Annotated in this window: 174 protein-coding genes and 2 pseudogenes; 92 read left to right on the forward strand and 84 right to left on the reverse strand. The window is 69.2% G+C overall.

The genetic code is table 11. The annotated features are described in order from the left end of the window. Window positions 1-106: 106 nt before the first annotated feature. Genes ACFPZ3_RS11935 through ACFPZ3_RS11945 form a run of 3 tightly spaced genes read right to left on the reverse strand, consistent with a single transcriptional unit; the run spans window position 107 to window position 2139 of the window. Complete coding sequence (locus ACFPZ3_RS11935; RefSeq protein ID WP_379514088.1) at window positions 107-478, reverse strand: DoxX family protein; 372 nt, start codon at window positions 476-478, stop codon at window positions 107-109. A 50-nt stretch (window positions 479-528) separates the two neighbouring features. Beyond that, window positions 529-1185, reverse strand: coding sequence for an SDR family NAD(P)-dependent oxidoreductase (locus ACFPZ3_RS11940; protein WP_379514089.1), 657 nt, complete (start codon window positions 1183-1185; stop codon window positions 529-531). A gap of 15 nt (window positions 1186-1200) precedes the next feature. Continuing rightward, the gene (locus ACFPZ3_RS11945) at window positions 1201-2139 is read right to left on the reverse strand and encodes an NADP-dependent oxidoreductase (RefSeq protein ID WP_379514090.1); all 939 of its coding nucleotides are present in this window, start codon (window positions 2137-2139) and stop codon (window positions 1201-1203) included. A gap of 102 nt (window positions 2140-2241) precedes the next feature. Here ACFPZ3_RS11945 and ACFPZ3_RS11950 point away from each other — a divergent pair, with 102 nt between their 5' ends. Next, window positions 2242-2901: a TetR/AcrR family transcriptional regulator gene (locus ACFPZ3_RS11950; protein ID WP_379514091.1), complete on the forward strand. Its 660-nt coding sequence runs from the start codon at window positions 2242-2244 to the stop codon at window positions 2899-2901. Here ACFPZ3_RS11950 and ACFPZ3_RS11955 read toward each other — a convergent pair whose 3' ends face one another. From ACFPZ3_RS11955 to ACFPZ3_RS12000, 10 genes are all read right to left on the reverse strand, one after another. Next, on the reverse strand, window positions 2902-3351 hold the full coding sequence (locus tag ACFPZ3_RS11955) for a DUF1931 family protein (protein ID WP_379514092.1): 450 nt from the start codon (window positions 3349-3351) through the stop codon (window positions 2902-2904). A 5-nt stretch (window positions 3352-3356) separates the two neighbouring features. Next, window positions 3357-5024: an FAD-dependent oxidoreductase gene (locus tag ACFPZ3_RS11960; RefSeq protein ID WP_379514093.1), complete on the reverse strand. Its 1668-nt coding sequence runs from the start codon at window positions 5022-5024 to the stop codon at window positions 3357-3359. Further along, window positions 5021-5449: a thioredoxin gene (trxA, locus tag ACFPZ3_RS11965; RefSeq protein WP_379514094.1), complete on the reverse strand. Its 429-nt coding sequence runs from the start codon at window positions 5447-5449 to the stop codon at window positions 5021-5023. The genes ACFPZ3_RS11960 and trxA overlap by 4 nt, the downstream gene beginning before the upstream one ends. A 1-nt stretch (window position 5450) precedes the next feature. Continuing rightward, on the reverse strand, window positions 5451-8054 hold the full coding sequence (clpB, locus tag ACFPZ3_RS11970) for an ATP-dependent chaperone ClpB (RefSeq protein ID WP_379514095.1): 2604 nt from the start codon (window positions 8052-8054) through the stop codon (window positions 5451-5453). 24 nt (window positions 8055-8078) lie between these two features. Beyond that, window positions 8079-8372, reverse strand: coding sequence for a chaperone modulator CbpM (locus tag ACFPZ3_RS11975; RefSeq protein WP_379514096.1), 294 nt, complete (start codon window positions 8370-8372; stop codon window positions 8079-8081). Further along, a complete protein-coding gene (locus ACFPZ3_RS11980; protein ID WP_379514097.1) occupies window positions 8369-9328 on the reverse strand; it encodes a DnaJ C-terminal domain-containing protein in 960 nt (319 codons plus the stop codon). The genes ACFPZ3_RS11975 and ACFPZ3_RS11980 overlap by 4 nt, the downstream gene beginning before the upstream one ends. After that, complete coding sequence (locus ACFPZ3_RS11985; protein ID WP_379514098.1) at window positions 9328-9855, reverse strand: nucleotide exchange factor GrpE; 528 nt, start codon at window positions 9853-9855, stop codon at window positions 9328-9330. The genes ACFPZ3_RS11980 and ACFPZ3_RS11985 overlap by 1 nt, the downstream gene beginning before the upstream one ends. A 1-nt stretch (window position 9856) precedes the next feature. Further along, a complete protein-coding gene (gene dnaK / locus ACFPZ3_RS11990; RefSeq protein ID WP_379514099.1) occupies window positions 9857-11752 on the reverse strand; it encodes a molecular chaperone DnaK in 1896 nt (631 codons plus the stop codon). Between the two features lie 34 nt (window positions 11753-11786). Beyond that, complete coding sequence (locus ACFPZ3_RS11995) at window positions 11787-12260, reverse strand: YflT domain-containing protein (RefSeq protein ID WP_379514100.1); 474 nt, start codon at window positions 12258-12260, stop codon at window positions 11787-11789. 169 nt (window positions 12261-12429) lie between these two features. After that, window positions 12430-15006: an AAA family ATPase gene (locus tag ACFPZ3_RS12000; RefSeq protein ID WP_379514101.1), complete on the reverse strand. Its 2577-nt coding sequence runs from the start codon at window positions 15004-15006 to the stop codon at window positions 12430-12432. Window positions 15007-15177: 171 nt separating this feature from the next. On the opposite strand from ACFPZ3_RS12000, the gene ACFPZ3_RS12005 reads away from it, so the two are divergent. From ACFPZ3_RS12005 to ACFPZ3_RS12020, 4 genes are all read left to right on the forward strand, one after another. Further along, window positions 15178-15606, forward strand: coding sequence for a DUF2267 domain-containing protein (locus tag ACFPZ3_RS12005; RefSeq protein ID WP_379514102.1), 429 nt, complete (start codon window positions 15178-15180; stop codon window positions 15604-15606). Between the two features lie 77 nt (window positions 15607-15683). Continuing rightward, the gene (locus ACFPZ3_RS12010; protein WP_379514103.1) at window positions 15684-16337 is read left to right on the forward strand and encodes a DUF1345 domain-containing protein; all 654 of its coding nucleotides are present in this window, start codon (window positions 15684-15686) and stop codon (window positions 16335-16337) included. Between the two features lie 39 nt (window positions 16338-16376). Beyond that, entirely contained in the window at window positions 16377-17426 is a 1050-nt protein-coding gene (locus ACFPZ3_RS12015) for a hypothetical protein (protein WP_379514104.1), read from the forward strand. Window positions 17427-17594: 168 nt separating this feature from the next. Beyond that, the gene (locus tag ACFPZ3_RS12020; RefSeq protein WP_379514105.1) at window positions 17595-18152 is read left to right on the forward strand and encodes a phosphate-starvation-inducible PsiE family protein; all 558 of its coding nucleotides are present in this window, start codon (window positions 17595-17597) and stop codon (window positions 18150-18152) included. A gap of 309 nt (window positions 18153-18461) precedes the next feature. On the opposite strand, the gene ACFPZ3_RS12025 is transcribed toward ACFPZ3_RS12020, so the two are convergent. Next, on the reverse strand, window positions 18462-18950 hold the full coding sequence (locus tag ACFPZ3_RS12025) for an ArsI/CadI family heavy metal resistance metalloenzyme (RefSeq protein WP_379514106.1): 489 nt from the start codon (window positions 18948-18950) through the stop codon (window positions 18462-18464). 82 nt (window positions 18951-19032) lie between these two features. Here ACFPZ3_RS12025 and ACFPZ3_RS12030 point away from each other — a divergent pair, with 82 nt between their 5' ends. The 3 genes from ACFPZ3_RS12030 to ACFPZ3_RS12040 all read left to right on the forward strand — a co-directional run bounded on the left by ACFPZ3_RS12030 (window position 19033) and on the right by ACFPZ3_RS12040 (window position 20619). Continuing rightward, complete coding sequence (locus tag ACFPZ3_RS12030; RefSeq protein ID WP_379514107.1) at window positions 19033-19416, forward strand: ArsR/SmtB family transcription factor; 384 nt, start codon at window positions 19033-19035, stop codon at window positions 19414-19416. Between the two features lie 124 nt (window positions 19417-19540). Further along, on the forward strand, window positions 19541-20179 hold the full coding sequence (locus tag ACFPZ3_RS12035) for an aquaporin (protein ID WP_379514108.1): 639 nt from the start codon (window positions 19541-19543) through the stop codon (window positions 20177-20179). 8 nt (window positions 20180-20187) lie between these two features. Beyond that, window positions 20188-20619 (forward strand): arsenate reductase ArsC, encoded by a 432-nt coding sequence (locus tag ACFPZ3_RS12040; RefSeq protein ID WP_379514109.1) that lies wholly within the window; start codon window positions 20188-20190, stop codon window positions 20617-20619. A gap of 247 nt (window positions 20620-20866) precedes the next feature. On the opposite strand, the gene ACFPZ3_RS12045 is transcribed toward ACFPZ3_RS12040, so the two are convergent. Continuing rightward, on the reverse strand, window positions 20867-22090 hold the full coding sequence (locus tag ACFPZ3_RS12045; RefSeq protein ID WP_379514110.1) for a cytochrome P450: 1224 nt from the start codon (window positions 22088-22090) through the stop codon (window positions 20867-20869). Window positions 22091-22262: 172 nt separating this feature from the next. Next, window positions 22263-23204 (reverse strand): RNA polymerase sigma-70 factor, encoded by a 942-nt coding sequence (locus ACFPZ3_RS12050; protein WP_379514111.1) that lies wholly within the window; start codon window positions 23202-23204, stop codon window positions 22263-22265. Between the two features lie 254 nt (window positions 23205-23458). Here ACFPZ3_RS12050 and ACFPZ3_RS12055 point away from each other — a divergent pair, with 254 nt between their 5' ends. The 6 genes from ACFPZ3_RS12055 (at window position 23459) to ACFPZ3_RS12080 (ending at window position 32593) form a co-directional block, all read left to right on the forward strand. Further along, a complete protein-coding gene (locus ACFPZ3_RS12055; protein ID WP_379514112.1) occupies window positions 23459-24310 on the forward strand; it encodes an SDR family NAD(P)-dependent oxidoreductase in 852 nt (283 codons plus the stop codon). A gap of 50 nt (window positions 24311-24360) precedes the next feature. Continuing rightward, window positions 24361-25560: an NAD(P)/FAD-dependent oxidoreductase gene (locus ACFPZ3_RS12060; protein WP_379514113.1), complete on the forward strand. Its 1200-nt coding sequence runs from the start codon at window positions 24361-24363 to the stop codon at window positions 25558-25560. A 610-nt stretch (window positions 25561-26170) separates the two neighbouring features. Continuing rightward, a complete protein-coding gene (locus tag ACFPZ3_RS12065; protein ID WP_379514114.1) occupies window positions 26171-27259 on the forward strand; it encodes an FUSC family protein in 1089 nt (362 codons plus the stop codon). 270 nt (window positions 27260-27529) lie between these two features. Further along, window positions 27530-28930: a sugar porter family MFS transporter gene (locus ACFPZ3_RS12070; protein WP_379514115.1), complete on the forward strand. Its 1401-nt coding sequence runs from the start codon at window positions 27530-27532 to the stop codon at window positions 28928-28930. A gap of 365 nt (window positions 28931-29295) precedes the next feature. Continuing rightward, window positions 29296-31461, forward strand: coding sequence for an FUSC family protein (locus ACFPZ3_RS12075; protein ID WP_379514116.1), 2166 nt, complete (start codon window positions 29296-29298; stop codon window positions 31459-31461). A gap of 256 nt (window positions 31462-31717) precedes the next feature. Further along, window positions 31718-32593 (forward strand): LLM class flavin-dependent oxidoreductase, encoded by an 876-nt coding sequence (locus ACFPZ3_RS12080; RefSeq protein WP_379514117.1) that lies wholly within the window; start codon window positions 31718-31720, stop codon window positions 32591-32593. A gap of 62 nt (window positions 32594-32655) precedes the next feature. Here ACFPZ3_RS12080 and ACFPZ3_RS12085 read toward each other — a convergent pair whose 3' ends face one another. The 4 genes from ACFPZ3_RS12085 to ACFPZ3_RS12100 all read right to left on the reverse strand — a co-directional run bounded on the left by ACFPZ3_RS12085 (window position 32656) and on the right by ACFPZ3_RS12100 (window position 36659). Beyond that, window positions 32656-33231, reverse strand: coding sequence for a hypothetical protein (locus ACFPZ3_RS12085; protein ID WP_379514118.1), 576 nt, complete (start codon window positions 33229-33231; stop codon window positions 32656-32658). Between the two features lie 89 nt (window positions 33232-33320). Beyond that, on the reverse strand, window positions 33321-34739 hold the full coding sequence (locus ACFPZ3_RS12090; protein WP_379514119.1) for a multicopper oxidase family protein: 1419 nt from the start codon (window positions 34737-34739) through the stop codon (window positions 33321-33323). Window positions 34740-34851: 112 nt separating this feature from the next. Further along, on the reverse strand, window positions 34852-35706 hold the full coding sequence (locus ACFPZ3_RS12095; protein ID WP_379514120.1) for an NAD(P)-dependent oxidoreductase: 855 nt from the start codon (window positions 35704-35706) through the stop codon (window positions 34852-34854). After that, complete coding sequence (locus ACFPZ3_RS12100; protein WP_379514121.1) at window positions 35706-36659, reverse strand: aldo/keto reductase; 954 nt, start codon at window positions 36657-36659, stop codon at window positions 35706-35708. Before ACFPZ3_RS12100 ends, ACFPZ3_RS12095 begins: the two co-directional genes overlap by 1 nt. 207 nt (window positions 36660-36866) lie before the next feature. Between ACFPZ3_RS12100 and ACFPZ3_RS12105 the strand changes: the two genes are divergently transcribed. After that, the gene (locus ACFPZ3_RS12105) at window positions 36867-37487 is read left to right on the forward strand and encodes a TetR/AcrR family transcriptional regulator (RefSeq protein ID WP_379514122.1); all 621 of its coding nucleotides are present in this window, start codon (window positions 36867-36869) and stop codon (window positions 37485-37487) included. A gap of 67 nt (window positions 37488-37554) precedes the next feature. Here the strand turns inward: ACFPZ3_RS12105 and ACFPZ3_RS12110 are convergent, their stop codons facing one another. The 4 genes and pseudogenes from ACFPZ3_RS12110 to ACFPZ3_RS12125 all read right to left on the reverse strand — a co-directional run bounded on the left by ACFPZ3_RS12110 (window position 37555) and on the right by ACFPZ3_RS12125 (window position 41571). Continuing rightward, window positions 37555-38862: an MFS transporter gene (locus ACFPZ3_RS12110; protein ID WP_379514123.1), complete on the reverse strand. Its 1308-nt coding sequence runs from the start codon at window positions 38860-38862 to the stop codon at window positions 37555-37557. A gap of 139 nt (window positions 38863-39001) precedes the next feature. Next, the gene (gene paaK / locus ACFPZ3_RS12115) at window positions 39002-40321 is read right to left on the reverse strand and encodes a phenylacetate--CoA ligase PaaK (RefSeq protein ID WP_379514124.1); all 1320 of its coding nucleotides are present in this window, start codon (window positions 40319-40321) and stop codon (window positions 39002-39004) included. Then, window positions 40318-40431 (reverse strand): annotated as a pseudogene (locus tag ACFPZ3_RS12120) (phenylacetic acid degradation protein PaaD); the annotation flags it as partial. The gene paaK and the pseudogene ACFPZ3_RS12120, both read right to left, overlap by 4 nt. 192 nt (window positions 40432-40623) lie before the next feature. Then, window positions 40624-41571 (reverse strand): alpha/beta hydrolase fold domain-containing protein, encoded by a 948-nt coding sequence (locus ACFPZ3_RS12125; RefSeq protein WP_379514125.1) that lies wholly within the window; start codon window positions 41569-41571, stop codon window positions 40624-40626. 167 nt (window positions 41572-41738) lie between these two features. Between ACFPZ3_RS12125 and ACFPZ3_RS12130 the strand changes: the two genes are divergently transcribed. The 9 genes from ACFPZ3_RS12130 to ACFPZ3_RS12170 are packed head-to-tail and all read left to right on the forward strand — an operon-like array spanning window position 41739 to window position 50646. Continuing rightward, window positions 41739-42818, forward strand: a complete 1080-nt coding sequence (locus tag ACFPZ3_RS12130; RefSeq protein WP_379514126.1) for a hypothetical protein — start codon at window positions 41739-41741, stop codon at window positions 42816-42818. Next, complete coding sequence (locus tag ACFPZ3_RS12135; protein WP_379514127.1) at window positions 42815-43933, forward strand: DUF5624 domain-containing protein; 1119 nt, start codon at window positions 42815-42817, stop codon at window positions 43931-43933. Before ACFPZ3_RS12130 ends, ACFPZ3_RS12135 begins: the two co-directional genes overlap by 4 nt. A gap of 9 nt (window positions 43934-43942) precedes the next feature. Next, window positions 43943-45148, forward strand: a complete 1206-nt coding sequence (locus tag ACFPZ3_RS12140) for an amino acid ABC transporter substrate-binding protein (protein WP_379514128.1) — start codon at window positions 43943-43945, stop codon at window positions 45146-45148. Beyond that, window positions 45148-46044 (forward strand): branched-chain amino acid ABC transporter permease, encoded by an 897-nt coding sequence (locus tag ACFPZ3_RS12145; RefSeq protein ID WP_379514129.1) that lies wholly within the window; start codon window positions 45148-45150, stop codon window positions 46042-46044. Before ACFPZ3_RS12140 ends, ACFPZ3_RS12145 begins: the two co-directional genes overlap by 1 nt. Continuing rightward, window positions 46041-47765 (forward strand): branched-chain amino acid ABC transporter ATP-binding protein/permease, encoded by a 1725-nt coding sequence (locus tag ACFPZ3_RS12150; RefSeq protein ID WP_379514130.1) that lies wholly within the window; start codon window positions 46041-46043, stop codon window positions 47763-47765. The genes ACFPZ3_RS12145 and ACFPZ3_RS12150 overlap by 4 nt, the downstream gene beginning before the upstream one ends. After that, complete coding sequence (locus ACFPZ3_RS12155; protein ID WP_379514131.1) at window positions 47762-48475, forward strand: ABC transporter ATP-binding protein; 714 nt, start codon at window positions 47762-47764, stop codon at window positions 48473-48475. The genes ACFPZ3_RS12150 and ACFPZ3_RS12155 overlap by 4 nt, the downstream gene beginning before the upstream one ends. Beyond that, entirely contained in the window at window positions 48472-49218 is a 747-nt protein-coding gene (locus ACFPZ3_RS12160) for an HpcH/HpaI aldolase family protein (protein WP_379514132.1), read from the forward strand. Before ACFPZ3_RS12155 ends, ACFPZ3_RS12160 begins: the two co-directional genes overlap by 4 nt. Further along, a complete protein-coding gene (locus tag ACFPZ3_RS12165; RefSeq protein WP_379514133.1) occupies window positions 49215-50045 on the forward strand; it encodes an amidohydrolase family protein in 831 nt (276 codons plus the stop codon). Before ACFPZ3_RS12160 ends, ACFPZ3_RS12165 begins: the two co-directional genes overlap by 4 nt. Before the next feature lie 22 nt (window positions 50046-50067). Beyond that, the gene (locus tag ACFPZ3_RS12170; RefSeq protein WP_379514134.1) at window positions 50068-50646 is read left to right on the forward strand and encodes a TetR/AcrR family transcriptional regulator; all 579 of its coding nucleotides are present in this window, start codon (window positions 50068-50070) and stop codon (window positions 50644-50646) included. A gap of 105 nt (window positions 50647-50751) precedes the next feature. On the opposite strand, the gene ACFPZ3_RS12175 is transcribed toward ACFPZ3_RS12170, so the two are convergent. Further along, entirely contained in the window at window positions 50752-51024 is a 273-nt protein-coding gene (locus ACFPZ3_RS12175) for a hypothetical protein (RefSeq protein ID WP_379514135.1), read from the reverse strand. 155 nt (window positions 51025-51179) lie between these two features. Here ACFPZ3_RS12175 and ACFPZ3_RS12180 point away from each other — a divergent pair, with 155 nt between their 5' ends. From ACFPZ3_RS12180 to ACFPZ3_RS12210, 7 genes and pseudogenes are all read left to right on the forward strand, one after another. After that, the gene (locus ACFPZ3_RS12180; RefSeq protein WP_379514376.1) at window positions 51180-51341 is read left to right on the forward strand and encodes a hypothetical protein; all 162 of its coding nucleotides are present in this window, start codon (window positions 51180-51182) and stop codon (window positions 51339-51341) included. Further along, complete coding sequence (locus ACFPZ3_RS12185; RefSeq protein ID WP_379514368.1) at window positions 51269-52522, forward strand: sulfatase-like hydrolase/transferase; 1254 nt, start codon at window positions 51269-51271, stop codon at window positions 52520-52522. The genes ACFPZ3_RS12180 and ACFPZ3_RS12185 overlap by 73 nt, the downstream gene beginning before the upstream one ends. Before the next feature lie 473 nt (window positions 52523-52995). Then, window positions 52996-53637, forward strand: coding sequence for a class I SAM-dependent methyltransferase (locus tag ACFPZ3_RS12190; protein WP_379514136.1), 642 nt, complete (start codon window positions 52996-52998; stop codon window positions 53635-53637). Continuing rightward, complete coding sequence (locus ACFPZ3_RS12195; RefSeq protein WP_379514137.1) at window positions 53634-53996, forward strand: FtsX-like permease family protein; 363 nt, start codon at window positions 53634-53636, stop codon at window positions 53994-53996. The genes ACFPZ3_RS12190 and ACFPZ3_RS12195 overlap by 4 nt, the downstream gene beginning before the upstream one ends. Before the next feature lie 9 nt (window positions 53997-54005). Further along, complete coding sequence (locus tag ACFPZ3_RS12200) at window positions 54006-55271, forward strand: sensor histidine kinase (protein ID WP_379514138.1); 1266 nt, start codon at window positions 54006-54008, stop codon at window positions 55269-55271. Beyond that, window positions 55243-55911 (forward strand): response regulator, encoded by a 669-nt coding sequence (locus tag ACFPZ3_RS12205; protein ID WP_379514139.1) that lies wholly within the window; start codon window positions 55243-55245, stop codon window positions 55909-55911. Before ACFPZ3_RS12200 ends, ACFPZ3_RS12205 begins: the two co-directional genes overlap by 29 nt. Before the next feature lie 131 nt (window positions 55912-56042). Then, window positions 56043-56281 (forward strand): annotated as a pseudogene (locus tag ACFPZ3_RS12210) (IS5/IS1182 family transposase); the annotation flags it as partial. Window positions 56282-56453: 172 nt separating this feature from the next. Here the strand turns inward: ACFPZ3_RS12210 and ACFPZ3_RS12215 are convergent. From ACFPZ3_RS12215 to ACFPZ3_RS12260, 10 genes are all read right to left on the reverse strand, one after another. Next, window positions 56454-57953: a carboxyl transferase domain-containing protein gene (locus ACFPZ3_RS12215; RefSeq protein WP_379514369.1), complete on the reverse strand. Its 1500-nt coding sequence runs from the start codon at window positions 57951-57953 to the stop codon at window positions 56454-56456. Further along, window positions 57953-58288 carry a CoA transferase gene (locus ACFPZ3_RS12220; RefSeq protein WP_379514140.1) on the reverse strand — a complete coding sequence of 112 codons (336 nt, stop codon included), beginning with the start codon at window positions 58286-58288 and terminating at the stop codon, window positions 57953-57955. Before ACFPZ3_RS12220 ends, ACFPZ3_RS12215 begins: the two co-directional genes overlap by 1 nt. Window positions 58289-58396: 108 nt before the next feature. Beyond that, window positions 58397-58546: a CoA transferase gene (locus tag ACFPZ3_RS12225; RefSeq protein ID WP_379514141.1), complete on the reverse strand. Its 150-nt coding sequence runs from the start codon at window positions 58544-58546 to the stop codon at window positions 58397-58399. 115 nt (window positions 58547-58661) lie between these two features. Continuing rightward, window positions 58662-59504: a fumarylacetoacetate hydrolase family protein gene (locus ACFPZ3_RS12230; protein WP_379514142.1), complete on the reverse strand. Its 843-nt coding sequence runs from the start codon at window positions 59502-59504 to the stop codon at window positions 58662-58664. Between the two features lie 116 nt (window positions 59505-59620). Further along, window positions 59621-61087 (reverse strand): NAD-dependent succinate-semialdehyde dehydrogenase, encoded by a 1467-nt coding sequence (locus tag ACFPZ3_RS12235; RefSeq protein WP_379514143.1) that lies wholly within the window; start codon window positions 61085-61087, stop codon window positions 59621-59623. Between the two features lie 54 nt (window positions 61088-61141). Continuing rightward, window positions 61142-62104 carry a cyclase family protein gene (locus ACFPZ3_RS12240; RefSeq protein WP_379514144.1) on the reverse strand — a complete coding sequence of 321 codons (963 nt, stop codon included), beginning with the start codon at window positions 62102-62104 and terminating at the stop codon, window positions 61142-61144. 43 nt (window positions 62105-62147) lie between these two features. Then, window positions 62148-62960, reverse strand: a complete 813-nt coding sequence (locus tag ACFPZ3_RS12245; protein WP_379514145.1) for a prephenate dehydratase domain-containing protein — start codon at window positions 62958-62960, stop codon at window positions 62148-62150. A gap of 157 nt (window positions 62961-63117) precedes the next feature. After that, complete coding sequence (locus tag ACFPZ3_RS12250; RefSeq protein WP_379514146.1) at window positions 63118-63822, reverse strand: GntR family transcriptional regulator; 705 nt, start codon at window positions 63820-63822, stop codon at window positions 63118-63120. Window positions 63823-63990: 168 nt separating this feature from the next. Next, window positions 63991-65007: a dihydrodipicolinate synthase family protein gene (locus ACFPZ3_RS12255; RefSeq protein WP_379514147.1), complete on the reverse strand. Its 1017-nt coding sequence runs from the start codon at window positions 65005-65007 to the stop codon at window positions 63991-63993. 52 nt (window positions 65008-65059) lie between these two features. Beyond that, a complete protein-coding gene (locus ACFPZ3_RS12260) occupies window positions 65060-66049 on the reverse strand; it encodes an ornithine cyclodeaminase family protein (RefSeq protein ID WP_379514148.1) in 990 nt (329 codons plus the stop codon). 280 nt (window positions 66050-66329) lie between these two features. Here ACFPZ3_RS12260 and ACFPZ3_RS12265 point away from each other — a divergent pair, with 280 nt between their 5' ends. After that, window positions 66330-67280, forward strand: coding sequence for a VOC family protein (locus tag ACFPZ3_RS12265; RefSeq protein WP_379514149.1), 951 nt, complete (start codon window positions 66330-66332; stop codon window positions 67278-67280). A 150-nt stretch (window positions 67281-67430) separates the two neighbouring features. On the opposite strand, the gene ACFPZ3_RS12270 is transcribed toward ACFPZ3_RS12265, so the two are convergent. After that, the gene (locus tag ACFPZ3_RS12270) at window positions 67431-68411 is read right to left on the reverse strand and encodes a substrate-binding domain-containing protein (RefSeq protein WP_379514150.1); all 981 of its coding nucleotides are present in this window, start codon (window positions 68409-68411) and stop codon (window positions 67431-67433) included. A 378-nt stretch (window positions 68412-68789) separates the two neighbouring features. Here ACFPZ3_RS12270 and ACFPZ3_RS12275 point away from each other — a divergent pair, with 378 nt between their 5' ends. From ACFPZ3_RS12275 to ACFPZ3_RS12325, 11 genes are all read left to right on the forward strand, one after another. After that, a complete protein-coding gene (locus ACFPZ3_RS12275) occupies window positions 68790-69692 on the forward strand; it encodes an ABC transporter ATP-binding protein (protein WP_379514151.1) in 903 nt (300 codons plus the stop codon). Beyond that, entirely contained in the window at window positions 69689-70543 is an 855-nt protein-coding gene (locus ACFPZ3_RS12280; protein ID WP_379514152.1) for an ABC transporter permease, read from the forward strand. Before ACFPZ3_RS12275 ends, ACFPZ3_RS12280 begins: the two co-directional genes overlap by 4 nt. After that, window positions 70540-71595: an ABC transporter substrate-binding protein gene (locus ACFPZ3_RS12285; protein ID WP_379514153.1), complete on the forward strand. Its 1056-nt coding sequence runs from the start codon at window positions 70540-70542 to the stop codon at window positions 71593-71595. The genes ACFPZ3_RS12280 and ACFPZ3_RS12285 overlap by 4 nt, the downstream gene beginning before the upstream one ends. 167 nt (window positions 71596-71762) lie before the next feature. Further along, window positions 71763-73208 (forward strand): aldehyde dehydrogenase family protein, encoded by a 1446-nt coding sequence (locus tag ACFPZ3_RS12290; protein ID WP_379514154.1) that lies wholly within the window; start codon window positions 71763-71765, stop codon window positions 73206-73208. Window positions 73209-73249: 41 nt separating this feature from the next. After that, entirely contained in the window at window positions 73250-75010 is a 1761-nt protein-coding gene (locus ACFPZ3_RS12295; RefSeq protein ID WP_379514155.1) for a thiamine pyrophosphate-binding protein, read from the forward strand. A 92-nt stretch (window positions 75011-75102) separates the two neighbouring features. After that, window positions 75103-75297, forward strand: coding sequence for a ferredoxin (locus ACFPZ3_RS12300; RefSeq protein ID WP_345576131.1), 195 nt, complete (start codon window positions 75103-75105; stop codon window positions 75295-75297). After that, on the forward strand, window positions 75294-76502 hold the full coding sequence (locus ACFPZ3_RS12305) for an NAD(P)/FAD-dependent oxidoreductase (protein ID WP_379514156.1): 1209 nt from the start codon (window positions 75294-75296) through the stop codon (window positions 76500-76502). The genes ACFPZ3_RS12300 and ACFPZ3_RS12305 overlap by 4 nt, the downstream gene beginning before the upstream one ends. Before the next feature lie 106 nt (window positions 76503-76608). After that, window positions 76609-77922 carry an aromatic ring-hydroxylating oxygenase subunit alpha gene (locus tag ACFPZ3_RS12310; RefSeq protein WP_379514157.1) on the forward strand — a complete coding sequence of 438 codons (1314 nt, stop codon included), beginning with the start codon at window positions 76609-76611 and terminating at the stop codon, window positions 77920-77922. A gap of 5 nt (window positions 77923-77927) precedes the next feature. Next, window positions 77928-78404, forward strand: a complete 477-nt coding sequence (locus ACFPZ3_RS12315) for an aromatic-ring-hydroxylating dioxygenase subunit beta (RefSeq protein WP_379514370.1) — start codon at window positions 77928-77930, stop codon at window positions 78402-78404. A 6-nt stretch (window positions 78405-78410) separates the two neighbouring features. Further along, window positions 78411-78704 (forward strand): hypothetical protein, encoded by a 294-nt coding sequence (locus ACFPZ3_RS12320; protein ID WP_379514158.1) that lies wholly within the window; start codon window positions 78411-78413, stop codon window positions 78702-78704. Between the two features lie 18 nt (window positions 78705-78722). Next, window positions 78723-79205: a hypothetical protein gene (locus ACFPZ3_RS12325; RefSeq protein ID WP_379514159.1), complete on the forward strand. Its 483-nt coding sequence runs from the start codon at window positions 78723-78725 to the stop codon at window positions 79203-79205. A 138-nt stretch (window positions 79206-79343) separates the two neighbouring features. Here ACFPZ3_RS12325 and ACFPZ3_RS12330 read toward each other — a convergent pair whose 3' ends face one another. Beyond that, on the reverse strand, window positions 79344-80267 hold the full coding sequence (locus ACFPZ3_RS12330) for an SDR family oxidoreductase (protein ID WP_379514160.1): 924 nt from the start codon (window positions 80265-80267) through the stop codon (window positions 79344-79346). Window positions 80268-80350: 83 nt separating this feature from the next. Between ACFPZ3_RS12330 and ACFPZ3_RS12335 the strand changes: the two genes are divergently transcribed. Then, window positions 80351-80935 carry a TetR/AcrR family transcriptional regulator gene (locus ACFPZ3_RS12335; protein ID WP_379514161.1) on the forward strand — a complete coding sequence of 195 codons (585 nt, stop codon included), beginning with the start codon at window positions 80351-80353 and terminating at the stop codon, window positions 80933-80935. 128 nt (window positions 80936-81063) lie between these two features. Here ACFPZ3_RS12335 and ACFPZ3_RS12340 read toward each other — a convergent pair whose 3' ends face one another. Beyond that, window positions 81064-81702: a DUF6461 domain-containing protein gene (locus tag ACFPZ3_RS12340; RefSeq protein WP_379514162.1), complete on the reverse strand. Its 639-nt coding sequence runs from the start codon at window positions 81700-81702 to the stop codon at window positions 81064-81066. A 337-nt stretch (window positions 81703-82039) separates the two neighbouring features. Here ACFPZ3_RS12340 and ACFPZ3_RS12345 point away from each other — a divergent pair, with 337 nt between their 5' ends. Continuing rightward, the gene (locus tag ACFPZ3_RS12345) at window positions 82040-82258 is read left to right on the forward strand and encodes a hypothetical protein (RefSeq protein WP_379514163.1); all 219 of its coding nucleotides are present in this window, start codon (window positions 82040-82042) and stop codon (window positions 82256-82258) included. Between the two features lie 68 nt (window positions 82259-82326). Here ACFPZ3_RS12345 and ACFPZ3_RS12350 read toward each other — a convergent pair whose 3' ends face one another. Beyond that, entirely contained in the window at window positions 82327-83280 is a 954-nt protein-coding gene (locus ACFPZ3_RS12350) for an AraC family transcriptional regulator (protein WP_379514164.1), read from the reverse strand. A gap of 134 nt (window positions 83281-83414) precedes the next feature. Between ACFPZ3_RS12350 and ACFPZ3_RS12355 the strand changes: the two genes are divergently transcribed. The 4 genes from ACFPZ3_RS12355 (at window position 83415) to ACFPZ3_RS12370 (ending at window position 86322) form a co-directional block, all read left to right on the forward strand. Further along, window positions 83415-84872, forward strand: a complete 1458-nt coding sequence (locus ACFPZ3_RS12355; RefSeq protein ID WP_379514165.1) for an MFS transporter — start codon at window positions 83415-83417, stop codon at window positions 84870-84872. Between the two features lie 32 nt (window positions 84873-84904). Further along, window positions 84905-85462 (forward strand): NADPH-dependent FMN reductase, encoded by a 558-nt coding sequence (locus tag ACFPZ3_RS12360; protein ID WP_379514166.1) that lies wholly within the window; start codon window positions 84905-84907, stop codon window positions 85460-85462. 175 nt (window positions 85463-85637) lie between these two features. After that, window positions 85638-85787, forward strand: coding sequence for a hypothetical protein (locus ACFPZ3_RS12365; protein ID WP_379514167.1), 150 nt, complete (start codon window positions 85638-85640; stop codon window positions 85785-85787). A 169-nt stretch (window positions 85788-85956) separates the two neighbouring features. Beyond that, window positions 85957-86322 (forward strand): SbtR family transcriptional regulator, encoded by a 366-nt coding sequence (locus ACFPZ3_RS12370; protein ID WP_379514168.1) that lies wholly within the window; start codon window positions 85957-85959, stop codon window positions 86320-86322. Window positions 86323-86326: 4 nt separating this feature from the next. Here ACFPZ3_RS12370 and ACFPZ3_RS12375 read toward each other — a convergent pair whose 3' ends face one another. Both ACFPZ3_RS12375 and ACFPZ3_RS12380 read right to left on the reverse strand, forming a co-directional pair. Next, window positions 86327-86548, reverse strand: a complete 222-nt coding sequence (locus ACFPZ3_RS12375) for a hypothetical protein (protein WP_379514169.1) — start codon at window positions 86546-86548, stop codon at window positions 86327-86329. A 238-nt stretch (window positions 86549-86786) separates the two neighbouring features. Continuing rightward, window positions 86787-88127, reverse strand: a complete 1341-nt coding sequence (locus ACFPZ3_RS12380; protein WP_379514170.1) for an ROK family protein — start codon at window positions 88125-88127, stop codon at window positions 86787-86789. A gap of 241 nt (window positions 88128-88368) precedes the next feature. Between ACFPZ3_RS12380 and ACFPZ3_RS12385 the strand changes: the two genes are divergently transcribed. The 5 genes from ACFPZ3_RS12385 (at window position 88369) to ACFPZ3_RS12405 (ending at window position 97695) form a co-directional block, all read left to right on the forward strand. After that, entirely contained in the window at window positions 88369-89646 is a 1278-nt protein-coding gene (locus ACFPZ3_RS12385) for an ROK family transcriptional regulator (RefSeq protein WP_379514171.1), read from the forward strand. 209 nt (window positions 89647-89855) lie between these two features. Then, the gene (locus tag ACFPZ3_RS12390; RefSeq protein ID WP_379514172.1) at window positions 89856-95057 is read left to right on the forward strand and encodes a ThuA domain-containing protein; all 5202 of its coding nucleotides are present in this window, start codon (window positions 89856-89858) and stop codon (window positions 95055-95057) included. An 85-nt stretch (window positions 95058-95142) separates the two neighbouring features. Beyond that, window positions 95143-95781: a hypothetical protein gene (locus ACFPZ3_RS12395; RefSeq protein ID WP_379514173.1), complete on the forward strand. Its 639-nt coding sequence runs from the start codon at window positions 95143-95145 to the stop codon at window positions 95779-95781. A 136-nt stretch (window positions 95782-95917) separates the two neighbouring features. Then, complete coding sequence (locus ACFPZ3_RS12400) at window positions 95918-96943, forward strand: COG1470 family protein (RefSeq protein ID WP_379514174.1); 1026 nt, start codon at window positions 95918-95920, stop codon at window positions 96941-96943. Window positions 96944-97098: 155 nt separating this feature from the next. Then, the gene (locus ACFPZ3_RS12405; protein WP_379514175.1) at window positions 97099-97695 is read left to right on the forward strand and encodes a hypothetical protein; all 597 of its coding nucleotides are present in this window, start codon (window positions 97099-97101) and stop codon (window positions 97693-97695) included. 79 nt (window positions 97696-97774) lie between these two features. Here ACFPZ3_RS12405 and larA read toward each other — a convergent pair whose 3' ends face one another. Both larA and ACFPZ3_RS12415 read right to left on the reverse strand, forming a co-directional pair. Continuing rightward, window positions 97775-99058 carry a nickel-dependent lactate racemase gene (gene larA, locus ACFPZ3_RS12410; RefSeq protein ID WP_379514176.1) on the reverse strand — a complete coding sequence of 428 codons (1284 nt, stop codon included), beginning with the start codon at window positions 99056-99058 and terminating at the stop codon, window positions 97775-97777. Further along, on the reverse strand, window positions 99055-99777 hold the full coding sequence (locus ACFPZ3_RS12415; RefSeq protein WP_379514177.1) for a FadR/GntR family transcriptional regulator: 723 nt from the start codon (window positions 99775-99777) through the stop codon (window positions 99055-99057). The genes larA and ACFPZ3_RS12415 overlap by 4 nt, the downstream gene beginning before the upstream one ends. A 263-nt stretch (window positions 99778-100040) precedes the next feature. Between ACFPZ3_RS12415 and ACFPZ3_RS12420 the strand changes: the two genes are divergently transcribed. From ACFPZ3_RS12420 to ACFPZ3_RS12445, 6 genes are all read left to right on the forward strand, one after another. Beyond that, the gene (locus ACFPZ3_RS12420; RefSeq protein WP_379514178.1) at window positions 100041-100649 is read left to right on the forward strand and encodes an enolase-like domain-containing protein; all 609 of its coding nucleotides are present in this window, start codon (window positions 100041-100043) and stop codon (window positions 100647-100649) included. Beyond that, window positions 100643-100777: an enolase C-terminal domain-like protein gene (locus ACFPZ3_RS12425; protein WP_379514179.1), complete on the forward strand. Its 135-nt coding sequence runs from the start codon at window positions 100643-100645 to the stop codon at window positions 100775-100777. Before ACFPZ3_RS12420 ends, ACFPZ3_RS12425 begins: the two co-directional genes overlap by 7 nt. 326 nt (window positions 100778-101103) lie before the next feature. After that, window positions 101104-101499 carry a GntR family transcriptional regulator gene (locus ACFPZ3_RS12430; protein WP_379514180.1) on the forward strand — a complete coding sequence of 132 codons (396 nt, stop codon included), beginning with the start codon at window positions 101104-101106 and terminating at the stop codon, window positions 101497-101499. Beyond that, window positions 101496-102392, forward strand: a complete 897-nt coding sequence (locus tag ACFPZ3_RS12435) for an ABC transporter ATP-binding protein (RefSeq protein WP_379514181.1) — start codon at window positions 101496-101498, stop codon at window positions 102390-102392. Before ACFPZ3_RS12430 ends, ACFPZ3_RS12435 begins: the two co-directional genes overlap by 4 nt. Further along, window positions 102389-103414: an ABC-2 transporter permease gene (locus tag ACFPZ3_RS12440; RefSeq protein WP_379514182.1), complete on the forward strand. Its 1026-nt coding sequence runs from the start codon at window positions 102389-102391 to the stop codon at window positions 103412-103414. Before ACFPZ3_RS12435 ends, ACFPZ3_RS12440 begins: the two co-directional genes overlap by 4 nt. 268 nt (window positions 103415-103682) lie before the next feature. Continuing rightward, complete coding sequence (locus ACFPZ3_RS12445; RefSeq protein WP_379514183.1) at window positions 103683-105029, forward strand: alpha/beta hydrolase family protein; 1347 nt, start codon at window positions 103683-103685, stop codon at window positions 105027-105029. A gap of 569 nt (window positions 105030-105598) precedes the next feature. On the opposite strand, the gene ACFPZ3_RS12450 is transcribed toward ACFPZ3_RS12445, so the two are convergent. The 3 genes from ACFPZ3_RS12450 to ACFPZ3_RS12460 form a co-directional block, all read right to left on the reverse strand. After that, complete coding sequence (locus ACFPZ3_RS12450; protein WP_379514184.1) at window positions 105599-107737, reverse strand: RICIN domain-containing protein; 2139 nt, start codon at window positions 107735-107737, stop codon at window positions 105599-105601. Next, a complete protein-coding gene (locus ACFPZ3_RS12455; RefSeq protein WP_379514185.1) occupies window positions 107737-109035 on the reverse strand; it encodes a ricin-type beta-trefoil lectin domain protein in 1299 nt (432 codons plus the stop codon). The genes ACFPZ3_RS12450 and ACFPZ3_RS12455 overlap by 1 nt, the downstream gene beginning before the upstream one ends. 249 nt (window positions 109036-109284) lie before the next feature. After that, window positions 109285-110430, reverse strand: coding sequence for an ROK family transcriptional regulator (locus ACFPZ3_RS12460; RefSeq protein WP_379514186.1), 1146 nt, complete (start codon window positions 110428-110430; stop codon window positions 109285-109287). 201 nt (window positions 110431-110631) lie between these two features. Between ACFPZ3_RS12460 and ACFPZ3_RS12465 the strand changes: the two genes are divergently transcribed. After that, window positions 110632-111591: a hypothetical protein gene (locus ACFPZ3_RS12465; RefSeq protein WP_379514187.1), complete on the forward strand. Its 960-nt coding sequence runs from the start codon at window positions 110632-110634 to the stop codon at window positions 111589-111591. Window positions 111592-112051: 460 nt separating this feature from the next. Here the strand turns inward: ACFPZ3_RS12465 and ACFPZ3_RS12470 are convergent, their stop codons facing one another. Further along, complete coding sequence (locus tag ACFPZ3_RS12470) at window positions 112052-112963, reverse strand: endonuclease/exonuclease/phosphatase family protein (protein ID WP_379514188.1); 912 nt, start codon at window positions 112961-112963, stop codon at window positions 112052-112054. Between the two features lie 311 nt (window positions 112964-113274). Then, entirely contained in the window at window positions 113275-113409 is a 135-nt protein-coding gene (locus tag ACFPZ3_RS12475) for a hypothetical protein (RefSeq protein WP_379514189.1), read from the reverse strand. Between ACFPZ3_RS12475 and ACFPZ3_RS12480 the strand changes: the two genes are divergently transcribed. Then, the gene (locus ACFPZ3_RS12480) at window positions 113408-113935 is read left to right on the forward strand and encodes a CPBP family intramembrane glutamic endopeptidase (protein ID WP_379514190.1); all 528 of its coding nucleotides are present in this window, start codon (window positions 113408-113410) and stop codon (window positions 113933-113935) included. The genes ACFPZ3_RS12475 and ACFPZ3_RS12480 overlap by 2 nt on opposite strands. A gap of 380 nt (window positions 113936-114315) precedes the next feature. On the opposite strand, the gene ACFPZ3_RS12485 is transcribed toward ACFPZ3_RS12480, so the two are convergent. From ACFPZ3_RS12485 to ACFPZ3_RS12510, 6 genes are read right to left on the reverse strand one after another with little or no spacing between them, the layout of a single operon-like run. Continuing rightward, on the reverse strand, window positions 114316-116169 hold the full coding sequence (locus ACFPZ3_RS12485) for a hypothetical protein (RefSeq protein ID WP_379514191.1): 1854 nt from the start codon (window positions 116167-116169) through the stop codon (window positions 114316-114318). A 2-nt stretch (window positions 116170-116171) separates the two neighbouring features. Further along, window positions 116172-117002 carry a carbohydrate ABC transporter permease gene (locus ACFPZ3_RS12490; RefSeq protein ID WP_379514192.1) on the reverse strand — a complete coding sequence of 277 codons (831 nt, stop codon included), beginning with the start codon at window positions 117000-117002 and terminating at the stop codon, window positions 116172-116174. A 1-nt stretch (window position 117003) separates the two neighbouring features. After that, on the reverse strand, window positions 117004-117945 hold the full coding sequence (locus ACFPZ3_RS12495; protein ID WP_379514193.1) for a carbohydrate ABC transporter permease: 942 nt from the start codon (window positions 117943-117945) through the stop codon (window positions 117004-117006). Between the two features lies 1 nt (window position 117946). Next, on the reverse strand, window positions 117947-119209 hold the full coding sequence (locus tag ACFPZ3_RS12500; RefSeq protein ID WP_379514194.1) for an ABC transporter substrate-binding protein: 1263 nt from the start codon (window positions 119207-119209) through the stop codon (window positions 117947-117949). A 33-nt stretch (window positions 119210-119242) separates the two neighbouring features. Continuing rightward, window positions 119243-120850 (reverse strand): FAD-dependent oxidoreductase, encoded by a 1608-nt coding sequence (locus ACFPZ3_RS12505; protein WP_379514195.1) that lies wholly within the window; start codon window positions 120848-120850, stop codon window positions 119243-119245. 14 nt (window positions 120851-120864) lie between these two features. After that, window positions 120865-121884: a LacI family DNA-binding transcriptional regulator gene (locus ACFPZ3_RS12510; RefSeq protein ID WP_379514196.1), complete on the reverse strand. Its 1020-nt coding sequence runs from the start codon at window positions 121882-121884 to the stop codon at window positions 120865-120867. A gap of 186 nt (window positions 121885-122070) precedes the next feature. Here ACFPZ3_RS12510 and ACFPZ3_RS12515 point away from each other — a divergent pair, with 186 nt between their 5' ends. Both ACFPZ3_RS12515 and ACFPZ3_RS12520 read left to right on the forward strand, forming a co-directional pair. After that, window positions 122071-123048 carry a glycoside hydrolase family protein gene (locus ACFPZ3_RS12515; RefSeq protein WP_379514197.1) on the forward strand — a complete coding sequence of 326 codons (978 nt, stop codon included), beginning with the start codon at window positions 122071-122073 and terminating at the stop codon, window positions 123046-123048. 137 nt (window positions 123049-123185) lie between these two features. Beyond that, complete coding sequence (locus ACFPZ3_RS12520; RefSeq protein ID WP_379514198.1) at window positions 123186-123383, forward strand: hypothetical protein; 198 nt, start codon at window positions 123186-123188, stop codon at window positions 123381-123383. A 64-nt stretch (window positions 123384-123447) separates the two neighbouring features. On the opposite strand, the gene ACFPZ3_RS12525 is transcribed toward ACFPZ3_RS12520, so the two are convergent. The 4 genes from ACFPZ3_RS12525 to ACFPZ3_RS12540 form a co-directional block, all read right to left on the reverse strand. Further along, entirely contained in the window at window positions 123448-124236 is a 789-nt protein-coding gene (locus ACFPZ3_RS12525) for a DUF1345 domain-containing protein (RefSeq protein WP_379514199.1), read from the reverse strand. A 21-nt stretch (window positions 124237-124257) separates the two neighbouring features. Further along, the gene (locus ACFPZ3_RS12530) at window positions 124258-124494 is read right to left on the reverse strand and encodes a hypothetical protein (RefSeq protein ID WP_379514200.1); all 237 of its coding nucleotides are present in this window, start codon (window positions 124492-124494) and stop codon (window positions 124258-124260) included. Between the two features lie 338 nt (window positions 124495-124832). After that, entirely contained in the window at window positions 124833-125957 is a 1125-nt protein-coding gene (locus tag ACFPZ3_RS12535; RefSeq protein ID WP_379514201.1) for a sensor histidine kinase, read from the reverse strand. Window positions 125958-125967: 10 nt separating this feature from the next. After that, window positions 125968-126663 (reverse strand): response regulator transcription factor, encoded by a 696-nt coding sequence (locus ACFPZ3_RS12540; protein WP_379514202.1) that lies wholly within the window; start codon window positions 126661-126663, stop codon window positions 125968-125970. 207 nt (window positions 126664-126870) lie between these two features. On the opposite strand from ACFPZ3_RS12540, the gene ACFPZ3_RS12545 reads away from it, so the two are divergent. Then, window positions 126871-127575, forward strand: a complete 705-nt coding sequence (locus ACFPZ3_RS12545; RefSeq protein WP_379514203.1) for an ABC transporter ATP-binding protein — start codon at window positions 126871-126873, stop codon at window positions 127573-127575. Beyond that, entirely contained in the window at window positions 127575-129971 is a 2397-nt protein-coding gene (locus ACFPZ3_RS12550) for an ABC transporter permease (RefSeq protein ID WP_379514204.1), read from the forward strand. Before ACFPZ3_RS12545 ends, ACFPZ3_RS12550 begins: the two co-directional genes overlap by 1 nt. 243 nt (window positions 129972-130214) lie before the next feature. On the opposite strand, the gene ACFPZ3_RS12555 is transcribed toward ACFPZ3_RS12550, so the two are convergent. Further along, complete coding sequence (locus tag ACFPZ3_RS12555) at window positions 130215-131612, reverse strand: sulfatase-like hydrolase/transferase (RefSeq protein WP_379514205.1); 1398 nt, start codon at window positions 131610-131612, stop codon at window positions 130215-130217. A 216-nt stretch (window positions 131613-131828) separates the two neighbouring features. Here ACFPZ3_RS12555 and ACFPZ3_RS12560 point away from each other — a divergent pair, with 216 nt between their 5' ends. Together ACFPZ3_RS12560 and ACFPZ3_RS12565 are read left to right on the forward strand one after the other, a co-directional pair. Beyond that, window positions 131829-133691: a hypothetical protein gene (locus ACFPZ3_RS12560; protein WP_379514206.1), complete on the forward strand. Its 1863-nt coding sequence runs from the start codon at window positions 131829-131831 to the stop codon at window positions 133689-133691. A 300-nt stretch (window positions 133692-133991) separates the two neighbouring features. Next, window positions 133992-135023 (forward strand): LacI family DNA-binding transcriptional regulator, encoded by a 1032-nt coding sequence (locus ACFPZ3_RS12565; protein ID WP_379514207.1) that lies wholly within the window; start codon window positions 133992-133994, stop codon window positions 135021-135023. A gap of 67 nt (window positions 135024-135090) precedes the next feature. Here ACFPZ3_RS12565 and ACFPZ3_RS12570 read toward each other — a convergent pair whose 3' ends face one another. Then, window positions 135091-135942 (reverse strand): LysR family transcriptional regulator, encoded by an 852-nt coding sequence (locus ACFPZ3_RS12570; RefSeq protein WP_379514208.1) that lies wholly within the window; start codon window positions 135940-135942, stop codon window positions 135091-135093. Window positions 135943-136022: 80 nt separating this feature from the next. On the opposite strand from ACFPZ3_RS12570, the gene ACFPZ3_RS12575 reads away from it, so the two are divergent. Continuing rightward, the gene (locus tag ACFPZ3_RS12575; RefSeq protein ID WP_379514209.1) at window positions 136023-136580 is read left to right on the forward strand and encodes a cupin domain-containing protein; all 558 of its coding nucleotides are present in this window, start codon (window positions 136023-136025) and stop codon (window positions 136578-136580) included. 66 nt (window positions 136581-136646) lie between these two features. Here ACFPZ3_RS12575 and ACFPZ3_RS12580 read toward each other — a convergent pair whose 3' ends face one another. The 12 genes from ACFPZ3_RS12580 to ACFPZ3_RS12635 form a co-directional block, all read right to left on the reverse strand. Next, a complete protein-coding gene (locus tag ACFPZ3_RS12580) occupies window positions 136647-137648 on the reverse strand; it encodes a substrate-binding domain-containing protein (protein ID WP_379514210.1) in 1002 nt (333 codons plus the stop codon). 9 nt (window positions 137649-137657) lie between these two features. Further along, window positions 137658-138653 (reverse strand): ABC transporter permease, encoded by a 996-nt coding sequence (locus ACFPZ3_RS12585; protein WP_379514211.1) that lies wholly within the window; start codon window positions 138651-138653, stop codon window positions 137658-137660. After that, window positions 138650-140143, reverse strand: a complete 1494-nt coding sequence (locus tag ACFPZ3_RS12590; protein WP_379514212.1) for a sugar ABC transporter ATP-binding protein — start codon at window positions 140141-140143, stop codon at window positions 138650-138652. The genes ACFPZ3_RS12585 and ACFPZ3_RS12590 overlap by 4 nt, the downstream gene beginning before the upstream one ends. A 13-nt stretch (window positions 140144-140156) precedes the next feature. Then, on the reverse strand, window positions 140157-140561 hold the full coding sequence (rbsD, locus tag ACFPZ3_RS12595; protein WP_379514213.1) for a D-ribose pyranase: 405 nt from the start codon (window positions 140559-140561) through the stop codon (window positions 140157-140159). Then, window positions 140558-141499 (reverse strand): ribokinase, encoded by a 942-nt coding sequence (locus ACFPZ3_RS12600; RefSeq protein ID WP_379514214.1) that lies wholly within the window; start codon window positions 141497-141499, stop codon window positions 140558-140560. Before ACFPZ3_RS12600 ends, rbsD begins: the two co-directional genes overlap by 4 nt. 130 nt (window positions 141500-141629) lie before the next feature. Then, window positions 141630-142670, reverse strand: a complete 1041-nt coding sequence (locus ACFPZ3_RS12605; protein WP_379514215.1) for a LacI family DNA-binding transcriptional regulator — start codon at window positions 142668-142670, stop codon at window positions 141630-141632. Window positions 142671-142902: 232 nt separating this feature from the next. Beyond that, window positions 142903-145200: a xanthine dehydrogenase subunit D gene (pucD, locus tag ACFPZ3_RS12610; RefSeq protein WP_379514371.1), complete on the reverse strand. Its 2298-nt coding sequence runs from the start codon at window positions 145198-145200 to the stop codon at window positions 142903-142905. A gap of 2 nt (window positions 145201-145202) precedes the next feature. Continuing rightward, entirely contained in the window at window positions 145203-145667 is a 465-nt protein-coding gene (locus ACFPZ3_RS12615; protein ID WP_379514216.1) for a (2Fe-2S)-binding protein, read from the reverse strand. Further along, complete coding sequence (locus ACFPZ3_RS12620) at window positions 145664-146533, reverse strand: FAD binding domain-containing protein (RefSeq protein ID WP_379514217.1); 870 nt, start codon at window positions 146531-146533, stop codon at window positions 145664-145666. The genes ACFPZ3_RS12615 and ACFPZ3_RS12620 overlap by 4 nt, the downstream gene beginning before the upstream one ends. Then, window positions 146530-147816: an MFS transporter gene (locus ACFPZ3_RS12625; RefSeq protein WP_379514218.1), complete on the reverse strand. Its 1287-nt coding sequence runs from the start codon at window positions 147814-147816 to the stop codon at window positions 146530-146532. The genes ACFPZ3_RS12620 and ACFPZ3_RS12625 overlap by 4 nt, the downstream gene beginning before the upstream one ends. A 5-nt stretch (window positions 147817-147821) precedes the next feature. Next, on the reverse strand, window positions 147822-149063 hold the full coding sequence (locus ACFPZ3_RS12630; RefSeq protein WP_379514219.1) for a peptidase dimerization domain-containing protein: 1242 nt from the start codon (window positions 149061-149063) through the stop codon (window positions 147822-147824). Then, a complete protein-coding gene (locus ACFPZ3_RS12635) occupies window positions 149060-150073 on the reverse strand; it encodes an LLM class flavin-dependent oxidoreductase (protein ID WP_379514220.1) in 1014 nt (337 codons plus the stop codon). The genes ACFPZ3_RS12630 and ACFPZ3_RS12635 overlap by 4 nt, the downstream gene beginning before the upstream one ends. Before the next feature lie 82 nt (window positions 150074-150155). Here ACFPZ3_RS12635 and ACFPZ3_RS12640 point away from each other — a divergent pair, with 82 nt between their 5' ends. Next, window positions 150156-150950 (forward strand): FadR/GntR family transcriptional regulator, encoded by a 795-nt coding sequence (locus ACFPZ3_RS12640; RefSeq protein WP_379514221.1) that lies wholly within the window; start codon window positions 150156-150158, stop codon window positions 150948-150950. 185 nt (window positions 150951-151135) lie between these two features. Here the strand turns inward: ACFPZ3_RS12640 and ACFPZ3_RS12645 are convergent, their stop codons facing one another. The 8 genes from ACFPZ3_RS12645 to ACFPZ3_RS12680 all read right to left on the reverse strand — a co-directional run bounded on the left by ACFPZ3_RS12645 (window position 151136) and on the right by ACFPZ3_RS12680 (window position 158985). Continuing rightward, window positions 151136-152062 carry a WD40 repeat domain-containing protein gene (locus ACFPZ3_RS12645; RefSeq protein ID WP_379514222.1) on the reverse strand — a complete coding sequence of 309 codons (927 nt, stop codon included), beginning with the start codon at window positions 152060-152062 and terminating at the stop codon, window positions 151136-151138. Window positions 152063-152145: 83 nt separating this feature from the next. After that, entirely contained in the window at window positions 152146-152325 is a 180-nt protein-coding gene (locus ACFPZ3_RS12650) for a hypothetical protein (RefSeq protein WP_379514223.1), read from the reverse strand. A 43-nt stretch (window positions 152326-152368) separates the two neighbouring features. After that, the gene (locus ACFPZ3_RS12655) at window positions 152369-152806 is read right to left on the reverse strand and encodes a WD40 repeat domain-containing protein (protein WP_379514224.1); all 438 of its coding nucleotides are present in this window, start codon (window positions 152804-152806) and stop codon (window positions 152369-152371) included. Window positions 152807-152942: 136 nt separating this feature from the next. Continuing rightward, window positions 152943-153167, reverse strand: coding sequence for a hypothetical protein (locus ACFPZ3_RS12660; protein ID WP_379514225.1), 225 nt, complete (start codon window positions 153165-153167; stop codon window positions 152943-152945). A gap of 15 nt (window positions 153168-153182) precedes the next feature. Beyond that, window positions 153183-154580 carry an MDR family MFS transporter gene (locus ACFPZ3_RS12665; RefSeq protein WP_379514226.1) on the reverse strand — a complete coding sequence of 466 codons (1398 nt, stop codon included), beginning with the start codon at window positions 154578-154580 and terminating at the stop codon, window positions 153183-153185. Between the two features lie 401 nt (window positions 154581-154981). Next, window positions 154982-157816: a hypothetical protein gene (locus tag ACFPZ3_RS12670; RefSeq protein WP_379514227.1), complete on the reverse strand. Its 2835-nt coding sequence runs from the start codon at window positions 157814-157816 to the stop codon at window positions 154982-154984. An 83-nt stretch (window positions 157817-157899) separates the two neighbouring features. Beyond that, the gene (locus ACFPZ3_RS12675; RefSeq protein WP_379514228.1) at window positions 157900-158343 is read right to left on the reverse strand and encodes an ester cyclase; all 444 of its coding nucleotides are present in this window, start codon (window positions 158341-158343) and stop codon (window positions 157900-157902) included. An 84-nt stretch (window positions 158344-158427) separates the two neighbouring features. Continuing rightward, window positions 158428-158985 carry an MFS transporter gene (locus ACFPZ3_RS12680; protein ID WP_379514372.1) on the reverse strand — a complete coding sequence of 186 codons (558 nt, stop codon included), beginning with the start codon at window positions 158983-158985 and terminating at the stop codon, window positions 158428-158430. A 55-nt stretch (window positions 158986-159040) separates the two neighbouring features. On the opposite strand from ACFPZ3_RS12680, the gene ACFPZ3_RS12685 reads away from it, so the two are divergent. Further along, the gene (locus ACFPZ3_RS12685; protein WP_379514229.1) at window positions 159041-159193 is read left to right on the forward strand and encodes a hypothetical protein; all 153 of its coding nucleotides are present in this window, start codon (window positions 159041-159043) and stop codon (window positions 159191-159193) included. Window positions 159194-159212: 19 nt separating this feature from the next. On the opposite strand, the gene ACFPZ3_RS12690 is transcribed toward ACFPZ3_RS12685, so the two are convergent. Beyond that, complete coding sequence (locus tag ACFPZ3_RS12690; protein ID WP_379514230.1) at window positions 159213-160109, reverse strand: MBL fold metallo-hydrolase; 897 nt, start codon at window positions 160107-160109, stop codon at window positions 159213-159215. Window positions 160110-160157: 48 nt separating this feature from the next. On the opposite strand from ACFPZ3_RS12690, the gene ACFPZ3_RS12695 reads away from it, so the two are divergent. The 5 genes from ACFPZ3_RS12695 (at window position 160158) to ACFPZ3_RS12715 (ending at window position 165059) form a co-directional block, all read left to right on the forward strand. Then, window positions 160158-160520: a winged helix-turn-helix transcriptional regulator gene (locus ACFPZ3_RS12695; RefSeq protein ID WP_379514231.1), complete on the forward strand. Its 363-nt coding sequence runs from the start codon at window positions 160158-160160 to the stop codon at window positions 160518-160520. 201 nt (window positions 160521-160721) lie between these two features. Further along, window positions 160722-161510 (forward strand): MerR family transcriptional regulator, encoded by a 789-nt coding sequence (locus tag ACFPZ3_RS12700; RefSeq protein ID WP_379514232.1) that lies wholly within the window; start codon window positions 160722-160724, stop codon window positions 161508-161510. Window positions 161511-161902: 392 nt separating this feature from the next. Then, window positions 161903-163483, forward strand: coding sequence for an alpha/beta hydrolase (locus ACFPZ3_RS12705; protein ID WP_379514233.1), 1581 nt, complete (start codon window positions 161903-161905; stop codon window positions 163481-163483). Between the two features lie 120 nt (window positions 163484-163603). Further along, entirely contained in the window at window positions 163604-164266 is a 663-nt protein-coding gene (locus tag ACFPZ3_RS12710) for a hypothetical protein (RefSeq protein WP_379514234.1), read from the forward strand. 187 nt (window positions 164267-164453) lie between these two features. Then, on the forward strand, window positions 164454-165059 hold the full coding sequence (locus ACFPZ3_RS12715) for a response regulator transcription factor (protein ID WP_379514235.1): 606 nt from the start codon (window positions 164454-164456) through the stop codon (window positions 165057-165059). Here ACFPZ3_RS12715 and ACFPZ3_RS12720 read toward each other — a convergent pair. Continuing rightward, window positions 164985-166949, reverse strand: a complete 1965-nt coding sequence (locus ACFPZ3_RS12720; protein ID WP_379514236.1) for a sensor histidine kinase — start codon at window positions 166947-166949, stop codon at window positions 164985-164987. The genes ACFPZ3_RS12715 and ACFPZ3_RS12720 overlap by 75 nt on opposite strands. Window positions 166950-167170: 221 nt before the next feature. Between ACFPZ3_RS12720 and ACFPZ3_RS12725 the strand changes: the two genes are divergently transcribed. The 3 genes from ACFPZ3_RS12725 to ACFPZ3_RS12735 all read left to right on the forward strand — a co-directional run bounded on the left by ACFPZ3_RS12725 (window position 167171) and on the right by ACFPZ3_RS12735 (window position 169179). Further along, window positions 167171-167575 (forward strand): hypothetical protein, encoded by a 405-nt coding sequence (locus tag ACFPZ3_RS12725; RefSeq protein ID WP_379514237.1) that lies wholly within the window; start codon window positions 167171-167173, stop codon window positions 167573-167575. Between the two features lie 38 nt (window positions 167576-167613). After that, window positions 167614-168447 (forward strand): NAD(P)H-binding protein, encoded by an 834-nt coding sequence (locus ACFPZ3_RS12730; RefSeq protein ID WP_379514238.1) that lies wholly within the window; start codon window positions 167614-167616, stop codon window positions 168445-168447. Between the two features lie 105 nt (window positions 168448-168552). Then, window positions 168553-169179, forward strand: coding sequence for a hypothetical protein (locus tag ACFPZ3_RS12735; protein WP_379514239.1), 627 nt, complete (start codon window positions 168553-168555; stop codon window positions 169177-169179). A 60-nt stretch (window positions 169180-169239) separates the two neighbouring features. Here the strand turns inward: ACFPZ3_RS12735 and ACFPZ3_RS12740 are convergent, their stop codons facing one another. Continuing rightward, the gene (locus ACFPZ3_RS12740) at window positions 169240-170409 is read right to left on the reverse strand and encodes an ROK family transcriptional regulator (protein WP_379514240.1); all 1170 of its coding nucleotides are present in this window, start codon (window positions 170407-170409) and stop codon (window positions 169240-169242) included. A gap of 170 nt (window positions 170410-170579) precedes the next feature. On the opposite strand from ACFPZ3_RS12740, the gene ACFPZ3_RS12745 reads away from it, so the two are divergent. Genes ACFPZ3_RS12745 through ACFPZ3_RS12755 form a run of 3 tightly spaced genes read left to right on the forward strand, consistent with a single transcriptional unit; the run spans window position 170580 to window position 175325 of the window. Then, on the forward strand, window positions 170580-172187 hold the full coding sequence (locus ACFPZ3_RS12745) for a beta-N-acetylhexosaminidase (RefSeq protein ID WP_379514241.1): 1608 nt from the start codon (window positions 170580-170582) through the stop codon (window positions 172185-172187). A gap of 59 nt (window positions 172188-172246) precedes the next feature. Then, on the forward strand, window positions 172247-174046 hold the full coding sequence (locus ACFPZ3_RS12750; RefSeq protein ID WP_379514242.1) for an ABC transporter permease: 1800 nt from the start codon (window positions 172247-172249) through the stop codon (window positions 174044-174046). A gap of 22 nt (window positions 174047-174068) precedes the next feature. Next, window positions 174069-175325 carry an extracellular solute-binding protein gene (locus tag ACFPZ3_RS12755; protein WP_379514243.1) on the forward strand — a complete coding sequence of 419 codons (1257 nt, stop codon included), beginning with the start codon at window positions 174069-174071 and terminating at the stop codon, window positions 175323-175325. 45 nt (window positions 175326-175370) lie between these two features. On the opposite strand, the gene ACFPZ3_RS12760 is transcribed toward ACFPZ3_RS12755, so the two are convergent. Next, on the reverse strand, window positions 175371-176549 hold the full coding sequence (locus ACFPZ3_RS12760) for a L,D-transpeptidase (protein WP_379514244.1): 1179 nt from the start codon (window positions 176547-176549) through the stop codon (window positions 175371-175373). A gap of 182 nt (window positions 176550-176731) precedes the next feature. Between ACFPZ3_RS12760 and ACFPZ3_RS12765 the strand changes: the two genes are divergently transcribed. The 10 genes from ACFPZ3_RS12765 to ACFPZ3_RS12810 form a co-directional block, all read left to right on the forward strand. Then, a complete protein-coding gene (locus ACFPZ3_RS12765; protein ID WP_379514245.1) occupies window positions 176732-177526 on the forward strand; it encodes a helix-turn-helix transcriptional regulator in 795 nt (264 codons plus the stop codon). A gap of 83 nt (window positions 177527-177609) precedes the next feature. Then, a complete protein-coding gene (locus ACFPZ3_RS12770) occupies window positions 177610-179145 on the forward strand; it encodes a long-chain-fatty-acid--CoA ligase (RefSeq protein WP_379514246.1) in 1536 nt (511 codons plus the stop codon). Window positions 179146-179220: 75 nt separating this feature from the next. Beyond that, on the forward strand, window positions 179221-180228 hold the full coding sequence (locus ACFPZ3_RS12775; RefSeq protein ID WP_379514247.1) for an LLM class flavin-dependent oxidoreductase: 1008 nt from the start codon (window positions 179221-179223) through the stop codon (window positions 180226-180228). A gap of 133 nt (window positions 180229-180361) precedes the next feature. After that, complete coding sequence (locus ACFPZ3_RS12780) at window positions 180362-181324, forward strand: threonine ammonia-lyase (protein ID WP_379514248.1); 963 nt, start codon at window positions 180362-180364, stop codon at window positions 181322-181324. 151 nt (window positions 181325-181475) lie between these two features. Continuing rightward, the gene (locus tag ACFPZ3_RS12785) at window positions 181476-182081 is read left to right on the forward strand and encodes a dihydrofolate reductase family protein (RefSeq protein WP_379514249.1); all 606 of its coding nucleotides are present in this window, start codon (window positions 181476-181478) and stop codon (window positions 182079-182081) included. Then, window positions 182078-182998 (forward strand): NAD-dependent epimerase/dehydratase family protein, encoded by a 921-nt coding sequence (locus ACFPZ3_RS12790; RefSeq protein WP_379514250.1) that lies wholly within the window; start codon window positions 182078-182080, stop codon window positions 182996-182998. The genes ACFPZ3_RS12785 and ACFPZ3_RS12790 overlap by 4 nt, the downstream gene beginning before the upstream one ends. 158 nt (window positions 182999-183156) lie before the next feature. Next, window positions 183157-184893 (forward strand): ABC transporter family substrate-binding protein, encoded by a 1737-nt coding sequence (locus ACFPZ3_RS12795; RefSeq protein WP_379514251.1) that lies wholly within the window; start codon window positions 183157-183159, stop codon window positions 184891-184893. 2 nt (window positions 184894-184895) lie between these two features. Next, entirely contained in the window at window positions 184896-185876 is a 981-nt protein-coding gene (locus ACFPZ3_RS12800) for an ABC transporter permease (protein WP_379514373.1), read from the forward strand. Beyond that, window positions 185869-186786, forward strand: coding sequence for an ABC transporter permease (locus tag ACFPZ3_RS12805; protein WP_379514252.1), 918 nt, complete (start codon window positions 185869-185871; stop codon window positions 186784-186786). The genes ACFPZ3_RS12800 and ACFPZ3_RS12805 overlap by 8 nt, the downstream gene beginning before the upstream one ends. Continuing rightward, window positions 186783-187930: ABC transporter ATP-binding protein (locus ACFPZ3_RS12810; RefSeq protein ID WP_379514253.1), on the forward strand; the 1148-nt coding region annotated here is incomplete at its 3' end. The genes ACFPZ3_RS12805 and ACFPZ3_RS12810, both read left to right, overlap by 4 nt.

Here is a 187930-nt window from a genome sequence, read left to right on the forward strand (position 1 = left end):
GGCTTCACGGCCGGCAGCCCCCAAGAAGCCCTCGACTGCGCCTGCGGCCTCTACCTCGGATACTAACCCCCGAAGGACTTACGACCGGGACCACTTAGTTGGCCAGTTACAGGGCGTACGGGCCGAAACGGCCCCAGGCGATGACCGCCGCCGCGACGAACAGCACGGCGTTGAACACGATCGCCGACGGCTCCTTGCGGCGGACGTGGGTGAGCGCGGCCAGCACCATGACGATCGCCAGGCCGGACGCGGCCAGGGGGGTGAGGATCGGGGCGATGCCGGTGGCGGCGGGCAGGATGAGCCCGAGCGCGCCCGCCAGTTCGACAATCCCGATGAGGCGGACGGTGCCGGCGGAGAAGTCGGCCGCCCACGGCAGCCTGGGTTCGAGTTTCTCCTTGGGCTGGGTGGACTTCATCACCCCTGCCATGGCGAACATCGCGGCCAGGACTGCTTGCAGGATCCACAGGAACACGTTCATCGTCTGGTTCTCTCTTCGTTCGCAGGGTGGGGGGTGCGGCCGAGGGCCGGTCAGGCGATGTAGTTGATCTCGGCGCGGTCGCGGGCGGTGTGCAGGTCCCAGTAGGCGGAGGCGATGGCGTCCGGCTCGGCCTCGGGTGGGCCGGAGCCGATCCAGGCGCTGATGGCCACGTGCGCGGCGTGGACGCCGGTGCCGTCCAGGACCTGGTGGAGGTTGAGCACCCAGTTGCGCAGCGCCGCGGCGGCGGCGTTGATGTTGCCCATCGCGGGGTGCGGGGTGATCGAGCCGCCGCCGGTGGTGAACAGCAGCGTACCCGCGCCTGCTTCGCGCATCGCGGGCAGCACCTGGGCCGCGGCGGTGATCGCCCCGTACAGGTAGTACTCGATCTGCGACTGGACGTTGTCGGGCGTGGTCTCCAGCGGCCCCGCCATCTCCACCTCGCGGGTCGCGGGTGAGTACTCCAGCACGTCGACCCGGCCGAAGCGCTTGTTGATCTGCTCGAACGCGGTCACCAGCGAGGGCCGGTCGGTGACGTCGGCGGTGAATGCCGCGGCACTCACCCCGGCTTCCCTCAGGTCGTTGACGAGCGTGTCGAGCTTGGCCGCGTCGCGGGCGACGAGGGCGACCTCGAAGCCGTGCGCGCCGAACAGCTTGGCGATGGACAGCCCCATGCCGGGGCCCGCGCCGACGATGGCGATGACGGACATGATCGGTGAACCTCCTCAGCGGATGGTGACGGCGAGCTTGCCGAGTGCGCCCGTGCCGAAGTCGGCGAACGCCTGCGGCGCCTGTTCGATCGGGTACGTGGTGGTGATGGGGACGCGGATCGTGCCGGAGGCGGCGTCGGCGGCCAACCGGGCGAGGGTGGCCTCGTCGGGGTGGGCCATCACCGCCACCACGCTCAGGTCACGGCCGGGCACGGCCTCGGCGGTCAGGCCCAGGGTGGAGGCCAGGCGGCCACCGTCGGCGACCAGGCCGGCGATCTGTCCGCCGTCGCCCGCCAGGTGCAGGGCCGCGGCCACCCCCTTCGGGGCCAGGTCCCGGACCTGCGCGGCCAGGTCGCCGTCGTGGTCGACCAGTTCGGCCTTGCCGCCGCTCAATTCGGTGACCAGGTCGGCCTCGGCGCCGGGCCGGGCGGTGGCGATCACGCGGGCGCCGCGCGCGGCGGCGTACTGGAGGGCGATCAGGCCGACTCCACCGGTCGCCCCGACGATCAGGATGCTCTCGCCCTCGGCGGGGCTGACGGCCTCTATCGCGGTGAGCGCGGCCGTCCCGGCCAGGCCGAGCGCGCCTGCCTGCGCGGCGCCCAGCCCGTGCGGGATCGGGGCGAGGCCGACGGCGGTGGGCACGGTGACGTACTCGGCCAGCGAGCCGGCGCCCAGGAACGACTTCGTCACGACCCCGAAGACCGCGTCTCCGACGGCATAGCCGGTGACGCCGTCGGCGAGTGCGGTGATGGTGCCGGCGAAGTCCTTGCCGATCACCAGCGGGAAGTGGTGCTCCATCATGCCCTGCAGGTAGCCGGCGGCAGTGGCGGCGTCGAAGCCGTTGACCGAGGAGGCGCTCACCTCGACCAGCACTTCCCCGGGCTGCGGGGAGGGGGGCTCCAGTTCGGTCACCTGTGGGGTCGCGGGGACCGATGGCAAGGTCACGGCGCGCATGGGCATCCTCCTCGATAGAAGTGGAAAGCTCTATCCGGTTCTGTGCAGGACTTTAGCACCACGAATGGATAGGCCTTTCCACTTACGGCTACGATGGGGCCCATGACCTCCGTTGACGACCCCGGACCACTGCGGAAGGACGCCGAACGCAACCGCGAGCGGGTTCTGGCAGCGGCCCGCCAGGCGTACGCCGAGGCCGGTCTTGAGGTGTCGATGGCAGAGGTCGCCCGCCGGGCCGGAGTGGGCATCGCCACCCTGTTCCGCCGTTTCCCCACGCGTGAGGACCTCATCGACGCGGTCTTCGCCGACCGCATGGACGCCTATCTGGGCGCGGTCGCCACCTCGCTCGCCGACCCGGACCCCTGGCGCGGCTTCACCGGCTACATCGAAGCCGTCTGCGCCATGCAGGCCGCCGACCGAGGCTTCGCGGCAGTGCTGACCATGACCTTCCCCACCGCCAAGGCCCTGGAGGACAAACGCGGGCGCGCCTACGAAGGCTTCCTCAAGCTCATCGACCGCGCCAAGACGGCCGGACGGCTGCGTCCGGACTTCTCCTCAGAGGATCTGGTGATCCTGCTCATGGCCAACGCCGGCGTCGTCTCCGCCACCGGCCTGGCCGCCCCCGATACCTGGCGCCGCCTGGTCGCCTACATGATCACAGCCTTCGCCGCGCCCGGCGCCACACCCGAGCCCCTGCCACCACCGCCGACCCCCACCGCCTTGTACCGTGCGATGATCCAGCTCGGCCGGACCTGCCATTGATCACAAAAGCAGGTCGAAGAGCCTGGTCACCCGCTCCCACTGCTTGGTGGCCGGGTTCTTGAGCGTGGGGTCGATAATGGTGAAGGCCTTGGCGAGCGCCGCGGAGAGCCCGCCCGCCACGGCGGACAGCCGCGACTCGGTCTCCTCGCTGAGCGACAGGTCGAGCGGCGGCAGCGCCCTGAGCTCCGCCAGGATCGGGGCCAGATCCAGCTCCTCGTTCAGGTCGCGGAAGTCGTGCATGTTCTCCTGCAGCCCCTTGGTGATGGGCAGGTCCCAGAACTGGATGATGTCGCGCCCGTTCGACTTCGCTGCGGCCTGGGCGACGACGAGCATGTCGTACAGCTTCCGGTTGACGAAGTCGCTGTATCGCTTGAGGTCGGTTTTGTCCACGTCTAGTCCCGCGGCGGCGCGGAAGAAGTGCTCGAACCTGGAAACCGCGATCACTGGCATCCGGATCACCGTCTTTCCTGTCGATTGCCTGTCTTGGTGAACCTTTCGTGCAGCAGGCGTACGGCCATGGCGCCCTCCCCGACCGCGGATGCGACCCGTTTGACCGACCCGCTGCGGACGTCCCCCACGGCGAACACGCCGGGCCGCCCGGCCTCCAGAGGAAGTGCCTCCCAGTGCGGCGACCGGCCCTTCCCCGTGATGACGAAGCCCCGATCGTCCAGCGTGACGGCGCCCGCCAGCCAGCCGGTGTGCGGATCCGCGCCGATGAACACGAACATCGCGTTGGTCTCGATCTCGATGACCTGGCCCGTCTGGTTGTTCTGGGCGCGGACGGCCCGTAGAGTGCCGTCGCCGAAGAGTTCGCGTACCTCGGTATGGAACATGATCTCGATGCCGGGCGTCCGGTCGATCGCGTCGGTGAGGTAGCGGGACATGCTCTCGCTGAGGTCGCCGCCGCGGACGAGCATGCGCACCGACGAGGCGTTCCCGGCCAGGTACAGTGCCGCCTGGCCCGCGGAGTTGCCGCCGCCGACGATGACCACCGGCGCCTGCCGGCACATGCGCAGCTCGAACGACGTAGCCGCGTAGTAGACGCCGCACCCTTCGTACTTCTCCAGGTCGGGAACGTCGAGTTTGCGGTAGTGGGCGCCGGTGGCGATGAGCACGGCGTGGCCCTGCACGGCGGGCCCGCCCTCGACGAGCACGCTGTAGTGGCCGTCGTCGGCCTCCAGCCCGCTCGCCTCGGCCGGTACGGTCAGCCGGGCGCCGAACTTGGCCGCCTGGATGACGGCGCGTTCGGCGAGCTCGGCGCCGGAGATGCCCGACGGGAAGCCGAGGTAGTTGTCGATGCGGGAGGAGGTGCTCGCCTGGCCGCCCGCGGCGACCGCGTCGAGCACGACCGTGGTCAGGCCCTCCGAGGCCCCGTAGACGCTCGCGGCCAGGCCGGCGGGGCCCGCGCCCACGACGATCAGGTCGCATACGCCGTCGCCGGGCCGCGGCGCGGGCAGGCCGATGGTCTTGGCCAGCGTGGCGGCGGTCGGGTTGCGCAGCACCTGGTCTCCGCGCCAGATCACGACCGGCGTCTCCTGCGGGGAGATGCCGAGCCGGCGCAGCAGCGCCTCCGCCTCCTCGTCCTCCTCCAGGTCGATCCACCGGTGTGGGAGCCTGTTGCGGACGGCGAACTCGCGCAGCCGGCGGGCGCCGGGCGAGTAGCGGGAGCCGATGATGCGGAACCCGGCGTCCATGCCGATCAGCAGGGTACGGCGGGTCAGGTAGGCCCGCAGGATGAGGTCCCCGAACGCCGGGTCACCGGCCACCAGCGCGAGCACCTGGTCGGCCCGGACGGCCAGGATCTCGCCGGGCTCCCGCACGAGCGCGGACAGGAATCCGGCCTGGCCGGTGAGCAGGCCCAGCTCGCCGAGGAAACGCCCGGGGCCGTGGACGGCGATCGTGCGTTCCTCCCCGCTGCCGTACCCCTCGACCATGGCTACCTTGCCGCGCAGGATCACGATGAACTCGCCGAGCGGCTCGCCCTCCCGGTAGAGGGCCTCGCCGGGCGACACGGGCTTGCGCTCGCCGCACTGCGACAGGTCCGTGATGCGCCGCTCGTCCAGCCGGGGATAGGCCCCGTACAGGTCCGGTGTCTCGGTCAGGGTGGCCGGCGACTGCGTCATGACGGCGTCCTCAGTGCGCCCTCGACCCATTCGCGCAGCTGGGGCGCCGGGGCCGCGCCGGCGCGTTGAGCCACGACGCGGCCCTCGTTGAGCATCATGAGCGTCGGGACGGCCGTGATCGTGAAGCGTTGCGAGAGTGCCGGGGACCGGTCCACCTCGACCTTGACGAGCTTCACGCGTCCCGCCATCTCTTGGGCGATTTGGTCGAGCGCGGGCGTGACCATCCGGCACGGCCCGCACCATTCCGCCCAGAAGTCGACGAGTACCGGCAGGTCGGCCCGTAGGGCGATCTCCGCGAAGGTGTCGTCGCCGGCGTCGGCGATCCACGGCAGCGGCTGGTGGCAGTTGGCGCAGCGGGGCGTGCCCGAGGCGGCCTCCGGAACCCTGTTCGGCCTCCCGCAGTTGGCGCAGCGCACGGTGTGCATGTCAGCTCCCCGGGGCGTAGAAGGTGACGTTCAGCTCGCCCTTGTCGGCGCCGACCACGATGGTCGAGCCGTCGGGGACGTCTCCGGCGAGCAGGGCCCGGCCGATCCTGGTCTCGACCTCGCGGGCGATGAACCGGCGCAGCGGCCGGGCGCCGTAGACGGGGTCGTACCCCTGGTTGGCGATGAGCTTGCGGGCCTCCTCGGTGACCTCCAGGGTGAGCCGCCGGTCGGCCAGCCGCTGCCTGATGTCGGTGAACATCAGCTCGACGATCCGCTCGATCTCCGCCTCGGTCAGCGGCTTGAACAGCACGATGTCGTCGATCCTGTTGAGGAATTCGGGCCGGAAGTGCCGGCGCAGTTCCCCCATCACGCTCTCACGTGCCTGGGGCTTGATCTCCCCGTCGGAGGTGACCCCGTCCAGCAGGTGCTGAGAGCCGATGTTCGAGGTCATGATGATCACGGTGTTGCGGAAGTCGACCGTGCGGCCCTGCGCGTCGGTCAGCCGGCCGTCGTCCAGGACCTGCAGCAGCGCGTTGAAGACGTCCGCGTGGGCCTTCTCGATCTCGTCGAAGAGCACCACCGAGTACGGCTTGCGCCGCACCGCCTCCGTGAGCTGTCCGCCCTCCTCGTAGCCGACGTAGCCGGGAGGAGCGCCGACGAGGCGGCTGACCGTGTGGCGTTCCTGGTACTCGCTCATGTCGACGCGGACCATGTTGTCCTCGGTGTCGAACAGGGCCTCCGCGAGGGACCTGGCCAGCTCGGTCTTGCCGACGCCGGTCGGCCCGAGGAAAAGGAACGACCCGATGGGACGGCGGGGGTCCTTGATGCCCGAGCGGGCGCGGATGATGGCGTCGGCCACGAGCCGCACGGCCTCCGCCTGGCCGACGATGCGCTCATGCAGGATCTGGTCGAGCTTGAGCAGCTTGTCCCGCTCGGCCTCCTGCAGCCGTGCCACCGGGATGCCGGTCCAGCGGGAGACGATGTCCGCGATCTCCCTTTCGGTCACCACCTCGCGCAGCAGCCGGTGGCCGTTCTGCCGGGTGCCCAGGCGATCCTCCTCGGCACTCAGCCGGCGCTCCAGCTCGGGCAACCTGCCGTGGCGCAGCTCGGCGGCGCGGTTGAGGTCGTAGTCGCGTTCGGCCTGCTCGGCCTCCCGCCGCACGGCCTCGATCTCCTGCCGCAGGCTCTGGACCTTGCGCAGGGCCGAGCGCTCGGCCTCCCACTGTGCCCGCATCGCGTCGCATTCGGCACGCGTGGCGGCCAGTTCCTCGCGCAGCTCGGCGAGACGCTTCCCGCTGGCCGGGTCGTCCTCCTTGTCCAGTGCGGCCTCTTCGATCTCCAGCCGCCGTACCCGCCTGGTCAGGGCGTCGAGCTCGGCCGGCATGGAGTCGATCTCCGTCCGGATCATCGCGCACGCCTCGTCCACCAGGTCGATCGCCTTGTCCGGCAGGAACCGGTCGGAGATATAGCGGTGGCTCAGCGTCACAGCGGCCACGAGCGCGCTGTCCTGGATCTTCACGCCGTGGAAGACCTCCAGGCGTTCACGCAGGCCGCGCAGGATCGAGATGGTGTCCTCGATCGAGGGCTCGTCGATCAGCACCGGCTGGAACCTGCGCTCCAGGGCGGCGTCCTTCTCTATGTGCTTGCGGTATTCGTCCACCGTGGTCGCGCCGATCATGTGCAGCTCGCCGCGCGCCAGCATCGGCTTGAGCATGTTGCCGGCGTCCATGGCGCCCTCGGTCGCCCCGGCTCCGACCACCGTGTGGAGCTCGTCCACGAACAGCAGGATCCGTCCCTCGGCCGCCTTCACCTCGTTCAGCACGGCCTTGAGTCGTTCCTCGAACTCACCGCGGTACTTGGCACCGGCCACGAGCGCGCCCATGTCCAGGCTGAAGATGGTCTTGTCGCGCAGTCCCTCGGGGACATCGCCGCGGACGATGCGCTGGGCGAGCCCCTCGACGACGGCCGTCTTGCCGACTCCGGGATCGCCGATCAGGACCGGGTTGTTCTTGGTCTTGCGGGAGAGGATCTGGATCACCCGCCGGATCTCCCCGTCGCGGCCGATCACCGGGTCGAGCTTGTCCGCCCGGGCGTCGGCGACCAGATCGCGCCCGTACTTCTCCAGCGCCTCGTAGGCCACCTCGGGCATGGCCGAGGTGACGCGCTGATTGCCCCGTACGGTGGTGAGCGTCTCCAGGAACCGGTCCCTGCTCAGGCCCTGGCCGTGCATGAGACGTCCGGACGTGGTCGTGGACCCCTCCTCGATGAGGGCCAGCAGCAGGTGCTCGACCGAGACGTACTCGTCCTTGAGCCGGCGTGCCTCCCGGTCGGCGGCGTCGAGCAGCCGCGACAGGCGCTGGGTGACGAACACCTGGCCGGGCGCGGCGCCCGGGCCGCTGACCTTGGGCCGTCGCGACAGCTCGTCCTCCAGGTCGGCGTGCAGGCGCCGCGGATCGGCGCCGGCCTGCTCCAGCAGCCTGGGCGCCAGCCCCTCGGGCTGGTCGAGCAGGGCCAGCAGGAGATGCTCGCCGTCCACCTCGGTGTGGCCGAAGCGCAAGGCTTTGGTCTGGGCGTCGTGCAGGGCTTCCTGCGACTTCTGCGTCATCCTGTTCGGGTCCACTCCAGCCCCCTAGCGTGGTCGTGGGAGGTCGCGCAGGGCGGCCTCCAGCTCCCCGATCCGGTCGAGGAGGTCGATCACCACGCCGATCGCGACGTAGTTGATGGACAGTCCTTCGTGCAACCGCTGGATGCGGGCCGCCGCCGCCACCTGGGCGGGCGTGAAGCACAGCTCCCCCCTGGCGTTCCTGACCGGCTCCAGCAGGCCGAGCGCCACCAGCCGGCGCACGGCCTGCGGGTGCAGGCCCGTGGCCCGCGCGTAGGCGTCCAGGTCGAGCCGGACCTGGCGGACGAGCGCGTAGCTCATGAGCGCCTCCTGGGGTCGAAGTGCGAGACGGCGGCGAGCTGCTCGAACAGGCTCCGCTCCTCGTCGGTGAGCCTGGGCGGCACCATGATCCGGGACTCGGCGTAGAAGTCGCCCGCGGCCCCGCGCGGATGGGGCATGCCGCGGCCTTTCAGGCGCAGGCGGCGGCCCGTGGATGTGCCCGGCGGCACCTTCACCTTCGCCTCGCCGCCCGGCGTGTCGACGGCGACCGTGGCGCCGAGCGCCGCCTCCCAGGGAGTCAGCGGCAGCGGGGCGTAGATGTCGCGGCCCTCCACTCGGTAGCGGGGATGGCCGGCGATCCGCACGATCAGGTGGAGGTCGCCTGGCTGGGCTCCCTCACTGCCGTGCCCGCCCTGGCCGGCGAGCCTGATCCGCTGCCCGTTCGTGACACCGGGCGGGATCGTGACATCCAGCCGCCTGCCACCGGGCAGCGTGATGCTGCGGCGCCCGCCGTGATACGCCTCCTCCACGGTCAGCGTCAGCTCCGCCTCCTGGTCGGCGCCGGGCACCGGCCCCCACTGCCGTCTGCCCCGGCCACCGAACATGCCGCCGAGCAGGTCCTCCAGGTCGATGCCCTCGTCCGCGCCGAAGCCGAAGTCCTCGGCGCCGGTCGAGCGCCACCGGCCACCCCCCGCACCGGCCCCCGCGCCGGCCCGTGCACCCGCCCGGCTGCGTGCGCGGGCCCAGTCCGCTGGATCGACGTCGGGCGGCACCTGGCGGAAATCGTGTCCGAACGCGTCGTAGCGGCGACGCGTCTCGGGGTCGGAGAGCACGCTGTAGGCCTCGGAGATCTCCTTGAACCTGTCCTCGGCGCCGGGATCCTTGTTGACGTCGGGGTGATGGGCGCGCACGAGCTTGCGGTAGGCCCGCTGGATCTCGTCGGGGTCGGCGTTCCGGTCGACTCCGAGCACCTCGTAGAAGTCCCGGCGTTCGGCCATCACTCCCCCTTCTTCGCGACGGCCACGATCGCCGGCCTGAGCTGCCGCTCGTCGTCGCCGTAGCCGGGCCTGAGCACCTCCACCACGGTGCCCGGATCGGCGTCTGCCCGTTCGACTGTCGTCACCGCCTCGTGGCGGGCGGGGTCGAAGGGCACACCGGTCTCGTCGTGACGGGGGTAGCCGAGCTTGTTGAGCAGGGTGACCGCCTGGTCCCGTACCGCTCGTACCCCTTCAAGGACGGCGTCCGCGCCACCGTCGCCGCGGACCGCGTGGCTCAGCGCGAGCTCCAGGTTGTCCAGGATGGGCAGCCACTCGGCCGCCACCTTGGACCGCTCTTCTGCCCTGATCCGCTCGGCGTCGCGTGCGATGCGCTTGCGCAGGTTGTCCAGGTCCGCGACCGCGCGCAGCCACCGGTCCTCCAGCTCCGCCAGCTTCGCGTCGGTCTCCGCGGGCGCGGCCTGCGCGGGGGGCACATGCTCGCCCCGCGCGCCGGCCTGGTCCTGCGTCTCGGGTCTGTGCTCGTTCATGTCACTCGGGCTCCGAGGTCGTGAATTCGGCGTCGATCACGTCCTCGTCACTGCCGCCGGGGGCGGTTTCCGTCCTGCCCTGCGGCGGCACGCTCGGCCCGCCGCCCGCGGCGGCCCCGAGTCCGTGATAGACCTGCTGCAGCTCTCCGCTGAGCGCGCGCAGCCGGTCCACCGGCGCCTCTTCCTTGATCGCCTGCCTGGCGTCCTGGACGAGCTGCTCCGCCCGCGCCTTCTCGTGCACGGGCACGGCCTCGCCGAGCTCCTCCAGACGTCGTTCCACCTGGTAGGCGACCGAGTCCAGCTCGTTGCGCGCGTCGATGGCCTCCCTGAGCCTGAGGTCCTCCGTACGGTGCTGCTCGGCGTCGGCGACCATCCGCTCGATCTCCGGCTTGTCCAGGTTGGAGCTCTCGCTGATGGTGATCCGCTGCTCGGCACCGGTGTCCTTGTCCCGGGCGGAGACGTTGAGGATGCCGTTGGCGTCGATGTCGAAGGTGACCTCGATCTGCGGGACCCCCCGCGGCGCGGGCCGGATGTTCTCCAGCCGGAAGCGCCCGAGCACCCGGTTGTCGGCGGCGCGCTCGCGCTCCCCTTGCAGGATGACGATGTCGACGGCGTTCTGGTTGTCCTCGGCCGTGCTGAAGACCTCGGTGCGGCGCGCCGGGATCGTCGTGTTGCGCTCGATGACCTTGGTCATCAGGCCGCCGAGGGTCTCGACGCCCAGCGACAGAGGCGTGACGTCGAGCAGGACGACGTCCTGCACCTCGCCCTTGATGATCCCGGCCTGGACCGCCGCGCCGATGGCGACGACCTCGTCCGGGTTCACCGTCATGTTGGGGTCCTTGCCGTCGGTCAGCCGGCGCACGAGATTCTGCACGGCGGGTATCCGGGTCGACCCGCCGACGAGGATCACCTCGTCGATGTCCGCGGGCCTGAGCTTGGCGTCCTCCATCGCCTGCTTGACAGGCGTGACGCAGCGCTCGACCAGGTCGGCCGTGATCTGCTCGAACGTGGAGCGCATGAGCGTGGTGTTGAGGTGCTTCGGCCCCGAGGCGTCCGCCGTGACGAACGGCAGGCTGATCGTGGTCTGGGTGACCTCGGAGAGCTCGACCTTGGCCTTCTCCGCCGCCTCGAACAGGCGCTGCAGGGCCTGCGGGTCGTTGCGCAGGTCGATGCCCTGGTCCCGCTGGAACTCGTCGGCCAGGTGGTCGACGATCCGGCGGTCGAAGTCGTCGCCGCCGAGATGCCCGTCCCCGGAGGTGGCGCGGACCTCGACCACGCCTTCGCCGATGTCCAGGATGCTGACGTCGAAGGTGCCGCCGCCCAGGTCGAAGACCAGCACGGTCTCGTTGGACTTCTTGTCCAGCCCGTAGGCGAGCGCCGCCGCCGTCGGCTCGTTGATGATCCGCAGGACCTCGAGCCCCGCGATGCGTCCCGCGTCCTTGGTCGCCTGACGCTGGGCGTCGTTGAAGTACGCCGGCACGGTGATGACCGCCTCGGTCACCTTCTCGCCCAGGTACTTCGCCGCGTCCGCGACGAGTTTGCGCAGGACGAGGGCCGAGACCTCTTCCGGCGCGTACTGCTTGTCCCGAATCTGGAAGCGCACGGCTCCCTGGGGCCCCTCCACGACGTCGAAGGAGACGGCGTGCTGCTCGCTCTGGATCTCGTCGTAGCGGCGGCCGATGAAGCGTTTGGCGGAATAGATCGTTCCTTTCGGGTTGAGTATGGCCTGGCGGCGGGCCAGCTGGCCGACCAGCCGTTCGCCCTCGTCGGTGAATGCCACCACGGACGGCGTCGTCCGGGAGCCTTCGGCGTTGGGTATCACCGTGGGGTGGCCGTCCACCGTGGCGGCGATCACCGAGTTGGTGGTACCGAGATCGATGCCGACTGCCTTCGCCATTTCTCGCTTCCCCCCTTGCACTCCCTTTCGGGCTCTATCCGGTCATTCCCCGGAGCAGTTCATGGGCCTGGGCCGCGTGCTCTGACTCGACGAGGACTTCGTATCTGTCGGCGACGAGGGCGCTCTCGGAGATGAAGTCCCGCCGACCGCGCAGCATCGCGTGCGAGATCACGCCGAAGATCGCTCCGGCCACCGCACCCCACAGCAGCCCCCACAACACCAGGGGCAACCCGGCTGCGACCGTGGTGGAGAAAATCGCCAGGAACAAGCCGATGAGGAACCCGAACCATGCTCCTCCCGCCGCGCCCCAGCCGGCCGCCCGCAGATGGGTCATGCGCGCGAGCACCCGCTCCAGCGAGTGCAGGCCGGTGCCGACGATCAGCGTTCCGCGTACGGCGAATCCGTGATCGGACAGGTAGTCGACGACCTCCTGCGCCTCCTCGTAGCTGTCGTAACTTCCGATCAGTTCGCGGTTGGTCATGATGGGGCCAGACGGTGCGACGGACACGGCTCCTCCCTTCCCCCTCAGGTTGAGACCCCTGAAACCTCAATCGGCGGTCTGCTCCTTGGGCACGGTGACAGCGCTCTGCTCCTCCTGATTTCGAGCCTTCCGCACGCTTTTCGCGGCCACATCCCCCAGGTGGGTAGTCACCGCCGCGGCCTCGTGCCGGCGCGGCTCAGGCGCGCCTTCCGCCGGGCGGCTGATCGAAGCCGTCACGTCTCTGCTCCGCCGCGAGCCGCGCGAGCTCGACCCGGGATCTGATGCTCAGCTTGCGGAAGACCTGCCTCAGGTGGAACGCGACCGTATGCACGCTGATGAACATCTGTTCGGCGATCTGTGGGTTGGTCCAGCCGTCCGCCGCGAGCAACGAGACAGTGTGCTCGGTCTCGGTCAGGCTGTCCCAACCGGAGACCGGGCGTTCGGCGTAGCTCCAGTGCCGGTGGCGTACCCCCATGCCGCGCAACCTCCGGCGGATGCGCGCGGCGTCCCTCACCGAGCCGATGTCGTCGTACGCGCCCAGGGCGCACCCCAGGCTCTCCGCGGCCTCCACGCGCTGCCCGGCGGCGGCGAGCACCCTGCCGAGGTCCTCCTCGGCGGAGGCCCGCGCCCACACGTCCTCGGTCCGCCCGGCGGCCAGGGCGAGGGCGTCGCAATCCCCGTCGAGCAGGCCCCGGGCATGCGCCGCGGCGGCGCCCAACGCCGGAAACTCATGGTTGGCCCCGCCGAGTGCCTCCGCGGCGGCGACCACGGACTCGGCCGCCGCCCGGTCGTCCGTGCCCAGGGCGACCCGGGCCATCCAGGGGCCGGCCGCGGGTTCGATGGTGAGCAGCAGCGGGCGGGGCAGGTCGGCAAGCAGGCTCATCCCGCTGCGCGGCCCGTCGCGGGCCTCCGCGACCTGCGCGGCCAGCAGGGCGTGCCGCAAGCGTGCCTCGGCCGCTCCCCCGGGCTGTTCCCCGAGATGATGCGCCGCTCCCTGCAGGTCGCCGCGCCGCAGCGCGACGGCGGCGAGCACCGCGCAGGCCGCCGCGATCGACAGCGGCGTGTTGAGCGCACCGGCCAGGTCCAGGGCCCGCCTCGCCTCGGTGACCGCGTCGTCGAAACGGCCCGCGAGCAGCTCCAGGCGAGCTTCCAGCGCCGAGGCGTCCGCGGCCCAGGCCAGATGACCCTGGCCGAACATGTCCTTGCGCGCCTGGCGGAGCATCGCCCGCGCCTCCTCCAGCCGGTGGACGTCGACGAGCACGCCGGCCGCGATCAGGCAGGCCTCGTAGCGGCGTTCCTTCGGAGAGCCGGCGCCGGCCAGCCGGCAGGCGCTCTCCGCCAGGGCCAGCGCGCCGGAAAGCCTGCCCTCGTGCCGCTCCGCGGTGGCCAGGGCGACCAGCGCGGCGCTCCTGGCCGCGGGACCATAGCGGTCCTTCCCGTCGATGACCTCCTGGGCGTGCGCCCGCGCGGTGCCGTCGTCCCGCAGGCGCGTCGTGGCGTACAGCTGGACCAGGGTCGCCCGCTCGCGTACGTGGCCGGGCAGACCCGGGACCGCCAGCACCGTCTCGGCCTCGTGGATCGCCTCGTCGCCCCGGCCCGTCAGGTACATCGTGTCCGCCAGCAGGCAGCGCAGTTCGGCCGAGCCGTACACGGAGCCGTGCTCGGCGAGGCGGCCCCGTACCATCTCCTCGGCCTCGTGCAGCCGCCCGCTGGCGATCGCCGCGTCTATGGCGGTGGCGGCCGGGCCGGTGAGCAGGCGGGCCGGGCTCGCCCTCTCGGAGCTCATGAGAACGCCGGACTGGTCTAGCAGGGTCTGCCGCACCGATGGAGGGATGCCCGCGGCGACGATGTCCGCGACCAGTTCGTGGCGGAAGGCCAGGCCGTGCTCGGTCACTATCAGGATGCCCGCGGCCGTGGCCTCCTCCGTGCCCGGGAGCAGCGCGGCCGGCGTGGTGTCGAGCAGTGACGCGGCGTGCTCCAGCGACAACGAGCGGCCGAGAACGGCGATCATCTCCACCAGGCTCCTGGGCTTCGCGCTCAGGGTGTCGATCCAGCCCCGCACCACGATCCGCAGCCGGCCGGGCGCGCGGGCCCGCGCCGCGTCCCCCAGCAGGCCTTCTTCGCGCAGCCCCGCCAACAGCTCGGTGATCAGCAGCGGATTGCCGCCGGCCGTCGCCGCCAGCGCCCGCGTCACCGGGTCGGGCGACCTCCCGAGGGTGTCCGCCGTCAGCGCCGCGACCGCGTCCGGTGACAGCGGCGCGAGCGTCACCCTGTCGGCCCCCTCCCGCTCCAGGATGTCGAACAGCGACACGGCCCGGCACGCGATCGGCGCGGTCGAGCGGGACATCAGCCAGCCGATGGGCCGGTTGGCCAGCAGGTCGTGCAGGGTGTGCAACATCCTCAGTGTCGCCGGGTCCGCCCGTTGCAGGTCGTCGAGCGCGGCCAGCACAGGCCCCGTGGCCAGCCGCTCGAGGCCCACCCGCAACCGCTCCAGGACCAGCGGGCCGAAGCGGGCGGGGCCGTCGCCTCCCGGCTCGGACCGCAGGTCGAGGGCCTCCAGCAACATGCTGCACGGAGCGAGCTCGCCCAGCTCCTCCACCCTGCCGTGCACGATCCCGATCCCGCGTTCGGACGCTTCGGCGACGGCTTCGGCGAGCAGCCGGCTCTTCCCCGACCCCGGCTCTCCGTCCACCAGCAGCGTCCCGCCCCCACCTCGCCGCAACCTCTGCAGCAGGCCCTCGACGTGACGCCATTCCCGATCGCGTCCCCGCATGGTTCCTCCCACGGAGCGCCTGCCACGACGGGAAACAGGGAATCCCATGCCCAGCAAGATCTTTCGTTCCTGGCCGGGGACGACTACCCGGCTGGGGGATGTGACCCCACGCCCGCCGTGCCGAGACTTGACGCAAGGCCTGCCCGCCGAGGTAGAGAAGGGGTGAAGGAGATGGCGGAAACCGGTTATGCGCCGTTCAACCGTACGGTGGACAAGACGAACCGCGTGCTGCGGGAGATCGAGGAGGCGCACGGCTGGACGCCTGAGCGCCGCAACCAGTCCTACGCCGCTTTGCGCGCCGTGCTGCACGCGCTGCGCGACCGGCTGACCGTGGACGAGAGCGCCCAGCTCGCCGCCCAACTGCCGCTGCTGATCCGCGGGGTCTACTACGACGGCTGGCGGCCGAGCATCGTGCCGGTCAAGGCCCATCGCAGGGAGTTCCTCGACCGCGTCTCCCGCGAGCTGTCCTTCGAGCTCCAGGAGAGCGAGGAGGATCTGGTCAAGAAGGTTTTGCAAGCGCTCAGGAAGCACATTACCGATGGCGAGTGGGAGGACGTGAAGTCCAGCATGCCGAAGGACCTGGCCTCGATCCTGCCCTGATCGCCGGCCTGATCTCCGAATGGCGACACACCGGGCGGGGTCCCGTGGCTGCGGGGGCTCGTTGGGATGCTGGAGCGGTGAGGTCTGCGTCCAGGGGACGCGCGGGCAAGCGCGTCATGTCGGTACGGCGCGTGCTGACGTCCCTGGGAGCCGGGGTCGTCGTGGCGATCGGTGCCTGGCGGCTGGGGGTGCCCGAGTTGTCGCCGCTGCTCGGCTGGGGTGTGGCCGCGACGGTGGGCCTGGTCTGGGTGTGGCTGATCAGCTGGCCCAAGGATCACCATGAGACCAAACGGCTGGCCAAGGAGGAGGGCGACGCCCGCTCCACCGACACCGGCGTGCTGATCGGCGCCGTGGCCAGCCTGGGGGCGGTCGCGCTCGCCCTGGTCCGCACCGCCAGTCACACCCCGCTGACGACGGCCTTGGTCATCCTGAGCGTGGTGACGGTCGTCGTGTCGTGGAGCCTGGTGAACACGGTGTTCGCCTTCAAGTACGCCAGGCTCTACTACGTGGACGAGGACGGCGGCATCGACTTCGGGCAGGAGGATCCGCCGGCGTACAGCGACTTCGCCTACCTCGCGTTCACGATCGGCGTGACCTTCGGCGTCACCGACAACCATGTGGTCAGCACGCACATCCGCAAGGTAACCCTCGCGCACGCCCTGCTGTCCTACTTCTTCAACACCGGAATCCTGGCCGTGGCCATCAACCTCGTCACCGGCCTGAGCCAGTAACCCCTGGTCAGGGCGAACCGCTCAGGGTAGGGCCTGGACATGCGCATCGCCCTGGTCGCCGATCCTGACCTGCCCACCGAGCTGGCTGTGAGGGTGGCGCGCGACCTGCCCGGCCGGTTGCGGGAGCGGCTCGGCCCGGGCTTCGACTGGCAGGTGCGCGCGTACACCGCTCCCCTGGCGGCGGAGGAGCAGGTCGACATCTCAGCCATGCTCACCGCTGTCCGCCCGCACCTGCCCGAGTCCGGCTGGGACGTCGCAGTATTCGTCACCGACCTCCCTCGCCGGCTGGGCCTGGACGCGGTGAGCGCGGAGGTCAGCACCGGCGACCGCGTCGCCCTGCTGTCGTTGCCCGCCCTCGGCACCTTTCACCTGGTCGGCCGGACCTTGGAGGCCGTGGTGAACGTCGTCGGCCTGCTGGTCCTCCCGCCCACCGGCCGTGACCGCGTCCCCGCGATCGGCCGCAGGGTGGAAGGAGACGCCGAGCCCGGCCGGGTCGTCCCCGATCGCTACGTCATGCCCGGCCTGCGCGGGCGGGCGCGCCTGCTCGCCGGCATGGTGCGGGCCAATCGCCCGTGGCGGCTGTTCACCTCGTTGTCACGGGCGCTGGCGGGCGTGTTCGCCACCGCCGCGTTCGGCGTGATCAACGACACCGCCTGGCAGCTCTCCAACGCGCTGGACACCTGGCGGCAGTCGCTGATCATGGTGCTGTCCATCCTCGCCCTCGCCGCGTGGATCATCGTCGACCACGAGTTGTGGGAGCGTCCCGGCGGCAGGGTGCCCAAGGCCCGCGCCCTCCTCTACAACACCGTCACCCTGATCACCATCACGCTGGGCGTGCTCTGCCTGTACGCGGTGCTGTTCGTGGTGCTCACCGGGGTCGGCGCGCTCGTGCTGGTCCCCGCCACCCTCTCGGAGACGCTGAACCATCGACCGGGCGTCACCGACTACCTGGCGCTGGCCTGGTTCCTGACCTCCAGCGCGATGGTGGGCGGCGCCTTCGGCTCCGGGCTCGAGGACGACGGGACCGTGCGCAAGGCGGCCTACGGCCAGCGCCAGCGCGACCGGCTCGCGGAACAACAGAACGTCTGACCACCCGGCCAAGGCCGCTGTCGGCGGAGCTTCCGCAAGCAGGGTGTCCGAGCTGGGCAGATGATGGCTGGCACCGCACCGGACCGGGAGATTCGCGCGTGCCGGACCGGGGGTATGGGCAGTCTGTACGACGGTCGCCGGCACACAGCACGATCACAGGTACTGCCCATGAACAACCCACCGGACCCATCAGGCACGCCCGGGCCTTCGTCTCCGGCCGGCGCCGCGGTGCACAAGGCCGCCCAGAGGCCGGAGAACAGGCGGCTGCTGGCCATGCTGGCCGCCGCCGAGCACGGGATCCTCTACCTGGTGTCGTTCGCGCTGCTCGCCCTGGGCGTCGGCATTCTGGTCCTGATGATCCTCACGGTCGTCCAAAAAGGAGCGTCCGGCGCTGAGAAGATCTTCCTCATCCTCGAAGAGCTGCTTCTCGTGCTGATCGTGCTGGAGATCTTCGTGACGGTGCAGACGCACCTCGCGGGCGGCAGTCTGCAGCTCGAACCGTTCATCATCGTGGGCATCATCGCGATCATCCGCCACATCCTGTCGGTGGTCGTCCGGCTGACGATCCCGGGGGATGTGGCGGAGAGCCGCCAGCAGCTCATGGAGCTGGTCGCCTACGCGGGGAGCGCCTTAATGCTGGTCGCGGCGCTGGCGCTGGTGCGATGGTCGCAGCGACGGTCCACTCTGTCCGCCGGCGGGCGCGGCGACTCCAGCGCTTCCGGATGAGGACCGGCCGATCCCGCCGTCAGCCCTCCTCCCTCCGTACCTGGTCCGGCCGTTCGGCCGTTTGTCCGGGCGCAGGCCGCGCCGGTGAGATCCCGCAGTGTCTCGTCCGTGAAGCCGGTGCCGACGTGCCCCACATAGACCGAGGCCAGCCGCTTGGCGACCACGCCTTCCAGGAGCCGTTCGCGGCTGCTTCGGAACGCCTTGGCCCCGTCGCCGACGCTGTGGGGCGGCACACTCCACCTTTCCCCGGCCGCCACGGTCCTCGAGAGCAGGCCGGCGGGCGTTTGCGCGCCCTTCTGGGCGGGTCTGTCAGCAGCAGGCCGACCGCTGGGCCTGCCCGGCGTCCTGCCTGGCCTCGCCCGCGGCTGCGGCTTCGTCCACCGCCTCGGCCGTGGCGCAGCAGACGGAGTCGGTCTGCTTGGCCAGGGTGTCGGCGTCGGCCTTGACCACGTACACCTCCCACGGCTCGGCGCCCGGGCCGTGCACCCACACCTTGTCCTGCAGGGCGTAGCAGCAGGTGGTGTCGTTCTCCTCGAAGGTGGCCAGCCCGGCCTCGGTGAGCCGCTGGGTGGCGGCGTTGACCTGGCCGGTGTCTTCGACCTCGACCCCCAGGTGGTCCATGCGGGTGGGCTCACCCTCCTCGCCCTCGATGAGCACGAGCTTGAGCGGCGGTTCGGCGATGGCGAAGTTGGCATAGCCCGGGCGGCGCTTGGCCGGCTCGGTGCCGAACAGCTTGGAGTAGAAGGTGATCGATCCCTCCAGGTCGGCGACGCGGAGGGCGAGCTGAACGCGAGACATGGCGATCTCCGATCGTTGTTTCGACAGACATCTAATCAGTCTCGAGTTTGTTCCCTGCTTTGGAGTCTGTCAAATTAGAGGTATGTCGAAGCAGGAATTGCCGGTGCTCAACTCCGAATGCTGCGCGCCGCTGGTCGACGAGCCGGTCGGCGAGGAGGAGGCGGCCGAGCTGGCACGGGTGTTCAAGGCCCTCGGTGATCCGATCCGAGTGCGGCTGCTGTCGCTGATCGGCGCACACGAGGGCGGCCGGGTGACCGGCGAGGGGGTGTGCGTGTGTGATCTGACCGGCGCGTTCGCGGTCACGGCGCCAACCATCTCGCACCACCTGAAAGTGCTGCGCGAGGCCGGACTGATCGACAGCCAGCGGCGCGGTACCTGGGTCTACTACTGGATCATCCCGGCCACGCTCAAGCGCCTGACCGGCGTGCTCGCCCTGCCCGAGACGCTCACCACAGGCAAGCGATGAGCCTGGACGGGGCGAGCAGCGTGAACATGATCGCGCGCCGGGCGCTGACCGAGTTCACCGGTACCGCCGCCCTGGTGACCGTGGTGGTCGGCTCCGGCATCATGGCTCCGGCCTGTCGCGCGACGTGGGCGTGCAACTGCTGGCCAACAGCCTGGCCACCGCGGCGGGCCTGGCCGTGCTCATCACGGTGTTCGCGCCCGTGTCCGGAGCGCACTTCAACCCGGTCGTCTCCCTGACGGCCTGGCTCCTGGGCCGCCGGGAGGCGGTTCCGGCCGTGCGCGGCCGGGACCTGGCCGCCTACCTGCCCGCCCAGACCGCCGGGGCCATCACCGGCGCGGTGCTGGCGAACGCGATGTTCGCACTGCCCGCCGTCCAGGTCTCGACCCGGGACCGCTCGGCGCCGCATCTGCTGCTGGGCGAGGTGGTGGCCACCGCCGGGCTCATCGTGGTCATCTTCGCCCTGGCCCGGCAGGACCGGCCCGCGTTGGCGCCGGTCGCGGTCGGCGGCTACATCGGCGCCGCCTACTGGTTCACCTCCAGCACGAGCTTCGCCAATCCGGCCGTCACCCTCGGCCGTGCCGTCACCGACACCTTCGCCGGGATCGCGCCCGCCTCGGTGCCCGCCTTCATCGCCGCCCAGCTGGCCGGGGCCGGGCTCGGCGGCCTGCTGCTGGCCCTGCTCTACCCGAGCATCCCGCGACCCGGCACGGCACCCGCCCCTGACGCGATCCGCCAGACTGCCGAAGCCGACCTGCCCCGATAGGAGACACGGTGCCCGACCAGCCCGGCCCGCACGAGCAGCTACCGCAGGTGTTGTTCGTGTGCGTGCACAACGCCGGCCGCTTCCAGATGGCCGCCGCCTTCCTCACCCACCTGGCAGGCGATCGCGTCCATGTGCGCTCAGCGGGATCCGCGCCCGCCGACCAGATCAACCCGGCCGTGGCAGAGGCGATGGCCGAGGTCGGCATCGACCTCACGGGCGAGATCCCCAAGGCGCTCACCGCCGACGCCGTCCAGGACAGCGATGTGGTCATCACCATGGGCTGCGGCGATGCCTGCCCCATCTTCCCGGGCAAACGCTACGAGGACTGGGCGCTGGACGATCCCGCCGGGCGCGGGGTGGACGCGGTGCGGTCGATCCGGGACACGATCGAGGCCCGAGTACGCGCCCTGATCTCCGACCTCGCCCCCATGCCGGAGTGAGCCGGTGAGCCATCCCGCACTCAGCGGCGCGGCCACGCGCGGGCCGCTGATCGCACCCATGCTCGATGAGCACGCCGAACAGGTGCCGGCCATCTAGCATTGTCAGATATGTTCCTCACCTGCGAAATCCGCGAGTGGTCGCGGACGAGCTGTAGTTGGAGGATGCCGTCGTCGTCTTTGGTCGAAGAGGGCCGGTTCGGTCAGGACGCAGGGGTCGCTGTCGGCTTTGATTCGCATCATGTCCTGCTCACCAGGTGACCGGGAGTTCGTGGACGCCGTAGATGACGGCGTCGGACTTGAACGGCAGGTCCTCGGCCGGTGCGGCGAGTCGCAGGGCAGGGATGCGGCGGAACAGCGTGTCGAAGACGATCTGCAGCTCCAGCCGGGCCAGGTTCTGGCCAAGGCACTGGTGCGGGCCGAAGCCGAAGGCGAGGTGGTGGCGGGCCCCGCGCTCGATATCCAGTTCTGCCGGGTCCTTGAACACCGCCGGGTCCCAGTTGGCCGACAGGGTCGAGACGATGACGCCCTCGCCGGCCTTGATGCTCACCCCGCCGATCTCCACGTCTTCGGTGGCCAGCCGGGAGGTGACCCCGTCGGCGATGGTGAAGTAACGCAGCAGTTCCTCCGCGGCCATGGGCGTCCTGCCCGGGTCGGCCATGATCAGGGCCAGTTGCTCCGGATGGGAGAGCAGCCCGACCACACCGAGCGAGATCATGTTCGCGGTGGTCTCGTGTCCGGCGGTCAGCAGCAGGAAGGCCAGACTCACCAGGCCCTCGTGGTCAAGGGTGCCCTTCTGGCGTTGCCGGGCGATCTGCCGGCCGAACAGGTCGTCGCCGGGTTCGGACTCCTTGCGGGTGACCAGCTCGTCGATGTAGGCGCGTAGTTCGGCGAAGGCTCGCCGGCGGTCTTCGAGCGAGGTCCGGCGCACCATCATGGTGGTGCGGCTTTGGAAGAAGTCGTGGTCGGTGTAGGGGACGCCGAGCAGTTCGCAGATCACCAGGGAGGGCACCGGCAGGGACAGCGCCTGCACCAGGTCGACCGGGCGCTGGTCGGCGGCGAGCATGTCGTCGATGAAGTGGTCGACGATGTCCTGGATGCGCGGGCGCAGCGCGGCCAGCCGCTTGACGGTGAACTCGCCGATCACCGGGCGGCGGGCCGCGGAGTGTTCCGCCCCGTCCATGCCGAGCATCAACGGCGGCTGGCTGCGGAGCTGCCGCAGGGTCGCCGCATCAAGGGTGAAGAGCGGGAAGCCGTCCTTACGCTTGTCGGAGGAGAAGCGGGGGTCGGCGAGGACGGCACGGCCTTCCTCATGCCCGGACACCCACCATGCCTCGCCACCACTGGTCAGGCAGACCTTGTTGATCCGCGCCTGCTCGCGCAGCCGCTCGTAGGCGGTGGGCGGGGCGAACGGGCAGCCACGCTCGATCGGCAGCTTCAGGTCGGTGAGTTCGCCGGCGACGCTCTTCGTCATGAAGGACCTCCCAGTAATTGATCTGGCGGGCTTTGTTGTGCTTGTGGCGGCTTCGGGCGGCGTGATCGACCCTGCTGGCGCGGGCCTCCCGGCCTGACGGGCTGTCCTTCGCCGGCTGGGCCGCTGTCTGGTCCAGGCCGCCTGGAAGTTGCGGGGTGGCTCATCGTGGTGTTCATCGCAGGGTGAGCGGGGTCTCGGATGCGATGCGGGTCAGCTTCTGCGGGTTGCGGACGTAGTAGAGGCCGGTGATGCGGTCGTCCTCGACCCGGACTGCTATGACGCCGTCGATCTCGCCGTCCACGCGGAGGAGGAGTGCCGGGTTGCCGTTGACCACGGTGGGCTCGCCGGTGAGCGCGACCTGGGCCTTGCCAATGCCGCTGACGATCATGCGGGCCACCTTGTCGGCGCCGGTGATCGGCCGCGGTGCGGCCTGTTTTACGCCGCCGCCGTCGCTCACCAGAACGACCTGCGGGGCGAGCACGTCAAGCAGGCCTTGCAGGTCCCTGGTTTCCAGCGCGCGCTGGAGCGACTCCAGAGCCACCCGGGTTTGGCTCGGGGAGACCATCTCGCGCGGGCGGCGAGCCTCGACATGCCGACGGGCGCGGTGCGCGATCTGCCGGACGGCCGCGGAGCTCTTGCCGACGGCGGCCGCGATCTCCTCGTGGCTGATACTGAAGACCTCGCGCAGTACGAAGACGACGCGTTCCGTGGGTGAGAGCGTCTCGAGTACGAGCATGAGCGCCATCGACACACTCTCGGCGAGCTCGACATCCTCGGCCACGTCCGGCGCGGTGAGCAGTGGCTCAGGCAGCCAGGGGCCGACGTAGTCCTCCTTGAGGCGCCGAATGGTGCGCAGCCGATCCAGCGAGCGCCGGGTGGTGATCCGCACCAGGTAGGCACGCGGGTCGCGCACCTGCTCCCTGTCGACCCTGACCCACCGCAACCAGGTTTCCTGCAGGACGTCTTCGGCGTCGGCCGCCGAGCCGAGCATCTCGTAGGCGACGGTGAACAGCAGGTTGCGGTGGGCGATGAACGCGTCGGTCGCCGGGTCGATCCGGCCGCCACCAGCCATCGGCTCGGCTGTGCCCGTCGTTGCGTCCCTGCGCTCGTTCATACCTTGCTCCTGCCTGTCCACTCACAACTCCTGCTCCATACATAAGGCGCCGGCACCCACCGCTGTGTGACACCCGTGGTCTGTGACACACGTCATATGACCGCACTGTCACAAAGTTCGGGGCGCCGACGCCGCATGTTCGTCAGGACGTCGCGCGAACGATCCGCGCGGCACACCATTCCCCGAACGATCACCTTGGCCCCGTTGCGTGGTGACCGCCGCGCAACCGCCACCACAAAGGAACGGAAGACTTCATGAGCAAGGTCTGGTTCGTCACCGGTTCGTCTCGCGGCCTGGGCCGCAACTTCGTCGAGGCTGCCCTGTCCCGCGGCGACAAGGTGGCCGCGACCGCGCGTACCGCCGCAAGCCTTGACGAGTTGGTCGCCGCCTACGGCGAGGCGCTGCTTCCACTGGAATTGGACGTTACCGACAAGGCCGCCGTCTTCGCGAGTGTGAAGCGGGCCGCCGAGCACTTCGGTCGTCTCGACGTCATCGTGAACAACGCCGGCTACGCCCAGGTCGGCGCGGTCGAGGAGATGACCGGGCAGCAGTTGCGCGACCAGCTGGAGACCAACCTGTTCGGCGCGGTGTGGGTGATCCAGGCCGCGCTGCCCTATCTGCGCGAGCAGGGCGCGGGACACTTCATCCAGTTGTCCTCGGCCGCCGGGCTCGTGGCGATGCCGCTCAGCGGCGCCTACAGCGCCTCCAAATGGGCCCTGGAAGCACTCAACGAATCCCTCGCCCAAGAGGTCGCCGGCTTCGGCATCAAGGTGACCATCATCGAGCCCGGCGGCTTCGCCACCAGGGGCGGCAAGAACCCTGATCCCCTCAACAACGGCCATCTGGCCGAGCTCAACCCGATCTACGACGGCCTTCGCCAGCGCATCGCCGCGTTCACGGGAAAGCAGCCCGCCGGCGACCCGGCCGCCGCGGCCCAGGCACTCCTCAAGATCGTCGACTCCGGCAACCCGCCCCTGCGGGTGCTCTTCGGGCAGGGCTTCTACCCGATGCTCCAGCAGGTCTATGCCGACCGGCTCAAGACCTGGGCCGATTGGCAGGACCTTTCGGCGCAGGCTCACGGCAACCTCGATCAAGAAACTCGGTGACCCAGGGCGAGTCAACTCACCAGAAGCAGGCGAACCGACGGGAGCAACACATGAAGCACCGCATCGTCGTCCTCGGCGCCGGCTATGCCGGGGCCTACGCGGCCGGAAACCTGGCCCGCCGGCTGTCCCCGGCCGACACCGAGATCACCGTGGTCAATGCTGTGCCGGACTTCGTCCAGCGAATGCGGCTGCCCCAGTTGGCGGCCGGCCAGGAGATCGAGGCTCCGAAGCTCGCCGACGTCTTCGCGGACACGGGGATACGGCTGCGCCTGGCCCGCGTCACCGCCGTCGACCCCGAGCGCCAGGTCGTCGCCGTGGCCGACGCCGACGGTGGCGGCGAACTCGGCTACGACACGCTTGTCTACGCGCTCGGCAGCCACGTCGCCGACCACGGCGTCCCCGGCGTGGCCGAGCACGCCTTCGACGTCACCGGCCGGCCCTCGGCTCTGCGCCTGCGCGAACGCCTGGACAGCCTGGACAGGCGGGGCGAAGGCGGGAATGTGCTGGTCGTCGGCGACGGGCCGACCGGCATCGAGACCGCCACCGAGATCGCCGAATCCCGGCCCGGCCTGTCGGTGACGCTCATCGCCCGCGGCGAGTTGGGCGCCCGGCTCTCCGCTGGAGCCCGCGGCCACCTGCGCCGGGCCTGCGATCGGCTGGGCATTGCCGTGCTGGAGCACACCAGCGTCGAAGTCGTCGAAGCGACGCGGGTGCTGTGCGCCGACGGCACCACCCTGGCGTCCGACGCGACCGTGTGGACGGCCGGGTTCGCGGTCAACCCCATCGCCACTGCCGGCGGGCTGGAGGTCACCCATAACGGTCAGATCATCGTCGATCGCACCATGCGGTCGGTCTCGCACCCGAACGTCTACGCCATCGGAGACAGCGTCCACGCCATCGGCGACAACGGCCGGCCGCTGCCGATGTCCTGCGCGTCGGCCGGCCACACCGGCCGGCAGGCTATCGAGGCGATCGTGGGACGCCTGATCGGGCGCACGATCGCGAACACCAAGCTGGTCTACACCTACAACCACATCAGCCTCGGGCGGCGGGACGGGATCCTGCAGACGGTCGACGACGAAGGGCGAGCAAAGCCGAAGTACAAAGGCGGCCGCAAGGCCGCGCACATCAAGGCGAGCATCCTCAAGATGGCGCTGTGGGCCACCTCGCACCCCACCTACGGCATGCCCAAGCGCAAGCACCGCCTGGCCGGCGCGCCGGACGCGATCGCCGAGAAGGCGCTCGCGTAGCCACCTGGGACCTCGCGGTTGTGATGACGAGGCCTCACTTCTCGGTCTGGACTACCCAGCCGGCAGATATCGGATCGAGCCGCTCGGGCGGAGCGGCTTCGGTCCGACGGCTGGACTGCCGCCTCCGGCTGGATTCAGCACTTTCCGCGCAGACATGCCGGCGGCGGCCGATCGGTCGCCTCTACATGAGCGTAGAAGAGAGGTCGGCAACCTGTGGCGCGCGCCCTGGATGAAGATGAGCGGTTGCCGGCGCCGCTCGATCGTGCGCTCCCTCCTGTCTTTCCTATCATTCGGGCACGGTCGTTATCGCGGTTTCGTCGGTCTCATCGCCGGCGCTCGATCCACCGCCCTACCCTCGAACTTCCTGGTGAGGGCAAAAAGCCGCGCGGGCACGGAGCGCCCGCTGTCCGATGCCGGCGGCCACGCGGTAAGAGATGAAAGACGATCCGGAAGCCACGAGGCGGGGCACACGTGCGGGGGTGTGATGGCACTTTCCGCTGCGAGGCGATGGCTAGCCCGGTGGGGCGACCTGCTCCCCGGTTCGGGCCGGTGGAGGCGGCGTGGGCTACACCGCTGGGTGCGGCGTGAGAGGCAGTTGCTGATACCGACGGTGACGGTCACCGTCGGCTGCCTGGTGGCTTGGTGGATCTCCACCGATCTGATCGGCTCACCTCAGGCGGTGCTCGCTCCCACCGGCGTGTTGCTGTCGGTGGCGGCGACCGCCTACAGCACCGTGATCCAGGCCATCCAGCAGACCATCGCGGTACTGCTCGGACTGACGGCCGCAATCGGCTTCGTGCAGGTGTTCGGCACCAACGCCGCCACCATGGCCGTCCTGGTCGCGGTCGCGCTGGTGGCCAGCAGAACCGTCGGAATACCGTGGCAGAACGTACAGGCGCCCATCACCGCGCTGCTCGTGTTCTCCCTGGGCCGCGAGTACGGCATGGCGCGACTGCTCGACATCGTCATAGGCGCGCTCGTCGGAGCCGCGCTCGTGCTGATGATCCCGACCCGTCACGTGGGCCGGGCCGCCAAGGACATAGCCGACCTGGCCGATGATCTCGCCGACCTCTGCTCCGACCTGGCCGAAGGTGTCAGGCAACCCTGGACCGCGCGCCAGGCGCAGAGATGGCTGGCCCGCGCCAGACGCATGTCCGCCAGGCTGCGATCGGCAGACGAGAGCGCCGACCGAGCCACCGAGTCCCTGCGTCTCACCCTGCGTCGGGCGCGAACTCGTCAGCGCCTGCGCCGCATCATGCAGGCTGTCCTATGCCTGGAGCACGCCTGCCATCAACTGCGCGGCGTCGCCCGTGCCCTCGCCGACCTGGCCGCCGGGGTTCGCGGCCTGCCAGGGCAGGGCGAGACCGGCAGCTTTCCCCAGGTCTTCGCCGACCTGCTGGACACGATCGGGAAGGCCTACGCCTGTTTCGAGCGGCTGCTGGTCACCCCTGGCAGCGGCGATGACCTGATCCGCCTGCGCGTCGCCGTAGCGGAAGGCGAGCGCCTCGAACGCGCTGCCCGCAAGCAGATGGCAGAGATCGATCCGCACTCACCCCTCTGGACGGTGTACGGCGCGCTGCTCGACGACTGCCTCCAACTGCGATATGAGGTCGACCCCGACGGCGGGCCACATCGCGAGGCCATCCCTCCCCACGCCCGTGAACAAGCAGCCCGGCTCACGTCACACCGGCGACAATGATCTTCCGCTGGCGGGACACCACGGCCACCGAGCATCGACATCTGCCCGAGCGCCTGCTGCGCTGCCCGGCCTGCCACCGTGACCCACGAAACCTCATCGACCTCGGTCGAGGACCACGACCAAGTTGTCTCAGGGGATTGACGCATAGCGGCTTGCCTGGCGTGCGGTACGCAGCACGAAGACCTCACCCCGGATGCGGACGACGTTGCCGCCCGAACAAGTCGTCTAGTGGCGTTGACCTGTGGGTATGTCCGCATCGAGGGGGACTGCATGACTACTGACCGAGCCCGCCGACAGCACCTGGGGCACGTCGTGTTCATCGCGGCGGCCGCGGCCGTTGGAGGATTCCTGTTCGGGTACGACAGCGCCGTCGTCAACGGCGCGGTAGTCGGTATCCAGAAACACTTCCGGGTGGGACCGGTCGAGACCGGGGTGGTGGTGGCGATCGCGCTGCTGGGCTCGGCCGCAGGCGCCTGGGCGGGCGGCAGGCTGGCCGACCGGCTGGGGCGTACGAGGTCCATGCAGGTGTCGGCACTGGTATTCACGATCAGCTCGATCGGGCAGATGCTGCCGTTCACGGTCTGGGATCTCGGCTTCTGGCGGGTGCTCGCGGGCTTCGCGATCGGCATGGCGTCGGTGCTCGCGCCCGCATACATCGCCGAGGTGGCGCCGCCCGCCTACCGCGGCCGTCTTGGATCGTTCCAGCAGCTGGCCATCGTGCTCGGCATCGCTGTCTCACAGCTCGTCAACTATGTGATCGCCAGCATCGCCGGCGGCAACGTCAACAATCATCTGGGGCCGCTGCAGGTCTGGCAGTGGATGCTGGGCGCCTGCGCGATCCCCGCCCTGCTGTATCTGCTGCTTGCGCTGAGGCTCCCCGAATCGCCCCGTTATCTGATCATGGCGGGCCGCACCCGGCAAGCGCGTGCAGTGCTGGCCGAGATCGAGGGCGAAGACGCGGACTTCGACAAGCGCATCGAGGAGATCCAGCGCGTGGTGCGCACCGAGCGCGTGCCGGGGCTGAAGGACCTGCGCGGCCCGGCGCTCGGGCTGCTACCGATCGTCTGGATCGGCATCATCCTGTCGGCCTTCCAGCAGTTCGTCGGCATCAACGTGATCTTCTATTACTCGTCCGTGTTGTGGCAGTCGGTCGGCATCAACCAGAGCGACTCCCTGCTGATCAGCTTCTCCACCTCGATCATCAACATCATCGGCACGCTCATGGCGATGGCGCTGGTGGACAAGATCGGCCGCAGGCCGCTGCTCCTGATCGGCTCGGCGGGAATGACGATCGCGCTGGCCACCACGGCGTGGGCGTTCAGCGCGTCCAGGGTGACCGGCGGCAGGGTTACGCTGCCGGACCCGCAGGGGCCGATAGCGCTCATCGCCGCCAACGTGTTCGTGCTGTTCTTCGCGCTGTCGTGGGGCGTGGTGGTGTGGGTGCTGCTCGGGGAGATCTTCCCCAACCGCATCCGCGCCGCCGCCCTGGGCATCGCCGCCACGGCCCAGTGGCTCTCCAACTGGCTGATCTCGGTCTCGTTCCCAGCACTCGCCGCGTGGAACCTTCCGCTCACCTACGCCGGGTACGCCGTCATGGCGCTGCTGTCGTTCGTCTTCGTCGCCAGATGGGTCAGGGAGACCAAGGGCCGCAAACTGGAGGAGATGGGCTGACCCGTTCAGAACGGCCGTGATGCCCCGCCGGCGCGAGGCATCACGAGGCCCGGCGTGACGACCGGGGACGTTGTCTCTGACGGGGCGGCTCGATTCCGGGCGCGTGCCTGGGCCGCCACCGAAACATGATCATCTACAACTGCGAACCACGAGGATTCACTCGCCAGTCGCGGGGAATGAGCTCAACGGCGTCTCTGGCACTTTCGCGCGGTCATCGACCTGCTGTTTCCGAGCAGAGCCGATGGGAATCCCCGGCACCTTCGACGCGCGAACCGGAGGTTGTCGTGCGGCCCATATCCAGCATCGTTCCAGTCACCAGCGGACATGGTGCCTCTACACGGTCGTGAAGACCCATGTTGAGCAGGGTGCCCATCTTGGCGAGCGCCTCCGATCCCGGGCTGTTCCGCCTGCGGCGGGCGCTTCGTGTCCTGACCGCCGTCCTGCTCACCCTGGCCGTCTTGGCCCTGGTTGGTCTACCGGCTACGACGATGACACCGGGTGCGATCGTGGCGGCGATCGCGGCGTTCACGGTCACCGAGCCCAGACCACGGCAGAAGGCCATCACCTTCCTTCTGCTTCCGGTGGCCGCCTGCCTCTCGGTAGTCATCGAAGCTGTGCTGCGGCCTTACCCGCTCATCGTGGACGCCGCGTTCCTAGCCGTCGTCTTCTGCAGCGTCTACCTGCGACGTTACGCTCTCCGAGGCTTCGCCGTCGGCATGGTCGCCTTCATGACGTTCTTCATCGTGATGTTGTTCCACGCCACCACGGCCCAGCTCCCCGCTCTGCTGCCGGCGGCTGTGATCGGCATCGCCTGCGCCGCCTTGAGTCACTTCGTGGTAGTACGCGAACGGCCCTGGCGGACGTTGGGCCTTACCACCAGCGCGTTCCGTATCCAGATGGTTCAAGTGATCGACGCGGTCGACCGCCTGATCCAGGGCGGACAAGCGGACGCCAGGCGGGAACGCCGGGTCCGCAGGGGGATGCGGCGGATACGGGCGAGTGTGTTGCTGATCGAGGAGCAACTGGCCGAGAGCGTCGCCCGGGGCTCCACCGGCGGCCGGCTCCATCTGATCGCGACCGAACTGGCCGTCGAGCGGCTGTCCATGTGGGCCTCCCAGGCCGTCGCCAAGGAGGTGCCGCCACAGGTCCGGCCACGCCTGCGCGCCGAGCTGAACGTTCTGCGATCCCTGGTCAGCCGCACCCTGGACTCCGCAGGGGCCCCCGATGAGGAGGACATCCTGCGTCGACTCGCCGACAACGCCCGGCCCTCCGGCACGGGCAGCGGTCCTGGCCCGCGCGGAGGAACACCCGCTGCGATCCGGGAGTTCGCCGTCACGTGGATCAGGGCGCGGCGGGCGCTGGCGTCCCTGGGGGCCCCAGGCGTCCCGGTGAAGAACGAATCGGCAGAGCACCGTCAAACCGCTGAGCAACCGCTCGGTGAGCGGCCCGAGAAGGTAGCCGAAGCCGTGAAGCCGAGCCCACCCGCCGGTCTGCGCCTGACCACCCGTCAGGCTGTCCAGGCCACCGCGGCGGCCGCGGCAGCGACCGTGATGGGCGAGCTGCTCTCTCCCCAGCGCTGGTACTGGGCCGTGGTGGCCGCCTTCCTGGTCTTCGCCAACACCACCTCGCGCGGAGACATCCTCCTTCGCGGGCTCCGGCGGACCCTGGGCACTGTGCTGGGGATGGTGGCGGGCATCGCTGTGGCCGTCGTGGTCACCGGCGACCTGCCCCTGACGCTACTGCTGATGTTCGGATGCATCTTCGGCGCCTATTACCTGGCCCCGCTCTCGCAGAGCGCGATGATGTTCTTCATCACGGTGGTACTCGCCCTTCTCTACAGCCTGCTCGGCGCCTTCACCCCTCAGCTGCTGCAACTGCGGCTGGAGGAGACCGCGATCGGCATCGCCGCCGGCATACTGGCCGCTGTCCTGATCCTGCCGACCCACACCAGTGCGACCGTCCGATCCGATCTGGCCGCGCTGCTGGAGGACATGGAACTGTTCGTCGAGGATGCGATGAAACTGCTGTCCACTGGGCAGCGGTATGACCTGGTGAGCAAGGCCCGCGACGTCGACCGTCGGCTCGGCACGCTCCACAGCGACGCGGCGCCGCTGACTCACCCGATCACCCCGTTCCGCGCCCGGCGCAGCGATCTGGACTACCTACTGAACGTGCTCGACAGCTGCGCCTACTACATCCGCGCGCTCGCGGCGCAGGCCAGGCCGGGCAACATGGCCTGTGACGAGCGGCTGGCGAGCATGGGGCGCCGCATCACCGCCAACCTGGGCCGGCTGCGCGACGCGGTGCACGGCATCAACCAACCATTGGAACAGCCTTCGGAAGACGACATGCCAACGCTCTGCCTGGTCAATCACGAAGACCTGCACTGGACCGGCGCACAGCGCGCTCCCGAGCACACCGACACCCAGTGGATCCTCTGCAACGTCGCTCGTCTCGACCAGTCCGTCGCCGGCATGGCCCACCCGCTGTGGTTGAGCACCGGATCCGGGGCGGCGAGGCGTCCGGCATGAAGATCTTGGGCCGGAACGTCACGCCCGCGTCCGCGACGTCATCGCCCATGTCCGTACGGCGGCGGAGTCGGCTGGTTGAGGGAAACCCTCTTTACGGGCATATTTTTCGCGCGTAGGTGACCGCCCCTCCAAGAGGCGAAAAGGTTGTGACCAGAGATGCGGCACGGCGCATCAGTGGGAGTGCGGCGGGCACGGTGACCGGGGTAAGCAGCGGAACCGGCGGCGGCTTGCCGACGGTGAGAACCTCGGGGGATGCATGAACGTCGGTCTCGGCCTGCCCATCAGCGAGCCCGCGGGCTTGCTGGAGTGGGTTCGGCCCGTAGAGGAAGGGCCGTTCAGCACGCTCGGCTTGCTGGACCGTCTCGTCTACGACAATCCCGAGCCTCTGGTGGCCCTGGCCGTGCTCGCGGGGGCGACCTCCAGAATCCGGCTGCAGACCGAGGTGCTGCTCGCGCCGCTTCGCGAGCCGGCGCTGCTGGCCAAGCAGGCCGCGACCCTGGACCGCATGTCGGGAGGGCGCTTCACGCTCGGCATCGGCTTGGGGGCGCGCCGGGACGACTACGAGGCCGTGGGTGTGGACGTGCACCGGCGCGGGGCGCGGCTGGAGGAGATGATGGGGGTGATGCGCCGCGTCTGGTCGGGTGAGCCGTACGGCGAGGGGATCGGCCCGATCGGGCCCGAGCCCGCCCGCCGGGGCGGCCCTGAGGTGTTGTTCGGTGCCTTCAGCCCGGCCGGGATCCGTCGCGCCGCCCGTCTGGGTGATGGTTTCCTGTGCGCGGCGCACCTCGCCGACGCCGAGAGTCTGTTCCGGTCCATCGAGACGGAGTGGCAGGCTCAGGGACGCTCGGGCCGTCCCCGGCTGGTCGCCCAGTTCAACGCCGCGCTGGGACCTGATCATCTGATCAAGGAGGCACGTGACCGGTTGTACGACTACTACAGCGGCCCCCACTACATGAATTTGCCGGCCGGTTTCGCCGACGGTGCGGTGGCGAGCATGCTCACCACGTCCGATCAGATCCGCGACACGGCCACCCAGATGGCGGACATCGGCGCCGACGAGGTCATGTTCTACTGCTGGGCCCCGGACGTCAGCCAGGTGGATCGCTTCGCCGGGGCGCTCAGTGACGCGTGAAAGCCTCCTCAGGCCCGCGGTGACTCGTGGGCGGTGCCGGCCCACTTCAGCCATCGCGGAGCTCACGCAGTCGTGAGGTGCCCTCGTACGGTAGACACGACACCTTCGGGAGGTTCGGCCATCGGCGCCGGCGGTGCCGTCGTAGCCGGGGCGGTGGGTTCGGGCGGCGTCTCTTCAGACGTCGGCTCGCGGTGGAGCTTGACGGGGTGGATCAGGATCGGGGTCGAGGCGCGACTGAGCAGCTTGACCTTCTTGAAGCCGGTTGCGTGGTCGAGGGTGACTTTGACGCACTTGATGTGGACGTCGTGGTGTCCGGGCTCGGCGAAGCGGGAGATGGGGATGGCGTGCTTGCCGAAGCCCCCGTTGGAGAGGTTGACTCCTACCTCGCGGAAGGAACGCCAGGAGCCCTTCAGGGTGAAGGCGGTGGAGCCGATCACCGCGTGATTGGCGCGGACGGGGCATTTCATCAGTACCCGCAGGACGTCCTTCTGGTGCAGCACGCGTGGCATGACGCGGAAGGAGGAGAGCTTGCTCAGGGGCGGAGGGGCCGACTCGTCGTCTGCGCGGGCGGCCGCGGCGGGAAGAGCCTGGACCATCAGCAGAGCGGTGAGCGTCGCCGTCCGCATGATGGGCTGCATCCGCTCCCCTTCCCCGTCGTGATCAGGTCGTTTCTCATTGTGGTGGCCCGCTCCCGTCCTGGGACTCCGCCACGCCGCGTAAGCCCTGGTCAGCGGACGACTTCGATGTTGGCCATCATGCCGTTGTCCTCGTGGTTGAGGATGTGGCAGTGGTAGGGGTACTTGCCGGTGAAGTCGCGGAATCTCATGCGGATGACGACTTCGCCGCGGGTGGGCAGCTGGACGGTGTCCTGCCAGCCGCGGAACCGGTACGGCCTGCCGTTGACGCTCATCAGCTGGAAGTCGTTGACGTGCACGTGGAAGGTGTGTTGTTCGTTGGAGACGTTGCGGACGACCCACTCTTCGGTGGTGTTGAGCTTGGCGCGTACGTCGATGCGGTCGGCGGACCATTGTTTGCCGTTGATGTAGAACTGGCTGGTCTGGTCGTTCTCGGAGAAGGTGATGGTGCGCCGCTGGGCCAGGGAGTCGTGGCTCAGGTCGTCGATCTCGGCGAAGTCGGAGGGGATGGCGGCCGGCCGCACGGCGTCGCCGGCGGAGACCAGGGTGGCGAGCGTCGTCTGCGGGTAGTCGTCGCCGGCCGGGCCGGTGCTGTAGGCGGTGGTGATCAGCCGTGTCCGGCCTTGGGGAGGGCCTTGCACGAGCACGTCGTACCGGCTGCCCGGCGGCATCAGCAGAGCATCGTCGCTCCAGGTGCGGTCGACGGGGTTGGCGTCCTGGGCCAGCACGGTGAAGCGGGCGCCCTGGAGTTGCACGTTGTAGGCGATGTCGGCGCCGATGTTGGCCAGGCGCCACAGCTGGGTCTCCCCGGGGCGGATGCCGATGACGGGGTTGACGAGTCCGTTCACGGTCCTGTTGGTGGGGGCGTTGCTGTCGATGTTGGCGGTGGGGATGACGCCGTTCTTGATCTGGACGTCCTTGAGCGCGATCAGCCGTTCGGTGATGTCGCGCAGGCCGGGCGGGAGGTAGCGCTTCAGGCCGTCGATGACGATCGCGCCGGACAGCCCGGCCAGCACCTGGGGTTCGGCGAGCGGATGCGCGTGTGAGTGGTACCAGTAGGTGCCGGGGGCGAGGTCTTTGGGCAGCTGGTAGGCGTAGTGATAGCTCTGTCCCGGCATGATGTGCAGGTAGATGTTGTCGGAGTTGCCGCTCGGTGAGACGTGCCAGCCGTGGGTGTGCAGGTTGGTGTGCTCGCCCAGACGGTTGACCAGGGTCAGGTCGAGCCGGTCGCCGGGGCGCAGGCGGAGGGTCGGCGGCATGTAGTGGCCGTTGTAGGTCATCGCCCGCACGTCCTGCCCGGCCAGCCGGACGGTGCGCTGCTCCACCACCAGTCGCACGCGCAGCAGGCGGTTGCTGCTGGTCAGCTCCTGCGGCTGGCGAAAGGCCGGTTGAGCCTGCGCGGTCGGGGAGGCGGGGCCGGCGGGCGCGGTCTGCATCGTCGCGGGGCCGGCGCAGCCCGTCGCCAGCACGAGCGCCAGTCCCGACGAGGCGATGAAGCGTGACAGGGACATGGTGCTCCTCGGACATGGACTGCGACGTCCGCGTCAATGCCCCGTGAGCCGCCCGCTCATACCGGGCCCCACCTGCATTTTCATGAAGATTGACCGGACCCGTATGGAGGACTCAGAGCAGGTCCCTGCGCAGGAGCTCGGCCACGGCGGCCACGTCCTCGCGGCCATGGCCCGCCTCGACGGCCCGCTGCAGCGTCTCCCGCACCGTGTCGCTCAGGCGGGAGGACCGGTGACGCTCCTCGGCCAGCAGCCCGAGATCCTTGAGCGCGAGACCGAGCGGGAACCCGGCCGGGTAGGCGCGGGCGCGGATCTCGCCGGCCTTCTGCAGCGCGTACGGCATGCCCAGCGGCCCGTCCTGCAGCACCCGCAGGACGTGGACGGGGTCCAGCCCCAGTTGCTCACAGGCCAGCATCGTGTCGGCCATCGCCACGACCGAGGCCGTCATCCAGTTGTTGACGATCACCTTGACCCGGGACGCCTCCCCCGCCTCCCCGACGTGCGCGACGTGGGAGCCGAGCACGTCCAGGACGGGTCTGGCCCGCTCCAGCACCTCCGGCGCTCCTGAGACGATCAGGACCAGCGTGCCCTGCTCGGCCGGTTGGCTGCTGCCCGAGACCGGCGCGTCGAGCATCCGCCGACCGGCCTCCGCCGCCTGCCGCAGGAGCCGGTCGGTCCAGGCACCGCCCACCGTGCTCATCTGCAGCCAGACGGCCTCGGCGGGCATCGCGGGCAGGAAGCGGGCCGCCAGCGCGGCGACCACGTCCCCGGTGGGCACCATGGTGATGACCGCGTCCGCGTCCTGGACGGCCTGCTCGACGCTCGCCGCCGGATGCACGCCGTCACCACGCAGGGCCCGCGCCTTGTCCGGTGTGCGGTTCCAGGCGTGGACGTCCAGGCCCTGCCCGGCCATATGCCGGGCCATCGCCGAGCCCATCAGCCCGGTGCCGAGTACGGCGACGCGGGTCATCACATGCCCTCCGGCGCGGGTCCTGTCACCGGCGCGGCCGCGGACGTGATCCTGTCGATCTCGGCGAGATCGTCCGGGCCGAGCGTCAGCTCCGCGGCCTGCAGGCTCTCGTCGAGGTGCCGGGGGCTGCGCGCGCCCACGATGGCGACCTGCACGGCCGGGTTGGACAGCACCCAGGCCACCGCGAGCTGCCCGATCGTGGTGCCGAACCGTTCGGCGAAGCGGCGCAGCTCGGCGACGACCGCGAGGTTGCGGCGGAAGCGGTCGCCGGTGAAGTCGGGGCTGTGCGAGCGCCAGTCGTCGGCCGGGAACGTGGTGTGCTCGTCGAAGCCGCCGCCGAGCAGGCCGTGCGCCAGGGGGCCGTAGGCCAGCACGCCCAGGTCGTTGGCGGCCGCGTACGGCAGCACCTCGGCTTCTGCCTCACGGCGGAACAGGTGGTACGGCGGCTGGACGGTTTCCGCGCCCGGGAAGGCCCGCAACTGGTCGGCGTCGAAGTTGGACACCCCGACGTGCCCGATGAGCCCCTCGTCCACCATCTCGGCCAGCGCCGCGGCGCTCTCCTCGAACGGAGTGCGCGGGTCAGGCCAGTGCACCTGGTACAGGTCGATGCGGCCGGTGCCGAGCGCCTCCAGGCTGGCCTCCACCCCGCGGCGCAACCAGCTGGGGCTGGAGTCGCGCACCAGCCGGTCGCCGTCCATGCGCAGGCCGCCCTTCGTGGCGATCACCACCCGGTCCCACTCGCTCTCCAGCGCCCGGCCCAGGATGCGCTCCGACACGCCGAACCCGTAGCCCTGAGCGGTGTCGAAGAACGTGACACCGCGTTCGCGGGCGTGCCGGATCGAGGCGATGGCGGCACGCTCGTCGACCTCGCCCCAGTCGCCGCCGAACTGCCAGGTGCCGTAGCAGATCGGGCTGACCTGCAGCTCCGTGCGGCCCAGCCGTACTGTGTCCATGACCTCTCCCTTCCCGGAAGCCGTCCAGGGGCCGGTCATGGGAAGGGCAAAGAGCGGCGCGATCCAGCACGGCCCAGACGGATCCGCTGGTGGTGCTCAAGCGGAAAGCGCAGGTAAGGGGTCAGCGAAGCCTATTTCTAGCTACTTAGGATGAATGACCCCGGTACCGGGCGCACTCGCAGGGCGGGGGCTTGCCACAATGGCTCGGTGGAACGTACCCCTGCGCCCAGCGCTCCCGGCCTCCGTGACCGCCCGGTTTACGATCGCGATTCCCTGCTGGAGGTCGCGGTCGTGGTCTTCAACGAGCGGGGCTACGACCGCACAGGCATGGAGGAACTGGCCAGAAGGCTGGGTCTGAGCAAGTCAAGCATCTACCACCATGTCTCAGGCAAGGAGGAGCTCCTCGACCTCGCCGTCAGCCGCGCTCTTGACGCCCTTTTCGCCGTCCTGGACGAGGACGACGACCCGCAGGCCACGGCGACCTCCCGGCTGGAGCGCATCGTGCGCGGCAGCGTCGCCGTCCTCGCCGCCGAACTGCCGTACGTCACCCTGTTGCTGCGGATCCACGGCAACAGCGAGGTCGAGCTGCGGGCGCTGGAGCGGCGGCGTGCGTTCGACCATCGCGTCGCCGAGCTGGTGGCCCGCGCCGTGGAGGAGGGAGGGGTCCGCGGCGACGTCGAACCCCACGTCGCCAGCCGTCTGCTCTTCGGCATCGTCAACTCCCTCGTCGAGTGGTACCGGCCCGGGGGTGGGCTGTCGGCGGCGGCGCTGGCGGACGCCGTGGCGACCGTGCTCTTCGAGGGCCTGCGCCAGAGGCCCGCGCCGTGATCCGCGGCCAAAGGTTGCTGCCGGCGCCCCGCCCGAGGAGTCAGGGCGGAGCGCGGCAGGGATCGTGTCAGCGGCTCTGCCCGCCGTTCCGGGTCAGCAGGGCCAGGCAGCCCAGGCTCAGCGCCGCCACCCCAGCCAGGTAGACGGTGATCGGCCACGAGCCGTTCCCGGTGGCGAACAGCGCGGTGGCCACCGTCGGGGCGATGCCGCCGCCGAGGACGGCGCCGATCTGGTAGCCCAGCGACACCCCGCTGTAGCGCAGCCGTACGGAGAACAGCTCGGCGAAAAGCGCCGCCTGAGGCCCATAGACCAGGCCCAGCATGATCGCCATCAGCACAAGCGAGCCCAGCACGGCCGCGGTCGTCCCCACGTCGATGAGCGGGAAGAAGGCGGCGGCCGCCAGCAGCAGGCCGACCGAGCCGACGAGCAGCACACGGCGACGCCCGATCCGGTCGGACAGAGCCGCCGCCCAGGGAATGGTCACCAGCCACACCGCAGCGGCGATCAGGGCCAGCAGCAGGATGTGGTCCCGGGTGAAGCCGAGCTGCTGGGTGGTGTACGACAGGACGTAGGCCATGAAGATGTAGCCGATGGCGTTGGTCCCGATGAACGCGCCGCCGGCCAGCAGCACCGACTCCCACTGGGTGCGCAGCACATCCAGAACCGGCACGCGCGACCGCTTCTCGGCGGCCTTGCCCTCGCGCAGCGCGGCGAAGTCGGGGCTCTCCTCGACCCTGAAGCGGATCACCAGCCCCACCGCGACCAGCACGAGGCTCGCCAGGAACGGGATACGCCAACCCCAGTCGGCGAAGGCTTCCGCGCCGAGCGCTCCTGAGGTCAGGAGGAAGACGAGGTTGGCGAGGATGAGGCCGCCGGGCACGCCCATCTGGGGGAAACTGCCGTAGAAGCCGCGTCGTTCGCGTGGGGCGTGCTCGACGGCCATGAGCACCGCTCCACCCCATTCGCCGCCGACGGCCAGGCCCTGGACGAAGCGGCACAGGACCAGCAGCACCGGAGCCAGGACCCCGGCCGTGGCGTAGGTCGGCAGCACGCCGATGGCGGCCGTCGCCAGGCCCATGACCAGCAGCGACACGACCAGCATGGACTTGCGCCCGACCCGGTCGCCGAAGTGGCCCATGATCACGCCACCGAGCGGGCGGGCGAGGAAACCGACGGAGTACGTGGCGAACGCGGCGAGGGTGCCCGCGACCGGGGAGAACTGCGGAAAGAACTGCTTGGCGAAGATCAGTGCCGCCGCCGAGCCGTAGATGAAGTAGTCGTACCACTCGATGGTGGTGCCGATGAAACTGGCGCGGACGACGCGGCGTAAGCCGGCTGGAGTTGTCTGGGGTACGGCGGTGGCGTCGGAGGACATGCCGGCTCCTTCGGGAAGGGGGATGTGGCCGTGCTGTCGGAAGGGGGTTGTGCGGGCGCCCCCACCGGGGCGACGAGGCTTATGGGCCGACGGAAGCTGGGCCCCGGAGGCGCGCCTCGGGACCGGCCCCATCCGGTGCTCACTGTGCGCGCATGTCCTTGACCCGGCGGAGCTTGCCGAGCGAGCGTTCGAGGGTGTCGTGGTCGACGACCGTCACCTCGACGGAGACGCCCACCCCGTCCTTGACGCCCTGCGCGACGGCCAGAGCCGCGGCCTCGCGCAGCGAGGGGCCGGCGCTGGGCTCTGCTTCGACGAGGACGGTCATGTGGTCCATGCGGCCGCGTCGCCTCAGCTCGATTCGGAAGTGCGGGGCGACACCGGGGGTACGCAGCACGATCTCCTCGATCTGCGTGGGGAAGACGTTCACGCCGCGCAGGATGATCATGTCGTCGCAGCGGCCGGTGATCTTCTCGATGCGGCGGAAGGCGGGGCGGGCGGTACCAGGCAGCAACCGGGTCAGGTCGCGGGTGTGGTACCGGATGACCGGCAGCGCCTCCTTGGTCAGGGAGGTGAAGACCAGTTCGCCGCTCTCGCCGTCGGGCAGGGCGTCATGGGTGAGGGGATCGACGATCTCAGGGTAGAAATGGTCCTCCCAGACGTGCAGGCCGTCCTTGGTGTCCACGCACTCCTGTGCCACGCCGGGGCCGATCACCTCCGACAGGCCGTAGATGTCGACGGCATGGATGTCCATGCGCTCCTCGATCTCACGGCGCATCTCCTCCGTCCACGGCTCGGCGCCGAAGATGCCGACCTCCAGCGAGCTCGATCGCGGGTCGACGCCCTGCCGCTCGAACTCGTCGAGAAGGGTGAGCATGTAGGACGGGGTGACCATGATGATCTCGGGCTTGAAGTCCTGGATGAGCTGCACCTGGCGCGCGGTCATGCCGCCGGAGGCGGGGATCACGGTGCAGCCGGCGCGCTCGGCGCCGCCGTGCGCGCCGAGGCCGCCGGTGAACAGGCCGTAGCCGTAGGAGATGTGCACCTTGTGGCCAGGGCGGCCACCGGCGGCGCGGATCGAGCGGGCGACCACGTCGGCCCACATCGACAGGTCGTTCTCGGTGTAACCGACGACCGTGGGGCGGCCGGTGGTGCCACTGGAGGCGTGGATGCGGCGGACGTCGGACATGGGCACGGCGAACATGCCGTACGGGTAGCTGTCTCGCAGGTCGGCCTTGGTGGTGAACGGGAATCGGGCAAGATCCTCCAGGGAGCGGCAGTCGCCGGGCTTGACCCCGGCGTCGTCGAACTTCTTCCGGTACGGCTCCACGTTCTCGTACGCGTGCTGGAGCGTCGCCTGCAGCCGGGTCAGCTGAAGCTCCTTCAGCTCCTCGCTCGTCAGGCGCTCGCCGTCGTCCAGAAGGCCGCCGGGCAGAGGCTCTCCCAGGCGTGCAAAGCTCATCTCGGCTCCTTCGTCTTGATACTGCTGCTGCGTCCCCGAAACTCCGCGATCACCTCGTCGCCTCGCATGACGACCACGTCGTAGATGCCACTGCGCCCGAACAGGGTGCGTCCCGCGCGGTCGCGAACAGGAAGAGCACAGGACGCCTCATCGGCGTCGAACATCGCCTCTGTCGAATGGGGAGGCACTTCTGTGGCCTGTGTCACGGTTTCCACCGCCTTGGCTCCCGACCGAACATTCGGTTGGCGTGCGCCAAGTAACCCAGAAGCACTATTTGCCTGTCAAGAGGGCGAAACGCGGATTCACGCCGGTCGGCCGCGCTGTGGCGCGCGGAGATGCTCGCGGAAGAACGACCCCAGCGTGCCGAAGCTCAGCGGAGGCTCGGTGCTGGTCACCGGCTCACCGCAGCGTTTCGACGTCTGCACGGTCCTGGCCGGGAAGGGCTCCGAGAGTCCCCCGCCGAAGGGAAAGAAGTGGTCCTGCCCGTGCAGTGTGAAGAAGCCGGCGCTTCCGCAGGCCTGCGTGAGCGCGGAGAACAGGAGCCGGCTCTGCTCAATGGGCACCACAGTGTCAGCGTCGCCGTGCCCGATGAGGAACGGCGGGGGCCGCCGCCCGGAGGCCAGATGGGTGATGGGGCTGGCCTGCCGCAGCAGAGCGGGAGGACACGACGGTATGCCGTCCGGGCAGCCGAGGTAGGCGGCCACCGCTCCCGCCAGGAGCGGGTCGTCAGCCAGCGCCGACAGATCCGTGGGCCCGGAAAGGTCCGCCACCGCCTGAACACAGCTGGAGGGGCCGCGTAGACCCACGGTGCCCTCCAGCGCGGGAACCCCGCAACTCGTCCCCGCCAGGGCGGCGAGCTGGCCACCCGCAGATCCGCCCCATACGCCGACCTGGCCGTTGAGGCCGTAGCGGAAGCCGGTGGCGCGCAGATAGCGGATCGCGGCCTTCACTTCGTGGATCTGCCGCGGGAACGTGGCGCTCGTGCTGAGGGTGTAGTTGACGGATGCGACGGCGAATCCCTGCGCGAGCAGCGATGTCCACTCGGGGATCCGCTGCAGCTCGCTCTTGTCTCCGGCGGACCAGCCGCCGCCGTGGATGTAGACGATCACGGGCACCCTCCTGACGCCCTTCGGTACGTACAGGTCGAGAACCTGCTGGCTGCCTCCGGAGGCGTAGGCCACATCGGAGTAGGTGATGTAGCCGTCCGCCTGCGCTGGAGCGACGAGATCACCGAGACAGGCCGTAGCCACCACCCCTAGGGCAGCTACGCGCCCGAGACACGCTTTCAGGGCTGGATGCACACTGATCTCCTCTCACAGTGAAGATGAATTCAAATTCAGCTCTTGGAAACGTCTTGTCAACCCCGACCTCGCCCCTCAGAATGAATCTGAATTCACATTCGCTGTGAGGGAGTCACATGTTCCTCGTGGAGTCGTGTCGCATTCGCACCTCGGGCGCCCGGGCAGTGGAGCCGTTCCAGGTCGACGGGCTCTCCCTGCTGGCCATCCCTCAGCTGGCCGTCGACGTCCCCGGGCAGCCACCCGGCATGAACGTCGGCGACAGCGACACCGAGCTGCGGGTGCTCCGCCGTACAGCCGAGGGTTTCGAGCCTTTCCAGAGCCTTCGGGTGCCGGGCGGTGAGGACGCGGAGTTCTTCCGGATCGGTGAACGGGCGTTCCTGGCGACCGCGAGCATCCGACGCGGCCAGGGCCTCTATGAGTTCGGTGTGGACTCCCAGCTGTACGAATGGGACGGCGCGCGCTTCGCGCCCTTCCAGAGCGTGCCCACCTTCGCGGCCAAGCAGTGGCGGCACTTCACGCTGGCCGATCAGCATTTCCTGGCCTTGGCACAGGGGGTCCCGCAGCCCGGGAACCAGCCGTCACAGATCTACCGGTGGGATGGACGGGCCTTCGAGCCGTTCCAGGAGATCACCTCCGAGCAGGGCTACAACTGGCATGCCTTCCACCTGGCGGAGCACGACTTCCTCGCCCACGCCGACCACCTCGCACCCTCCGTCCTCTACCGATGGGACGGATCCCGCTTCGCCGTACACCAGAAGCTGGCCGACCGGCACGGGCGGGCTTTCGCCTCCTTCAGCACCGACGGCGAGGACTACCTGCTGGTCGGCTGCATCGCCAGCCCGTCGCGGCTGCTGCGGTGGGACGGCGAGACCTTCGTCGAGCACGCGGTGCTGGAGGGGCTCGGCACCCGCGAGTTCGCGGTCCTGTACGGCGAGCGCGGCCTGTACGTGGTGCGCGTCAACTTCATCCACGGCACCCCCGCCGCGCCGACGACCGCGCTGAGCTCCCAGCTCTACCACTGGCAGGACGGGGGGCTGCGCGTCGTCGAGGAGTTCCCCACCAGCGGCGGCACGGACGTCGCCGTCTTCACCGACGACCGCGGGCCGCTCGTGGCGGTCTCCAACGGGCTCAGCCCCGACGTGCGGTTCGCCACCGAGAGCGTCGTCTACCGCTTCATCGAGCAGGAGCACCAGTGACCGAGGAGTTCATCCGGCTGTTCACCACCTACACCGCCGATCCGGACAGCATCGGCAGGAGGCTGGGCCGTGCCGTCGCCGATCGTTCCCGCAACGACCCCCTGATCGTCGCCACGGCCACCGACATCGCGCTTTACCCAGGAGATGGCAGACCGCCCACAGTCGCCGGATTCCGGCTCTCGACCAGGGGATTCAAGGAGCTGACGGCGATCTCCCACCTGGGTCCAGCCGTTGCTTCGCTGGTCAGGCTGCGCGAGCTGGGTGAGGAGTCGTGGCGGAAGTCCGCCGAGCGCCTGCTGGCCGAGGTCAAGGCGGCCCGCGCCGCCAACGGCATCGAGTTGTGGCGCGACCGGATCGCGGTCGAGGCCTACCGGGGCAGGGAGGGCGAGATCGCCGGCATGATCGACCATGCCTGCGCGGTGACCGTCCGCTACCTCACGGCCGCGCTCGACGACGAGGACTACCTGAGCGCCGAGACGCTCCGCCGCGACTACCTCGACGACGGCGTCAACTCCATGATGGTGGCCACGTTCTTCCTGGTCAGCCTCGACATCAGCTTCCGCATCACACGCTGGTTCACCGAGCAGGACCTGGACTGGGAGCGCGCCATGGTGGTGATCGCGGGCAGGCAGGGCCGCCCGACCGCGGGCGTCACCTGGAACACCAGCAGTGTGGCCACGATGATCCTCGCCGCCTCGCGCGGCCGCCTCGCGCTGGATCGTGTCTACATCGCCCCGCACGCGCCCACCTTCCCCTCCCCCAAGGACGGCGACCTCACCGAGGTGAGCGCGCTGGAGGAGGACCTGCGCACCCTGTGGTGCGGCACCAGGGCCACCGTCGAGCTCGGCGAGGTGATGTTCAACGGTTACCCCAGCTACGCCCCCGGCGCCTTCACGCTCCCGGACGTCTCCGACCCCGGTGTCACCGAGGTCAGCGAGATGCCGGCCATTCATTCGGCCGACGACATGCGGGCGCTGGTGACCAGGCTCCGCGTCGTGCTGGAGGACCCGAGGCAGCTGCTGTCCAGCTGCGTCACCGACTTCGCCGCCGCCTCCCTGGCGGCCGCGGGGAACGACCCCACCCAGGTAGCGGTGCCTGGGCTGAACACCCCCTGAGAGCAAACCATGACCATCGACCGGCGCTCGTTCCTCATCGGCGCATCACTGCTGTCGCTGTCCACTGCCTGCGCTTCGCAAGACTCCTCCACCTCCTCGGCGAGCACGCTCAAGATCGGCGCGTCACTGCCGCTCACCGGCCCGGCCGCGGACGTCGCCGACCCCGGCTACAAGGGCTACCAGGTCTGGCAGAACCAGATCAACGCGCGCGGCGGGCTCCTCGGCCGCAAGGTGGAGTTCGTCATTCTCGACGACGGCTTCGATCAGAACACCGTGGTCTCCAACTACAACCGGCTGATCACCCAGGACCGGGTGGATCTGCTGATCGGCACGTTCTCCTCCTTCCTCAACCTGCCCGCCTCGACCGTCGCCGACCGCAACCGCATGCTCTACATCGAGCCGTCCGGCGGCGCGGCGGACATCTTCTCGCGCGGCCACACCAGGCTGTTCTTCAGCCAGCCGGGCACCACCGACACCGCGCACCGGCCCTTCGCCGCCTACATCGAGGGGCTGAAGGTGCGGCCCGCCACCACCGCCTACCTCCACCAGGACGACCCCAGCACCGACGTGCCCGTCCAGAACCTCCAGAAGACCTTCGAAGCGCTCGGCATCAAGACCGTCTACGGGCAGAAGTACCCGCCGGACACCAAGAACTTCGACGCGATCGCCAACGCGATCCGGCAAGCCAACCCCGACCTGCTGGTGCACGGTGCGCTGGAGGTCGACGGCGCGGCCGTGGTCCAGGCCCTGCAGCGGGTCGGCTTCACCCCGTCGATCCTTTATCAGACCAGGGCACCCTCCAGCGTCAACACCTATCCGCAGGCCGTCGGCGCCGAGAACACCGAGGCCGTCTTCACCGCCGGCAGCTGGCATCCGGCCGCAAAGTACCCGGGCAACGCCGAGTTCGTCGCCGACTACCGCAAGCAGTTCAAGCAGGAGCCGAGCGAGGACGCCGCCAACTCCTACACCGCGGCGCAGGTGCTTCAAGCCGGTGTGCAGGCCGTCGGCAAGCTCGACCAGGACACGATCGCCGCCTGGCTGCACGCCAACACGGTCGAGACCATCGTCGGACCGCTGAAGTGGGACAAGCGCGGGGTGCCCGACGGCAGTCTGCTGTTGATGCAGTGGCAGGCAGGCAAGCTGGAGGTCGTCGCCCCGGCCTCGGCCGCAACCGTCCCCTCAGCGGTCGCCGCCAAGCCGAGCTGGGCGGCCTGATGGAGGCGGCGCTCTTCGGCCTGATGCAGGCGGTGCTCTTCGGCCTGCTGGTCGGCGGCGTGTACGCCCTGGCCGGCAGCGGCCTGACGCTGATCTTCGGCGTCATGCGCATCGTCAACCTGGCCCACGGCGCGCTCCTCATCGCCGGGGCCTTCCTCACCTACAGCATCTGCACGGCCACCGGCCTCGACCCCTTCGCGACGATCCCCGTCGTCGGCGTGGTGCTGTTCGGGCTGGGCCGGCTCATCCACAAGCTCGTCGTCCAGCGGGCCGAACGCGGCGGCGAGGGCACGATCATCCTGTCCACGCTCGCGCTCGCCATGATCCTTGAGGGGATCACCATCCTCATCTGGGGTCATGAACCCCACACCGTCGCCACCTCCTACGCCCGCGCCTCCATCCGGCTCGGCGACCTGGTCTTCCCCACGGCCCAGGTATACGGCTCGGCGTGCGCGCTGGCCCTGCTGGCGGCCTTGTACGTGGTGCTCAACCACACTTGGCTGGGCATAGCCGTACGCGCGGCCACGGCCAACCCGCAGGGCGCCGAGCTCGTCGGCATCCGGGTGGAGCGGGTCAACGTCGCCGCCTTCGCCTTCGGCGTCGCGCTGACCGGCGCGGCGGGCTCCATCCTGGCGGTCCTGTCACCCTTCACCCCGGACTCCGGAGACCAGTGGATCGGCCTGGGCCTGGCCATCGTGGTGCTCGGCGGCATGGGCAGCCTCGGCGGCGCGCTGATCGGCGCGCTGGTCCTCGGCGTGGCCGAGACCCTGACGGCCACCTACGGATCACCGGCGTGGGCCACCGCCATGCCCTTCGCCGTCATCGTGCTGACCCTCCTGCTGCGCCCGCAGGGGATCTTCGGCGTTCGAGTTCGAGAGGACGTGGTCAGCGCATGAGGATTCTTACCGTCGCGGGTGGCGCCGCCCTCCTGGCGCTGCCCGTGTTGTGGGGCGACGCCTACTACCTGAACATGCTCATCCTGATCTTCCTGATGGCCGTCATGGCCAGTTCCTGGAACATCATGGGCGGCTATAGCGGCTACATCTCCCTCGGGCAGAGCGCCTTCCTCGGCGTCGGCGCCTACACCACCGCCATCACGGCTGACGCATGGTCGATCTCCCCGTTCCTGGCCGCTCCCCTGGGCGGGCTCGCGGCGGGCACGCTCGCGGCCGTCCTCGGCCTGGTCACCTTCCGGGCCCGTGGCAACGCGTTCATCATGATCACATTCGCGATGCTCTACCTGCTCGGCATCGTGGCACTGAACTGGACGGCAGTCACCAACGGCAACGACGGCATGATCCTGCCCGCGCCGGCGTGGAGCAGGGACCACGCCCTCTGCCCCTTCTACTACAGCCTGCTCGGCCTGCTGATCCTGACGCTCCTGATGTCGAAGGCGATCGCCTCCTCCCGATTCGGCCTCGGACTGACGGCCATCCGCGAGGATGAGGAGAAGGCCGCGGGCATCGGCGTCAACACCTCGGCGGCCAAGCTCGCCGCCTTCGTGGCCAGCAGCGTGCCGATCGGCGTCGCGGGCGGCGTATACGGCTACTACCTGGGCTTCCTCGACTCCAGGACCATGTTCAGCGTCGTCACCAGCATCATGATCGTGCTCGCCGCCCTGCTCGGCGGCCCGGGCACGCTGTGGGGGCCGGTGCTGGGCGCCTTCCTGCTGGAACCGTTCTCCCAGCTGACCAACCAGCTGTTCACCGGCCCGGCCGCGGGCGCCTGGCGGCTGATCGTCTTCGGCGGGCTGCTCCTGGCCGTCCTGCTGTTCCTCCCCAAGGGCGTCATTCCCGGGGTACGGCAGGCGCTGGCCAGAAAACGCCCGGCCGCGGTGGGCAAACGCCTGGCCCTCGCCGCCGTCCCGCCCTGGCTCGCGGTCGGTGACGGCGCCCGGCTGGAGGTTGCCGATGTGCGGAAACGCTTCGGCGGTCTCACCGTCCTGGACGGGCTGGACCTCACCGTCGAGCCCGGCTCGATCACCGGGCTGATCGGGCCGAACGGATCCGGCAAGACCACGCTGTTCAACCTGATCGACGGCGGGATGAAGCCGGACGGCGGCACGATCCTGCTCGACGGACGGCGGATCGACGCCTCCAGCCGGTGGGCGCGCAGCCGCTCCGGGCTGGGCCGTACCCACCAGATCACCAGGTTGTTCCCGAATTTGTCGGTGCTGCGGAACGTCGTCGCCGGGTCCGACGGGTCCTGGGCGGCTCCGGCGATCACCGGCGCTCAGGCCGCCAGGGGCGCCGAACTCCTCGACCTCGTCGGGCTCGCCGACTACCGCGACCTCCCCGTCGGCGAGCTCTCGTATGGCCAGCAGAAGCTCATCGAGCTGATCCAGATCCTCATGCTCCAGCCCCGCCTGGTGCTGCTGGACGAACCGGCGGGCGGCATCAACCCGACGCAGGTTGAGCAGATGGGCGCTCTCATCCGCGAACTCAACCGCGCTGGGACCACCTTCCTGATCGTCGAGCACAACATGCCCTTCGTGCTGGGGCTCTGCGACACGGTCCACGTCCTGGCGGGCGGGCGCCGCATCGCCTCCGGCACTCCGCAAGAGGTACGGAGCGACCCGCTGGTGCTGGACGCCTACCTGACGGGAGCGGCCCAATGATCTCGATGACCGGCGTCTTCGCCGGGTACGGCGGCGGCGACGTGCTGCAGGGGCTCGACCTGAACGTGGCCCCCGGCTCGGTGACCTGCATCGTCGGGCCCAACGGCGCGGGCAAGTCCACCGTGCTGCGGACCATCAGCGGCCTGCTCGCACCACGCTCAGGCGCGATCCGCTTCGGCGAACGCGACATCGCCGGCCTGCACCCCGCCGAGCTGATCAAGGCGGGGATCGTGCAGGTGCCGCAGAAGAACGGCCTGTTCCCGGCGATGACCGTCACGGAGAACGTGCTGCTCGGCGGCTACCTGCGCCGCCGTGAGAAGGCGTATCTCCAGGAGCGTCTGGCCCGGCTCGCCGAGCGTTTCCCGATCATCGCCGAGCGGGGCGGCGAGCCTGCGGGGAACCTGTCCGGCGGGCAGCGGCGCACCGTCGAGTTCGCCAGGGCGCTCGTGCTGGAACCGGCGATGGTGCTGCTGGACGAGCCGTCACTGGGGCTCGACCCACGCTCACTCGGCCTGGTCGCAGACACCGTGAACGCCATGCGCGACAGCGGCGTCACCGTGCTCATCGTGGAGCAGAACGTGCGCTTCGGACTCGGGATCGCCGGCCACGGCGTCGTCATGGAGAGCGGCCGCGTGCTCATGACCGACTCCGCCCGGACGATTCTCGACGACCCGGAAATGGGCGCGCTGTTCCTGGGAGGCGCCCTGTGAACGCCTTCCTGGAGCGGCTGCGGGGAGGGTTGCCGACGCTCATGCTCGGCATCCGCGGCAGCCGTACCTCCGAGGTCGTCCGGATGGCGCACGCGACCGGCCACCACGCGATCCTGGTCGACCTCGAACACTCCACCATGTCCACCGACGTGGCCGCGCAGCTCTGCTCGGCCGCCGACAGCCTGGGGATGACGCCGCTGGTGCGCGTGCCGGAGCGTGAATACGGCATGATCGGCCGGCTCCTGGACGGCGGCGCCCACGGCATCGTCGCCCCGCGGATCGAGACGGCCGACGAGGCGCGGCAGATCGCCCGAGCCTGCCGGTTCCCGCCGCGCGGCCAGCGCTCGCAGACCGCCCAGGTACCGCAGTACGGCATGCGTCCGGTGCCCGCCAAGGAACTGAATCCGGCGCTCGACGCCGCCGCCGTGGTGCAGATCCTCATCGAGACCCCTCTGGGTATCGCCAACGCCCACGAGATCGCCCAGGTGGACGGCGTGGACATGCTCGCGATCGGCGCCAACGATCTCACCGCCGAGCTCGGCGTGCCCGGCAGCTACGACGATCCGCGGGTGCTGGACGCGATCGCCACCGCGGCCGCGGCCTGCCGTGCCCACGGGAAGTTGCTGGTGGTCGGCGGCATGCCCGCGGCCGGTCTCGCCGGCGTCTGCCCGCTCCGGATCACCGGGATGGACTCCGGTCTGCTCTTCCACGCCATCGACTCCGCCGCGAAGGACGCGTCATGACTCCCCTTGAGACCACACCCTTGCGTGCCACGACGAGTAACAGCCGGCCGGGCTTCACGATGCCACCGCTGAGCTGTGACGCCCACTTCCACGTGTTCGAGCCCGGTTACGCACATGTGCCCGAGCCGCTGTACACCTTTCCCGAAGGGACGCTCGACCAGTACCTGCGCCTGACGGAGTGGCTCGGCATCGAGCGGATGGTGCTGGTGCAGCCGACCTTCTACGGCACCGACACCAGCCTGCTGCTCGACGTGCTGCGCAAGGTGGGGACGCGCTGCCGCGGCGTGGTCCGGATCGAGGACTCCGTGACCGACGCCGAGCTCGATCGTTTCCATGAGGCGGGGGTGCGGGCGATCAGGCTCGACCTGTTCGCCCGCGCGTCGTGGCCCACCGACGAGCTCATCGCCTACATCCGTGCGATGGCCGAGCGTGCCCGGCCACGCGGCTGGCACCTGCAGTTCTACACACCAGGCGCGGTCGTGCGGACCCTGCTGCCCTTCCTCACCGTGTTCGAGCACCCCTTCGTCATCGACCACATGGGCTACGGGATGGACCTCGACGGGCTTCTGCGGCTGCTCGCGGGCGGGCACTGCTACCTCAAGCTGTCGGGACCGTACCGGTGGAAGACGGATGTGGCGCCGCTGGCCCGCGCGCTGGTCGAGGCCCGCCCCGACCGGCTGCTGTGGGGCTCTGACTGGCCGCACCTGCCCGACGGGCAGCGCGACACCGGTGAGCTGCTGAACCTGCTGGGCGACTGGGCGCCCTCCCCCGAAGATCGCCACCAGATCCTGGTCGAGGCGCCCAACCGGCTGTTCTATGAGCAGTAATCTCGGTGGCGGGAGGTATCTGGTGAAGTCCAAGCGCACCGAGGCAGAGCTCAAGGACGCCGCGCGGCGTCTGCTGACCCGCAAGAGCTATGCCGAGATCAAGATCACCGATATCACCGCGGAGGCGGGGAAAGCGGTGGGGTCGTTCTACCGCTACTTCGAGGACAAGGACGCCCTGCTCACCTCGCTGGCCGGTGACTTCCAGACGGCGCTGCGCTCCCACGTCGTCGAGCAGCTCGGCCACGAGCACGTGCTCTCCACGACCGACGACATCCGCCACCACGTCCGGGCGTACTGGTCCACCTACCGCGAACACCTGCCGGAGATCGTCGGCATCTACCAGGCATCCATGTCCAACGGAACCTTCCGCCACATCCACGACGAGCTGCGCCAGCGCCACGTGGAGCACTGGACGCGCCACATCCTCGACACCGGCACCCCGGCGGCCGGGAGCGAGGACAAGGCCCGGCTGGCGGCGCTCGCGATCTCGTGCATGCTGGAGTCCTTCTGCTACCACCGCCTCGCGGAGAGCCCGGGAGGCGACGACGACGAGGCCATCGAAACCCTGACCCAGCTGATCGCCAGAGGCTTGCTGGGCTGACCGCCGGCGAAGGGACTCGTCAACTCGGTGGCCGACTGCGGTGGGGGCACGCCGAGCGGCTCTGGCTTGTGGCGTTGTCGCGGCTGATCCACCGCTGCCGCACGGCTATGCATCCCGTACCGCCGCCGTGGGCTGGTCCGCGACGACCGGCGGAGTCTGAAGGTCGCGCGCCTTGGGCAGACGCGGGATCCATGCCTGCCCGATGACGACGGCGACCACGGCCAGCGCCAGGACGGCCCCGAAGACGTAGGCCGAATGCGCCACCAGAAGAGTGGGCACGACCACGGCCACCAGTGCGGTCACCACGCGCGCGAACGCCAGGGTGAGGCCCTGGCTGGAGGTGCGCAGCAGGGTCGGGACCAGTTCCTGGGACCACACCTTGTACAGGGGGCTCGCCGGCGAACTGACTGCCGACGCCGAACAGGAACGTGATCGCGAGCACGGCAGGCTGCGACGGGCCCAACAACGCGATCGGCGCCCATCCGAGCAGGATGAGGACGGAGCCGACCACAGTCCAGGCACGCCGGGCACTCGTGTCGACGACACGCATGAACAACGTGCTCGCCAGCATGCCGGCGGCGAGGCCGACCAGGCCGATCATGGAGTACACCTCGACGTCGCCGTGGGTCATCTTCGTCCAGATGAGCGCGCCGTACTTGCCGAAGATGCCGGCTCCGACGTTCCAGCAGGTGTAGTACAGGGCCGTCGCGATCAGCCGTACTTCCTCACCCTCTCCTACGGGCCGCCCCACTTCCCGCTGGACTCGGCGCCGCCGAAATGCCAGGCCATGTACCGGGACCGCGACCTCGAACTGCGCCCCAACGTTCCAGAGGACAAGCGTGAGCAGGCCGAGGCCGATCTCCGGGGCTACTACGCGCACATCGCGGCCATCGACGAATGCTTCGGGGACCTGATCCGGGCGGTGGACCACGGCGGAGGGAACGACACGATCGTCGTGTTCACCTCCGACCACGGCGACATGATGTGGTCGCAGGGGCTGGAGTACAAGCTCTCACCGTGGGAGGAATCGATCCGGGTCCCCCTGCTCGTCCGCCACCGGGGAACGCTCGCCCCGCGCCGCAGCCCGGCCCTGTTCAACTCCCCGGACCTGATGCCGACCCTCCTGGGGCTCGCCGGACTGCCCATCCCGGACTCGGTTCAGGGCGCCGACTTGTCACGGAATCCCGCTCCGTCCACGGCGTTCCTGTCCGTGCCGGCCGCCTTCTCCTCGCTGCGGTGGACCGGGTTCTCCGAGTATCGAGGCGTCCGCGACGGCCGCTACACCTACGTGCGATCCGCGCAGGGGCCCTGGCTGCTCTACGACAACGTCGCCGATCCGTACCAGATGGACAACCGCTGCGGCGATCCCGCCCTGGCCGACGTGCGGACGCGCATGGAGGCCGAGCTCGACCGCTGGCTCGACCACCTCGGCGACGACTTCCTGCCCGGCGACGTCCATCTCCGCCGCGACGGACTCGATCACTACTTCGAGGTGAACGAACCCCTGGGTTACACCAACAGCCCCTGGAAGGACTGGACCTCCACCATCCCCCGCGGACGCCTTTGGTCGGTGGACACTCCAATCGACCTGCTGATCACAGTCCCAGAAGCTAGGGAGATCATCGCGCGCACCTGCCCGGCGCTCCTGGAGCCCCCGACCCTGTCCCGATTCGCCGGTGACTCGCCTCGGGTGGTGAGCATGCTGCACCCCAGCATCCTCGAACCGGCCCGGCTGAGCACGATCGACGTGTTGCTCACATCGCTTCCACCCCGGGACGCCGGCCCGGTCGACCAGGTGGCCGTCGGCCGAGGCTCGGCGGCCCACAGCCGGCGGCCGGAGTGGTTCGACGCCGGCTCCGTTCCGGCCTCCCCGTAGCCAACGTGGTCGAAGGGCAGCTCGACGACCTCGATATCCTCGGCCGCGCTTCTAGTTCGTGACCAGGCGAATCGACCGTCACCGTCAGTCCGCTCGCCTTGCCCACCAGGCGGTTCGTGACCAGCACTGCTTCTCGTAGCGGTCCTCTCGGCCCGTTCCCAGCGCAGGTCAGAGATCGATCGGCTGCGCTACCTGTGCGACCGAGTCGTGCGCGGCGCCGGTGTGATGAGCGCCTTGTCGGGGATCGGCCGAACGGCCGAGGCCGCGGGCCTCGACCCCTACTCCAGAGGCAGGTGGCCGCGGGTCCTTCATTCCTAGCGTGGCCTGGCGTACGGCCATGCCGGCCTCATGCCTCAAGGAGTGAACGTGCCCTTCGCCGATGCCTGCACCCACGCCCGTCCCGCCGTCGCCGGGCGATCTCCAAGTAAGAGCCCCGACGGGGACATGTGCGCCATGTCCGAGGGAGCAGCGCCGTGGGCTTGATCCGCGCGCTGCTCAGCCGGGCGCACGGTGGAGTGTTCACCTTGCTCACCCTTGTCCCCGCTCCAGGTCAGGGACGGATCCTGCGCCGCTACTTCGACTGGTGGCATCGCAATCCCGACCCGTGGGGGTACGCCACCGAGAGCTACGAGCTTTTCAAGTATCGGCGCACCCTGGAGGTCCTGCCGGCTTCCGGATATCGCACGATCTTGGATGTGGGATGCAGCGAGGGCCTGTTCACCCGCCAGCTGGCCGAGGCTTACCCCGACGCTCGCGTCACCGGCCTGGACATCTCCGAGCGGGCGTTGAGCCGCGCTCGTGCCGGTGCGGCGCGTTCCGGGATCCGCTTCCTGGCCATGGATCTGCTGGCCGAGCGTCCCGAGGGCGTGTTCGATCTGGTCGTGTGCGGCGAGATGCTATACTACCTGGGTGGCGGCGCCCGGCTGCGGCTGGCGTCGAAGCGGCTGAGCTCTCTGATAACCGTCGGCGGATTCCTGGTCCTGGTCCATCCCTGGCCTGGCGCTCGGCGCCTGTACCGGTACCTGGACGGCGACCTGCTCCTCAAAGCGGCCGGTGAGCACGTGGAGGAGTTCTCCGGACAGCGCTTCGCCATCACCCTCTACCAGCGGGTGTGAGCAGGTCGCTGTCGATCCGGGAACGCACCCGCGAGTCGGCGCTGCTGCGCGCGCTGGACCCGACCACGGCGCAGTTGCGCGGCATGCTGTCGGTCGAGGCGCTGGTTCTGGGCCTGAGCGGCGCGCTGATCGGCGCGCTGATCGGCGCGGTCGTGGGTGCGCTGATCGGCGCGGTCGTGGGTGCGCTGTTCGGCTGGGCGGCCATGCAAACCATGGCCGAGGACGCGCTGTGTCGCATCCCGGTCGGTGGCGCAGGTGATCGCCTTCGTGGCGCTGTCGGGCGTCGCGGGCGTGCTGGCCGCCGTCCTACCGGCCAGCACGCCCAAGCATCGATCGTCGGCTCGCCGGCCAGCGGATAGCCTGCCATGGTGACTCTATACTCGCTGGTCAGGGGGCTGGTCCCGCGCTGGCGGGAGCCGGTGTGGACCAGTCGTCGCAGCAAAGCCTGGCTGGTCGCGGCCGCCGTGGTCGTGGGCTGGGGGCAGGTGCCGCGGTGGCTTTCGACAGCCGAGCCGCGGCTGGGCGGCGGGCTCGCCGTGTGGCTGCTCGTGGCGATGCTGGCGGCCATCGTGGTGGCCGTTTACGCCCCGCTGAGCGCCGCCGTCGTGGCCCTGACGGCCGCGGTCCTGATCGTCAGGCTCACCGCCGACAGCGGCTGGGGGGAACTGCCCTGGCCGCCGACGGTCCTGATCACGCTGTGCTGGGTGCTGCTCCTGGTCACCTTGCGGCGCTCCTTCCTGACCTCGCTCACGCTGTGGCTGGCAGCCGTCCTGCTCGGCCTGGTGGCCAACCTGGCCACCACCGGCCACATCGTCGGTGGCGACCAGCTCTCCATGATCGCCGTAACCGCGCTGATATGGGTGGTCGGCGTCCTGACCCGCGACCGGCAACAGGCTCACGGCGACCTGCTCGAACACGAACGCGCGACCGCAGTCGTGCGGGCCGAGCGCGTACTGCTGGAGGAGCGGGCACGGATCGCCAGGGAGCTGCACGACGTGGTGGCCCACCACATGTCCGTCATCACGACCCGAGCCGACAGCGCGACCTACCGTCTCACCGGCCTCCCCGACGCCGCCGCGGCCGAGTTCACCCAGGTCGCCGACGAGGCACGACAAGCCCTGACCGAGATGCGCAGCCTGCTGCGCGCGCTACGCGGCAGCACGGGCCGGCCCGAATACGAACCGCAGCCCGACCTGTCCCGGCTGGACGAGCTGATCGCCGCTCACCGGGCCGCGGGCAGCGACGTGGAGCTGGCCGTCGACCTCCCACCCGGCGCCATGTCCGACGCCCTGCCCGCCGACCGGCAACTGATCGCCTACCGGGTGATCCAGGAAGCGCTGGCCAACGCCGCCCGGCACGCGCCCGGCGCAGCCATCCAGGTCGACCTCACGCGTGAGACCGACGGCCTGCGCGTGTCAGTGGTCAACCGGCCTGCGCCCGAAGCCAGGCCCGCGACCGGCCGTGAACCGGCCGGACACGGACTGGTCGGCATGCGCGAACGGCTGAACCTGACCGACGGCACCCTGCGGGCCGGACCTACCCTGGACGGCGGATACCAGGTCAGCGCCTGGATACCCCTGCCGGCCGTGACCAAGGAGACAAACCATGACGATCCGGGTGATCATCGCCGATGACCAGGCGATGGTACGGGCCGGTTTCGCGGCCATCCTGCAGGCACAAGACGACATCGACGTGGTCGGCGAGGCCGGCGACGGCAGGCAGGCGATCGAGTTGTCCGAGCGCCTGCACCCCGACATCGTCCTGATGGACATCCGCATGCCCCACATGGACGGGCTGCAGGCCACCCAGCACCTCATGGCCGGCCGCCGCGCGCCGCGGGTCCTCATCTTGACCACCTTCGACGTCGACGAATACGTCTACGACGCGCTGCTGGCCGGCGCCAGCGGATTCCTGCTCAAGGGCGCCAGGCCCGAGGAACTGACCGCCGCTGTCCGGGTGATCGCCGCCGGTGACGCCCTCCTGTCGCCTTCCATCACCCGCCGCCTCATCGCCGACTTCACCCGGGCGCGAGCGGTGAACGCCACCCCCTCCCCGCAACTCGACGTCCTGACCCCGCGCGAAAGACACGTGCTGACTCTGATGGCGCAAGGGCTGTCCAACACCGAGATCGCCGCCGCGCTGTTCATCGCAGAACAGACCGTCAAGGCGCACGTCAGCAGCATCTTCACCAAACTCGGCCTACGCGACCGAGCCCAAGCGGTCGCCTTCGCCTTCCACAGCCGACTCATCCCCCTCCAACCAAGTCCGCGCTAGCGATCTGCAGCCCCTGCGCTCCTTCGCCGAAGGGCTGCTCATCGACTACGACGCCATCATCGCCGGGTCTACCCTGCCCTTTTGGCCGCCGGCGGGGAGAGGATCCGTGATTCATGCGCCCCAGAACGTGGCAGCCGCCGGTGGAGCCCTCCCGGGCCGAGCAGCTGGCGATCATCTTGCAGGCCTACGTGGGGGTCTCCGACGATGAGGTGATCGAGGCCACCCTGATGGACCGGCGCTGGCAGCCGGTGCTGGACTGCCTGAACACTGAACGGCCGCCGTTCGCCAAGGGCACCCTGGTCGGTTTCGGCTGATCGCGGCGAACCTGGACCGGCGGCTGATCGAGCGGAGCATCGAGATCGCCTCAGCCAGGGACGATCACGCGCCGACAGGGGCGGGGGCCTGCGTGGCCATCGCCGCGCAGGTCCGTAGCCACGACGTCACCATCGCCGCCGACGGCACAGAAGCCCCAGCTCACACCCCAGGCTCGAATTTCGAGCGGCACAAGCAGTGCGCGCCCAGAAGGCCGCTGCCACGCCGACTCACTCCGGCATCGGTCTGGCCGCGGCCCCGCACCGATCGTGCCATCCGGTTCCACGATCTTGCGGAAGGTGGGCGAGCTGCTGGTGAAGCTGCGACCCGATCGCCGCCGACACCCTCCTGCAGAAGTCTTCGGGGTTCTCATGTGCGGGAACGGGTTCGGGCACGACCACCCGCACGACCCCGTCCACGAGCAGATCGTGGGAGCCGACACGTTGCCTGCGTGCCGTGTCGGCCGCCAGCCGGGTGTCGCCGTACAGGATCACGCTCGCGCCCTCTGGCGGCAGCGGCGACAGCCACGCGTGCTCGGCGGCGATGCACACCTGGCTGGGCAGCAGGGCGAGTGCTCCCCCGCCGCAGCCCTCCCCCAGGAGAACCGACACCGAGGGCACGGTGAGCTGGACGAGGTCGGCCAGGCACCGTGCGATCTCGCCGGCGAGAGCCCGCTCCTCCGCCGCCGCAGAAAGCTCGGCGCCGGGGGTGTCGATGACGCAGACCAACGGCCGCCCCAGCTCTTGGGCGACATGAATGCCGCGGCGCGCGGCACGCAGATCGTCAGGGCCGAGCGAGCCGCCACCAGCCTGAGCACGTCGGTCCTGACCGATCAGCACGCACCCGACCCCCTGAAAAGAGGCCAGGGCGCACACCATGTGCCGGCCGGGCTCACCCGCACCCGTCCCCGACAGGGCGACGACGTTGTCGGCCCCGATGCGCAACAGCTCACGGACCCCTGGACGGTCAGGATGACGGCTGAGCCGGATCGAGTCCCAGGGATCCCTCGGGCATACCGCCACAGAAGTGTCCGAAATCCGTGGCCGGGACCCGCGCACGGGCCCGGCCAGCAAAGCGAGTGCCTTCGTGGCGATCTCGACCAGCCGGTCAGGGGGCACGACCGCATCGATGATCCCCTTGGCGACCAGGTTCTCGGCCACCTGCACACCACCGGGAAACGGATGGCCTTCGATCGCCTCATACACCGAGGGGCCCAGGAAGCCGATCAACGCGCCCGGCTCCGCGACGGTGACGTGCCCGAGGGACCCCCACGACGCGAACACCCCTCCCGTAGTGGGGTGCCGCAGATACACCAGGTACGGCAGCCCGGCCGCCTTGTGCTCGACGACAGCTCGGGAGATGTCCACCATCGTGACGAAGGCCGGCGTGCCTTCCTGCATGCGGGTGCCTCCGGAGGAGGTCGCGGCGAGGAGGGGCAACCGCTCGGCCGTCGCGCGGCGCACGGCCGCCACGATGCGCCCGGCCGCGTCACGACCGATCGACCCGCCGAGGAAGCGGAACTCACTGACGATGAGCGCCACCTCGTGCCCCCCGATCCGGGCCCGGCCGGTGACCACGGCCTCGTCCGTTCCCGACCGTTCCCGAGCCCGCGTCAGTGCCTGCTCGTACAGGGGGTCCCGGTCAGCGGGCACGACGGGAACGTCCCACGAGTGCCAGGATCCCGGGTCGGCGTTCGCCTCGATCAGCTCGAGGGCTCCCAACGGGCGCATCATGAGGCCTCGGCGCCGACCCAGCGCAGCGCCGGCTCCCGGTACTGGTCGAGAATGGGCGGCGGCCGGTGCCTGATCCAGGTGCGCTCCTGCCTGGACGGTTCGAAGCAGCGCAACGGTGGCCCGGGCAGCGTGAGCGTGCCCAGGGTCTCGTGCGTGACATCGATGAGCGCGCCCTGGCTCAGGGTCTGCTCCCAGGTGCAGACCTCGTCCAGGGTGCGCACCCGGCCAGCCGGGATGCCCATCTCGTGCAGCCGTTCGAGCAGGTCATCGGCACCCCAGCCGGCGAAGGCCCGCTCGACCGGGTCACGTGACGCGGCACGTTGGGCGTTCATCGCCATACCCAGCGTACGACCTGGCCTCGTCCGGTCGACTCCCGCTGGCGTAGCGCCGGGACGCCATAGGCGCCGTACACGCCAGCGAGCGTCCCGAACCACTGCGGGTCATCCGGCACCGATCCGGTCAAGGACATCAGCCCCCCCTCGCCCCAGACCCGGCGGGCCGCCGTCGTGGCCGAAGCCGGTGATCGACAGCTGCACGAGCCGCGGATTGAGCTCTCCGAGCACGTCGGCGCCGAGCCCGAAGCGGCCCATGACGCCGGTCCATGACACCGATCTGTCGAGGCGCGCGAGGGGCCGACCACGAGCACGCCCTTGAGCGGCCCGGCCGCTTCGGACCCCCGAGATCCACGAGATCCCCGAGAGGCGCTCATACGGACGCGCCCGAGGGCGGCGCCTTGTGGCGCGCCTGGTTGGCCACGATCGGGTTACGCAGCACGCCGAGGCGCTCCACCTCGACCTCTACCTCGTCGCCGGGTCGCAGGAGCCACGGTGGTGTGCGGGTGTAGCCGACCCCGGACGGGGTTCCGGTGGCGAGCAGGTCGCCGGGGCGAAGGGTCAGGGTCCGGCTGATGAGCGAGAGCGTGTCGCCGACCGTGTAGACCATCTCGTCGGTACGGCCTTGCTGCACCACCGTGCCGTTCACCCGCGTTTCCACCGTGAGCCCGTCACGCAGGTCGCCCACTTCGGCAGCGGGCACCAGCGGTCCGAGTGGACCGGAACGGTCTCCGTTCTTGCCCAGTGTCCACTGGGAGGTGAGCTTCTGCGCCCGGCGCGAGGTCACGTCGTTGAACACGGAATAGCCGACCACGGCCGCCAGGGCCTTCTCCGGCGTGGCGTCGACGAGGGTCTCGCCGACCCAGGCCGCCACCTCACCCTCCCAGTCCACACCGGCCTCGTCGGACGGCACCGGGATACCCGCGCCTCCGACGGTGAGCGAGCTCGGCCATCGTGCGAACAGGGTGGGGTGTCGGGGCGCACCGTCGCTCGCGTAGGGTCCCTCCGCGAGGTGCTTGAGGTAGTTCAGCCCGATGCAGATGACTTTCGCGCCGGGCAGCACCGGAGGGACGAGTTCGACATCGTCCAGCGGCAGGATGACCTCCGTCTGGCCGATGGCCCGCTCACCGGCCAGCCAGCGTCGAGGTTCAGCCCAGAACTCCTCCAGTCCTGCGAGGACTGCGACCTGAAGACCGTCGTCCGTGAGGGTCCCCACGTGGACTGATCCGTCGCTATGGCGCAACCCCACGATGCGCATCGCCATTCGTTGCCTCCTTGACCTGCCAGTTGCTGCTTGCTTTCCGTTCCGGCTCGACGCACGCACGTCCGTCCTCAGGCCGGAAGCGCCGCGTAGGTCGTGTCGAGGTACTCGGCGATGCCTTCGAGGCCGCCCTCGCGCCCGAGCCCGGACTGCTTGATGCCGCCGAAGGGCGCGGCCGCGTTCGACACGACGCCGACGTTGACCCCGACCATGCCGCTGGCAAGGTTGTCGACCATGTGCAGCGCGCGCTGCAGGTCGCGCGTGTACACGTAGCTCACCAGTCCGTAGGGGGTGCCGTTGGCCGCGCTCACCGCCTCCGCTTCCTCGCGGAAGGTCGTGATCGGCGCCAGCGGCCCGAAGATCTCCTCTTCGAGCAGGGCCGTTCCGGGCACCACGTTGCTCAGGACGGTGGGCTCCACGAACCGGCCGTTCGCCGGTCCGCCCCCCGCCTCGATCACCGCGCCCCGGTCGAGAGCGTCGGCCATCAGGCGTTCGAACTTCGCCACCGCCGCGTCATCGATGAGCGGACCGACCTCGGCGCCGTCCTGCCAGCCGGCGGCGACCGTCATCTCTCCCATGCGGCCGGCCAGCCTGCTGGTGAACTCGCGGGCAAGACGCTCCGCGACGATGAACCGGTTGGCCGCCGTGCACGCCTGGCCGCCGTTACGCATCTTGGCCAGCAATGCGCCCTCGACCGCGGCGTCGAGGTCGGCATCCTCGCACACGATGAACGGCGCGTTCCCGCCGAGCTCCATGGAGGTCCTCATGACGTGGGCGGAGCATTGGGCCAGGAGCAGTTTGCCCACCTCGGTCGATCCGGTGAACGAGAGCTTGCGGGCGAGCCCGGACCGGATCACGGCGCCGACGGCCGCGGCGGGACGGGAGGTGGTGACGACGTTGACCGCGCCCGCGGGGGCACCAGCCTCCTCGATGATCCGCGCGAGGAGCAGACTCGTCAGAGGCGTCTGCTCGGCCGGTTTGAGCACCGACGGGCAGCCGGCGGCGAGCGCGGGAGCAATCTTGCGCGCCCCCATCGCCAAAGGGAAGTTCCACGGTGTCACGAGCAGGCACGGCCCCACCGATCTGTGCTGGACGAGGATGCGGGTCAGTCCACTGGGTGACAGGCGATAATCGCCTCCGATCCGTAGGGCCTCGTCGGCGAACCAGCCGAAGAAGTCGGCGGCGTAGGCCACCTCCCCGCGAGACTCGATGATCGGCTTACCCATCTCCAGGGTGATGAGCAGGGCGAGCTCGTCCTCACGCTCCCGCAACGCGGCCTCGACCCGGCGCAGCAACGAGGCGCGCCGGGCGGGCGACAGGACGGCCAGGGCGGGCTGCGCGTCACAGGCGGCCCGGATCGCGTCCAGCGCGTCCTGCGCGTCGGCGTCGGCGACCTCGATCAGCGTCTCACCGGTCGCGGGGTTGTCCACCGGAAACGTCGCCCCGCCGACTGCCGGGCGCCAGCGCCCTCCGACCAGCAGTGTTGACGGGATGGCCGGGAGCTGCGGGGCAAGGGCGGGCGTGGCCGGCGCGGTCATCGATTCCTTCTCTCTTACGGGCTCTCTTGGAGGGTCAGGACGGCAGCCGGTGCCTCACAACACCGCGATGGCACCGACGGGACACCCGGACGCGCCGGTGATGGGCAGCGCGGGCGCAGTGAAGAGGAACTCGTACTTCCCGTACTGGGCGCACGCGGCCGCGAGCTCCTGGAAGTCGAAGATCTCGCCAATGGCCAAGCCCATGTGGACCAGTGCCACGACGTGGAAAGGCTGGAAGCAGTCGATCTCGTTGGGACGAACCTCGACGCCCCAGGTGTCCGAGGCGACCGCGGCGATCTCCTGGGCGTGAAACCACGGGGCGGTGTGCAGCGAGACCCCGGGGGCGGCACCGCCCGCGTAGTCGCCCCACGCGTGCCGGCGAGCCTGGAGGAAGCCGGTGCGGATGAGTACCGCGTCCCCTCGCTGGATCCGCACGCCCTCGGCTGCCGCGGTGGCCTCAAGTTCCTCGACCGAGATCGCGTAACCGGGCTCGAGAGCGTCCACGCCCAGGTGCCGGGCCACGTCGAGCAGCACGCCTCGCATCACGAACTTACCTGCGTAGTTCTCCACGCCGTTCCTGGCCGCCCCGCTGGAAGAGACGAGGCCCGCGGAGTGCCCGTTGAACATCCTCCCCTTCCAGAAGATGTGGGAGAGCGAGTCCCACTGGGTGCCGGCCTGGTTGGGCACGATGAGGATGTCGTCGGAGCGCCCGTAACCCTTGGCCGGGCCGAATCCGGCCGGGAGGATGTCCTGTGCTCCGGCGAGATGATCCGCCCCCGTCGCCGTCATCACGTTGCGCGGGTTGGCACGCAGGCTTCCGGTCTGGGGACCTCGCTGGTCGTAAGGGAGCGAGCAGGAGATGGTGAGGCCATGCTCGACAAGGGCTGCGGCCCGCCTCACCTCCTCCGGACCGACATAGTTCATCGTTCCCAGCGAGTTGTCCTCGCCCCAGCGCCCCCAGTTCGTGCACTGCTTGATGTAGTCCTCGAGAACATCCGCTCCGTCGAAGTCGGACATGTCACCTCCATGGTCATTCCCGCCATATCGGCGGGTGGAATGGTCAAGAAACGGTGGACGTGGTGAAGATGCCGACCACCCGGGAGCCGAAGGCCTCGATCTCCTGGCCGGTGAGGGGCTCGCTGCTCCGCGTCCGCAGGATCAGCAGGTATCGGTAATGGAAGATCTCGCCGCTGGGCGCGTTCGTGATCGTGCGCACGACCAGCCCGAGAGAGGACAGGAGCGCGAGAGCCTCATCGAGTTCACTGCCGCCATCGACGCGGACCGCCAGGTGGTCGGCGCCCGGCGAAACTTCCAGCGCGGAGGTGAGTGCCCACCACCCTCCAGCGCTGCCGTCGTCGATGTCGCGCTCGATGATCTCCAATCCGAGCGCCCGCGCTGCGGCCTCGGTGCCGATCACCGCCATCGCGCCGTCGCTCTCGAGCACCTCTCGCGCCGCGGCCACAGAGTTCTGCCGGTGGATTTCTACGGTCGCGGCAGGCAGTCGCTCCTCCAGGAAACGCCGGCACTGCCGGATGGAGCCGTGTCCGCCGACATGCTTGATGTCCTCCAGCCGGCTGCCCGGCTTGCCCAGGAGCGCGCAGTGGTAGGGCACCACGATCTCGTCGCTGACGAAGAGTCTCTCTCCGGCGAGAATGCGAGCGGCGGTCTCGGTGCACGCGGTGTTGGAGGTCTCGGACGTCAGCACCCCGACGTCGACTCCGCCGTCGAGCACCGCGGTGACGACGCTGTCCATCGTCGGGAAGTATTCCGGTCGGCCCAGCCCCGGCCGGTGGCCGAGCAGGGCCCGCGTTGCCTGACCCGCGAACGTGAGCTCGCTGCCCAACGTGCCGACCCGGCGCTCGCTAATACTCACAGGATCCTCTCAACAGAATAGTGTATTCAGTTCGCAGAGAAAAATATAGACATGCCCCCTCATTACTGCCAAGAGACTCGGGTGGGAGAGACGGGCCTGGAGGAATGGAGGCCGCCAAGCCGAAGGCCCAAGCGGCACGTCCCCCTCAGTCGTCCGGCTACTCGCCGTCGTCCTCGATCGAGCCCATGCGAACGAGCCGGTCGCGCGTGTGCCCGACATGAGTCTCGATCAGGGCGCGGATCTCGTCATCGCTGCCCCGTTCGAGGGCGTCGAGGATGGCCTCGTGCTCGACGAGCACCTCCTCGCGACGTGGGAGGTCGGGACCCGCGAGGTGCACGTAACGGTAGATCCGGAACCGCACCTCGTCGATGATGGAGGACGCCGCGGCGTCACGGCCGTAGAGCAGGCGATGGAACTGCATGTCCGTCTGCAGCCACTCCTCCGCCGACATGTCCAGATCCATGGAACGGGCAAGGGCCCGCGCCGCCGGGAGGTCGGATTCGAAGAAGTCCGCACGCGATCGAGCGCGGAGCGCGGCGAAGGTCTCCAGCGTCTGGCGCAGGTCGAACAGTTCGAGCACCTGCTCCGGAGAGAGCTTCGTGACAACGTAACGCTGGAAGGGATTCGCGTCGAGCAGACGTTCTGCCTGGAGCCGCCGGAGGGCCTCACGCACCGGAACACGGCTCACGCTCAGGGCATTGGCGAGCTCGACCTGGTTGATCTCGGTGCCGGCCGGGATCTCTCCTCGAATGATGGCGTCACGGACCCGCTCGTAGACATGATCCCCGAGCGTCGTACGGGGAACGGCACCCCTGCTCGTGACCGATGTCTGGTCGAGACTGCCAAGTGTCTTGCCGCTCATAGGAGAGGATGTCGACTTCTTCGGCGCTCTCTCATTATTCTTGGCCACCCCTCAAGTATATAGTCTCAAGCGTATACAGTTGCCAAAGCATGGAAGCGCCACCGTCCAGCTACCCGGATCCGTCTCAGCGATACAGGGACGCGGTCCCATGTCGCTCGCACCACACGTTCACTGCGGATTGCGCCCGACAAAATAGTCCTCGTCGGGGTCCTGGGTCACCCAGAGCCCCGAGTCCACCAGCGCGCGCCGGAAGGCCGCCATCTCGCCGCTGTGCAGCCGATTCGCCGGGACACGCATGGGCCCGCCGTTGAAGCCCGCCAGCCACGCCTGATACTTCCACGCGGCCCGGTTCACGGAGTGGGCGTGCGGGACCGGTGCGACGTTGCCGTTGGCCCGCCATGCGGGGGCGATCTTCCAGAGCAGGTCCATGGCCTGGTCGATCTTGCCCTCCTGGGCCAAGGCCAGCATCCGCGGAGCGGTGTCGCCATAGTATTCGGTGTTCGAGGTCGCGATCACCCGCAGAGGGACGAGTGCGGCCAGCGCGATGGCCTCCTGGATGATCGGCATAGTGATCAGCACCTTCTCCGAGAGCCGATGCCAGGCGTGCGCGAAGCCGGCCACCGACGGGAACCCGCCTTCTGCTTTCACCGAGACGACGTTCGGCGCGGCGTCGACCAGGTCCGTGAGCATGTCGACGGGCAATGAGGCGGAGTGGAGACGTTCGAAGCCCCAATGCGTCATCGGGAAGAGGATGACGGCCAGGTCGGTCGCGTCGCAGAACGCCTTGGTGTAGTCGTAGAGCTCCTGCAGGGACCTCGGATAGAAGCACGGCGGGTAGGACAGCAGGGCGAGACGGGCTCCCGCCGCCGCGGCACGCCGCGCGGCGGCGATGTTCTCCTCCAGGGTGTTGAACGACGCATGGAAGATCAGGTTGAGCCGATCGCCCGCCTCGTCCTGGGCGATCTCCGTGAAGCGGACGTACTCGTCGAGCGTGATGTTGACCTCGCTGACGAGCAATGTGCCCGTGAAGCCGAGCTCGATCACCCGCCGGATGTCATGGCGGATGCCGGGTTCGTTCAGGTGGGTCAGGTCGGCCGAGAAGCTCGGGATGACCACGTTGTTGACCCCATGGAAGTGTTCATGAGCCCAGTCCCGCACTTCGTGCTTACCGATGGCGATCGTCATGGTGTGGTTGGTTCTCCTTGTCACAAATATGGGTGGAAGCGTGCTGCGACGGTCACCGGCGGCTCTTGGGTATGGCCAGCTCGTCCCACGTCCCTCCGAGACCGGCCTCGACCGCGCGTCGGTATACCAGCTCGGCGGCGACCATGTCCTGGAGAGCGGTGCCGACGGACTTGAAGATGGTGAGGTCTCCCTGCGCGTCCTCAGGGAGCGCGGCCTTGCCTTGGAGCAGGTCGCTGAGGCGCAGGACGGAGCCGAGGCCGCCGCCCTCCTCGACGAACCGGCGGATGTCGCCGGACTCATCCGCGATCTGCTCCGGATCAGCGTCGAAGACGAGGGTTCCCGCACGACTGAAGACGGCCGTGTCGAGCTCACGAAGGTCGCGATGTGTGGAGCCGATCGCGCTGATGTGCAGCCCGGACGGGAGCCAGCCGGACTCACATGCGATCGGGCCTCCATAGCCGGTGTTCGTCGCGGTGATGACATGGCCGACCCCGGCGCAGGCTTCTGCGGCCGTGACAGCCGGCGCCACCGGCAGGTCGAGCTCCTCGCGTAGGCGGTCGGCGAGCCGCTCCCGGCTCTCCGGGTTCGGGCTGAACACCTTGATCTCATCGATCTCGCTCACCGCGGCGAACGTGCGCAGATGAGCCTCGGCCTCCAGGCCGGACCCGAGCACGCCCAGGCGCGTCGCCTTGACCCCCAGGGCCCGCGCGGCTATCGCGCTCGTCGCGGCGGTCCGCGCCGCCGTCAGGTAACAGGCATCCATCATCGCCAGGACCTCGCCGGTCTCAATGGAGGCGAGCATGATCAGGTATCGCACGCCCACGCCGTTGCCGCCGAAGAACGTCTTCAAGCCCATGACGCCCGAATGGGGCACCACCGCGGGCATGATGCGGAAGAACCGGCCACCACCCGAGAGGTTCATCCGTCCTGGCACATCGGCGGGGACCTCTGCGTCGGTCCGGATGGCATGCTCGATCGCCTCGACGAGCGAGGCCGGATCGAGCACGCTGCTCACTGAGCGGTCATCAAGCAGAAGAGTCATGACAGTTCCTAAAGGAAAAGCGGCGCGGTGATCGAGTAGACCGGAATCGGCCGATCGGGGCACTCAGCCCTTGACTAACCCGGAAACTGTATACAGTCTAGTGACAACTCTGCGCACGTCAAGAGGTCGTCGGGTGAGCCGCGTCAGGGCGAATGCTCCGCCCCGGCCCGCTGTTCGCGTTGCCCACAGGCGGCGTCCCTACTGGCCACACCGCTACAGAACGACGAGAATCACCCACACGACAGCAAATCAAGCCGTAATGGCGGAAATGGGAGCAATCATGGAGCAGTCAGTGGAGCGCCTCGGATACGTCGTGATGGGCGTCCCGGACCTCGCCGAGTCGACGAAGTTCTATGCGAACGTCGGCCATCTCACCGTGCACGACTCCGCGCAAGGAACGAGCTTCCTCGGCGGCGGTTACGATCACCATTGGCTGCGACTGGAGGAGAACCAGCACAGGCGCGGGTTGTTGCGCGTGGGCTTCCAGCTCGCGGGCGATGAAGCCTTGTCCGATGTCGCGAACCGGCTGGACGAGCGCGGCATCCGGTTCGAGGAGGTCGGCGATCTGGAGGGCGACGGGATCGACCGCGGTCTGCGGTTCACCGACCCCGACGGGGTCGAGGTCGATGTCTACACCGACATGTTGTCCCGTGCCGTGAAGCCGGCCCAGGACGCCGTCCGCATGACGGAGATGCTGCACGCGGTGTGGTTCTCCGCCGACCCCGTCGCGGCGCATCGCTTCTATGCCGACCTCCTCGGATTCCGGGCGTCGGATTGGATCAAGCGCAATGCGGTGTTCATGCGGTCGGCGAACAACTATCACCATTCACTTGGCATCTTCCGTTCGAGCCCTCAGCGCGCCGCGTCCATGGACCACTTCTGCATCCTCGTGGAGAACATCGACGACGTGATGCGAGCCAGGAACATCGCGCTGCGTCAGGGCGCGCAACTACAGAAGGACGTGCTCCGGCACGCCGCGTCCGGCTCGATCAGCGTCTACATCGCCGATCCCATGACCGGCATCTCCTTCGAGTTCTGCACCGAGCACGACGTCGTCGACCCCGACCACCGGCCCCGCCTGCTGGAGGGCTCGCCGATCACACGTGACGTGTGGCAGGCGGGCAGCCCGGGTCTGAGCAAGAATGCCTCGCTGGGTGCGACCTCGGACACCCCCCTCCCCCGAACGCCCGAGGAAAGCAACGTGGCCGACATGGCGAACTCCATCGCCTGAGGCCCGGTGGTCCCGGCTCGAGACTTGAGAACCTGTCCCACCGCGCCTGCCGCCGGGGCGTCGGTGGGACACCGAAGCCGAAACGGGCCGAATGTGCACGTTTCGAGCGCGTCGCCGACCGATCGGCCGTGCCGTGCCGACGGCACGGCCTCATGTGTCGCGCAGGCTCTCCGCGACGAATTGTTCGACGTCCCAGCGATCGGTTGTCAGCCCGTCGAGGTTCGACTGCCGCGCGGCCATGTCGAGCATCGCCTTGTTGGCGGCCAATCCATAGGGAAAGGGGTCGACGCCGAAGGCGGAAGCCTGCCAGTCCATGTCGCCGTTCTCCTCGCGGAACACCCCGGCGCTCGCGCGGTCACGCCGGTACGCCTCCTGCTTGGCGGCCTCGAACGCCTCGAAGAGCGCCTCGGGCACCCACCGCTCCCTCTCGACCAGGCGGCGCTGCACGAGCACGGCGTGGTTGACCGGCAGAAAGCCGGTCTTCTGCCGGAAGTCCGCCATGAACCGGCGGCCTCCGTCCGGGAAGAGCCGGGCCACCTTGCCGGTCGATGTGTCAATGACGGTCCCGCCCGCAGGGAACGAGGCGTCGAGTTCGCCGGTCTGCAGCATGCGATTCACATCGCCGGCGCCGGTCCAATGCAGTGTCACCCCTTTGGGGGGATTCGCTTCGAAGCCCATCTGGCGACCGTGGCTCTCTTCGCCCTGCCGGCCGATATACCAGTCGATCTCCTGGGAGCGGATGCCCCAGAGCACGTCGAGCTGAGCGCGGAACCACAGACCCGCGGTCATCGTGTAGTCGGGGATCCCGAATCTCTTGCCCTTCAGGTCGGCGCCGCTCTCGATGCCCGCGCCGGTGTTCACCCACGTATTCAGCCCCAGTGTGGCCTTGCTGGCGAAGACCGGGATCATCACCCAGTCCCACAGGTCCTTCGGCCGCTGGCGAGTGACGATGAAGTTCGAGATGGAGAACTCGAACACGTCGTGCGCGCTGTCACGAAGGTGCATCGAATGCAGGTCGCCCGCCTGGCCACCCTCCCACGTGATCTCAATGCCCTTGGGCTGAATGGTGCCGTCGACAAGCGGCGCCACCCGCGGGTTCGGCGAGAAGGTGCCGCGCAGCTGCAGTGTCATTCCGACCTCCAAGTCAGGCTGCAATACGCGAAAGAGTATACAGTTGCCAGAATTTCGGCTAGTGCCTGTCTCGCGAGATCGAACCGGTCCGCAACGACCGCTCCGCGGGCAGCGCACAGCTCTCCCACGACAGCCGCTTGTGACGCGACGGCAATACCGATGTAACCCTTGACACAGGTTCCGGCATCAGTAATCTGTATACACCTGACACCATCACCGACGTGACCTGGACCGATACGTGATCGGGCGATGGCTCGGTCAGACTCCGGCAGCCGACACAGCATGAGACAGCAACCGTTAGTGGATGCCAATAACCCGATCGGAGAACGCGTTCCCGGCTGCTCAAGCAGCCGAGGACACGTTGAGGAGGGCTGAGAATTGGGCGACGTTTCGCCTCAAGTCGCCGACACCGGCAACACAGAGGTGCCCGTGGTGGAGTTCGAGGATGTGACGGTGGCCTACCCCGGCAAGGGCACCGTCCGTCCCGCCGTGATGGACATCAACCTCACCGTGTCCAAGGGACGCTTCGTATGCGTGGTCGGACCCAGCGGGTGTGGCAAGTCCACACTCCTGCACGTGTGTTCGGGCCTGCTGAAAGTCACGAGTGGCGTGTTCCGGTACCAGGGGAAGGAATGGAGCAAGCTCCACCCCGGGATCGGATACGTCACCCAGCGGGAGACGTTGCTGCCCTGGAAGACGGTCCTGGGGAACATCGCGCTTCCACTCAAGATCAACGCCGTGCCGCGAGCGGAGCGGCGCGACAGGGCGGCCGACATGGCCGGGAGCGTCGGTCTCGGCGATTGGCTCAACGCCTACCCACGGGAGCTGTCCGGAGGCATGCGTCAGCGCGTCCAGCTCGCGCGCACGCTGGTCACCGAGCCGGCGCTGCTGCTCATGGACGAGCCGTTCGGCGCCCTCGACGCCGTGCTCCGGGTGCGCATGCAGGAGTTCCTGAAGTCCAGGATCGAGGGGACCGATCTCACCACGATCTTCGTGACCCACGACCTTTCCGAGGCGCTGACCCTCGGTGACGAGGTGGTCGCCATGGCGGGAGCACCGGGCACGATCGACCAGATCGACCAGCTCGAGGACCTCCCGCGCAAGGTCTCGGCCTTCGAGCTTCGGCAGGCGCCCGCGTACGCGGTGCACGAAGCCAGGTTGTGGAAGACGATCGCCGGCAACCTGTCCGCGGACGGTGTCGCTCTGAGCAACTCCGCCGCCGAACGCGACGGCGACCACACCATGACTGCCGCGCCCCGCGGCGGGAGGGAAGTCTCATGACGACAGTGGCGCCCAAGTCGGTGTCCAGGCCGTCGTCCGGTACGGCGGCGTCTGCCGAGGAGCGGGACCGACGCCGGGAGCGACTGGCCGACCAGGTCAGGCTCTGGAGCATCCGGGTCGCCATCGTGGTGGTCCTCTGCGCGACGTGGCAGTTCGTCAGCGGCCGGATCTTCCCCGTGTTCATCGTCTCCAGCCCGACGCTCGTCGTCCAACGCTTCGGCGAGTTCATGGAAGGCGGCAAGCTACTCTCGGACCTGGCCTACACCATGCGCGCCTGCGGCATCGGCTTCGCGATCGGTGCGCTGATCGGCAGCACACTGGGCCTGCTCTTCGGCATCTACGAGTCCGTCTCGCGGGTCATCGCGCCGTTCGCCTCCATGCTCTACTCCACGCCGAAGATCATGTTGTCCCCGCTCATCGTGGTCTGGGTCGGCGTCGATCTCACCATGAAGGTGTTCGTCGCGACGTTCTCGTGCATGTGGGTGATCTTCTACAACGTGTGGAACGCCACCCGGCGCATCGATCGCAACCTGCTCGACCAGTTCCGGTTGATGGGTGCGAGCCAGCGCCAGATCATCGCCGGCCTGTACCTTCCCTCGGCGATGACCTGGCTGCTCACCAGCCTGCGCGTCGCGTTCCCCATCGCGCTGATCGGTGCGGTGGTCGGCGAGTTCGTGGCGTCCTCGCAGGGCTTGGGTTACCTGGCTCTTGACTCCGGCCAGCGCTACGACTCCGCGGGCGTGCTCGTCGCGGTGCTGACGATCACCATCACGGCGATGACCATCGATTCGGTTCTGCGGATGATCCAGCGCAAGGTGGCGCTGTGGCAAGGCGAAGGAGTGCAGGAATGACCAGGTCCAGCACCAGGAGAACGCATCGGCTGGTGCGCGTCGCCTTGGGCGTTCTGCTCGGGGCATCGGCGCTGACCTCCTGCAGCAGCGGCGGCCAGATGATCACGGCGGACGCGAAGACCGGCAACAGGAAGATCCGGATCGCGGCGCCGTTCATCTCGACCATGAACTCGGCCGTCCTGTACGCGCAGGGCAACGGCATCTTCCAGAAGCACAACATCGAGACGGAGTTCGTCGAGATTCACGGTGCCGGCGGCCTGCAGGCGACCCTCGGCGGCAGCACCGACATGGCGATCACCTCGTCGGTCAACCCGGTGGCCGCCCTGCAGCAGGGCCAGGAGTTCCCGATCATCGCACAGATCGGAGACGGGTTCCCCGAGTCGGTCCTCGTCACCGCCGCCGACTGGAAGAAGAGCGGCCTGAAGGACGACTCGCCGCTGAAGGACAAGATGAAGTTTCTCTCCGGCAAGCCGTGGGGCGTCTCCAGCCCTCAAGGGTCCAGCAGCTACATGGCCAAGTACATGTTCCAGCTCGCCGGTCTGCCCGACGATGGCTTCAAGATCACCTCGCTGGGTTCCGCTCCGGGGACTCTGGCCGCGCTCAAGAGCGAGAAGGTCGTCGCCGGCAGCATGGGCTCGCCCTACCCGCAGGTCGCGGAGTCGGAGGGCTACGCGAAGGTCTTCATCAACGTCAGCGGTGGCGAAGTACCCGAGCTGACCAACACCCTGACGTCGGTCGTCGCGGTCACCCCGGAGTTCTACAAGAACAACAAGCAGCTCGTGACCGACTTCAGACAGGCGCTCGGGGAGGCGCAGAAGCTGGTCTACGAGAACTCCAAAGTGGTCGACGAGTGGGTCTACAACCAGCACTTCAAGGGCAGCCCCAAGGAGGCCGTGCTGGCGGGTGTTCAGGACCAGCGGGACGGCGGCGCCATCGCCAAGCAGCCCCAGGTCAACGAGCAGTCCGCAGAGAGGCTGGTCACCTTCATGAAGGCGACGGGCCAGCCCGTGCCGGACGACTGGCGCAAGATCTTCGTTGACCTGTCCGGCTGAGCGGCAGACCGCGGTCGGACGTCGGCGGCAACCTGACCCGGTCGCGGGCCGGCCACACGCACGCGACCGGGTCGGCCAGGCCACCGTCCCAGGCGTCCCTCTGGGACCCCGAACTGAGAACGCGACCCACGCTGACGCACGGGGCAACGCGAAGAGAAGGAGCACAGGTGTCGGAACTCATTGATGGGCGGATGCTCATCGGCGGTGAGCTCGTGGAGAGCCGGACCTCGAATTGGCTGGAGTCGGTGAACCCGGCCACCGAGGAGGTCATCGGCCGCGTACCCGCTGCTGGACCGGAGGACGTCAACGCCGCGGTGGACGCCGCGCTGGGCGCCTTCGACGCATGGGCCGGACTGTCGATGACCGAGCGCGCCCAAGCCCTCCGGGGCTATGCGCGGCGCCTGCGGGAAGAGGGTAAGCGGATCCTCGACATCGAGGTCCGCGACACCGGCAACACCATCGCCAAGCTTCGTCATGACGTCGCGAGCGCGGTGCGGGGCATCGAGTACTTCGCCGGCCTCGGAACCGAGCTCAAGGGTGAGACGATTCCCGCCAGTGCCGACGCGCTGCACTACTCCGTTCGCCAGCCCTATGGGGTGGTGGGGCGGATCGTGGCGTTCAACCACCCGATCCTGTTCGCCGCGAAATTCGGGGCCCCGCTCATGGCGGGCAACTGCGTGATGATCAAACCGTCAGAACAGTCGCCCTTGTCGGCCACCGTGCTCGCCGAGATCGTGCGGGAGACGCTTCCACCCGGAGTGGTCAACATCGTGACCGGCGACGGGGCCGGCGCCGGCGTCCCGCTGGTGCGTCACCCGCTGGTGAAGCGGATCTCCTTCATCGGCTCCGTGCCGACCGGAATGGCGATCCAGCGTGCGGCGGCCGAGGTGGCGGTCAAGCACGTCAGCCTTGAACTGGGCGGCAAGAATCCGATGATCGTGTTCCCCGATGCCGATCCCGACGAGGTCGCGTCGAATGCGGTCGCCGGCATGAACTTCGGCTGGATGGGGCAGTCCTGTGGCTCGATGAGCCGCATCCTGCTCCCGGACTCGCTCTACGACGCCGTCCTTGAGCGCGTGGTCGCGAAGGCCGAGGCGATCGTCCAGGGAGACCCCGCCAAGGAGGAGAGTGGTGCGGGCCCAATGAACTCGCGGGCACAGTACGAGAAGGCTCTCGCCTACATCCAGGCGGGGATCGAGGACGGAGCACGCCTGGTCGCGGGCGGCGGCCGCCCGGAGGGTCCCGGGTTCGAGCGCGGCTACTGGCTGCGCCCGACGGTCTTCGCCGACGTCACCCCGCGGATGCGCATCTTCCGGGAAGAGATCTTCGGCCCGGTGATGTCCCTGGTCCGCTACCGGGACGTCGATGAGGCGATGCGGCTCGCCAACGACGTCGACTACGGCCTGACCGCGTCCATCTGGACCAACGACCTGAGCCTGGCCATGCGGGCGGCGCGCGATGTCCGCGCCGGCTACGTCTGGGTGAACGGTGTGTCGCGGCACTTCCTCGGCACCGGGTTCGGCGGCTTCAAGAACTCCGGCGTCGGCCGTGAGGAGTGCTTCGACGAGATGCTCAGCTACACCGAGACGAAGACGGTGCACGTTCGTGTGTGAGCACGGGCGGCGACTGCCGGGCGGATGCGCAGGGAGTTTCCGTGAAACCTGAGCTCATCAACGTGCCGATCGCCGAACGTCCGCCCATGGAGTGGGGCAGTGACGCCATCGCCGAACTGCTCAGCCGCCTTGACCTGCCCTACATCGCCATGGTTCCAGGCTCGAGCTATCGGGGACTGCACGACAGCATCGTGAACTACCTCGGCAACACCGGCCCGCAGCTTGTCGTGTGCCTGCACGAGGAGCACTCCGTCGCCATCGCACAGGGTTATGCCAAGGTGACCGGCCGGCCGATGCTCGTCGGACTCCACAGCAACGTGGGGCTGATGCACGCCGCGATGGCGATCTACAACGCCTATTGTGACCGGGCCCCCATGGTCCTGATCGGCGCGACCGGCCCGCTGGATGCCGCGAAGCGCCGGCCGTGGATCGACTGGGTCCACACCTCCGCCGACCAGGCGGCGATCGTCCGCCACTACGTGAAGTGGGACGACCAGCCAGGCTCGGTGGAGGCGGCGCTGGAGTCGTTGCTGCGCGGCCATCTGCTCACGCGGACGGAGCCGGCCGCCCCGGTGTACATCTGCCTCGACTCGGAGATCCAGGAGTGCGAGCTCGACGCCTCCGTCAAGGTTCCTGAGCCCGGACGGTATCCGGTCGCCACCGATCCGGCGCCGGACGCGGACACGGTCGGCGAGATCCTCGCGATGCTCGCCGCGGCCGAGCGGCCGCTGATCCTGCTCGGCCGGGCCGGTCGCACCGAGGAGGAGTGGAATCGGCGGGTGGCCTTGGTCGAGGCGCTGAACGCCTGCTGCCTGACCGATATGCGGATGCCTGCGGCCTTCCCCGTCGAACATCCGCGCCACCCCGCCACACCCGGGGCGGGCCGGCTGAGCAAGACCGGCCTCGAATTGGTACGTCAAAGCGACCTGATCCTCAGCCTGAACTGGACAGAGCTCTCCGGAACCCTGGCCGCGGCGTTCGGCGACGGCCCACGGCCCCGGGTGGTCAACTGCAAGAACCTGGGGGCTCTGCTCAACGGGTGGACCAAGGACCATTTCGCGCTGGTCTCCTCGGACCTGGAGGTGACGGCCGGCGCGGATCAGATGGTCTCGGCTCTTCTGCCCCGCGTGGGCGAGAACCCGCCGATCGACCGGCCGGACTGGCCTCCGGCGTTCCCGGCCACGCGGTCGGACGTTCGCCCTCAGGTCGAGGGCGACCCCATCTTGATGTCCGATCTCGCGGCCGCGATCCGGGAGGCCGGCTCCGGCAGCAAGATCACCTACACCACGCTGCCGCTGGGCTGGTCCGGCGAGGACGCGCTGTTCTCCGAGCCGCTGGACTACCTCGGCCGCGACGGTGGCGGCGGCGTCGGGTCCGGGCCCGGTATCGCCGTCGGGGCCGCGCTGGCCCTGGACGGGACGGGCCGGGTGCCGGTCGCCGTGCTGGGGGACGGTGACTACCTGATGGGCGGCTCAGCGCTCTGGACCGCCGCTCATTACCGGCTGCCGCTACTGGTGATCGTCGCGAACAACCGGTCCTACTTCAACGACGAGGGACACCAGCAGCAGGTCGCGCAGCAACGCTCACGCCCGGTCGAGAACCGGACCGTGGGACAGCACCTGCGCGATCCCGACCCGGACCTGGCGACGATAGCTCGTGGCCACGGGCTGTCGGCGTACGGTCCGATCCTCGACCCGAACGAGCTCCAGCCGACGCTGCGCAAGGCGTTCGACGAGGTCGGCACGGGCGGCACGGTCCTCGTGGACGTCCGGGTCAATCCATACGGCTACGGCCGGGCTTGATCGTGTTCCGTCGGCTCGGCGGGCAGGGCCCTTGGCCGGCCTTCTCGCCGGGCCGGCGGCGGGCGGCGCATAGGTGACATCAGGGAGTTCTCGTGAAGCTGTACATCGAGTTCGAAAAGTGCTGTGGGTTCGGAGAGTGCATCGCCCTCGCACCCGACCTGTTCCGCATGGGTGGTGACAACCGCGCTCAGCTCATCGGCGACGGGACGGTGCAGCCGGCCGAGCAGGAGCGTGCGCGTACGGCGGCCTTCGCCTGCCCCGCGGAAGCGATCGAGGTCGAGGAATGACCGACCACAGCGACGTTCTGATCGTCGGTGGTTCGATCGCCGGCGTGCGGACAGCCGAGGGGCTGCGCCGCCTCTCGTTCGAGGGCGGCATCACCATCCTCGAAGCGGGCCAGGACCTCCCCTACGATCGTCCCGCGCTGTCGAAGCAGGTTCTCACAGCGGGTGCCAGCGCCGAATCGGTCATGTTGCGTTCGCCGGCGGATCTGGACAAGGCCCGGATCGACCTGCGGCGGGGCTCCGTCGGCGTCGGCCTCGACGCCGACGCGCGTACGGTGCGCTTGGCCGATGGCACCGTGATCACGTACTCCGACCTGGTCATCGCCACGGGCGCCGCGCCGCGCGAACTGCCCTCCGTCCCTGCGCGCCCCGGTGTGCACTACCTGCGTACGGTGCAGGATGCCGTGCGCCTTCGCGACGCCGTCGGCGCGCCGGTTCGGGTCGTGGTCGTGGGAGCCGGTTTCATCGGCTCGGAGGTGGCCGCGGGGGCGGCAGCGAGGTCGGCGAGCGTCACCGTGATCGAGCCGTTCGCGTTCCCCCTCAGCCGGGTGCTCGGTGACCTCGTCGGCAAGCGGCTCGCGCAGTTGCACGAGAGCAAGGGCGTCCAGCTCGTCCTGGGGCGCTCGGTGAGCGGCATCGAGGATGTCGGCGCGACCGGCAAGCGAGTCGTCCTCGACGACGGCACGGCGTTGAGCTGTGACGTGGTGGTCATCGGCATCGGCGCTATTCCCAACACGAACTGGCTGGCCGGGTCTGGACTCTATGTCGCCGACGGCATCGTCTGCGACGAGTATTGCCGCGCGAGCGTGCCGAACGTCTTCGCGGTCGGCGACGTCGCACGGTGGCCGAACCCGCTGTTCGCCGAGTCGATGCGCATCGAGCACTGGACGAACGCCGTCGAACAAGCGGGCATCGTGGCCTGGAACCTCACTCATCCGGACAGTCCACGCGCTTATGCGCCGGTCCCGTACGTGTGGTCGGACCAGTACGGGAACCGGCTGCAGATCGTCGGCCGACCGCGCGCCGAGGACGAGGTGCGGATAGTGCTCGACGATCCGGCCGACGACAGCATGGTCGCCTTGTATCTCCGCGACCAGCGAGTCGTCGGCGCCTTCGGACAGAATGCGCCGTCACAGCTGCTCGCGTTGCGTCGTTCGCTGGCCGCGCGAGCGTCTCTGGAGGAGATCATGACAGCCTTCGAAAACTGACGTTGTGTGGATACTGAAGAGTGGATACAGTCCGATTGTTCCGGCGTCACCGCAGGTCATCGTGCCCCGGTGGCGGGATCCGGATGTGGGAGAGAAAGGTTGGAGCATGACTCGCTTCGCTGACTTGATTCAGCCGGACCGCGTGCACTCCGCGGTCTTCACGAGCGAAGACATCTATGAGGCCGAGCTTGAGAACATCTTCTATCGCTATTGGGTGTTCGTGGCACACGAGTCAGAGATCCCCCAGCCGGGCGACTACTGCACGAAGTGGATCGGCAAGAAGCAGCTCATCGTCTCGCGGGGCGCCGACGGTGAGATCGGCATCTTCTTCAATCGCTGCCGGCACCGTGGTGCCGCCGTGTGCATGGATGAGTACGGCAACGCCTCCTTCTTTCGCTGCCCCTACCATGGCTGGACATACAATTCCTCGGGCGACCTGGTCGGCGTTCCGTACCCGTCACGCTACGACGGCCTCGACAAGAGCTCGCTGGGCCTCGCCCGGGTCCCCCGGGTCGGGTCCGTCGCGGGGTTCATCTTCGCCTCGATGGCCGAGGACGGCCCCACGCTGACCGAACACCTGGGCGCGTCGGCCGGCTTTCTCGAGGACTTCGTCAAGGCCTCGCCCACGGGTGCCGTGAACCTGTCGGCGGGCACGTCCAAGTCGATGTTCTGGGGCAACTGGAAGTTCGTCGGCATGGACGGCTATCACACGAACTTCACCCACAAAACGGTCCTCGATCTGCGCCAGCGCAAGCAGGGCGGCTCGTACAACCGAGGCGCCGGCAACTCCGACAAGTCGTCGAACGAAAGCTGGGACCTGGGCAACGGCCACAGCCGCCTGGACCTGACCGGGAAGGACAAGGTCGCCGTCGGGGCCGCCTCCAACACCTCGATCGCGGCCGGCATCCCCGACACCGAGGACGGCCGTGAGTACATGCGCCTGATGACCGAGACCTACGGAGACGACGCCCCCGAGGTCATCCGCCGATCCCGGGACGTGCACATCCACGTCTGGCCGAACCTGCAGCTCATTGGATCTCAGGTACGCGTCATCCGCCCGCTCGCCGCCGGACGCACCGAGGTGATGAGCTATCCGGCGATGCTGGACGGCGTGCCGGATTCCGTCAACACCGAGAGAATCCGCTCCTTCGAGTGGTTCAGCGGCGTTGCCAGCTTCGGCACCCCCGACGACACCGAGATCTTCGAGCGCAACCAGATCGGCCTCCAGTCCGACTACATCCCTTGGCTGGTCCTCGCCCGCGGGCTGGCGGTCGCACCGCAGGAGGACGGCAAGCTGGTCGGCAACGTCACCGACGAGGTGCCGCAGCGCGCCCAGATGCAGGCCTGGCTGCGCGCGATGAGCGCCGGCCCCGAGATCGCGGCCGACGTCACCACGCGAACCGCGGAGGAGGCGAAGTGACCGACATGACCTTGCTCGCCGATGTGACCGACTTCCTGCTGCTGGAGGCGGAGCTGGCCGACGCGAACGCGTACGACGAGTGGCTCGCGTTGTGGGACGACCCGTGCACCTACTGGGTGCCCTGCAACCTCGACGACTACGACCCGACGAAGCACGTCTCGATCGTCTACGACGATCGCGCCCGTCTCGAGGAACGCTGCTTCCGGCTGACGGCCGGAGGAGCTCACTCACAGGAGCCCCAGTCGAAGGTGTGCCGGGTGATCGGCAACATCCGCATCGTCAACCCGCAAGGCGAGGACGGGACCGTCGAGGCCACAGCCCGAGCGATCATGGTCGAGCTGCGGCTGGGGCGCAAGTCGGTCTACGCCGCCCGTTGTCACTACACGCTGCGACGCTCGCCTTCGGGCTTCAAGCTCCGCCAGAAAAAGGTGATGTTGCTCGACGCCGACGAACCGCTGGGCAACATGACATTCCTGATCTGATCGACGTTGGACGAGACACCGGACTCGGGGTATGCCATGACTGGCCTCAACGGTTCCAAGCGGAAAGCCAACCGCGCCGACCCGCTCGGCGGTTTCGGCGACGGCGTGGTGGTCGGCAACGAGTTCGCCGCCATCGAGATTTCGGTCGACACCTCAGGGCACGTACCTAGAGCAGTGCTGAGAGACGTGGCGTCCGGCCAAGCCCGCTGCATCGATCCGCTCGTGCTGCTGGCGTTGGTCTACATGTCCGACGACGTGATGCAGTCTCTGGCCGACCCCAACCTGATCGTTTCGGACTAGCGTTTACAGCTTGATTTCGTGATCCGATGGGCACAGCTGCCTGATGCCGCGGCGTTTGAGGTTGACGATGTCCACACGCAGGACGCCCTGGATTCCTACGGCAACGAACGACCGATGGTGGAGCGCACACACGAACGCTACGCCCAGGTCCAGGCGCTGAGGGCCAAGAGCCTGTCGCTGAACGCCATCAGCCGCGAACTCGGCCTGGCCTTCCGCACTGTCCGCAAGTACGCCAACGCCACCGGCGCGGACGAACTCCTGGCCCCGACCCTCGCTCGCTCCAGCAAACTGGATCAGTTCAAGCCCTACCTCACCCGCCGATGGAACGAAGGCCGCACCAACGCCGTCCAGCTCCATACCGAGATTGTCAGGCATGTTCGTCACCTGCGGAATCTTCGGCTCAAGGCTTCGTCTGTCGTACGTGGGGTCCGGCAGAAGGGCCACCCAGCTACTCAGGACGATGGCCTCGCCCACACCGAGGCGCAGGCAGAGGCCAGCTGAGCAGCGTGACCAGCCCCGCTTCAGGAGGCCCTCCAGGGCGAGATCGGGGGCCTCCTGATCGCTGATCTGCGCTGGGCCCTCGACGCTGAATGACTCCGGCATTCCCAAGGGCCGGGCATGTGGCGTCTTCGGGGCTGGTCAGGTGGTGGCGTCAGGGGTGTGGAAGTAGTGGCCCTTTTCGAGGTCTTCGAGGAGGCCGGGGTGGGTCGGCTGCCAGTCCAGCAGCTCGCGGGTGAGGATGTTCGACGCCAGGACGTCAAGGCCGACGAAGGGGCTCAGCCAGGCGAAGTGCTCAGCCGCGGCCTCAGGGGCCACGGAGGTCACCGGCACGTCGAGGTGACGGCCGATCACCTCGGCGATCTCGCGGAGCGCGACGCCCTCTTCGGCGGCTCCGTGCAGCACCGAAGCGGCGGGTGCCTTCTCGACGGCCAGGCGGAACAGTCGTGCGATATCGCGGCGGTGGACTGCCGGCCAGTGGTTGGTGCCGTCGCCGGTATAGCCGGAGACGCCCTTGACACGGGCGGCGGCGATCAGGCCCGGCACCCAGGCCTTGTCCCCCTCACCGTGGACGGTCGGAGAGACCCGCACCACCGATGAGCGGACGCCGCGGGAGGCGAAGGCGAGCGCGGCCTGGGCGGTAGCGGTTCGGATCAGAAAGGGCGAGCCGTCGATTGTGGGCACGTCCGTCTCGGTCACCACACGCCCGGACGGGAGACCGATGAATCCGGAGGCGAGGACGAAGGGGCGGCCGGTGCCGGCGAGCGCGTCGCCGAAGGTGTCGACGGCATGGCGGTCGGCCTCGGCGGCGCCCCGGTAGTCGCCGGAGAACGCGACGTCGCCCTTGAAGGCGAGGTGGATCACTCCGTCCGACGCGGCGGCCGTGTCCCGCAGGACCTCAAGGTCGTCGATGGTGCCGCGGACAGCCTCTGCGCCGGTGGCGGTGAGCGCGGCGGCGGAGGCGTCGGAGCGGGCGAGCCCTACGACCTGGTGTCCCGCCTCGATGAGCTCGGGAACGAGGGCGGAGCCGATGAAGCCGGTCGCGCCGGTCACAAGGATGCGCATGGGAAACCTCAACTCTTGACTTCAGTTACTGCAATCGACCTTAACAGGTGACTTCAGTTGCTGAAATCACATAGGGTCTACCCATGGGTAGATGGGAGCCGAACGCGCGCGGGCGCCTGGCGACAGCAGCGCTGGAGCTCTATAGCGAGCGCGGATACGAGCAGACCACCGCGACAGAGATCGCCAAACGCGCCGGGCTCACGGAACGGACCTTCTTCAATCATTTCGCCGACAAGCGAGAGGCGCTGTTCGCCACCTCCGGCGAGTTTCAGGAGTTGTTCGTGCGGTCGGTCTCCGATGCTCTGAAGTCCGTGGCGCCGATCGACGCGCTGGCGGTGGGTCTTGATGCGATCTCCGAGATGCTCACCGGCCAACGCGACTGGGTGCGTACACGACAGGCTGTGATCATGGCGAACCCCGAACTCCAGGAGCGCGACCTGCTCAAGCTCGCCTCAATCTCGGCCGCCCTCGCCGACGCCCTGCGCCGACACGGTGTGACGGAGCCGGCCGCGAGCCTGGCCGCCGAGTCGGGTGTCGCCGTCTTCAAAGTGGGCTTCGAGCGCTGGATCGTGGCGGACGAGGAATATGACTTGTCGCGGTTGATGCGCGAAGCGCTGGACGAGCTCAAGGTTGTGACCGCGGGCGGCTTGGGAGCGTCTGACAAATGATCAACGTTCGCGCTTGAATGGTTGATCGTGAGGGGTTCACGAATGTGGTTGAGCAGTGACGATGATGCCCTGGCTGAGATCGCTTCCCAGGATGGAAGTGATCGTTTCCCAGCCGAGCGTTCAGGGACTCAGCGTGCTGCATCCGGCATGCGGACCGTTATGTACGGATGTGGTTGCTCCAGCCACTCGCTGGTCAGCCTTGCTCCCGTGGTCTGGTCGATGACCGCGAGCATGGTGGCCTGCCAGTCGTAGTCCTCGTCGCGTTCCTCGAAGTCGACGAAGAAGTCTGTCATCGCCTGCAGCTCGGGCCATTGGCCGATGCCGGCATGGTCTTCCGGTCTGCCGGGGCCGAACGCGTCGATCGTCAGGACGAGCTCGCCTCCGGCCGCGAAGCTCAGCCGGTTGTGGGCGTTGACGTTCCACCAGGCGCTGTAGGCCCGGGCTCCCTGGCTGAGCCGCCGGAGCACGGCGGGGGTTGATCCGAGGTAGTCGCCCTCCACGAGCATGGCGGCGGATCCGCGCCAATCGGCGGACACGGGATTGTCCCTGTCGTAGGGGAGCAGGACGGCTCTGGGCGGCGCCGGCTCATGGAACTGGTGCGGCGCATCTCCGCTGAGCCGGGCGGCGAGCTGGTTCAACGGGAGCGCTTGTCCGCTGTCTGGGACCACTACGGTCCAGCACATGGCCACGTCGAGCCATGGCTGGCTGGAGCGGAGTTGCCGGTAGTGCTCGCGCAGGTCGGCAGTCGAAGGCTGTCCGGTGTTCACGCATTGCTCCTTTGCTCGCCGGAACGGATCTTCGAGATCGTGGCAGAGACGGCATGGTTTTGGTTGATCACCGTCGTCGGCGCGCAGGCTCGAAGGGGATCTTGCAGTCTTTGGGTCAGCGATGCCATCGCCGCCAACAGTTTGGAGTTGCAGCCATGCGTTGAGTGATGGTGATGGTCTGGGATTGCCGCGAGGGAGGCGATGGTGACGTCACTGCTGGCAAAGCTGGAGCGGGCCGAGGAGTCCGCGCGGCAGCAATGCGCTGAGCTGTCCGGGCAGATGGAGGAGCTGCAGGAACGGCTGGCCGTGGCAGAGCGTCGCCCTGGAACGGCTGGCCTTGGCAGAGCGTCGCCTGGAACGGCTGTCCATCGCGCGTGAGGAGCTGACCGCGCTGGTGGAGGCCGACGAGCCGGCTGAGGTGGAGGCCGGGGAGGCCGCCGACAGCCATCCTCATGGTGCGGGCGACACCACGCCGGGAGCTTCCGGGCACGCGGAGGTTCCCCAGGAGCGTCCGGTACTGCGGGGGCTGGGCCGGAGTGAACGGGTTCGCCGGTGAAGGGAGCGCCGCCTTTCGCCCGTCCCATCGTGAGGTTCGCCCAGCGCGGAGGGGCGTCATGGCCGCTCTTACGTTGTTGTTGTTCGGTCTTGTCGCCGGTATTTGCCGGGCGCAATGCCGTACTCACGCTTGAAGGCGTTGGCGAAGGCGAACTCCGAGGCGTAGCCGACCTGCCGGGCCACCACGCTCAGGGGCGCCTCGGAGTCGCGTAGCAGCCGTTGCGCGGTGATCATCCGCCACCAGGTCAGGTAGGTGAGCGGGGGCCGGCCGACCAGGGCGGTGAAGCGGCGGGCGAACGCCGTCCGGGACAACCCACCTCGCGTTCCCAGCTCCTCGACCGTCCAAGGCCGGGAGGGATCGCGATGGATGCCGCTCAGCGCCGCGATGATCGCCGGGTCGCCCAGCGCCGCGGCCCAGCCGCTGGTCGTGCCCTGCTCGGGCTGGTCGGAGAACCAGGCGCGCAGAATGTACAGCAGGAGTACGTCGAGGAGGGCCGGCACGGCGGCGTCCGCGCCGATGCGGGCGTTTTCCAGCTCGCCGCCGAGGAGGTCGACGGCGGCGCGGAGCTCGGGATGGTGACCGAGCCGGGCCGGCAGGTGAACGATCTCGGGTAGGTCGTTCAGAAGCGGGTGCGCGAGCGAGGCGTCGAACTGGTAGGCGCCGCATAGGGTCACGCTGGGCACGCTTGAGCCCGGCCCTGCCGCGTCAGGCGGGAACTCCTCGCGTTGCCCGAAGTGGAGGCCATCCTCGCTGGGGACGCAGAAGGGTTCGGTCAGGAGGCTGGAAGGGGTGTCGGCCAGCGCATGATCGATCGCCCGAGGAAGGAAGACCACATCCCCCGGGCCCAGCGCGATCGGGGCGCCATCCGGCGGGAGCAGCCAGCACGTCCCCTGGAGGACCACGTGGAAGGCCGCCCCCGGTGAGGGCGGATAGCGCCGCCCCCATGGTGCGTGTCTTCGCACGCGCGCGGAGACGGGCCGGCCGACGCGCATGACCGCGATCACGTCACTGAGCACATCCACATCGGTATCCTATCGCCATCGTACAGCCAACGGGACGATGGCGTATGAATGAAGGACTTTCAAGCATGGGTCATCCCTAGCAGCGGCTCTAGGGTCATATGCGTTCCCTTCCGCCACATCAGGAGACGACACATATGCCCCAGGGCTCGCGCTGGCGCGCGTTCGCCGTGCTCAGCGCCGTACAACTAATGATCATCATCGACTCCAGCATCGTGTACGTCGCGCTGCCCGCCATCCAGACCGACCTCGGTTTCTCCCCCGCGGGCCTGGCCTGGGTCGTGAACGCCTACATGATCGCCTTCGGTGGCCTGCTGCTGCTGTCAGGCCGGCTGGGCGACCTGATCGGCCGCAAACGCATGTTCGTCATCGGCCTGCTCACCTTCACCGCGGCCTCGCTGCTGTGCGGGCTGGCGGTGAGCCAGGAGATGCTGGTCGCCGCCCGGTTCGTCCAAGGGGCCGGCGGGGCGATGGCCTCGGCCGTCGTCATGGGCATCATCGTGACGATCTTCCAGGAGCCGCGGGAACTCGCCAAGGCGATCGGCGCGATCGGGTTCGTCGCGGCCGCCGGCGGGGCGATCGGCGGCACCGCCGGAGGGCTGCTCACCCAGGCCGCCGGCTGGCACTGGATCTTCTTCGTGAACGCACCCGTCGGGGTCGTGGCCGCGGTGCTGGCCGTGCGCCTGCTGGCCACTGACCGCGGGCTCGGCCTCGCCGCGGGAGCCGACGTCGCAGGCGCCTTCCTGGTCACCGCGGGCCTGATGGTCGGCGTCTACACCATCGTCAAGGTCGAGGAGCATGGCTGGGGATCGGCGCACACGCTCGGCCTCGGGGCATTGTCCATCGCCTTGCTCGCTGCGTTCGCCGCCCGCCAGGCCCGTGCCAGGAGCCCGCTGATGCCGCTGCGCGTCTTCCGCTCGCGCAACCTCTCGGGCGCCAACCTCGTCCAAGTGCTGATGGTGGCCGGCATGTCCGGATTCCAGTTCCTCACCGTCTTGTACATGCAGCGGGTCCTGGGGTACGGCGCGGCCGAGACGAGCCTGGCGGGGCTACCCATCGCGCTGGTGCTGGCGGTCGTCTCCCTCGGCCTGTCCGCGCGGTTGAACACGCGCTTCGGCCCGCGTGCCGTACTGCCGGCGGGTCTCGCGTTGATCGCGGCGGCGCTCGCGCTGTTCACCCGTGCCCCGGTCGAGGGCGGATACCTGGTGGACGTCCTGCCGTCCATGGTGCTGCTCGGCGTGGGCGCCGGCCTGGCGATGCCCGCGGTGATGACGCTCGCCATGTCAGGCGTGAGCCCCGGCGACGCCGGGCTCGCCTCCGGCCTGGCCGGCACAGGAGCGCAGGTGGGCGGCGCGCTGGGCCTGGCGGCCCTGGCCGCGCTGGCGTCCGGGCACACCGTCCGGCTGTCCGCCGGCGGGCCGAGCACCGTCTCAGCGCTGAACGCCGGCTACCACCTGGCGTTCGGCGTCGGTGCGGGCCTCCTCGTCACCGCCGTCATCGTCGGCTTCATCATGCTGCGCTCTGAACCCGCAGGGCCGCCCCAGCCGGCCCAGCCGGCTCAGGTCGACGAGGCCGCGAACGCCGCACAGTCCTGACCCGCCGCGCATCGAAAGAAAGAGAAGAACCTGTGATCAAGGTAGCAATCATCATCGGCAGCACGCGCCCGGGACGCAACGGGGAGGCCGTGGCTCATTGGGTCCACGACCTCGCGGCCAAACGCGACGACGCCGAGTTCGATTTGGTGGACCTCAAAGATTTCGACCTGCCGCACCTGGACGAGGTGATGCCGGCGGCGATGGGCCGGTACAGCCATCCACACACCCGCGCATGGGCCGCAAAGATCGCGTCCTTCGATGCGTACGTGTTCGTGACACCCGAGTACAACCACTCGATCTCCGGCGCGTTGAAGAACGCCATCGACTTCCTGTACGCCGAATGGAACAACAAGGCGGCTGGGTTCGTCAGCTACGGCAGTAACGGCGGCACCCGCGCAGTGGAGCACCTGCGGTTGGTCATGGGCGAACTCCAGATCGCGGACGTGCGCGCCCAGGTCGCGCTGTCACTGTTCACCGACTTCGAGAACTTCAGCGTCCTCAATCCGTCGCCCCAGCAGGAGGACGCGGCCACCACCATGCTGGACCAGGTCGTCGCCTGGGGTCAGGCACTGTGCCCACTGCGCACGTAAGCGTTCCGACGCCATCCACACCTCATCAGCGGAAGAGATCAATGCCCAGCAGGCCCGCAACCTGCTCATGAACCTCGGGTGGAGGGCCGGCTCGTTTCGGTCCCTCATCCGTGATCGGGACGCCACATTCACCGCCGTCTTCGATGAGGCCTTCGCTGGCGAGGGTGTCACGGTGATGAAGACGCGGCCGCGGACACCCCGAGCCAACTGCTTGCTCATCCAGCGCATCGCCGACCCCGGCACCGCGCACCGCCACCTCGTGCTCGCCCCGCCGATCTCACTCCGCAGCACGACCGGCCCCGCCCGTCCGGCACGCACCGCCTAGACCGCCTCCGCGTAGCCGACACCGCCGACAGCGAATACCACCACGCCGCTTAACCGCAGCTCAAACACGTAACTCAATATTCGAGCGGTACAGGGATGCGCTGGAACGTCTGGTCTGCCACTCGCAGCATCTCCAGGCGAGCTTCCAACTCGCGTGGAGTTCCCCCCGGTTGCGGAACATCCTGCAGGCCGACCCGAACCTCATCGAGCTCCGGGACGCGCTGATGGCCGAGCTCGGGCAGATTGTGGAGACCGCGCAGGCGGAGGGAACGATGCGCCCGGACATCGGCACCGGCGACCTGGCGGTCCTGTTCGTCCTGATACTGCGCCAGCGGCAGAGCCCGGGCGGGGAGATTCTCGGGCTCGATCGTGCCGTCGCCATCATGCTCGACGGCCTGCGAAGGTGTGCGAAGCCCGCGCTACCCGGCTCCCCGATCACTGTCAAAGACCTCCGCCTGTGGCCGGGACCGGCATCGACGCCGCACAACGAGGCGGTCGCCGACCGCGATCCGAGCATGGGTGAGCGCAAGGCGTAGAGGATCACGACCCGCAGAGCAGCGTGGACTTCCCGGCGCCGTCCTGGCCGAGCAAGCAGGGCACCTCTCCGGCTTTGACCTCCAGGTCCACGCCGTCCAGAGCGCGCACGCCGGGGAACTGCTTGACGATCGCCCCCATCACGAGCAGGGATGAGGAGTCGGGCGGTGACCGCGGCACAGGGGCGGCGGGGTCGTGCCCCGCCCGCCTGACGGCGCCGGTTGGCACCGCCGCGGCGGCACCGAGATCGGCGTCAACGGTGCCGGTGCGGCTCCGGGCGGCCGGTCAGGCGGGCGGGACGTTGTGGGCGGGGAAGGGGCGCGGGGTTTCCGGCCGCCTGAACGCACGCTCCATGGCCGCGGCACGCGGGATGGCCGGGTGTGCCGAGGCGCTGCGGAACGGGACGGTCAGGCGGACGGGTGTCGGGGGCAGGCTGTAGGTCGGGACCGCGTGGCGGGCGCGCGGGTCAGGGTGAGTGGGGCGGCCAGGCCATCGGGGCTCCCTCGATCACCCCGATGGCCGGAGACATTCCGATGGAGATGCTGGTGGGGTCGGACAGTGCTCGTTCGACGACGACTCCGGCGGCTCCGCGTGAGGCGGCGCCGAAGCCGAGGTCGGAGGCGGCGAACCGGCAGCGCTCGGCGGCGCCGCTCATGTTCAGGCGGGCCAGCTCCTGCTGCGCCGCGGCTATGAGCGGGCCGGCGAGCCGGGCGAAGTAGCCGCCCAGCACGATGACCCGTGGGTTGAAGAGGTTGACCAGCATGGCCGCCCCGATTCCGAGCCACCGGCCCACCTCCGCGAGCGCGGCGTCGACGCGGGGATCTCCTTCGGCTCGCCGCTGCTCGATCTCGGCCAGCCGCTCCTCCGGGTCGCGGACGACCTGCGGGCCCGTGCCGTACGCGCGGTCGGGTGTGGCCATGCGGACCAGCGCGGCCAGCCCGACTTTGGTCTCCCAGCAACCGGTCCCGCCGCAGCGGCACGGCTCGCCGGACGGGTCGATCATGACGTGACCGACCTCCCCCGCGAACCCGTCCGCTCCGCCCAGCAGCCGCCCGCCGGAGATGACGCCGCCGCCGACGCCCACCTCGCCTGTGAGGTAGACCAGGTCGGAGGTGCCCGCCGCGACGCCCGAGGTGTATTCGGCCAGGGCGGCGAGGTTGGCGTCGTTGGCCACCGCGATGGGGATGTCCCCGGCGATGTTCGCGCGGGACAGCCGGTCCGCCACCGCCACCCCGCGCCAGCCGAGGTTCGGGGCGACGACGACGGTGCCGGTGGTGGTGTCGATCAGGCCGGGGACGGCCACGGTGATCCCGGCCGGCGTGACCCCGAGCCGGTGCAGGTCGGCGACGGTTCTCTCGACCATGCGGGCCAGCTCGTCCAGTGAGCGTTCAGGGCCGGAGCCCATGGCGTCGAAGCCGATGCGCCGGTCGATGAGCACTCTGCCGGCCAGGTCGGTGGCGATCGCGGCGATGTAGTCGACGTTGACCTCCACGCCCAGGGCGCCGACTCGGGAGCCGTCCAGGCCGAGCGCGACACCCGGGCGGCCGACGGAGCCCGCGTACTGCGGCCCCATCTCCTTGACCAGGCCGCGGGCCTGTAACTCGCTCACCAGGCTGGTGACGGTGGTCTTGTTCAACCCGGTCGCGACGGCGACGGCCGAGCGGGAGCACGGGCCGCGCGCACTCACGTGACGCAGCACGAGGGCCAGGTTGGAGCGGCGCACGGTGGCCTGGTCCGCGGGAACTCCCGCGGACCCGCCGCGACCCGTCGAGTCGGTCGCGTGGCCGTCGGTCCGGTCGTGGTCCACGCTCCTCCTCGATTAGTACGGGTGGCTAGCCGAATTAAAGGGGGTGATTTCTCAGGACTCAAGGCTGAAATCGGTTGCAGATTGAGTAACGTTCCGGTAAACGCAGTCGGCATGGCCGCTGAAGTGCACGGAGATCAGCGATGCCAACTCGTTACGAACGTGAGGGCTGCACGGCCGGACATCTACGTGTTACAACTCCGATTAATTGATCTCGGAGACAAACACAGGACAGGTGGCGCGCATGACGTCCAAGCCACCCAACCGCACTCCGGGTGGCGCGCCGCCGGCGGGTCCCGCCGCGCTGCGCCGGGCGAACCTCGCGCTGATGCTGCGCGAGCTGCGCGACCACACCTCCCTGTCCCGTGCCCACATCGCCAAGGCGACCGGGCTGCACCGGGCCACCGTCTCCAACCTCATGGCCGAACTCCTGGAACGGCGACTGGTCCGGGAGATCGGCGTCGAACACGTAGGGGCGGTCGGGCGTCCCAGACGGGCGGTGGCGCTGCACGGGGCGCACATCGGCGCGCTCGGCATGGAGATCAACGTCGACTACATCGCGGTCCACGGCACCGACCTCAGCGGCCGGGTCCTGGTCGAGCGCCGGGTCGTCTACGACGCCATGGGCAGCGGCCCGGACAACGCCGTACGCCGGCTCGGGCTCGTGGCCAAGGAGGCCGTGGAGGCGATGCGGCGGGCCGGAGCTGTCCCCACCGGCATCGCCGTGGCCGTCCCCGGGCTCGTGGACGTGACCCGCGGCGTCGTGACACTCGCGCCGAACCTCTACTGGCACGAGCTGCCCCTGGCCGAGCGGCTGAGCTCCGTACTCGGCCCGCTGAGCGTGCCGGTGCGGGTGGACAACGACGCGAACCTCGCCGCCCTGGCCGAATACACCTCCGGCGTCGCCGCCGGCACGCCCCACCTGGTCTACCTCACCGGAGAGGTCGGCGTCGGCGGCGGCATCATCTCGGGCGGCGAACTTCTGCGCGGAGCGGACGGATACTCCGGTGAGGTCGGACATCTGCGGGTCGACCCGAACGGCGACCAGTGCGGCTGTGGCCGCATCGGCTGCTGGGAGACCAAGGTCGGCCTGGCCGCGCTCGTACGTGCGGCCATGCCCGAGCAGGCGTACGGGTTGCCCGGCAGGCCGGTGCCCGACCCCGGCGAACGGGTGGCCGACATCGCCAGGGGACTGGCCTCGGGCGACCGGCGGATGACGATGGCGGTGGCACAGGTCGGCGAGTGGCTCGGGCTCGGCGGCTCGATCCTGGCCAACCTGTTCAACCCACGAGTGATCGTCATCGGCGGCTATTTCGCCTCGCTGGCCCAGTGGCTGCTGCCACACGCGCAGGATCAGCTGCAACGGCTCGTGGTGGCCGCTCCCACCGCCCAGTGCCGCTTCGTCGCCTCCACGCTCGGCTTCGGCGCCGCCTCCCGGGGCGCCGCGAGCATGGTGGTCAACCACATCATCGACGATCCGACGACGATCATGGATTCACCACCCAGGCCGGCACCTTACTGACGGCCCCACAGACCTGGAGACGGCACCCTCCAGCAACCGCAATATCCGCTACCACCAAGTGGCAATAGCGCGGCGGCGCGCGCCTTGCCTGACGTCCCCCCGGTCAGGAAGGGTTTTTCATGTCACCACGTCATCGAACGTGGGCCAGGCTGCTCGACGCGGCCCTGCCAGAAAAAGGACGACGCCCGAGACGTCTAACCGCGGCCACGATGGCTTTAGCCCTCGTCGCCCCTTTCATCACACTCCTCGCCGCGCCGGTGATTGCCGAGGCGGCTACGGCGGCTGAGCCCGCGTTCAAGGTCCTCGTCTTCTCGAAGACGACCGGCTTCCGGCACGACTCCATCCCCGAGGGCATCGCGGCCGTGCAGAAGCTCGGCCAGGAGAACAACTTCGCGGTCGACACGACCGAGGACAGCGCTCTGTTCACGGACGAGAACCTGGCGAAGTACCAAGCCGTGGTCTTCATGTCCACGACCGGTGACCCGCTTGGCACGCAGGAGCAGAAGGACGCCTTCCAGCGTTACATCCAGAACGGCAACGGCTTCGCGGGCGTCCACGCCGCCGCCGACAGCGGGTACAACTGGGCCTGGTACGGCAAGCTCGTCGGAGCGTACTTCAAGCAACACCCGGCGATCCAGCAGGCCACGGTCAAGGTCGAGGACCCGTCGCACCCGTCGACCAAGGACCTGCCGGCGACCTGGACCCGTACCGACGAGTGGTACGACTACCAGGCGAACCCGCGTGGCACGGTCCACGTGCTGACGTCGATGGAGGAGAAGTCCTACACCGGTGCCACGATGGGCGCCGACCACCCGAACACGTGGTGTCAGGACTTCGACGGTGGACGTTCGTGGTACACGGGCCTCGGCCACCAAAAGGAGAACTACAGCGAGCCCAACTTCCTGAAGCTGCTGCTCGGCGGCATCCAGACCGCCGCCGGCGCGGTCAAAGCCGACTGCTCGGCCTCGCAGAGCGCCAGCTTCGAGAAGGTCACGCTCGACGACGACACCTCCAACCCGATGATGGTGGACGTCGCCAAGGACGGCCGGGTCTTCTACGTCGACCGGCTCGGCGAAGTCAAGATCATCAAGCCTGCGGGCGGCACGGTGACGGCCGCGAAGCTGAACGTCTTCACCGCCAACGAGAGCGGCCTGCTCGCCCTGGCGCTCGACCCCGGATTCGACTCCAACCACTGGGTGTACCTGTACTACTCGCCTACGGGGACCAACGTCGACCGGCTGAGCAGGTTCACCGTCACCGGTGACAGCGTGGACCTGACGAGCGAGAAGAGACTCCTCGACGTCCCGGTGCAGCGGGCCGAGTGCTGCCACCACGGCGGCGGCATGGTGATAGACCCCAAGACCGGCAATCTGTGGCTGGCCACGGGCGACAACACCAACCCGTTCGCCTCCGACGGCTACGCGCCGCTCGACGAGCAGTCCGGCCGCTCCAGCTGGGACTCCCAGCGCACCGCGGGCAACACCAACAGCCTGAGCGGCAAGCTGCTGCGGATCCACCCCGAGGCCGACGGCACCTACACCGTCCCGACCGGCAACCTGTTCGCTCCCGGCACGGCGAAGACCAAGCCGGAGGTCTACGGCATGGGCTTCCGCAACCCGTTCCGCATGGGTCTCGACCCCAAGACGGGCAACATCATGCTCGGCGAGTACGGCCCCGACGCCAACGCGGCGAGCGCCACCCGGGGCCCGCAGAACACGGTCGAGTGGAACCTCGTCTCGAAGCCGGGCAACTACGGCTGGCCGTACTGCGTCGGCAACAACACCCCGTACGTCGACTACGACTTCGCCACCAAGCAGTCGGGGTCGCCGTTCAACTGCGCCGCACCGGTCAACGACTCGCCGAACAACGACGGCCTGGCCACCCTGCCGCCGGTGATTCCCGCCACGATCTGGTACCACTACGCGGCCGACCCGCAGAACTTCCCGGAGCTGAGCGGTGGCGCGCCGATGGGCGGCCCGGTCTACCGCTCCGACCCGAACCTGCAGTCGGACGTGAAGTGGCCGGCGTACTGGGACGGCAAGGCCGTATTCGGCGAGTGGAACAACGACAAGGTGTGGTCGTTCCAGCTCGACGAGACCGGCACCAAGCTCGTCGAGATGAACCCGATCCTCGGCTCCCTGACGTTCAAGAAGCCGATGGACATGAAGTTCGGCCCCGACGGCGCCCTGTACATGATCGAGTGGGGCTCCGGCTTCGGCGGCGACAACGCCGACTCCGGCATCTACCGCATCGAGTACACCAAGGGCACCCGCCCGCCGATCGCCCGTGCCTCGGCGGACAAGACCGACGGGCCGCTGCCGCTGGCCGTCACGTTCTCCAGCGAGGGCAGCCGCGACCCCGACGGCAAGACGCTCACCTACGCCTGGGACCTCGACGGCGACGGTGACACCGACTCCACCGATCCCAATCCCTCCTTCACCTATGAGGAGGGGGGCGACTACAACGCGGTCCTGACCGTCGAGAACCCCGACGGCAAGACCGCCACCGCCAGCGTGTCGATCAGCGCGGGCAACACGCGTCCCACCGTCACGGTGGACGTCCCGCCGAACGGCGCCTTCTTCGAATTCGGCGACCAGGTGAAGTTCGAGGTCACCGTCACCGACCCGGAGGACGGCACGATCGACTGCGACAAGGTCCAGATCCAGGCGATCCTCGGCCACGACAGCCATGGCCACCCGCTCGACCAGCTCAAGGGCTGTAAGGGCACGCTGCAGACCCAGCAGGCCGGTCACGGCGAGGACGACAACCTCTTCTACGTCATCGAGGCCGGCTACACCGACGAGGGCGCCGGCGGCGCCAAGGCGCTGACCGGGCGCGGCCAGGTCATCCTGGAGCCCAAGCGCAAGCAGGCCGAGCACTTCACGCAGACCGGCCGGGTGGCCGACGGCAAGGGCACCGACGCCGCGGGCGTCCAGGCGGAGACCACGAGCGACCCCCAGGGCGGCAACCAGCACGTCGCGTTCGTCCAGGACGGCGACTGGTGGTCGTTCGACCCGGTGAGCCTGTCGAACGTCACCGCCATCCGGCTCCGGGTCTCCTCGGGCGGCGCCGGCGGGACCGTCCAGGTCCGGGCGGGCAACCCCGAGACGGGCACGCTCGTCGGCTCGGCCGAGGTGACGCCCACCGGCGGCTGGCAGACGTTCACCGACGTCACCATCGACCTGACCGGCCCACCGGCCGGGAGCGGGCCGCTGTACTTCGTCGTGCGCAAGCCGGCGAGCGCGGCCGACGACGCCTACCTGCTCAACGTCAACTGGGTCGACTTCGTCGGCAAGGGCGCCACGGACAACCAGCATCCGGCCGTGACCGCGACGGCGACCCCGACGACGGGCGTGGCCCCGCTGAAGGTCGACTTCAAGGCGACGGCCACCGACCCCGAGAACGACCCGATCACCTACACGTGGAACTTCGGGGTGAACGGCGCGCCGCAGCCCACCACCGCCGACGCGAGCTACACCTACACCGCGCCGGGCACGTACACGGCCGTGGTGACCGCGACCGACGACAAGGGCGCGTCGGCCACCGCCCACGTCGCGATCAAGGTGGACGCACCGGCCACGGTCTGCTTCACCGGCCGTTCCGACGACTTCCTGGGAGACCAGCTCGACCGTGACCGCTGGTCGATCGTCCGGGAGAACCAGGACCTCAAGGTCGCGGACGGCAAACTCGTGATCCCGACCTCGACCACCGACATCTACAGCACGGGCGGCAACACACCGAACATCGTCGTGCAGCCGGCGCCGTCGGGTGCCTGGACCGCCACCGCGAAGCTCACGCTGGACGCGCGTGACGCGTACCAGCAGGCGGGCCTGATCATCTACGGCGACGACGACAACTACGCGAAGATGGTGCTCCAGGCGCGGTCGACCTCGGGTTCCAACCACGGCAGCCGCATCTTCCAGCTCATCCGGGAGGAGAACGGCGCCCCGAACGAGGTGTCGCAGAGCAACACGGCCAACCTCGGGGACTCCTACCCCGACACGGTGTACGTGCGGTTCGTGAGCGACGGCACCAACATCACCGCCCACTACTCCCCGGACGGCACCACGTACACCGCGATGCCGGAGACCAAGTCGCTCACCGGGATCACCGACCCGAAGATCGGTCTGCTCTCGCTGGCCGGGGCCAACCATCCGGTGGTGAACGCGTCCTTCGACTGGTTCCACATCACGCCGGACGACAAGGCGACCCGGCCTGACCCGGACGACGAGTTCGACGGCACCGCGCCCGACGCCTGCCGCTGGACCGCGATCGTGCGCCCCGACGCCACGGCGGCGCGCGTGAGCGACGGCAAGCTGGAGCTCGACACCACGAAGGGTGACATCTACGGGACCGGCAACAGCGGCCCGAAGAACTTCATCCTGCAGCCGGCCCCGAGCGGCGACTGGACGCTGGAGACCAAGGTGGACGCCTCGACCCTCAACGAGCAGTACCAGCAGGGCGGCCTCATGGTGTACGCCGGCGACGACGACTACGTGAAGCTCGACTTCCTCACCACCAACGCCGCGGGGTCGGCGACGGCGCGGAGCATCGAACTGCGCGGCGAGGTCGGCGGCACCGTGCAGAACCCGCAACCGCAGGTGAACAGCCTCGCCACCGGCGTGTGGTGGCTGCGGCTGAAGAAGGAGGGCTCCACCTTCACCGGCTCGTACTCCTCCGACGGCCAGACCTGGACGGATCTGCCCGCACCGGTGGAGAACAGCGCGGTGGCCACCGGCGCCAAGGCCGGCGTGTACACCATCGGCACCAACCAGTCGGCGTCGAAGACGGTCACGTTCGACTACTTCCACCTGACCAAGGGAGCCTCGGACGAGGACAAGACCGCGCCGGTGACGGCGGCGACGACCGATCCTGAGGAGCCGGCGGGCGGCACGTTCACCGGTCCGGTCTCGGTCACGCTGAAGGCCGCCGACGAGGACGGCGGCAGCGGGGTCGGCAAGACCGAGTACCAGCTCGACGGTGGCGACTGGACCGCCTACACCGGCCCGGTCACCGTGACCGGCGACGGGCAGCACGAGCTGAAGTACCGCTCGGCCGACAAGGCGGGCAACGTCGAAGAGGCCAAGACGCTGACGCTGACGATCTCGGCGTCCGCGCCGCAGGTCAAGCTGACGGTCTCCGCCTCGTCCCGCTGCATCGGCACCTCGGTGTACGTGGCGGTCACGGCCGTCAACGGCTCCGGCGTGCCGGCGACGGTGACGCTGACCACCCCGTTCGGGTCGAAGACCGTGGCCGAGGTGGCCCCGGGCAAGCAGGCGTACCAGTCGTTCAACAGCCGAACCGGCCAGATCGACGCGGGCACGGTGACCGTGAAGGGGACCGCGACGATCGGGGGCGAGCAGGTCACCTCGTCCTACGACGCCGCCTACCCGGCGCTCAGCTGCCGCTGACCGTACCGGCGGTGACACCGCCTTTGCAGAACCGGGGCCGGCCGGGCAGCCGGCCGGCCCCACCCCCCATACCTGGAGCGAACACATGAAAACCAACAGGACTACGCAGTTACTCGCCGCGGCGGTGCTCGGCATCGCTCTCGCCGGCGCCGGCATGGGCGTGGCCGGTCCCGCGGTGGCGGACGACGACCCCGAGAACGGCATCGACGTGACGGTGACGATCGAGCCCAGCACCACCGGCGGCCAGGTGTCCATGACCGTCGCGGACAACGGCGGAGTGTCCCTGCAGGAGGACGGATCCAACGCCGCCGCCCGCCAGTTCGTCGGCACCCTGCCGACGGTCACGGTGACGGACAGCCGCCGTCCCGAGGAGATCCCCGCCGGCGACTACTGGGCGGTCGTCGGCCAGGCCGGCGAATTCACCGCGACGAGCGGTTCCGAGCCCATCGGCCCGCAGTACCTGGGCTGGCGGCCGCACCTGCTGAGTGACTCCTCCACCGGGGCGGTGGAGGCCGGCGAGCCCGTCTCCAGCGTCATCTCCGACGGCTCCGGAGCCCCCACCGTCGGCCTGCGGGGCCAGGAACTGCTGGTGTCGACGGCGAACTCCGCCGACGAGATCGGCACCTGGGAGGTCAACGCCGACCTCGCGCTGCGCACTCCCGTCGACGTCGCCGCCGGCGAATACCACTCAACCCTGACGCTTTCCCTCTTCAACCAGTCCTGAACCGAACGTCAACCAGTCCTGAACCGAAGACAGGACGCCATCGCCCGCCGTGGGCGTCCGGGAGGTGCGCACCTCCCGGACGCCCACTATGAGCACGATGAGCACGATGAGCACGATGAGACTGGAGACACCTCTGTTGAGCACAAGACGTTCGCGAGGCGCCCTCGCCCATCTCGCCGTCCTGCACGCTGCCGGCGTGACCCTGCTGGTCGCCATGGTGGCGTTCTCGACGCCGTCCCACGCCGACACCACCTGGTCGGTCGTGCCGGCCAACGCCGGCGGTCCCGACGGACGCAGCGTCATCGACCTCGAACTCGCCGGCGGACAGCAGGTGATCGAGCATGTGGCGGTCATCAACCGCTCGACCCAGCCGGTCGACTTCGCCGTCGACGCCAACGACGGCTACCTGACCTCCAAGGGCTACTTCGACATGCGGCCCTCGGACGCCACACCGGCCGACGGCGGCGCGTGGCTGAAAGTGCCCGACAAGGTGAGCATCGCCGCCGGAGCGACCTCCGTCGTACCGGTGAAGGTGTCGATCCCGCGGAACGCGACGCCTGGAGATCACCCCGCGGGTGTGACCGCGTCCCTGGAAACGGTCTCCGGCCAGGTACGCGTCCAGAACCGGGTGGGCGTCCGCCTGAACATCCGCGTCACCGGCGACTATGTGGCCAAGCTGGCCGTGACCGGCGTGCGCGCCGAATACACGGGATCGTGGAACCCCTTCACCGCGGGATCCGTCGAGGTCACCTACACCGTGGCCAACGCCGGCAACGTCCGGCTGGTCACGGGCAACCGGGTCGTGACGTCCACGCTCGTGGGTGAGAGCAGCTGGAGCGACCCGTCGGCGGCCAAGGCCAGGGAACTCATGCCGGGCGGCAGCCGCACGTTCGTCGCGCGGGTGCCCGGCGCCTGGCCGCTGGGGCCCATCGGCACGACGGTCACGGCGATCCCCTCCCCCGCGGGCAAGGCGCTTGCCGGCGTCACCGCCGAGCGGGTGGCGATCGGCACCACGGTCTGGGCCCTGCCGTGGCCGCAGCTCGGCCTCCTCGCCCTCCTCGTCCTGTCCTTCTTCGCCATCCGGACGATCGCCGCCCGGCGCCGCAGGCGGATCGAGAAGCTCATCATGCTCGCCGCCCGAGGCACGCCTCAGGAGGCGTGAGCACCAGGAGGTGTCCACCATCAACCGGCCCAGGCAACCGCTCTCGACGCCCTGAACGCCGACGCGGGCTACGGCCGCCAGCACGTGTTCCTACCGACATCACCCGGCGAAGGGACGCTCACCCCCGACGCCGAACCCGAGGGGAGTCACGACTCGTGAACAAGGCACCGGCATACGTCCTCACCGTCCTGCTGGCCGGGCTCGCGCTGGTCCTCGGCGCACCGGTGGCCTCCGCCCACGGCGGACCGATCAAGCTGGAGGTGACGGGAGACGGCGCCGACAACGTCAACGTGCTGGTGACGTACAAGAAGGACCACCATCCCGTCACGGAGATCGTCGAGGCGACGCTGACCGCGACCTCGTCCGACGGCCGGTCCTTCGGCCCGGTGCCGCTCAGGTCGGCGAGCGAGGGCCAGAACCTCTACCGTTCCAGCGAGCCGCTGCCGAGCGGGGAGTGGCGGGTCACCGTGACCGCGACCGAACCCTCCAAGGCGAAGACGACGGTGAAGGTGAAGGCGGGCGTGGTCGCCCCGCCCGTGACAGCGCCCGCCACAGCGCCCGTGACGGCGCCCGCACCGGACCAGGCGACGGCGCCCGCGCGGGACAAGGCCGCCGCCGCGACGACCGCGGACGACGAAGACGCGATGGGGACTCCCCTCAAGATCGGCGTCATCGTCCTCGCGGCGCTGACCGCCCTGGCGGCCTGGATCGGCTTCGCCCGGCGGCACAACCGCGCGGGCGTCCGGAGCTGAACGAGCGCCTACCACGCCGGCCCGGGCGAACAGCGCCTACCACGCCGGCCGGGCGAACCCCCGGGTCCACCGCGCTCGCTCACTCCGGGCCGCCGGCCAGGTACGGGATGGTCTGCGGGCCCTCGGGCAGCACGCACACGCGGGCGCCAGGTCCGGCCGCGGCCAGCGCCTCGGCCACCGTGGCGGAGATGTCGCCGGTCCGTTCGAGGTGGGCGGTGGCCAGGTCGGCGTCGCTGAGGTACGAGCTGTGCACGACCACCCGCGCGCCCGCCTGGATACGCGCCTGAATCTGCACCTGCCACTGGTCGGGGACGGTCACCGGCCGGGCGGCGATCGCGTCGAGCAGCGCCTGCGGTGAGGGCTCCGAGGCCAGCACCTCGCGGTAGGAGCCGTGGTCGGGGAAGCCGTCGCGGCACTCGGCCGCGCAGACGATCACGCCGCCGGGCCGCACCACCTGGAACGCCGCCGACATGCCCTTGACCGACTGGTAGAGGTTCTGGTCGAGCGGGTAGCCGGAGTTGGTGGTGACCACCACGTCGAAGGGGGCCTCGACTTGGCGCATGGCGACCCGGCGGGCGGCGGCGGTGGCCGCGGCGTGCATGGGCAGGATGTCGCCGCCGAACGCGGCCACGATGTCCTTGTCCCGGTTCAGGATGACGTCGAGGGCGAAGGTGACGCCGGTGCCCTCGGCGATGGCCCGCACGTCGTCGTGCACGGGATTGCCGTGGATCACGCCCCAGGTGGCCCGGGGATCGCCGATCCGGGCGGCGTCGTGCAGGGTGAGCACCGTTTCCAACGCGGCCAGGCCGGGCGCGACCAGCTTGGGGCCGCCGGAGAAACCGGCGAAGAAGTGCGGCTCCACGAAGCCGGTGGTGATCCGCACGTCCGCCTCGACCCAGGCGGTGTTCAGCCAGACCGGCACGTCCTTCCCGAAGCGGCCGAGGTAGGTGAGCGAGCCGGGGTCGCGGGCGTCGTGGTTGACGATCCGTACGGAGTCCGTGACCGCGTCGCCGAACATCGCGCGCAGCTCGGCCTGCGTGTTGCCGCGGTGGGTGCCGGTCGCGACGAGGATGGTCACGTCGTCGAGGTCGACGATGCCGTCGAGCTCGGCGAGGATCGCCGGGATCATCAGGTGCCGCGGCTGGGGCCGGGTGCCGTCGCAGGCCGAGATGGCGACGGTCTGGCCGGAGCGTACCCTCTCGCGCAGCGGCGGGCCGCCGCACACCGGTTCGCGCAGGGCGGTCCGCAGCACTGCCGCCTGGTCGAGGGCGGCGGCGTGGTGGACGGGGGCCACCACCGTGGTGGCCTCATCGGGCAGGTCGACCGTCAGGCCGCTCTCTCCGTACGCCAGGTTGACCTTCATCGTGTCTCCTCCTCGCCGAGCCGGCCGCGGGAGCCCTCGACGTCTCCCACTACCGAGCGCAGCCAGGTCTCGGTCGTGCCGATGTGCATGAGCGCCGCGGCCTGGGCCAGCGTCGCGTCGCCTGCGGCCAGGGCGTTGTAGATGGCCTCGTGCTCGGCGACGGTCTTGTTCGAGCTGCCGGCCTCCACCGTGCCGCGCCACAGCCGCATCCGCAGCGTGCGGCCGGAGATCCCGTCGAGCAGGGTGGACAGCGTCTCGTTGCCGGCCGCCCGCACGACGGCGCGGTGGAAGGCGGCGTCGTGGTGGTTCAGTTTCTCCACGTCGTCGCAGGCGGCGCGCATCGCGTTCAGGTGCTCGCCGATCTCGTCGAGTTGCTCGGCGGAGATCCGGGACGCGGCGAGGGCGGTCGCCTCGGGTTCCAGCATGCGCCGTACCTGGACGATCTCCAGCAGGGTGTCGTCGCGCAGCAGCTCGACGGCCAGACCCAGTCCTTCCAGCAGCAGCCGCGGCTCCAGGCTGGTGACGAAGGTGCCGTCACCTCGCCGGACGTCGAGCACCCTGGCCACGACCAGCGCCTTGACGGCCTCGCGCAGCGGGTTGCGTGAGACGCCGAGCTGGGCGGCGAGCTGGTGTTCCGGTGGCAGCCGCGATCCGGGTGGCAGCTCCCCCGACAGGATGAGTGCGCGGATGCGGGAGATCGCCTCGTCGGTCAGCGACATGCGGGCGACCTCCGGGCGCGGAGTCGCTCAATCGGGACACGCGTCACGCTGGGAAACATCACAGACATCCTACGTTCAAGGGCGACAGGTTACACGAGACATAGACATGGGCTGTCTCCGTCTTAGGAGAGGGCAGTTTTTCGCTATTTTCCTGGTATTTCCCAGGAGGTCTAGACACGCCACCCTCGCCAGGATTACAAAGACATCCCATGTCCATGCGGTGAAGGCTCCTTCGTGCGCAAGGATCACCGAGGCGGGCCATCGTGGCCGAGCTGATCACCGCCGCCATGAACCCCGAACCCGACTACTCGGCCGCGTACGTGGTCGTGCGGACCGATGGCGGGCAGGAAGGGCACGGGCTCGCCTTCACCGTCGGGCGCGGCAACGAGATCGCCGTCGCCGCCGTGGAGTCGCTGGCACCGCTGGTGGCCGGGCGTCCGGTGGCCGAGGTCCTCGGTGACCTGGGCGGCATGTCGCGCCGGCTCACCGGCGACAGCCAGCTGCGCTGGCTCGGCCCGGAGAAGGGCGTCATCCGCATGGCGGCCGGGGCCGTGCTCAACGCCCTGTGGGACCTTCGTGCGCGCAGAGCGGGCAAGCCGCTGTGGCGGCAGCTGTCGGAGCTGTCGGAGCTGTCGCCGGAGGAGATCGTCGGCGTCGTCGACTTCCGTTACCTGGAGGACGCCCTCACCCGGGAGGAGGCGCTGGCCATCCTGCGCGCCGCCGAACCCGGCCGCGCCGAGCGTCATGCCCGCCTGCTGGCGGAGGGCTACCCGGCCTACACCACCACTCCTGGCTGGCTCGGCTACACCGACGACAAGCTGGTCCGGCCGGCGGCGGAGGCGGTCGCCGACGTTTCGGCCAGATCATGCTGAAGGTCGGCGCCGACCTGGACGAGGACATCCGCCGCGTACGGCTGGCCCGCGAGGCCGTCGGCCCCGACGTGCGCATCGCCATGGACGCCAACCAGGCGTGGAACGTCGGCCAGCCAACTCGGCGCTGACACCAGAGCGAGATTCGCGCCCGAGGACCGGGCCCTTCTCGCCGCTCTCCTGACCTCGCTGCCCCGCGAGCTGCGGCTTCTCATCCGCCGTCCTACGGTGGCACCGCGATCTGATGAAACGGCGTCACGCCCGCATCTGCCGGCCGAAGCGACGTGGGCGCCCACCCACGGTCCGCTCCATCCGCACCCTCATTCTGCGCCTGGTTCGGGAGAACCCCGGCATCCGGGTGCTCGGCACCACCGCACACCCCGGATCTTCCACTTGCCGCCCGCAACGGATCATCAATAGGCTATTGTCTTATGACATTAGATGAATGGAGCAAGTGGTGATCGAGTTCCATCTGGATGACAAGTCGGGCATCTCGCCGTACATGCAGTTGGTCCAGCAGGTACGGCGGGCGCTGCGGCTGGGCTTGCTGCGTGAGGGGGATCGGCTTCCGACGGTCAGGGACGTGGTGGCGCAGGTGACGATCAATCCCAACACCGTGCTCAAGGCCTACCGGGAGCTGGAACACGCTGGGCTGGTCACCGCCCGTCCGGGTGCCGGCACCTTCGTGACGGCGACGCTGGCCGACGCCACTCTTGCCGCCGCGTACGGCCCGCTGCGCCAGGACCTGCGGCGCTGGCTGGCCAAGGCCCGGCTGGCCGGGCTCGGCGACGAGGACATCGAAGCCCTGCTCACGACCACCTTTCAGAGCGCCGCTCAGGAGGACATAGCGTGAGCGCAGTCCTACGGGCCCAGGCACTGGGCAAGAAGTACAAGCGGCGCTGTGCGCTGACCGGCTGCACCCTGGACATCCCGGCCGGGCACGTGACCGGCCTGGTCGGCCCCAACGGCGCCGGGAAGTCGACGCTGCTGAACCTGGCGGCCGGGATGCTGACACCGACGTCGGGCACGATCGAGGTGTGCGGCGGCCGTCCCGGCAGCGGCCCCGCCCAGCTGGCCAAGGTCGGCTTCGTCGCCCAGGACACCCCCACCTACCCCGCTTTGACCGTTGCCGATCACCTGCAGCTCGGCGCCCGGCTCAACCCCGGCTGGGACGGCGCACTGGCCCGGCATCGGATCGAGCGGCTCGGCCTGGATCCCGCCCGCCCGGCTGGGAAGCTGTCGGGCGGCCAGCGCGCCCAACTAGCGCTCACCCTGGGCATCGCCAAACGGCCGGAGCTGCTGATGCTGGATGAACCGGTCGCCGCACTCGACCCGCTCGCCCGCCGCGAGTTCCTGCATGACCTCATGGACGCCGTCGCCGAACACGGGCTCAGCGTCGTGCTCTCCTCCCACCTGATCGCCGATCTGGAACGCGTCTGCGACCACCTCGTCGTTCTGGTCGACTCGAAGGTGCAGGTGGCCGGAGAGGTCGAGGAACTGCTGGCCGTCCACCATCGGCTCAGCGGCCCGCGCCGTGACCTGTCCACCCTCCCCGCGAACCAGCACGTCATCTCGGCCAGCCACACTGACCGGCAGACGACCCTCCTCATCCGTACGGACGAGGCGATCCTCGATCCCGCCTGGACCGTCGGCCGGCTCAGCCTGGAAGACCTCGTCCTGGCCTACCTGAGCAGGCCCGCCGAGGCCGAGGCCGACCACCGCCCTGCCCTGGAGGTCATCCGATGATCTGGCTGACCTGGCGCCAGTTCCGCAGCCAGGCCGCCACCGTGGCGGTGGCTCTGGTCAGCGTCGCCGCGATCTTGGCGATCACCGGCCCGCGCCTGGCCGGCCTCTACTCGGGTGAGCCGAATCCCTTCCTGACCCGCATCACCGCCACCGACGGCATGCTGTACTACGGCAGCACGGTGCTGGTCTATCTGCTGCCCGCCGTAATCGGCATCTTCTGGGGCGCGCCGCTGGTCACGCGCGAGCTGGAGATGGGCACGCATCGCCTGGTGTGGAACCAGACGATCACCCGTACCCGGTGGCTGGCCACCAAGCTGGCCGTCGCCGGTCTGACCGCGATGGCCGCGTCCGGCCTGCTCAGCCTGGCAGTCAGCTGGTGGGCCGGCCCCATCGACACCGCGGCCGGGGCGACTGGTGGCGACTCCTTCCCCTCGCGTATCTCGCCGCTGATCTTCGGCGCACGCGGGATCGTCCCGATCGGGTACGCCTGCTTCGCCTTCGTCCTCGGCGTCACCATCGGGCTCCTGCTGCGCCGGACCGTGGCCGCCATGGCCATCACCCTGGCCCTCTTCGCCGTCGTCCAGATCGCGGTCCCGTTCACGGTGCGCTCTCACATCATCCCCACGGCCCAGGAAACGGTCACGATCGACAGAAGCAACATCGAGTCGTTCAGAACCAACAACTCCGGCCAACCCCAGGAACTGACCGTGAGCAGCCCTCCCGGTGCCTGGGTCCTGTCCAATGAGACCATCGACGCCACCGGTCACGCCGTCGCCGTCCTGCCCGCATGGCTGGCGGACTGCATGCCACCGCCACCAGGACAGGCCCGCTCACAGCCCAACGCCCCTGCCGCCCAAGCGTGCTTCGCCAAGCTCACCGACCTCGGCTACCAGCAGCAGGTGACCTACCATCCCGCCGGCCGTTTCTGGGCTCTGCAAGGCGCCGAGACCACGCTCTTCCTCGTGCTGTCCGCCCTGCTGGCCGGGCTGTGCTTCTGGTGGACCCGCCACCGCCTGACCTGACCGGCCGTTGCCCACACCGCCCGGAAACTGAGAAGGGCCGCCGGATCGGCCGCCCTTCCTAACACCTCGTCCGTTCTCGCGCCGGCGCATTCAGGATGCGCAATGGCTGCACGCCTGCCGAGTGAGCCCGGCCCAGTCTTCCCATGGCTGCTTGCCGGCGACTCCGGAACCGGGCGAATCGCGAGCTCGCCACCCTGACATCAGACCGCCCATGCCTATGAGGGTTCTCATTGAGGCGGCCATCTCCCACCCCAGAAGGGACATCTCCATGCAGCATGCGACCACAACGCCTCACCAGGCCAGACGATACGGACGCGCCGGAAGCCCGGCGTGCGGCTTCGGGCAAGAGGCCGCCGTCACAAAAGCCGCCGACAGCCGAACCCCCGCGCCCCGCCAACGGCCACGGCCCAGCGGCCTGGCCGCTGCCACCGGGGCCCTCATCCTCGCCCTGTCCGCCTGCGCCGTATCCACCCCCGCGGCCAGTGCGTCGTCCACGCCCGCCGCCTCCACCAGCCCTGCGGCGAACAGCGCCGCGGCCAAGTCCAGCGGCACACCGTACCTGCCCAAACCGACCGGCTCCCACCCGGTCGGCACCATCTCCCTGCATCTGAAAGACGCCTCTCGCCCTGACCCCTGGGTGCCCGAGGCCAAGCAGAGAGAGCTCATGGTCTCGCTGTGGTATCCGGCCAAAGCGCCGAGCGGGCGGCGAGCGCCCTACCTGACGGCCAAGGAGTCGGAGCTCATCCTGAAAGGAGTGGAGATCACCGGCGTGCCGTACGACGCGCTGAGCAAGACGCGCACCAACTCCTTCCTCGACGCCAAGCCGGCGGGGCGCAGGCACAGCCTGCCACTGGTGGTGCTTTCACCAGGCTTCACCGAGCCTCGCAGCTCGCTCACCGCTCTGGCCGAGGACCTGGCCAGCAGAGGGTACGTCGTGGCCGGGATCGAGCACACCTATGAAAGCCTGGCCACGAGCTTTCCCGATGGCCGGGTCACCACCTGTGCCGCCTGCCAGGACGGCAAAGGCGAGGCGTTCTGGGCCAAGGTGGGCCAGAGCCGGGCGGCCGACGTCTCCTTCGTCCTCGACGAACTGACCGGCACACGCCCCAAGTGGAAGAGTGCCTCACTCATCGACAACAAGCGGATCGCGATGGCGGGCCAGTCCGCCGGAGGCGCGAGCACCATTACCACCATGCTGAAGGACACCCGCGTACGCGCCGGGATCAACATGGACGGCACCACATTCGCCCCGATCCCGGACACCGGGCTGCCACGGCCGTTCATGTTCCTGGGCATCCAGACCATGCACAGCCCAGGCGGCAAGGACACCACCTGGGAGCGCGACTGGGCGCATCTGACGGGATGGAAGCGCTGGCTCGTGGTCACCGGCGCCGAGCACGCCTCCTTCACCGACACCGCACTCTTGGTGGAGCAACTCGGCATCTACCGCAACCCCCACCTGACCGCCGCCCGCGCGGTGGAGATCACCCGGGCCTACACCCGAGCCTTCTTCGACCAGCACCTGCGTAACAAGCCCCAGCCCTCCCTGAACAAGCCCTCGGCACGATACCCCGAGGTCAAGCTCTGCTCGGTGAAGACGAAGACCTGCCCGTAACCACTCGCCATCGCCCCGACTGCTCTTGAGCAGGCTGATCCCGCACTCCACGGCGTGCCGCAACCGGTAGATCATGGGATCGAAGGCGGGAGGGCGTCTATCCCTTGGCCGTCCGGCGCGCGTCCTGGTCGGCCTTGCGCGGAATGCACGCCCTGATCCCGCGTCGGCCCGGGTAGCCCCGGTTGGTCCTGCTGGGGTAGGCCTTATCGGCCAGTACCCAGTCCGGGTGCGTGCGCGGCGGGCCACCGCCGAGGCGGGCCACCCGGATCCGGTCCAGCGCCGCCGTGAACCGCGGGCCCTCACCCCGCTGCCCCGCGGCTTGCCACCGATGGTGGCAAGCCGCGCGCTGTGCTCGCCGTCCTGTCTGCAGGTTATTGTTGATCAGATGATGCCACTGAGTCGAGAGTGGCCGCGGCCGGGAGCCGCGCGACCTCGATAACGTCCTCCCCGACGATGGGCTGAGCCGTCCAGGCACCGGTGGGTTGGCGGCCGCGGCACCGCTACCTCATGCCGGAGCGCGGGCGCGTCCTCCCCCCCTTTCGGCAGAGGGGGGAGGACGCGTTGGTGGGTTATGGGTATTCGGTGAGGTTTGCGACGTTTGTGGAGGAGTTGCTCGGGCCTCCCGTGGAATTGATGACGCGGGCGATGGTTCCGGTGCCGCCCAGGGAGACCGTCACCATGTGGTGGAAGCGGACCCCCGGCGTGTTCGGCACCTCGAAGGCCCGGTCGGCCACCACCGCGGGATTGGCGCTGAAGTAGCAGTAGCTGCCCAGCCCCCAGGCCTCATGCGAGGTGACCGAAGCGGCGACCTTGTAGGCGGCCCAGCCGCGGGTGGAGCCGTTCATCCAGGACGCCTGGTTGGGCGGATCGTAGGGCATCTCGTTCTGGAAGAAGTAGGTCCGCCCGCCGTTGCCGTTCCAGATGACCTGGTACTGGTGGTAGTGCTCGACGAACAGCCCGTAGAACGTCACGTTGTCGCCGTTGACGATGAGCCCGTTGACGGTCGTGTTGGTGTTCCACCCGACGCCACTGCCGTGGTCAGCCCGCCAGATCCAGGTGTGATCACCGATCACGTTGTCGCTGTTGATCACCAGGCTCTGTGACGCCCTGCCCACCCCGGCGCCGCCGACGCGGAAGAAGACGTCGTGCAGCGAGGTGGGGTTGGCCGCGTGTGAGGCCGCCGAGCCCGCCGGACCGACCTGCATGAGCGTCGCCGAGTTCACGGTCCCAGCGTCGATCAGCAGCCCGGCGATCTTGACGCCGTCCACGTCGGCGACGGTCATCGCCGTGATGCCGTTGTCGGGTATGAACGTCGCCAACCCGAGACCGAGCACCACGGTGTCGGCCCTGGTGACCCTGATCGTGTCGTTCAGATGGTAGACGCCAGGCGTGACCAGCAGGTTCTTGCCCGCGGCCAGTGCCGCGTTGATGTCACCAGCGGTGTTGCCCGGCTTGACGACGAAGAACTGACTGATCGGCAGCGACGTGCCCGCACCCGGCCACGACACCCCGGCGGAGTTCGACTTCAGCGCGGGCACGAACACCTGGTAGGCCCCCGCCGCGTCGATGTAGAGGAACGGCTTCTCCCGCACCACCGGCGCCTGCCCCACCGTCGTGTTGGGCGGGCTGGGGAAGGTGTTGCCCGGCGCGCCGGACACCCCGACGAAGGCCATGTTCCAGTTCGACCCGCTCCAGGACCCGAAGGCCGAATTGCGGGAGATCCACTGCTGTTGCGACCCGGACCTGACCTGACCGTCGATCCGCGAGTCGGAGATCCACCCGCCGCTCGACCAGCCACCGTCGTCCAACTGCAGGTTTCCGCGCACATGCATCCGCCGGTACGGCGCCGCCTGCGAGACCGCCCACCGGTCCGTACCGCCCGCCGGGGTGACCGAGAGGTTCTCGGCGGAGCGCCAGAAGTTCTGCGTGGCGTTGCCGCCGAACCAGTCGGCCTCGGCGTGCACGGCCCCGTTGATCGTCACCGCGTCCGGCGTCTGTCCCAGGCCAAGGACCTGGGTGTAGAAGCCGACGTTGACGTCCACGCTGTAGGCGCCCGGCTTGAACAGCAGCGCGTACCGGTTGGACCCGAACTGGTTGGACTGCTGCTGGCTGAACACCGAGTTGAGCTGCGACTGGATCGTGGACGCGGGCATCGACGGGTCGAAGACGCGCACGTTCGGCCCCAGGTCGGGATCGGGGCCACCGCCGCCACCGCCGGACAGGGTGAACGACTGCGCCGCCGTGCTGTTGCAGGTGTACTGCTGCAGTTGCACGCTGTCGGCCGTGGAGGCGCCCCCCACGTCGAGGCACTTGCCGCTGTTCCTGTTGACCAGGTGGTAGGTGCCTCCGGATTCTTCCACCGGCAGCCACTGCTGGTTGTTGCCGCCGCCATAGGCCCACAGCTGGATCAGCGCGCTGTCGGCGGTCGAGACACCGGTCACGTCCCAGGACTGCGCGGCGTTGAGCGAGCTGTTGACCCGGTAGTAGCCGCCACTGGTGGCCTGGAACTGCCAGAGCTGCGCGCCGCTGCCGTTGCACGCGTACTGCTGGACGGCGGTGCCGTTGGCGGTGACGGCGCCGCGGGCGTCGACGCACTTGCCACTGTGCTTGGCGACCACGGTGGTCAGGCCGGTGGGGACGGCTGCCTGCGCGACCGGCATGAGGACGAACCCCGCCGCGATCAGCACGAGGACGACCAGGGCACGCATCAGAACCCCGCCGTCAGCCGGGTGAAGTCCCAGGCGTTCTGGGAGACGCCGCTGCAGGTTTCGGACAGCCCTCCGGAGCAGGGGCGGTCGCGGTTGACCGACCAGTAGGCGAGCCTGGTCAGGCCATGGGAGTTGGCGTAGTCGCGGATCTGGGTCCAGGTGGCGACCGAGGTGACCTCCGACTGGTCGGACAGGCCGTTCATGCCGGAGATGCCCATGTGCGCGTACGCCTGGGCGTCGGTCCAGCCGAAGGCGCTCTTCAACGCGTTCTTCAGGCCCTCGGAGGCGTTGACGGTGCTCTGGTACATGTTGGCGCCGCCGCCGAAGTCGAACGGCATGATCGTGTAGTTGTCGATCGGGACGCCGAGTTCCCTCGACCGGTTGATCAGCCGGATGCCCGCGCCGGCCGGGCCGCTGGTGGAGGTGCCGAAGGTGACGACCACCTTGACGTTCGGGTTGTTCGCCTTGACGATCTTGAGGCCGTTGAGTATGCGGTCCTGGACGGTGTTGTTCTCGTACTCGTCGGTGTTCTCGATGTCGAAGTCGACGGCCGCGGGTCCCAGGGCGTTGATGACCTGCTGCACGGCGCCCGCGTACGCCTCAGGCGTACCGCAGTTGGGGCCGAGCTTGTTGCCCGACCAGCCGCCGAAGGAGATCTGGACGCTGCCGCCCTTGGACTTGATCGTGTTGATCGCCTGCTGGTCGGCGCCGCCGGTCAGCGCACGCGAGCCGTCCCAGCGTGGCGTGCAACCGCCGCCGGACAGGATGAAGGCCATCGTGAAGGACTTCACGCCGGTCGCGTCCATGACCGTGCCCGGGTTGGGCGGGCTCCCCCACCCCATGTAGAGGTACGGGGCGCCGGGCAGTTTGCCGGGATTGGGGGTGCCGCCGCCGGAGGGCAGCGTCCACTTCTGGTTGGCGCCGGTGCCGCAGGTCCAGATCTGCAGGGGCGTGCCGTCGGCCGAGCTGACGTTGGTGGCGTCCAGGCACTTGCCGAGCGCTCGCAGGGTGCCGTCGGAGGCGGCCGCCCACTGCTGCGCGGCGGTGCCGTTGCAGTCGTAGATCTGCGCCTTGGCGCCGTTGGCGCTGCTCGCGCCGGCCACGTCCAGGCACTTCCCGAGCACGCGGATCGTGCCGTCGGACTGCGTGGTCCACGACTGGGCGGTGGTGCCGTTGCACGTCCAGAGCTGGACCTGAGTGCCGTTGGCGCTGTTGGCGCCGGCTACGTCGACGCACTTGCCGCCGTAGCCGGTGATCTGGCCGGTGGCGGCCGAGGCCGGGGAAGCGAGGCCCGCCACGGCTAACGCCGTTACAGAGGCAAGGATGATTCCTCGTCTTTTCATGGGGGGTGTCACCTTCTGTGGGGGGTGTACGCCGGCGGCTGGCCGCCGGCGTGGGGTGAGCACCATGGCTAAGAGAAATCCACGGTCGTGACCTTATGGTGACCTTACGGTGACCTAACAAGAGCGTCAATACTTAATTTAAGGGTTGACGTTATCGTCGTACGTCCCTTGAATCAGGTAGAAAATAGGCCACGACGTGGGCCCTCAGCCGCCCAGGAACTGATCAACCACCAGGATGGCGGCGCCTAGCTTGACGCCCTCCGACCCCAGGTGAGCGGCCTCGATCGCGACGCGGCCGTAGGAACAGCGCAGCGCGGAGCGCTCCGTGGCCGCCAAGATCGCGGGCAGGTGGTCGCGGGCGAGCAGCAGGCCCGCCCAGCCGCCCAGCACTATGCGCTGGGGATTGAGCAGGTTGATCAGGCTCGCCAGCCCCGCGCCCAGGTGGCCGACGACCTCGTCGAACAGGGGACGCGCGCCCGGGTCGGCCAGCAGCGCCGCGAAGGCGCTCTCCTCCTCGGTGCCCGCCAGGTCGATCCCTGCCCTGGCGAGGACCGGCTCGGCGCCGACGTAGGCCTCCAGACAACCGCGCGCACCGCAGCGGCAGGGGCGGCCGCCGACGACCACCGTGGTATGCCCCCACTCTCCCGCTCCACCGGACACGCCGCGGACGGTGATGCCGTCAGTGATGATGCAGGCGCCGACCCCGCTGCCGATCAACACCATGATCATGTAGCTGCTGTCCCGTCCCGCGCCGAACCAGTGCTCGGCCAGGCCCAGCGCCATGGCGCCGTTGTCGACGAACACGGGCAGGCCGGGGAGCATGTCGGCCAGCCGTACCCCGCTCCAGCCGAACGTCGGCGAGTCGACGACCGAGCCCCGCACCATGCCGGGGACGCCGACGCCGACGCCGAGGACGTGGCCGGGGTCCACCCCCGCCTGCGCGATCACCGCGGCGACGCCTTCGCGAATGTGGCCGGCCACCAGGTCGGGAGTGTGCTGTCCTAGGCGCAGCGGGGTCTCGGCCTTGGCCCGTGGCGTCATGGACAGGTCGAACAGCTCCACGCCGACGCGGGTCTCCCCCACCTCGACGCCGACCGCGTAGGCGTGATGGGAGTTGACGCGGAGCTGGACGCGCGGCCGGCCGCCGTCCGACTCGACCCTGCCCACCTCGACGACGATCCCGTCGGACAGCAGGCCGGTGACGACGTTGCTCACCGTGGCGGGGCTCAGGCCGGTCGCCTGGGCGAGCTCGAACCTGCTGGCTTCGCCGTCGAAGAAGAGCGTGCGCAGCAGCACGGCCCTGTTGGTACGCCGCACGTCACGCGACGTCCCCCGCTGCGGCCGGATCATACGGTGGAGTCTAGGCCCCGCACTTGTAGAGCTTGTTAACACCGTCGAACGGGCGCGTGCCTGGATCGCCCGGTTGTTCCGTGCCGCCGTGACTCTCCCCGCTCGGAACGGGTGAGACGGTGTTCCGCTCCTGTTTCACCGCGGCGATTGGCAGCCTAGCGTAGTTGGACAACTACCCCCGAGAGCTGGCACGGTGTCCTGATGCGTTTTGTCAGGGGATTTTTCGCTGGTTTGTTAATTTTGATTGGTTGCCTGGTGGCGATCACCGCCGTACCTGCGCGGTGGGCCGATGGTCAGTTGCAGACCGATGCGTACGGAAACACCGTGGCCCCGCTGTTGCAGGATCGGGAGCTCCAACGCCTGTTGGCCAATACCGCGTTCGACGCGGCCAACGCGAAGGGCTACGCGGTTCCGAGCCGATGGAAGGATCGCGTCCATACCCAGATGGCCACTATCCTCGCCACCCCTGAGGCGCGGCAGATCTGGCTGGACGCGAACCTGGCGGCGCGCGATCTTGTGGTGGACGGCACAGGCACCAAGATCGTGGTCGACACCGGCGACCTGATCGATTATGTCCGCAAGCGACTGAAGGCCCACGGCATCAACCTTCCGCGGGCGCCAAGTGAGGCGGATACCCGGCTCACGCTGGTCGACTCACCGCAGATCGCTCAGGCCCGGAATTCCGTCAACCTGTTGCACACGCTGGCCGGCGTCCTGCCAGTGACCGCGCTCGGCGTACTGGGGCTCGCCGTCCTGATCGCACGGCGGCGATTCGTGACGTTGGCTTCGGCCGGCGCCGCGGTCGCGCTCGGCATGGGTGGTGCGATGTTCGCGCTGGACGCCGGCAAGGATCAACTGCTCGGCAACAGCGCCTTCGCGGCCGACAAGGTGACCGGCGCACTGGTTACGGCGGTCTACGACGCGTTCGGGAACTCATTGCGCGCGGATCTGTTCGGCGGCCTCATCGCCGCGGTCGTCGTCGGTGCGGTGGGGGTGGCGTTGGCCATCGTGGTCCCGCTGCTTCGTCGGCGTTCCAGCACCGCAGAGCAACCACACGAACCGCAGGCGGACGGCGCACCCATGCAGCCGGGATACGAGCAGCCGTACGCGCAACAGAGCAGTGTCAGTCAGCACCTTGCGAATCGCAACAGTCGTACCTAAGCCCTGTGCGTGCTCAGGCGCGGGGCTGTGCGTCTTGCCCTTCTCGCTCATTCCGATGACGTAACGGCGGCCGATCGGCATGGCTGTTCTGCCCTTCTGTTCGATGTCAAAGCAAAGAGGCGCGACGCTCAGCGGTGGTCGGCGCCTGCCCGCAGGGAGTTGATCAGTTGGGTGACCGGGCCGACGGTCAAGGGACAGCTGTGTGTCTTGTCGTCGATGAGGGTCAGGTGAGGTGCCGTACTGGTGGCGGCGGGCCAGGGGGGCCATCGTCCACCGGCCCCGCGACAACATGGCCGTCTACCAGCAGTACCTGGGTCACAGGCTGCGCGAAACCGGCTCCTGCGGTGGTCCTCGTGATGGCCGCGCCCGCCGGCCCTGCTTCCTCCACCTGAGGCCCCAGCCCGTAGGAGGACTGGGGAGCCCGATCAGGCGGCGTGGATTCGCGGTATTGCTACGCTCATCAGCCGATCTTCAGGTCGGCGACCACGGGGTAGTGGTCGGACGGGAACTGGCCGTTCCGCTCGTATGGGTCAATCTCGGTCCAGAGCGCCGCAACATCGCCGCGCGACAGGATCCAGTCGATCCGGTCGCCATCGAGGACAGGGGGCTTCCAGCCGCCGAAGGTGTTGTACGCGGGGCCGCGGCGCTGCGCGGTCTTCCACGTGTCGGTGAAGGCGTTCTCGCCGGTGAGGATCGTGTAGGACTGCGACTTCTCCGCGGCCGTGTTGAAGTCTCCGGTGAGGACGACCGGACGGCCGGCCTCGAAGCCGCGCACCCGCTGGAGGGCCAGTTCGGCACTCTTCACCCGCGCGTTCTCCGACTGGTGGTCGAAGTGGGTGTTCACGTGATAGAACTCCGTGCCGGTCCGCCGATCGCGGAACTTCGCCCACGTCACCATCCTGGTGATCTGGTTACCCCAGGTCGCCGACCCGATGACGTTCGGGGTGTCGGACAGCCAGAAATGGTCGAAATCGAGCACCTCGAAGCGGTCCTTGCGGTAGAAGATCGCCGAGAACTCGTCCCGGGTGCCGCCCTGCCGCCCCATCCCCACCCAGTCGTATTCCGGGAACGCGCCTTCGATGTCCCGCATCTGGCGCCACAACGCCTCCTGGACGCCGAGCAGGTCGGGATGCTGATCGCGCAGGAGACGCTTCATCACCGGAAGCCGGTCCGGCCAGGCGTTGGGCGCAGTGTCCGAGGCGTATCGAATGTTGTAGGTCATGACGCGGACGCGGGAGTCACTCGCCGACGCGGGGCCTGCGGCCGTCAGCATCGTCAGCGCGATGGTGAGCGCGCTGACGACGGCGGCGAGAGGTACGAACAACGACGTCCGGAAGAGGCGGGAGGCTACGGCGCGACCTCGTGCGAACATGTGGGTCCCTTCGAGAGATCTTCGATGCGCGCACGATCCTGACCTGGCGAGATGGCCACCCGACGGCAACGATATGTCCGTACCGGTACGTTCCGGTGGCGCAAGATCTGAGCGCCCGAAGTCCGTGATGAGCAGGAGGGGAAGAAGGAAGGCCGGACACCGCCGCCGATCACCACGCCTACTATCGGTCGCCGCACCGTCATGGGGAGGAGTTGCCGCGCGCGCCGGCTCGCTGCGACGCTTGCCGACAGGTCTACTCCCGGAGGAGTTGCCGCGCGCGCTGGTTCGCTGCAACACGCTTGCCGACAGGCCTACTCCCGGAGGAACTGCGCCAGCGCCGCCCGGATTTCCGGCTGGTAGCCGCCCCCGTTCAGCTCGAGGATGGCGGCCTCCACGACGGCGCTGTTCCACATGGCCGCGCTCGGCCCCGGGTACGCCCAGCCCATGGCGGCGAAGTCGGGGCTTCGTCGCCGCCTTCGCTGTGCGCATCCGCAAGGTTCGGCCGTTCGGCGCGTCCCGTGGGGATGGCTCCTGCTGGGTGTCGTCATCGGTGCGGCGGCATGGTGGCTGAACATCGTCGTGACGATCGTGTACGCGGCTGTCACCGGCGATGCCGGATCCCCGCAGGGCGACTACCAGGCGGCGGGCGGGGCTGGAGTTGTCGCGTTGCTGGCGACGACGCTGCTCGGCGCGGTCGCGACGCCGATCGGTGAGGAACTCGCGTTCCGGGGTGTCCTGGCGAACGCCCTGAACCGCCACGGGTGGTGGGCCGGGGTCTTGGTGAGCTCAGCCGTCTTCGCTCTCGCGCACGGGTTGAATCCCGTTCCGCCGGTAGCGTTTGTGATCGGCGTGCTCTGCGCCGTCTTGTTCCGCAGAATCGGCTCTGTCTGGCCTGGTGTGTTCGTGCACGCGGCCAACAACGCGTCCTCGATCCTGATGCCTCTCCTGCTGACGCAACTGCTGCCGGGCTGAGAATCACCGGAGGCACGTTCACCGGTGACCGGGTCCTCAGCATGTTGCCGGCCGAGACCGTCGTGCACGGCTGGGACCTCGCCCGCGCCACCGGCCAGGTCTGGCAGCCAAGCCCCGCGGCGTCGGAGCTGGCGCACGCTCTGCTGTCGGATGCGATCCAGCCGGAGCTCCGGGGCGGCGCGGGCATGCCGTTCGCCCCCGAGGTGCCGGTGAACGCCGACGCCGTGGCGCTGGACCGGCTGCTGGGCTTCGCCGGCCGAAGCCCGCAATGGGACGCCGAACGGCTGAGGTGCGCGCGAATGCGTCCAGCCGCCGCCCCGCCGGTCGTGACGGTCGGCGGGGCGGACGGCGGGACGGTCGGCGGACGTCATGGGGCCGCGTCAGCCCAGGGTGACCTTGAGGTCGAATGTGCCCTGGTGAGGGATGCGGAGGGCGTGGAAACGGCGGGCGCCGTCGCGGAAGTAGCGCACGGTGCCGGCCGCGACGGTCGCCTCCATGGGGTTGCCCCAGCGGAAGCGGATCGTGGTGCGGCCCCGGCGTACGTCGAAGCCGTCGGCGGTGGCGGTGGTCGAGCCGCCGAACGTGGCCCGTGTGCCGTCGGTGAAGGTGAGGACGTCCTCGGGCTGGAGGACGAGGGGGATCTGCTCGGTGGCCGCGGCGTTCGCCGTGACCGTACGCCGGATCGTACGCTGGGTGACCAGGACGTCCGTGGTGACGTTCGCGTTGCCGTACCGGATGCCGAAGGCGGCGGGGGCCCGGCCGCCGGTCCACTCGTCGCCACCGGGGGCGCCGCGGAAGTAGGTGGCCGGGAGAGGACCGTTGGAGTCGGGTACCTGGCCGGGGAAGACGGTGGACCAGCAGGCGTGGTTGTTGTCGTTGAGCCCGCAGATGATCGTGCCGGCCTCGGGATGCCAGAGGAAGGTCAGGCCGGTGCGGCCGCGGGAGGCGCGCTCGCCGAAGTAGCCGCCCAGGTACAGGCCGGGCTTGCGGACGTACAGGAAGTCCTGGCCCCTGTCCCTGCGTAGTTCGACGAAGTCGGAGGAGCGCAGGTAGGGCAGGTCCGCGATGGCGGCGGCCCGCTGCCGCCTGGTGGGGAAGCGCTCGCCGTACAGGCCGTGGGTGAGGATGCGCGGAGAGGTGTCCTGCTTGGCGAGCGGTGCCACCGGCTCGGTGGACGCGGCCCAGCCGGCGCGGGCGTCGGCCAGGTCCTCGCGGGCGGTCATGAACGCCGACAGCAGCGGCACCTGGCGGGTGAACGTCCAGTTGAGCGCGGTCCTGTCGGGGTCGGGCCTGACCTCGTCGTACCAGCGCGTGCTGGTACGGGTGGAGGGCGCGACGTTGACCATGTACCCGGCGCCGTCGGGCTCGCGCAGCAGGTTGTAGGACAGGAAGCCGGTGAACGTGCGGGCCATGTCCACCAGGTGCGGGTCCGGGTGGTGGAGGTAGGCGTCGGCCAGCTCGGGCAGCATGACCTCGAAGTTGTAGTTCATGTCGTGGCCGCCCTCCTCGTGGAAGAAGCCGGCGGAGCTCACACCGGTCGCGGCGATCCTGGTGAACGCCTCGCGCAGGCTCGTGGCGAGCGCGGGATCGGGATCGAGCCTGAGCGCGTGTACGGCTCCGGCCAGGCCGGAGGAGGTCTGGTTGGCGTAGTTGAGCGGCTCCTGCCAGACGGCGCGGTTGGCGGGGTCGAGGATCCACGTCACTGCCGTCCGCAAGGCGGCGCTGAGCTGGGACTGCCGGGCGGGCAGCGCTCCGCTCGCGCGCAGGATCCGCAGCGTCTTGGCGAGGTAGCCGATGCCGAACCCGGTGGCGGCCAGGCCGTGCTGGTCGGGGTTGCGCTCGGGGAAGGAGCCGTCGGCGTGCTGGAGTGACAGGTAGTGGCCGAGCGCCGCGTCGAGCGCGGCCAGCAGGCCGGCGTCCCCGGCGTACGGGTTCCACGGGCGGGCGTTGGCGTGGAACCAGGCCAGCGTGAAGACGTGCTCCTGCACGCGGGCGTTGGACGGCACCGCCGGCGAGCGCCACCAGCCACCGGCGAAGAAGCCGGTGTCGTCCATGTCGTTGACCATGGGCGCGAGGGTGGCCAGGTACGGTGCGAAGCGCTGCTCGTGGGGGGCGAACGACCTGCGGTTCAGTGCGGGCAGCGGCGCCAGATCGGCGTAGGCGGTGCCGGGCGCGAGCACGGGGACGGCCGGGAGCAGGGCGGCGGCACGGAGCAGGGTGCGGCGGGAGAGCATGGTCAGCCTTTCAGACCGGTGTGCGCGAGCCCCTCGATGAACTGCCGCTGGGCCAGTACGAAGACGACCAGAATGGGCAGAGCGGTCATCGTGGCGGCCGAGAGCTGCACGTTCCACAGGGGCGAGCCGTAGGCGTCGACGAACTGGGTGAGCGCCTGCGGCAAGGTGAACTTCGACGGGGTGGACAGGAACACGATGGGTTCGAGGTAGAGGTTCCACGAGTGCAGGAAGGTGAAGATCGCGACGGCGCCGAGCGCGGGCCTGGCCAGCGGCAACGCCACCCGGTAGAAGGTGCCGAAGCGGCCGAGCCCGTCGACCCTGGCGGCCTCCTCCAGCTCGCCGGGCAGCGTGATGAAGAACTGCCGCATGATGAACGTCGCCAGCACGCTGGGCGCACCCAGGATCGGCACCAGGATCAGCGGCCAGTGCGTGTCGGTCATCCCCGCCGTGTGGAACATCTGGAACAGCGGGACGATCGTCACCTCGCTGGGGATCAGCAGGCCGACGAGCACGACCAGGAAGAGCACGTTCTGGCCGGGGAAGCGGATGCGGGCGAAGGCGTAGCCGGCCATCGCGGCCACCGCCATCGTGCCGGCGGTCACCACCGCCGCGATGTAGAGGCTGTTGAGGTACTGCTGCCCGAACGGCTGCAGCTCGAAGACCCGGCCATAGGTGGAGAAGTCAAACCTGGAGGGCACCAGCGCGGGCGGGAAGGCGAAGATGTCGCTGATCGGCTTCACCGACGAGGTGACCATCCACCAGGTCGGGAACACGAACGGCACGCACAACACGCACAGCAGCGCGTACAGCACGAGCTTGACCCTGCGACTCATGCTACGACTCATGGAAGACCCACTTCCGGCGCAGCTGCCACTGCAGCAGCGTCAGCGCCGCGACGATCAGGAACAGCAGGACCGACAGGGTGGCGCCGTAGCCGAGGTGCCGGAACTGGAAGGCCTGCTGGTACAGGTAGTAGACGAGAACCGTGGTGGACATGCCGGGCCCGCCCTGGGTGAGCACCGCTATCTGGGCGAACACCTGCAGCGACCCGACCACGGTGATGATCGAGGTGAGCAGGATCGTCGGGCTGATCTGCGGCACCGTGATGCGCAGGAACCGGGTCCAGGGGCCGGCGCCGTCGAGCTGCGCGGCCTCGTACAGCTGGCGCGGCACGCCCTGGAGCGCCGCCAGGAACAGGACCATGTTGAGCCCCACGTTCTTGACGACCTGGACGACGATGACCGACAGCAGGGCGGAGGTCTCGCCGCGCAGCCAGTTGGGGCCCTCGACGCCGGCCAGGCCGAGCACGCCGTTGACGCCGCCGTCCTGCTGAAGCAGGAACTGCCAGACGATCGTCCAGGCGACCAGCGACACCAGCACCGGCGAGAAGAACAGCGTGCGGAAGAACGTGGTGCCGCGCAGCCGCTGGTCGAGCAGGATGGCCAGGGTGAGGGCGAGGGTCAGGTTGAGCACGACCAGACCGGCCGAGAAGAACACGGTGCTGGTGAGCACCTGTCCCATGTTCGGGTCGGCGAGCAGTTTGGCGTAGTTCTCGCCACCGACGAACTCGAACGTGCCCGCCAGCACGTTCCACTCCTGGAGGCTGTAGTAGAAGACCAGGCCCAGCGGCAGCAGGACGAACAGCGCGCTGCCCACGAGTTGCGGCGAGATCATCAGGTAGCCGACGAGGGCGTCGCGCCGGGGGATGGTCCAGAAGGTGCGGCGCCGGGTGGCCGCGCGCACGGCCACCCGTTCGCCGAGGTCCGTCGCCGCCACGTCATCCACCCAGCAGTGGCTGGATCTTCGCGCACACGCCGTCCAGCACCGCCTTGACGTCGGCGTCCTGCTTCCACAGCGGGTCGAGGGCGGCCCTGGCGGTCTGGGCGAGCTCGGCCTGACCGGTGTGGCTGGGCTTGACCACGCCCTTCTGGATGCCGTCGATCACTACCTTCTGGAGCTGGTCGCTGTTCAGCATGGGACTGGTCTTGGCCATGGTGTCGGCGGTCAGCAGCGAGCCGCGCGCGGGTGGGAAGTACGCGGCGAGCTTGGCCGCGTTGGCGGCGTTGGCGAAGTAGGCGAGAAAGTCGGTGGCCTGCGCGGCCCTCGGCGACTTCTTCAGCACGCCGATCCCGGCCTGGCCGATGACCGCGTACTCGCCCTTCGGCCCGGCGGGCAGCGGCACCAGGTCCCACTTGAACGTCGCGTCCTCCAGCATGGCGGCGCGGGAGATCTGGGCGACGGCCATCGTGGTGTCGCCGGAGAAGAAGTCGACGGCGGTGCCCGGCCCCGGCATGGACTTGTCGGTGAAGATCGCCTTGTGCACGAACGTCATGGCCTCGACCATTTCGGGTGCGTTGAACTGGCAGGTGCCGCCGTCGTCGCTCCACGCCTTGGCGCCCCAGCCCTGCCAGACGGTGGCGAGGTTGTCCCAGGCCTTGTAGTCGAAGTTGAGGATGGTCAGGCCGTTCTTGCCCTTGGCCGCGACGGCCTTGTTGATCTCGTTGGCGTGCTCCCAGTCCCACTGCCCGGCCTTGATCAGCTCGCGCGGCGTTTTTTGGCCCGCGGCCTTGACCAGGTCGGTGTTGACGAAGACGCCGAAGGGCGAGGTGGAGAACGGGTAGGCGTACAGCTCTCCGTCGTGCTCCCACAGCCGGGTGGCGGCCGGGACCAGCTCGCCCGCGTTCTCGATCTTGCTTTTGAGCGGGACGAGAGCGCCGGAGCCGACGAAGTCCGGGGCGGAGTTCTCCATGATCCACGCCAGGTCGGGGGCGTTGCCGCCGGCGATCTGCGTGGTCAGCGTGGTCGTGTAGTTCTCGAACGGGATGGGGTCGAAGGTGATCTTACCGGCCTGCGGGTGGGACTTGCGGTACTCGGCGGCGATCTCGTTGAACAGTTTCAGGTGGGCCTCGTTGGAGGTCCAGATCGACATGCGCAGCGGCTGCGGGCCCTGCGCGGCCGGGGCGGTGCCGCCGTCGCCGCAGGCGGCGACTGTGAGGAGGGCGGTCAGCGAGAGGGCCGCCAGCTTCCCGGGTACTTTCATGGGGGGTTTCTCCTTCTGGCGTCGATGACGGCGTCAGTAACCGGTGACGTCGGGCCAGCGCGGTTCCACGCCGTCGCGGACGAGCCGGTGCTGGTAGTCGGCCAGGAGCCGGCCGTCCGCGTGCACGGCGTGCGGGGTGGTGGCCTGGTCAAGGCAGAAGGCGGCGAGCGCGCCTGCCGCCTCTCCGACGTTCCACTCCACCGGATGCAGGCGGTAGGCGCCGTTGGTGATGTGGGTGGTGCCGATGTTCTTGCAGGCGGGCAGCAGGTTGGTCATCCGCTGCGGGATCAGCGCCCCGAGGGGGATCTCGAACGGGGAGCAGGCGACGTCGATGTAGTTGTCGCCGCCGGTCGACGGGTGCAGGTCGATGCGGTACATGCCCACACCCACCGAGTCGTGATAGGAGACGGCGCCCTTGTCGCCGCGTATCGCCACGGACAGGTCCTGTTCGGTGACGGTGGTCAGGGCCCGGACACGCCGGGACTCGCGGATGTAGGGGGCCTGGGCGAGACCGTCGGCGCCGCCGGTGACGTCGCCGCGCAGCCGCAGGCTGGGGTATCCGGTGCCGCCGTCGTGGCGGGGAGCCTCGGTCTGCAGCCAGTACAGCACCGACAGGGACAGTTCGCGGGCGGCCGCCAGGTGCCGGTCGGCGTCCGGCACGTCGATGACCGGCCCCTCCAGGTAGTCGATCATCGGCCAGTTGACGAGGGCGATGTCGCTGGCGTACGCGCCCTGCGTGAAGTTGCGGCGCGCGGCGATCCTGCGGAAGGTCCACAGGTTGGCGTCGCCCGGGTTGACGCGCTGGTCGGCCTGGACGAGCTGGGGGTCGTCGTCGGGATTGGGCGTGAAGGAACGTTCCATGATCGCGAGGGTGCGCGGGTTCGGGCACCGCCACGACAGCAGCTTGTCGCCCCAGAAGGGCGGCTCGTATGCTCGCCAGAAGTCGTAGGAGGCGGGCCGGTCGATCGTGTGGTCACCGTCGACGTGGTCGACCGCGAAGCAGACGGAGACGGCCTGCATGTTCAGCGGTTGCGCCTCGGCGGGCGCGCTCGGCTCGCCTGTCTCCGACTGCGACTCGAATCCGGTGACGTACTCGGCGCCTGTCAGGGGCAGCAGTTCGCCGGTCTCGGTCGCGTCCAGCACGTATGACGCGTGCAGCACGACCTGGTCGGCGTCATGGTCGCGATGTGCCAGCCGTACCGAAGTGACGCGGTCGCCATCCACCTCCGCGCCCACCGGCCGGTACGGCTGCAGCACCCGCAACCGGCCCGAGCCCCGATAGGGGGCGAGCATCGCCTCGATCACCGCGACCGCGACCCTGGGCTCGTGGCACAGGCGGCTCACGTGACCGGCACCCGGGTTCAGCTCCCGCTGCGCCCGCGCCCGTTCGGTGAGCGGGTAGTGGTCGCGGTAGTAGCGCCGGATGCCCTCGCGCAGGGCACGGTAGCTCGCCGTGACGCCGAACTGCTCCACCCAGGAGGGCTCGTCGGGCGGGACGGCCTGGCTGGTGAGCTGGCCACCGAGCCAGTCGTGTTCCTCCGTGAGGATCACGGTGCGGCCGGCCCGCAGCAGGGCCAGCGCGGCGGCGACGCCGCCCAGCCCGCCGCCGACGACGGCCGCGTCTGCCGATATCTCAACCACGTGGGGATCTCCTGTCACATTCCGGATGCCGGAGCCAGCGTGCTGCCGGCGATGAGCTCGCAGGGGAGCAGTTCTTGCGGGGACCCGCCGGTCTCCAGGACCGCGGCCAGCAGTTGTACGGCTCTGTGGCCCATCTCGCGCCTCGGGATGCGGAATCCCGTGAAGTCGGTGTCGACCTGGACGGGCCGGGTGAACGCGCCCAGGGTGAGGATGGACAGGTCGCGGGGTATCTCCATGCCGCGCTCCGCGGCCGCTCTGGCGAGCGCTACGCAGTCGGCGTACTCCTCGACGAAGACCGCCGTCACCCCGGCCGCGACCAGATCGTCCAGTGGCGCCTCGGCCGGGAGATGGCGGCCGTCGGCGCCGCCCGCCGCCACACCCTCGTGGAACCCGCGCAGGCGGTCGGCCCTGGACTCGCCGCCCATGCCCGCCCCGACGTAGGCCAGACGCCGATGGCCGAGGGCCACCGCCCGCTCGACCAGCGCCCGGACCGCCGGTGGGTAGTCGGCCCCGACGTACGGCACCGGCCCGCCCGCGTCGTCGCGGCGGCCGACCGAGACGAACGGGATCCCTTCCGCCAGCAGCCGGGCCAGGTCGTCACGGTCGACCGTACGGCCGAGCAGCAGGCAGCCGTCGGCCAGCCGCACGCGGCTCTCCTCGTTGAAGATCTGCCGCCGCGCCCCCGAGACCGCCCTGGCGCTGGTGAACAGCAGCAGGTCGCAGCCGATCTCCTCGGCGCACTCCTCGATGCCGTCCAGGAACGGGTGGTAGAAGTCGGCGCTCTCGGTGGGGAAGACCGCCTCGTAGGTGAACACGCCGAGGATGCGGTTGCGGCCGTCGGCGAGCCGTCGCGCGGCGGGATCGGCCACGTAGCCGGTCTCTCTGATCACCCGCAGGACCCTTTCGCGGGTCTCGGGGGCGATCCGCACCTCGGCGTCGCCGCGCTTGTTGAGCACGAGCGACACCGTCGTCTGGCTCACGCCGGCCATCTTGGCGATGTCCTGCTGCGTGAGACGCCGGCCCGGGCCAGTCACCGTCCGTGCCCTCCCCTGATCTGCTAATGCGTAGTAGCAACTTGGTGAGGCACTATCTTTCGCACGACGCCCCATACTGTCAAGTGCGGATTTTGCCTATGGTAATTCGCATTAGCAGCTTGACGCGGCATCCCGTCGGGGGAGAGCGTGTGAATCCGTACCACGACGCAGCGTGAAGGAGCCGACGTGGACACTCCCCACCCACTGATCCGACGGCGGACCGTGTTACTGGGCGCGGCGGCGGGCGCGGCCGCAGGCCTGGGTCTCGGCCCGGCCGCGAGCGCGGCGGCGGGCCCGGCCGGGATGCCGACCTACCGGTACCTGCGCGACGCGCTGGCCCTGCCGCTCAGCCACAACCCGACAGGGGAGTTCATCTTTCCCTGCATCAGAGGGGTGTATGACAAGCTCGCCAATCCCCGAGCGCGCTACTACCTCTACTACGCCCCTCACGAGAACCCGGGCGGCATCTGCGTGGCCTTCGCCAACTCCCTGGCGGGCCCCTTCGACGACTACTCGGGCAATCCCCTCATCGACAACCGCCTGCCGACCACCACGGTCTCACACGTGTCCTCACCCCACGTGACCTGGGACGCCGCCACCCGGCAGTTCTTCTGCTACTTCCACGGCGAGAACTTCACCACGCGCGTGGCCCGCTCCACCGACGGCATCACCTTCACCGACGAGACCCCGATCCTGAGCACCCGCCTGGTGCCCGGCACCTCCGAGACCTCCTACGCGCGGGTCTTCGAGCATTCATTGCCCGGCCGGAACAACAAGTACGTGATGACCTTCATGGGGCGGCGCAACGGCCGCCGCATCTTCTACGGCTGGTCGCCCAACGGCTGGGACGGCTGGCAGTTCAGCGCGACCCCGCTGGTGGACCCCGAACCCGACGGCGTGACCGACATCTCCGGCGCCACCCTCGTCAAACGCAACGGGACCACTTATGTGGCCTATCACGGCAACGACGGCAGGATGCGGATCACCGAGCTCGGCAACGCGTTCGACAGGGAGACGCACCTCGGCGTCTTCCACTCCCCCATCCCCTCGGACAACGGCAGGGTGGCGGCGCCGTCGTTCGGCACCCAGGACGGTGTGGAGTACATGTTCTACGAGGCGGGGCCGCGACTGAACGCACGCATCCGCATCGCCAGGGCGGTCTGACAGCGGGCCTTTCCCGTCGCCATAACCCCCGCGAGTGTTGATGGCACATTCACGCCGTTATCGTCCGCGGTCGCGATGATCAACTCCCCGAACGCGGAGGTGTGTGAACTGGCCGCCTGGCCTTGATCATGTCCATCGTGGTGACGTTGTTACTGGGCCTGACGCCTCCGGTGACAGCGGCGGGGGCGGGGGCGGGGGCGGGGGCGCGGTTCGCCGTGCCTGGTGGCCTGGCCGGGAAGTTCTCCGTGGCCGTGACGGCGGAGTCGTCACTGACGGTGACGGCCAGGCCGACTATCTGGTCGTCTACGACGGCGGCGCGGTCCGCGCCTGGCTGAACCGCGGCGGCAACCAGAGACCATCTTACGAGCCGAGCCAGATCTTCCCCTCCGGCGCCTCGGCTCAGCTGACGGCGGCGAGCAGCACGGTGACGAGGATCGCGATGATGACGGTGTTGAACAGGAAGGCGATACCGCCGTGGAGCGCCGCGAATCGGCGCATCCTCGTCGTGGTGATGACGACGTCCGAGCCGGCGAACGTGGTCGACAGTTGCAGCGACAGGTAGAGGAAGTCGGAGAAGCGGGGAGCCTCGCCCGGGAACTCGAGGCCGCCAGAAAGCGCGTGCTCGCGCGCGTAATGAACGGCGAAGCTGACGGCGATGATCGCCCAGCTCGCCGTGAGGACCACGACGCCCGCCCAGATGATCGCCGGTGGCGTGCTCTCGCCCGTGGTCATGAGGACGATCATCGCGGCGATCGAGACGCCGCCGCCGGACAGGGCCCACCAGATCGCGCCGTAGCCGTTGATGATCCCGGAGATCCGCTGCGCGCGGGTCCTGGGACGTGGAACGGCCCACAGCCACTGCCCGAGCGTGTCGGCATCAGCCCGCATGAACACGCCGAACACGAGCCCGATGTAGACGATGGAGTAGATCGACCAGATGACGAAGGCCGTGAGGATGCCGACCAGCGTCGGCTGCAGGTCAAGATTGCGGATCACGAAGGGGGACGCCACGATGAACGGCGCGGCGATCGCCACACAGACGCGCGAGCGCGCGACATCGTCGGCGAGCAGAGGGTAGGGACGCTTCTGCCGCGCCCCGGCGTCTCTCCGGCCGGTCGGGCTGGTCGTTTCCGCTGAGCGCGAAGTGGCCGTCGACCCTCCACGTTCGGCCGCCGGGCTGTCGCTCATCGTGATTCCTCTCGCGGGGTGTCATCCCGCACATCGGCGGGTCTGATGTACGCGTTCGTCAGGCCGGCGGCTCAGCATCCGTGAGAATGCCGAGTTCCAGCCGCCAGGTCCGGTGGCGATGTGCGGCAGCGCCCACGCGGTCGAGGACGAGCCGCACTGCTTGGCCAGAGCGGCCGCGGCCTTGGCCTGCGCGGTGACGTCGGCCGCGTACGGCGGGATGTTGGTCGCGGTCTGCTCCGGCTTGAAGTCGCAGCTCATCGGGGGTGCTGTGGCCGACACCGCGCGGATCGATGCCGATCACGTCGCGCACCGCAGGTCGGCCCCTTTGACGTCTTGCGGGCACTTTCCCAGGTCAAGGCGTCCGCTGTGGTCGTGGCCCAGGCTGCCGCCGGGGTCAACGGCGTCACCATGGTGGCGGTCATGACGGATTTCCGCATCTTCTTCCTCGAGGAGCCAATGGTGGTCGGTCAACGCCATGACTTCTGATCACTCTGACTGGACGTAAACCCATCGTCAAACGGCGCGGCCGCCGGCGGAAGATCCGCGCGCCGGGTTGACGACGACGATGATCCAGCTCAGCGTGGGTGTCGGCACGATCAGGAATCCGGGCGTCCGGTGTTTCGAGGAAACGCTCCACCCGGCCGCCCCTGGCCATCGGCCGGGACGGTGGGCAGGTGAACGGCGATACGGAGTCCGCCCGCGGGGCGCGGGATGATGGTGAGGGATCCGTCGTGTACCTGGGTGATGCTCTTGACGATCGCCAGACCGAGGCCGACGCCTGCGTGGTTGCCGCGTATTCGTTCGGTGCCGCGCTGAAACGGTTCGGTGAGTGTCGAGACCAGTTGCGGAGGGAGCTTCTCGCCGCTGTTCTCGACGGTGAGCACCACGGTCTCGGGGTGGACGCTGGTGGTGACCCGCACGGTGCCATGTTCGGGCAGGTTGTGCACGATGGCGTTGTGCACAAGGTTCGTCGTCATCTGCAGCAGGAGCGCCTGCGACCCGACAGCCGGGGTGATGTCACCGGAGGTGTCGATGGTGACACCGCGTTTCTCGGCGAGCGGGAGCAGTGTTTCTGTGGCCTCTTCCACCAGCAGGGACAGGTCGACAGGTTCGCGGGTGAAGGACCTCTGGCCGGCGCGGCTGAGCACGAGCAGCGCCTCGGTGAGGTCGATCGCTCGGGCGTTGACGGCGTGAAGGCGCTCGACGAGTTCGCCGGTGTCCCGGTTCGGATCGTTGCGGGCCACGTCGAGAAGTGCCTGCGAGATCGCCAGCGGGGTGCGCAACTCGTGCGAGGCGTTGGCTGCGAACCTCTGCTGTTCGGCGAGGTGTGCTTCGAGCCGTGCGAGCATGGCGTCGAAGGCGTCGGCGAGTTCGCGGAACTCGTCTTTGCGGCCTTCCAACCGGATCCGGTGGGAGAGCGATCCGTCCGCGGTCATGTGCGTGGCATTTCTGATGCGGGTCAGGGGCGCGAGCATGCGGCCGGCGAGAATCCATCCTCCCAGGAGACCGAACACCAGCAGGAAGACCAGGGCCGTGCCCGCCGCTGACGCGAAGCCGCGCAGGAGGACGTACTGGTTGGGATCCATCTCCGCCGGGGTCCTGACCGCGGCGACGTTGGGCACGTAACGCAGCAGGAACACCCACACCACCACGATCAGCAGGACGCCGGCGAGCATGAGGAATCCGGCGTAGCTGAGGGTGAGTTTGAGGCGAACGCTCAACCCGGGCGCTCTATCCACGCTCTCCTGCCTCACGCCCGGGGTCTGCTTGAGCGTCGATGCGGTACCCGGCGCCGGCGACCGTGGTGATGATCCCGGGTTCGCCGAGCCGTTTGCGCAGCGCCGACACGGTGATGCGCACGGCGTTGGTGAACGGGTCCGCGTTCTCGTCCCATGCTCGCTCCAGGAGTTCCTCGGCGCTGACGACACCGCCTTCGGCGGCGACGAGGACCTCGAGCACGGCGAACTGTTTCCGGGTGAGCGCGACGTAGCGGCCGTCGCGATAGACCTCGCGGCGGAACGGATCCAGCCGCAGACCCGCGACCTGTCGCACGGGTGGTCTGTTGTGGGCGCGCCTGCGGTCGAGCGCTCTGAGCCTGAGCACGAGTTCGCGCAGGTCGAAGGGCTTGGTGAGGTAGTCGTCGGCGCCGAGTTCGAACCCGGAGGCCTTGTCGTCGAGCCGGTCGGCGGCGGTGAGCATGAGAATCGGCATGCCGCTGCCGGAGGCGACGATGCGTTCGGCGATCTCGTCGCCGGAGGGGCCGGGGATGTCCCGGTCGAGGACGGCGATGTCGTAGGCGTTGATGCTCAGCAGTTCCGACGCGGTGTCGCCGTCACCGGCGATGTCGGCGGCGATCGCCTCCAGGCGTAAGCCATCGCGGATGGCTTCTGCCAGGTAGGGCTCGTCCTCGACGATCAACACACGCATGCTCCCGAGCCTAGGAGCCGGCGCATATCGCCGGCATATCGAAAACCACATACGTGCCGGCAACACCACGCCGCCTTGACTACCGGCATGACCTACGCGAACAGCACGTCAGTCTCCCCCGGATCCTTGTCGCCGGCGGCCGTCGTGGCGAAACCATGACATGCGGTTGACTCCACTCCAGTCCCATCGACCGAAAGCTGCTCTACGATGACGGCCACCACCCAGCAGGCCACCCAGGGAACCCTGGCCGCCAGCGCGCGCGACCTGACCAAGACCTACGGCCGGGGCGATACCCAGGTGCATGCTCTGCGCGGCATCGACCTCGACCTCCCACGAGGCAGGTTCACCGCGATCATGGGGCCGAGCGGATCGGGCAAGTCCACGCTGATGCACTGCCTGGCCGGACTCGACCAGGCCGGCGGCGGCACTGTCACCGTGGCCGGCACCGACCTCGGATCGCTCGACGACGACGCGCTCACGATCTTCCGCCGCGAGCACATCGGCTTCGTGTTCCAGTCGTTCAACCTGCTGCCGATGCTCACCGCGCTGCAGAACATCGTGCTCCCGCTTGAGCTGGGCGGTCGCCGGATCGACGACGCGGCGCGGGAGCGCGCGCACGCGCTCGCCGACACCCTCGGCGTGGCCGACAGGCTCGGCCACCGGCCCGCGGAGCTGTCCGGCGGCCAGCAGCAGCGGGTCGCGATCGCCCGGGCCCTGATCACCCAGCCGGACCTGCTGTTCGCCGACGAGCCCACAGGAAACCTGGACAGCACCACGTCGGCGGAGGTGCTCCACCACCTGCGCCGGTCGGCGCACGAGCTCGGCCAGACCGTCGTGATGGTCACCCACGATCGGGACGCGGCGAAGTACGCCGATGACGTGGTCACCGTGCAGGACGGGCGGATCGCCTGATGCGCACCGTCTTCCTCGCGTCCCTGCGCACCCACCTCCGCAGGTACGTCGCGGCGGCGGTCGCGATCATTGTCGGAGTCGCCTTCGTCGTCGTGGTCGGCATGCTCACGTCCGGGGCACGGAGCGGACTCATGGACGGCTTCGGAGCGCCGTTCCGCAATGCCGACCATGTGATCACTCAGCTGAGCATGAAGGAGGTGATCGCACTCGCCGAGCGATACGGCGAGAACGCGTCCGTGCTCGGCCGGGGGATGATGCCGATGCGCGCGGGCGGTCATTCGTTCCCGGGAACGGCCGTGGGGCCGATCGCCCCTTCGGCGGAGCTGCGCTGGCAGAAACTCAGCTCCGGCCGCTTCCCGGCACGCACGGGCGAGGCGGTGGTGGACGTGTGGGACGCTCAGGCCAAGGAGATCGCGGTCGGCGACCGGGTCCGGATCGGCGAGGACACCACCGCGACCGACCTGGAGGTGGTCGGTCTCGTGGAGTCGCCCTCCGCCACGGCTCAGGCCAGCGTGTACGTGTCCTGGCCGCAGTTGCTGCGATGGCGCGATGACCCCTCGCTCTCCCTGGGCCGGATGGCGGTGCGCGGGGAGGTGGGTCAGCTCCCGCAGGGCGCGAAGGTGCAGTCGCCCGAGGAATTCGTCACGGAGAAGCAGACCGAACTCAACAACAGGGTCGACACCTTGGGGTTGATGCTGCTGCTGTTCGCCGGCGTCGCGCTCTTCGTCTCGGTCCTGGTCATCGCCAACACGTTCTCCATCCTGTTCGCGCAACGCCTGCGCGACTTCGCCCTGCTGCGTTGCGTCGGCGCGACCCGGCGGCAGGTGGTGCGTTCGGTACGCCGGGAGGCGGCCGCCGTCGGGGTGCTCGCGTCGCTGACCGGGCTACTGCTCGGCGTCGGTCTCGGCTACGGACTGATCGCCCTGATCAACGTTCTCGCGCCTACCGTCACGATGGGCGCCCCCGGGTTGCCCACGCTCTGGCTGCTGGGCGGGTTCGCCGTCGGCCTGGTGGTCACCATGGTCGCGTCGTGGTTGCCGATCCGGCGGGTGGTCAGGGTGAGCCCGCTGGCGGCGCTGCGCCCGGATCCCTCGGTCGACGTGCACACGGCCACCGGCCTGGTGCGGCTGGCGCTCGCCGCGCTCCTCCTGGTCGCCGGGCTGGGCCTGCTCGGGATGGCGGTGATCCAGGGCAGTACGGTGCTCATGGTGACGGGCGGCGGCTCGGTGTTCACCGGCGTGCTCCTCTTCGGGCCGGTGCTCGTTCCCCGCCTGGTCCGGCTCACCGGCGCGCTGCTCGGCCCCGCCGGCCGGCTGGCGACCAGGAACGCTGTGCGCAATCCGCGCCGGACCGCCACCACCACTGCCTCCCTGCTGGTCGGCGTCACCCTGACGACCGCCGTACTCACGGGGATGAGCACGACAAGCGCGGCGCTGGACGAGGAGCGCGGTAGGCAGCACCCCGTCGATGCCTCGTTGACCTCGTCCGAGGGACCGGTCGCCACTGATCTCCTCGACCGGGTACGTCGCACTCCCGGTGTGGAGCGGGCCATTCCCGTGGACGGCGCCGCGGCCCAGGTGACCGGGCTCAGCGAACCGATCCCGGTGGTCACCGCGCCGGACGCGGAACAGGTGGCCCGCGACGGCGGGGCGTTCGCCCAGGTCGAGCCGGGGAAGATCAGACTCGACTACGCGGCCTTCCGCAAGAACCTGAGCCTCCGGCCCGGTGACCGGGTCACGGTGCGCGTCGGCCACCGGCGAGCCCAGTTGCAGGTCACCGCCGGCACCGGCTGGGGCCGGGTGGGCGTGGTCGCGCCCGAGACGCTGGCGACACTCACCGACGCCCCCGAGCCGCATGCCATCTGGATCCGCGCCTCCTCCGGCAACGACTCGATGCAACTTGTCGGAGACCTGGACAAGCTGGCGGATTCGGCCGGCCTGCAGGTCGGCAACGAATTGCAGGCCCGGGAGACGGAGGACCAGCAGTTGAGAATCCTCACCTGGTCGGTGCTCGGCCTCATCGGCATCGCCATCGTGATCGCCCTGATCGGGATCGCGAACACCCTGGGGCTCTCCGTACTCGAACGCGCCCGCGAACACGCGATGCTGCGCGCGCTCGGGCTCACCCGCGGGCAGCTGCGGCGGATGCTGGCGACCGAGGCAGTGCTGCTGTCGGTGGTGGCCACCCTGCTCGGCACCGTGATCGGCGTCGGGTTCGCCTGGGCCGGCTACGAGACGTTCGTGAAGCCGGCTCTTCGCAACGCCACCATGCAAGTCCCCTGGCCGTCGCTCGGCGCCGTCGTCCTCATCGCCGCCCTGGCCGGACTCCTCGCCGCTGTCCTCCCGGCACGCCGGGCCGCCCAGGTGACTCCGGCCGCAGGGCTGTCTCTCGACTGAAACCCCTTGTCGATCCCCAGCACGCGCGGCGAGTACGGGAATCCGGCGCTCTTCAGATGGGACAGCAGCGCATGCACGGCCGGCGTCCACGCCTGGGCGGGCCTGCGGACGGTGTCACCGATCCGCACCACCCTCCGATGTGGCGTGTCCTGCAACACCTCTTCATCCACCATGACCTCCCGTGGAAGATGGCACCGGCCGCATGATTCCGGTGGTGAGGGCTACCCGCTCGACACGTACTGATCAGGGCAGCGCAGTGTCCACCAGTGCCCGGAGAGCGGCCGCCTGAAGGTCGCGCTGTGCCTCGGCGTACCCCGGGGACCCGGCAACGTCGCGTATCTCTCGCGGGTCCGATGCGAGGTCGTACATCTCGGTGTGCACGACGTCGTCGGCCTGGGCGTGCACGAGTTTGACGAGGCCGTCGGTGACGACCTGGAAGCGCTCGGACTCGGCGAAGACATGCAGCTGGCCGCCGGAGTCGAGGTGCCGGCCGTCGATCCCGGGGACGGTCTCGGCACCGGCGTGGCCGACCAGCGTGGGGAAGACATCGACCAGGCTGGTGAGGCGGTCGGTCCTGGTGCCCCCGCCCGCGCCCCCGGGCCTGCGCAGCAGCAGCGGCACGTTGAGCACGTCCTCGTAGAAGCAGCGCTGCTTGCCCCAGAACCCGTGGTTCCCCAGCATCTCCCCGTGGTCGCAGGTGAACACCACGACCAGATCGTCGCCGAACCGCGCCTCCGCGGCGGCGATCAGGCGTCCCACCTGATCGTCTATCAGCGCGACGTTGGCCAGGTAATGGCGGCGCAGCTGCCGCCAGTAGTCCGGATCGCGGTCGTGGAATCCGCCGCCCTCCGCGTATCCCCGCGAGGGGCCGTGGAAGCTCCGGTAGTGCAACCGGCCGGGTTCCGCCCATTCGGACGGGTCCACGTCGGCCTCGCCGACCAGCGATTCGTCGACCCGGGAGAGATACTCCTCAGGAGGGTCGAACGGGAAGTGCGGACCGCTGAAGGAGACCCAGGCGAACATCGGGCGGTCCTGGTCGTACGATTCGATCCATTCGCGAGCCTTGCGGCCGACCCAGGCATCGGGATGCCACTGCGCCGGGCCGGGGAAAGGGAACACCTTGCGGGCCGCCTGGTCCCAAACGGCCTCCCGGTAGGCTTCCAGCAGGCCGGCCGCCTCCAACTCCCGCGTGTAGTCGTCGTAGAACCAGACCGACACCTGCTTGTCGTCCTGCAACGCCAGGTGCTCGATGCCGAGGCTCAGGTAGTAGTCCCGGAACGAGTCGTAGGGCAGGGTCCGGTCGGAGCTGGTGGCGGAGTACGGCACCGGCGCGTAATGGCACTTGCCGATGTGCCCGACGGAATAGCCCTCAGCCCCCAGCACCTGGTAGAGGTTCGGCACGTCCGCCGGCAGCGCCCGGTCGCGGAAGTTGCTGTAGGCGCCGTGGTTGCGCGGATAGCGCCCCGTCAGCAGCGAGCTCCGGCTGGGCAGGCACACCGGGCTCGCCGTATAGGCGCGGTCGAAGACCGTGCCCTCCTCGCCGATCCGATCCAGATGCGGCGTCGCCACCGCCCGGCCGCCGTAGCAGCCGAGCGCGTCCTTACGTAGCTGGTCCGCGGTGATGAACAGGATCGCGGGCACCTGACCTCCTGCTGTCGCCGGCCGAGAGGTTGCTTCTATAACGTTGTCTACAACGTTATACTAATGCTCGCGGAGACGTTGACCACAGCCTTGATGCCGCCCCCGGCAACGGAACATCGCGGAGGACCCCGCATACGAACGGAAGCGCACGGCGCTCGGCTACATGCTCGCGAAGACGTCTTCAGGCAGGTCACCACGACTTTTAGAGGATTAACCATGAAATGGTCCATCTCATACGCCGCGGCCTCCGTTGCCCTGGCGACCGTGGCCGCGACGGCAGGTGTGGCATCCGGCGACAGCTCGGGGCCGGCGGACACCGTCATCAAGGTGAGCGACACCCCGATCGCCGCGGAGGTGCCACGCGAGATCATCGGGGCGAACCACCGCTGGCCGGCCAAGGGCCTCGGGATGTGGGACGACACGGCCGGCAAGCCAGTGCCACGCATGGTCGATCTCGCCAAGCAGACCGGGGTCAGCCTCGTCCGTTACCCGGGCGGGACGGTCGCGAACCTTTTCGGCTGGAAGCAGGCCATCGGGCCACAGGGCGGCCGCGGCTGCCAGGTCGGCGGCGGCTTCGTCGGCGAAGCCGAGCCGATGGACAGCGTCTACGGTCCGGACGAGAACCAGCGTTTCGTCGAACAGATCGGCGCCAGAACCATGATCATGACGAACGCGACCACACAGACGGTCGCGGACGCGGCGGACTTCGTGGAGTACCTCAATGCCCCGGTCGGGTCGAACCCCAACGGCGGCAAGGACTGGGCGAAGGTGCGCGCCGACAACGGGCGGCCCGAACCGTACGCCATCAAGGTCTGGGAGCTCGGCAACGAGCTGTACCTCGGCAACCAGCGCTACTGGCGGGCCGAGAATCTCGACGTCCGGCTCCGGCAGTACGTCCAGGGCGGCACACAACGGCAGATCGACCAGCCGGTCGGCAAAGCGTGCGACCATCGTGAATCGGCGGCGGTGAGCAACGGCGCGGCGGGCCAGAAGTTCCAGGTCTGGTACCCGCCGGTCGTCCCCAGCAGCCAGAGCGTCCGGGTGGGCGGCGCGGAATGGCGCGCGGTCGGCGACCTGAGCCAGGCTGGTCCGGACGACGCCGTCTACAGCTTCGACACGAAGAGCGGCGAGATCCGGTTCGGCGATGGGAGCCACGGCCGGATCCCCGCGGAAGGCGAGAAGATCCGGGCCGACTACGGTTCGGGACCGCATCCGGGCTTCGTCGACTACTACAAGGCGATGAAGAAGGCCGACCCGTCGATCGACGTCTGCTCGGCATGGGAGACCGCGAAGTTCGTCGAGTTGATGGGCAAGGCCAAGCCCTACGACTGCGTGGGGGTGCACCTGTACGCCCGGCCGGACGTCGGGGGCACTCCCGAGAAGATTCACGACAGCACGATGCCTCTCGCCGAGAAGGTGACCCGCGACGAGCTCGACGTGCTGACGGCTGCCATCGACCAATTCGGGCCGGACAAGGACAAGCCATACCTCGAGGTCAGCGAGTACGGCTCGATCAAGCAGCCCGACACCGGTCCGGCTCCCAAGGGCTGGGCCGGGTCGCTCTCCACGACACTGCTCCATGCGGACCTGCTGGTCGGAATGATCACGCATGGCACACCGCTCGCGATCTCCTCCAACCTGAACGCCGGGGACCCGACGGCCGGCGAACTGTTCGGCGGCGCGCCGGACTTCCTCGACACCGCGCGGGCCCGGATGCTGAGGCTCGCCGGCAGGCTCGCCGGGACCAGGCCGGTGGAGAACGAGGTCGTGAACAACCCCGGCGGCGACGGCGACTTCAAGGCGCTGCGCGTGCTCACCACCCGAGGGTCCGACGGCTCCGTACGGCTGTTCGTCCTCAACCGGGATCGCGACACCCCGGTGACGGCGGACGTCGCGTTGCCCGGGACCGGTGAGGTCACGGTGCACACGCTGAACGGCGCCGAGATCGGCAGCTTCAACACCAAGGACGACCCGGATGCCGTGAAGACGACCACCACGACCGCGCCGAGGACCGGCACCGGCGTCCAGCACACGTTCCCAGCGCACTCGATCACGTTGATCGAGGCGCCTGCTCCGTGACGAACATCGTGCTCGTCCCCGCCGCCGATCAGGACATCGGCTGCTACGGCGGCGAGACTCGACCAGACCGGCCGGAGCCGGCGTCCGGAGGTCCCAACCGCATCCGCACCAGACAGCCGGCCTGGCGGGGCCAGCGGCGCCGTGGATCCACCTATGCTGGGAGCACGAGGGAAACTCGGCCTGTCGGCGCGACATCCTCGCCACGCCGCCGAACCGGCGCTGGTGTACGAGGAGTGGTCGGGGCGGTGTGATCCGCTTGAACGGATGACCCGGCCACGGGAGTTACGAGGAGTTCGCGAGATGAGTGCGACGATCAAGGATGTCGCGAAGCTGGCAGGTGTCTCCATCAAGACGGTGTCCAACGTGCTCAACGGATACCCCTACCTCACGCCCGCGACCAAGGCCAAGGTGCAGGAAGCGGTCATCGAGCTGGACTACCGGCCCAACATCTCCGCACGGAACCTCCGGCGCGGGCGTACGGGGATCATCGCGCTCGCGCTGCCGAGCATGAGCACCCCGTATTTCGCCGAGCTCGCGGACCTGATCGTCAAGGAGGCCGAAAAACACGACCTCACCGTTCTGATCGACTGTACGGCGGGCGATCTCGAACGCGAGAAGCTGGTCACCGAAGGCTTCCGCAGCCGCCTCATCGATGGGGTGATCCTTCAGCACTGGTCGTTGTCCGATCAATATCTGCGGAGCCTCCCGGACAAGGGGCCCCTCGTGCTGTTGGGCGAGCGTCCGGTGCGATCCGCCGACAGCGTGGCGATCGACAGCCGGGAGGCGGCTCAGACCGCTGTGACACACCTGCTCGAGATCGGCCGCCGCCGGATCGCCGTGCTGGGCGCCCGGGGTGGCCGGCGGCGCCCCGGCCACCCGCAGGCGGCCGGCCGGCGACACGAGGGATACGCCAAGGCACTCGACGCGTACGGCATCCCGTTCGACCCCGCGCTGGTCCTCAGCCCTCCGGGCGCGCACAGTCCGGAGGACGTCGCCACGAGTGTGGACGAACTGCTCGCGAAGGCCCCGGACATCGACGCGATCTTCTGTCTCAACGACCGGGTGGCGCTCGGCGCCATCCGGGCATTGATCTCCTGGGGCGTGCGGGTGCCGTCGGACGTCGCGGTGGTGGGCATCGACGACATCGAAGCGGCGCGGCTCACGACTCCGTCCCTCACCACCATCGCGCCCGACAAGGCGGGGATCGCCCGGGCCGCGGTCGACATGCTCGCCGAGCGGATCGGCGGCACCGACCGGCCCGCCCGCCGGGTCACGGCCGATACCCGTCTGATCGTGCGCGAGAGCACGCTCGGCTCCGCCCTCACGCCCTAGGCTCCACAGTCAGGGCGATCGCGGACGAACAAGACGTATCCGCGGCCCCGTACCGTGGGTGAGGTGCTCAGGCGCGGTACGCGGCGATCGCGATCTCGACGAACGAGCGGACCAGTGGATTCGTGTCGCCCTCACGCCAGGCCGCCAGCACGCGGCTGGCCGGCATGTCGATCAGCGGCACTACGGTGAGCCCTTCGTCCGGCTCGTGATCCAGGAGCGTCATGCCGACCGTGCCGTTCCACAGAACGGCTTGCCGGCATTCCTGGACCGCGCGCACCACCGGACCCTCGCGGGGCTGCCCGCCGTTCCAGTACGACTGCCACAGGGGGTCGGTCCCCTCCGGGAAGCGGAACCATCGGCGGCCGTCCAGGTCGGCCAGCTTCAGGCTGTCGCGGCGGGCCAGTGGATCGTCGGTACGCAGCAGGGCTCCCACCGGGTCGGCACGCAGGTGGTGCACGGTCAGGCCGGTCTCGTCGAACGGCCCCCTGGTCAGGGCGACGTCGACCATCCCGGCGTGCAGCCCACAGGTGGGGTCGGTCAGGTTCATGTCGCGGATGCGGGTCTCGATGCGCGGGTGCCGCCGGTGGTAGGTGCGGGCCAGACGTGTCACGCCGCGGTCGCTGCTGTCGCCCAGGATGCCGACGGTGATGGTGGCGGTCCCTGCCGCCACCGCCACGCGGACGCGCGCCCGGTCGGCCTGGTCGAGCAGGGTGCGCGCCTCGTCGAGCAGAACCTCACCCACCGGGGTGAGAGTGACTCCGGCGGACGACCGGTTGAACAGCAGAGCACCCGCCTCGGTCTCCAGCCGCTTGATCGCCCGGCTCAGGGGCGGCTGGCTCATGTGCAGCCGGGCGGCGGCTCGGCCGAAGTGGAGTTCCTCGGCGACCGCCACGAAATAGCGCAGGGTGCGTAGCTCCATGGTGCGACGATACCCGTGCGGTATCGAGTTTCCTCAAGGGGTCTTGGACAGTCGCGGTGCTTCGGCGGTGAGATCGGAACATGACCGAGGAATCTGAGGCCCGTGAGCCGCTCACCGTTTCGGTGGTCGGCCCCGGTGATGGGGAGACGATCGTCCTGGGCACCACGCGCATGCGTGTCCTTGAGGACGGCAGCAACACCGGACACCGTCTCGGGATCGCCGAGTCCGTGCTCGCGCCGTACACGCAAGGACCGCCGCAGCATCGTCACGGGCAGCACGACGAGGGCTTCTACGTGATCTCCGGCACGGTGCGGTTCACGGTCGGGGACAGGGACCATGACGCGACCGCGGGCACACTGGTGATGGTTCCGCCCGGAGTCCCGCACACGTTCGCCAACGTGACCGGCCAACCGGCCGTCATGCTCAGCACCTTCACCCCCGACCTGTACGTGCAGTACTTCCGCGACCTGCGGGAGATGATGGGCAGCGGCCAGGCACTGTCCCCCGAGGCGAACATCCGAGCGATGAGCCGTTACGCCACCGAGCCTGCCGCAGGCCCTGCCACAGTGCCCGCCACAGAGCCCACCGCCGAGCCCGCCACAGAGCCCACCGCCGAGCCCGCCACCGACCTCGCCTGATGTCCGGCGCCCGGACGCCGGCCTGCTCGTGCTCAGGCGAGGGCGAGCCCGAGCAGGCGGCCGCTCCTACTTGAGGCTGTCCGGGACACCGGACTTGTCGCCGAGACCGACGAGGTAGTCCGCGTACTCCTTCACGGTGTCCTTCTTGACCAGCTTGCCCTGCAGCGTCTCGTCGGCCTGCACCTGCTTGCCGCCCAGGACGTCGGCGGCCAGGGAGATCACCTTCTGCCCGAGCGCGAACGGCGACTCGGCGTTCGTGGCGTACATCTCGCCCGCCGCGACGGCGGCCAGCGCGTCGGCGATGCCGTCGTTGCCGACGACCTTGACCTTGCCCACCAGGTTGCGGGCCTTGAGCGCGGACAGCACGCCCATGGCCATCTCGTCGTTGGCCGCGTACACACCGTCGATGTCGGGGTTGGCCTGCAGCACGTTCGTCATCACGTTCAGGGCCTTGGCCCGGTCGAAGTCGGCGGCCTGTGTGGCGACGACCTTGATGTCCTTGTGCGTGGCGAGCTGCTGCTGGAAGCCCTTGCTGCGGTCCTGGGCCACGTTGGTGCCGAGGATGCCCTGGATCTCGACGACCTTGCCCTTGCCGCCGACGGCCTCGGCCAGCGCGTCGGCCGCGTTCTTGCCCGCCTGGACGGCGTCGTAGCCGACGAACGTGGCCAGCTTGCCGCCGGACGGCTTGCGGTCGAACGCCATCACAGGGATGCTCGCCGCGTTCGCCTGGGTGACGGAACTGCTGGCGGACTGGCTGCCCACCGGGTCGAGGACGAGGATCCCGGTCTGCTTGGAGATGGCGGTCGTCGCCTGGTTGAGGAAGGTGGCGTCGGAGTTGTCGGCGTTCTGCACGTTCAGGGTGATGCCGCTCTTGGCGGCCTGCGCCTCGGCGCCGTCCTTCACGCTGATGAAGAACGGGTTGCCGAGCGTGCTCATGATGATCGTGGCGTCCTTCTTGCCGGACGCGCCGGTGGCGCCCGTGGACGTCTCCTCGCCGCCCCGGCTGCAGGCGGTCAGGGAGACGGCGGCCAGGATCGCGACGGCGATGACTTTGCGGGGAGTGCGCATGGCTGTTCCTTAGATGTGCTGTGCGAGTTCTGGGGTGGGTACGGGGGGTTCGGCCCTGCGCGGCACGAGCCGGCGCAGAATGTCGACGTTGCGGTCGAGGAAGACGGCCAGGAGGATGACCAGGCCCTTCACCACGTCCTGGAGGAACGGGGAGACGTCGAGCAGGTTCATCCCGTTGTCGATGACGCCGAGGACGAGCGCCCCGACGAGGGTGCCGAGCAGGGTGCCGCGGCCGCCGGCCAGGCTGGTGCCGCCGATGATGACGGCCGCGATCGCGTCCAGTTCCAGGCCGGCGCCGGCGGTCGGCTGGGCCGTGGACAGCCGGGCGGTGATGATGAACCCCGCCAGGGATGCCAGCACGCCGCTGATGACGAAGGCGAGGACCTTGACGCGGTGGACCCTGATGCCGGACAGCCGCGCGGCCTCGACGTTGTCGCCGGTGGCGTAGACGTACCGGCCGAAGCGGGTGCGCGCCAGGACGAACCCGAAGATCCCGAACGCGACCAGCATGATCCACACCGGCACGGGCACGCCGGCGAACCTGGCCTGCCCGATCCCCTGGAAGTCGTAGTCCGTCACCGGGATGGGGTTGCCCGAGGTGACGTGCAGGGTGAGCCCGGCGAACACCGACATCGTGGCCAGCGTCGCGATGAACGACGGCATCCTGGTCCTGGTCACGAGCAGGCCGTTGACCAGCCCGATGGCCGCGCCGGTCGCCAGTCCCGCGGCCAGCGCGGGGATCAGCCCGTACGTGCCGAGTGTCAGGGCGGTGACGACGGCGGAGAAGCCGAGGGCCGAGCCCACGGACAGGTCGATCTCGGCCAGGATGATCACGTACGTCTGCCCGGCCGCGAGCAGCGCGGCCACAGAGGTCGCGAGCGCGACGTTGAGCAGGTTCGTCGGGGTGAGGAAGACCGGCGAGGCCACCGAGAGGATGATCCCGACCAGGAGGAGCATCCACACCGCGCGCAACCGGCCCGCGACGGTCTTGAGCTTCGAAGTCATGTGGCACCTACCAGTGCGTGCTTGAGAATGGACTGCTCGTCGAGGTCGTCGCCGCTCAGTTCGGCGACGAGCCGTCCCTCGCGCATCACGACCACGCGGTCGGACATGGCGACGAGTTCCGGCAGGTCGGAGCTCACGAGCAGGACGGCGACGCCGTCCGCGGTGAGCTGGTTGATGATCCGGTAGATCTCGGTCTTGGCCCCGACGTCCACCCCCCGCGTCGGCTCGTCCATGAGCAACACGCGCGGCCTGGTCATCAGCCACTTGGCGAACAGGGCTTTCTGCTGGTTGCCACCGGACAGCGAGCTGACCGCGATGGACGGCGAGGCGGCGCGCACCCGCAGTTCCGAGATGACCGCGCCGGTGGCCGCGCGCTCCTTACCCCGCCGCATGACACCACTCCCGGAGCTGAACTCGCGCAGAGAGGCCAGCGACACGTTCGACTCGACCGACTGGCCCATGCACAGGCCCTCCGCCTGCCGGTCGGGCGACAGGTAGGCGATCCGGCTGCCGATCGCGTCCTGGACGCTCGCGACGCGTACGCCGGAGCCGTCCACGAGCACGGACCCGCCGGTCAGCGGCTGCCGGCCGAACAGCGCGCGCAGCAGGTCGCTGCGCCCGCAGCCGACCACGCCGCCGATGCCGACCACCTCTCCGGCCCTGACCCGGAGATCGATGTCGTGGAAGCGGTCGCCGCTCCCGCCACGCACCTCCAGGACGACCTGGTCTCTGACGTTGTTCTCCTTGGGGTAGAAATCGTCCACGGCGTCGCCGACCATCGCCGTGACGACCTTGGCCGGGGTGAGCCGCTCGGTGGGTGCGTCGAGCGTGACCCGGCCGTCGCGCAGCACGACAATGCGGTCAGACAGGGCGAAGACCTCGTCCAGCCGGTGGCTGATGTAGATCACCGAGACTCCGGCCTCGCGCAGCCTGTTCACCTGGGCGAAGAGCTGCTCGGACTCCTGCTCGTCGAGCGCTGCGGTCGGCTCGTCGAGAATGATCAGCCGCAACTCGTGCGTCATGGCCTTGGCGATCTCGAGCATCTGCCGCTCGGCCACGCTCAGCTCGCTGACCTGGCGGTGCACGTCGATCTCCATGCCGAGTCGGCGCAGCGCCCGCCCGGCCTCGGCGGCCATGCGCTGCTTGGAGACGAACAGACGGCCGAAGACGTGCTCCCGGTCCAGTACGTACATGTTCTCGGCCACGCTGAGGTGCGGGAACAGGTTCTGCTGGAACTCCTGGTAGATGACCTCGATGCCGTGCGCCATCGCGGCCTGCGGGTCCTTGAACACCGTCGCGGTCCCGTCGATCAGCAGCCGGCCCGAGTCGGGGCGGTGCGCGCCGGAGATGATCCGGGTGAGTGTGGACTTGCCCGCCCCGTTCTCCCCGACGAGCGCCACGACCTCGCCAGGACCGACGTCGAAGCTGACGCCACGCAGGACGCTGTTGTCGCCGAAGGACTTGCGCACATCGGCAAGCTGGAGATGCATGCCAGGCTCCCGATCAGTACACGACGCCCGCGGTGAGCAGGACGTTGGCGTACGGGGTGAACTCGCCGGAGCGCACGGCCGCCCTGGCTCCGGCGGTGGCCTGCTTGAACTCGGTGTGCGGCACGAACTCCAGGGTCAGGCCGAGCCGGTCGAACCGCTCCTTGATCGCGGCCAGCATGTCCGGGCTGTGCTGCTTGACCTCCTCGGACAACAGCACGCCCTCCACGGCGACCTCGTCGAGCACCACGTCCAGCAGGTCGAGGAAGCGGGGCAGGTTCTCCCGGACGGCCAGGTCCACGCGTTCCACGTCTCTCGGGATGGGTAGTCCCGCGTCGGTGACGATGATCGTGTCCGTGTGGCCGAGCTCGGAGATCACGCGGGCGAGCTGGGCGTTGAGCGTTCCCTGGTTGCGCCTCATCGGGTTGCTCCTTCCATAGAGTTGTCGATCAATGCCTCGACCTCGTCCTTGCCGGGAAGCGAGGGGCTGGCTCCCGCCTTGGTGGTGGCCAGGGCGCCGGCCGCCATGCCGTACTGGATGGCGGTGTCCACGTCGAGCCCGGTGGCGAGGGCGCCGCCGAAGAAGCCGGTGAAGGCGTCGCCGGCCGCCGTGGTGTCCACGGGCGTCACGGCGTACGCGGGGAAGTGGCGGGTGCGCTCCTTCGTGACCGACAGGGCGCCGCCCGCGCCGAGAGTGATGATCGCGTGGCCCGCGCCGCGCTCCAGGAACCAGGCCGCCGCCTGCTCCGCCGTCTCCAGGTCCGTGACCTCCACGCCGGTCAGCACGCCGGCCTCGCTCTCGTTGGGGGTCACGACGTCGAGGTACGGCCATACGTCGTCCGGCAGTTCCTGGGCGGGCGCCGGGTCCAGAACCACGGTCAGCCCGGCCGCCGCGCCCGCCCGCGCCGCGTGACAGGCGACCTCCGTCCGGATCTCGAGCTGCAGCAGGAGGACGCCGACCCGGTCGCGAACGCGCTCGATGCTCTCCGTGACCATCGTCTCGTCGAGGGAGGCGTTGGCGAGCGGCGTGATGACGATGTCGTTCTCACCCGACGCGTCCACGCGGATGTGGGCGACGCCCGTGCGGCCCTCGACGGTGCGGACCTCGGTGAGCGTGACGCCGTGCGTCTCCAGGCCGGACAGCACGATGTCGCGGAACGGGTCCTGGCCCACGCATGCGGCCATCCACGTCGGCGCGCCCGAGTGGGCCGCGGACACGGCCTGGTTCGCGCCCTTGCCGCCGAGTACGAGGGTGAAGTCGTCGCCGAGCACCGTCTCACCGCGCCGCGGCAGCCGCCGGCTGAACGCCGTGACATCTGCGGTGATGCTCCCGACAACGAGAACACCGGTGGGTTCCATGGGGGTTCCTCCAGATTTGGGGATGCGTGACCCGAGGACACGGCCCGTGTGCCGCGCCCTTGCGGGTGTGTGATCGATCAGATCCCGGCGGGCTGCCGGACCACGTCCGCGAGCGAGGCGGTCGCGATGCTCATCGCGATCGGGTCCTTCTCGTGCGTGACGGGGCCGGCCGTCCGCCCGGCGGGGCGGTGGAGGCGCGTTCGATCAGCTTGGTGTCCAGGACGATGCGGCTGGCGCCGCCGCCGCTCTCCTCCGGGTCCAGCCGGCGCAGCAGCAGCCGCATGGCCAGCACACCCTGCTCGAACATCGGCCGGTCGATGACGGTCAGAGGCGGCTTGAGCAGCGGGCCGGTGTCCAGGTCGTCGAAGCCGATCAGGCTGATCTGGCCGGGGATGTCGATCCGCATGTCGTGCAGCGCCTTGAGCACGCCCAGCGTCATGAGGTTGTTGGCGGCGAAGATGGCGGTGGGCGGCTCGGGAAGCGACAGCAGGGACAGCGTGAGCTGGTAGCCGGTGTGCTCCTTGAAGTCGCCGATCAGGTCGTACTCGGGCGGCACCTCGATGCCGGCCTTGGCGAGCGTCCCGACGAACCCCTCTCGCCGCAGCCGCCCGGGAGTGGTGTCCAGGGTGCCGCTGATCGCGGCCACCCGGGTGTGTCCGAGGGCGAGCAGGTGCTCGGCCGCCTGCCTGCCGCCACCGTCGTTGTCGACCAGCACGGCGTCGAACCGCTCGCCGCCCGCCAGATCGCGGTCCACGAACACCAGGGGCACGTCGGCGTCGTGGACGTGCAGCGGCGTCTCGTCCTGCTCGGTGGCGGGGGCGAGGATGATGCCGTCGACCCTGCGCACCATGTCCGCCAGCACGTCGTCCTCCTGCTCGCTGCTCTCGTCGCTGTTGGCGAGCAGGATGCGGTAGGGCTCCGTACGCGTGACGGACTCCATGCCCTTGACCACCGCGGCGAAGTACGGGTTCGTGATGTCCGGGACGACGACGCCGATCGTGTTGGTCCGCCCGGACTTCAGCGACTGCGCCGCGGCACTCGGCCAGTAGCCCAGCTCGTCGATGGCGGCCTGGACCGCCTCGTACGAGCGCACCCGCCGGCCCCGCAGGAAGCGCGAGACCGTGGCGGGAGAGACCCCCGCGCGGGCTGCTACGTCATGGATGGTGACCACGTGAGCTCCAAACTGAAATCGATGTCAGTGATGATGGCAGGATGTGACCACGGAGTGTCAATGACACGTTTCCAACTTGTTACAAATTCCTGCATTTCACCAGATCAAGGTCAGGGTGCGTCCCAACCTTCGATCATGGCCAACTGAAACCGTTATCAGTCGGCACCACCGGCCCGATGAATGCCGGTGGTGCCGCACGCTCAGGCGCTACCGCGCCACCCGTACGCCGCGGTCAGCGGGCGCCCCCCTCGGCAAGAGACCCGAGGACGGCGGTCGCGACGGCCTCCGGCGTCATCGGGATCCGGTCGAGCGCGCCCGCGGCAGCGCCGCCCACGGCGTCCCGGATGGCCGCCGCGATCGCGGCCGGCGCCGACAGCAGCGGCGGCTCCCCCACCCCGGTCAGCCCGTACGGCGAGTCGTGCCGGGGCAGTTCGAGGATGTCGAGCACGGTCGGCGGCATGTCCATGGTGGTAGGGATCAGGTAGTCGGTGAACGACGGGTTCAGGATCCGGCCGTCGCGCACCTGGATCTCCTCCATCACGGCCAGCCCGAGCCCTTGCGCGATGCCGCCGTGCATCTGGCCCTCGACCGCCACGGGATTGATCGCCTTCCCGACGTCCTGCGCGCAGGCGATCTCCACTACGCGCACCGAGCCGAGCTCCGGATCCACGTCCACGACCGCCCGGTGCGCGGCGAAGGCGTAGGCCACGTGCGCCTCGCCCTGCCCGGTCTCCGGGTCGAGCTCCTCGGTCCGCCGGTGGCGGAAGACGGCGGTCTCGTCGACGTCTCCCATGGCCAGCAGCTCCGCCAGCTCGACGGTCCGTCCGGTCGGCGACGACACCGTGCTCCCGTAGACGAGGTCCGCCGCGGGCTCACCGAGCAGGCCGGCCGCGCGTTCCAGCAGCGTGGCCCGGACGGCGAGGCAGGCCGCCCGTACGGCGCCGCCGGAGATCCACGTCTGCCGCGAGGCCGAGGAGGTGCCGGCGTCGCCGACGGCCGTGTCGGCGGGCAGGATCGTCACCAGAGCGATCTCCAGCTCGGTCCGCGCGATCTGCGCCTGCACGGTCACCAGGCCCTGGCCGACCTCGGCCGCGGCGGTGTGGACCTCGGCGGCCGGGCGGCCCTCGTGCGCGTACATCCGCACGCGGGCCGTGCCGAAGTCGTCGTACCCGGCGGACTTGCAGATGTTCTTCACCGACAGCGCGTAGCCGACGCCGCGTACCAGCTCCGCGGCGCGCGTGGAGTTCGACGTGCCGCCCGGCAACAGCCGGAGGTCGTCGCCGGCGGGCGGCGGCAGGGGCTTGCCGGCGACCAGGCGCAGCAGCTCGGCCACCGGGGCGGGCCCGTCGACGCGCTGCCCGGTCGCCATCACCGAGCCGGTGTCCACCGCGTTGCGCCGCCGCAGCTCGACCGGGTCCAGGCCGAGCGCCGCGGCCAGCTTGTCCATCTGCGACTCGTGGCCGAAGCACACCTGGACGGCGCCGAAGCCGCGCATCGCCCCGGCGGGCGGGTTGTTGGTGTAGACGGCCCGGCAGTCCACCTCCACGGCGGGCACCTCGTAGGGGCCGACCGCGAAGCAGCCCGCGTTGCCGGTCACGGCGGGCGAGGTGGAGGCGTACGCGCCGCCGTCGAGCAGGATGTCGGCCTTGACGTAGAGCAGCCGGCCGTCGCGGGTGGCGCCGTGCTCGTACCGCATCCTGGCGGGGTGGCGGTGCACGTGGCCGGAGAACGACTCCTCCCGCCCGTAACTCATCTTCACCGGGCGGCCGAGCCGCAGCGCCAGCAGGCAGGCGTGGGCCTGCACGCTGAGGTCCTCCCTGCCGCCGAACGCGCCGCCCACGCCCGACAGCGTGAGCCGCACGCTCTCCTTGGGCCGGGCCAGGCAGTCCGCGAGCTGGTCCTGGTCGACGTGCAGCCACTGCGTCGAGCAGTAAAGGTCGACGCCGTCTGTCTCGTCCGGGACGGCCAGACAGGATTCCGGGCCGAGGAACGCCTGGTCCTGCATGCCGACCTCGTACTCGCCGGTCACGACCACGTCCGCCTGGTGCGGCGTGCCGCGGCGGATGCGCAGGTGGCGGACCAGGTTGCCGCCCTCGTGCAGCTCGGGGCTCTCCAGCGCCCGCTCGGCGTCGGTCACCGGGGGCAGTTCCGCGTAGCCGACGTGGACGAGGCCGGCGGCGCGGCGGGCCAGCGCGGGCGTGTCGGCGGCGACGATCGCGACGGCCTCGCCGGCGTAGCGGACCAGGTCCTCGGCCAGCACCGGCTGGTCGCGGCGTTCGAGCCCGTACCGGTTGACGCCGGGCACGTCGGCGGCGGTGAGCACGGCGTGCACGCCGGGCAGCGCGAGCGCGGCGGAGGCGTCCACGGACAGGATCCGCGCGTGCGGGTGGGGGCTGCGGACGGTCGCGCCCCACACCATCTCGTCGTGCCACAGGTCGGAGGAGTACGCGAAGTCGCCGCGTACCTTGGCCACCGCGTCGGGCCGGCGGGCCGAGGTGCCCACGCCGTCGGCCGTGCTCTGGCTCGTCATCGTCATCGGGACCCCCGCGCGGCCAGCCGGACGGCCTCGAAGATCTTCTCGTAGCCGGTGCAGCGGCACAGGTTGCCCGCCAGCGCCTCGCGGATCTCCGGCTCGTCCGGGTCGTCACGTCTGGCCAGCAGGTCGTGCACGGCGACCAGCAGCCCGGGCGTGCAGAATCCGCACTGCACGGCGCCCGCGTCCATGAACGCCCGCTGCACCGGATGCAGCTCGTCCCCGTCGGCCAGCCCCTCGACGGTCACCACCGCCGAGCCGTGCGCCTGCCCGGCGGCCACCAGGCAGGCGCACACGGCAGTGCCGTCGAGGTAGACCGTGCACGAGCCGCACTCCCCCTGCTCGCAGGCGTTCTTGGAGCCCGGCAGCCCCACCCGCTCGCGCAGCAGGAAGAGCAGGCTCTCCTCGGCCTCCACCCCGTCGACGCTCCGGCGAGCCCCGTTCACTTCCAGATCGACCCTCATCGGCCGGCTCCTCCCCTGTTCCTGCGGTGCTCCCGCCAGGCCCACTCCAGCGTGCGCCGGGCGAGCACGGCGACGGCGTGCCGGCGGTAGCCGGCGCTGCCCCGCACGTCGTCGATGGGCGCGGTGGCCCGCGCCACCAACTCGCCGAACCGGGCCGCGGCCGGCGCGGGCAGCTCGCGCCGGCCGTCCCGGTCCAGCTCGGCGGCGGCGAACTCCTCTGCCTCCACTGCGGCGACCGGCGTCGGCGCGGCCGATCCGACGGCGCAGCCCGCCTGCCGCCGGGCCGGGTCCAGCGTGACCGACACGGACGCGACCGCGATCACCATCGCGTTGCGCGGCCCGAGCTTGGCGAACTCGCCCACGGTGACCGGCACCCGCACCGCCGTCACGATCTCGTCCGCGGCCAGCACGGAGCGCCCGGGGCCGAGGAAGAACTCGCGGGCCGGTACCGAGCGCGTGCCCCGGACCGAGGCCAGCTCGATCGAGGCGCGGGCCGACAGCAGCGGCGGCAGCGCGTCGCCGGCGGGCGAGGCCGTGCCGAGGTTCCCCCCGACCGTCGCCCGGTTGCGGATCTGCGCCGAGCCGATCGTGCGCGCGGCCCGCGCCAGGCCCGGCAGCGCGCCGCCGAGCTCCGCCACGATCCGCGTGTACGGCACGCCCGCGCCGAGCGTGATCGTGTCGCCGTCGCGCGACCATTCGCGCAGCTCAGGCACCCGGGAGAGGTCGAGCAGCGCGGTGGCGGACCGGTGCCCGAAGTTGAGCCCCACCATGACGTCCGTGCCGCCGGCGAGCAGGGTGGCCTCCGGGTGGGCGGCCCTGAGCTCGCAGGCGTGCCGCAGGTCCGTGGCGGCGAGGAACTCCGTCACGCCACCACCCGCTCGCCCTGTTCGGAGCCGGCCCGTTCGGTCAGGAACAGCGCGGCGACCGTCCCCGCCACGCCGACCGCGGTCATGTAGATCGCGATGGCGAGCCAGGAACCCGTGCTGTCGTACAGTGAGGTGGCGATGATCGGGGCCAGGCCGCTGCCGAACACCGTGCCGAGCGTGTACCCGACCGACATGCCCGTGTAGCGCACGGCGGGCGGGAAGACGTGGGCGAAGAACGTCGGCATGGTGCCGTAGTTGGCGGCGTACGGGATGAACAGCGCGATGAAGCCGAGCAGCATCAGCCAGAAGGAGCCGCTCTGGAAGGCCGAGAACCACACGTACGGCAGCGCGGCCATCACCACGATGCTCATCCAGAAGATCCGCTTGCGATCGACGCGGTCCGACAGCCAGCCGAAGAACGGGATGGCGCCGATGGTGAACACGTTGACCAGCAGCACGAGCTCCAGGATCATGTCGCGATCCAGGCCGAGCTGCTTCTCGCCGTAGCTGAGCGAGTAGACGGTGGCGATGTAGAAGGTGGCGCCGGCCGGGATGTAGGCCAGGCACATCAGCAGCACCCTCGGCCAGTGCTTGGTCAGCACCTCGGCGATCGGCGTCTTCCTGACCTCGCCGCGCTCCCTGACCTCCTGGAAGTCAGGGCTCTCGGCCAGCTTGAGCCTGATGACCAGCCCCAGGCCGACCAGGACCGCGCTCAGCAGGAACGGCACCCGCCAGCCCCAGGCCATGAAGGCGTCGTCGGACAGTTGCGAGGTGAGCAGGAACACCAGGTTGGCGAGCAGCAGGCCCCAGGCGGCGCCGGTGTTCACCAGGGCGCCGAAGAAGCCGCGCCGCTCGCGGGCCGCGTGCTCGACGCTCATCAGCACCGCGCCGCCGTACTCGCCGCCCAGCGACAGCCCCTGCACCACGCGCAGCAGCACGAGCAGGACCGGGGCGGCCACGCCGATGGTCTCGTAGGTGGGCAGCAGGCCGATGCACAACGTCGCGCCGCCCATCAGGCAGAGCGTGACGACCAGCATGGACTTGCGGCCGAGCCGGTCGCCGAAGTGCCCGAACAGCGCGCCGCCGATGGGCCTGGCCACGAACGCCAGGGCGAACGTCGACAGCGACAGCAGGCTGCCGACCAGGTCGTCGTAGCTGGGGAAGAAGAGCTTGTCGAACACCAGCACGGCGGCGGTGCCGTAGATGAAGAACTCGTACCACTCGATCGTGGTCCCGGCCAGGCTGGCCAGGACGACCCGGGTGGAGCTGGACTGTTGGGCCATGGAGGTCACTTCCTCAGGAAGCGGGAGACGGTGTCACGAAGCACGGCGGCCTCGTCGCGCACGGCGGACAGCCGTACGAAGTCGTCGCCGAGGAGATCGCCCTCGGCGGGCACCCCGAACATGACGGTGGGAATGCCGCGCTCTGACGGCCCGCCCGCGTCGAACGACCCCCCGTAGACGCCGTGCCTGGCCTCCCCCAGCCGGGCCGTGACGGCGGCGTCGAGCGCGCCCAGCACCTCGCGGCGCTCGGGCGGCAGGTAGGCGGGCAACATCGTGACCCCCGGCCTGACCTCACAACCCTCGATCCCCTCCAGCGCCGCCGCGATCTCCCTGGCCGCCTCGGCGGGGTCGGTGCCGGGCAGCAGCCGCCGGTCCACCGTGATCCGCGCCGACGCCGGCAGGGTGTGCGGGGCCAGCGGCTCGTAGCTGACCAGGTACGGCACCACCTGCTCGCGGCCGAGCTCGGGATGCTCCGCGCGGTCGCGGACGGTCGCGTCGAGCTCGCGGAGCCTGACGACCACGTCGGCGACGACGTCGATGACCCGGCCCTCGTCCGGAGGGTTCGACGAGTGTGTCGCCTGCCCGGTGACGTCGACGATCACGTCCACCCGGCCCCGGTTGCCGACCGACACCTCGAACGCGGTGCAGAAGAGCTGGACGACCAGGTCGGGGCGGTAAGGGAGGGCGTCGAGGATCGCCCGGGAGCAGTCGTGGCTGCTGCGTCCCTCGTTGTTCACGCACAGCAGCAGCGTGCCGTGCAGCGGGACCCGCTCGGCCACGATCCACCTGGCCAGGTCCAGCAGGCACGCCTGGTGCGCCTTGTTCTGCGAGACGCCCTGACCGAACAGGCACGGCTCGTCCACGCCCCGCTCGATGGGCGTGCGGATGCGGCCCGACCAGGGGTCGGGCATGAGGTTGTGGTGCTGCGTCGGCGTGTACGCCATGAGCGCCAGCACCGGCCCGTGACCGTCGCCGAACCGCACGGCGAACTGGTTGGCGGGCAGGTCGATGATGTCCGTCGCGCCGGTCTCCAGGAATCTCGGGCGGAGGTGGTCCTGGACGTAGTGGACGAGCGTCGGGTGGTCCGGGGCGATGAGCGTCCGCGCGCCCAGCGGCACGGCCGAGGGCACGCGGGCCAGGGCGGCCAGCGCGTCCACGACGTACTCGCCGGTGAGGGGGGCGGTCATGCTCGTGGAGGCGGTCGTGCTCGCGTTCGCGGAGGCGGTCATGCTCGCGGAGGCGGTCATGTGAGCTCTCGCAGGCGCGGGAGCACGTCACCGCCGAAGCTCTCGATCAGCTCGCTCGGCAGCGTGTAGTTGCCGACGTGCCGCAGGTAGAAGCCGGTCGCGCCCAGCTCGACCGCCCTCCTGGCCCGCTCCACGATGTCGTCCACGGTGCCGAACAGGCAGAACGTACGCGCGAACCGCACCGCCATCTCATCCGTCACCCACTTGGACGCGTGCTCGATCGCCAGCTCCCAGTCCTCGGCGTGCACCATGTCCGGGTAGACCTCGGGCACGTGCGGCGGCGGCGCCAGCTCGATGCCGGCGATCCGCAGGAACTCCTGGCCGCCGATGGTCGCCATGTGCAGGCAGATCGGCTTCAGCACGGCCGCGTCGCGTTCGAGATCGTCGGTGACCTTGCAGAACGCGCCGACGGTGAACTCGAAGTCCCTCCCGGACCCGTCCAGGCCCTTGCGCACCGCCCCCCTCGTCTGGGCGAGCGTCTCGGGCGAGACGCCGGCCAGGGTGACCACCCCGTCGGCCACCTCGCCGGCCAGCTCCAGCGTGCGCGGCCCGCTCGCGGCGATGTGCACGGGCACCGCGCCGCCGGCGTCGCGCAGGCGCAGGCGCCGCTCGCCGTACTCCCAGTCCTGGCCGCTCAGGAGCGCGCGAATCTGCTCGATGGCCGCCTGGAGCTCGGCCCGTTTCGAGGGGCGGATGCCCATCGGCTTCACCGAGCTGTCGCCCGTGCCCAGGCCCAGGATGACGCGGCCCGGCGCCAGCTCCGCCACCGTGTTGATGCCGGAGGCCACCACGGTCGGGTGCCGCGTGACCACGTTCGTCACGGCGGTGGCCAGCGCGATGCGATCGGTCTTGGTGGCGGCCACGGCCATGGCCGCGTACACGTCCCGCCACAGGAGCTGGGAGTCGGCGATCCAGGCCACGTCGAAGCCGTAGCGTTCGGCGCGCCGGACCTCCTCGGCGATCTGGTCCGCCCGGCTGGCCGGCGGAAAGCGAACACCAACCTTGATCACGAGATCATCACCCTCTTCGGAATTAATCCCGCAAGCTAGTCTGCTGTCTGACATCAGTCAACGGGTGTGGCAGAATATCCCGGTGAGCATCGAGCAGACGCGCGACCAGGTTCGGTATGAGTCGCTCGCTCGCACCCCCTTGCCAGATGTCATCGCCGAGCAGCTGATGGCCGAGATCGACTCCGGCACCCTCCGGCCGGGCGACCAGCTGCCCTCGGAGCCCGAGCTGGCCCGCCAGCTCCAGGTCGGGCGCAGTTCGCTGCGCGAGGCCATCCGCAAGCTCCACACCCTGGGCGTGGTCGAGGTGGTGCGGGGGCGCGGCACGTTCGTCCGGCATCGCACGGAGCCGGAGCCGACGCCGCAGTTCGTGCACTGGAGCGCCACTCAGGGCCCGGCCATCGCCGAAGTGCTGGAGGTCAGGATCGGGCTGGAGCTGGCCGCGTCCGGCCTGGCCTGCGTGCGCGCCGAGCAGGCCGACCTCGACGAGGTGGCGGCGCGCTGCCGCGAACACGAGGCGGCCCGGCGCAAGGGCGACCTTAAGGTGCTGGTCCGCACCGACGAGCTGGTCCACGAGAGCCTGATCCGCGCCGCGCACAACGACCTGCTCCTGCAGATGTACCTGGCGCTGGTGCCGCAGATGGCCGAGTTCCGCGCGCACACGCTGGCGCTGAGGCGGGCCGACGAGCGTTTCGACCCGCACCACCGGGCCATGCTCGCCGCCCTGCTCAAGCGCGACTCAGCCGGGGTGCGCGAGGCCGTGGTGTCGCACGTCGGGGCGCTCTACGGCGAGGTCAAGGCGGCGGGAACGGTGGAGACGGGGCGGCAGCCGGCCGGGCAGATGCTCGACTTCGCCACAATCCTCGCCAACTTCACCTGACGACCCATCACCATGGTCGGCCTCAGGATTTCGGGGAGAAACCGCGCCTGCCGAGAATCACCTCCGCCCAGGTCATGGCCATGTTGCCAACGCGTTTGTCGAGCGCTGGATCGGCGCACTTCAACGAGCATCGCCCCCTCTGGCACACACCGGGTTTTCGGCAGTGTAGAGCTGAGCGCCACGTCTTACGGTGACGGGGAACTCTCCGGCCGATGAGTTGACGCAAGAGGTGCCGGTCGTTTCAGCTCCGCGCAGACGGGCCGGTACGGTGTTTCTGGAAGGTAGGCGCTCCATTCAGATGGTGCTATATCGCGGCCCGCAATCGTGCAGAGAGTCCGTTGCCATGATGCGGGGTCGGTGTCCCAAAGGGTGACCGCATCGTCGGGTCCCGCGGTTGCGAGTGTGTGTCCATCCGGACTGAAGATGATCGGGCCGTTCACCGCCGCGAGAGTGACCATCGGCGCGCGCCGAGGTACCGACCAGAGGATGCTCTCGCTCTCGGCGGTCGACACCAGGGTTTGGCCATCGGGGCTGAAGGCGAGGTTGTCAGGCTGGATGGTATGGCCGGACAGGACCGCGATCCGGGTCCGGTGGTCGAGATCCCACAGGATGACCTCGCAGCCGAAGCATCCGGAGGCGGTCTGAGGTTGGCCGGCAGGTTGAAGAGAGGCCAGCGTGCGCCCGTCGGAGGTCGCGGCAACCGTGACGATCGAACCGCCGAGGGTGTCGACGGGCAGCTCGGCGAGCTTCTTGGCCTGGCTGACATCCCACACGACGATCGGGCCGGCGCCCTCACCGGCGGCGAGGGTGTTCAATTCCGCACCGAAAGCCAGGCTGCTGATGCCCCGTGGGGCGGGCAGTGAAGCCACTTGAACATCGCGATCGAGGTCCCATACAACGAGTGTGGTGCCGTCACCCGTGACCGTCGCCATTGTCCGGCCGTCCCTGCTCAATGCCACGGGGCGGGCCCCGTACGGGCCGCCTCCGGCTGCCGCGGCGGGGACGTTCAGTGCCGTGAGCCGGCGCCCGTGCGCCGCGTCCCAGATGACGAAGAGGTGGTCACGGGCGATGAGAACCCGGCCGTCGAAGGTGAAACCCAAGGGTGTGCCCACTCCAGGCAGTCTGGCGACTTGTACGCGCTGGGCGACGTCCCACAGGGTAGTGTCCGTGCCCCTTGTTCCGGAGCTGACCGCGATCAGAGCGGCCGCGCCAGTTCGGAGCCCTTCCTCACGTTCCACATCATGATCATCGCGGCGTGAGTGGCGCATCCTGCGGCAATCGTCTGGCCGTCCGGGTTGAATGCGATGCTCAACGGCACGCATTGCTCCGATCCCTTGAGGCTCGTGCCCAGTTTGGCTCCATCTACGTCCCACACCACAGGACCGTGGTAATTCGAGTCAGCGACGAGCAGGGATCCATCAGGGCTGAAGGCGATCGCCCGAAGGCCCAGCCCCCTCTGACGGCGCGTCGGGGGACGGGGGCATGGAAAGGGTGGCTACCTTGGTATGCCGGGCGACGTTCCACACGATGATCGTCGTGTTGTCGATGCCGCCGACGGCCAGCCGCGTGCCATCGGGGCTAAAGGCGATCGCCGCCCCAAGGGGTCCGCAGGGAAAGCTGGTGATCTGTGCGTGCTGAGGGATGTTCCACAAGGTCACCTTCTGCCTGTCACATGCGGCCAGCGTGTCGCCTTTGGTGTTGAGTGACAGCCGGTCGGCACGCCCCGGCAAGGTGGTCAGCTGGGTGCCGGTGACCCAGTCCCACAGTACGATCTTGTCACTCCCCTCCACCATTCCGGCGAGAACCTTGATTTTGCCGACTGTTCTCTGGCGTTGCCCTGACGTCGTTGCGGTCATCTGGAGATTCGGCCATCAGAGGCTCTCGATCAGGTCATGGCGGCGAGGTGTACTGGATTGTCAGGACGCCGGAAAGGTGACATCACCAAGCCGACCAATCGGTGGCGCAGCCAACGGGAGTGGCGTATCCGAGACCTTAAGGCCGCAACCGCACAGCATAGCGCTGGCCGTCGTGAACGCGCCAGACGGCCGTTGTTCCAGGCCAGGCCGGCATCTGGAAGAACTCCGCGCCGGCCTGCTCCGCGGAGCAGGCCGGCGCGAGTGTCCCGGCTTGGATGAGGAAGGCGCGGGCGGCGCCTTGCCGGATGAGCGTCAGGCCGCGGTTGAGGTGCTCGAGGGCGAACTCGTCCTCGTTGCTCAAACCGAAGAACCCCATCTACCCGGCGTCACGCTCCGCGATGACTCGCGGCTCGGATTTGCTGCGGCGTACGAAGAGAGACGTGACGAACACCAGCACTCCGAGCACGCCTGCGACGACGAAAGCCGTGTGCAGGCCCGTGGCGTCGGGGGCGCCGGAGGCGTTGGTGGTGCCGAGGGAGGCCACGGTGATGAACACGGCAGTGCCGAACGCGCCCGCGACCTGCTGAAGCGTGGACAAGATCGCGCTGCCGTGCGAGTAGAGGTGGTCGGGCAGCGCGCCGAGCGACTCGGTCATCAGGGGCGTCATCATCATCCCGAGCCCGGCCATGAGCAGGACATGGAAAGCGATCACCAAGGCCAGCGGCGAGTCCGGGCCGAGGGCGGTGAAGAGCCAGAGTGACACCGCGGCGGCCAGCGCGCCGGGAATGACCAGCGGGCGGGCGCCGAAGCGGTCGAACAGCCGGCCCACCGGCCGGCCCAGCAGGCCGAGGACAAGTCCGCCGGGGAGCACGGCCAGCCCGCTGACGAACGTGCTCGTGCGCAGCACGGTCTGAAGGTACAGCGGCAGCAGGATCGCCGCGACCGCCAGCAGGCACATGAACAGCAGGGCGCTCAGGATCAGCGCGACGACGAATGCCCTGTGGGTCAGCGGGCGCAGGTCCAGCAGCGCCCGGTCCTGGCGCTGCAGGCGGAGTTGGCGTACCACGAACCCGGCGAGGGCGACGGCGCCGACCGCGATGGGGATCCACGGCGCCACCAGGTGGCCGCCGTCACCGGATTCGCCGATGGAGGACAGGCCGTACAGGATGCCGCCGAAACCGACGGCGGACAGCAGCACGGAGAACACGTCCAGCGGCACCATGCGTGTGTCGCCGCCCAGCCGCATCCGGGCGGCGCCGACGGCCAGGGCCAGCAGGGACAGCGGCAGGACGAGCCAGAACATCCAGCGCCAGCCCAGCGAGCTCAGCACCGCGCCGCCGACCGTCGGCCCGATCGCAGGAGCCACGGCGATGACGACGGTGATCGTGCCCATGGTCGCACCACGTTTGGACGCGGGGATCAGGCGCATCACCGTGGTCATCAGCATCGGCAGCATGACCGCCGTGCCGCAGGCTTGGATGACCCGCCCGGCCAGCAGTACGGGGAATCCAGGCGCGAGCGCGCTGACCAGCGTGCCCACGCTGAAGAGCGTCAACGAGACCAGGAAGATCTGCCGAGGGGTGAAACGCTCGAGCAGGAAGCCGGTGATGGGAATCACCACGGCCATGGTCAGCAGGAAGCCACTGGTCAGCCACTGCACGGTCGTGGTGGAAACGCCGAGGTCGACGGTGAGATCGCGGAGCGCGACGCTCAGGATCGTCTCGTTAAGGATCATCACGAAGGCCGACATGACCAGCACGGCGATCATCATCATGGCTCCCCTGGGAGCCGCGTCGCCGCCGGCGGCCCGGGACTCGTCAACCGCAGTGTCGTCCACTGAGGGGGGAAACGCGGAAATAGTGCACCTCGCAAGCAGAAGGGACCGCCGATGGGCACTCGGTGAGAGCCAGGCGTGAGCAGAGCAGACCAGTCGAAGAGAACGGAGAGCAGGGCAGCAGAATTCCCTCGCGGTCAGCGGGGGCCCAGAGACACCAGGGGTCTCACACGGGTAACGCGGTCACGAAGCGGACATCGCGTTGAACCGTTCCAGCAGCGTCCCCAGAGCCTTGACCTCGTCCGAATCCCAGGAACTATGACATGCGGGAGTATTGTCCGCAAATCAATTATCAACGCTCTCCTCCGGCAGGCCGAAGGATCCGCCGAGGGCGGAGGGCGCTAGCTGATGGCCGCCCTGAGGAAGCGCGGACGGTAGATGCTCGTGTCCCTGAACAGGTCGGCGTCGGCGGCGATGCGGTTGTCCAGGCTGTTGACGTTGTAGGAGATCAGCAGCGAGCTGTCCGAGCTCTGCTCGGCGTGCACGTGGGCGTTGTAGGAGATGATGTCACCGTCCCAGTAGCTGCCGTAGGGCCCGGGCTCGGGCATCCGGTAGACGCTCGTCTGGTTGGTGAAGCCGTCGAACGGGTCGCACGAGGTGAAGGCGTTGATCCAGCCGCTGAACGCGACCGTGCTGTCCTGGCTGACCAGCAGGAACTGGCCCTTCCACGGCGTGACGCTGTATTCGTTGGCGATGCCGGTGCGCGTGTTCTCCGCATCCTGTTCGTGTTCTGTCCAGCCCCACGAGGTGTAGTACTGCCACCTGCCCTGACGCAGGTCGTCGCCCTGGACGCGGGCGATGCGCATCTGCTTGTTCGTCTGGGCGTCCGACACGCCGTACACGTAGGTGTAGCCGTCGCCGCTGCGGCTGGCGGGCAGGATCGCCGATCCCCAGGCCACGCCCGCGTCCGAGGGCAGCTTCGTGACGCTGGACGGCGTGCTCAGGTTGCTCAGCGAGAACGTGGCCACGACGTTCTCGTCGAACGCGAACGGCATCGGGCCCGTGCCCTCCCGCCGGTACTTCTGGAAGATCACCTGCAGCCGGTTGCCGACGATGAACCCGTCGCCGCTCCAGTACCAGTGGGTGCCGTCCGGCGGCGGCATGAGCGCCTTGGGCGCGGCGGCGGTGCCGCCGTGCACGGTGGTGAGCTGGGAGCCGTTCTGGATGACGAACGAGTTGTTGATCAGCGGGGCGCTCGTGGGCCGGGTGCCGTTCGCGTTGAGCGGTCCGAGGAAGGTGTCGGAGAACAGCCAGAGGATCCTGCCGTCCGGCATCCGCGCTGAGTAGGTGGAATCGCCGCCGGTCCAGCCGTTCGCGGTCGAGGAGGCGTAGGCGTTGAACGTGCTCTCCGGCGCGGCGTTGAGCTCCTGGACCGTGATGCTGGGCTTACGCAGGGTGCAGGAGCGATGCACGATCGGGACGTAGTTGGCGACGGTCCAGATCGCGCCCTGATCGTCGGTCATCGCGACGCTGGAGATGGCGTTCAGGTCGTTGCGGGTGGCGACCAGCGTGGCCACCATCGGGTAGCGGAAGCCGGTGACCTTGATCGTCCCCGTGCCGTCGGGCGGCAGGCTCCCCTTGAGCTGCGGATATTCCTGCACGTCCGCGGTGCCCGCACCGGCGCGCGCCCAGACCAGGACACTCCAGGTGATGCCCGGGACGGGCGCGCCGGGCGCCGGCGAGCCCGGCCCCTTGAACGTGAGCGTGGCGGCCGCCGCGTCCTTCTCCGCCTTGAAGTCGATGTACGTCGTCCCGCCCGGATAGAACACGCCGCCGCGGACCTCGTTGTAGCCGACGGGCACCGTCTCCGAATGCCTCGCGGGCCGGGCGCCGCCGAGCACATCGGCTCCCGTGCCGGCGTGTGCGGCCAGGTTGCGGCGCCAGAGGGCGACGTCGGGGTCCTTGTAGCCCATCGTCTCCATCAGCGACTGCTGTCCCGCCAGCCGGTAGTTGGCGATGGCGAACGCGTGCAGCAGCCAGTTGAGGTCCCGGCCGCTGAGGACCGACTTGATCGCCTCGATCGGCAGGGCGCCCGCGCTGCGGATGCGCTCCCACGTGCTCCGCACGACGTTCGCGCCCACCTGCTCGGTCAGGTAGAGGGGCAGCAGGAAGGCGCCGTACTGGCGGGACGCCCCGAGGCCGTCCCAGGCGTTCAGTGCCAGGTTCGGGTCGGCGAGGAAGGCGCCGACGCTGCGCGCGTACATGTCACGCTGGTCCGGGTCCGGCACGTGGGAGGGATTCTTCACGTACGTCTGGTGCGCGGCCCATTCGGCGGTGGCCTCCATCCACCAGTTCATCGACCCGAACCGGTCGGAGGCCACGAACTCCCAGACGACGTCCTCGCCCACCTGGCCGACGTTCCAGTAGGAGTACTGGAAGACGTGGAACACCTCGTGACGCGGGTGATAGTCGTAGTAGACCGGATCGGACGGCATCAGCACGGTCGGCATGAAGTTGTAGCCGACCGGCAGCACGAACGGCGCGTCCACCGGCTGCCCCGCGAGGCTGTCGACACCCAGGAAGATGCCGTGCGGCACCGAGGGGTTGTTGGTGATGTCGTAGCCCATCGAGCGGTAGGTGCTCGCGGCGATGGCGACGCCGTCCAGCATGTTCTGGACGGCCGTGGGGCGGCCGTTCGACTCGGTGGGCGTGGGCGGCACCCCGCCGGTGACGTTGTAGAAGACGACGAAGTTGTCGGCGTTCGCCCAGCAGTGGTAGTCCTTGTTCAGATACCTGTACGGCTGGTCGCGCGCGCAGTCCGGGTTGGCGGCCGCCTGGGTCCCGGCCCGGACCTGGGCCGACGCGGCCTGAGCCCGCATTACCTGGGCCGACGCGGCCTGAACTCGCGTTGCCTGAGCCGGGGCCGGTGACAGCACCTGGCGTGCCGCCGCCGACGCCTTCGCCGACATGGCCGACAGGTAGACGAGGTAGCGCTCCGGGTCCATCGACAGCGGCCCGGTGGGGCGCAGGTCCTCGGGGACCGACTCGGGCGTGGTGAGGGACTCGACCCCGTACCTGACCATGTCGTCCACCGACAGGTCTCCGTCGGAGTAGGCCCGCACGATCCTCTCGCCGGCGCCGAAGCCCGCGCTCTGAGGCGCGGCGTAGGCGGGGGGCGACACGAGGACCAGGGGAAGCAGCAGGGCGAGGAGGCCGATCAGGACCGCGCGCTTCATGCCCGGAGTATCACCCGATCTTGGCTTGCGGGGAAGATCCAATATCGTGTGCGGCCGATGACTCTGCGATCATGACCGCCCCTCTACGCGGGGACTCGGTCGAGCTCCACCAGGCCGAAGCCGAGCTGACTGTACAGCTCCAACTGGTCGTAGTATTCACGGTGCGAGGTGATCTTCGCGTTCGCGACATGCGTGGTGCAGGTGGCGCGGACGGTGATGCGGCGGCCCGTTCCCGCTATCTCACGCCCGTCCGGCAGCAGGAAAGGGCCCGTGTGGGTGCCGGTGTACGTCCATTCCGTGACGGCCGGGTTCTCACAGTCGCCAAGCTCGAACCACGCCGTCATGTGGAAGTCCGGAAACCCCACCAAGACCTGCTTGTGCAGCCATGCGATCTGTTCGAGTCCTTCCGCGACGCCCGGCGGCGAGACGTAGACGGCGTCCGGACTGTAGCAGGCGAGAACTCTCGGCAGGTCGTGAGCATTGACTGCGTCGGCCAGCTGGTGTTTGAGATCCCAGTAAGCGGACATGGTGCCCCTAAGTGGATCTAGCCGTAGATCGAACGGTTATCATCACGCTACCCGCAGACGGGTCAGCTGCCGTTTACGGTCGCGTCAGGTACGGGTAACGGGGCCATGGCGCAGTCTGTGCTGTCGTAGATCCCGGGCCAGACTTGGAGATCTACGACTCCAGCGGAGCCGGCACCTGAGCGTCCCGCCGCGGGGAGAGCTGGTTGCGGGAGGTCTCCTGCGACCACCACACGGCCGCCACGGTGATGGCGGCGGCGATCGCGCTGTACACGGCGACCGCCTGCCCGGTGCCGAACGCGGACAACAGCGCGACACCGATGAGCGGCGCGACGCTGCCACCGACGACGCCGGCGAGCTGGTAGCCGATGGAGGAGCCGCTGTAACGCACAGTTGCACGACGGACGCGGCCATCACGCCGTTCAGCACCAGCGACTTGTCGAACCCGAGCTGCTGCGTGACGTAGGTGATGGAGAACAGCGCGAAGGTGTAGTAGGAGACGTCCGAGGCGATGCGCATGCCGATGGTGATGATCAGCGGCCTGCGATGGTCACGGAAGACCTGGCGCAGCGGCCGGCGCGGCTTCTCCGAGTCGCGCGTCTGCTCGAACAGCGGTGATTCGCTGACCGTCTTACGGATCCACACGCTCACCAGAACCAGTACGGCGCTGAACAGGAAGGGCAGCCGCCATCCCCAGGCGTTGAACGCCTCCTCAGGCAGCACCGCGTTGCTGACCGCCAGGGCGGCGACGGCGAGCAGGTTGCCGGGCGCCCGGCTGGAGGTCCAGAACGACGGGAACGTGGTGATCTACGACGGCACCCGTCCCCTGTGGTCCACGCAGACCGCCTCCTGAGGTACGCGGGGCGCACATCTCAGGAGATGCCCGCCCAGCGTTGCGGCGCGAAACCGGAGCCGCTCCGCTCGATCTCCACGGCGCGGGCACCGCCGAAGTGTGCGGGGATCACGAGCGCGGTGTGGTCGGCGGCCCATTGCAACACCTTGCGACGTGTCTGTGCCGCCATGGCGGGGTCGTAACAGAAACAACTGGACAGGTCCGGTGCCAGCAGCTGCACAGGCGAGTGGAGCAGGTCACCGACGAAGATCGCACGGTCATCACCTGAGGTGAGCGTCAGGACGCCGTGTCCCGGTGTGTGACCCGGTGCGAGGGCGAGTTCCAGGTTGCCGTCGATGATGTGGCGGTCATCCCAGATGAGTGCCCGTCCCGCGCGCAGGATCGGCTCGATCGACTCGGCGTAGACGGTGGCGCTGCGGCCAGGCTCCTCGGTGAGGGCGCTGGGGTGGAAGAAGTCCAGATCGGGCCGGGAGATCAGGTACCGGGCGTTGGGGAAGGCCGGGACCCGTTCGCCTCCTTCGTCGAGGCGAGTGTTGCCTCCCACGTGGTCGGCGTGCAGATGGGTGCAGATGACGAGGTCCACGTCGGCTGGTGTCACGCCGACGGTGGCCAGCGCGGCCGGGAGCCAGGCACCGGCCGGGAGCGAGGCACCGGCCGGGATCCCGGGACGGTCGGAGTCGGCGGCCAGACCGGTATCGATGAGGATGGTGCGGCCACCGCTGCGCAGCAGCCATGACTGCACAGCCACCCGTACGCGGCCCGCATCGGGGTCCCAGTGCGACGGGCTGAGCCAGGACCTGTTCGCCTCCCACAATTCCGGGTCGCCTCCGGGGAAGAACTCCGGGGGGGAAAGAGGCTGGTTGTCGAAGTGCGCGACCAATGTCACAGAGACATCGCCCAACTTGATCGTGTGCATATCCTGATCCTCGACCGGACCGCCCAGCGGTAGAAAGAAGGCACATTCTTGTCCACTGATCCTGCCGAGGCCCGCGCCGGCGCGGTCGTCACGGTCGCGACGTACGAAAACTGCCCGGTCACGGGCTTGCTGCGCCGGATCGGCGACAAATGGAGTCCTGCGGTCATCCGCCTGCTCGCCGAACGCGGCCACGGCTTCAACGAGCTGGACCGAGCGATCGAGGGCATCAGCCGACGTATGCTGACCCGTACGCTGCGGGGTCTGGAAGAGGCGGGTTTCGTCAGCCGTACGACGTCGGGTCCGCCATGGGCGCGGGTGGAGTACTCACTGACGGAGGTGGGGCACTCCCTCCGAGAACAGCTCTTCACGCTCGGGCAATGGGCGGACGCGCACAGGTCCGGTCTGGTGTGACCAACGGCCCGCTGGCACTCGGTCGTCAGCGGTGATGCCCGGAGCACCGCACTCCTGGCCGGCCTCGCCGCAGTGTGAGCAGTTCGCCGGGATGGGTGTGACGGGAGGGACTCGGCCGGCGCTTTCGACTCGCGACCGAATTCGCCGTTACCGTCGTCGCGTCCCGAACACCGACCGGGGTGGAACCGAAGGAGAAGACCGTTGCGCAGCAGTGAACTGGCCGAGCTCGCCGGTGTCACCATCCGTACCCTGCGGCACTACCTCCAGATCGGGATCCTCGAAGAGCCTGAACGCTCGGTCAACGGCTACCGCGACTACGACGTGCGCCACCTGGTCCGGCTGCTGCGGATCACCCGCCTGACCGAGCTCGGCCTCCCGCTGGCCTCGCTGCCGGATGTGCTCGATGATCCCCAGGCCACCGAGACACTGCTCGACGAGCTGGACCGGCAGGCGGCCGCCGAGATCGAGCGGCTCACCAGCCGGCGGGCGGCCATCGCCCGGCTCCGCCGCCACGGCGCGATGCCCGACCTGCCGCCGGAAATGGCCGCTTACGGGCCCACCCTGAGCGCCGTCGCCGACATCGCCCCCGACCTGGCACGCCACGAACACGAGCAGCTCGTCCTGATCGCCCGCCTGGTCGGCGAATCCGGGACGTCCACCCTCGCCGGCGCCTTCGCCCAGCACGCCATCTTCACCCCGGCCACCACAGAGCTGCTCCGGCGCTTCGCCGAACTCGGCCCGGACACCTCGGAGGAGGCCATCGAGCGGCTCGCCGACGACATGGTGACGCAGTACCGGCCCCTCCTGGAGAACTGGCCCGGCGTCGAGTTCGGCACCGAACTCTCCTCGATGCTCGCCGCCTACGGCGAGCTCAACTTCAACGACCAGCAGCACCTCGCGAACCAGCTGTTCGCGGACCGGTTGATCAACCGAATGACAAGCGAAAACGTGCCGGCGGACGACCTCGCCGGCCCGGCTGAGCCCGCTTGATCGCTGCCGTGGCGGCGCCGCGCGGTCACGCTTGAGCCCGGTTCGGGGTGGTGGCGTGAATCGCTGCCCCGCCGCGACGTCGAAGCTGATCACAGCAAGCCTGTTCCGTACGCGGGTTGACCCGGACGTGACGTCATAGTTTTGAATGTTCTTCATGCCGTTCGTTGCGTTTGCGCAGCTAAATGCGTGCTTCCGCGCTGCGCACCAGCCTGGAGTCCCGTGCTCTGAGCGGTGACGAACGCGCGGCCAGAACGGTGGTGCGGGGACTGCACATCGAGGCGCGGTTCGGCGTGCCTCACGTCCGGTGCGCGGCACCGCGGAGGGCGTGGCCTGCTTGGGCCTCCGGCCCTCATCCCCCGTTGACCATCACCTCCGACAGCAGGAGAAAGCACATGCCATATCGCAAGAGACCGGCCGTCGTCATGGGCGCCACGGCGCTGACACTGCTGCTCGGCGCCTGCGCCGGCCAGCCCGTCCAGGCCGCCGGGCAAGCCAGCCAGGCCGCGACCCGGCAAGCCGGGCAAGCCGCCCCCTCCGGCATCGGCCTGGAGCGCTTCTACGGGCAGAAGCTGGCGTTCAAGCCGTGCGAGGTGCCGAAGCCGGCGCCTGACGCGCCGGCTGTCAAAGCCGAGTGCGCGCGGCTCAAGGTGCCGCTCGACTACCAGAACTCGAAAGGTGAGCAGGCAGAGATCGCGGTGCTGCGCGTTCCCGCGCGCGGCAAGGATCCGATCGGGTCGCTCGTGCTGAACCCCGGCGGTCCCGGATTCCCCGGCACCGAGCACGCGGCCATCACCGCCGCCGTGTGGGCGAAATCGCCGATCACCGAGCGCTTCCACATGGTCGGGTTCGACCCGCGCGGCGTCGGCGCCTCCAAGCCGGCGCTCGACTGCTACACCGACGCCGAGCGCGATCGCGGCGCGAAGCTCTCCTCGGTCCCCGCCGGCCTGGACGACTGGACCGAGCAGGAGACCCGCCGGCTCGTCGAGCAGTGCGCCGAGCGCTCCGGCGGCAGGCAGGTGCTGGCGCACGTCGGCACCCGCGACGTCGCGCGGGATATGGACGTGCTGCGCCAGGCCCTGGGCGACAGGAAGCTCTCCTTCGCGGGCACCAGCTACGGCACCCGGCTCGGCGCCGTGTACGCGGAGATGTTCCCGAAGAAGGTCCGCGCGCTGGTGCTCGACGGAGCGTTCGACCCGATGGCGGGCACCCACGAAAGGCGCGTCCAGCAGTTCACCGGGATGCAGCGGACGTTCGAGCGCATGGCCGCCTCGTGCGCCACCAAGCAGGACTGCCCGCTGGGCACCGACCCCGACCGCGCCACCAAGGTCTTCCAGAAACTCGTCCGGCCGCTGGTCGACAAGCCGGCGCGGACGTCCGACGGGCGCGGGCTGACGTTCGAGCAGGCGGTCGAGGGGGTGACGGCCGCGATGTACAGCAAGGCGATGTGGCCCGTCGCGATCGCGGGCATCACCGAGGTGAAGGCCGGCAAGGGCGACACCCTGCTGAAGCTGCGCGACAGCTACCACGGGCGCAGCGCCGACGGCGTCTACCCCAACTGGCTCGAGGCCACGCTGGCGATCAACTGCCTGGACGAGGAGCGCCACACGCCCAGGCAAGAGACCGCGCTGAACCGGGCGGCGTTCAAGGCGGCGCCGTTCTCCGACCACGGCCGCCCGATCAAGCAGGCGCGCGACGGCTGCGAGCACTGGCCCGTCAAGCCGACGCTCGGCTACCCGTACGCCACGGACATCAAGGGACTGCCCGACACGCTCACGGTCTCCGTCACAGGCGACCCCATCACACCGCACGAGGGCGGCGTCAACCTGGCGAAGGAGCTCGGCGGCAGCCTGCTCACCGTCGAGGGTGAGCAGCACGGCGCCCTTCTGAGCGGCAACGCCTGCGTCAACAGGGCCGTGGCCGCCTACCTCATCGACCTCGATTCCCCGGCTGACGGAGCCCGGTGCAAGCTCTGAGCCGGGCAGGCACCGGCAAGCTCCTGCCACCTCGCCATCGGCAGGAGCTTGCCGCGCACGGGCGTGCGACCGGAGAAGACGCAGCCGCCGAGGCGTTTCCGCGTAATTGATAGGAGCCTGATGTTCGAGGAGCGGCGCAGACGCCGGGCGGTGCGACGGGTCCAGCCGGGGAATGGGCGTCCACTCAAGCGTTTCCGCTGGTGGCAGTCGCTTTCCCGGGCGTTGTTCTATCTTCCGCTGCGGAACGATGATGGCCGGCAGGTGGTCTACGCCATCGACGTCAACCATGTGCAGCGGTTCCTGTCCGACAACGGCAAAGGCAAAGCCCACCTGTACCTCGACGGCAGGCATCACGCCGAGTCCAGACTCCCTGCCGCCTTTCCCGTCCAGGGCGGCACGATCGAAGTGGCGCCGACAGCGTTCGGGCTCAAGCGCTGCCACTACGTGACCACCGAGGGGGCCGAGCACCAGCTCATCCCGGATCGCAGCTCCGGCGAAGGGCGCCGCGCGCACCTCGACCGCGAGCACCCCGCACTGAGCCGCTGGATCGCCTTCTGCTCGCTGATCTTGCTCGTCATCCCGCTGCTTCTCCTGATCCCGCAGCTCATCGAAGTGGCCTTCAAGTTTCCCCCCGTGACTCAGCACTTCGGGACCTTCACCTCGCCCATCCGCCTGCCGGGATGGCTCAACTTCACGCTCGCGCTCGGCGCCGCGGCGGCCGGCTGGGAGCGCGCGCTGCGTCTGCGCTACAACTGGTTGCTGGACTCCATGGCCAAGGGATGATGGCGGCTCAACGCCAGCGGGCCGGCAGATCACGATAAAATGGCATGCGCATGGGTGCGTCCTTCGCCGCCATGAGGAGTCCCTGGGACTGGTCGCCGACGCCAAGGGGGATCTTGAGCATGTCTGCCACGTCAGCGACGCCCCCGCGGCGCGCGTTCCCACGCGGTTCCGCGTGATCGGGAATGCTGTGATCCGGGTCTTGATCGCGGAGGACATGCACCTCCTGCGCGAGGCGCTGGTCGAGTTGTTGTCGCTCGAGGGCGACCTCACCATAGTGGCAGGGGTCGCCTCGGGCTTGGAGATCGTGCCGGCCGCGGTGGAGCACCGACCCGACGTGGCCGTGATCGACATCGACCTGCCGGGCCTGGACGGCATCTCGGCGGCGGCCGAGCTGCGCGACCTGATGCCCGAATGCCGCGTCCTGATCCTGACGGCGCTGACCAAACCAGGCACCCTGCGCAGGGCCCTTGGCGCCCGGGTCGCCGGATTCGTGCCGAAGGATCTCCACCCGGCCGAGCTGGCCGCGGCCATCAGGGTCGTCGCCGCGGGTGGCCGGGTGGTGGACCCGGACCTGGCCCTCGTGGCGTTGGAGGCGCCGGACAACCCGCTCACCCAGCGGGAGACCGAGGCGCTGCGCCTTTCGGCGAGCGGGGCCCAGCCCGCCGAGATCGCCGAGCGGCTCTTCCTGACCTACGGCACGGTCCGCAACTACCTCACCTCAGCCGTCGCCAAGCTGGGGGCCCGCAATCGGGTGGACGCCATCCGGATCGCCACCGAGTCCGGCTGGATCTGACGTCAGCTTCCCGGCCGAACCGTCAACGCCCGGGGTTCCACGCCGGATCACGCTGAACTCGGCGATCACCTCGAACCTGCCGCCGGGGTGACGCACCGCCGTCAGTCGCCCGCCGGTACGCCGGGCGATACTGCCGAGCCCGGATCCGTGCCGTTCTGGCCGCGACGGCGTGGCAGGTTCGGCTCGGGCGAGGGACAGGGCGCCGTCGTTGACGACGCGCAACCGTACGAGCTCTTCGGTGCCGGCGACGGTGATCTCACACCTCCGGGCCTGGCTGTGCCGCAGGACATTGGTGACGGTCTCACGGAGCGCGGCGGCTACCGCCGTGTCGGCCTCGGGCGGTAACGAGCCTGTCCGGCACTGTGCCACCACCTCGATCCCGGCGGCCCCCAGCACCTCGCGCGCCGCGTCGAGCTCGGCCGTCAGCCGCAGCTCGACCGCGTCGTCGGCGATGGACCGCAACTCCTCCAGAGCGCGCTCGACCAGCGACACGAGCGCGCCGGTCTCGGCTCCGGCCCGCGCGGGGTCGGTGTGCAGCAGGCGTTCGGCCACCTCGCCCTTCAGCGCCACCGCCGACAGGCTGAAACCCAGCACGTCGTGCAGATCCCCGGCGATCCGCACCCGTTCGCGCCGCACCGCCGCCTCGGCGAGCTCGTGCTGCGCCCGCTCCAGAATGGTTGCGAGCCCGCTCAGCCGCCCGAGACAGTACACCAACCACATGATCATGATGTGGCCGCCGAAATTGCTGAGTGCGGCGGCGAGGTCGTCGATGACGAAAGCGCTGCCGTCGATGGAGTAGAGGAACCAGGTCAGGTGCCCGGCCAGGACGACCCCGACGACCGCCCAGGAACGCGGCGGCCGTAGGTTGAGCAGCAGTTTGCCCGTCAAGATGCCCAGCAGACGGTCCCACGCGTCGGGAAAGATCGCCAGGGGCGCCACGATCAGCAGGCTCTGCGCGAGCAGGACCGCCCGCGACTGCGGCAGCATCTGCAGGATCACGATGACGGCGAGCAGAGCCGTGGCGAAGCCGAGCGCCGGCCAGTCGGCGGGATACAGGTAGGCCAGGAGCTTCACGACGAGCACGCACTGGACGACCAGCACCGCGAGCAGCACACGCCGGGCCAGCCGGATCGACTCGATCGGCGGCGGCATCCGCGCGGGCGGATCGGCCCGGTAGGCGCCGGCCATGGCTCGTACCTCTGCCAGGGTGCGCCGGGCGAGCGCGACGCCTTCCTGAATGTCGCGCCGCGCGTCCTGCGCCCCCTCCTGACCCGCCTTCCGCATCCGGAACGCGATCACCTGGAGCTTTCCGCCGAGCAGGTCGCGCAGCTCTCCGTCCAGTCGCAGGCGTTCCCTGGCCAAGGCCATCCTGGCCAGTTCCTCCCGAGTGCCGTGCAACTGCTCGACAGCCCTGACCAGCGCGGACAAGCCGAAGAGGATGAGCCCGTCATCCGCCGTGATGATCATGTAACCGACGCTGACCTGTCCCTCGTACCCGGGATAGAGGTCGTATCCAAAAGCGAGCACGCCCACGCCGGACGCGGCCACGATGAAGACGAACAGCGGCCAGGCGAACCGGGCGGGCAGAGCGCACAGGACCGCGGCGGCCAGAGTCCACGGCACCCAGTCCCAGAGCTCCCCGACCACCAGGAACGGCACGCAGTAGAGCAGCACGACGGCCGCGAGGAGCCCGTATCGGACGGCCGGGCTCCAGCGCCACACCACCAGCGCGACGAGCGGCGGGTACGACGCCATGGGAAGCAGCACCCCGAGCGCGCCCGCACCGTTGTCCAGCCCGCTGGCCACGCGGATGCAGAACAGAATGCCGAAAGCCGCCCACAGGATTCCCCGGGCGAGCCGGAGCGGGAGGTCGTCCGCGTTGCGCCCCACTCGGTGCCTTCCGATGAGCCGTGCAGCTCTGCCGATAGGGGGACGCTATCGCAGCGGGCGGACTCACACAGTCAGGCGGTCGAGCTCTTGTCGCGACTGCCGCTGAGCCGGCCATGCAAAATGCACACCCGGCCGATGACAGGGGCACTATGGATCCCTGTTTGCCGAATGTCACTATCTTCTATGTCAAGTCGGAACGATCACACGATGAAGGGGATCTGATGGGACAGGCCACCGAGGTCCTGCCGGTCATCGCCCTGGCTTCGGTCGTCACGGTGGAGTTCGGCGGGCACGCGCTGCTCCGCTTCGTCACCACCGATCGCGAGAAGCTGGGCGAGTTCCGCGAGCGCTTCTTCCGCGCCGGCCACGCACACGCCGGCGTGCTGCTGGTGTTGTCGCTGGTCTACTTCCTCTACCTGCCGCGCGCTGGTCTCTCCGCCGGCCTGGAGTGGCTGGCCGGCGGGGTCCTGCTGGCCGGGGTGCTCGCACAGTCGGGTGGGTTCTTCCTGCATCTGGCCGTCGGCCGGCAGGGCGCCCGCTCGCCCGGCACGATGCTCACGCGAGGCGGGGGTCTGCTCCTGGCCGCCGCGTTGATCGCCCTGGCCGTCGGTCTCGCCGCCGCATAGCACTTCGAACTTCGAACGCCGACAACTCGATGGGAGACATGATGATTCTGGTGACCGGCGCCACCGGCAACACCGGGTCCGCATTGGTGAGCCGGCTGGCTCAGGCGGGGCAGCAGGTGCGCGCGCTGGTACGCGACCCCGCGGGCGTCACTCTGCCGCCCGGCGTACAGCCCGTCACCGGCGACCTGAACCGGCCCGACAGTCTGGCCGATGCGCTGATCGGCGTGCGGGGAGTGTTCCTGCTGCCGGGATATGCGGACATGCCCGGCCTGCTGGCCCGTATGCGCGAGGCAGGGGTGAGGCGGGTCGTGCTGCTGACGAGCGGCTCCGCCGCGCTCGCGGACATGAGCAATGCGGTCTCCCGCTACATGACGCTCTCCGAGCGCGCCGTGAGGGAGGCGGATGTGCCCTGGACGTTCCTGCGACCCAGGGCGTTCATGTCCAACGCGCTGCGCTGGCTGCCGCAGCTTCGGGCCGGCGACCTGGTACGCGTGCCGTTCGCCGGGGTGGCCGCCGCGGCCATCGATCCCACGGACATCGCGGCCACGGCGGCCCTGGCGTTGACGAGCGACGGACACGAAGGCCGGATCTACGAGCTGACCGGCCCGGATTCGCTGCTGCCCGCCGATCAGATCGCCGTGCTGGCCAAGGTGCTGGGCAGGGACCTGCGTTGCGAGGGCCTGACGGACGAGGAGGCCCGAGCCCAGATGGAGGCGACCATGCCGGCCGAGTACGTCGATGCCTTCTTCCGCTTCTACGCCGACGGCACGCTCGATGAGTCGCAGGTCCTGCCGACCGTGCGCGAGGTGACCGGACATCCGCCCCGCACCTTCGAGCAGTGGGCGGAGGTACACGCCGACGCCTTCCGCTGACCTCGGCCGCCGAGGAGGCAGGGGTCTCACCGGCCGGCGCCTGGACGGAGGCGGGGACCGGCAGGCGCCCCTGCCGGTCTGCCCGAGCGAAGAATGGGAGCGGTCATGGAAGCAGACAATCAGGACGCCGAGCCGTCGGCGACACTCATGTCGGCGATCGTGACGGAGCATTTCGTGCTGCAATCGGCGGCCGGCACGACGGTCAGCGAGGCGATCGGTCGTTCGTCGCTCTATCTGTCGGTGTTGTCCAGCAGTCTGATCGCGTTGGGGTTCGCCTCGCAGACGCCCGGCCTGTTGCTGCCTTTCGCCGCCGCCGCGTTGCCGACGGTCTTCGTGCTGGGTGTGCTGACCACGGCCCGGCTCGTCGACACGGGAGTACAGAACATCCTGTATCTGAGCGGCATCACCCGCATCCGCGGCTACTATCGCGAGCTCGGCCCCGAGGCGGCGCGCTACTTCCCTCCATGGGCCGCGGTCGAAGGCGGGACCGAGGACGCGCTCAGGTCGATGGCGGTCAAATCTGGCCCACTGGCAGGGCTTTTCACCGCGGCGAGCATGATCGCCGTCATCAACGGCGTCCTGGCCGGCGTCTGCCTCGCGCTGCTGACCTACTACGTCGTGACGGACCACCACCTGATGTCCGCCCTGGCCGCCGGGCTCGCCACCGCAGCCGCCTGCCTGACCGTGTTCTACCGCTACCAGCACCGTCGTTACCTGAGCATCCGGCGTTGAGCGACGTTACGAAGACCCGGCATGAGGAGCCTCTTGACACCCTATGTGCAGACCTGCGCTCTAGATCATCTTCTGGGGGTCGCCGGAGGTGGGCAGGGGCGCGTCCGGGGTGAAGAGCTGGTGGTCAAGGTGGGCGACGGCATAGTCGATGGCGCCCGTGACCACGCACTCGTCGCCCAGCGTCGACGCGCGTAGATCCGGCAGGCGGATGCAGGTGCGCTCCAGGCGCTCGCGCAGCGGCGGCAGCAGGACGTCGGCCGAGCGGGAGAAGCCGCCACCCAAAACGACGACCTGCGGGTCGAGCAGCAGGACCATCGCGCTGGTGCCCACCGCCAGGTCGTCGACGTAGCGCTCGACCGCCGCGAGCGCCACCGGGTCGTCCGCGCGGGCCGCGGCCAGGGTGTAGCCGGCGGCGTCGGCCGGCGAGATGCCCTCGGGGATGATCGGGCAGTTCTGCAGGTGCTCGGAGGCGTCGAACAGCTGCGCCTGCGGCAACATGGCGATCTCGCCGGCCGCCGCGCCGAAGCCGCGGTGGACCTTGCCGTCGATGATGATCGCCGCGCCCATCCGGCGGCCGACGTGGAGGAACACCACGTCGCTCGCGTCGCGCGCGGCACCGCGTACGGCCTCGGCCTTGGCGGCCAGGCGGCTGTCGTTCTCGACGAGGATCTCGCAGGGGAACATCTCGCGCAGGTGCCCGGCCAGGTCGAGGCCGGTCCACGCGGGAATCGCGGCGCAGTAGAGGATGCGGCCCTCGGGAGTGATCACGCCGATCGTGCCCGCCGCGACGATCCACACGTCGGCGATCGTCTTGCCGCCCAGCGCCAGGCAGCCGGCGACCGTCTGCTCGATCGCGGCCAGGCGCTCGTCGAGAGGGATGTCCGGGTGCACGGGCCGGCGGGTCTCGGCCAGGATCTCACCGTTCAGGTCCGCCAGGGCGGCGCGGATGTTGTGACCCCCTATGTCGAGCCCCACCAGGTAACCGTTGCTCGCGCGGAAGCGGTAGCGGCGGGCGGGCCGGCCGAGCGTGCCCTGCGCGGGTGTGGTCTCCTCCACCCAGCCGAGCTCCATGAGCTCGTCCACGACCTCCTTCGTGGAGGGGCGCGACAGACCGGCGCGTTCGGCCAGGGCCGACAGCGTCAGGGGTCCGGCACCGCGCAACATTCCGATCGCGGTCAGGGCGTTGAGCTGCCTGAGCCGTGACAGGTCGCCGCCGCGAAGTGTGGCCATCGTCGTCCTAACGCAGGTTTCCTCTGTAATCCCGGGTCGATTATGCCAGCAATCGAGCGCTCAAAGATGATCAGCTGGGCGAACGGTGAGCATAAATGAGCATTGACCCGTGATCGTGGCTGCTGTTAATAAAGAAGCTGTCCTTCGTAATGTTCCCAGGAGACCCGCTGATGATCGTCCCCAAGCCCTTGCAGTACGAGGCCGGACCCGGCCGCTTCGTCATCGACCGCGGGACCGCGCTCGTCGCCGATCCCGCGTTCGGCGAGGTCGCGGCCTGGCTGCGCGGCGAGCTCAGCCCGGTCACCGGCGGAGAGCTGCTGCCCAGCAGTCCGGGCCCGTCGACGATCAGGCTCGCCCTCGACGACCTGCCGCCGGAGGCCTATCGGCTGATCGTCACGCCCGGCGAGGTCGCCCTGCACGCCGGGTCCGCGGCCGGGGCCTTCTACGGGGCGCAGACGCTGCGCCAGCTCATGCCGCCCGAGGCCTTCCGCCGGGCGGGTGCGGCGCCGCTGGAGGTGCCCGCCGTACAGGTGCGGGACAGCCCGCGCTTCGCCTGGCGCGGCGCGATCCTCGACGTGGCCCGGCATTTCATGACCAAGGCGGACGTGCTGCGCTTCATCGATCTGATGGCACTGCACAAGCTGAACGTCCTGCACCTGCATCTGACCGACGACCAGGGGTGGCGCATCGAGATCAAGCGCTACCCGCGCCTGACCGAGATCGGCTCGTGGCGCGAGGAGAGCCAGGTCGGCTGGATGGGCGAGATGGACGGACGGCCGCACGGCGGTTTCTACACCCAGGACGACATCCGGGAGATCGTCGCCTACGCCGCCCGCCGCCACATCTCGGTCGTACCCGAGATCGACCTGCCCGGGCACACACAGTCGGCCATCGCCGCCTACCCCGAGCTGGGCAACCTCGACATCCCGCTCGGCGTGGGCACCACCTGGGGGGTCGGCTTCAACGTGCTCAACGTCGAGGACTCCACGATCGCCTTCTTCAAGAACGTCTTCGACGAGGTGCTGGAGTTGTTCCCCAGCCCGTACGTGTGCGTCGGCGGCGACGAGTGCCCCAAGGACCAGTGGCGCGCCAGCCCGTCGGCCCGCCGCCGCATCGCCGGGGAGGGGCTGCGCGACGAGGACGAGCTGCAGAGCTGGTTCATCCACCAGTTCGACGAGTACCTGGCCGGGCGCGGGCGGCGGCTGGTCGGCTGGGACGAGATCCTGGAGGGCGGGCTCGCCCCCGGGGCGGTGGTCGCCTCGTGGCGGGCCGACCTGGGCGCGGTGGCCGCCGCCCGCGCCGGACACGACGTCATCAACTGCTCCAACACCGCCGTCTACCTCGACTACCGGCAGAGCCACCTCGAGGACGAGCCCCTGCCGTTCAGGACCGTGCTCACCCTCGAGGACGTCTACGCCTTCGAACCCGTCCCGGCCGAACTGCGCGGCGACCCGGCCGCCGAACACGTCCTGGGCGCCCAGTGCGGCATCTGGACCGAGCTGATCGACTCCACCAGGCACGTCGACTACATGGCCTTCCCCCGGCTGGCGGCCTTCGCCGAAACCGTCTGGTCTGGGCCCGAGCGAGACCTGGACGACTTCCGTAGCCGCCTGGCCGCTCACCTGCCGCGGCTGGAGGCGATCGGGGTCGAGTACCGGCGCGAGTCCGGCCCGCTGCCCTGGCAGCGGCGGCCGGGAGTGCCCGGCATGCCGGAGGATCCGGTGGAGTGGCAGGCGACGCTCGACTCCTGGACCGCCAATCTCAGAGACCCCCGATGAGGACGCGATCGGCAGCTCCCGGGCCGGCGAGCCGAGCCGCCGACCTGTGGCGTCGCACCGTGCCATGGCGCTGGCTCACGCCGAGCACGCTCCTCATCGCGGGGGTGGTCGGCTTTCCCGCCCTGTACATGGTCTACATGTCCTTCCTCGACATCAGCAGGATCGGGCTGGTCAGGGGCCTGGCCGGGCTGGACAACTACGTCAGGCTGCTGCAGGAGGACGCGCTCGGCCTCGTGGTCGGCAACACGCTGCTGTGGCTCGTGATCGTCGTCGGGCTGACCATGCTGCTCTCGCTCGCGCTGGCGCAGTTCCTGTCCAAGGAGTTCTTCGGCCGCAAGCTCGTCCGGCTCGCGCTGGTGGTGCCGTGGGCGACCTCGCTGGTGATGACCGCGACCGTGTGGCGCTTCATCTACGAGGGCGGCAACGGCCTGCTCAACCGGCTGCTGATGGATCTGTCGATCATCTCCGCGCCCGTCGACTGGTACAAGGACCCCTCGACGGCCCTGTACTCGGTCATGGCGGTCGGGATCATCACCTCGATGCCGTTCACCACGTACGTGCTGCTGTCCGGGTTGCAGACGGTGCCGCACGACGTGCTGGAGGCCGCGAAGATGGACGGCGCGAGCGCGTGGGCGACCTGGCGGCGGGTGACGCTGCCGATCCTGCGGCCGTCGCTCATGATCGCGCTGGTCCTCAACATGTTGCACGTCTTCAACGCGTTCACCGTCATCTGGGTGATCATGGGGAAGACGGCGGGGAACCACGCCGACACGACGGTGACCTGGCTGTACAAGATCGCGTTCACCGCGCAGCTCGACTCGGGTGAGGCCGCGGCGCTGGGCGTGCTCAACGTGGTCTTCCTGCTGCTGCTCATCCTGGCCTTCGTCCTGGTGCTGCGACCGCACCGCGACCCCGCGGCCGGCGACGGGACACCCGCTCCCCCGCCTGTCGAAGAGCGTCCCGCCGCTCCCCCGCGGAGTCCGGCGCCGGTCAGGCCCAGCAGGCCGGTGCTGCTGCGGGCGGGCCGTGGGTGGGCGCGGATCCGCCCCGTGGTGCTCCCGATCGTCGGGCTGGCGGTGGCGCTGTTCTTCATCGCGCCCTACGCCGCGATGTTGTTCGGCTCACTCAAGACCGACGCGGAACTGTTCGCCGTCCCGGCGAACTACCTGCCCGAGAGCTGGGCGTGGTTCAACTACGCCGACGTGTGGCGGCGCATCCCGCTGGCCGACTACTTCCGGGTCAGCCTGACCGTCGCGCTGGCCTCCACGGCGCTCGTCCTGGTCATCGCCGCGCCGGCGGCCTACGTGCTGGCCCGCTCCCGGTTCAGGGGACGGACGGCCTTCCTCAGCGTGATCCTCGTGACGCAGATGTTCCCCGCGGTGGCGCTGCTCATCGGCCTGTACCGGCAGGCGGTGTTCGTGGACGGGATCAACAGCTACGGCGTCATCATCGCCATCAACTCGGCCTTCAACCTCGCCTTCGCCGTGTGGATCCTGCACGCCCACTTCAGCTCGATCCCCGTGGAGATCGACGAGGCCGCGATGATGGACGGTCTCGGCAAGTTCCGCATCATGCTGCGCATGATCCTCCCGCTGGCCGCGCCCGGCCTCGTCACCGTGATGATCTTCACGTTCATCCAGGTGTGGAACGAGTTCGTCATCTCACTGACGCTCTTCAACGATCCGGCGAACGGCCGCGTGCCTCTCACGGTCGGCGTCCAGCAGTTCATCGGCCTGTACGAGACCAACTACCAGTACCTCTTCGCCGCGGCGCTGATGGCGATCGTGCCGGCGGTGATCCTTTTCGCCCTCATCGAGAAGCACCTGGTGAGCGGCCTCACCGCAGGCAGCACCAAGTGACAACGAGAAAGATCGGTATGAGATGACCTCCAGAAGAAGACCACGGCTCGGCGGCCTGGCCGCTATCGCCGCTCTCGTGCTCGGGCTGAGCGCGTGCGGCGGCGGGGCGGGCGGGGGTGCGGACGGCGGGCAGAACTCCATCAAGCTGGTCGTCGCCCAGTACACCGAGGGCACGCGCCCCTACTGGGACGAGCTGATCAAATCCTTCGAGGCCGAGCACCCCGGCAAGAACGTCGACCTGCAGGTGATCGACTGGGGAAACCTGCAGAGCCAGGTCAACACTATGGTTCAGACCAAGCAGTTCCCCGACGTCCTGAACATCAACGTCTTCGCCGACTACGCGGAGGCCGGCCTGCTGTACCGCGCCAACGAAGTGGTGTCCAAAGAGGTGCTGTCGGACTTCCTGCCGTCCTTCGCCGAGAACGCCTCCTATGACGGCACCCAGTACGGTCTGCCGTTCGTCGCGACCGTCAACGGCATGTACTACAACAAGACGATCCTGAAGAAGGCCGGCTTCGAGAAGCCTCCGGCCACGTGGGACGAGTTCCGTGCGGCGGCCAAGGCGATCAAGGCCCTGCCCGGCGGCTACATCCCGTACGCGCTGGCGCTCGGCGCCGAGGCCGGCGACTACGAGTTCGGCACCTGGATGCGCGCCGACGGCGGCGACTGGCGCACCGGCGACAAGTGGACCGTCAACGGGGAGCGCGCCGTCGAGACGCTGGAATTCCTCAAGTCGCTGACCCAGGACGGGTACACCCAGCCCAACCCGGGCCAGACCAACCGCCCCGACGGCACCTGGCCGCTGTTCGCCCAGGGCAAGGTGGGCATGGTGTACGCCTCCTTCGGTACCCGGGCCTTCCTCGACCAGGTGGAGAAGTCGAAGGTCGAGTACGGCGCCACGACACACCCCACCAACCACGGAGCCGAGCCGGCCACCCACGGCATCCAGGACTATCTGATGGCCTTCAAGAAGGACGGCAATCAGGAGCTGGTCCGCGAGTTCCTCGACTACTTCTACCAGGCCGGCAACTACGCCGATTACCTGAAGGTCGAGGGCCTGCTGCCGACGACCGCCTCCGCCTCGGCGGTCATGCGAAAGGACCCGAAGGTCAGCCCCATCGTCGACATGGTGGCCAAGGCACGCTTCGACCCGACCTCGCAGCCGGTCTGGGCCGAGTTGCGCGGCTCGGTGGCCGCGGAGCTGGGCACCGCCCTCGCGCCAGGCGGCGACCCGCGCGCCATCCTGACCAAGTTCCAGCAGATCGCGGAACGCTCCTAGGAGGCAGCCGTCCGGGCCGCGACCTCGGCCGCGGCCCGGACGAGGTCAGGTGTTGGCCGACTCGCTGAGGGCGCTGCCCGCCAGCCATTGCTCCCACGACTTGGCCCACGGCGTCGGCCCGTTGCCGAACTGGAGCTTGCGCGAGGTCCCCGTGACCTCGATGATGTCTCCCCGCTGGGTGAAGTTGTAGAACCAGTGGGCGTTGGCCGAGCCGGCGTTCACGCATCCGTGGCTGACGTTGCGGTTGCCCTGCGCGCTCGTCGACCATGGTGCGGCGTGGAAGAACATGCCGCTGTAGGTCATCCTGACGTTCCACTTGGTGTGGTGGAAGTACTCGCCCGGTATGCCGACGGTGGCCGAGTCCATGAGGAAGTCCGTGGACTTCTCCTGGGCGATCATGGTGCCGGAATAGCTCTCGTAGCCCGGCTTGCCCAGGCTGACCGGGATGGTCTTGACGACCTCGCCGTTCTTGCGCACGACCGCCCGGTGGGCCTTGTTGCGGATCGTGGTGATGTGCTCGGGACCGACGGAGAAGGTCAGGCTGCGATCCTTGGTGCCCCACAGGCTCCGTCCGACCCGCAGGCCGGCCAGGTGGGCGACCACCGTGACCTTCTCACCGGCCGGCCAGTACTCGCGCGGCCTGAACTGGACCTCCCGGTCGCTCACCCAGCTCCAGGCGCCCTCGACCGGCTCGGACATCTGAACCGTCAGCGACCGCTCGACCGCGGCCCGGTCCTTCTGCTCGGTCACCGGCTGCGACAACAGGAGCTGGATCGGCATCCCGACACCGACCTTCTCACCGTTCAGCGGCGACATGCCGCTCTGCAGCACCCGCTTCGGCTTCAGCGTGGTGAACGCGGCCCGCTTCGCGATCTGCTTGCCATCCGCGCCGGTGGCCCGCACGCTCACCGTGTACGCCGTTGACGGCTTCAACGGCCACGTCGGCCGCCACGTCCCGTCCGCGCCCGCACTCACGGCGACCTCGTGTCCCTCGGCGTCGGCGACGGTCAGCTGGGTGATCTTGCCGTCGGTGACCTTGACGCTGATCCCGGTATCCGGGGGAACCTTTTTCGTGCCGTCGGCAGGCGTGATCGACAACTTGGCCGGCGGGCCCTGTGCCTGCTGCTTCTCGGGCGGCGGGTTGGGGCCGCCCGAGGTGCATCCGGCGGCCAGGAGCAGCACCACCGTGAACGTGCTGACGAGTATGGTCCCGCCTCTTCCCATCGCCGATGCCCCCCATCCCCCGATAAATCGGCATATTTCAGACTAGACAGCCTCTTGTTGATACGGAGAGCGTTATTCCCATTACTGACAGTAATCATGCGGAGATACCTCGACCGATGGTGACTTGATGTGAACTAGCCGGAATACGCAAGGATCGGACTGCGAGAACACTAGGAGGCGCGATGTCGCATCTCTGGCGCGGCTGGTGCTTACTCCGCCCGGGCGCCCTGCTGTACGGCGGAACCATCGGCACGAACCAGCTGCACTCCCACCACGCGGTCCACCTGATCGTCTCCGCGGAACCCTTCACCATGGCCGACGCCCATGGCCGGCGGCTGACCACCCGGACCGCGGTCATTCCTCCCGACACCGGCCACGCCATCCTCACGGGAGCTCGCGGAGCCCTGCTGGTTCTGCTCGAACCCGGCGGTTCGCCAGGCCGTTCTCTTTTCGCCCATTCTGGTGCGGGGGCCGACGCGCCGAGCTGGAGCCCGCCCTTCCCGCCCGCGAGCCCGAGACACCGTAAGGTGGCGGCGCCGCTCACGTTCACGAGACCCTCGAACGGCCATGAACACACGGCCGAGGCGGCTGCGGCCCTGAAGGTCGTCGAGGACTGGACGGGCCAGCGTGGTGCCGGGGAAATCCCGATTCACCCGGCGGTGGAGATGGCGATAGCCGTGATCCCCACTCTCCTGGCCGGGGGGCCGGTGCGTCTGGGCGTGCTCGCGGCCGCGGTGCACCTGTCCCCGAGCCGGTTGGCGCATCTGTTCAGCGCGCAGGTGGGGATTCCGCTGCGACCCTATGTGCGCTGGCAGCGCATTCAGCACGCGATCAGGCTGGTGGCCGCGGGAGAGTCGTTGACGATGGCCGCCCACAGTGCCGGATTCACCGACGGGTCACACTTCACCCGGGTCTTCAGGCACAACTTCGGGACCGCGCCGTCCACGCTGGCCGCCGCCATCGACTGGCTGCCCTGATTCGACACGTTCGTACAAGCCCTGGCCGCATCGGTGCCGCATTCTTCGTCGTACGAAATGTCTCCGAGACGAAAAGGGTCGCGATGCTCAATCTGTCGATCATTCTGGAAGACAGCGCTCGCAACGCTCCGGACCGCACCGCCCTGGTCTTCGGCGATCTGCGCCTGCCGTACTCGATGGTGGACTCCGTCGCGAACCAGGTGGCCAACCTCCTGGTGGCCCGGGGGATCGGCAAGGGCGACAAGGTCGCGCTGCTCTGCCCGAACCTGCCCTACTTCCCCTTCGTCTACTTCGGCATTCTCAAGGCCGGGGCGACCGTGGTCCCGCTCAACGTGCTGCTGCAGCCGCGTGAGATCGTCTACCACCTGAACGACAGCGACGCCAAGGCGCTGTTCTGCTTCGAGGGCTCCCCCGAGCTGCCCATGGGCGCGCGCGGGCGCGAGGCTTTCGACGCCGCCGAGGGCTGCGACCTCTTCCTCGTCCTGCCCGCCACGCCGCTGGCCACCGAGTCGGAGCACGGCGAATCGTTCTGGGCGGCGCTGGACGGCATGTCCGGGGAGTTCGAGACGGTGCGGACCGAGCCGGACGACACCGCGGCCATCCTCTACACCTCCGGCACCACCGGTCAGCCCAAGGGCGCCGAGCTGACCCACATGAACATCCTGACCAACACCATCGTCAGCGACGAGATGTTCCCCGCCGGTCCCGACGGCGACGTCTCCCTCACCGTGCTGCCGCTCTTCCACTCCTTCGGCCAGATCGCGGTCATGAACGTGAGCGTGCGCCGCCGGGCCACCCTCGTGCTCCAGCCGCGCTTCGAGGCCGGCGAGGCGCTGGAGCTGATGCGCAGGGAGAAGGTGACCATGTTCGCCGGAGTGCCGACGATGTTCTGGGCGCTGCTGTCGAAGATCCACGCCGACGGGGCCGAGGCGCCCTCGGCGCTGCGGGTGGCGGTGGCGGGCGGGGCCTCCTGCCCGGTCGAGGTGCTCAAGGACTTCGAGGCCACCTGCGGCATTCCGATCCTGGAGGGGTACGGCCTGTCGGAGACCTCCCCGGTGGCCAGCTTCAACCAGCCCGGCCGGCCCACCAAGCCCGGCACCATCGGCTTCCCCGTCTGGGGCGTGCAGATGCGACTGGTGGACGACGAGTGGAACACCGTCGAGGGCGGGGGCCCCGGCGAGATCGCCGTCCGCGGGCACAACGTCATGAAGGGCTACTACGGGCGGCCCGAGGCCACCGAGGAGGTCATACGGGACGGCTGGTTCCGTACCGGCGACGTCGCCACCCGCGACGAGGACGGCTACTACGCCATCATCGACCGCACGAAGGACATGATCATCCGAGGCGGCTTCAACATCTACCCTCGCGAACTGGAGGAGGTGCTGATGACGCACCCGGCGGTCTCGCTGGTGGCGGTGGTCGGCGTTCCCCACGGCTCGCACGGCGAGGAGGTCAAGGCCTACGTCATCCCGGCGCCCGGCGCGACGGCGAGCCAGGACGAGCTCATCACCTGGTGCAAGGAGAACATGGCGGCCTACAAGTACCCGCGGATCATCGAGTTCCGCGAAAGCCTGCCGATGACGGCGACCGGCAAGATCCTTAAGCGCGAGTTGCGCTAGCTCGTATCGTCACTCCACAAAGGAGCCTATTACCCTTAAAGTCAACCGGAAATGTGACTTTAAGGAGGGACGCGCATGCCACTGCGCAAGCTGGGCTTCCTGACGATCGGGCTGTTCGACGAGGCCGATCCGCGCCGCGGGCACGAGTCGACGCTGGAGATCATCGAGCTGGGTGAGCGGCTGGGCTTCGACAGCGCATGGGTGCGGCACCGGCACCTGCAGTACGGCATCTCCTCGCCCGTCGCGGTGCTGGCGGCGGCCTCCCAGCGCACCAGCCGTATCGAGCTGGGCACGGCGGTCATCCCCCTGGGCTGGGAGAATCCGCTGCGGCTCGCCGAAGACCTGGCGACCGTGGACGTGTTGTCGGGCGGCCGGCTCAACCCGGGCGTCAGCGTCGGCCCGCCCTTCCACTACGACCAGGTCAAGGACGCGCTCTACCCCGGCACCGGCGACCAGGAGGACTTCGGTTACGAACGCGTGCGCCGGCTGCTGGGCTTCGTCCGCGGCGAGCCGGCCACCGACTTCAGCGGGGTCGAGGGCTTCGAGGTCTTCTCCGACCGGGTGCAGCCCCACTCCCCCGGCCTCGGCGCCCGCATGTGGTACGGCGGCGCCAGCCTGCGCTCGGCCCGATGGGCGGGCGAGAACGCCATGAACTTCCTGACCAGCAGCGTCGTGAAAGCGGAGGAGTCTGAGGATTTCGCCCAGATCCAGCTCTCCCACGTACGGGAGTTCCGCGCGCACCACCCCGACGGCGACCGGGCCCGCGTCTCCCAGGGCCTGGTGGTCATCCCCACCGACAGCGCCTCGTCCGGGCAACGGGCCAAGTACGAGGAGTACACCGGCAAGCGCCTGCCCAGAACCTTCGAGCCCCAGGGGCCCGCACGGATGATGTTCGCGCCCGATCTCGTGGGCGGCTCCGCCGAGATCGCCGAGCGGCTGCATGCCCATGCCGCCTACCGGGAGATCGACGAGGTGGCGTTCGCGCTGCCGTTCACGTTCGACCACGAGGACTATGTGCAGATCCTCACCGACATCGCCACCGGACTCGGGCCGGAGCTCGGCTGGCGACCGACGGCACCCTGACCGAAGTCCGCCGGTTCTTCGATGTGTTCACCCAGGCGAGCGATATCCTGCACAGCAGGGGCCGGACCGATACGTCAACGTGGTCGTCGGACGTGATCGCGGTCGGCCACCGTCGGGTGTGTATAGTCTCGGCGTGCTCGAGACCCGCCTTGATCTTGACCGGATCCACGCGGCCCGCCGCGTGATCGACCCCATGTTTCTGGACACCCCGATGTACCCGTGCGATGCGCTGGGACGCCGGCTCGGCTGCACCGTGCACGTCAAACTGGAGACGGCGAACCCGGTCCGCAGCTTCAAGGCCCGGGGCACCGAGTTGGTGACGAGCCTGCTGGCCGGGCAGGGCCGGACCGACGTGGTGTGCGCCAGCGCCGGCAACCTCGGCCAGGCGCTCGGCTGGTCGGGCCGCCGCCGTGGCCTCAACGTGACGGTCGTCGCGTCGCGGCGGGCGCCTGTCGCCAAGCTCGATCGGATCCGCGCTCTGGGTGCGGAGCTGGAGCTTGTGGACGGCGACTTCGAAATGGCCCGCGAGCGGGCCGCGGATATCGCGCGGGAGCGCGGCATCCGGCTGGTCGAGGACAGCCTGGACGTGGAGACCTGCGAGGGAGCCGCGACGATCGGCCTTGAGCTGGCGGGCGCGGAATCCACGTTCGACACCGTTCTGATCGCCCTGGGTGGCGGCGCGATGGCCACCGGCGTGGGCTACGTCCTCAAGTCCCTGCTACCCGGAGTCGAGGTGATCTGCGTGCAGCCCGTGGGTGCGCCGGCGATGACTCGCTCCTGGCACGAGCGCCGCGTCATCACCACCGAATCGACCGACACCATCGCCGACGGCGTCGCCGGCCGCTACCCCATCCCAGCGGTCCTGGACGACCTCCTCGCGGTGGCCGACGACGCCGTCCTCGTCCACGAGTCGTCGATCATCGCGGGCATGCGGATGCTGCTGGAGGACACGGGCCTGGTCATCGAGCCATCAGCCGCCCTCGGCGTCGCCGCCGTCCTGGAAGACCGTGACCGTTTCGCCGGCCGTCACGTCGTCACCGTCCTCTGCGGCGGCAACGTCGACCTGGATGCCTATCAGCGCTGGGTTCGTCGCTGACATACGCCGCGGGGAGCAGGCGCAAATGTCACAGATCCGGCGATGACGTTCATCACCGCTGACTGTCCACATCAGCATCTGCCGGTCGCGCAGCGGAGCCGCGAGACTTTCCGGCAATCGGAAGGAATCCGGAAAGCGAAAGGTTACCCTGATGAGCAAGGTCTTCAGTGCCCACGCCGTCTCGGTCGACGGCTATGTCAGTGGTCGCACGCCCGACGGCGACAAGGAGTTCGGACGCGGTCTCGGTGACGCGCCCATGCTCTTCGACTGGTACTTCGACGGGGACACGCCGAGCCGGCTGTTCGACGGATTCAAGCTGAGCGAGCCGAGCGCCCGGGTCTTCGACACCGCCGCGGCACGAGTGGGCGCGACTGTCGCGGGACGCACCACCTACGAGCACTCCAGCCATTGGGGAGGCGGTGGCCCGCACCCGACGGCGCCGCTGTTCGTCCTCAGCCACCGGCCCGCGCCCGAGATCAGCGAGAAGCAGACGCTGGTCACCACCGGCATCGAGGACGCGATCGCGCAGGCACGCGCGGTCGCGGGGGACAAGGACGTCGCCCTGATGGGCGGCGGCGTGCTGACCTCCGCGCTGGAAGCCGGCCTCGTCGATGAGGTGATCCTGCACCAGGTGCCCGTCCTGCTCGGCGGCGGCCGCCCCTTCTTCCAGGACCTGCCGGAGCACGTGCGCCTGCGCCTGATCGAGGCCGTCCCGGCGCCCGGCGTGACCCACCTCCGCTACGAGGTGGCCCGATGATCCTCGTCACCGGTGGTCTCGGCATGATCGGCGCCCACACTGCCCGCGCCCTCCTCGACCTCGGACACGAAGTCGTCGTCACCGCACACCGCCGGAGCGAGGTCCCGTCGTTCCTCGCCGGCCGGGTCATTGTGGAACCCCTCGACGTCACCGACCGGGACGCCTTCCTGGCCCTCGCCGCTCGCCACGACATCAGCGACATCGTCCACCTCGCCGGCTCCATCCCCGGCAAGGACCCGGTCGACTTCTTCCGCACGGACATGACCGGCCTGCTCAACGCGCTGGACGCCGCCCGCACCTGGGGCGTGCGCAGGTTCGCCGTCGCCGGCAGCATCGGCGTCTACATCGGCCGGAGCGAGACCCGCTGGCACGAGGAGCTCGCACTGCCCGCCGCGGACGTGCCGCTCCTGATCATCGCCTTCAAGAAGGCGGTCGAGCCGCTGACCACGCACAGCCTCCAGGGCACCGGGGTCCAGCCGCTCGTCCTCCGGATCGGGAGCACCTGGGGACCGCTGATGGACCCGGAATCGCCGTTCAACCACATCCCGCCGTACATCAGTGCCGCACTCCGCGGTGAGCGGCCGCAGCCGCTGTACGCCGACGACGGCGGCGACAGTTGCTACGCACCCGACGCCGGGCGCGCGATCGCCCTGCTGATGACCGCGAAGACGCTGCGGCACGACACCTACAACGTCTCCAGCGGCCGGCCGTCCACCAACCGCGAGCTCGTCACCGCCCTGCGGGCGATCACCCCTGGCCCGCGGCTCGACCTGCTGCCCGGACGGCAGAGCGGCCCCGGCGACGACCCCTACCTCGACATCACCCGCCTCACCCACGACACCGGCTTCACCCCGGCCTTCGACGTCGCCGCGGCGGTCGCCGACTACGTCGCCTGGCGCGCTGGCAACTCCCGCTAGAACCCGTCCGCGTCTCCGGAGTCAGGCCCTCGATCGGCCGCCGTCGGCGCGTCCTGACTGTGGTTGTCACAGAATCGCAATATTTAGTGACATCACCGTGATGGACAGGATCACATGGCCCTTCATGCTGTGGGGAAAGCCGCTTGAAAGGCCACCCCATGCGAAGAGGCTTCACGGTCCTGGCCGCGCTTGTGCTCGGCGTAGCCGCCTGTGCCGGTAACCAACCCTCCACGGAACAGAAGACCCAAGGGCAGACCGCCACAAGCGTCGGCTTCGCCGAGTGCCCCAAGAGCCCGGCCACCTGCAACACCGGCCAGCGCCGTCAGGGCGGGCAGCTCATCTACGCCCTGGAACAGCAGTGGACCAACTGGAACATTGACTCCGCCGGGGGCAACCTGTTCTACACCTCCCAGGCGCTGGGCCCGCTCAACCCCGGGATCTTCATCCAGAGCCCCGACGCCAAGGTGCGGCTCAACACGGACCTGATGGAGTCGGCCGAGCTCACCGACCCCACCACGATCGTCTACAAGATCCGCAAGGAGGCGGTCTGGGACGACGGCGTGCCCATCGACGTCAAGGACCTGCAGTACCTGTGGCGCGTGGCCAACGGCAGGGACTGCGACGTGGCCAAGTGCACGCCCTACACCCAGGCGGGCTTCGACCAGATCAAGTCGATCGACTCGCCCGACGGCAAGACCGTCACGGTCAAGCTCACCAAGCCGTTCGCCGAGTGGCAGGCGTTGTGGGCCCAGTCCCGCATCTACCCGGCCCACGTGGCCGAGAAGGCCGTCGGGCCGCTGGACAACGAGGCCAACCTGGCCAAGGCGGTGGAGTTCTTCAGCAAGACCGTGCCGACCTGGAGCGGGGGGCCGTACAAGCTGCAGGAGTACAAGCAGGGCGACTCGCTGGTCATGGTGCCCAACCCCCAGTGGTACGGGCAGCAGAAGCCGACGCTCGACCGGCTCATCTTCAAGATCATCACTGACGTCCCGCAGTTGCCGACAGCGCTGGCCAACCGCGAGGTCAACGCCATCTACCCGCAACCGCAGGTGGACATGGTCCAGCAGCTCAAGCAGGACCAGAACTCCAACTTCTACATCGGTCCCGGGCTCGGCTGGGAACACTTCGACATCCGCACCACCAACACCTTCCTCAAGGACAAGGCCCTGCGCCAGGCGCTGTTCACCGCCGTGAACCGGCAGGCGCTGATCGACAAGACCGTCGGCCAGTTCGCGCCCGACATCAAGCCGCTCAACAACTACAACCTCTTCCCCGGCGTCTCGCCCTACTACAAGGACGTCATCACGCCGACCGGGGCCGGCGGGGGCGACATCGACACCGCCAAGAGCGTGCTGACCAAGGCCGGGTACAAGATCGACCCTGACGGCCTGGTCACGCCGAAGGGGGAGAAGGTGGCGCCGCTGCGCCTGCGCTACACCGGCGGCAACGAGGTGCGCAAAGTCATCTGCGAGCAGTTCGCCGAGATGGTCAGGCCGCTCGGGGTGACGCTCAAGGTCGAACCCACCGACGACCTGTCGGGCACGCTGGGCAAGGGCGACTTCGACATCATCCTCTTCGGCTGGACCGGCACGATCTTCCCGTTCGTCAACGCGCAGCAGAACTGGGCCTCCGCCAGCGCCAGCAACTACTCCAAGTACGGCGACAAGCAGATCGACGGCCTGATCAACGACGCGGTGCAGACGGCCGACCAGTCCGCCGCCGCCGACCTGCTCAACCAAGGACTGGAGCGGTTCGCCGCCGGATACGCCGTCCTGCCCATCTACCAGAAGCCGACGATGATCGCGGTGAACAAGGACGTGGTGAACGTCCGCAACAACCCGACCGGTGACGGCCCCGTCTACAACGCGAAGGAATGGGGCCTGCTGGCCCAGTGATCATGCTCGCGTACGCCATTCGCAGGGTGGCCGCGTCGATCCCGGTGATCCTCGCGGCCACGTTCGTGGTCTTCCTACTCGTCTCCCTCACCGGCAACCCGGTCGACCGGCTCCGGCTGCTCGACCCACCGCCGCCGCCGGAGGTCCTCGCGGCCGAGGAGCACCGGCTGTTCGTCGACCGGCCGCTGCTGACCAGGTACTGGCTCTGGTTGTCCGGCATCCTGCGCGGCGACTTCGGGCCCTCGGTCGACCAGTACCTCAGGATCGGGCCGGAGGCGTTCTCCAGGTTCGCGGTGACCTTCCGGCTGGTGCTGCTGGCCATGCTGGTGGCGCTGGTGCTGGCCGTGGTCGTGGGCGTGGTCAGCGCCGTCAGGCAGTACACCGTGACCGACTACACCTCGACCTTCTTCGGCTTCCTGTTCCTGGCCATGCCCGCGTTCTGGCTGGCCGTGCTGCTGAAGGAGGGCGGGGTCTTCGCCAACAACAACCTGGGCGGGACGGTCTTCTACACGGTCGGGGAGAGCTCGGTCGTGGTGGAGGGCGGTTTCCTGGCGGAACTCGCCGACGGGGTCGGACATCTGATCCTGCCCACGATCGCGCTCGCCCTGATCAGCTTCGCCTCCTGGAGCCGCTACCAGCGCGCCGCCATGCTGGAGGTGCTCAACAGCGACTACGTACGGCTGGCCAGGGCCAAGGGCCTGCGCCGGCGCAAGGTCATGACCAGGCACGCACTGCGCACGGCGCTCATCCCGCTGGTCACGATCACCGCGCTCGACCTGGCCAACATCATCGGCGGGGCGGTCGTCACCGAGACCGTCTTCCAGTGGCGCGGCGCGGGCCGCCTGCTGCTCGACGCGATCAGGGCCAGGGACGTGCACGTCGTCATGGCCTGGCTGCTGGTCGCCTCGACCGCCGTGGTGCTGTTCAACCTGCTGGCGGACCTGCTGTACGCCAAGCTCGACCCGAGGATCCGCTATGACTGACCCCCTCCAGCAACAGGTCCGCGCCTCTCCACCGCTCGCCGGCCAGCCGTTCGCGGTCACCGAGCGGACCCAGACCCAGCTCGTCCTGCGCCGTTTCCTGCGGCACCGGCTCGCCGTGCTCAGCCTGCTGGTGTTCGTGCTGATCGTGCTGTTCGCCTTCGTCGGGCCGCTGCTGTGGAAGTACACCTACTTCACCAGCACGCCCGACAACTCCCAGCCGCCCTCGCTCACCCACCCGTTCGGCACCACAGGCGACGGCAAGGACCTGCTGGCCCTGGTCATGCGGGGCACCCAGCAGTCGGTGAAGATCTCGCTGCTGATCGCGGTGGCCTCCACCGCGATCGGCACGGTCTGGGGCGCGGTGGCCGGCTACTTCCGCGGCCCGGTCGACGCCGTGCTGATGCGCGTCGCCGACCTGGTCATCATCCTGCCGATCCTGGCGGTGGCCGCCGTGCTGGCCAGCTCCTCCGACGGCGCCTGGTGGATGGTGTCGCTGGTCATCGCCGGCCTGCTGTGGTCGCACGTGGCCCGGGTGGTGCGCGGGGTGGTGCTGTCGCTGCGGGAACGGGAGTTCGTCGAGGCGGCCAGGGCGCTCGGCGCGACCGACGCCCGCATCATCTTCCGTCACCTGGTGCCCAACGCCATCGGCCCGATCATCGTGGCGGCGACGATCCTGGTCGCCTCCGGCATCCTCATCGAGACCGCGCTGTCGTTCCTCGGCTTCGGCGTGCAACCGCCCGACACCTCGCTGGGCATCCTGGTCAGCGAGGCGCGTACGGCCGTGCAGACGCGGCCGTGGTTGTTCTACTTCCCCGGCCTGTTCATCATCCTCATCGCGCTGTGCGTCAACTTCATCGGCGACGGCCTGCGCGACGCCCTCGACCCCAAGCAGACCAGGGTGCGCCCATGACCGTGCTCCAGGTGGACGACCTCCACGTCTCCTTCCCGACCGACGACGGGCTCGTACGGGCCGTGCGCGGCGTGAGCTTCTCGCTGGCCGCGGGCGAGTCGCTGGGCATCGTGGGCGAGTCCGGGTCGGGCAAGTCGGTCACCTCGCTGGCCATCATGGGCCTGCTGCCGGCCAACGCCCAGGTGAAGGGCGAGATCCGGTTCGATAGCAGGCAACTGCTGGGGCTGACCGACGACGAGATGAGCGACGTGCGCGGCGGCCGCATCGCGATGATCTTCCAGGACCCGATGACCTCGCTCAACCCCGTCTACACCGTCGGCCACCAGGTCGCCGAGGCGATCCTGGCCCACCAGGACATGGGGGAGGCCAAGGCCAGGAAGAGGGCCGTCGAGCTGCTGGAGATCGTCGGCATCCCGCACGCCGAGCAGCGGGCCGGCAGCTTCCCGCACGAGTTGTCCGGCGGCATGCGCCAGCGGGTCGTCATCGCCATCGCGATGGCCAACGACCCCGACGTCATCATCGCCGACGAGCCCACCACCGCCCTGGACGTGACCGTCCAGGCGCAGATCCTGGCCGCGCTGGAGAGGGCCAGACAGGAGACCGGGGCCGCGCTGATCCTCATCACCCACGACCTGGGGGTGGTGGCCGGGCACACCGACCGGGTCGCGGTCATGTACGCGGGCCGGCTGGTGGAGACCGGGTCGGCGCGGGAGGTGTTCTACCGGCCGCGCATGCCGTACACGATGGGGTTGCTAGGCGGCGTGCCGCGGCTGGACCGGCCGCAGCGGCGGCTGACGCCCATCGCGGGGGCGCCGCCCTCGCTGCTCAGCCTCGGCCCCGGATGCCCGTTCGCGCCGCGCTGCCCGCTCGCCGAGAGCGTCTGCGAGGAGGAGCCCGAGTTGCGCGTGGTCTCGCCCGCCGGGCAGCGGGCGGCCTGCCACTTCGCCGAGACGCTGACCGGCGGGACCGTCTACCCGCCGCAGGAGGAGCGGCCGCTGCCCGCGGTCGGCGAGCCGATCCTGCGGGTCCGCGAGCTGGTCAAGCACTTCCCGCTGCGCTCGCGCGGGCTGCTGCGCAAGCAGGTCGGCACCGTGCACGCGGTGTGCGGGGTCTCCTTCGAGGTACGGCAGGGCGAGACGCTCGG

It is taken from the genome of Nonomuraea insulae (assembly GCF_042656245.1).

Bases quoted from the DNA above. Each gene is read 5' to 3' on its own strand.
- ACFPZ3_RS11935 (WP_379514088.1), bottom strand. From the start codon at position 478: ATGAACGTGTTCCTGTGGATCCTGCAAGCAGTCCTGGCCGCGATGTTC.
- ACFPZ3_RS11940 (WP_379514089.1), bottom strand. From the start codon at position 1,185: ATGTCCGTCATCGCCATCGTCGGCGCGGGCCCCGGCATGGGGCTGTCC.
- ACFPZ3_RS11945 (WP_379514090.1), bottom strand. From the start codon at position 2,139: ATGCGCGCCGTGACCTTGCCATCGGTCCCCGCGACCCCACAGGTGACC.
- ACFPZ3_RS11950 (WP_379514091.1), top strand. From the start codon at position 2,242: ATGACCTCCGTTGACGACCCCGGACCACTGCGGAAGGACGCCGAACGC.
- ACFPZ3_RS11955 (WP_379514092.1), bottom strand. From the start codon at position 3,351: ATGCCAGTGATCGCGGTTTCCAGGTTCGAGCACTTCTTCCGCGCCGCC.
- ACFPZ3_RS11960 (WP_379514093.1), bottom strand. From the start codon at position 5,024: ATGACGCAGTCGCCGGCCACCCTGACCGAGACACCGGACCTGTACGGG.
- trxA (WP_379514094.1), bottom strand. From the start codon at position 5,449: ATGCACACCGTGCGCTGCGCCAACTGCGGGAGGCCGAACAGGGTTCCG.
- clpB (WP_379514095.1), bottom strand. From the start codon at position 8,054: ATGACGCAGAAGTCGCAGGAAGCCCTGCACGACGCCCAGACCAAAGCC.
- ACFPZ3_RS11975 (WP_379514096.1), bottom strand. From the start codon at position 8,372: ATGAGCTACGCGCTCGTCCGCCAGGTCCGGCTCGACCTGGACGCCTAC.
- ACFPZ3_RS11980 (WP_379514097.1), bottom strand. From the start codon at position 9,328: ATGGCCGAACGCCGGGACTTCTACGAGGTGCTCGGAGTCGACCGGAAC.
- ACFPZ3_RS11985 (WP_379514098.1), bottom strand. From the start codon at position 9,855: ATGAACGAGCACAGACCCGAGACGCAGGACCAGGCCGGCGCGCGGGGC.
- dnaK (WP_379514099.1), bottom strand. From the start codon at position 11,752: ATGGCGAAGGCAGTCGGCATCGATCTCGGTACCACCAACTCGGTGATC.
- ACFPZ3_RS12000 (WP_379514101.1), bottom strand. From the start codon at position 15,006: ATGCGGGGACGCGATCGGGAATGGCGTCACGTCGAGGGCCTGCTGCAG.
- ACFPZ3_RS12005 (WP_379514102.1), top strand. From the start codon at position 15,178: ATGGCGGAAACCGGTTATGCGCCGTTCAACCGTACGGTGGACAAGACG.
- ACFPZ3_RS12015 (WP_379514104.1), top strand. From the start codon at position 16,377: ATGCGCATCGCCCTGGTCGCCGATCCTGACCTGCCCACCGAGCTGGCT.
- ACFPZ3_RS12020 (WP_379514105.1), top strand. From the start codon at position 17,595: ATGAACAACCCACCGGACCCATCAGGCACGCCCGGGCCTTCGTCTCCG.
- ACFPZ3_RS12025 (WP_379514106.1), bottom strand. From the start codon at position 18,950: ATGTCTCGCGTTCAGCTCGCCCTCCGCGTCGCCGACCTGGAGGGATCG.
- ACFPZ3_RS12030 (WP_379514107.1), top strand. From the start codon at position 19,033: ATGTCGAAGCAGGAATTGCCGGTGCTCAACTCCGAATGCTGCGCGCCG.
- ACFPZ3_RS12045 (WP_379514110.1), bottom strand. From the start codon at position 22,090: ATGACGAAGAGCGTCGCCGGCGAACTCACCGACCTGAAGCTGCCGATC.
- ACFPZ3_RS12050 (WP_379514111.1), bottom strand. From the start codon at position 23,204: ATGAACGAGCGCAGGGACGCAACGACGGGCACAGCCGAGCCGATGGCT.
- ACFPZ3_RS12055 (WP_379514112.1), top strand. From the start codon at position 23,459: ATGAGCAAGGTCTGGTTCGTCACCGGTTCGTCTCGCGGCCTGGGCCGC.
- ACFPZ3_RS12060 (WP_379514113.1), top strand. From the start codon at position 24,361: ATGAAGCACCGCATCGTCGTCCTCGGCGCCGGCTATGCCGGGGCCTAC.
- ACFPZ3_RS12070 (WP_379514115.1), top strand. From the start codon at position 27,530: ATGACTACTGACCGAGCCCGCCGACAGCACCTGGGGCACGTCGTGTTC.
- ACFPZ3_RS12080 (WP_379514117.1), top strand. From the start codon at position 31,718: ATGAACGTCGGTCTCGGCCTGCCCATCAGCGAGCCCGCGGGCTTGCTG.
- ACFPZ3_RS12085 (WP_379514118.1), bottom strand. From the start codon at position 33,231: ATGCAGCCCATCATGCGGACGGCGACGCTCACCGCTCTGCTGATGGTC.
- ACFPZ3_RS12090 (WP_379514119.1), bottom strand. From the start codon at position 34,739: ATGTCCCTGTCACGCTTCATCGCCTCGTCGGGACTGGCGCTCGTGCTG.
- ACFPZ3_RS12095 (WP_379514120.1), bottom strand. From the start codon at position 35,706: ATGACCCGCGTCGCCGTACTCGGCACCGGGCTGATGGGCTCGGCGATG.
- ACFPZ3_RS12100 (WP_379514121.1), bottom strand. From the start codon at position 36,659: ATGGACACAGTACGGCTGGGCCGCACGGAGCTGCAGGTCAGCCCGATC.
- ACFPZ3_RS12110 (WP_379514123.1), bottom strand. From the start codon at position 38,862: ATGTCCTCCGACGCCACCGCCGTACCCCAGACAACTCCAGCCGGCTTA.
- paaK (WP_379514124.1), bottom strand. From the start codon at position 40,321: ATGAGCTTTGCACGCCTGGGAGAGCCTCTGCCCGGCGGCCTTCTGGAC.
- ACFPZ3_RS12130 (WP_379514126.1), top strand. From the start codon at position 41,739: ATGTTCCTCGTGGAGTCGTGTCGCATTCGCACCTCGGGCGCCCGGGCA.
- ACFPZ3_RS12140 (WP_379514128.1), top strand. From the start codon at position 43,943: ATGACCATCGACCGGCGCTCGTTCCTCATCGGCGCATCACTGCTGTCG.
- ACFPZ3_RS12145 (WP_379514129.1), top strand. From the start codon at position 45,148: ATGGAGGCGGCGCTCTTCGGCCTGATGCAGGCGGTGCTCTTCGGCCTG.
- ACFPZ3_RS12150 (WP_379514130.1), top strand. From the start codon at position 46,041: ATGAGGATTCTTACCGTCGCGGGTGGCGCCGCCCTCCTGGCGCTGCCC.
- ACFPZ3_RS12155 (WP_379514131.1), top strand. From the start codon at position 47,762: ATGATCTCGATGACCGGCGTCTTCGCCGGGTACGGCGGCGGCGACGTG.
- ACFPZ3_RS12165 (WP_379514133.1), top strand. From the start codon at position 49,215: ATGACTCCCCTTGAGACCACACCCTTGCGTGCCACGACGAGTAACAGC.
- ACFPZ3_RS12205 (WP_379514139.1), top strand. From the start codon at position 55,243: ATGACGATCCGGGTGATCATCGCCGATGACCAGGCGATGGTACGGGCC.
- ACFPZ3_RS12215 (WP_379514369.1), bottom strand. From the start codon at position 57,953: ATGCGCCCGTTGGGAGCCCTCGAGCTGATCGAGGCGAACGCCGACCCG.
- ACFPZ3_RS12220 (WP_379514140.1), bottom strand. From the start codon at position 58,288: ATGAACGCCCAACGTGCCGCGTCACGTGACCCGGTCGAGCGGGCCTTC.
- ACFPZ3_RS12225 (WP_379514141.1), bottom strand. From the start codon at position 58,546: ATGGGCCGCTTCGGGCTCGGCGCCGACGTGCTCGGAGAGCTCAATCCG.
- ACFPZ3_RS12235 (WP_379514143.1), bottom strand. From the start codon at position 61,087: ATGACCGCGCCGGCCACGCCCGCCCTTGCCCCGCAGCTCCCGGCCATC.
- ACFPZ3_RS12240 (WP_379514144.1), bottom strand. From the start codon at position 62,104: ATGTCCGACTTCGACGGAGCGGATGTTCTCGAGGACTACATCAAGCAG.
- ACFPZ3_RS12250 (WP_379514146.1), bottom strand. From the start codon at position 63,822: ATGAGCGGCAAGACACTTGGCAGTCTCGACCAGACATCGGTCACGAGC.
- ACFPZ3_RS12255 (WP_379514147.1), bottom strand. From the start codon at position 65,007: ATGACGATCGCCATCGGTAAGCACGAAGTGCGGGACTGGGCTCATGAA.
- ACFPZ3_RS12260 (WP_379514148.1), bottom strand. From the start codon at position 66,049: ATGACTCTTCTGCTTGATGACCGCTCAGTGAGCAGCGTGCTCGATCCG.
- ACFPZ3_RS12265 (WP_379514149.1), top strand. From the start codon at position 66,330: ATGGAGCAGTCAGTGGAGCGCCTCGGATACGTCGTGATGGGCGTCCCG.
- ACFPZ3_RS12270 (WP_379514150.1), bottom strand. From the start codon at position 68,411: ATGACACTGCAGCTGCGCGGCACCTTCTCGCCGAACCCGCGGGTGGCG.
- ACFPZ3_RS12280 (WP_379514152.1), top strand. From the start codon at position 69,689: ATGACGACAGTGGCGCCCAAGTCGGTGTCCAGGCCGTCGTCCGGTACG.
- ACFPZ3_RS12285 (WP_379514153.1), top strand. From the start codon at position 70,540: ATGACCAGGTCCAGCACCAGGAGAACGCATCGGCTGGTGCGCGTCGCC.
- ACFPZ3_RS12305 (WP_379514156.1), top strand. From the start codon at position 75,294: ATGACCGACCACAGCGACGTTCTGATCGTCGGTGGTTCGATCGCCGGC.
- ACFPZ3_RS12310 (WP_379514157.1), top strand. From the start codon at position 76,609: ATGACTCGCTTCGCTGACTTGATTCAGCCGGACCGCGTGCACTCCGCG.
- ACFPZ3_RS12315 (WP_379514370.1), top strand. From the start codon at position 77,928: ATGACCTTGCTCGCCGATGTGACCGACTTCCTGCTGCTGGAGGCGGAG.
- ACFPZ3_RS12330 (WP_379514160.1), bottom strand. From the start codon at position 80,267: ATGCGCATCCTTGTGACCGGCGCGACCGGCTTCATCGGCTCCGCCCTC.
- ACFPZ3_RS12335 (WP_379514161.1), top strand. From the start codon at position 80,351: ATGGGTAGATGGGAGCCGAACGCGCGCGGGCGCCTGGCGACAGCAGCG.
- ACFPZ3_RS12355 (WP_379514165.1), top strand. From the start codon at position 83,415: ATGCCCCAGGGCTCGCGCTGGCGCGCGTTCGCCGTGCTCAGCGCCGTA.
- ACFPZ3_RS12365 (WP_379514167.1), top strand. From the start codon at position 85,638: ATGAAGACGCGGCCGCGGACACCCCGAGCCAACTGCTTGCTCATCCAG.
- ACFPZ3_RS12385 (WP_379514171.1), top strand. From the start codon at position 88,369: ATGACGTCCAAGCCACCCAACCGCACTCCGGGTGGCGCGCCGCCGGCG.
- ACFPZ3_RS12390 (WP_379514172.1), top strand. From the start codon at position 89,856: ATGGCTTTAGCCCTCGTCGCCCCTTTCATCACACTCCTCGCCGCGCCG.
- ACFPZ3_RS12395 (WP_379514173.1), top strand. From the start codon at position 95,143: ATGAAAACCAACAGGACTACGCAGTTACTCGCCGCGGCGGTGCTCGGC.
- larA (WP_379514176.1), bottom strand. From the start codon at position 99,058: ATGAAGGTCAACCTGGCGTACGGAGAGAGCGGCCTGACGGTCGACCTG.
- ACFPZ3_RS12415 (WP_379514177.1), bottom strand. From the start codon at position 99,777: ATGTCGCTGACCGACGAGGCGATCTCCCGCATCCGCGCACTCATCCTG.
- ACFPZ3_RS12425 (WP_379514179.1), top strand. From the start codon at position 100,643: ATGCTGAAGGTCGGCGCCGACCTGGACGAGGACATCCGCCGCGTACGG.
- ACFPZ3_RS12440 (WP_379514182.1), top strand. From the start codon at position 102,389: ATGATCTGGCTGACCTGGCGCCAGTTCCGCAGCCAGGCCGCCACCGTG.
- ACFPZ3_RS12445 (WP_379514183.1), top strand. From the start codon at position 103,683: ATGCAGCATGCGACCACAACGCCTCACCAGGCCAGACGATACGGACGC.
- ACFPZ3_RS12450 (WP_379514184.1), bottom strand. From the start codon at position 107,737: ATGCGTGCCCTGGTCGTCCTCGTGCTGATCGCGGCGGGGTTCGTCCTC.
- ACFPZ3_RS12460 (WP_379514186.1), bottom strand. From the start codon at position 110,430: ATGATCCGGCCGCAGCGGGGGACGTCGCGTGACGTGCGGCGTACCAAC.
- ACFPZ3_RS12465 (WP_379514187.1), top strand. From the start codon at position 110,632: ATGCGTTTTGTCAGGGGATTTTTCGCTGGTTTGTTAATTTTGATTGGT.
- ACFPZ3_RS12470 (WP_379514188.1), bottom strand. From the start codon at position 112,963: ATGTTCGCACGAGGTCGCGCCGTAGCCTCCCGCCTCTTCCGGACGTCG.
- ACFPZ3_RS12480 (WP_379514190.1), top strand. From the start codon at position 113,408: ATGGCGGCGAAGTCGGGGCTTCGTCGCCGCCTTCGCTGTGCGCATCCG.
- ACFPZ3_RS12475 (WP_379514189.1), bottom strand. From the start codon at position 113,409: ATGGGCTGGGCGTACCCGGGGCCGAGCGCGGCCATGTGGAACAGCGCC.
- ACFPZ3_RS12485 (WP_379514191.1), bottom strand. From the start codon at position 116,169: ATGCTCTCCCGCCGCACCCTGCTCCGTGCCGCCGCCCTGCTCCCGGCC.
- ACFPZ3_RS12490 (WP_379514192.1), bottom strand. From the start codon at position 117,002: ATGAGTCGCAGGGTCAAGCTCGTGCTGTACGCGCTGCTGTGCGTGTTG.
- ACFPZ3_RS12500 (WP_379514194.1), bottom strand. From the start codon at position 119,209: ATGAAAGTACCCGGGAAGCTGGCGGCCCTCTCGCTGACCGCCCTCCTC.
- ACFPZ3_RS12525 (WP_379514199.1), bottom strand. From the start codon at position 124,236: ATGAGCGACAGCCCGGCGGCCGAACGTGGAGGGTCGACGGCCACTTCG.
- ACFPZ3_RS12530 (WP_379514200.1), bottom strand. From the start codon at position 124,494: ATGAGCTGCGACTTCAAGCCGGAGCAGACCGCGACCAACATCCCGCCG.
- ACFPZ3_RS12540 (WP_379514202.1), bottom strand. From the start codon at position 126,663: ATGCGTGTGTTGATCGTCGAGGACGAGCCCTACCTGGCAGAAGCCATC.
- ACFPZ3_RS12545 (WP_379514203.1), top strand. From the start codon at position 126,871: ATGACGGCCACCACCCAGCAGGCCACCCAGGGAACCCTGGCCGCCAGC.
- ACFPZ3_RS12550 (WP_379514204.1), top strand. From the start codon at position 127,575: ATGCGCACCGTCTTCCTCGCGTCCCTGCGCACCCACCTCCGCAGGTAC.
- ACFPZ3_RS12560 (WP_379514206.1), top strand. From the start codon at position 131,829: ATGAAATGGTCCATCTCATACGCCGCGGCCTCCGTTGCCCTGGCGACC.
- ACFPZ3_RS12565 (WP_379514207.1), top strand. From the start codon at position 133,992: ATGAGTGCGACGATCAAGGATGTCGCGAAGCTGGCAGGTGTCTCCATC.
- ACFPZ3_RS12570 (WP_379514208.1), bottom strand. From the start codon at position 135,942: ATGGAGCTACGCACCCTGCGCTATTTCGTGGCGGTCGCCGAGGAACTC.
- ACFPZ3_RS12575 (WP_379514209.1), top strand. From the start codon at position 136,023: ATGACCGAGGAATCTGAGGCCCGTGAGCCGCTCACCGTTTCGGTGGTC.
- ACFPZ3_RS12580 (WP_379514210.1), bottom strand. From the start codon at position 137,648: ATGCGCACTCCCCGCAAAGTCATCGCCGTCGCGATCCTGGCCGCCGTC.
- ACFPZ3_RS12585 (WP_379514211.1), bottom strand. From the start codon at position 138,653: ATGACTTCGAAGCTCAAGACCGTCGCGGGCCGGTTGCGCGCGGTGTGG.
- ACFPZ3_RS12590 (WP_379514212.1), bottom strand. From the start codon at position 140,143: ATGCATCTCCAGCTTGCCGATGTGCGCAAGTCCTTCGGCGACAACAGC.
- rbsD (WP_379514213.1), bottom strand. From the start codon at position 140,561: ATGAGGCGCAACCAGGGAACGCTCAACGCCCAGCTCGCCCGCGTGATC.
- ACFPZ3_RS12600 (WP_379514214.1), bottom strand. From the start codon at position 141,499: ATGGAACCCACCGGTGTTCTCGTTGTCGGGAGCATCACCGCAGATGTC.
- pucD (WP_379514371.1), bottom strand. From the start codon at position 145,200: ATGACGAGCCAGAGCACGGCCGACGGCGTGGGCACCTCGGCCCGCCGG.
- ACFPZ3_RS12615 (WP_379514216.1), bottom strand. From the start codon at position 145,667: ATGAGGGTCGATCTGGAAGTGAACGGGGCTCGCCGGAGCGTCGACGGG.
- ACFPZ3_RS12625 (WP_379514218.1), bottom strand. From the start codon at position 147,816: ATGGCCCAACAGTCCAGCTCCACCCGGGTCGTCCTGGCCAGCCTGGCC.
- ACFPZ3_RS12630 (WP_379514219.1), bottom strand. From the start codon at position 149,063: ATGACCGCCTCCGCGAGCATGACCGCCTCCGCGAACGCGAGCACGACC.
- ACFPZ3_RS12655 (WP_379514224.1), bottom strand. From the start codon at position 152,806: ATGACCGCAACGACGTCAGGGCAACGCCAGAGAACAGTCGGCAAAATC.
- ACFPZ3_RS12665 (WP_379514226.1), bottom strand. From the start codon at position 154,580: ATGATGATGATCGCCGTGCTGGTCATGTCGGCCTTCGTGATGATCCTT.
- ACFPZ3_RS12670 (WP_379514227.1), bottom strand. From the start codon at position 157,816: ATGAAGCGCGCGGTCCTGATCGGCCTCCTCGCCCTGCTGCTTCCCCTG.
- ACFPZ3_RS12675 (WP_379514228.1), bottom strand. From the start codon at position 158,343: ATGTCCGCTTACTGGGATCTCAAACACCAGCTGGCCGACGCAGTCAAT.
- ACFPZ3_RS12690 (WP_379514230.1), bottom strand. From the start codon at position 160,109: ATGCACACGATCAAGTTGGGCGATGTCTCTGTGACATTGGTCGCGCAC.
- ACFPZ3_RS12705 (WP_379514233.1), top strand. From the start codon at position 161,903: ATGCCATATCGCAAGAGACCGGCCGTCGTCATGGGCGCCACGGCGCTG.
- ACFPZ3_RS12710 (WP_379514234.1), top strand. From the start codon at position 163,604: ATGTTCGAGGAGCGGCGCAGACGCCGGGCGGTGCGACGGGTCCAGCCG.
- ACFPZ3_RS12725 (WP_379514237.1), top strand. From the start codon at position 167,171: ATGGGACAGGCCACCGAGGTCCTGCCGGTCATCGCCCTGGCTTCGGTC.
- ACFPZ3_RS12730 (WP_379514238.1), top strand. From the start codon at position 167,614: ATGATGATTCTGGTGACCGGCGCCACCGGCAACACCGGGTCCGCATTG.
- ACFPZ3_RS12735 (WP_379514239.1), top strand. From the start codon at position 168,553: ATGGAAGCAGACAATCAGGACGCCGAGCCGTCGGCGACACTCATGTCG.
- ACFPZ3_RS12740 (WP_379514240.1), bottom strand. From the start codon at position 170,409: ATGGCCACACTTCGCGGCGGCGACCTGTCACGGCTCAGGCAGCTCAAC.
- ACFPZ3_RS12745 (WP_379514241.1), top strand. From the start codon at position 170,580: ATGATCGTCCCCAAGCCCTTGCAGTACGAGGCCGGACCCGGCCGCTTC.
- ACFPZ3_RS12755 (WP_379514243.1), top strand. From the start codon at position 174,069: ATGACCTCCAGAAGAAGACCACGGCTCGGCGGCCTGGCCGCTATCGCC.
- ACFPZ3_RS12760 (WP_379514244.1), bottom strand. From the start codon at position 176,549: ATGGGAAGAGGCGGGACCATACTCGTCAGCACGTTCACGGTGGTGCTG.
- ACFPZ3_RS12765 (WP_379514245.1), top strand. From the start codon at position 176,732: ATGTCGCATCTCTGGCGCGGCTGGTGCTTACTCCGCCCGGGCGCCCTG.
- ACFPZ3_RS12770 (WP_379514246.1), top strand. From the start codon at position 177,610: ATGCTCAATCTGTCGATCATTCTGGAAGACAGCGCTCGCAACGCTCCG.
- ACFPZ3_RS12775 (WP_379514247.1), top strand. From the start codon at position 179,221: ATGCCACTGCGCAAGCTGGGCTTCCTGACGATCGGGCTGTTCGACGAG.
- ACFPZ3_RS12785 (WP_379514249.1), top strand. From the start codon at position 181,476: ATGAGCAAGGTCTTCAGTGCCCACGCCGTCTCGGTCGACGGCTATGTC.
- ACFPZ3_RS12790 (WP_379514250.1), top strand. From the start codon at position 182,078: ATGATCCTCGTCACCGGTGGTCTCGGCATGATCGGCGCCCACACTGCC.
- ACFPZ3_RS12795 (WP_379514251.1), top strand. From the start codon at position 183,157: ATGCGAAGAGGCTTCACGGTCCTGGCCGCGCTTGTGCTCGGCGTAGCC.
- ACFPZ3_RS12800 (WP_379514373.1), top strand. From the start codon at position 184,896: ATGCTCGCGTACGCCATTCGCAGGGTGGCCGCGTCGATCCCGGTGATC.
- ACFPZ3_RS12805 (WP_379514252.1), top strand. From the start codon at position 185,869: ATGACTGACCCCCTCCAGCAACAGGTCCGCGCCTCTCCACCGCTCGCC.